Origin of the sequence: Aestuariimicrobium soli (assembly GCF_051192575.1) — a bacterium.
Taxonomy (GTDB): Bacteria; Actinomycetota; Actinomycetes; order Propionibacteriales; family Propionibacteriaceae; genus Aestuariimicrobium; species Aestuariimicrobium soli.
The window spans coordinates 53202-283887 of sequence record NZ_JBPJSQ010000002.1 but is presented as its reverse complement, the minus strand read 5'-3'; the positions used below and the strand labels follow the sequence as shown (position 1 = coordinate 283887).

Sequence of the window (230686 nt, the reverse complement as noted above, 5' to 3'; positions counted from 1 at the left end):
TGGTGATGCGTGCCGGACGAGTGGTTGAGGCCGGGCCCGTGCGGCAGGTGCTCGAGAGTCCCCGCGAGGGCTACACCCGCGGACTGATGGCGACCAGTCGCCTCGATCTCGCCGAGCCCGGCACGCGGCTGCCGACGGTGGCCGACTTCGAGGAGCCGAGCGCATGAGCCTGTTCACCGCCCATGACCTGGTCGTGCGGTTCGGCAGCACCACGGCACTCGACTCGGTCAGCGTCGAGGTCGACGCCGGCGATCGCCTGGGCATCGTGGGGGAGTCCGGTTCGGGGAAGTCGACCCTGGTGCGCTGCCTGCTCGGTCTGCAGTCGCCGACCGCCGGCACCGTCACCCGCACGGCCGACGCCCAATTGGTCTTCCAGGACCCCCGCAGTTCCCTCGACCCCCGCATGCGGGTGCGCGACATCGTCGCCGAACCGTTGACGGCCCGCCGGCTGCGCGGGTCATGGCCCGGCGAGCAACGGCGACGGCGGGTGGCCGAGGTGCTCGACCAGGTCGGTCTTGACCCGTCCCAGGCCGACCGCTACCCGCACGAGTTCTCGGGGGGCCAGCGCCAACGGATCGCCATCGCGCGGGCACTGGCGCCTCGTCCGCGGGTGTTGTTCGCCGACGAACCCGTCTCGGCGCTGGACGTCTCGGTTCGTGCCCAGGTGCTCAATCTGCTCACCGATCTGGTCGCCAGCGAAGACCTGACGCTGGTGCTGGTCAGCCACGACCTGGCGGTGGTGCGCCACCTGTGTGACCGGGTGGTGGTGATGCGCGCCGGCAGGGTGGTGGAGGCCGGCCCGACCGCGCAGGTCTACCAGGACCCGCGGGAGGACTACACCCGCGAACTGTTGGCGGCCGTGCCGCGGCTGCTCGCCTGAGACCGCTCCCGGAGGGCCAGCGGGCGCCCCTAACATGGCAGCCGTGAAAGCCCTGCTGCTCGAGAACATCCACTCCGAGGCCACCCGGATCCTCACCGAGGCCGGGTTCGAGGTCGACAACCGACCCGGGGGTCTCAACGAGGACGAACTGATCGAGGCCCTCGAGGGCGTCGACTACCTGGGCATCCGCTCGCGCACCCACGTGACCCGGGAGGTGCTCGACGCGCGCGGTGACACCCTGCAGGCCATCGGAGCGTTCTGCATCGGCACGAACCAGATCGATCTGGCGCGGGCCGCCGAGCACGGGGTGGCCGTCTTCAACGCGCCCTACTCCAACACCCGTTCGGTGGTGGAACTGGCGATCGGCGAGATCATCATGATGGCGCGCCACCTGGGCGACAAGTCCGCCATGATGCACGCCGGTGTCTGGGACAAGTCGGCCAAGGGCGCCCACGAGGTGCGCGGACGAACCCTCGGCATCGTCGGGTACGGCAACATCGGCGCCCAACTGTCGGTGGTGGCCGAGGCGCTCGGCATGCGCGTCATGTTCCATGACGTGGCCGACAAGCTGGCGCTCGGCAACGCCCGCAAGGCCGAGTCGCTGGACGAGCTGTTGGCCGAGTGCGAGACCATCACGCTGCACGTCGACGGTCGTGCCTCGAACGCCAACTTCTTCGGAGCGGACGAGTTCGCCAAGATGCGGCCGCGCTCGCTGTTCCTCAACCTGTGCCGGGGCATCGTCGTCGACCACCACGCGCTGGTCGAGAATCTCAAGTCCGGCCACATCGCCGGCGCCGCCATCGACGTGTTCCCCGCCGAGCCCAAGCTGGTCGGCGACCCGTTCGTCTCGGAACTGCAGGGCCTGCCCAACGTGATCCTGACCCCGCACATCGGCGGTTCCACCCAGGAGGCGCAGACCGACATCGGACGATTCGTGGCCGGCAAGCTCGCCGACTTCTCCCGCCACGGGGCCACGGGCATGAGCGTCAACCTGCCGCAGATCGTCGCCCCCGCTCAGGAGGGCACCCGGGTGCTGCACCTGCACCGCAACGTGCCCGGGGTGATGGCGCGACTCAACCAGATCTTCTCGGAACATGGCGCCAACATCGGCAGCCAGCAGCTGTCGACCAAGGGCGAGCTGGGCTACTCGGTCACCGACGTGACCGCGGTCGGGTCCGACCTGCTGTCGACCCTGGAGGCGATGCCCGAGACCATCCGGGCGCGCGTCATCGGGTGACCCGGTAGCTCAGTCGCTGGCCAGTCGCTCCACCAGTTCGTCGTGCAGCAGGCCGTTGGTGGCGAGCGCCCCGGGCCCCTTGACGCCGTCCTCGCCATTGATCGAGGTGAACCGGCCCCCGGCCTCGCGCACGATCACGTCGAGCGCGGCCATGTCGTAGAGCTCGAGCTCGGGCTCGGTGGCGATGTCGACGGCACCCTCGGCCAGCAGCATGTAGCTCCAGAAGTCGCCGTAGGCGCGGGTTCGCCAGCAGTCGCGCATCAGGTTGACGAACTGCTGCCCGCGACCACTGGACACCCAGCCGTCCAGGCTGGCGTAGCTCAGGGACGAGTCCTCGACCGCGGCCACCTTCGACACCTGGATGGGGGTGCCGCGCAGCAGGGTCGTGCCGGTCCAGGCGCCGCCGCCCTTGGAGGCCCACCAGCGCCGCGACAGCGCGGGCGCCGAGACCACCGAGGCCACGATCTCGTTGTCGACGCTGAGCGCGATCAGGGTGGCCCAGACGGGAACGCCGCGCACGAAGTTGGCGGTGCCGTCGATGGGGTCGATGATCCAACGCCGCGGACCCCAACCGGTGTCGTCACCCTCTTCGCCGTGCACGGCGTCGCGCGGGCGGGCCTTCTTCAGGGTGGCCCGGATCGCCTCCTCGACCGCCATGTCGGCATCGGTGACATGCGTCATGTTCGGCTTCATCGACACGTGCAGGTCGCGGGCCTTGAACCGGCTCATGGTGATCGAGTCGGCGTTGTCGGCCAGCAGGTGAGCGAGTCTGAGGTCGTCGGTGAAGTCAGGGGCCATGCGCAGCAGCCTAGTGGTCGGCGGCCCGGACGGCCCGTCAGTGACCAGCCAACTCCATGCGGCGGAACGACTCGACGCGTGAGGCGGGCAGCCGACCCGCCGTGACGGCCTCGTCCAGGGCGCAGTCGGGGGCATCCGCCCGGTGGGTGCAGCCGCGTGGGCAGTCCTCGGCCACCTCGGCCAGGTCGCCGAAGGAGGCGAGCACCGAGTCCCGGTTGACGTGACTGAGCCCGAAGGAGCGCACCCCGGGGGTGTCGATCACCCACGACTCATCCCCATCGAACGAATCATCCCCGCCAGAGAGGGGTGGCAGCACCAGGGCGATGGCCGAGGTCGAGGTGTGCTTGCCTCGTCCGGTGACCTCGTTGACCTCGCCGATCGAGCGGCGTGCGTCGGGGATCAGCGCGTTCACCAGGGTCGACTTGCCCACCCCGGAATGACCCACGAACACCGTCACGTGCTGGTCGAGCAGTTCCCGGATCTCGGTCAGATCGGCGCCGGGACGGGTGACCACCACCCGCACGTCGAGCGGCGCGTAGGCCGCGATCAACTCGTCGGGGCTGGCCAGGTCGGCCTTGGTCAGACACAGGATGGGCTCGATGCCGGCGTCGTAGGCGGCCACCATGATGCGGTCGATCATGCCCACCCGCGGAGGCGGGTCGGCCAGGGCTGTCACCATCAGCAACTGGTCGGCATTGGCCACGATCGGCCGCTCCCAGGGGTCGTTGTCGTCGGCCGTGCGGCGCAGCACCGTCGTCCGCTCACTGACCTCGACGATCCGGGCCAGCGTGCCCTCGTCGCCCGACACGTCGCCGTCGAGCCGCACCTCGTCGCCGACGATCGCCGCCTTGCGCCCCAACTGGCGCGCCTTGGTGGCCGAGACCATCACGTCGCCCACCAGGCAGCGGAACCGGCCCCGGTCGACCGTGATCACTCGCCCGAGCGGCAGGGCCGAGTAGTCGGGACGATCCTTGGTGCGCGGCCGAGACCGCTTGCCCGGTCGACCGAAGCTGGCGTCGTCCTCGTCGCGAATCGAGCCGCGCACCGCCCGGGGACTCAAGCGTCGTCCCCGCCGGCCAGCATGCGGCCCCACAGGCCGGGGAAGTCGCGGATCGTCTTGGTGGTGCAGGCCACGTCGGTGAGTTCGACCCCGTCGACGACCAGACCGGCCAGCGCGCCCACGTGGGCCATGCGGTGATCGGCGTAGGTCTCGAACGAGCCGCCGCTCAGACCGGTGCCGTCGGGCCCGGCGCCGGTGATGACCAGGCCGTCGCCGGTCTCGACCACCGTGGCTCCCAGCTTGGTGAACTCGGTGCGCAGGGCAGCGAGTCGGTCGGTCTCGTGGCCGCGAATGTGGGCCACCCCGCGAATCGTCGTCTCACCCGTGGCGAACAGGGCGATGGCCGCCGCGCAGGGGGTCAGGTCGGCCCCGTCGCGCAGGTCGAGGTCGGCCCCGTGCAGGTTCCCGGACGACCGAACCGTCAGCCCGTCGGGCGTGAGTTCGGTGGTGCAGCCGTAGGCCTCGAGCACCCCACGGAACAGGGCACCCGACTGGGTGGTCTCGGCCGGCCAGGCCGCAATCGTGACCTCGCCACCGGTGATGGCCGCCGCGGCCAGGAAGACTGAGGCCCCGGTCAGATCGGGCTCGATCTGGGTGTCGAGGGCAGACACCGGCCCGGGTGCCACCCGCCAGGTGCGCTCGTCGACCCGCTGGGCGTCGACCCCGCGGTCGCGGAGCATCTGCACGCTCATTTCGATCGGGGGGATCGAGGGGAACTCCTCGCCGGTGTGGTGCACCTCGATGCCGTGCGGGAACCGGGCCGCGCACAGCAGCAGGGCCGACACGAACTGGCTCGACCCCGACGAGTCGATCTCGACCCGCGGCCCGCCGAGCCCCGCGGCGGGAGCGTCGACGGTCAGCGGCAGGTGGTCGGAGTCGACGGTGCAGCCCAGTTGGCGCAGCCCGTCGAGCATTGGCTTCATGGGGCGGACGAACGACTCCTCGTCGCCGGTGAACGCCGTGGTACCGCCTGCGGCCGCGGCCAGCGGGGGCACGAAGCGCATCACGGTGCCAGCGAGGCCACAGTCGACGGGCTGCGACGGTGTGGTCAGGGTCGGCGGCGGCGTCACCACCCACTCCGCGCCCCCGACCTCGTCACCCTCGACGTCGACCCGCACGCCGAACTGGGAGAGCGCCGCCCGCATCAGGTCGGCGTCACGGCTGTCGAGACCGCCGCGAATCCGCGACGGGGCATCGGCGAGAGCGGCCAGCAGCAGGGCGCGGTTGGTCTCGGACTTGGAGCCGGGCACAGAAACGTGCGCACGGATTTCTCCGTGCGCACGCGGGGCAGACCAAGGGGTGGTCGTGGTCACGACACCGCCTTGGTGAGCTGCTTCTTGGCCTGCTTGGCTTCCTTGGCCAGCTGCTTCTTGCGGGCGGCGGCCTCGCGGGCCACCGTGCGCTGGGCCTGCTCGGCACGCCAGCCCAGTCCCGGACGACCCTGGGTGTCGCCGGCGGCGATCATGGTGGCGCCCAGCAGGGCGACGTTGCGCAGCAACAGCCCACGTGCGTGGGAGCGCTCCTCCTGCGAGGCGCCCTTCGGTGCGCGCGAGGCGATCACGTGCGGCACCATCGAGAGGGCCAGGACGCCGGCGCCCAGCTGCCGTCCGATGCCGGTGGCGAGCATCACACCGCCCGCGACCTGCGCGGCGCCGGCGATCCTGACCAGCGATTCGGTGTCTTCGGGAATGTAGTTGGCCACGCTCGGGGGTGCGACGCGCTGGGCCAACGGCACCACCTTGGTGGCGATCGGCTCGGCACTGTCCACGAGCTCCTGCGGCTTGGTGAACGACTTGACGCCGTTCACCACGAAGAAGCTGGCGAGCATGGTGCGACCTGCGAAACGAAGAAGACTCATGCGGGCCATTCTGCCCTAGTGTCGCCCATTTCTGCCTAGGGTCAACAGTATGTGCGGACGATACGCAGCCTCCGCCAGCGCCGATCTGCTGGTCGAGACCTTCGAGGTGGACGAGGTCGTGACCGGCGCGGGTGACGGCACGGACGCCCCGCCGCCGTGGCAACTGCCCCGCTGGAACATCGCCCCGACCGACCCGGTGGCGGTGGTGATGGACCGGGCCGTCAAGGACTCCGACGAGGTCACCCGCAAGCTGGCGGGCTTGCGCTGGGGGCTGGTGCCGTCGTGGTCGAAGGAACTGCCCACCCGGGCACCCCTGATCAACGCCCGCCTCGAGACGGTCGCCGAGAAGCCCAGCTTCCGCCGACCCATGGCCGCCCGTCGCTGCCTGCTGCCCGCCGACGGCTACTACGAGTGGTACACGCTGGACGACGGCCCGGCGACGCCCCGCGCCAAGCCGCGCAAGCAGCCCTTCTACATCCGTCCCAGCTCGGGACTGATGGTGATGGCGGGGCTGTACGAGTTCTGGCGCGACCCGACCAAGGACCGGGAGGCCGACGACGCCTGGGTGATCAGCTGCTGCATCATCACCACCGCGGCCACCGACGACCTCGGCCAGATCCACGACCGGATGCCGGTTCAGGTGCCCGCCGCTCACGTGGACGAGTGGCTCGACCCCTCGCTCACCGATGCCGAGGCGGCCAAGGCCCTGCTGCACGTGCCCGAACCGGGCGAGATGACCGCCTACGCCGTCTCGACGGCCGTCAACGCGGTGCGCAACGACGGGCCTGAGCTGGTGGAACCGCTGCCGGACGAGCCGGCCGAAGGAGTGCTGGTATGACCACGACGATCGCGCCCCAGCAGTTCAGCCTCGACACTCCCGAGGGCCCCGCCCTGTGGACGATCAGCCGGGCTGCGGAACCGACGGGCACGGTGCTGGCCCTGGGACATGGTGCCGGCGGGCAGATCACCGCCAAGGACCTGGTGGCGATCGCCCACCTGCTGCCCGGCCGGGGGGTGCACGTGGCCCGCTTCACCCAGCCGTGGAAGGTGGCCGGCCGGAAGATCACCGCCGGCCCGGCCGTGCTCGACCGCGGCTGGAACAGCGCCGTCTCGCGGCTTCTGACCCATCTCGGCGCCGACCGGTTGGTGTCGGGTGGCCGGTCCAACGGGGCCCGGGTGGCCTGCCGCACGCAGGCCGAGTCGGGGGCGATCGGTGTCGTCTGTCTGGCGTTCCCGCTGCACCCGCCGGGTCAACCGGCCAAGAGCCGCGCCGAGGAGTTGCTGGCCTCGTCGGCGCCGACGCTGGTCGTCCAGGGCAGTTCCGACCCCTACGGGTCACCGGACGAACTCGCGGCCGTTCTGCCCGCGGGCTCGCCGGTGCGAGTGCTGCCAGTCGAGGGCGCGGGTCACGGGCTGGCCAGGCACGCCTGGGTGGCCGAGCAGGTGGCCGAGTTCGTGGACGGGCTGTGAGGATGGCGAGATGGTGACGAACGAAACTGTTCCCAACGAAACTGTGCCCGACGGCAGCGACCCTCACGAGCTGGCGCACTGGTTGTTCGATCGCGCACGTGCGGGCGAGGGCGACCTGGTGGCCGCCTACGTCGACGCCGGAGCACCGGTCGATCTCAGCGATGCCGATGGCAACACCCTGTTGATGTTGGCCGCCTATCACGGCCACGCCGACGCCGTGTCGGCGCTGGCCGATCGGGGGGCCGACCCCAACGCGCTCAACAATCGGGGGCAGTCGCCCCTGGCCGGGGCCGTCTTCAAGGACGAGCAGGCGGTGATCGACGCCTTGCTGTCGGCTGGCGCCGATCCCGACCTCGGGCAGCCGACCGCGCGGCAGACCGCCGAGATGTTCGGCAGGTCCGACCTCTTCACCTGAGGGCCTCGGGCGGCGAGAATGGGGGCATGCTGACCTGGACGATCCGGTCACTGGGGCCCGAGACGCAGGCTGCCTACTCGGCTCTGGTGGCCGAGCACCCCGCCACCACGCGTGGTGCCTCAACACAGGGGGGTGTGCACCGCCACGACGACGAGCGCGCTCGTGCCGCGCTGGTGTTCGACCCCGACGGCACCTGTCTGGGCTGGGCCCAGTACGGCAGCCCGGACGAGGTGCCCGTCGTCAAGCACCGCCGCACCTACGAGGCCCACGCGGAGGAGTCCGAGGCGCCCGACTGGCGCCTGTGCTGCGTCTTCGTGGGCTCCCGCTTCCGCAGACTCGGCGTCGCCCGGGCGGCCGTCGAGGGTGCGCTCGACCTGATCGCGGACGAGGGCGGGGGTCTGGTCGAGGCCATCAGCGAGGTCACCCACGACCGTGAGGTCGACCCGCGCAGCCTGGTGACCGCCACCGTCGAACTCTTCGAGCGCCACGGGTTCGAGCGGGTGAGGCAGGTCGGTCGCCACGCCTGGGTCGTGCAGCGTCGGCTGGAACCGGCCCGGGCGGCCGGCCGGGTGCTCGACGTGGGCATCGACCCGTCCTCGCGCGTGGTCGACGCCTGGCGCGGCCACGCCGGGGTGATCGAGGCCGTGGAGGCCCGCCGCCCGGAATAACCGGGGCTCGTCCCTGCGTTGACATCGACATGAGCGCACCAGCAGTTGTCGAGCGGACGAGCGTGGGCACCGCCACGGGTCTGCCTGCCAGCATGCGCGAGTGGGTAGAATCGTCGGTCGTGACGATCCCTCATGCAGACTCCGTCGTCGCCGAGGCCGATGTCGCGGACGAGACGCCCGAGCAGCGTGCCGCCCGCTTCGAGGCCGATGCGATGCAGTACCTCGACCAGCTGTACGGTGCCGCGCTGCGCATGACGCGCAACCCCAGCGACGCCGAGGACGTGGTGCAGGACACCTACGCGAAGGCCTTCCAGTCGTTCGCCCAGTTCACGCCGGGCACGAACCTGAAGGCGTGGCTGTACCGGATTCTCACCAACACCTACATCAACTCCTACCGCAAGGCGCAGCGTCAGCCCAAGACCAGTGGTGCGGGCGACGACGTCGAGGACTGGCAGTTGGCCCGCGCCGCCGAGCACGACTCGACCGGCCTGCGTTCGGCCGAGGTCGAGGCGCTCGAGCAGATTCCCGACCAGGACATCGTCGAGGCGCTCAACCAGTTGTCGCCCGACTTCCGCCAGGCCGTCATGCTGGCCGACGTCGAGGGGTTCGCCTACAAGGAGATCGCCGAGATCATGGGCACGCCGATCGGCACCGTGATGTCACGACTGAACCGCGGTCGCTCGCAATTGCGTGGTCTGCTGGCCGGTGTGGCGCACGAGCGCGGCATCGGGCTCGACCACGACGCCTCCGGTCGCAAGATCACCGATGCCAACACGGATCGCAAGCAGAACAAGGAAGTGCAGTCATGAGCGCCGCCGAACGCCACGAGGACCACCCGCACGTCGTGGGTCACGAGGGGCACGGTCCCGAGGAGCACGACGCCTGCCTGGTCGCGCTGGAGAAGCTGCAGGAGTTCCTGCACCACGAGCTCGACGCCTGCACCGAGGACGGCATCCGTCGCCACCTGGCCGCCTGTGACAGCTGTCTGGAGACCTTCGACATCGAGCAGACCATCACGATGCTGGTGAAGCGATGTCACCCCGAACAGCAGGCCTCCGCCGATCTGCGCATGCGGGTGATGAAGATGTCGGTGACCATGCACCGCCCCGACGCACCCACCAGCTGATCGTCCCGAACACGAAACACCCCCGACCTCGACGAGGTGCGGGGGTGTTCGGTGTTCGACGAACGACGGCTCAGCTGTTGGGGCGCTTGCCGTGGTTCGCTGCGTTCTTGCGACGAGCGCGACGCTTGCGTCCACCCTTGCCCATGGCAGCCTCCATTCGTTGAAGATCCCCGAAGGGATCTCGTTGGTCCGACTTGTCATTCTGCCAGAGGTGGGCGGTCGAGACCCAATCGGGTGGGCGCCCTAGACTCCTCGGCATGGCATCGCTCGGTCAGATCCTCACCGACCACACCAATCTCGCGCCCGGCGACATGGACTGGCTGAAGGCGTTCGTCAACGAGTGGCACCTGCTGGCCGACACGTCGTTCTCCGACCTGATCCTGTGGGTGCCCGACATCGACGACAACATCTTCTGGGCGGCGGCGCAGATTCGTCCGAACACCGGGCCGACGGCCCTCGAGGACGACGTCGTGGGCGAGTCGATCAGCTACGACCCCGAACACCTGGTGCTCGAGGCATACCTGTCCGAGGAGATCTGCGAGACCTCCGACAACCAACTGCGGGCCGGCATTCCGGTCGACGTCTGGGCGATCCCGATCATCCGCAATGACCGAGTCATCGGGGTGGTCGAACGGCACACCAACCGGATGGGCGTGCGGGCACCCGGAGCGTTGGAGGATGCCTACCTGGAGACCGCCGACATCCTGTCGGGCATGGTCTGGCAGGGTTCCTTCCCCGTGTACCCGCCGTCGGACCCCTCCATCAGCCCCAAGGTCGGCGACGGCATGGTGCTCACCAGCGTCACCGGCATCATCAGCTACGCCACACCCAACGCCATCTCGGCCTACCGGCGCATGGGGTACGTCGGCGACCTCGAGGGTGACGACATCCGGCAGCTGATCCAGGACCTGCTCGCGAAGTACCCGCAGCTCGGGCAGACGATCACGGCCGACCTGACCGGCACCGTCGTCCGAGAGCTCGATCTGGAGTCGAACCAGGCGACCATTCGTATGCGGGTGGTGCCACTGACCGATGTCGACGGCAGTCTCGGCACCATGCTGCTGGTGCGCGACACCACCGAGCTGCGGCACCGCGAGCGGGCGCTGGTCACCAAGGACGCCACCATCCGCGAGATCCACCACCGGGTGAAGAACAACCTGCAGACGGTGGCGGCGCTGCTGCGGCTGCAATCGCGACGCATGCAGTCGTCGGAGGCGCAGGGCGCCCTGAAGGACGCGATGAGTCGCGTGCAGGCCATCGCCGTCGTGCACGAGATCCTCAGCCAGGCCTTCGACGAGACGGTCGTCTTCGACGACGTGGCCGACCGCATCCTGCGGATGGTGGGTGACGTCGCCGCCGCCCAGGGCAGCGTCGACGCCCGTCGGCAGGGAAGCTTCGGCATGGTGCCGGCCGCGATCGCCACCAACCTTGCGCTGGTGATGACCGAGCTGTGCCAGAACGCCGTCGAGCACGGCCTGGCGCAGGGGTCGGGTCAGGTGCGGGTGGTGCCCACGCGCGAGGGTTCCCAACTCACCGTCGAGGTGAAGGACGACGGCCGCGGGGTGCCCCCGGAGTTCTCGATCGCCACCTCACCGAGCCTGGGGCTGAACATCGTCAACACCCTGGTCTCTGACCTGGGGGGCAGCTTCACGCTGGCCAATGCCGGGTCGAAGGACTCCGGTGGTGGAGCGGTGGCGACGGTCGTGATCCCCATCAAGGAGTGAGCGTCACGTCCTCGATGGGGCGTCGAGCGGGGGAGTGATTCAGGCTCAGGAGTTGCGCAACCGCGAGCGGGCCTGGCGGCGCTTCATGGCGCGGCGCTCGTCCTCACTGAGGCCGCCCCAGACGCCGTGGTCCTGACCGGCTTCGAGCGCCCATGCGAGGCACTGCTCGCGAACCTCGCAACGGCGACAGACCACCTTGGCCTGTTCGATCTGAAGGATGGCGGGGCCGGTGTTCCCGATGGGGAAGAACAGCTCCGGATCTTCGGTGAGGCATGCCGCGCGGTGGCGCCAGTCCATGTCGGTGTGACTCCTTCTCGATGCTGGGGCATCGTGACGACTGCGAATCCTGCGGATTCGCCGGGCATCCCATGGGCCTACCAAGACGTGCTGGCCGGGCTCACGCCACACTAGCGCCGAGACGATGCTGGCGAGTGGAAACGAGCCGACTGCATGGGAACAACGCTCTAGAGTATCCCGGTGACCCCCCCAGAAACCACCCCTGCGCCCGCCGGTGTTGCCGGTTTCCGCCGACCGCTGATGATCGCGGGTCTGTTGACGCTGCTCGCGGCCATGGCGCTGGTCGCCGTCGGGGTCGCCGTGGTCGCCCAGGTGCACGGCATCTTCTCGGTCGGAGTGGGCGCGATGCTGCTGCTCTACGGCCTGATGGTGGGCGCCATCGGGGTCGTGGCCGTCCGGGGACGAGGGTGGTCGTCGGGAGCCGTCGTGGCCGCGGCCGTGCTGCACGTGCTGGTGGTCGTCGCCATCGCTCGCCACGCCAACCCGTGGTGGTGGGCGCTGCTGGTGCCGTTGGTGGCCACGGCCGTCGCCGGTGTGCTCGCCCGGGTGAGGGCGCAGCGTCTGACCGACTGAGGTCGGCCTCAGCCGATGCGTCGGGCCCCGGCGGCCGGGGTGGCGCTGAACCACACCGGCGCCGCGAACCCTTCGTCCTCGAAGGCGGCGGCGACGGATCGTCCGACCTGGTCGCCCTCGCCCGCCCGGCACAGGGCGATGATGCAGCCACCGAATCCGCCGCCGGTCATGCGCGCACCCAGAGCGCCCGCGGCCCGCGCCGACTCGACCGCCAGATCAACGGTCGGCACCGTGATCTCGAAGTCGTCGCGCATCGAGGTGTGCGAGGCGTCCAGCAGCGGAGCCAGGGCCTCGAACTCGCCGGCCTGGGCCAGATCGATCGCATGCAGCACCCGCTCGTCCTCGGTGACCACGTGGCGCACCCGCTTGCTGAGCAGTGCGGCCTCGGGGTCGGACTTGAGGGTCGCCAGGGCGGCCTCGAGGTCGGTCACGTCACGCAGGGCGGGCACCCCCAGCAGGGCGGCGGCACGCTCGCAGCTGGCCCGTCGCTCGGCGTACTCGCCGTCGACATGGCTGTGCGGGGTCTTGGTGTCGAGCACGAGGATCTCAAGGCCGGCGCCGGCGAGATCCATGGGCACCTGGTCCGTCTCGTACGAGCGGCAGTCGAGGAACAGCGTGTTGCCCTCGGTGCACAGCGTCGAGGCGGCCTGGTCGAGCAGCCCGGTGGGTGCGCCGACGTAGGCGTTCTCGGCCAGTCGGGCCAACTGCGCACGCTCCAGGGGAGCGATGTCGAGCCCGAACAGGTCGCAGAGCGCGCCGATGGTGGCGCACTCGATGGCCGCCGAGCTCGACAGTCCGGCGCCGACGGGAACATCGGACGAGAGCACGGCCGTCAGGCCGACGCCCACCGCGGTGCCACCGTGAGCACCCGTGCGGGACGCCCAGTCGTTGACGGCCCACACGCAGCCGGTGACGTAGTCCCACCAGCCACGTTCGCCCGCGTCCTGCGCGTCGAACCGACGAAGATCCGCCAGGGCCACCTCGTGGGTCTCGTCCAGATCGACCGAACGGACGACCAGCAGGTCGTCCTCGCGCCGGGAGAGGCTGACCAGCGCGCACTGCTCGAGCGCGAACGGCATCACATATCCGTCGTTGTAGTCGGTGTGCTCGCCGATCAGGTTGACGCGCCCGGGGCCCGCCCAGATGACGGAGGGTTCACCCCCGGCCAGGTCTCGGTGGGCAGCCTGCAGCGCGGCGACGTCCTTCATGTGCCTTGTCCTCGTTCTCGTGTGTCGCGGGTCGTCACTCGTCGTCGTCATCGTCGTCGAGGCGGGCCAGCCAGGTGGCGACCCGCTCGACGGGCGTCTCGAACTCGGGGTACAGGTCGACGAAGGTGCGCAGCTGCTCGGCGAGCCAGGCGAAGCTGACCTCCTCCTCGCCGCGGCGACGTTCCAGTTCCTCGAGTCCGCGATCGGTGAAGTACACGGCTCAGCCCTGCAATCCCTCGAAGGCCCGGTGCAGCAGTTCGGCCTCCTGCGCTTGGTGCACCTTCGTGAGACCCACCGACGGAGCCGAGGCGGCCGGGCGGGTGATCCCGCTGAACTGCAGCCGGTAGTCGGGCAGGTGCTCGGCGACGGCATCGGCCAGGTGCAGCTGCATGAACTGGTACGCGCCCTGGTTCTCGGGCTCGTCCTGCACGAAGCGCACGTCGTCGACGTGACGGTACTGGGCCATGATGGTCGCCAGTGCCTCACCGGGCAGCGGGTAGAGCCGCTCCAGCGCCACGATCGCGACCGCACCGTCGAGCCCGAGCTTCTTGCGCTCGGCCACGAGATCCCAGCGAATCTTGCCCGAGCACAGCAGCACGGCCTTGACCTTCGAGGGATCGGTGACGGTCGGGTCGTCCAGCGCCGGCTCCCACTTGCCGGTGGTGAAGTCCTCGGGGCGCGAGCTGGCCAGCTTGTTGCGCAGCATCGACTTCGGCGTGGCGATCACCACCGGGCGGTGCCAGTTCACGTAGGCGTGCTGGCGCAGCAGGTGGAAGTGGCTGGCCGGGGTCGACGGCTGGCAGACGGCCAACGCGTTCTCGCTGCACAGCTGCAGCCAGCGCTCGATGCGGGCCGAGCTGTGGTCGGGGCCAGCGCCCTCGTGTCCGTGGGGGAGCAGCAGCACCACGCCCGACTTCTGGGTCCATTTGGCCGCGCCCGAGCTGATGAACTCGTCCGCGATCGTCTGCGCGCCGTTGGCGAAGTCGCCGAACTGGGCCTCCCACAGCACCAGCGCCTCGGGCGCGGCCACCGAGTAGCCGTACTCGAAGCCCATCACCGCGTACTCGCTGAGCAGCGAGTCGAAGACCTCGAAGGTGGCCTGCCCCTCGGACAGGTGCTTCAGGGGCACCCACGACTCGTTGGTGTGCCGGTCGACGATCGCCGCGAAGCGCTGCACGAAGGTGCCACGGCGCGAATCCTGGCCGGTCAGGCGCACGGGGCGGCCCTCCAGCAGCAGGGAGCCCAAGGCCAGCAACTCACCGGTGGCCCAGTCGATCGGGCCCTCCATGATCGACTTGGCGCGGCGCTCGAGCTGCGGGAGCACCTTGGGGTGCACCGTGAACCCCTCCGGGAACGTCGAGTGCACGCCGGCGACCACGGCCATCACGTCGGGGGTGATGGCGGTGCCGGTGAAGCCCTCGGGCTTGACGGGGTAGACCGGCACCTTCTTGTACTCGTCCGCGTCGGGGGCGGCCTCGCGCACCTCCTTGAAGACGTTCTCGAGGCGGGTGCGGAAGCGGTCCATCACCTCTTCGGCGTCGGCGACCGAGATGTCACCACGGCCGATCAGCGACTCGGTGTAGAGCTTGCGGGTCGAACGCTTCTGCTCGATCAGGTCGTACATGCGCGGCTGCGTGAAGCTGGGGTCGTCGCCCTCGTTGTGCCCGCGGCGGCGGTAGCAGATCAGGTCGATGACCACGTCCTTGTTGAACGCCTGTCGGAACTCGTAGGCCATCCGGGCGGCCCGCACGCAGGCGTCGGGGTCGTCCCCGTTCACGTGGAAGACGGGCGCCTCGATCACCTTGGCGACATCGGTGCAGTACACGCTCGTGCGCGACTCGCCGGGCGAGGTGGTGAAGCCGACCTGGTTGTTGACCACCAGATGAATGGTGCCGCCGGTCTTGTAGCCGCGCAGCTGGCTCATCTGCATGGTCTCGTAGACCACACCCTGGCCGGCGAACGAGGCGTCGCCGTGCATCAGGATCGGGACGACCGGGTAGACCCCGCCCGTCGACCGCAGCCGGTCGAGCTTGGCGCGGGCGATGCCCTCGACCACCGGGTTGACGGCCTCGAGGTGCGACGGGTTGGCGGCCACCGACGCCTTCACTGTGGCACCCGACAGGGCGGTGAACTGGCCCTCGGCGCCCAGGTGGTACTTCACGTCACCGGTGCCCTGGGAGTTGCGGGGATCCATGTTGCCGTCGAACTCGGCGAAGATCTGGCCGTACTTCTTGCCGATGATGTTGGCCAGCACGTTCAGTCGACCGCGGTGCGGCATGCCGATGCAGACCTCGTCGAGGTCGTCGTTGGCGGCCTGCTCGCAGATCTCGTCGAGCACCACGATCGCCGACTCGCCACCCTCGAGCGAGAACCGCTTCTGGCCGACGAACTTGGTCTGCAGGAAGGTCTCGAAGATCTCGGCCTCGTTGAGCTTGTCGAGAATGCGCAGGTGCTCGTCGCGGGGAAGGGTGACGTGCTCCTTCTCCATGCGCTCCTGGAACCAGAATCGCTGGTCGGGATCCGAGATGTGCATGTACTCGATGCCGAGCGTGTGGCAGTACGAGTCGCGCAGGATGTCGAGGATCTCGCGCAGGGTCAGGTAGGCGCGACGGTTGCCGCCGAAACGTCCGACCGCGAACTCACGGTCGAGATCCCAGATGGTCAGTCCATGGGTCTCCAGCTGCAGGTCGGGGTGGGTGCCGACCCGGTACTCCAGCGGATCGATGTCGGAGGCCAGGTGGCCGAACGAACGGTAGGCCTGCACCAGCTCGACCACGCGGGCCGCCTTGGCGACCTGGTTGGTGCGATGGGCCGAGATGTCGTTGGCCCAGCGCAGCGGCGGGTAGGGAATGCGCAGCGCCTTGAAGATGTCGTCGTAGAAGCCGTCCTGGCCGAGCAGCAGCTCGTACATCTTCTTCAGGAACTCACCCGACTGGGCGCCCTGGATGACGCGGTGGTCATAGGTCGAGGTGAGGGTGGTCAGCTTGCCCACGCCCAACTCGTTGAGCCGCGACTCGGAGTTGCCCTGGTACTCCGGCGGGTAGTCGATGGAGCCGACGCCGAGAATGACGCCCTGACCCATCATCAGGCGGGGCACCGAGTGGTTGGTGCCGATGCCGCCGGGGTTGGTCAGGGAGGCGGTGGTGCCGGCGAAGTCGTCCACGGTCAGCTCGCCGCGACGGGCCTTGCCGACCATCTCTTCATAGGCGCCCCAGAACTGGTTGAAGTCGAGCGACTCACAGTTCTTGATGTTGGGCACCAGCAGCTGACGGGTGCCGTCCTTCTTGGGCAGGTCGATGGCCAACCCCAGGTTGATGGCCGGGTTGGTCACCAGCGCCGGCTTGCCGTTCTCTTCGGCGTACGCGTTGTTCATCGCTGGCACGGCCTTGAGGGCCTGCACCATGGCGTAGCCGATGAGGTGGGTGAAGCTGACCTTGCCGCCCTTGCTGCGACGCAGGAAGTTGTTGATCATCGTGCGCTGGTCGATGACCAGCTTCATCGGCACCGAGCGCACCGAGGTGGCGGTCGGCATCGACAGCGAGGCGTCCATGTTCTTCGCGGTGCGCATCGGCGCACCTTTCATCACCGTGGTCACCGGCGCCTGCGACTCGACGGTCGGACGACGGGTCGGGTTGGGCGCATCGGCGCTCAGTCCACCGGACGCGCCGGGCACCGCCGGGCGGTTGGGACGGTTCTGCGGCACCGGACGAGGGGAGTTGGCCGAGTTCGGCACCGGCTTGGGATCGGCGGGCACCGGCTCGGGCGACTGCCTGGCCGCCGGCCGCGACGGATCGGGCTGGGGGGCCGGGGTCTGGGATGCCGGAGCCTGGGCCTGGGGGGCCGACGTCTGCGGAGCCTGGGCCTGGGGAGCCGGGGTTGCGGTGGTGGTCACGGACTGAGTGGGAGCCGCGGCACGACCCGCCTCACCGTCGAAGTAGGCGCGCCAGCTGGGGTCGAGCTCGTCCGGGTTGGTCTGGTAGGTCTCTCGCAGTTCTTCGATGAGCCAGTCGTTGGCCCCGAAGTCGCTTGCCGGGTCGTGGGACATGCTGTTTGAGGTGGAGGGAGCCACCATCGCCTTCTTCCGCTGAGTGCCGCCGTCAGGCCACCGCGCCTGATCCTCAGGCAAGGCTAGCGAACGCGGTGGGTTGGGCCAACCGACGGCGCCGAGAAGCGGGGCGTTCCGGTGTCAGTCCGCGCGCCGGTGCCGCCGCACCCCGAGCAGGGCGACGATCGCCGCGCCCTGGGCCAGCAGCCAGACGGCCACCATGGCGAGGTTGCGTGCCACCAGCACGTGCGTGGCCTCGGCCGAGCTGTGGGGGTTGCCGATCAGGCCGGCGTACTGCACGGGGTAGACCTGCTGGGTGAGCCAGGCCAGCGCGATGCAGGCGACCGCCAGCGTCGCCCCGAGCGTGCGCATCCGCCGGGACTTGGCCTCGACCACCAGGGCGGCCACGGGGGCGGCCAGCCACACGAGGTACTGCGGCGAGAAGGTCTTGTTGGCCACCAACATGCCCGCCACCACGGCGACCATCGCCAGCGTCAGCAGGTCTGCCGGCAGGGAGCGGTGGAACCAGGCCATCACACCCATGCCCAGCGCGCACAGCACGACGATCGCCATGGCCAGATCGGCCAGCTGCAGCCACTGGTCGACACCCGGCCCGAAGATCTCGAAGGCATTGTGGGAGCTGAAGTCGACCCGCCACTGCGTGCCGTCCACGCGTCGGCTCATCAGCCAGGTGGCGGGTACTGCTTCGATCTGCAGGCCCCGGTCACTCTGGAAGGTCAGGGGAGAGGTGAGCCTGGCCGGCGACGAGGTGATCAGCGCCAGCAGGGCCAGCCCGGCGCCGGCGATGCCGAACCAGACCAACCGCGCCATCCCGGCCCGGTGTCGTCCGACCAGCGGGGCGATCAGTAGGGCCGGCCACAGTTTCAGCGACGCCCCAGCGGCCACCAGGGCGCCGGAGACCCGGGGATGTTTGGTGACGTAGAGCGCGGCCAGGCCGACCACGAGCGCGGGCACCATGTCGTAGCGGAACCAGATCAGCCCCCCGAACGCGAGCACGAAGACGGTCCAGAACAGCACGGCCCTCATCGAGCCCCTCTTGAACAGCACGATCGTGAAGATGGCGTCGAGGGCGGCCATGGCGATGCCGAACAGCAGTACGTAGTCGTTGACCTCGCGGGCGGGCAGCACCAGCAGGCCCAGCACCCACAACACCGGCACCGGGTACTCGACGAGTCGGTTCATCCCGAGGTCCGGCTGGGCCATCCACGCGTAGTAGTAGCGCACGTCGTTCCAGATGAAGCGGTAGTGCTCCGACCAGTCGGCGAACATCCAGGCGCGGGTCACCACCCACAGCACGGTCCAGGTCAGCCAGTGTCGCCACACGAATGCCAGATCATCGACCACGTCGCGCACGAGCGTCCTCACGGTGCCTGTCCCTCCCGTTCTGCGATGGCCCGTTCAGCGATGGCCGGTTCGGGATCGCTGCCCTCGGGCGGACGATCCCCACCGCGGCGCAGGAACGACCACAGCCACTGCACCACCCACACCAGCAGCAGGACGATGCCGAGGTTGCGTGCGGCCAGCACCAGGGTGACCGCCGTCATGCCCAGATTCCCCTTGACCAGCGGTGCGTACCCGATGGGGTAGACCAGTTGGGTCAGAAGCGTCAGTGCCAGCAGCACCGAACCGGTGCGGATGAGCCGACGCTCGTCCTGCAGCCGTCGCCTGGCCGAGCGGTCGTCCGAGGCCGACAACACGCTGAGTCCGGCGGCCAGCGGGCCGCCCAGCCAGATGATGTACTGCGGCGAGAAGGTCTTGTTGGTGACGATCATGACCAGGATCACCATCAGCATCAGCACCACGCCCTCGATGCGGCGCCGCTCGCGCCCGGGGCGCAACCACGCCACGTAGGCGACCACCGCCAGGGCGTAGCCCGCATAGGACGACACCGTCGCCAGGGCCACCAGGGCGTTGGCGCCGGGGCCCCAGATCTCGAAGGCCTGGAAGCTGGAGATGCCCACCCAGTAGTCGTGACGCCGCACGATGCGCCACAGCATCACCGGGGTGGCCCACACCGATTCCACCTGCAGGTGGCGGCCGGACTGCCAGGTGAGGGGCGACAGCAGTCGGTCCCAGCCGGCCCAGATGAGGCTGGCCAGGGCGAGCAGGCCGCCGAGGCCGAAGACGGCCACCGTGGCCTTGAGCCGCGACCGGGCATCACCGCGCAGCAGCGCGGGCCACAACAGGGCCGGCCACAGCTTGGTGGCCGCCCCCAGACCGATCAGGGCGCCGGCTCGTCCGTGGTGGCGACTGACCAGCGCCAGCAGCGCCCACCCGGCGAGGGTGGCGGTGACCAGGTCGAAGCGCAGGTAGGCGGTCGGGCCGACGAAGGCCAGGAAGACCACCCAGAAGACGACGGCGACCCCGCGCAGTCGTCCGCCGTTGACCCACAGGCTGCGTGCGAACGACGCGTCGAGGGCCAGCATCACCACCACGAAGACGATCACGTAACCCAGCCGGGTCGTGAACCCCAGGTAGTAGGGAATCAGCAGCAGCCAGATGACCGGCGTCGGGTACTCCACGAGGGTCTGCCGGGGGCCGACCTCGAACAGGGCGCGCACCTTGTCGTAGTAGTAGACGACGTCGCCCTGGGTGCTGGGAGCCGCGATCAGCCAGACGGCGAAGACCGCGATGCGTGCGATCAACCACAGCTTCACCAAGAAATGGGGGTTGTCGAGTTGGGCGGCGGTGAACCAGGTGCTCCACGCCCACCAGCGGCGCTTCCAAGGAAGACGCTGGGGTTCGGACGTGGGGGGCTGTGACGTCGTGGGGCGCTGCGTGTGCTCCACGAGACCCCCTCATCACTGATGCGCCAGTAGTGGCGCCCCCGGCAGGATTCGAACCTGCGCTCCCGCCTCCGGAGGGCGGTGCTCTATCCCCTGAGCTACGGGGGCCTTGCGGCCTCGGGCCTGCCCAACACTAGCAGCCCTCAGCGGGTGTCTACACTCGCCACCATGCCCGTGTCCCGACGCCAGTTCGCCACACTGCTCGCCGTGGCAGGCGCCGCCTGCGGGGGAACTGCCGGGTGCGTCCGACAGGCCGCCCCGGCCCCCTTCGTCGCCCGCACCAGCGCGCCGCCGTGGGATGCACCCCGCGACGCCGTCTCGAACCTGCGGGCGGCCGGGCTGCCGGAACTCCCGCTGAACGACACCTCCGACCCGCACGTGTTCACCATGACCCTCACCCTCGACAGCCAGCCCATGGTCATCCCCGCCCACATCGGCGTCGATCGCGTGCGGGCCGTGCAGGCGCCCGCGCACACCCACGACGAGACCGGTCAGGTCTGGCTCGAGGGCCGTGGCAACGACGAGGTGACGCTCGGGCAGTGGTTCACCCTGTGGGGAGTGCGGGCCACCCCGACGGCCTTCGGCCCGCTGGATTCGGCGACGTGGCACGTCAGCGTCGACGACCGCCCGAGCAGCGCGGGGCTCGACCTGGTGCTGCGCACCGTGGCCAAGCGTCTCGACGTGGTGGTCGCCGGGGGTTGACCCCCGAGCGGCATGGCACCCTTGGGCGCATGACCCACATGCACGTTGCCGGCGTCACCCACGCCGACGTCTGGGGCGCCGGACCGCAATGGTTGGACCGCCCCAGCGACGTCAACGCCCTCGACACCGAGCTCTGGAGCCGCACCACCACGCGCACCGACACGGGCGAGGTCAGCATCGGCGGCCTGGGCATCGGTGCGATCGTCGACGAAACGGCGACCCCGGTGTACGTGATGGACGAGCGCGACTTCCGCTCGCGGGCCGCCGCCTTCCGCGAGGCCTTCGCCGATTGGGACGTGTTCTACGCCGGCAAGGCGCTGCTCACCCGCGCGGTGGCGCGCTGGGCGCTCGAGGAGGGGCTCAGCCTCGACGTGTGCAGTCTCGGTGAACTGGTGACCGCCCTGCGTGCCGGGGTGCCGCCGGAGAAGATCGGCCTGCACGGCAACAACAAGTCCGTCGAGGAACTGCGGCTCGCCGTCGAGCACGGCATCGGTCGCATCGTGGTCGACTCCCTCGACGAGATCGCCCGGCTCGAGCAGATCACCGAGGAACTCGACCGCCCTGCCACCGTGTTGGTGCGGGTGACGGTCGGGGTCGAGGCGCACACCCACGAGTACATCGCCACCGCTCACGAGGACCAGAAGTTCGGTTTCTCGATCGCCAACGGGGCGGCCATGGTCGCCATGGTGCGCTGCAACTACCACCCGCGCATCCGGCTGGCCGGCATCCACAGTCACATCGGTTCGCAGATCTTCGCCACCCAGGGCTTCGAGGTCGCGGCCCGCCGCACCATGAAGCTGCTGGCGCAGTTCCATGCGGCCACCGGCGCACAGTTGCCCGAGCTCGACCTGGGCGGTGGTTTCGGCATCCGTTACACCAGCCAGGACTCCCCGGCCACGCCCGACCAGTTGGCCAGCGACCTGCGCGAGATCGTCGAGCACGAGGCCCGTGGCTTCGGGCTGGCCGTGCCCCGGATGTCGATCGAGCCCGGACGAGCCATCGTTGGCCCGGCCGGCACCGCGGTCTACACCGTCGGCACCGTCAAGACCGTGGAGCTCGACGGCGGCCAGAGCCGCGTCTACGTGTCGGTCGACGGTGGCATGAGCGACAACATCCGCACGGCGCTCTACGCCGCCGAGTACTCCGCCGCCGTGGTCAACCGCACCAGCGAGGCGCCGCCCGTGCTCTGCCGCGTGGTGGGCAAGCACTGCGAGGCCGGCGACATCATCGTCCGTGACGTCTTCCTGCCCGGTGACATCGCTCCCGGCGACCTGATCGGTGTGCCCGCCAACGGCGCCTACTCCCGCTCGATGGCCTCGAACTACAACCACGCCACCAAGCCACCCGTGGTGGCGGTGCGTGACGGTGTGGTGACAACCTTGCTGCGTCGCGAGACGTTGGACGACCTGCTCGGTCTGGACGTCGGCGCATGATCACGTCGGCACAGCTGAAGGAGACCGCGGTGAAGGAACCGCTCAAGATCGCCCTGTTGGGCTGCGGTGTCGTCGGAACGCAGGTGGCGCGCCTGCTCACCCAGCAGACCGCCGACATCGAGGCTCGCATTGGTGGGCAGGTCGAACTGGTGGGCATCGCCGTGCGTGACCTCGAGCGCCCCCGCGAGGGTCTGGATCCCGACCTGTTCACCACCGATGCCCTGGGGTTGGTCAGCCGCGACGACCTCGACGTGGTCATCGAGGTGATCGGCGGCATCGACCCGGTGCACACCCTGGTGCGCACCGCCATCGAGCATGGTGCCTCGGTGGTCACCGCCAACAAGGCGCTGCTGGCCCAGCACGGTGCCGAACTGTCGAGCCTCGCCGAGCGTGAGGGTGTCGACCTGTATTTCGAGGCCGCCGTGGCCGGCGCGATCCCGATCATCCGCCCGTTGCGGGAGTCGCTGGTCGGCGACGAGATCACCACGGTGATGGGCATCGTCAACGGCACCACCAACTTCATCCTCGACAAGATGTCTGACGGCGGCGCCTACGCCGACGTGCTCGCCGAGGCACAGGCCCTGGGTTACGCGGAGGCGGATCCGACCGCCGATGTCGAGGGCTTCGACGCCGCGGCCAAGGCCGCCATTCTGGCCTCGCTCGCCTTCCACACCAATGTGCGTGGTTCCGAGGTGTATCGCGAGGGGATCACCCGGCTGGAGCCCGACGACATCGCGGCCGCCCAAGGCATGGGTTTCGAGGTCAAGCTGATCGCCATCGCCCACCTCAACGACGACCAGTCGGTGACCGTGAAGGTACACCCGGCGATGGTTCCCCAGGATCACCCCCTCGCCTCGGTGAAGGGGGCCTACAACGCCATCTTCGTCGAGTCCCGGGAGGCCGGTCGGCTGATGTTCCTGGGCCCGGGCGCCGGGGGAGCGCCCACCGCCTCGGCCGTGATGGGCGACCTGGTCACCGTGGCCCGCAACCGGGTGCGCGGGGTCGCCGGCCCGGCGCAGACCAGCTACACGCAGCGCAAGGTGGCCCCGTTGGGGGCGTCGGTGACCCGGTACTTCCTGCGCTTCGAGGTGCGCGACAAGCCGGGCATCCTGGCGGCCGCCGCGCAGATCTTCGCCGAGCACGAGGTGTCGGTGCAGACGGTTCAGCAGTCGACCATCGAGGCGTTGTCGCGCGGCGACGAGATCTCGGCGACCCTGGGCATGCTCACCCACACCGCGACCGAGGAGCAGTTGCAGGCGTGCGTGGCCAAGCTCGAGGCCAGTGACTTCGTGCCCCGAGGTGTGCGCGTGCTGCGCGTCGAAGGCGTGTGATGGACCCCGACATGTCGGTGACGGTGCGAGTGCCGGCCACCTCGGCCAATCTCGGCCCCGGTTTCGACGCGATGGGGCTGGCGCTCGACCTGTACGACGAGGTCACCGTCACCACCTCGGACCGGTTGGGATTCACCCTCTCGGGTGAGGGGGCGGACGAGGTGCCCCGCGACGAATCGCACCTGGTGGTCACCGCCATTCGGCAAGGGTTGGTCGACCTGGGTCACCCCGAGCCGCACCACGGACTGCACCTGCGGGCCCACAACGTCATCCCGCACAGCCGGGGGCTGGGCTCGTCGGCCGCCGCCATCGGAGCCGGCCTGGTGTGCGCGTGGGCGATGGCTCGTCCGGGTACCGAACTGGACCGCGAGTGGCTGCTCGATCGGTCGTCGCGCATCGAGGGCCACCCCGACAATGCCGGCGCGGTGGTGCATGGGGGAGCGGTGCTCGCCTGGATGGACGCCGACCAGGTTGGGTTGGTGAACCTGCAGGTCGACCCCCGCATCGAGGCCCTGGTGTACGTGCCTCCGGCCGGGCTGTCGACCGCCAAGGCCAGGCGGGTGCTGCCCGGCACCCTGCGGCGGTCGGCGGTCATCAACCAGGCCAGCCGGGCCGCCCTGTTGGTGCATGCCCTCGCCGGTGCTCCCGACCAGTTGTGGGAGGCCACCCGCGACTGGCTGCACCAGGAGCAGCGGGCCTCGCTGATGCCGGACTCGCACCGGCTGCGCCTTCGCCTGCGTGCCGCGGGTGTGGCCGCGGCCGTGTCGGGGGCCGGCACCACCATCATCGCCCTCGGAACGCCCGAACAACTGGCCGAGGCCGACACGGTCTCTGCCGACGGTTTCACCGTTCGCCGAGCGCGGATCGGACGAGGTGCCCACGTGGTGCGCGGCGAGGCGGCGTGGGTGGACTGACACCCACGCTGCTATGGTGGTGCGCGACACCTGTTCGTGTCATACCGCCGAGGACTCCGGCAGCACTCAGATCGCGCTGATGATCGTCACGATCGCGCGTGGCTGGGAGAAGTCCATCTCATTGGTGAACGGGCCCGTCCCGAGAGCTCACCTGCACCCTCCGAAGGGACCTTCGTGACCGAATCCAACGCCGGACTGACCGGCAAGCTCCTGCCCGAACTGAAGTCGATTGCTTCGGGACTGGGCATTCAGGGCGCCAACAAGATGCGCAAGGCCGACCTCGTCGCCGCCATCGGTGCTCGTCAGGGCGGTGGAGCGCCCCACACCTCGTCCGCTCGCCCCCAATCCGAACCGACTCAGCAGCGAGAGCCGGCTCCGCAGCGGGAGCGCCGCGAGGCCGAACCGCAGGCCGAGGCCCGCCCCTCGACGACCGTCGACGAGGTCGGCGCACGGCTGGCACAGCTGACGGCCGAGACCCAGACCGGCGAGGGCGGCGGTCGCCGTCGGCGCCGTCGCGGCGACCAATCCGGCGACGGTGGCGAGGAGTCGGCCCAGACCACGGGCGACTCGGGCCAGGCCGACACGCAGGCGGGGGAGAGCCGTCGGGAGCGCAACCGCCAGAACAGCGATCGCCAAAACAACGATCGCCAAAACAACGATCGCCAGAACTCGGGCAACCAGAACTCGGGCAACCAGAACTCGGACCGCCAGAATAACGATCGCCAGAACTCGGACCGCCAGATCGGCGATCGCCAGAACTCGGGCAACCAGAACAACCAGAACTCGGGGAACCAGAACCGGGGCAACCAGAACAACCAGGGTGGCTTCGACTTCGATGACGAGTCGGGCGGCCGCCGCAGCCGTCGCCGTCGCCAGCGCGACCGGCAGAACCGCCGCGGCAACCGCAGCTCGGGTGGTCAGGGTCTCGCCGACGAGCCCACCATCTCCGACGATGACGTGCTCGTGCCGGTGCGGGGCATTCTCGACGTGCTCGACAACTACGCCTGTGTGCGCACGCAGGGCTACCTGCCGGGGCCCAACGACGCCTACCTGTCGATCTCGCAGGTGCGCAAGTACGGTCTGCGCCGCGGCGACGTGGTCACCGGGCAGATGCGCGCGCCCAAGGAGGGCGACCGCAGCCAGAAGTTCGCCCCGCTGGTCAAGGTCGAGACGATCAACAACGCCGATCCCGAGACGATGCGTCATCGTCCCGAGTTCACCAAGTTGACGCCCCTCTACCCGCAGGAGCGGTTGCGGCTCGAGACCACGGCGACGAACATGACGGGCCGCATCATCGACCTGGTCTCGCCGATCGGCAAGGGCCAGCGTGGCCTGATCGTCTCGCCCCCGAAGGCCGGCAAGACGATGATCATGCAGAACATCGCCAACGCGATCGCGGCCAACAACCCCGAGGTGCACCTGATGGTGGTTCTCGTCGACGAGCGCCCCGAAGAGGTGACCGACTTCCAGCGCACCGTCTCGGGTGAGGTGATCGCCTCGACGTTCGACCGTCCGGCCGAGGATCACACCATGATCTCGGAGCTGGCGATCGAGCGGGCCAAGCGTCTGGTCGAGCTGGGTCACGACGTCGCGGTGCTGCTCGACGGCATCACCCGACTGGGCCGCGCCTACAACCTGGCCGCCCCGGCGTCGGGTCGCATCCTGTCGGGCGGTGTCGACTCCGCGGCGCTGTACCCGCCGAAGAAGTTCTTCGGTGCGGCGCGCAACATCGAGAACGGCGGCTCGCTGACCATCTTGGCGACGGCCCTCATCGAGACCGGCTCGCGCATGGACGAGGTGATCTTCGAGGAGTTCAAGGGCACCGGCAACATGGAGCTCAGGCTGCAGCGGCAGCTGGCAGACAAGCGCATCTTCCCGGCCATCAACGTCGACGCCTCGGGCACCCGCCGCGAGGAGCTGCTGCTCGGCCGCGAAGAGCTGGCCATCATGTGGAAGCTGCGCCGGGTGCTGTCGGGCCTGGAGGACCAGGCGGCTCTGGAGATGCTGCTCTCGCGACTGCGCAAGACGCAGACCAACAACGAGTTCCTGGCCGTGATTTCCCGCACCACCCCCTCGACCGAGGGCTGAGACGGGAGCGGCCGGGAAGGGCAACAACAGAACCGATTCTGTACGACCGCCCAAACCGCCGCTGGCAAGCACGAACGCCCCATCCGCTCGGATGGGGCGTTCTGCTTTGTTCACGGTTAGGTCACGGTTTCATGAACACTCTCGCGAAACTGACTGAATGGTGATTCAGTTCTGTCAGGTCCCCGAACCCGGTGCGCGCAGCTGAGCCCGCCCCCGGCGACGGGATCGGTGCCCCGGGTTCGACGTCGACCCGGTGGACGAGAACAGAGCATGCAAAGGAGCATCATGAACACTTCGTGGACGCCCACTCGCCGTGGGTTCCTCGGCCTGGCGGCCGCGGCCACCGCAGGCCTCGCACTGACGGCCTGTGGCACCGCGACGAACACTCCCGGCAACACCGGTACCAGCACCACCGGTGCGAGCGGGGCACCCGGTGCCAAGCCGCTGCGCAGCGGTGTCTCCGGTGACACGCTGTTCTTCGCGGGCATGCAGTGGGGCGCCCCCACCAGCTTCAGCCCGCTGAACCCCTCGCCGGCCTTCGGCGGCGCGACCGGCTCGATGCAGATCATGTACGAGTCGCTGGTGCGCTTCAACCAGCTCGACGGCAGCCTGACCCCCGGTCTGGCGACCGAACTCAAGGTCGTCGACGACTCCACCTGGGAACTGCCCATGCAGGAGGGCACCAAGTGGAGCGACGGCTCGGAGCTGACCCCCGATGACGTGATCTTCACCTTCGAGCTGGCCAAGACCGCCTCGGTGGGCTACTCCAGCTTCTGGAACTACGTCGAGTCCATGACCGCCAACGGCCGGGTCATCCAGCTGAAGCTGAAGACCGGCGCCGCTGGCAACCCGCTGCTGGTGCGCGACAACCTCGCCAACGTGGCCATCCTGCCGAAGTCGTACTACGGCAGCATCGCCCCCGACAAGCTCCCCAGCGACGCCAACCTCAAGCCGCTCGGTTCGGGCCCCTACAAGCTCGAGAGCTACGACGCCACCCAGGTCGTCTACGCCCTCAACGAGGACTACTGGGGCAAGACCGCCTTCGGCATCCCGGCGCCCAAGAAGATCGTTCACCCCATCTTCAAGTCCAACAACGACGGTGACCTGAAGCTCGAGTCGGGTGAGGTCGACGTCAGCCAGCAGTTCACCCCGCAGATCTGGAAGATGTGGGAGGACAAGAAGAAGCCGGTCTCGACCTACCTCAAGGAGAAGCCGTACTACCTGCCCGGTGGCATGCCGTCGCTGATCTTCAACCTGTCGAAGAAGGGCATCAGCGACGTCAACGTGCGTCGCGCCATCGCCCACGCCATCAACTACGCCGACATCTCGGCCAAGGCGATGAGCGAGTACTCCGCGGAGATCTCGGCCTCGATCATCATCCCCAAGGGCTCCGAGGAGAAGTACTTCGACCAGGCCGCCGTCGACAAGACCGGCTGGAAGTACGACAAGGAGAAGGCGATCCAGATCCTGGAGCAGGACGCCAAGGCCACCAAGGGTTCCGACGGCATCTACGTGCTGCCCGACGGCACCCGTCTGGGCCCGTGGAAGCTGATCACCCCCACCGGCTGGACCGACTGGAACACCTCCTGCGAGATCATCGCCAAGTCGCTGAAGGAGATCGGCATCGACGTGGCCACGAACTTCCCGCAGGCCCCGCAGGTGACCGACGCCATCCAGAACGGCAACTTCGAGCTGGCCCACTGGAACTACGCCGGCATCGGCCCCGCCAGCCCGTGGACCCGCTTCCGTGACTACCTGCTGGACGAGGGCGTCGCCCCCATCGGGCAGCGTGCCTACTGGAACTACGGTCGCTTCTCGGATCCGTCGGTCAAGGGCCTGCTCGCCGATGCTGCTTCGGCGGGTGACGACGAGGCCAAGGCCAAGGCGGCCTACCAGGCGCTCGACGAGGTCTTCCGCAAGAACATCCCGGCCGTGCCCGTGATGTACCGCCCGAGCCAGTTCTTCGAGTTCAACACCGGCACCTGGACCGGTTTCCCCACCGAGGACGATCCCTACGCACCCCCGACGTTCACCGGCGCCGGAATGATGTGGCTGTTCAAGATCAAGAAGGTCGGAGCCTGATCTTCTCGTCCATGATCCCGTTGGCGGCGGCACCTGGTGCCGCCGCCAACGGGCGCCAGCATCATTCCCGGAAGGGGGAGTCATGGGCTTCGGCCGCTATCTGATTCGCAAGCTCCTGTGGTACGTCGCCGCGCTCTTCGTGGCACTGCTGCTCAACTACTTCCTGCCCCGTCTGATCCCCGGCAACCCCGTCGACGCCCTCGTGGGGCGTCTGGCCCAGGGTGGAGCCGGCTCGGAACAGCTGCAGCAGGTCTACACGCAATACGTCAAGGAATTCGGGCTCGACAAGCCCTGGTGGCAGCAGTTCCTGCTCTACCTGCAGAACCTCGTCCAGGGTGATCTGGGCACGTCGTTCAGCCAGTACCCGGCGCCTGTCAAGGGGCTCATCAGTGAGGCCCTGCCCTGGTCGATCGCCATTCAGTTGCCCGCCATCATCGTGGGCTGGGTCGTCGGCAACCTGCTCGGCGCAGTCGCGGCCTTCAAGGGCGGTTGGTTCGACCGCGGAGCCTTCGTGGGTTCGCTGTTCCTGTCGTCGATGCCCTACTACTGCCTGGCCATCCTGCTGCTGTTCGGTCTCGCCGTGTGGCAGCCGATCTTCCCGCTGGGCCGCGCCTACTCGCTGGGTCTGACACCCGAGCCGACCATGGCGTTCTTCATGGACGCCATCAGTTACTGGTGGTTGCCCTTCTGGTCGCTGGTGCTCATCTTCATCGGTGGGCAGGCCGTGGGCATGCGTTCGATGGCCATCTACGAACTCGGCTCCGACTACGTGAACTACGGTCGCGGGCTGGGCATGCGCGATTCCCAGATGGTGCGCTACATCTTCCGCAACGCCATGCTTCCGCAGATCACGGGCCTGGCCCTGTCGATCGGCGGTCTGGTGGGCGGCGCCCTGATCACCGAACTGGTGTTCAACTATCCCGGCATGGGATCGCTGTTGTTCACCGCCATCGGCGCCAGTGACTACCCCGTGATCCAGGCGATCACGCTGATCATCACGGTCACCGTGCTGCTGGCCAACTTCGCCGTCGAGGTCTTGTATGGCCTGATCGATCCGCGCATCCGCGCCACCCAGGGAGGTGACAAGTCATGAGGTTCTCCGCGCGTTTCTACGTGGCGGCCTTCCTGGTGCTGCTGGTGCTGGTGATCGGCTTCCTCGGCCCGTTCATCGTGGGGGTCGACCCCAATGCCTCGATCGGTGGCCTCTACGACAAGCCGGGTTCACACCCCGGTCTCGGTGGCCTGCTCGGCACCGACAACGAGGGGCAGTCGGTGGTGGCGAACCTCGTCTACGGCACCCGCACCTCGCTGCTGGTGGGCCTGATCGCCGGACTCGTGGCCAGCGCCATCGGCCTGGTGATCGGACTGGTCGCCGGGTACGCCGGCGGCATGATCGAAGAGATCCTGATGGGTCTGACGAACATCGTGCTGGCCATTCCCGGCATCGTGATCGTCATCCTGCTCTCGGTCTCGCTGCCCTCGCGCGGCATCATCACGTTGGCCCTGGTCATCGGCATCACGTCGTGGCCGTGGACGGCCCGCGCCGTGCGCGCCCAGGCCACCTCGGTGCGAACGCGTGAACACATCGAGGTCGCCAAGATGTCGGGTGCGAACTTCTGGAGCATCCTCGTCTGGGACGTGCTGCCGTACCTGCTGAGCTACGTCGTGATGGCGTTCGTGTTGCAGGTGGCCAGCGCCATCCTCACCGAATCGTCCCTGTCGATGCTGGGTCTGGGCCCGTCGGGCATCGTCTCGATCGGCATGATGCTCAACTGGGCACTCGCCTGGGGTTCGATCCGCGTCGGCGCCTGGTGGGCGTTCATTCCGCCCACGATCATGCTGACGCTGATCGCCTTCTCGCTGTTCCTGCTGCAGTCCAGCCTGGACGAGCTGTTCAACCCGCGCCTGCGTCGCGGCAAGAAGCTGAAGGCGATCCCTTCCACCACCACCGACGAGGACGAGTTCCTGCCCGCGGCGGGTTCGGCCGTCGGGCCGGCGGCCATGATGGAAGCCGCCGCGGTCGACCGCACGACCGAGGAGGTCAAGCCATGAGCAAGCGACTGTTGGAGGCCAAGCAGATCTCGGCCGCCTACCACACGCCCGATGGCAAGGAAGTTCGCGCCGTCGACAACGTCAGCCTGTTCGTCAACGAGGGCGAGATCGTCGGCTGCGCCGGCGAGTCGGGGTGTGGCAAGTCCACCCTCGGTAACGTGCTCGCGCTGACCGCTCGTCCGCCGCTCTACCCGATCGGTGGCACGATCACGATCGACGGGCAGACGCTCGAGCTCGGTCACGAGAACAAGGTGCCCCGCACCTGGCGCGGCGAGGTCGTGTCGATGCTCCCGCAGGGTGCCCTCAACTCGTTGTCGGCCACGGCCAAGATTCGTGGCCTCGTCGTCGACGTGATGCGGGCGCACGGCACCAAGCTGTCGAAGGACGAGTGCCTCGACCTCGCGCGGGACCGCATGAAGAATCTGGGGCTGCCGCCCCGGGCGCTCGATTCCTACCCGCACCAGCTGTCGGGCGGTATGAAGCAGCGCGTGATCACCGTGATCTCGACCCTGCTCAACCCCAAGTTGCTGATCGCGGACGAGCCCACCTCGGCCCTCGACGTCTCGAGCCAGCGCGCGCTGGTCGAGATGCTCCGGGAGATGCTCAACCAGGACATCATGAAGGGCGTCATCTTCGTCACCCACGACCTGCCGCTGCTGAAGACGATCTCCGACCGCATCGCCGTGATGTACGCGGGCCAGATCGTCGAGGTGGCCACGGCCGACGACATCGCCGAGCGTCCGCGTCACCCGTACTCCAAGGCCCTGCTGAACGCCGTGCTGGCGCCCGAGCAGGAGACCCTGGACAAGCGGGTCGAGGGCATCAAGGGGTCGCCCCCCAGCCTGGCCAAGCCGCCCAGTGGGTGCCGTTTCCACCCGCGCTGCGGGCTGGCGATGGACATCTGTGCCCAGACCATGCCGAAGGCGCAGGGCAACGATCTCGCCTTCGCCCGCTGCCACTGGTCGCAGCAGCACCCCCAGGAGCTGATCCGCATCGAGGACGTGCTGCGCCGCAACGACGAGGTCGATGAGGACGGCGTCGCGAAGCTGACGGCCGGGAAGGGGGCCTGACGATGGCACTGTTCGAGGCGGACAACATCGCCAAGACCTTCGGCAGCGGCAAGGGCGCCGTCCACGCGGTGAAGGGGGCCACCTTCGCCCTGGAGGAGGGCACCATCACCGCGGTCGTGGGCGAGTCGGGGTCGGGCAAGTCGACCCTCGCCCGGTTGGTGCTGGGCCTGCTGCCCAGTTCCGGCGGCACCATGACCTTCGACGGAAGGGATGTCACCAAGCTGAACTTCCTGCAGTCGAAGCGGTACTGGGCCGACGTGCAGGCGGTCTTCCAGGACCCGTTCAGCGCGTTCAACCAGTTCTTCACCGTCGAGCGTCTGCTCGACCGGTCGGCGAAGCTGATCGAGAACAAGTCGGAGGCCAAGGCACGCATGGAGGAGGCCCTGCACCACGTGGGGTTCGAGGCCGGTGACGTGCTCAAGAAGCATCCGCACGAGCTCTCGGGCGGTCAGCGGCAGCGCATCATGATCGCGCGGGCGCTGATGATGCGGCCGAAGTTGCTGCTGGCCGACGAGGCGACCTCGATGTTGGATGCGTCACTGCGCGTGAACGTGCTGAACGTGTTGCGCGATCTGCGTGACAACCTCGGCACCACCGTCATGATCATCACCCACGACATCGGCCAGGCCACCTACGTGGCCGACCGGATGTTGGTGATGCAGAAGGGCGACATGGTCGAGCAGGGCACCAGCAAGGACGTGGTGTTCAACCCCCAGCACGAGTACACCAAGCAACTGCTGGCCGACGTGCCCAAGCTGCACGGCGACCTCGGTGAACTGGTGAGCTGACGCCCACCGGGGCACCCGTCGGGGCGGGGTCGGTCATGGACCGGCCCCGCCCCGTCGCGTCTGGCCGCGTTGGTCGGAAGCATCGCCCGGCTGTGCTTGGATGGCCATCGTGACAAGACCCAAAGTGCACGACGAATCTCTGCGCGAGAGTCTGATCCAAGAAGCATCCCGCATGATCGCGCAACATGGCCGGGCCGGGCTGAACCTGCGTCAGGTCGCCACCGCCACCGGCACCTCGACCACCGCGATCTACTCGCTGTTCGGATCGAAGGACGATCTGGTCACGGCAGTCAATGCCGCGGCCTTCGACAGTTTCGGACGGTCGCAGCGCGCCGTCCCGCAGGGGGACGACCCCCTCGCCGACCTGCGCGCGCTCGGCTGCGACTACCGCCGGTGGGCGCTCGCCCACCCGCACTTCTACGTGGGCATGTTCCGGGAGGCATCGGAGGAACTCACCGACCCGTCGGCGGCCGCGATGCAACCGCTGCTGGTCGGGCTGCAGCGCTGCGCGGACAAGGGCCTGATCACCGGGCACGTCGGTGCCGTCGCCGCCATGTTCTGGGCGTGCGTGCACGGCTTCGTCAGCCTCGAGATCGCCGGCCAGTTGAACTTCTTCCCCGACCGCGACCAGGCCTTCGTCCATCTGCTCGAGTCGCACGCCACGGGGTTGGTCGTGCAGGACCGCAACCCGGGCTTCGACCCGCCGACCTGGCTGCGGCAGGTGCTGATTCGTCTCGCGGACGACGGCGTGGCACAATAGGTCCTCGGCCCCGGTTCACGCACTCCTGCGACCCGGAGCACTGACCCCAAGGAGAAACCATGAAGCAGGGTATCCACCCCGAATACGTCGAGACCACGGTCACCTGCACCTGTGGCGCGACGTTCACCACCAAGAGCACCGCGAAGGGCGGTCAGCTGTCGGCTGACGTCTGCTCCGAGTGCCACCCGTTCTACACCGGCAAGCAGAAGATTCTCGACACCGGCGGCCGCGTGGCCCGCTTCGAGCGTCGCTACGCCAAGAAATGAGCTGCTGACCAGTCAGGCTCCGACGACCCCCCGCAGCATCGCGGGGGGTCGTCGTCTTTCGTGACCAGCCCAGCCCCCAGGAAGGAACCGCCCGTGGCCGACGTCGCCGACACCCTGCGCCGAGAACACTCCGAGTTGGAGCGGCAGTTGGCCGATCCCGCAGTGCTGGGTGACGTCGCGACCAGCCGGCGGGTGGGTCGCCGCTATTCGGAACTGTCGGGCATCGTCCGGGCGCTGGACGAGCGCGACGGGCTCCGGCTCGACGCCGCGGCCGCGCGGGAACTGGCCGCCGACGACGCCGAGTTCGCCGCCGAGGCCGACACGCTGGACGAGGCGTTGGTCGCTGCCGAGCGCCGGGTGAGCGAACTGCTGGCGCCGCGCGACCCCCACGACGCCTTCGACGCCATCGTCGAGATCAAGGCCGGCGAGGGCGGGGAGGAGTCGGCGCTGTTCGCGGCGGACCTGTTCGCCATGTATTCCCGCTACGCCGAGCACGTGGGCTGGAAGATCGCGCTGCTGGACGCTCAGGAGACCGACCTGGGCGGCTTCAAGTCGGTCACCTTCTCGGCCCAGGCCCAGGCCTCGACCGAACCGGCCCGGCTGCCATTCGGCGTGCTCAAGTTCGAGGGTGGCGTGCACCGGGTGCAGCGCGTGCCGGTGACCGAGTCGCAGGGCAGGATCCACACCTCGGCGGCCGGCGTGCTGGTGATGCCCGACATCGAGGCCGACGAGGTCGAGGTGAACGAGTCCGACCTGCGCATCGACGTCTACCGGTCGTCGGGGCCCGGTGGCCAGGGCGTGAACACGACCGACTCGGCGGTGCGGATCACCCACCTGCCGACGGGTACCGTGGTCACCTGCCAGAACGAACGCAGCCAGTTGCAGAACCGTGAGCAGGCGATGCGCATGTTGCGTGCCCGCCTCGTCGCCATGGCCGAGGAGCAGGCCGCCGCCTCGGCCCAGGCCGCCCGCAGCTCGCAGGTGCGTACGGTCGACCGTTCCGAGCGGATTCGCACCTACAACTTCCCCGAGAACCGGGTCGCCGACCACCGGATCGGTTACAAGGCCCACAATCTCGACCAGGTGTTGGCCGGTGACCTGGAGGCGCTCGTCGAAGCCCTGCAGGCCGCCGACCTCGCCGACCGACTGGCCCGCGCATGAGTGGCGACCTGCGCGCCCTCTCCGATCGGCTCGCGGCGGGCGGTGTGGTCAGCGCCGACGCAGAGGCGCGCCTGCTGCTCGCCCACGCGGCGGGCGTCACGTCCGACCGGGTCTTCCTCGTCGGAGCCCTGGACGAGGACCAGCGCGCCCGGCTCGAGGCGGCCGTGGCCCGCCGGCTGGCAGGGGATCCCCTGCAGCACATCACCGGCGAGGCGTGGTTCCGGCACGTGCGCGTCGAGGTGGGCCCGGGCGTGTTCGTGCCCCGGCCAGAGACCGAACTGCTCGCCGGCTGGGCCATCGATCGGCTGCGCGGCTCCGCCCCCGGCCGCGTGGTGGCCGAGCCCTGCACCGGCTCGGGTGCCATCAGCCTGGCCATCGCCGACGAGGCCCCAGGGCACCGGCAGTACGCCGTCGAGCTCAGCCCCGAGGCCCACGCGTGGGCAGCACGCAACCTGGCGGGCACCGCCGTTGACCTGCGGCTGGGCGACCTGGCCGACGCGTGGCCCGACCTCGACGGCACCGTCGACGTGCTGGTGGTGAACCCGCCCTACGTGCCCACCAGCACGCGGGTGCCCGACGAGGTCACCCGCGACCCGGAGCTGGCCGTCTTCTCGGGTACCGACGGGCTCGACGCCATCCGCGTGGTCGCCACCTTGGCTGCCCGGCTGTTGCGTCCGGCGACGACCGCGCCCGCCGGCGAGGTGGGTGGCGCGGTTGGCTGCGAGCACGACGAATCCCACGCCGAGGCCGTCCGCGACCTGTTCGCTGCCGCCGGCCTGCGCGAGGTGCACACCCACCCCGATCTGGTGAGTCGTCCGCGGTTCACGACGGCCGTGGCAGGATGATCGGGTGAGCGAGAACGAGACCGCACCCGGCCTGCCCGTCGAAGCGACCTGGCAGCGCCACAGTTTGGCCGCCGACGCGCCGGCCGACGAGCTGGAGGCGAGCTACCGGGCCGCCGTCGACGCCATTCGCGAGGGTCGCGTGATCGTCATTCCCACCGACACCGTCTACGGGGTGGCCGCCGATGCCACCAATGCCGACGCGGTGCAGGCCCTGTTGAACGCGAAGGTGCGGGGGCGTGACATGCCGCCGCCGGTGCTGATCTCCGACGCCATCATGCTGGGCTCGCTGGCCCAGGAGGTGCCCGAGGCGGCCGCGACGCTGACCGCCGCCCACTGGCCGGGTGCGCTGACCGTCATTCTCAAGGCCCAGTCGAGTCTCGGCATGGATCTGGGGGAGACCGCCGGCACCATCGCGGTGCGGGTGCCCGACCACGAGGGCACGCGCGCCCTGCTGCGTCGCACCGGCCCGCTGGCGGTCAGCTCGGCCAACATCTCGGGCAACCCCGCCGCCACCACCGTCGACGAGGCCGTCGACCAGCTGGGTGAGTCGATCGCCGTCTATCTCGACGGGGGGCCGACACCGGGCATGTCGCCCTCGTCCATCGTCGACTTCTCGGGCTCGGACGCCGGCCGCCTGGTGCGCCTCGGGGCCCTGACCGTCGAGGCCCTGCAGGAACTGTTGCCCGACCTCGACCTGGGGGAGTTCGCGCCTGTCACGGAGGTCGAGGAGGTCGACGAGGCCCCGGCAGAGCCCGAGACCGAGACGGCCGAGGAGGCCGCGGTGGAGGACATGATCGAGGAGGGTGGCCCCGTCGAGGCCGCCGAGGAGCCGGCCCAGAGCTGACATGCGCGAGTACCTGCTGGTGCTGCTGACCGCGGCGATGACCACGTACCTGCTCGCCGGCATGTGCCGGCGGATCGCCCTGCGCGTGGGCGCCCTGGCCATGGTGCGCGACCGTGACGTGCACGCGGTGCCGATTCCCTACTTCGGGGGAGTCGCGATGCTCGGTGGCATCGCCGGGGCGCTGTTGTTGGCGGCGCAACTGCCCTTCCTCGGACGATTCGCCCTCGTCAGCCACGACTCCATGTCGATCCTGCTGGCAGGGCTCGTGATCTGCGTCGTCGGCGTGCTCGACGACCTGATCGATCTGCCGGCGCTGGCCAAGTTCGCGGGTCAGATCCTGGCCGCGGCCATCGTGGTCACCAACGGCGTGCGCATGTACTGGATCCCGCTGGCCAACTCGATCTTCGCGCTCGACCAGGCCTCGTCGATCGTGATCACCGTCTTCTTCATCGTGCTGTGCGCCAATGCCGTCAACTTCGTCGACGGACTCGACGGGCTGGCGGCCGGTGTGGTCGCCATCGGCGCCGGGGCCTTCTTCGTCTACACCTACCTGTTGGCCTACGAGCAGGACATCACCCGCGCGACCACCGCGAGCCTGGTCACCGTCGGGGTGACCGGAGTCTGCCTGGGCTTCCTGCCGCACAACTTCTCGCCGGCCCGCATGTTCATGGGTGACTCCGGCGCCCTGCTGCTGGGGCTGCTGATGGCCTGCTCGGTGATCTCCCTGACGGGCCAGATCGACTCGTCGGCCCTGTCGGCCACCAACGGCTCGCTGGTGCCGAGCTACCTGCCGATCGTGCTGCCGTTCGCCATCATGGCGATCCCGCTGCTCGATCTCGTGATGGCCTACGTCAGGCGCACGATGAACGGCAACTGGTGGTTCGTCGCCGACAAGCAGCACCTGCACCACCGGTTGCTGCAGAAGGGCCACTCCCAGGCCGGGGCCGTGGGCGTGATGTACCTGTGGACCGCGATCCTGAGCTTCGGCACCGTGGCCATCGGCATGCGCACGAACGCCTGGACGATCGGGGGCACGTGCGTCGCCGTCGTCGTGGCCACGGTGGTCACGCTGCTGCGGGGACGACGCTCCCAGCCGGCGCCGGCCGGCACGAGCGGTGCCGCATGAGCAGCGTGAGTGCCCGCCTGCTGTCGTCGATGATGCGCAGTTCGCTGCTGTTCGCCCAGGCGGCGCTGCTGGTGGCGCTGGGTGTGGGATGGTTCACAGCCGGAGCCGTCGGTCTCGGCAATGCCGCCGCCGGGGGAGCGCTGGTGCTGCTCTTCTTCGCCGCCGGGCAGGGCGTGCAGTTGTTGGCCGGCGAACTGGACCCGCGCCAAGGGCTGGGGCTCACTCTGATGAGTTACCTTGTCAGAGCGGCCTTGCTGGGCGGAGCACTGCTGGCGGTGCAGCGCTCGCAGCGGCTGGCCGAGGCCTTTCGTCCGGTGCCCTTCTGTTGGGGAGTCGGGCTCGTGCTGGTGGCGTGGCTTGCCGGCATGTTCTGGGCCCACGCCCACCTGCGCATCCCGGTGTACGACTCCGCGGAAGAAGCGGACGAGCGAGTGTGACCAGCCCCGAGTTCTGCTGCTAGAGTCACGATCGACATGGACGACGAGAGTTCCAAGAAGACTCCGCCTGTCGGGTCCGGCAACGGTGACGATGGCATGGTGGTGCTGAGTTACGTCTTGTCGGGAATCCTCCTCTACGGGGGTCTCGGCTGGGCGGGCGCTCACTTCCTGGGCCAGGTCTGGATGCTTCCAGTTGGCTTGATTCTCGGACTCGGACTGAGCCTTTACTTGATCGTCAAGCGATACGGGAGCCCGACACGATGATGAGCACCGCGGAGCGGCCATGCTGATCCCCCTTCTGCCCCTGCAGACCCTGCTCCCGTTGGAGACGAGCGGTCACGAGGGAGGCGGCGGTTACCACAAGCCGTCGGTCGAGGACTTCTACTTCAACGAGCTGTTCGGCGTGCCGCAGTTCGACCGGGTGATCTTCCAGGCGTTGCTGGGTGCGGCGATTGTGATCCTCGTGTGGCTGCTGGCTTCCCGCAAGCTCAAGGCGGTTCCCTCGAAGGGACAGTTCATCTCGGAGTTCGTCTACGACTTCGTGCGCAACGGCATCGCCCGCGACCTGCTGGGGCATGACTACCGCAAGTACCTGCCGTACCTGCTGGGCCTGTTCAGCTTCATCTTGGTCAACAACCTGTTCGGGCAGTTCTTCCTGTTCATGTTCCCGACCTTCTCGCGCGTCGGTTTCGCCTACGGTCTGGCGCTGCTCACCTGGGTGATCTACATCGGTGCCGGCCTCAAGCGCCACGGCCTGACCTACATCAAGAACTCGCTGCTGCCCTCGGGTGTGCCGTGGTACCTGTGGGGCCTGATCATCCCGCTGGAGTTCCTGTCGAACTTCATCACCCGCCCGATCACGCTGGCCCTGCGTCTGTTCGCCAACCTGTTCGCCGGCCACCTGGTGGTCTCGGTGTTCGTGGTGGGTGGCGCCTTCCTGCTGACCTACTCCGACAACCTGTTCTACAACGTCTCCGGTGGCGTCTCGTTGCTGTTCAGCTTCGCGATCCTGTGCCTGGAGCTGTTCGTCGGGGCCCTGCAGGCCTACATCTTCACCGTGCTGACCGCTCAGTACATCTCCAGTTCGCTGGCCGAGTCCCACTGATTCGGGACCACCAGCCCCACCCCAGAACTTCTCCACGCCGGTGGAGAGCAATCCGAAAGGAATCCACATGACCCCCATGGAAATCGGCGGCTCGATCAACATGATCGGCTACGGCCTGGCGACCCTTGGCCCGGCCATCGGTGTGGCCATGATCTTCGCGGCCGTCATCAACGGAACCGCTCGTCAGCCCGAGGCTCGTGGCGCCATGATGAGCACCGCCTTCATCGGCTTCGCCGTGGTTGAGGCTCTGGCCATCATCGGCATCGCCCTCGCCTTCGTTCTGTCGTGATCTCGATGGGCCCCAGCATGTGGGCGCCCCTCGAGATCGACCTTGGGCCGCTCCTTCCGCACTATCTCTCGGAGATCATCGTCGGCGTCGTGCTGATGATCCTGATCTACCTGGTGATGCGTGCCAAGGTCGTGCCTGCCTTCGAGAAGATGTACGCCGAGCGTACGGATTCGATCCAGGGCGGCATGGAGCGGGCCGAGAAGGCTCAGGCCGAAGCTGAGGCGGCACTCGCCGAGTACCGCACCCAGCTGGCCGACGCCCGCGAGGAGGCAGCCAAGATCCGCGAGGACGCCAAGAACCAGGGCGCGCAGATCATCGCAGAGATGCGTGACCAGGCGACCAAGGAGTCGGCTCGCATCGTCGAGCAGACCCGCGCCCAGCTCGAGGCGGAGCGTGCGCAGGCCATGCAGCAGTTGAAGAGTGAGGTGGGCGGTCTCGCCACCACGCTGGCCGGCAAGATCGTCGGGGAGTCCCTCACCGACGATGCCCGTGCCCGCAACACCGTCGATCGCTTCATCGCCGAGCTCGAGGCCTCCGACAAGGCGGGACAGCCGTCATGAGTGCCGTGACCGAAAGCCGCGCCCGCCAGCTCGATGCCGTGCTCGACCGTTCCGCGGTCGGGCCCGGCACCGGTGACGAACTGTTCGCGGTCGTCGACGTGCTCGGGGAGGCGACGGCCCTGCGCCGCGCCCTCTCTGATCCCGACGCCACGTCCCAGGCCAAGACCGATCTGGTCGACCGGCTGTTCGGGTCGCGGCTCTCGGCCACGACCCTCGCCGTGCTGCGTGAGGCCGTCTCGCTGCGGTGGCCCTCGATGGGTGCGCTCAGCGCGGCCGTCGAGCGGCAGGCCGTCCGGGCCTCGCTCAAGCAGGCCCAGGCCGCCGGCGAGCTCGACCGAGCCGCCGACGACCTGTTCCGGTTCAACCGCACCGTGCAGGGCAACGGCGATCTCCGAGACGCCCTGACCGACGCGCGGGCCGACCTGGGCGCACGCCAGCAGGTCGTGGACCGACTGCTGGAGGGCAAAACCTCCGACGTCGTCCGCGGTCTCGCCAAGCGCGCCCTGCGGGCCCGCAACCTGTCCGACGCCCTCGACGGCTACGGCCAGGTGGCGGCGCAGCTGCGCGAGCGCAGTGTCGCCAAGGTGGTCGCCGCGGCTCCGTTGTCGGACGAGCAGCAGTCCCGTCTGCGGGCCGCGCTCGTCAAGCAGCTCGGGCGTGCCGTCGACCTGCAGGTCACCATCGACCCGACGGTCCTGGGCGGTCTTCGGGTGCGCGTCGGCGACGACGTGATCGAGGGAACCGTCTCGCGCCGGCTCGAGGACGCCCGCCGGCAACTGGCCTGACAGGCCCTGGGCCGTGCCCGACAACTTCAACCGGCGGCTGCCGTCGCCACCCAGAAATTCTTGAGATGAGGACGCCATGACGGAACTGACGATTCGTCCGGACGAGATCCGCGACGCCCTGGACAGCTTTGTCCAGAACTACACCCCTGAGGCGGCCAACCGCGAAGAGGTCGGCACCGTCGTGACCTCCGGCGACGGCATCGCCCGGGTCGAGGGCCTGCCCTCTGCCATGGCCAACGAGCTGCTGAAGTTCGAGAACGGCACCATGGGCATCGCCTTGAACCTCGACGTGCGCGAGATCGGCGTCGTGGTGCTCGGCAACTCGGAGGGCATCGAGGAGGGCTCGTCGGTGAGCCGCACCGGCGAGGTGCTCTCGGTTCCCGTCGGTGACGGCTTCCTGGGTCGTGTCGTCGACGCCATGGGCAACCCCATCGACGGACTGGGCGAGATCACCGACATCGACGGCCGCCGCGCCCTCGAGCTGCAGGCCGCCGGCGTGATGGACCGCCAGGAGGTGCGCGAGCCGCTGCAGACCGGTCTGAAGGCCATCGACGCGATGGTGCCGATCGGTCGCGGTCAGCGTCAGCTGATCATCGGTGACCGCAAGACCGGCAAGACCGCCTTGGCGATCGACACGATCATCAACCAGAAGGCCAACTGGGAGTCGGGCGACGAGAAGAAGCAGGTGCGCTGCATCTACGTCGCCGTCGGTCAGAAGGGTTCGACCGTCGCCGAGGTGCGCGGCGCCCTCGAGGCGGCCGGCGCGCTGGAGTACACCACCATCGTCCACGCCCCCGCCTCCGACCCGGCCGGCTACAAGTACATCGCCCCCTACGCGGGTTCGGCCATCGGCCAGCACTGGATGTACGCCGGCAAGCACGTGCTGATCATCTTCGACGACCTGACCAAGCAGGCCGAGGCCTACCGCGCCATGTCGCTGCTGCTGCGTCGTCCCCCGGGCCGCGAGGCCTACCCCGGCGACGTGTTCTACCTGCACTCCCGTCTGCTGGAGCGCTGCGCCAAGCTCTCGGACGAGCTGGGTGGCGGCTCGATGACCGGTCTGCCGATCATCGAGACCAAGGCGAACGACGTGTCGGCCTACATTCCGACCAACGTGATCTCGATCACCGACGGCCAGATCTTCCTGCAGTCCGACCTGTTCAACGCCAACCAGCGCCCCGCGATCGACGTCGGCGTCTCGGTGTCGCGCGTGGGTGGTGCGGCTCAGATCAAGGCCATGAAGGGTGTCGCCGGTTCGCTGAAGCTGAACCTGGCCCAGTACCGCGACATGCAGGCCTTCGCGATGTTCGCCTCGGACCTAGACGCCACCACCCGTCGTCAGCTCGACCGGGGCGCCCGCCTCACCGAGTTGCTGCGTCAGGGTCAGTACGCGCCGTACCCGGTCGAGGAGCAGGTGATCAGCGTGTGGGCCGGTACCACCGGTGAGTTCGACGACGTGCCCGTCGACGACGTGCTGCGCTTCGAGCAGGAACTGCTCGAGCACCTGCGCCACAACACGCCGATCCTGAAGACCATCGCCGAGACCCAGAAGTTCGACGACGACCAGGCCGAGGCCGCCCGGGCCGCCATCGCCTCGTTCAAGCAGGGCTTCCGCACCTCCGGGGGCAAGCTGCTCCTGGGCAAGGAAGAGGCCGAGCCGATCGCCGAAGAGGAGATCGGTCAGGAGACCATCGTCAAGCAGAAGCGAGGCTGATCGACGTGCCAGCCAGTCTGCGTGAACTCAGGCAGCGGCGGAAGTCTGTCCAGACCACGAAGAAGATCACCCGTGCGATGGAGCTGATCGCTGCCTCGCGCATCGTGAAGGCGCAGCAGGCCGCGAATGCGGCCGCGCCGTACAGCCGCGAGCTCTTCCGCGCCGTGTCGGCGGTGGCGACGTTCTCCGACGTCGACCACCCGCTGACCAACGACGTGGAGAACCCGACCCGGTCGGCCATGCTGCTGGTCACCTCTGACCGTGGCCTGGCGGGTGCCTACTCGTCGTCGGTCATCAAGGCCGGCGAGCAGTTGTCCGCCCGTCTGCGCGACGAGGAGGGGCAGGAAGTGCTGCCCTACCTGGCCGGTCGCAAGGCCATCAGCTACTACGGGTTCCGCAAGCGCGCGGTCGCCCGCTCCTGGGACGGGTTCTCGGACTCGCCGACCTACACGCATGCCCGTGAGATCGCCGATGCCCTGATCGAGGCCTTCCTCACCCCGACCGAGGAGGGTGGTGTCGACGAGATCCACATCGTCTACACCCGGTTCGTCTCGATGATGACCCAGACCCCCACCGTGGTGCGTCTGTTGCCGTTGGAGGTCGTCGAGGGCACCGAGCCCCCGGCACCCGGTGAGCTGCTGCCCGCCTACGAGTTCGAGCCCGACCCCGAGACGGTGCTCGATCGGCTGCTGCCGCTCTACGTGGCCAACCGCGTGCACTTCGCCCTGCTGCAGTCGGCGGCCTCGGAGCTCGCGAGCCGACAGAAGGCCATGAAGTCGGCCACCGACAATGCCCAGACCTTGATCGAGACCCTGACCCGCCAGGAGAACCAGGCGCGTCAGGCCGAGATCACCCAGGAAATCAGCGAGATCGTCGGCGGTGCCTCGGCACTGGCCGAGGCCGCTCAAGACGCGTGACGACCACGGAAGATTTTGGAGAGACAATGACTGCCACTGAAGTTGATCCCCAGGCCCGCAAGGCCGGTGGAGTTGGCCGGGTCAGCCGCGTCATCGGCCCCGTGGTCGACGTGGAGTTCCCCGCCGACCAGATGCCCGACATCATGAACGCCCTGCTGGTCGAGACCGAGGTGATGGGCGAGAAGCGCACCATGACCATGGAGGTCGCCCTGCACATCGGCGACGACACCGTGCGTGCCATCGCCCTGAAGCCGACCGACGGCATGCAGCGCGGTGCCGAGGTGCGCGACACCGGTGCACCCATCTCGGTGCCCGTGGGCGATGTCACCAAGGGTCACGTGTGGAACGTGACCGGCGACGTGCTCAACGCCGATCCGGCGAGCCTCGAGATCACGGAGCGCTGGCCCATCCACCGCGCCGCCCCGAAGTTCGACGAGCTCGAGTCGAAGACCGAGATGCTCGAGACCGGCATCAAGGTGCTCGACCTGCTCACCCCCTACGTGCAGGGCGGCAAGATCGGCCTGTTCGGCGGCGCCGGCGTGGGCAAGACGGTGCTCATCCAGGAGATGATCTACCGCATCGCCCACAACTTCGGTGGCACCTCGGTGTTCGCCGGTGTGGGGGAGCGCACCCGAGAGGGCAACGACCTGATCAACGAGATGGACGAGGCCGGGGTGTTCAAGGACACCGCGCTCGTCTTCGGCCAGATGGACGAGCCCCCGGGCACCCGTCTGCGCGTGGCCCTCTCGGCGCTGACGATGGCGGAGTACTTCCGCGACGTGCAGAACCAGGACGTGCTGCTGTTCATCGACAACATCTTCCGGTTCACCCAGGCCGGTTCCGAGGTCTCGACCCTGCTGGGTCGCATGCCCTCGGCCGTGGGCTACCAGCCCAACCTGGCCGACGAGATGGGTCAGTTGCAGGAGCGGATCACCTCGACCCGCGGCCACTCGATCACCTCGATGCAGGCGATCTACGTGCCCGCCGACGACTACACCGACCCGGCGCCGGCCACCACCTTCGCGCACCTGGACGCCACCACCGAGCTCAGCCGTGAGATTGCCTCCCGCGGTCTGTACCCGGCCGTGGATCCGCTCACCTCGACGTCGCGCATCCTCGACCCCCAGTACGTGGGCCAGGATCACTACGACACCGCGGTGCGCGTGAAGCAGATTCTGCAGCGCAACAAGGAACTGCAGGACATCATCGCGATCCTCGGCGTCGACGAGCTGTCCGAAGAGGACAAGATCATCGTCAACCGCGCCCGTCGCATTCAGCAGTTCCTCTCGCAGAACACCTACATGGCCGAGAAGTTCACCCAGATCGAGGGTTCGACGGTGCCGCTGAAGGACACCATCGAGTCGTTCCAGATGATCTGCAACGGTGACGTCGACCACATCGCCGAGCAGGCCTTCTTCAACGTGGGCGGCATGGACATGGTGATGGAGAACTGGTCGAAGATGCAGAAGGAAGCCTGATCGTGGCCGAGCCGTACGAGGTCGAGGTCGTCGCGGCCGACCGCCGCGTCTGGCAGGGACGGGCGGTCAACGTGATCGTCCGCACCACCGAGGGCGACATCGGCATCCTGCCGGGGCATGAGCCCCTGCTGGCCGCCCTGGTGCCCAGCGCCGCCGAGATCGTCACCGCCGAGGGCGGCCGCGAGATCATCGCCGTCGACGGTGGTTTCGTCTCGGTGACTCCCGAGCGGGTCTCGCTGCTGGCCCAGTACGCGACGTTGGCCTCCGAGGTGCGACCCGACGAGGCGCAGCGCGAGCTCGACAAGCTGCAGGTGGTGATCGACTCCGGCGACGCGACCGACGAGGACGAGCACCGCTACCGCCTGGCACTCGCCCAGGTGGCGGCCACCAAGCGCGGCGCGCAGGCGACTCACTGACCGATTCACGACCGAAGGCCCCGTCCACATCCTTGCCGATGTGACGGGGCCTTTTGTCGTTGGCTATCTTCATGCCATGGGTGAGTGGGAGCTGCCGGTCGAGATCGGCCTGGTGGCACTGCTCGTCGTCGTGGCACCGCTGGTGTGGTTGTTCGTCCGACGTCGATGGCTGACGGGCAAGGGCGGGCTGTTCGACTGTTCGCTCGCCAACCAGCAGGGCAACCGCTGGTCGCTCGGGTTGGCGCGCTACGAGGGCAACATGCTGCAGTGGTACCCGGCCCTGGGGGTGGGGCTTCGTCCGCGGTTGAGTCTCGACCGCACCCGGACGACCTACCAGTCACGCCGCGACCCGGAGGTCTCGGAGGCCATCCAGTTGTTCTCGCGCGACGTCATCGTCACGCTGCGCACCAGCACCCCCGACGCTTCCCACCAGTTGGCCATGACCCAGGCCTCGCTGACCGGCCTGCTCAGCTGGCTCGAGGCGGCTCCGCCCGGCGGAGACCGTTACCCGGGCGTCGACTGATCCCCGTCGCCGTGGTCCCCGTCGCCGTGGTCACCGCCACCCGGCACCCACAGCACCTCTCGCTCGGGCTGCGCGCCCTGCTCGGTGGTCACCCAGCGGCTGAGGATGAAGGCCAGGTCGGAGAGCCGGTTGAGGTAGGTCAGGGCCAATGAGGTGATCCCGCCCGGCGTGTCCACGCCGAACTCGGCGGCCGCCTCCCAGCCGGCCCGCTCGGCCCGGCGGACGACGGTGCGCACCACGTGCAGGTAAGCACCGGCCACCGACCCGCCCGGGAGCACGAAGGAGCGCAGGTTCGGCAACGGCTCGCCGAACTCGTCACACCACCGCTCGAGCCGGTCGACGCTGGTCTGCGGGATGCGAACCGGGGGCCACGGCGGGTCGTCCGACAGCGGGGTCGACAGGTCGGCGCCCACGTCGAACAACTCGTTCTGGACGACTCCCAGCAGCTGCACCAGTTTCTCGGGGAGGCCGGGCGTCGCGAGCACGACGCCGATGGCGGAGTTGGCCTCGTCCACGTGGCCGTAGGTGTCCACCCGCAGGTCGGTCTTGCTGGCCACGGAGTTGTCGCTCAGCCGCGTGCTGCCGTGGTCGCCGGTACGGGTGTAGATGCGTGTCAGATTGACCATGCCACCACCCTAGTGAACAGTGGTGGGGTGATCGGCTTCCCCCCTCGCTTCCGCTTCCCCGCCGCCGTTTCGCTCCCACTGGTGGGCCTGCTCGTCCTGCTGGCGGGTTGCAGCACCAGCTCGTCCGACGGCGCCCAGACCGCGCCGGCCACCGGCACCAAGCCCGCCTGCAGCTACCCGGTGGGCGGGCGGGAGCCCGCTCGTCCGGTCGACCCACCGTCGGGCGACGTGGCCACCCAGGGCACGGTGACCGCCACCCTGGCGATGACCGCTGGCACCGTCACGATCACCATGGACCGCGCGAAGGCCCCCTGCACGGTGCACAACTTCGAGTCGCTGGCCAGCCAGGGCTGGTTCGACAAGACCACGTGCCACCGGCTGGTCGACAACGGCATTTTCATCCTGCAGTGCGGCGACCCGACGGGCACCGGCACGGGCGGCCCCGGCTACTCCTTCGCCGACGAGCTGACCGGCAAGGAGACCTACCCCCGCGGCACGGTGGCGATGGCCAACGCCGGCCCCGACACCAATGGTTCGCAGTTCTTCATCGTCTGGCAGGACAGCCCGCTCGACCCGAACTACACCGTCTTCGGCACCATCGACGAGCAGTCGCTGAAGGTGGTCTCGTCCATCGCCTCGCAGGGCGTCGACGGCAACGACGGGGTGTCGCCGATCGCCGACGCCTCGATCAATTCGGTGACGCTGGGCTGAGAAAGGCCTTCAGCACCGCCACGAAGGCCTCCGGCTGCTCGGAGTGCACCCAGTGGCCGGCGTTCTTGATGGTCACCAGCCGCACCTGCGGGAACAGGGCCTGCATGGCCGGACGATCCGCCGGCGAGATGTAGGGCGAGCGCTGCCCGGCCACCCACAGCACGGGACCCGGCCAGGGCTGGAGGTCCTCGTGCGGCCAGGCGGCGAGGGTCGGCAGCTCGCGACCCAGGAGGTCGAGGTTCATCTGCCAGCGCCAGCGGGCCCGCTTGCCGGGGGAGTCCGGTGGGATGCGGCGCAGGTTCTGCAGCAGGAAGCCGCGCACCGTGGCTGACGGCACGGTTGACCTGAGTGCCTCGTCGGCCTCCTTGCGCGAGTCGAGGGTCTCGAGGTCGATCGCCTGCATCGCGTCGATGTAGGGGCCGAAGGTCATCACGCCGGCGGACTGCCCCGGGGTGATGTCGGCCACCACCAGCCTTGAGACCAGGTCGGGGTGGCGCAACGCCACCAGCATGGCCACCTTGCCACCCATGGAGTGCCCCAGCAGGGCGGCACCGCGGCCGTCGGAGACCCGCCCGGTGTGGGTGCGCAGCCAGGTCGCGACCTGATCGGCCAAGGCGGGGTAGCTGAGGTCGACCGTCCAGGCGGAGCGGCCGTGGTTGGGCAGGTCGAGAAGGTGCACGGTGACGTCGCCCAGTTGCTCGGCGAGGGCGGTCGCGACGCCGGTGAAGTTCTTGCCCTGCCCGAACAGGCCGTGCAGGAAGACCACGTGCTGGTGGCCGGTGCCTACCGAGGTGGCATGGATCGGTTGGCTCATCTCAGCGCGTGGTGTTCCAGCAGTGGGTGTGCCAGTGGCGGCGGGCGTCGGCGGCCCGTTCGACACCCCAGGCCGGTTCCGCGGGCCAGGCCACCACGTGGGCCGTGCCCGCCGGGATGGTGCGCTGGCAGCCGGGGCAGGTGTAGGTCTTCTGGGCGGCGGTGCCCGTGATCGTCCGCACGATCCAGCGTCCGTCCGATTTCTCGACCACGCTCGCCAGACTGCCCGTTGACAACGGACGATGCGCCCGCTGATGTTTGCTCACCCGTCGTGCCACGATCGTCAGCCTACCAACGGTGCATCAGGCGCCGTCGGCCTGCCTCCTGACCATTGTCGGGCCCCATCAGGGGGCCTACGATGCTGCCAGCGGGGCTGGTCCAAGGGGGAGGGCACATGGTCGCCGAACATGTTGACGCCGTGGTGGTCGGATCGGGTTTCGGGGGGTCGGTCGCGGCCCACCGGTTGGCCGAGGCCGGTCGTGGCGTGGTGCTGCTGGAACGGGGCAAGGCGTATGCGCCGGGCACCTTCCCGCGCAACCCCTACGAGATGAGCCGGGCCTTCTGGGAACCGAAGGACGAACTGTTCGGCCTGTTCGACATCCGCTCGTTCCGCAAGCTCGAGTCGATCGTCTCCTCCGGGCTCGGCGGGGGGTCGCTGATCTACGCGAACGTGCTGCTGCGCAAGGACGAGTCGTGGTTCGTGCACGACTCACCGCTGCCCGGCGGCGGCTACGAGCACTGGCCGATCGGTCGCGCCGATCTCGAGGCGCACTACGACAACGTCGAGCGCATGCTCACGCCCACCCCCAACCCGTACCCCGACCTGCCCAAGGCACGCGCCCTCAGAGAGGCCGCCCAGGAACTGCGCCTCGAGGCCTTCTCGCCCCCGCTGGCCGTGTCGTTCGCGGCCGAGCCGGGCGGCTCGCCCGGCGCCAAGCAGGTCATCCCCGAGCCGTCCTACGGCAACCTGCACGGGGTGACGCGGCTGACCTGTGCGCTCTGCGGGGAGTGCGACATCGGCTGCAATGAGGGCGCCAAGAACACCCTCGACCACACCTACCTCTCGTCGGCTGCCCATCACGGCGCCGACCTGCGCACCCTGGCCGAGGTGCAGGGCATCACCCCCATTCCCGGCGGCGGCTTCGAGGTGCGCTACGTGCAGTACGGCCTCGAGGTCGACGACGACGGACGCATACCGCGCACGCCGCAGACCATCACGTGCGACACCCTCTTCCTGGGGGCGGGCACCTTCGGCACCACGGGTCTGCTGTTGAAGAACCGGGTGAGCCTGCCCGCCCTGGGTCGCGCGCTCGGCACGCGGTTCTCGGGCAACGGCGACCTGCTCACGTTCATGATGGGGGCCCGCGGCCAGACCGCCAGCGGCGACATCAGGCTGATCGACGGTGCCTACGGGCCCGTGATCACCACCGCGATCCGCCGGCCCGACGGGTTGGACGAAGAGGGTGCCGGCCGCGGCTACTACGTCGAGGAGGCGGGCTTCCCCGAGTTCGCCAACTGGCTGATCGAGACCACGCAGGTGACCTCGTCGATGCAGCGGGCCATCGGGGTGGCCCGGCAGATGCTCGAGGTGAGACTGCGGTCGCGCAACGAGTCGACCATCTCGGCCGAGGTCGCCAAGCTCGTCGGGCAGGGGCGCCTCGGCGCCAGTTCGCTGCCCCTGCTGGGCATGGGGCGCGACACCCCCGACGGGCGCATCAGCCTGCGCGACGGCGAACTGGCCGTCGAGTGGACGAGCGCCACCAGCCGGGAGTACTTCGAGCAGATGCGGGGCACGATGCGCGACCTCGCCGACACGCTGGGGGCGAGCTTCCGCGACTACCCGCTGTGGTGGACCAAGCGCGACGTCACCGTGCACCCGATCGGCGGGGCGCCGATGGGTCGGCACGTGCACGAGGGTGTCGTCGACCAGTGGTGCGAGGCCTTCGGCCAACCCGGGCTGTTCGTGGTCGACGGTTCGGCCCTGCCGGGACCCGTCGGGCCGAACCCCTCCCTGACGATCGCGGCCATGGCCGACCGGGCCGTCGAGCACCTGCTCGAGCGGCCGAACACGTCCCGCCGGGCCGCGGCCGCGACCTGGCGCCACCAGTCCACCTCCGAGGAGGTCACCACCATGACCGATGCCGTCGAGTTCACCGAGCAGATGAAGGGTTTCGTGACGCTGGGGGAGAGCGATCCCCGCCGCGGGTACGAGCTCGGCAGGCAACTCTCGCAACAGTTCATGTTCGAACTGACCATCACCGCCCCCAACGTCGGCGACTTCGTGGCCTCGGCCGCGCACGAGGGCAGCTGCCGCGGGTTCGTCCGCTGCGACCTGCTGGGCGGCGAACTGCCGGTCAGTCGCGGGTGGTTCAACCTGTTCGTCGACGTCGCCGACCCGTCCGCCCGGCAGATGCGCTACCGGCTGTGGTTCAACGACCTGGGCGGCACGCCGATCACGATGTACGGCTACAAGGACGTGCGTGACGACCAGGGCATGGATCTGTGGTCCGACACCTCCACCCTGTACATCACGCTGCTGCGCGGGCACGTGCCGCCGGGGGATGAGGGCGAGGTGGCCGGCGCCGGGGTGCTGCGCATCCTGCCCCAGGACTTCGCCCGCCAGCTGACCACCTTCCGCGGCAGTGGTGACAAGCCGCTGCACGCCCTGGCCGGGTTCGTCCGCTTCTTCGTGGGTTCGTTGCGCGACGTGTACCTGCGCCCCGGCGGACGCAAGGCCCGGCGATGACCACCCCCGCCGACGTGCGGCTGGGGCGACACGACGAGGCCCACTTCATCAAGGCCGACGACGGCGTTCCCCTCACTCTGGTGCGGGTGGTCGGGGCCGAGCCGTCGCACCGCGGGCCCGTCATGCTCGTGCACGGTGTGGCCATGCGGGCGGAGATGTTTCGTCCGCCCGTCAACCACACGCTGGTGCAGGCCTTACTGGACGACGGCTGGGACGTGTGGATGCTCAACTGGCGGGGGTCGCTCGACCTCGACCCACTGCCCTGGACGGTGGACGACGTGGCCGGCTGCGACCTGCCGGCGGCCGTGCGCCACGTCGCCGACGCCACCGGTGCCCGCAACGTGAAGGTGATCGCCCACTGTGTGGGGGCGATGGCGGCCTCGTGGGCGTCGGTGGCCGGGCTGATTCCCCAGGTGGACACGATCGTGGCCTCCGGTGTGTCCCTGCACCCGGTGGTGCCCCGCATGGCGCGGATCAAGTTGCACACCCTGCGCCCGCTGTTGCAGTCGCACGAGCCCTACGTCGACGCGGCCTGGGGCGACGGCCCCGAGCGGCTGGTGCCGACGATCACGCGCACGGCGGTGCGCTGGGGGCACCCCGAGTGCAGCAATCCGACCTGCAACATGGCCAGCTTCGCGCTGGGGGCTGGACGACCGGCACCCTGGCTGCACGAGAACCTCAACGTCGCCACCCACGACTGGTTGACCCACGAGTTCGGCAAGGTGCCGATGAGCTTCTACCACCAACTGGCGATCTCGGAGCGTGCCGGGGAACTGGTCGGGCTCGGGATGCGCGACGACCTTCCCCGTCGACTCGCCGACCTGCCCCCGCGCCCGCCCCGGGCACGGTTCGCGCTGTTCACGGGTCAGCACAACCGGTCATTCCTGGCGCAGAGCCAGCGACTGACCCACGCGTGGCTGCTCGCCCACCCCCGGGAGCAGGGTGCGCGACCCGACACGCTGAACGTGGTGCGCGGGTACAGCCACACCGACCTGTTCGTGGGGCGTTACGCCTGGAACGACACCTTCCCCCGCATGGTGGCCGAGCTGCGCCACTGAGCCACCCGGCGCGCGGGTGGGGTGGCAGAACCGGCGCTAGGCTGGCCCGCGTGCGAGTGGTGATTGCGGAGTGTCAGGTCGACTACGCGGGACGGCTGACCGCCCACCTGCCGATGGCGAAGCGGTTGATCCTGGTGAAGGCCGACTCGTCGGTCTCGATCCATGCCGACGACCGCGCCTACAAGCCGCTCAACTGGATGAGCCCGCCCTGCACGCTGACCGTGCGTGACCCCGAACCGGACGAGGCCGCCACCACGGCGGAGGTGGACTCGTCCGTCACCCAGGTGTGGGTGGTCGAGGGCAAGAACGGCGACACCCTGCAGATCTCGATCGGGGAGGTCTTCCACGACTCCAGCCACGAGCTCGGCATCGACCCGGGGCTGCAGAAGGACGGGGTGGAGGCCCACCTGCAGGCGCTGCTGGCCGAGAACCCCGCCACCTTCGGCGAGGGGTACACGCTCGTCCAACGCGAGTACATGACGGCCATCGGCCCGGTCGACCTGCTGCTGCGCAATGACGCGGGCGCCTACGTGGCCGTCGAGGTGAAGCGCCGCGGCGAGATCGACGGCGTCGAACAACTCACCCGCTACCTCGAGCTGATGAACCGCGACCCGCTGCTGGGCGAGGTCAGCGGGGTCTTCTGCGCCCAACAGATCAAGCCGCAGGCACGCACGCTGGCCACCGATCGTGGGATCGCGTGCGTGACGGTCGACTACGACGCCCTGCGCGGCCTCGACAACGCCGAGGACCGCCTGTTCTAGAGCGCCCCTTCTGCCGCAGCGACAGCGCTGGGGGCCTCAGGCCTGGGCCGGCTTGCCGCCCTCGACCGACTCGGCGTCGATCACCATGGTCGGTTCGGCCTCGGGGCGGGTGAACGGCTCGTCGGCGGCCGACGGATCGGTGGCGAAGGGGTCGCCGTCGGGGAAGTCGGTCACTGACTCGCTGGCGAGCGCGCGCAGGTTCGCCATCTGGGCGAGCACTGCCTGCTTGCGCTGCAACAGGGTCGCCACCTCGCGTTCCAGCTGCTCCTTGCGCCAGGCGAACTGCTCCTCGAGCCGGTCCTTCATCATCGCCGCCTGCCGGTGGGCCGCCGCGATCTGCTGCTCGGACTCGCGGGCCGCCTCGACCTTGGTGGTCTCGGCATCGGCCAGAGCCTCCATGCGCAGTTTCTGGGCGGCCTCGGTCTCGCGCGCGAGGTGCGCGGAGGCAGCCTCGAGGTGACGACTGGAGTCGGCCAGCATCTGCTGGGAACGGTCCTTGGCCTCCAGATGCTCGGACTGGGCCTTCGACAGCACCTGCTCGGCGTCATTGCGGGCCTGCAGCAGGGCGGCCGCGGCGTCGCGTTCGGCCTGGCCGCGCAGGGTCGCCCCCTCGGCCTTGGCGGCCTCGATGATCTGGGCTGCGGTGCGCTCGGCCTCGTGCACCTTGGCCTCGGCCTCGCGCTTGGCGGCGACCACGAGTGAGGTCGACTGCGACTTGGCCTGGCGCAGGGTCTGCTCGTGGGCGGCCTCGTGCTCGGTGCGCAGCTTGCGCAGGTTCGACAGGCCGGCCACCCGAATGTCGTCGGCCTCGGCCTGGGCGTTGGCGCGCAGATCGGCCGCCACCCGTCGTCCCTCTTCCTTGATGCGTTCGGCCTCGAGCCCGGCGCGGCTGATCAGGTCGGCGGACTGGGCCTCGGCGGCCTTCAGCATCGACTGCGCGTGGGCACCGAGCCGCGTCAGGTCACTGGTGCCGTGCGCCTCCTGCGCGAGGGCGACCTCGCGGCGCAACTGGCGGGCGAGCTGCTTGAGGGTCGAGACCTGGGTCTCGATCTCGCGAACGTAGCGGTCGACCTCGCGGCGTTCGTAGCCCATCATCGCGCTGGGGAACGTTCCCGCGGCGCTGGCCTGGTCATCGAACAGGTTGAGCCCGGTCTCCTCGCCGACCTCGGCCCCCGACTGCATGTTCTCGCTCATTCACCCTCCACGGACGTCTCGTGGTCGAGGCTACCTTGCCGGGAGAGCCAACCCGGGGGAGCGACGCAGCGAAATCAGTGGGCGGGTTCGGTCAGTTCCAGCAGCACACCGCCGGCGTCCTTGGGGTGGACGAAGTTGATCCGTGCCCCACCGGTGCCGCGCTTCGGCTCGTCGTAGAGCAGGCGCACGCCACGCTCCCGCAGCACGGTCGACACGTGGTCGAGGTCGGCGACGCGGTAGCACAGCTGCTGCATGCCGGGACCGTTCCTGGTCAGGAATCGGCCGATCGCCGAGTCCTCCCGCAGCGGGGCCAGCAGCTGGATCTGGGCGCTCTCAGGTGCCTGCGATCCGGTGCCGAGCATGGCCTCCTCGACGCCCTGGTCGTGGTTGGTCTCGCGGTGCAGCAGCCGCCAGCCGAACACCTCGGTGTGGAAGCGGATGGCCTCGTCCAGGTCGGGGACGGCCAGGCCGACGTGGTCGATGCACAGGAACAGATCGGTTGACAGGGGTTCGGGAGCTACGGTGTCCATGCTCCGATTCTTCCGCTCGGCTGTCGGCCGACCGCGAGCGGGGTGCCCCTTAGCAGTTCTCCGGGGCAACCCTCGAGGCCGCCTTGAGGGATCGGCGCGCCGCCGCGGCAGCGAACGTCGGTGGGGCATGATGGACGGTGGTGTGATGAACTCGACCGCACCGACTTCCCCGTCCCGAGGAGCAGCACTCATGCCGAACTGGCTCAAGAAGACCCTCTGGGCACTGCTTGGTGCCTTCGCGCTGTACTACATCTTCACCCAGCCCGAGCAGACCGCCCAGGTGGTGCGCAACTTCTTCGGCGGCATCTTCGGGCTCTTCCGCGCACTGGCCTCCTGACCGGCCAGCCCTGACGGTACCGAGCGGGCGGAATCCCGATGAGCCTGCTGGGCCGTTTCCTCGACCCCGACATCGACCGTCACCTGCTCACGCAGGAGGGTGAGTACGTGATCGACGAGGTCACCAAGCATTGGGTGACCATTCTGTTGCCGGTGCTCGGCGTGGTCGCGTGCATTCCCCTCTTCGCCTCGATGCCCTTCCTGGGGCCGTGGTTCTGGATAGCGTTCGTGCTGGCGGTGCCCCTGCTGATCGCCTGTCTGCTGCGCATCCATTCGATGCACATGGATCGGTTCGTGATCACCAACATGCGGGTGTTCCGCGTCAACGGCATCCTCAGCCAGCACATGGCCACCATGCCGATGACCCGCATCCTCGACATCTCGGTCTACCAGCCCTTCCTCGGGCGTCTGCTCGGATACGGCCACTTCACCTTCGAGTCGGCCGCGCAGGATCAGGGCCTGCGCGACATCAGCTTCGTCCCCGACCCCGAGGGTCGCGACCTGACCATCCAACGGACGATCCAGCGCGCCGGCCTGCGGGCCTCGTTCACCCGGCAGACCGAGGACGACGACGAGCGGGACGGCAACTGATGAGGGATGCCCCCATCGTGGTGATCGGCGCCACCTCGACGTCGGTGCGCCTGGTGGAGGAGCTCGAGAAGGCCGGCGTGCGGGTGGTGGTGCTGGTCACCACCGACGTGCCCGAGTGGATGGTCGAGGACTACGTTTCGTTCGGCGCCGAGGTCGTGCAGGTGCGCGCCCTGCGTGCCGAGGGTCTGCGCCGCGCCGAGGTGCCCAGGGCCGAGACCGTGGTGGTGCTCGGGCAGGACGATGTCGAGGCCATGCGGTTGGCGTTGCTGGTCGAGGAACTCAATCCCGGGGCACGCCTGCTGCTCGAGATGAGCAATCCGCAACTGTCGGGCAAGTTGTCGGCCCTGCTGGGGCAGGCGATCGTGCTGTCGTCGGCCGCCCTGGCCGCGCCCAGCTTCGTGTCGGCCTCTTTGGCCGACGGGCAGGTGGAGTCGTTCGAGATCGCGGGACGGCTCGTGGTGGCCGGCCAGCGCAGCCGCGTGGGGGGAGAGGTGCTGGCGGTGCTCGGCGACTCGTCCGCGGGTACCGAGAGTCTGCTGGCCGACGACGGCGACATCGTGCTCGGCACCGAGGTGCTGCCCAGCGCGCGACCGAAGGCGCAACAGGTGGGTTTGTGGGGTGCGGTGGCGCGCATGTTCGACCGGCGGGTGCGCTGGGTGATGGGCGTGCTGGTCGTGCTGATGGTCGTCTCGACGGTGTACTTCCACTTCTTCGCACACCTCGACTGGTGGTTGTCGATGTATGCGGCGCTGACGTCGTCGACGCTGACCGGGATCGGCGACATCGGTGACCTGTCGCTGACCGCGCGCTTCGGAGCGGTGGTCATCCAGTTGTTCGGGCTGGTGTTGTCGTCGGGAGTGACGGCCGTGATCGTCGACGCGCTGATCTCGGCCCGCCTGTCGGAGGTGGCCGGTGGGCTGCGCGGGCGGCCGCGTCACCATGTGGTGCTCTGCGGGCTGGGTCGAATCGGTGGCCAGGTGGCGCTGCGACTGAAGGCGCGCGAGGTGCCCGTGGTGGCCATCGAACGCAACGAGGAGTCACCGGGCGTGCAGCGGGCCCGGGCGGCCGGGATTCCCGTGGTGATCGCCGATGCCAGCGATCGGCGGGTGCTGGAGCAGGCGGGCATCCGCGACGCCGCCTCGGTGCTCGCGGTCACCGACAACGACGCCGCCAATCTCGAGATCGGGCTGGTCGCCCAGCAGGCCCGCCCCGACGTGCGCGTGGTCACCCGGGTCTTCGACCACGAACTGGCCGACCGCGTCGAGCACCGGCTCAAGCTCGGGCCGACCCGCTCGGTCTCGATGCTGGCCGCCCCCGTCTTCGCCGCGGCCGCCCTGGGGCACCGGATCGACCAGCTGGTGCCGGTCGGGCGGCGGGTGATGGTGCTCACCGAGCTGACCGTCGGCAAACACCTGCCGAGCGGGCCACTCGACCTGGGCGCCCTGCGGGTTCCGGGCCAGGCCACCCCGCTCGCCGTGCGCCCGTCGGGAGGGCGATGGACGTGGGCAGACCTGCCCAGCACCCTCACCGACGGCGACGTCGTGGCCATCGCGGCCTCACGCCTCGGGCTCGCCGACCTGTTGGCCGACGGCTGAACCGACGGCCGACCTGCGCGTCAGGCTCAGCCTTGGAGGGCTGCGTCGACGACCTGCTTGGCCTCGGCCTGCACCTGCGCCAGGTGTTCGGCGCTGAGCAGTGATTCGGCGTAGATCTTGTACTTGTCCTCGGTGCCCGAGGGCCGCGCGGCGAACCAGGCGTGCTCGGTGGTCACCTTGATGCCGCCGATCGCCGCACCGTTGCCGGGGGCATGGGTCAGCACGGCCGTGATCGGTTCGCCGGCCAGCTCGGTCGCGGTGACGTCGTCGGACGACAGCTTCGCGAGCCGGGCCTTCTGCTCGCGGGTGGCGTCGGCGTCGACCCGAGCGTAGGACGAGGCGCCGTAGCGGGCCTCGAGCTCGGCGTAGTGCTGGCTGGGGGTCTTGCCGGTGACCGCGGTGATCTCGGCGGCGAGCAGGTCGAGCACCAGCCCGTCCTTGTCGGTGGTCCAGGTGGAGCCGTCCAGGGCCAGGAACGAGGCGCCCGCCGACTCCTCACCGCCGAAGCCGAAGTCGCCCGAGATCAGCCCGGGGACGAACCACTTGAACCCCACCGGCACCTCGACGAGCTCTCGTCCGATCTCGGCGGCGACCTTGTCGATCATCGACGACGACACCAGGGTCTTGCCCACCTTGGCGTCGGATGACCAGCCCGGGCGGTGCGTGAACAGGTACCAGATGGCGACGGCGAGGTAGTGGTTGGGGTTCATCAGCCCGGCATCGGGGGTGACGATGCCGTGCCGGTCGGCGTCCGCGTCGTTGCCGGTCGACAGGTCGAACGCGTCACGATTGGTGATCAGCGAGGCCATCGCGTCGGGCGAGGAGCAGTCCATGCGGATCTTGCCGTCGGTGTCGAGGGTCATGAACCGCCAGGTCGGGTCGACCTCGGGGTTGATGACGGTCAGGTTGATGCCGTGGGCCTCGGCGATGGCGCCCCAGTACTGCACCGAGGCACCGCCCATCGGGTCGGCCCCGATGCGCAGGCCCGAGCGGCGGATGGCGTCGAAGTCGATCGCCTGGGCCAGATCGGCCACGTAACTGCCGCGGTAGTCGAAACGAGTGACCTGCTGGGCCGCCTCGGCGTAGGGCGTGCGGGGGATCGAGGTGGGGTCGGCGAGCAGTTCGTTGGCCCGCCGGGCGATCCACCCGGTGGCATCGGAATCGGCGGGGCCGCCATTGGGCGGGTTGTACTTGAACCCACCGTCGCGGGGCGGGTTGTGCGACGGGGTGACCACGATGCCGTCGGCGAGCGCGTCGGCGTGCTCCCGGTTGTAGCGGATGATGGCCCGGCTGACCGCGGGCGTGGGGGTGTATTCGTCCTCACGCTCGGCGAAGACGGTCACGCCGTGGGCGACCAGCACCTCGATGGCCGTCGTCCACGCCGGCAGCGACAGCGCGTGGGTGTCCTTGCCCAGGAACAACGGGCCGGTGGTGCCCTGCTGGGCGCGGTACTCGATGATCGCCTGCGTGGTGGCGGCGATGTGGGCGTCGTTGAACATGGTGTCGAGACTCGACCCGCGGTGACCCGAGGTGCCGAAGACGACCTGCTGATCGGGGTTCGAGGCATCGGGGACGAGGTCGTGGTAGGCCGCCAGCACCTCGTCGACGTTGATCAGATCCGCCTCGGTCGCGGGCTTGCCCGCTCGCTCATGTGCCATGGCCCCATCCTTGTCGTCGGGCCGTGGGCGCGCAGCCGGTTGCCGATAGTTGGACGCGGCGCTCGCTCAGCCGAGTCGGACGAGACGGCGGGGTTCAGCGGTTTGGTTGAATGGGGGCATGACCGACGCGCAGTTCTCCCGTCCCGGTGCCATCGACCTGTCCTCGCTGGCGAAGGCCGCCGACGCCTCCGCCCCTGCGAGCGCCCCCGCCGACAGTGTGGGTGGCGCCTCGTGGGTGACCGATGTCACCGAGGCCACCTTCGACCAGATCGCCCAGTTGTCGATGCAGCACCCCGTCGTGCTCGAGCTGTGGTCGCCCCGGGCCCAGGGCGCCGACCAACTGAGCCGCGACCTGGCCGAGCTGACCAACGCGGCCCAGGGCTCGTGGCTGCTCGGCCGGGTGAACGTCGACACCGAGCCCCGCATCGCGCAGGCGCTGCAGGCCCAGGCCGTGCCGATGGTGGTGGCGCTGCTCGGTGGCCAGGTGGCCCCGCTGTTCCAGGGCACCCGGGCGCGCGAGGAGATCTCGGCCGTCTTCGACCAGATCGCCCAGGCCGCCGTCGCCAACGGCATGGTCACCAAGGCCAAGCCGGTCGGCCAGGCCCCGGCCGCAGGGTCGTCCCAGAGTGCGGACGAACCGCCCGCCAACCCCCGGTTCGCGGCCGCCGACGCCGCCCTCGAGCGCGGCGACTTCAAGGCCGCCCTGGCCGAGTTCGACACCCTGTTGGCAGAGACCCCGCGCGACGCCGAGGTGCAGGCCGGACGAGCCCAGGCGGCCCTGTTGGTGCGGGCCGAGGGTTACGACGCCAGTCAGGTGATGGCGGCCGGCAGCGAACGGCCGGACGACCTCGAGGCCCAGTTCGCCGCCGCCGACGTCGAGCTGATGAACAATCGCGCCCACGAGGCCTTCGACCGGCTGCTCGCGCTCGTCCGGTCGACCGCCGGGGACGAGCGCGAGCAGGTGCGGGTGCGACTGCTCGAACTGTTCAGCCTGCTGGGCAACGGCGACCCCCGGGTGCTGAAGGCACGCCGCGAGTTGTCGACCGCCCTGTTCTGAGGGCTCCCACCCTGGTGGGTGGGGTCAGGGCAGCGTGATGGCGTAGATGCGCACATCCTCGGCCGGCACGCTGATGCTCAACTTCGAGGCGGCCGACGACTGCGCCCCCGTCCACAGTTCGGTGACCGTCGCCTTCCCGCGGGGGATCCCCAGACGCTGGAAGGCGAGCTCGCTCGTCCGGGCGGAGCCTGAATAGTTGAACGCCGCCACGTACACCGTCTTGCCATCCCGCAGCCAGAAGGTGTCGGCCGCCTTTTGCTCGTCCGGCCCCACCTCGACGGGCTGGAAGGATCGTCCGATCTTGGCGAGGTGGTTCACCTGCTGGTTCTGCAGCAGATCCTTGGCGCGCTGCTTGATGAGCGGGTCGCCGCTGTCGGTGAAGTCCTCACTGACCAGGTAGATGCCGGTGATCACCGCACTCGTCACCCGGGCGCGGTTGACCCCTTCCGACCAGACCCGCGGCAGCGGCGGGTCGAACAGCTTCGCGTCGGCGCCGTCGTAGTAGTAGTTGCCGAACTGGATGTGGTCGGCGTCGTTGTAGGCGTAGACCTGATCGAGCCACCAGCCATAGGTGAGGGAGTTCAGCAGGTACTCGGTGCTCTTCTGGTACTCGGCCGGGTTCGACTCGTGCCAGTTGTTGAGCGCGCCGTGCACGTCGCACGAGATGCGGCGGGCGTGACCGTGGTCGGCGGTGAAGGTCGGCGAGATCGCCAGGTCGATGAAGGTGTCGGGGTGCAGGTGCGACAGCGCCTGGCTGAGCCCCCGATCGTAGGCCTGACGGGCATTGGTGACGGTCGGGTCGTACCAGGAGTCGGCCTCGAGGTAGCCGTTGGTGAGGAAGTCGAGCTTGATGTAGCGGATGCCCAACTCGTTGAACTTGTCGAACGCCAGCGCGATCCGGCGCTGCACCCCCGGGTTGGTGGGGTCGAGTGCCCAGGCGCCGTTCAGGCTGAGCGGCGTGCCGTTGACCTTCAGCGTCATCTCACGCATCGTCTGTCGCTCACAGCCGTCGCACGGCTCCGAACCGCCGATCTGGTTGTCGAGCCCGTCCCACCAGAAGTTGGCGAAGGGCTGGAAGTAGATCGCGGGTTCCTGCCCGTTCGCGCGCACGGTGGCCACGTACTGCTCCAGCTTGCTCCAGTCGGTGTTGGGATCTTCGAACGACCACTGCGGCTGCAGCAGCGCGTCCCAGTAGGAGTCGATGCCGATGTAGGGGCGGGCGCCACCCGACGTGCCGTCGGTGCTCTGCTGGTTGCGGAACCCGGGGAGCTCGTTGGCGAAGAAGTCCGAGGTCTGCTTCAGCACGCCGTCATCGGCGACGCGGGCGCCCAGCCCGCCCCACGAGTTGAACCCGAACGGCGTGGGCTCGTCCCAGGTCAGCGGGTGCGAGGCCTCGGCCACGTGCTTGCCGTAGGTCTCCATGCCGGTGCGCCAGTCGGACGACCAGCCCACGAACATGCGGGGTGAGTCGACGGTCATTCCCACCAACGGACGATGCGAGCGCTTCTCGCGGGGGCTGTTGAAGCGGTTGACGCCGGTGTAGGCGTAGCTCCAGTCGGTGAGGCCCGCGGTGGCCTGCAGACGATCGAGCCCGCCGGTGCTGTTGCCCTGCATCACCACGCCCGACTTCCAGTGGGTCATGTCGACCGAGCCGACCACCAGTCCCTGCCGCGAGCCCGGATCGATCAGCGAGGTGACCTCGAAGGAACGCTTGGCGGGGGTGACGGTGGCGGTGTCGGGGTTCTCGTAGCGCACCCAGTGGTCGTTGTCATAGGGCGTCAGCAGCACCCGGGTGGAGGGCGTCGCGTTGAGGGTGACCGAGTTGGCGCCGTCGGTGGCGACCGGCACCATCATCGAGGCCGAGACCGGCGTGGAATCCGTGCCGGTCACCGAGAGCTGGACGAAGAATCCGTCGGCCCCGTCGAAGGTGAAGCGTTGGGTCAGGGTCGGCAGCCCGGGGGCGGTGCAGGTGATGGTGGTGGCGGCCGCCGAGCAGGTGCCGTCGATGGCGTAGCGCTTGGTCGACAGCAGGTCGCCGTCGACCACCGCGGTGGAGTGCAGCCCGCGCACCGTCGCCTTGCCGCTCGACCAGGTCACCGTGGACGTGCCGCGGTCGAGGTTGGCCGTGACTCGCACGGACCCCTGGCCGAAGCTGACGGTTCGTCCGCCGGGTGCCGCCGCCGTGGTGTCCCGCGGAACGGGGTCGGCGGCCTTCGGGTCCTGCGGGAACGACCAGTCGGTGCTGGTGACGCCGGCGATGTCGAGCTTGTCGACGTCGGGGCCCCAGCTGCCGTCGGGGGCGGTCAGCACGATCGTGTTGTCACCGGCGCGCAGGTCGACCTCGATGGTGAGGGTGCCGACCTTGTCCCAGCCGCCGGTCGAGGGCAGGCTGACGACCGGTCCCGGTTCACCGTTGACGCCCAGCGCCAGACGCCTGGAGTCGTCGCCCGCGAGGTAGGACAGCCGCACCGTGTGGGTGCCGGCGGCCTCGGCGATGACCCCGGTGATGGTGGCCGTCGACGAGGAACTCAGATTGCCGACCTTGCCGTGGCCCGAGCAGGCGTCGCAGCCCGACCGGCTGGCCCCGCCCGCGAGCACGTAGGCGAGGTTCTCGGCCTCGAAGGTGGTCGGGGTCGGCTCGCCCGCCGCCGGTGGCGGCGCGCTGAGCCCCGCTCCGATCAGGGCCGTGGCCACGAGGCCGGCGGCCCAACGTGAACCTGCTCTGGTCCAGTGTCTGGTCGTCATGGAACGTCTCCTTCAGTGGGTGGTGGGGGTCGCGTCAGGGGATCGGGTCTGGCAGGGGAGCGAGCACCGGGGTGCCGTCCGCGAGGTCGGTGGGTGGGGTGAAGGCCACCCCGAGCACGAGGCAGGCCGCGCCCCGGGCCCACGCCGTGAAGGCCATCGGCTCGTGGACGACCCGCACCCGGTCGCGCAGGGGTGGGAACAGGGACTGGTCGAGACCGGCGCGGATGCCCGCCAGACGGGCCCCGTCGGGGGTGAGACCCTCACCGGTGAGCACGACGAGCTCGGGGGCGGTCAGCGTCACCAGCCACGCGATTGCCTGCCCGATGCGTTCACCGCTGGAGCCCAACAGGTGGTCGTCGGGTGCCGCGCCGTCGGCCAGCCTGGCCAGGGCCGGATCGGCGGCCACGGTTTCGAGACAGCCGCGGTTGCCGCACTCGCAGAGGGAACCCTGCGGGTCGACGACCAGGTGGCCGAGCTCGCCGGCGGCTCCGCCGACCCCGCGGTGCAGGCGGCCATCGAGCACCAGACCCGCACCGATGCCTCGTCCGACGGTGGCGACGACGAAACTGCGCACCCCGCGGCCGACCCCGAACCACTGCTCGGCCACGACCAGGGTGGTGACGTCGTTCTCGAGGTGCACCGGGTGGAGGAGTCGTTGGGCGAGCAGGGCTCCCAGCGGAACCTGGGGCGACTGCGGGAACAGGCGCGAGCCGGTCACCACTCCCGCGGAGTCGACCTGCCCGGTGACTCCGACGCCGATGCCGAGCACGGGGCCTGGTGCATCGGCGCAGACCTCCACCAGCAGCAAGCAGAGCAGGTCGGCGAACTGCTCGGGGGTCACCGAGCCGGCCGCCGGCAGGGGGTCGGTGCGAGAACTGAGCAGGCTGCCGTCGAGCCCGACCACCACGGTGACCACCGCATCGTCCAACACCTTGGCGCCCACGGCGACACGCCCGTGCGGGGCCAGGGCGAGCACGGTGCCCGGACGACCCCCGCGTGCGCCGGAGGGGCGGCTGCCGGCCTTGTTCACGAAGCCATCGCGGACGAGCTCCGCGGCGATCTCGCTCACGGCGGCCTGCGACAGGCGACAGGTGGTGGCGAGACCGGCCTGCGACTGCGGGCCGTGCAGGCGCAGCGCGTTCAGCACCGCCGTGCGGTTGGCGGCACGCATGACGTCGCGATTGACGGTGGTCGACACTGACCGCTCCGTTTCTGTGGCTGGGAGGTTTCATTGCTCAGCGAACAAATACCACCCAAGCCGATGCCTACGCCCCTGTCAAGACCCCGTCCCAGCCCAAGGGGAGGGAGGCAGCCTCAGTCGACGACGGCGTTCGAGAGCGAGGTCAGCCGCCCGTCGTACTTCAGCCAGACCGAACCCAGCGGGGGCAGGCAGACGCTCGCGCCCGCCATCGCCCCGTGGCCACCGGGGATCTCGCGGGCGATCACCTGCCCCATGTTCCCGTAGCTTCCGGTGCCCTGGAAGTAGGCGGAGTCGGTGTTGAGGATCTCCGTCCACACCCCGGCCTTGGGCAGGCCCACCTGGTAGTGGTCGTGCGGCGTGGGCGAGAAGTTGGTGATGCAGGCGATGAGCTGCCCGTCGCCGTCGGTGCGCAGCCACGAGAAGACGTTGGCGCCGGCATCGTCCGCGTTGATCCACTGGAACCCCGCCGGGTCGTTGTCGAGCTTGTACAGCGCGGGGTTCGCCCGGTAGAGGCTGTTCAGGTCGCGCAGCAGCAGCTTCAAGCCGTGATGGCCCTCCTGGTCGGCCTGCCACCAGTCGAGCCCCCGCGTCTCGGAGAACTCGGCGGTCTGGGCGAACTCCTGCCCCATGAAGAGCAACTGCTTGCCGGGGAATCCCCACATGAACGAGTAGAAGGCACGCAGGGTGGCGAACTTGCGCCAGTCGTCCTGTGGGATCTTGCCGAACATCGAGCCCTTGCCGTGCACGACCTCGTCGTGGCTGATCGGCAGCATGAAGTTCTCGGAGTAGGCGTACACCATCGCGAACGTCATCAGGTGGTGGTGATGACGCCGGTTGAACGGGTCCTCGGCCAGGTAGCGAAGGGAGTCGTTCATCCAGCCCATGTTCCACTTGAACCCGAAGCCGAGCCCGCCGTGGTGCACCGGGCGGGTGACGCCGGGGAAGCTGGTCGACTCCTCGGCGATCATCAGCACGCCGGGCTCGCGCTCGTAGAGGTGGGTGTTGACGTAGCGCAGGAAGTCGATGGCCTCGAGGTTCTCGCGTCCACCGAACTGGTTGGGCACCCACTCGCCCTCGTTGCGCGAGTAGTCGAGGTAGAGCATCGAGGCGACCGCGTCGACCCGCAGGCCGTCGATGTGGAACTCCTGGATCCAGTACAACGCGTTCGAGACGAGGAAGCTCTTCACCTCGCTGCGGCCGTAGTTGAAGATGTAGGTGCCCCAGTCCATGTGCTCGCCCTGGCGGGGATCGGCGTGCTCGTACAGCGCGGTGCCGTCGAACCGGCCGAGCGCGAAGTCGTCCTTGGGGAAGTGCCCGGGCACCCAGTCGAGGATCACCCCGATGCCGGCCTGGTGCAGCCGGTCGACGAGGTAGCGGAACTCGTCGGGACGACCCAGACGGCTGGTGGGGGCGAAGTAGCCGGTGACCTGGTAGCCCCACGAACCCTCGAACGGGTGCTCGGCGACCGGCATGAACTCCACGTGGGTGTAGCCCTGCCACGTGACGTACTCGACGAGCTCCTCGGCCAGCTCGAGGTAGGTCTTGCCGCGACGCCACGACCCAAGGTGCACCTCGTAGACGCTCATCGGCTCGGCGTGGGCCTGCGAGGCGCGGCGGCGCTCCATCCACTCCTCGTCGGCCCACGCGTACTGCGACTCGTAGACGATCGACGCGGTGCCCGGAGCGGCCTGGCAGAACCGGGCCATCGGGTCGGCCTTCTCGATCCAGCGACCGTCGGCGGTGAGGATCTTGAACTTGTAGAGGGCGCCGGTCTCGACCCCCTCGACGAAGCGGGCCCACACGCCCGACCCGGGCACCAGCTGCAGCTCGTCGCCCTGCCACCCGTTGAACTCGGCGATGAGCAGCACGCGCTGGGCGTTCGGCGCCCACACCGAGAATCGGGTGCCGCGCACCGCGCCACGTTCGTCGTCGTGCACCTCGGTGACCACGGCGCCGAGGCGACGCCAACACTCGGTGTCGCCACCGGAATGGAAGCCCTCGAGATCCCAGCCGGTGAGTCCTCCGGCGAAGTCGTGTGCCATGTCAGTTCCTCTCGGTCGCGGAAGCGGCGGTCAGCGTGCGCAGGGCCCGCAGCGGGATGTCGACCCACGTCGGTCGATTGCGGGTCTCGTAGACCACCTCGTAGATGGCCTTGTCGGCGAGGTAGGCGTCGAGAATGCGGTGCTGTTCGTCCGTCAGTTGGGGGGCGTAGGCCCTCAGGAAGGCCTCGCTGGTGCGGCGCAACCACGCGTCGGCGGCCGCAGGATCGTCCGCCGCCGAGGTGGCGTAGCCGAAGGATCGCACCATGCCGGCGACGTCGCGCCACTTGGAGTCGGGCAGGCGACGTTCCTCGATCGTCTTCATCGGTTCACCCTCGAAGTCGATGATCCGCCAGCCCTGCGGGGTGCGCAGGGTCTGGCCGAGGTGGAAGTCGCCATGGGTCTGCTGGGCGTTGAGCTGCAGACCGGCCAGGCCGGCGAACAGCCTCTCCAGGCCCGGGGCCTCGTCCGCGAGCACGGGGGCCGCCTCGACGGCGCGCCGCAGTCGCTGGGTCATGGTGGCCCTGACCGAGTCGCCTGAGACCTTCTGGGCGGGGAAGGTGTCGGCCAGCGAGCGGTGCACTTCGGCGAGCGCGCGCCCGAGGGCGGCGGCGTCAGCGGTGAAGTCGCCGTCGGTGCGTGCCGAGGCGCAGGCGAGCTCCCAACCGTCCTCGGCATCGGCCAACCGCTCCACCACCATGGCGAGGTCGCAGCCACCCAGCCCGGGCACCTCCGCCTCCGACTCGACCCAGCCGTACAGCTTGGCCGCGGAGTTCGCGCCCGCGCGGACCAGGGCGTCGTGCACGGCGATGTCGAGGTTGCGACCCGTCTCGAGGCGCCGGAAGACCTTGAACAGCGCCGCAGATCCGACCAGCAGATTGGTGTTGGACTGCTCCCCGCCGAAGACGGTCACCTCGCCGGTGAGCAGTTCGGGGTGACTGACCACCGACGACCACGAAGCGGCCCCGCTACCGCCCTCGGCCACGGCCCGCACCATCGCTCGCAGGGCGGACGGATCGGTGGTCGCGTCGCCGGCCCAGCCGTCGGCGGTCTCGGCCCAGGCCCCCTCGCGGGGGGACGGGCGGTAGCTCACCAGCAGGTGGAAGAACTCCTGCGAGGAGTCGTCGTAGGTGACGGTGACGATCTCGCTGCGCACCGACACCTCGTCGGTCCGGGCGTACCAGTCCAGACCGACGAGCGCGGTCAGGCGCCCACCGCGCCCCTTCCCGCCGAACCAGCGGGCCCCGAGCACGTGGTCGGTGAGGGCGGAACTGTCGAGCAGGCTGCTCACGCCAGCCCCCTCACCGCTGCCGAACGGTGAAGATGTGGGCCGGCTGCATCGGCGTCAGCTTCACGAAGTTGGTGTGCCCCCAGCTGAACTCGGCACCGGTGAGCTCGTCGTGCACCCCGAGCACCGCGTGGGCGTCGAAGCCCAGCGCCGGCAGGTCGAGGGAGACCTCGCCGATCTGCTCGTGGTGGGGATCGAGCGAACAGACCACCAGCACCACGTCGTCGCCGTCACGCTTGGCGAAGGCGAGGATCGACTCCGAACTGGTCTGCTGGAAGCTCGTGCGGCGCAATTGCTGCAGCGCCACATGACGCCGACGGATGTCGTTGAGCGCACCCAACAGGCCGTTGAGGTTGGGTTCCGCGGCGTAGTCGCGGGGCCGGTACTCATACTTCTCGGAGTCGAGGTATTCCTCACGCCCCGGCGCGAGCGCCAGGTGCTCGAACAGTTCGAACCCGGAATACACCCCCCAGCTGGGCGACAGCGTCGCCGCCAGGATGGCGCGGATCGCGAACTGCGCCGGGTTCCCGGTCTGCAGCGGGAACGGGTTGATGTCGGGAGTGTTCACCCAGAAGCTGGGCCGGTAGTGGGCGGACGACTCCGTCGCCAGTTCGGTGACGTACTCGGTGAGCTCATCCTTGGTGTTGCGCCAGGTGAAGTAGGTGTAGCTCTGCTGGAATCCCACCTTGCCCAGGGCGGCCATCATCTCGGGTCGCGTGAACGCCTCCGCCAGGAAGATCACCTCGGGGTGGGCGGCGTTGACTCGTCCGATCAGCCACTCCCAGAAGTTCACGGGCTTGGTGTGGGGGTTGTCGACGCGGAAGACCGTCACCCCCTTCGAGATCCACAGCTCGAGCAGGCGCAGCGACTCGGCGTAGATGCCCTCGGGGTCGTTGTCGAAGTTGATGGGGTAGATGTCCTGGTACTTCTTGGGCGGGTTCTCGGCGTAGGCGATGGTGCCGTCGAGTCGGGTGGTGAACCACTCCGGGTGCTCGGTCACCCACGGATGGTCGGGCGAGGCCTGCAGCGCGAAGTCCATGGCCACCTCGAGGCCCAGCTCGCGGGCCCGGGCGACGAAGGCCTCGAAGTCGGCCATCGTGCCCAGATCGGGGTGGATGGCGTCGTGCCCGCCAGCCGCCGACCCGATCGCCCACGGCGAGCCCGGGTCGTGCTCACCCGGCGTGAGGGTGTTGTTCTTGCCCTTGCGGAAGGCCGAACCGATCGGGTGGATCGGGGGCAGGTAGACGATGTCGAAGCCCATCGCGGCGGCCGCCTCGAGGCGTTCGTGGGAGTCGTTGAACGTGCCCGAGACCCACGCTCCGGTGGTCTCGTCGACGTGCGCCCCCTGGGAGCGGGGGAAGAACTCGTACCAGGACGAATGGGCCGCCAGCCGCCGCTCGACCTTCAGCGGTACGGCGGACGAGGGGCTCACCAGCCCGCGGACGGGGTACTTCGCCATCGCCTTGGAGACCGACGTCGACTCGACGGTCTCGAGCAGTTCGGCGGGCTCGCGACCGGGCAGCAGCGTCGCCGCCACGGACGAGAGCACGGTCGCGGTGGTGGCGTCACCGGCCTGCTCGGCCAAGGCCGCGGCGCGGGTGAGCACGTCGCGCCCCTCGAGGCAGACCAGGTCGACGTCGATCGACAGCGGCAGCTTCGCCTCCGCGTGGTGCAGCCACGTGTGCCACTCGTCCGACCAGCCCTCGACGTGCAGGCTCCAGTCGCCGGGGGCATCGGGACGAACCCAGCATTCGAAGACGTCCAGGCCGAGTGGTTCGACCTGCGGCACCGGGGTGCGCAGTTCGCGGCCGTCCGGCGCGGTCAGCACGGCGGTGGCGGCGACCGCGTCGTGACCCTCACGGAACACGTGCGCCCGCACCAGCACCTCCTCGCCGACCACCGCCTTGGCGGGGTAGGCACCCCGCTCGACCACGGGTTCGACCAGTCGCACCGGAATGCGCCCGAGTGCCCCCGGATGGGGGTTGCGCTCGATGGTGACGCGGCTTGCGGCCTTGGGCTGTGGGCCGGGGTTCTGCTTCGGTGTGCTCACGCCCCCACGGTATCGGCTCCGGCCTCGGCGGGGGCCAGATGCACGCGCACCACGGCCGCCGATCGTCCGGGAATCGGCAGCACCTCACCGGGGGCCAGCACGGTCGGCTGTTCCGGCTGGTCGTCCGACCACGTGTTCAGCAGAACCTCGTAGCCAGCACCCCATTCGACCGGCGGCATCACCAGATCGAGCGGCTCGGCTCCCGCGTGCAGCCACACGATGAAGGCTGAGGTCTCGTCCGCGAGGTACATGCCCAGCGTGCGCCGCGCGGGGTCGGCCCAGTCGGCGTCGCCCATCTCGCCCTCGTCGCCGTTCAGCCAGGCCAGGCGGAACCGACCGGTGGGCTCGCCCTCGTCGTCCAGGATCTCGTCGTGGCCGTGGAAGTCGGCACGCCGCAGCAGCGGCTCCTGGGCCCGCAGGTTCAGCGCGGCGGACGTGAACCGGGTGACGTCGGCCCACTCGTCGGCCATCTCCCAGTGCACCCACGAGATGGGGGAGTCCTGACAGTAGGCGTTGTTGTTGCCGCGCTGGGTCCGTCCGATCTCGTCGCCGGCCTGCAGCATCGGCACCCCGACGGCGAAGACCTGGCTGAGCATCAGGTTCTTGATCTGGCGGTGGCGCAGCGCGAGGATCTGCTCGTCGTCGGTGTCGCCCTCCCAACCGTGGTTCCAGGAGTGGTTGTTGTCGGAGCCGTCGCGGTTGGACTCACCGTTGGCGTCGTTGTGCTTGACGTCGTAGCTGACCACGTCGCGCAGGGTGAAGCCGTCGTGCACGGCGACGAAGTTGATCCCGGCCGACGCGTCCCGTCCGGGGGTCTGGTAGAGGTCGGGAGAGCCCGCCATGCGGGTGGCGAGCTGGCGCACGCCATGCGTGGCACCCCGCCAGAAGTCGCGCAGGTGGTCGCGGAAGTGGTCGTTGTGCTCGCTCCAACCCGGGCCCCAGTTGCCGAGCTGGTAGCCGAACGGGCCGACGTCCCACGGTTCGGCGATCATCTTGATGCCCTCGAAGGTGGGGTCGGCGGCGATCGCCTGCTTGAACGCGTGGTTCTGGTCGACGTGGTGCTGCTCGTCGCGGATCAGGGTGGTGGCGAGGTCGAAGCGGAAGCCGTCGACACCCATCTCGGTGACCCAGTACCGCATCGAGTCCAGCACCAGGTCGAGCACCGCCGGGTGGGAGGTGTCGACCGAGTTGCCGCAGCCGGTGACGTCGTAGTCGTTGTGCAGGTCTTGGGTGAGCCGGTAGTAGGCGCCGTGGTCGATGCCGCGGTAGCTGAGCGTCGGCCCCTCGTGGCCGCCCTCACCGGTGTGGTTGTAGACCACGTCGAGGATCACCTCGATGCCCGCCTCGTGCAGGGTCGAGACCATCTGCTTGAACTCGATCACCTGTTCGCCCGCGGTGCCCATCGACGAGTAGGCGGCGTGGGGTGCGAAGAAGCCCAGGGTGTTGTAGCCCCAGAAGTTCACCAGGCCCTTGCCGACGACGAACGGCTCCGACACGAAGTGGTGGATCGGCATCAGCTGCACCGCGGTCACCCCGGTCTGCACCAGATGGTCGACGACGGCGGGGTAGGCCAGGCCGCCGTAGGTGCCGCGCAGGTGCTCCGGAACCTGCGGGTGGGTACGGGTGTAGCCCGCCACGTGCGTCTCGTAGATCACCGTTTCTGCCATCGGACGACGCCGGGCCACCGGGGTGGGGGCGTCGGAGTCTGCGACGACGACCGCCAGCGGCACCGAGGCCGCCGAGTCGCGGGTGTCGGGCTGGTAGTTCGACTCCGCCGTGTGGTCGCGGATGGGACCCAAGTAGTCGACGCCGGCGGTGATGGCCCGGGCGTAGGGGTCGAGCAGCAGCTTGGCCGGGTTGAACCGCATGCCCCGGTTGGGGTTCCACTCGCCGTGCACTCGGTAGCCGTAGCGCTGTCCCGCGGCCACACCGGGCACGTGCACCCGCCAGGTGCCGTCGGCGGCCTGGGTCATGTCGTGGTTCTGCTGGGTGCGATCGATCTCGAGCAGCGCCAGTTCGACCCGGGTGGCGCGGGGAGCCCACAACGCGAAGTCGCAACCGTCGCCCGACAGGCGGGCACCCAGCCGCGACGAGTCCTGGGCCCGCAGTGACTGCGCAGGAGCCTCGCTCGTGGGGGTGACCGGTGGGGCTGACGGCCCGGTTGCGTTGATCGTGCTCATTGACATCCTTTGGTTGACCGGCGACTGATTCTAACCACGCGTGCTGAGCGTGCGCCGCCGACGATCCGGTGCGGGGGGCCGACAGGGTAAGTTGACCGCCATGGAGACAGCTGGCGTGGTGGTGGAGCGGGTCGGACGTGTGGCGGTCATCCGCCTGGACCGTCCGCCGGTGAATGCCCTGACGATGGCGATGCAGGACCGGTTGGGTGACGTCGCCCGCGAGCTCTCCGCCGACGCCGGCGTGCGCGCGGTGGTGGTGACGGGTAACGGCAAGAACTTCGCCGCCGGCGTCGACATCAAGGAGATGTCGACCCTGGGGGTCGCGCAGATGTCGTCGCGGGTGCGAGTGATGCAGGACTGCTTCACCGCCGTCGCCAAGATCTCCAAGCCCGTCGTGGCCGCCGTCAACGGCTACGCCCTCGGCGGCGGGTGCGAGCTCGCCCTGTGCGCCGACCGCCGCATCGCCGGCACCTCGACCACGCTGGGCCAGCCCGAGATCCAGCTCGGCATCATGCCCGGCGCCGGCGGCACCCAGCGCCTACCGCGACTGATCGGGCCGTCCGCCGCCAAGGACCTGATCTTCACCGGCCGGCGCGTGCACACGGACGAGGCCCTGTCGCTCGGACTGGTCGACGAGGTCGTGCCCGATGACCAGGTGTTCGAGCGGGCCCTCGCATGGGCGCAGCAGTTCGACAACTCCCCGTCGTGGGCGCTCAGCTGGGCCAAGGAGGCCATCGACTCGGGGCTGGAGGCCGACCTCGACAACGGTCTGGTGATCGAGGCCACCGGCTTCGCCTCGCTGTTCGGCACCGAGGACCGTCGGATCGGCATGAAGAGCTTCATCGACGAGGGCCCGGGCAAGGCCGTCTTCCGTGGGCGCTGAGCGGCACTACTTCGACCACGCGGCGCACTCACCGCTGCGCCCCAGCGCCTCACGGGCCTGGCTCGAGGCGGCCGAACTCGCCGGCAACCCCGCCGGGCTGCACGGCTCGGCGCGTCGCTCCCGGGCGGTGCTCGAGGACGCCCGCGAGTCGATCGCGGCCGACCTCGGCGCCCACCCCACCGAGGTGGTGTTCACCTCGGGCGGGTCGGAGGCCGACACCATCGCCGTGCTGGGCAGCCTGCGCGCCCGGGCCGAGCAGGGCCGCCGCCGCCTCGTCGTCTCGGCCGTGGAGCACCCCGCCGTGCTGGGCGCCGTGGTCCGCCGACCCCAGACCAGCGTGGTGGGCGTCGACCGCGACGCCCGACTCGACCTCACCGCACTCGCCGAGGAGGCCGGCGATGACACCGCCCTGGTGAGTGTGCAGACCGTCAACAACGAGTTCGGCACGGTGCAGCCCGTCGACGAGGCCGCGGAGGTCGCGCACGCCCACGGCGCCTGGTTCCACACCGACGCCGTGCAGGCCCTCGTGCACCCCGGCGTCGACTTCGCCTCGTCCCCGGCCGAGCTGGCCTCGGTGTCGGCGCACAAGATCGGCGGACCGGTCGGCGTGGGCGCGCTGCTGGTGAGGCGGTCGGTGAACCCGGCGCCCGTGGGTCTGGGCGGTGGGCAGGAACGCGACCTGCGGTCCGGAACCCAGGCCACCGCGCTGGCCGCCGGATTCGCGGCGGCCCTGCGGGATGCCTCGGCCGAGCGGGCGGCGGAGGTCGTTCGCCTCACCGAGCTGCGCACCCGACTGCTCGACGCCATGGCTCGATATGACGAGGTCAGGGTCAATGGCGGACGATCGGTCACCCCCGGCATCGTGCACGTCACCGCCGCCGGGGTGCGCGCCGACGACGTGCTGCTGCTGCTCGACCGGGAGGGCATCGACGCCTCGGTGGGATCGGCCTGCCGCGCCGGGGTGCACCAACCCAGCGAGGTGGTGCTGGCGGCCACCGGGTCGCTGGCGGATGCCACCTCGAGCCTGCGCTTCTCGATGGGGTGGACGACCACCGCCGCCGACGTCGACGCCCTCGCCGATGCGCTGGCGCGGGCGCTCGTCGTCGCCCGCGGGGGGAATCAGCGGCGGCGGTAGACTCGTCCGTCGTGAGAGTTCTGGCAGCGATGAGCGGCGGCGTCGACTCGGCCGTCGCGGCGGCCCGCATGGTCGAGGCCGGCCACGACGTGACGGGCGTGCATCTGGCGCTGTCGAAGAACCCCGAGTCGTACCGCAGCGGCGCCCGGGGCTGCTGCTCGCTGGAGGACTCGCACGACGCCCGTCGCGCCGCCGACAAGCTCGGCATTCCGTTCTATGTGTGGGACTTCTCCGACCGCTTCCACGCCGATGTCGTCGAGGACTTCGTGGCCGAGTACGCGGCCGGGCGCACGCCCAACCCGTGCCTGCGCTGCAACGAGAAGATCAAGTTCGCGGCGGTGCTCGACCGTGGCCTGCAGCTGGGTTTCGACCTGGTCGCGACCGGGCACTACGCCCGGCTGACCCGCTCCGAGGCCGGTGAGGTCGAGCTGCGCCGGGCCGTCGATCCGGCGAAGGACCAGTCCTACGTGCTGGGCGTGCTCGACGCCGGGCAGTTGGCCCACTGCGCCTTCCCGCTCGGTGACACGGTGAAGACCGACGTGCGCGCCGAGGCCAAGGCCCTCGGGCTGGGGGTGGCCAAGAAGCCCGACAGCCACGACATCTGCTTCATTCCCGACGGTGACACGGCCGGCTTCCTCACCCGGCAGCTCGGTGAGCGCCCGGGCGAGATCGTCGACGTCGACGGACGCACCGTCGGCGCTCACACCGGCCACCACCAGTTCACGGTGGGGCAGCGGCGTGGGCTGCACCTGGGGGTGCCCGCGGACGACGGCCAGCCCCGGTTCGTGCTCGACATCGAGCCCGTCTCGAACCGGGTCAGGGTGGGTCCCCGCGCCGGTCTGCGGGTGAGCACGATCGAGGGCATTCGTCCGATCTACGCCGGCGATCAGGTGAGCGGACGACGGCGCGGCTTCGTGCAGGTGCGCGCCCACGGCGAACCCCTGCCAGCCACCGTGGAGTTCACCACCGACGGCCTGCGGGTCGACCTCGACGAGCCCTGCGAGGGGATCGCCCCAGGGCAGGCCGCGGTCGTCTACGACGGCGATCGGGTCGTCGGCAGCGCCACCATCGCCCGCACCACCCCCATAGCGGTGGCCTGAGGTGGCGGCACCCGAGGCGAGCCGTCCCTTTGCCACCCATCTGGGGTCGCTGCCGGGGGAGAACTATCCGGCGGCGGTCGGGTTGGTGGCGGACAGCTTCGAGCAGCTGGCGGTGCCGGAACTGCCGGCGCGCGGTGTCGGGGCCCACCTGCTGGGACGAACGGCCGCCCTGCTCTCGGGTCTGGCCGTCGACCTGCAACCGGCCGGCTGGCGGCTGACCGACCACGCCGGCGCCGACCAGCGCCGCGCGCTCGCCCTGTTCCGCCGCGACCTCGACGACCTCGAGGAACGCGCCCACGACCGGGCCGGCACCGCCAAGCTCTCCGTCGCCGGTCCGTGGACGCTCGCGGCGGGGCTCGATCTGCCGCGCGGTGAACTGGTGATCGCCGATCGCGGGGCCGCGCGTGAGTTGGCGGCCTCGCTCGGGGAGGGGTTGTCGTCGCTGGTGGGCGAACTGCGACGCCGCTTCCCGGGGCTGACCTGGACCCTGCAACTGGACGAGCCGTCGCTGCCGGCCGTGCACGCCGGATCGGTGGCGACCTCGTCGGGGTACCGGCGCCATCGGGCCGTCGACGAGGCCGTCATCGGGCACCACCTGCGGCTGGTCGCCGACGCGGTCACCGCCGCCGGTGCCACGGTCGCGCTGCACTCGTGTGCCCCCGGCATCGACCTGGAGTGGCTGATCCGGGGCGGCATCGACACGGTGGCACTCGACGTGGGCACCCTCACCGACGGCGATCTCGACGCGCTGAGCGGGTGGATCGAGGCGGGTCGCACGGTCTGGTGGGGCGTGCAGCCCACGCACCAGCCCGATCGGGTGCTCGGCCGCGACGCACTGCTCGACGGCCATCGTCGGCTCGTCCGCCGACTCGGCATCGACCCGCAGCTGGTGGCGAGCCGGTCGGCGTTCACGCCCGCCTGTGGGCTCGCCGGCTGGTCGGCCGCCACCGTGCCGCAGGTGTTCTCGAACCTGACCTGGCTGGCCGAGACCGTGGACGAGGACGCCCGCCAGGGCTGAACGACGTAGCGTCGGCGACATGGATGACCTGCGCCAGCGCCTGCGCGCCCTGCCCTCCTTCCCCGACGACCTGCCCGTGCTCGACCCGTCGTCGGTGCCGGACGACCCGGCAGAGCTGTTCGCCGCGTGGCTGGACGACGCCATCGCCTCCGGCGCCCGGCAACCCCACGCGATGGACCTGGTCACCCTGCGCCCCGACGGCTCGCCCGATGCGCGCGTGCTGATCCTCAAGGACGTCGACGAGCGGGGCTACCACTTCTCCTCGCACCGCACCTCGACCAAGGGGGTCGAACTCGCCGGTGATGCCCGCGCCGCGCTGGTGTTCTTCTGGCGGGAGTCCGGGCGCAGCGTCCGCATCGACGGCATCGCGAGCCCCCTGGACGAGGCGACCAGCCAGGCGGACTGGCGGGCTCGTCCGAGTTTCGACGGTCGGCCCAACACCGACTGGCAGGTGTGGGCGCTCGCACCACACGCCTTCGAATTCCTGCAGGCCCGCCACGACCGACGCCACACCCGGCTCGGGTACACACGGTCGGACGAGGGCTGGCGGCACGCACCGGTGACCACCCCGGCCGGCTGAGCGACCCCGGCCGCCCACTACAGTGGGGGCCGTGCGGATCTTCACCAACCTGAACCTCAATGGCACCTCGCCGGCGCGTGTGCAGCCGAAGGTGGGGGAATGGGGACCGCGCAAGGTGCCCACGACCGCCGCCAAGAAGCGGATGCGCATCTGGGTGAGCATCGCCTTCGTGGTGGTGGCGACCGTGCTGGTCTACGTCGGGTACACCTTCTTCAAGGCGTTCACCCAATCCCAAGGCGGTTGATGGCCCAAGGCGGTTGAGGCTCAGCCGAAGATGCCCTGGAAGGCACCCAGCGTCGCGAACGCGAGGGCCAGACAGCGGATGAAGAACCCCACCAGCATGACGGCCGAGAAGCCCCAGAAACTCATCTTGGTGGCACCCGCGAACAACACGGTCGCGTAGACCGGGGGAATCCCCGTGGCTGCCGAGACGAACAGGATCGGGTAGCCCCAGCGAGGGTTCTCGACCAGGTGAGCCGTCTTCGTCGACCAGCGCCGCCACTTGGCCCGCCACGAGTCCGGGTCGACCTCTTTCTCGGTGTGCTTGCGCATCCACGGCAGGTTCCGGCCGCGACGCACGGCCTGGAACATCATCTGCTTGCCGATCGCGTGGCCGATGGCCAACCCGATCGACAGTTCGATCGGCCCCAGCACCTTCGAGCCCACCGCGGCGACGATGAACGCCTCGGTGTGGAAGATCGGCACGATCGACGACAGGATGCCGTAGCCGATCGACGAGGCCACCTCGACCCACTGGTGCCAGGTGACCAGCGCCTGCAGCCAGGTCAACGGGTCATCCCCGCCAGGTGTTCGAGCCGGCGCAGCTCCGACCCGAGGTAGGCCGGGCCGCCCTGTCGTCCGAGCACGAGCACCGAGCCGTCGGGCAGGGCGGCGTGCGCGATGGTGGTGTCGCCCCACCCGGGCAGCCAGCCCGCGACCAGCTCACGGGTGTCGGTGCCCGACAGCGGCCCCAGCGCCTCGGCGGCGGCAGGCGACAACTCGGGCGCCAGCTGACTGGCCGCCCGCGGTTGACCGTGGGCATCCAGGACGACCGCCCACTGACTGTGGAAGACGGCCGGCCCGAACGTGACCAGGATGTCGGCGGAGTTGCTCGGATCGGCCGAAATGCGGTCGAGCAGGTCGATGTCTGACTCCAGGCTCCAGTTCTCGGGGTAGCGCGACAGCCAGAGCACGTTCACGCCCTCGAGCTGGTTGCACACGCTCACCAGAGCATCGGGCAGTTGGTGCGGCGGCATCGTCAACATGAAGTCGTTGATCACCGAACCCGACCGCTTCTCGACGATCTCGATGGCCGAGATGTCGGCGCCCACGGTGCCCATCGCGGTCGCCACCTGCCCCAGTGAGCCGGGGCGGTCGGGGAGTTGGACGCGAAGCAACAGCACCCCCTCATTGTGTCCGACGCCGGCAACAGGCCCAACCCGGGCGCGTTCCAATCGTGTTTCAGCCCGTGGTCTGCACCCCTAGGATGGGGGTTCACGAACCCCCGAACCATGCGCGAGGAGTGACCCCGGTGGCACTGACCGAGACCGATGTGGCCAGGCTCGCAGAGCTGGCGCGCATCGAGCTGACCCCCGAGGAGTTGCGGCTGTTCGCGCCGCAGCTCGACGTCATCCTCGATGCCGTCGCCAGTGTTGCCCAGGTGGCGACCGACGACATTCCGCCCACCTCGCACGCGCTCGGCCTGACCAATGTCTTCCGAGACGACGTCGTGCGCCCCTCGCTGCCCCGCGAGCAGGCCCTCGCCATGGCCCCCGTTGCCGAGGACGGCCGGTTCCGCGTGCCCCGCATTCTGGACGAGGAGTGAGCGTGACCACCGCCGACAGCATTGACCCGACCATCATCACCGCCACCGCGGCCGAGCTCGGACGAGCCATCGCCGAGGGCCGCTGGACCTCGGTTCAGGTGACCGAGGCCTTCCTGGCGCAGATCGACGCCGTGGAACCCGAGGTGCACGCCTTCGTCTCCGTCGACCGGGAGGGAGCCCTGGCCGCGGCCGCCCGCGTCGACGCCCGGATCGCCGCCGGCGAGCGCCTCGGCCCCCTCGCCGGGGTGCCGATCGCGGTGAAGGACCTGCTCTGCTACGACGCGCTGCCGACCACGGCGGGCTCGCGGATGCTGGAGAACTGGACCCCGCCGTACAACTCGACGGTCGTGCAGCGGCTGCTCGACGCCGGTCTGGTGATCCTGGGCAAGACCAACCTCGACGAGTTCGCGATGGGCTCCTCGACCGAGACCTCGGCCTTCGGCCCTTCGCACAACCCGTGGGACCTGGCCCGCATCCCCGGCGGGTCGGGTGGCGGCTCGTCCGCGGCCCTGGCCGCCTTCGAGGCACCGCTGGCCATCGGCACCGACACCGGCGGTTCGATCCGCCAGCCCGCCTCGGTCACCGGAACCGTGGGGGTGAAGCCCACCTACGGCGGAGTCAGCCGCTACGGCATCATCGCCATGGCCTCGTCGCTCGACCAGTGCGGCCCGTGCGCACGCACCGTCGAGGACGCTGCCCTGCTGCACGAGGTGATCGCCGGGCACGACCCGATGGACGCCACCTCCATCGACCAGCCGGTGCCGGCGGTGTCGGCCGCGACGCGCGCGGGTGACGTCCGCGGCCTGCGGGTCGGCGTCGTCCGGGAACTGGGGGGTGAGGGCTATGCGCCCGGCGTCGAGCAGCGGTTCAACGAGGCCGTGGCGCTGCTGCAGGCCGAGGGCGCCGAAGTGGTCGAGGTCAGCTGCCCCCACTTCGACCAGTCGCTGGCGACCTATTACCTGATCATGCCCGCCGAGATGAGCTCGAACCTGGCCCGCTACGACGCCATGCGGTACGGGCTGCGGGTCGGTGACGACGGCGAGAACTCGGCCGAGCAGGTGATGCGGCTGAGCCGTGGTGCCGGTTTCGGTGCCGAGGCCAAGCGGCGCATCATCATCGGCACCTACGCACTTTCGGCGGGGTACTACGACGCCTACTACGGCTCGGCCCAGAAGATGCGCACCCTGATCGCCCGCGACTTCGAGGCCGCCTTCGAGCAGTGCGACGTGCTGGTCTCGCCGTCGACGCCCACCACCGCCTTCAAGCTGGGGGAGCGCATCGACGATCCGCTGGCGATGTACAAGGCCGACCTGTGCACCATTCCGTCGAACCTCGCCGGGAACGCGGCGGCCTCGTTCCCGTGCGGCATCGCCCCCGAGGACGGCCTGCCGGTCGGCTTCCAGGTGATGGCCCCGCCGATGGCGGACGACCGCCTCTACCGCGTGGGCGCCGCGTTGGAACGGGCGCTGGCGAAGGCCGGCACCGACACCACCATCCCGCAGCTGGCCGGCAGCCTGGCCGCCGCGACGCAGGAGGCCTGAGATGAGCGACCAGCTGATGGACTACGCCGAGGTGCTCGAGCGCTTCGACCCCGTGATGGGTCTCGAGGTGCACGTCGAACTGAACACGGCCACCAAGATGTTCTGCGGGTGCCCGACGACCTTCGGGGCCGAGCCCAACACTCAGGTCTGCCCGGTCTGCCTGGGGCTGCCGGGCTCGATGCCGGTGGTCAACGGCAAGGCCGTGGAGTCGGCGATCCGCATCGGGCTCGCCCTGAACTGCCAGATCGCCTCGTGGTGTCGGTTCGCGCGGAAGAACTACTTCTACCCCGACATGCCCAAGGACTACCAGATCAGCCAGTACGACGAGCCCATCGCCTTCGACGGGCACGTCGACGTCGAGGTCGACGGGCAGACCTACCGGATCGACATCGAGCGGGCCCACATGGAGGAGGACACCGGCAAGTCGCTGCACGTCGGTGGTGCCACCGGACGCATCCACGGGGCCGAGTACTCCCTGCTCGACTACAACCGCTGCGGCGTACCCCTGATCGAGATCGTCACCAAGCCGATCACCGGCGCGGGTGACAAGGCGCCGCAGGTGGCCCGCGCCTACGTCGCCCACCTGCGCGAACTGCTGCGCGCGCTCGGGGTCTCCGACGTGCGCATGGAGCAGGGCTCGCTGCGCTGCGACGCGAACATCTCGCTGATGGCCAAGGACGCCACCGAGTTCGGCACCCGCACCGAGACCAAGAACGTCAACTCGCTGCGTTCGGTCGAGAACTGCCTGCACCACGAGATGCGCCGCCAGGGGGCCGTGCTCGCCGCCGGAGGCACCGTCAAGCAGGAGACGCGCCACTGGAACGAGGCCGAGGGGTACACCTCACCCGGTCGTTCCAAGGAGACCGCCGAGGACTACCGCTACTTCCCCGAGCCCGATCTGGTGCCCGTGGCGCCGTCGTCGCAGTGGGTGGACGAACTCCGCGCCACCCTGCCCGAGCCTCCGGCCGAGCGCGCCCGCCGGCTGCAGGACGAGTGGCAGGTCAGTGACGTCGACTTCCAGGCCGTCGTCAACGCCGGTGCCGTCGACCTGATCGACGCCACCGTGGCCGCCGGGGCGCAGCCGTCGTCAGCCCGCAAGTGGTGGACCGGCGAACTCCTGCGCCGCGCCAACGAGGCCGGGGTCGAGCTGGACGAGTTGGCGATCACCCCCGCCCAGGTGGCCGGGGTGCAGGCCCTGGTCGACGCCGGCACGGTCAACGACAAGCTGGCCCGTCAGGTGATCGAGGGGGTGCTCGCCGGCGAGGGGGAACCCGCCGACGTGGTCGCCTCGCGCGGCCTGGCGGTGGTCTCGGACGAGGGCGCGCTCTCGTCCGCCGTCGACGAGGCGATCGCCGCCAACCCCGACGTCGCCGCCAAGATTCGCGACGGCAAGGTGGCGGCGGCCGGCGCCCTGATCGGGTCGGTGATGAAGGCGATGCGCGGCCAGGCCGACGCCGCCCGGGTGAGGGAGCTGATCCTCGAGAAACTGGGCTGAGATGCCCTGACGACTGGATCACGCGGTCGTCCGTCGACAACAGCGGGCAACACCCACCCCCTTGCCACACGGCAGTTGGCGGGGGCGTAGCGTGACGGCCATGACCGCGACCACGGCACCCGAGCAGAGCACGGCCGAGCTGGGCACCACCAGGCTGAGCAACGGGCGCGTGCTCTCGTATGCCCTCGGCGACGTGGCGAACAACCTCAGTTTCCAGATGACGTCGATGTTCCTGATGATCTACATGACCGACATCGTGGGCATCCAGGCGGGGATCGCCGGTGCGATCTACGCCATCACGAAGGTGTGGGCTGGTGTCTCTGACCTGATCGCCGGCTCGACCGTCGACAAGGCCAACACCCGTTGGGGCCGTCTGCGCCCGTGGCTGCTGTGGGGATCCACACCGTTGGCGATCGTGTTCGTGCTGCTGTTCTCAACGCCGGCGGGCCTGAGCCCGGCCCTCGCCGTGGCCTGGATCTTCATCTTCGATGCGCTGTTCCAGCTGTGCTACTCGTTCGTGAACATCCCCTACGGCTCCCTGTCGGCCGCCATGACCCAGGATTCGGTCGACCGGTCGAGGCTGTCGGGCGCCCGCGCCATCGCCTCGGCCATCACCGGTGTCGCCCTGTCGGCCGTGGTGGCGCCGCAGTTCAGCGACACCACCGCCGACGGGGTGCGGCTCACCTTCCTGGTGACCACCGTCGTGCTCGGCGCCATCGCGCTGGGCCTCTACCTGATCTGCTTCCGCAACACCCGCGAGGTCGTGCCCCGCGGCACCGGCACGATCAACCTGCGCCGCACGCTCACCATGGTGCGCCACAACAAGCCGCTGTTGGTGCTGTGCGTGGGCGCGTTCTTCCTGCTGAGCGCCAACTTCACCATGAACGCGGTGGGCATGTACTACGCCCGCTCGGTGCTCGGTGGGGCCGCCCACTACACCTGGCTGATGCTCGCCCAGACCGTCGGCACCATCACCGCCGCGTCGCTGGTCTCGCAGATGACCGTGCGCTTCGGCAAGCGCAAGGCCTACATGGTGATGGCCAGCTTCGCCGTCGTCGCCTATGCGCTCGCGTTCCTCGTGCCCGGTGGCTCGGGCAGCTTGTTCATCGCGATCATCGCCTGGCTGCTGCTGGGCGTCGGGTTGGGCGGCACCAACGCGCTGATGTTCTCGATGCAGGCCGACACCGTCGACTACGGCGAGTGGAAGACCGGCATTCGCTCCGAGGGCGGCTCGTACTCGATCCTGTCGTTCGTCCGCAAGGTCGGGCAGGGCATCGGCGGTGCCATCGGTGGCGCCGTGGTCGGGGCCTTCGGGTACGCCGCTGGCGCTCCCGAGCAGTCGGCCCATGCCATCGTCGGCATCAAGCTCGCCACCGGCGCCATCCCCGCCGTGCTCGCCCTCGTGGCCGGGCTCGTGCTCTCGTTCTACCCGCTGACCGCCGACCAGCACCGCTCGCTGGTTCAGGAGTTGAACCAGCGGCGCGCCCGCAACGCCGCCGTCGACCAGGGCCTCGACGACCAGGCCATGACCCCGGTCAGTGACGGCCGCGATCTGGTGGTGACCCTGCCCGCCGTGGGTGGCACGGGCACCGTGCCACCGGTCGTCACCATCTTCGCCCAGTACGGTTCCGGCGCCTCGGTGATCGCACCGGCCCTCGCCGAGCGACTGGGAGTTCCGTTCCTCGACCAAGTCTTCAGCCACGACGTGCTGGCCGCGGCGCGCGACCCGCGCGTGGCCACCCCCAACCGCTGGGGACGATTCCTGTCGAGTTTCTCGGAGGCCGGCTCGTCGGATGCCGAGATCGCCCGAGCCGCGTTCCAGTCGAGCGACCACCGGATGGTGATGGAGAACACCCAGGCACTGGTGAGTGCCGTGCGGGGTGGGGGCGTGGTGCTCGGGCACAACGCGCAGGCGGTGCTCGCCCGGGCTGTGGGGGTGCTGCACGTGCGGCTCACCTCGCCGGTCGAGAAACGCACCGAACGGGTGTCGTACCTGACGGGGCTGCCGGCCGACCTCGCCCTCGAGCGGCTCAGCCATGACGATCGGGTGCGGGCCGAGATGTCGATCCGCCTGCACCAGCTCGACCCCAACGACGACACCCACTACGACCTGGTGATCAACACCGCCACGTTCACCTTCGAGCAGGCGGTGGAGGCCATCGTCGACGTCTACCACCGCAAGTACCCGAACCACCCAGCGGGAGCCGATCATGCCCCTGTTCCTACCCCCTGAGCCGCACTGGTCGCCGTCGGAACTGGCCGTTGCGAAGGCCCTGGAGAACACCCTGTCGGACGACGACGTGGTGCTCTGCCAGCAGGCCTACCTCGACATCGACCGCGACGGGGAGCTCGACTTCCTGGTGATGATGCCCGGCAGCGGTTTCGTCTTCATCGAGGCCAAGGGCGGGCACGTCTGCCACGACGAGTGGGGGCAGTGGTGGACGCGGGACGGCGCCGGTGAGTTCGCGCGGATCGACCCGGTCGGGCAGGCCCGCCGCGGCAAGTACTGGGTGCTCGAGCATCTCGAACGGCACCCGCTGTGGGGGAGTCGCACCCGGGTGGCGGCCGTGCACACGATGGCCGCCCCGTTCTCGCACTTTCCCGACGACTTCGGCAGCGCCGACCTGAGCCGGGACGCCCTGCACGACGCCGACGACCTGACCGACCTCGGTGGGCGGCTGCGCCGCCTGCTGCAGCGGTTGCGCCCCTCCGGGCGCGTCCCCACCGAGGACGACGTCGACGTCGCGCGGCGCATCCTGTTGGGCGGGGAGGTCTGGCAGGACGGCCCCCGCGTGGAGTCCGAGGCCCGCGCCGGCGAGGTTGCCCGGCTGACGCAGGAGCAGTACGCCCTGCTGGGAGTGACCCGGGCCCTCAACCGGGTCGAGGTGCGTGGCAGTGCGGGCTCGGGGAAGACGACGCTGGCCCTCGAGCAGGCCCGTCAACTGGCCGCGGGTCGCGGCGGACACACCACCCAGCGCATCGCCCTGATCTGCTACACCCATGGCCTCGCCGAGTACCTCAAGCGGCAGGTCGAGACCTGGCCCAAACGGTCACGGCCGGCCTTCGTGGGTCGTTACGAGGAGTTGGGGGCCCAGTGGGGCATCACTCGCACCGGGGACGACGACCCGGCGTGGTGGGAGGAGGGGCTGCCGGCCCGCATGGCCGAGGCCGCTCCCGGCCTGCCCACCAACCAGCGTTTCGACTCCGTGCTGGTCGACGAGGCGCAGGACTTCGCCGACTCGTGGTGGCTGCCGCTGCTCGGTGCCCTGCGCGACCCCGAGAACGGTGGCCTCTACACCTACACCGACCCCGATCAGGCCGTCTTCGGGCGCCGGGGCAGCCCCAAGGTGCCACTGGTGCCGCTGTTGCTCGACCACAACCTGCGCAACACCCGCCAGATCGCCGAGTCGCTGCGCCCCTTCGCGCCGCACATTCGCCCCCGCGGGGCGGACGGGCCGGCGGTCGAGTTCGTCCCCGTGCCAGCCGGCCCCCAGCACACCGATGACGTGCTCGCCGCGGCCGACGACGAGGTCGAGGCCCTGTTGGAGCAGGGCTGGGAGCCGGGTGACATCGCGCTGATCACCACCGGCCGGCGTCACCCCGTGCAGGTCGAGGCCCAGGCGCGCAATCGCTACCAGCACTACTGGGACGAGTTCTTCGCCGGCAGCGACGTGTTCTACGGCACCGCCCTCGGCTTCAAGGGGCTCGAGCGCAGGGCGGTCGTCCTGGCGGTGAACGACGGTCGGAAGACGCCCGAGCGGGCGCCCGAACGGCTCTACGTGGGCATGTCGCGGGCCACCGACCTGCTGGTGGTGGTCGGCGATCCCGACCACCTGGCCGCGTCGGGGGTCAGACTGGCTGCTCGGCGGTGAACTGGGCGGCCGACAACGCCCGCTCGCCGGCCTCGTCGGCGATCACGGTGACGTCGGCGTGGCTGCCTCGTCCGTAGGCGAGCAGCAGCAGTTCACTCGGCCGACCCTGCACGGTGACGGTGTGGGAGCCGGGGCGCACCCGGAACGACTCCTCGACCCGGCCCTGGCCGTCGGTGCGCTCCAGCACCAGTCCCGCGTCGAGGCGGCGGAACAGGGCCTTCGCCAGCAACTTGAGGCGCCGCCAGCAGAAGTCCTCGACCTCCGGCCCGAGGTCGCGGGGCGGCATCGGCGGGGTCTGGGCCCGGCGCACGTCCTCGACGTGCACGAGGAACTCGATGGCATTGGCGCCCTCGTCGACCCCGGGCACCCGGAACAGGCTCCACTGACCCGGTCCGCGCCGGAGTCGCTCCACCACGGCCGCCCACGGCTCGGCCGCCAGCACCTCTGTCATCCGCCGTTCGGTGTGGCCGGCCAGCGGCTTGATCATGATGCCGCCGGCCGCGACGGGGTCGTTCTCGCGCACGACCAGATGGGCGGCGAGGTCGCCGGTGGTCCACCCCTCGCAGAGGGTGGGGCGGTCGGGCCCGAGTTCGGCGAACAGGTCGCAGATCACGGAGCGTTCGTCGGAGGCGATGGTCACGACGCCCACCTTAGGCCCGGGCCATAATGGTCGTCATGCCTTTGCTCGACCCCGCCCTCGCCGCTCGCCTACGGCGCAATTCGGACGGACTGGTGGCCGCGGTCACCCAGGACGCCACCACCGGAGCGGTGCTGATGCAGGCCTGGATGGACGACGAGGCGCTGGCCCTCACCCTGACCACGCGCCGGGCCACCTACTGGTCGCGCTCCCGCGGCGAGTTGTGGGTGAAGGGACTCACCAGCGGGCACACGCAGCACGTGCGCGAGGTGCGGCTCGACTGCGACGGCGACACCGTGCTGCTCACGGTCGACCAGATCGGCGGCGCCTGCCACACCGGTGACACCACCTGTTTCGACGCCGATCTGCTGCTCGCCGACGACTCCACCGACACCGACCCCATCACCCCCGTATCAGGCACTCCAGATCGCGAGCTCCCGTGACCATCACCCCCTCCCTGCACGACTTCCGCGACCTGGCCGCCGACCGGCGGGTGATCAGCGTGCACCGCCGGGTGCTGGTCGACGACCTGACGCCGATCGGCATCCACCAGACTTTGTGCGGCGACCGCGACAACACCTTCCTGCTCGAGTCGGCCGAGGCGGGGGTGTGGTCGCGCTGGTCGTTCATCGGCGTGAATGCCTCGACCACCCTCACCGAGCGCGATGGACGAGCGGTGTGGCTGGGTCGCGCCATCGACGGACTGCCGACCGAGGGCGACGTGCTCGAGGTGCTGGGCCGCACCATCGAGATGTTGCACACCCCGCGGGCGAGTGACACCGACCTGCCACCGTTCACCTCGGGCATGGTCGGTTACCTGGGCTACGACTGCGTGCGGCACGTGGAGATGCTGCCCGAGACCACGGTCGACGACCTCGGCATTCCCGAGCTGGTGATGATGGTGGCCACCGACCTGGCCGCCTACGACCACCACACCGGCGAGCTGTGGCTGATCGCCAACGCCATCAACTTCGACGATTCCAGCGAGCGGGTCGACGAGGCCTGGCATGACGCGGTCACCCGCATCGACGCGATGGCGGACGCGCTCACCCGGCCCCGCGGTCGGCGGCTGCGGGAGCGCGGGCCGGAGGTCGACCTGCCCATCCACTGGCAGCGCGCCACCGGCGAGTACCAGCAGATGGTGAGCGCGGCGGTCGAGCAGATCCGAGCGGGGGAGGCCTTCCAGATCGTCCCCTCGCAGCGTTTCGAGATCGCGACCACGGTGCCGGGCATCGACATCTACCGCGAGCTGCGGCTGACCAATCCGAGCCCCTACATGTACCTGCTGCGGCTGCCGGGCTTCCAGATCGTGGGGGCCTCGCCCGAGTCGCTGGTGACCGTCGCCGACGGACGAGCCACGCTGCACCCGATCGCCGGCACCCGTCCGCGGGGCGCCACGGTCGCCGAGGACCAGCGTCACGCCAGCGACCTGCTCGCCGACCCCAAGGAGCGCGCCGAGCACATCATGCTGGTCGACCTCGGTCGCAATGACCTGGGCCGGGTCTGTGAGCCCGGCACCGTCGAGGTCACCGAGTTCATGAAGGTGGGCCGCTACTCCCACGTGATGCACCTCGAGGCCACCGTCGAAGGGGTGATCAGCCCCGGACGAAGCGCCCTCGACGTCACCATGGCCTGCTTCCCCGCGGGCACCCTCTCGGGAGCGCCGAAGGTGCGAGCCATGCAGATCATCGACGAGTTGGAGCTCAGCCGACGGGGGGTCTACGGCGGGGTGGTCGGGTACTTCGACTTCGCCGGCAACGCCGACACCGCGATCGGCATCCGCACCGCCCTGCTGAAGGACGGTCGCGCCCACGTGCAGGCGGGGGCGGGAGTGGTCGCCGACTCGGTGCCCGACACCGAGAACGAGGAGACCCAGCACAAGGCCCGCACGGTCGTGAACGCGATCAGGCGGGCGGCCGGGGTCAGTCAGTGACCGTGAAGCGGTGGCACGCGGCCGCCTGTTGGGCGCTCGCCGCCGTCGTCGCCGCGGTCGCCGGGCAGCAGTCCTGGGCCCGCGATGCCACCACCGGTGTGGCCGGGGCCAGCATCAGCGGAGCCGATGCCACCGGCGGCCTGGTGACGACCCTGGCGTGGTCGGGGGCCGCCCTGGCCTTGTTGTTGCTGGTGCTGCGTCGTCCGGGCACCCGCGTGATCGGGGTGCTGGCCGTGCTGATCGGTGCGGGAGCCCTGCTGGCGGCCGTGCTGGGCTCCTACCCCGCGGCGGCGGAGCTGAGCCCGTCCGCGGCCGCCCAGGTGGTCGCCAGCCGGTGGCGGTGGGCCTTCGCCTCGTCCGCGCTGGTGCTCGCGGTCGGCGGGGTGGTCGCCGTGGTGACCGCACCCCAGGCCGACCGGCGCCGCCCGAGCCGCTACACCCGCGCCGACCCCGCCGAACTCGGGGGCGACGCGTGGAAGGCCATGGACGCCGGGGACGACCCCACCGCCGACCCGCGATAGGCTGCCAGCAGTTGGGGCCCCGCTGGTGAGGTGAACCCCGCCGATGACTGACTTGCACGAGAGGACTGACATGGCTGACGACGTCACCACCCCCGCTGTTGCGGGTCGGCGGAGCGACAAGCCCGTGCGCTACTACCACCACGGGCGCAGCCCCGCCGCGTGGACGGGTGTGGCAATCAGCGGCATCGGTTTCGTGGCCGCCTCCATCGGTGCCGTGCTGGGTCCGAACTGGGTGCTCTGCTACGTCGGCGCCGGGCTCGTGCTGCTCGGTCTCGTCGCCGGCGGAATCCTGAAGGCTGCCGGTTACGGCAACGGCTGATGAGCGTCCTCGACGCCATCGTCGCGGGCGTGCGGGAAGACCTCGCGGAGCGTGAGGCCGCCACCCCGCGCGCCGTTCTCGAGTCGCTGCTCGCCGACGCCCCCGCGCCCCGGGACCCGCGCCCGCTGTTCCGCCGGGACGGCGTGCAGGTGATCGCCGAGGTCAAGCGGTCGAGCCCGTCGAAGGGCGCGCTCGCCGAGATCGGTGACCCGGCGAGCCTCGCCGCCGACTACGAGGCCGGCGGTGCCGCCGCGATCAGCGTGCTCACCGAACGCCGTCGGTTCGGCGGCAGCCTGGCCGACCTCGACGCCGTGCGCGCCCGGGTCGACCTGCCGGTGCTGCGCAAGGACTTCATCGTCACGGAGTACCAGTTGGTCGAGGCGCGCGTGCACGGCGCCGACCTGGCTCTGCTGATCGTGGCCTCGTTGGACGATGCCGAGCTCTCCCGCCTGCACGCGTTGGCCCGGCAGTTGGGGCTCACCCCGCTCATCGAGGTGCACACCGTCGAGGAGGCCCGCCGCGCGGCCGCGCTCGTGGCCGACGACCCGGCCGGTGCCGTGATCGGGGTCAACAACCGCAATCTGGTCACCCTCGACGTCGACCTCAACCAGTTCGGTGCGCTGGTCGACGAATTGCCCGCGGCCGCCATCAAGGTCGCCGAGTCGGGCCTGTCCGGCCCCGCCGACGTCGCCCACGTGGCGGCTCTGGGCGCCGACGTGGTGCTCGTCGGGGAGGCGCTGGTCAGGCACGCCGACCCGCGGGCCGCCGTCGCCGCCCTGCGCTCCTGAAGTCCCCCGAATCCCTGAAGCCCGAATCCCTGAAGACGCGTCCCCGAAGAAGAGATCTGTCATGACCGACACCCAGCCCTCACCGCGGCCGACCCTGCCCGACAAGTCCGGCCACTTCGAGGAGTTCGGGGGCAAGTTCGTCCCCGAGGCGTTGCAGGCGGCGCTGGCCCAGCTCGAGGATGCGTTCGACGCGGCCCAGGACGATCCCGACTTCGCCGCCGAGCTCGCCCGCCTGCAGCGGGACTACTCGGGGCGGCCGACGCCGATCACCGACGCCACCCGGTTCGCCGAGCACTGCGGCGGGGCGCGCATGCTGCTCAAGCGTGAAGACCTCAACCACACCGGCAGCCACAAGATCAACAACGTGCTCGGGCAGGCCCTGCTGGCCGTGCGCATGGGCAAGCGGCGGGTGATCGCCGAGACCGGGGCCGGTCAGCACGGGGTGGCCAGCGCCACCGCGGCGGCGCTGCTCGGGCTGGAGTGCCGCGTCTACATGGGCAAGGTCGACACCGACCGGCAGGCCCTCAACGTGGCCCGCATGCAGATGCTGGGCGCCGAGGTGGTGGCCGTGAAGGCCGGGTCGCAGACCCTCAAGGACGCCATGAACGAGGCCATGCGCGACTGGGTCTCGAATGTCGACGACACCCATTACCTGATCGGTACCGTGGGCGGCCCGCACCCGTTCCCCCGCATCGTCCGCGAGTTCCAGCGGGTGATCTCGACCGAGGCTCGCGCCCAACTGCTCGAGAAGTACGGCCGGCTGCCCGACGCGGTCTGCGCCTGCATCGGCGGTGGCTCGAATGCCATGGGCATCTTCGCCGACTTCATCGACGACGCCGAGGTCGGCCTGTACGGCTTCGAGGCCGCCGGTGACGGTGTCGAGACCGGACGACACGCCGCCAGCATCACCGCCGGCTCGCTCGGGGTGCTGCACGGTGCCCGCACCTATGTGCTGCAGGACGAGGACGGCCAGACCATCGAGTCGCACTCGATCTCGGCCGGGCTCGACTACCCGGGTGTCGGCCCCGAGCACGCTTGGCTGGCCCGCACGGGGCGCGCCACCTATCGTCCGGTGACCGACGCCCAGGCCATGGAGGCCCTGCGGCTGCTGACCCGCACCGAGGGCATCCTGCCCGCCATCGAGTCGGCCCACGCCGTCGCCGGCGCCCAGCAGTTGGCGCTGGAGTTGGTGGGTCGTCCGGAGTTCGCGAACCGGCCGCCGACCATCCTGGTGAACATTTCCGGCCGAGGCGACAAGGACGTGTCCACGGCGCTCGACTGGTTCGACATCGACGGCTCGGTCGACCACGAGACGGAGGAGGTCAAGTGACCTCGAGTGCAGCCGCCTACGAGCGTGCGAGGAACGAGAACCGGGCCGCTCTGGTCGGGTACCTGCCGGTCGGGTACCCCGACGTGCCCGGGTCGATCGAGGCCCTGGTGGCCCTCACCGAGGGGAGCGAGGGGCGAGGGGTCGACCTCGTCGAGATCGGTGCCCCCTACTCCGACCCGGTGATGGACGGCCTGGCCATTCAGCACGCCGCCACCCGGGCCCTGGAGCGCGGGGTGCGCACCGACGACGTCTTCCGCGCCGTCGAGGCCGTCACCGCGACGGGCACGCCGGCCGTGGTGATGACCTACTGGAATCTGGTGGAGCGCTACGGCGTCGACCGCTACGCCCGCGACCTGGTCAATGCGGGCGGGTCGGGCCTGATCACCCCCGATCTCACCCCGGACGAGGCCGAGGGCTGGCTGGCCGCTAGCGTTCGGGAAGGCCTCGACCGCATCTTCCTGGTGGCCCCGTCGTCGTCGGACGAGCGGATCGCCCTGACCACTCAGGCCTGCCGCGGCTGGGTGTACGCCACCGCGGTGATGGGTGTGACGGGGGAGCGGCAGCAGATCTCGTCCGCCGCCCCCGACCTGGTCGAGCGGGTGCGCCGCCAGTCCGATGTCTTCGTGGGCGTCGGCCTGGGGGTCTCCAACGGCGACCAGGCCGCCGAGATCGGCGCCTACGCCGATGGCGTCATCGTCGGCTCGGCGCTCGTCAAGCACCTGATCGACAACGAGCGGGACTCCTCGTCCGACCTGTCGGCGCTCCGCGCCCGGGTGGACGACCTGGCGGCCGGTGTGCGCCGCGCCCGCGGGTGACCATGCCGGGGTCGATCAGCCGGCGGACGATGCTGGGTGTCGGCGCAGCGGTGGCGCTGGCGGGTTGCGGGAAGCAGTCACCCGCCACCGTCGGCAGCCGCCCGGGCGGCTACGCGGCCGGAACCGAGATCACCTCGACCGGGTGGCGACTGCCGTCGGTCGAACTGACCGACACCACCGGGGCGACCGCCCCGATGAACACCCATCACGGGTCGGCGGCCACGCTGGTGTTCTTCGGCTACACCAACTGCCCCGACGTCTGCCCGGGCATCATGGCCGACCTCGCCAGCGCCCTGCAGCGGGTCGACGCCGCGGTGCGCGACCAGGTCAGGGTGGTGATCGTCACCACCGATCCGGCCCGCGACACCCCGCAGGTGCTCAAGGAGTACCTGGCCCGCATCGACCCCGCCTTCGTCGGTCTGACCGGCAAGCTCGACGTGATCGTCAAGGCCGCCGAGACCATCGGGCTGAGCATCGACGATGCCAAGAAGCTGCCCTCGGGCGGCTACGAGGTCACCCACTCCACGCAGGTGCTCGGTTTCGGCAAGGACGAGAGCGCGGCCGTCTTGTGGTCGAGCGGCACCAGCGTGGCCGACTACATCACCGACATCACCCTGTTGGTCGACAAACAGAAGTGAGCGACGCATGAGTGCAACCGCCCTGATCGTGGCGATGTCCATCCCGAGCCCTTCGTGGAACGGCTTCAACCTCGGGCCGTTGCGGGTGCACGCCTACGCGCTGTGCATTCTCGCCGGGGTGATGGTCGGCTTCTGGCTGGCGCGCAGACGATTCGTGGCCCGGGGAGGCACGTCGGAACAGATCGAGACGATCACCCTGTGGGCGGTGCTCGCCGGCATCCTGGGCGCCCGGCTGTACCACGTGATCACCGATCCCCAGCTGTACTTCGGGCCGGGCCGTGACTGGTATCGGGCTTTCTTCATCTGGGAGGGCGGGCTCGGCATCTGGGGCGGGGTGGCCGCAGGCGCGCTGGTGGCCTGGCTGCTGTGTCGTCGCCGCGGCCTGTCGTTCGGTGCCGTGGCCGACGTGATGGCGCCGTCGCTGCTGATCGCCCAGGCGATGGGCCGGCTCGGCAACTGGTTCAACCAGGAGTTGTTCGGGCGCCCGACCACCCTGCCGTGGGGGCTGCGGATCGCTCCGCAGTACCGCCCCGAGGGCTACGAGCAGTTCGCCACCTTCCACCCGACCTTCCTCTACGAACTGCTGTGGTGCCTGGCGGGTGCGGCCCTGCTGATCGCGCTCGAGAAGCCGCTGCGTCTGGGTCGCGGCAAGCTGATGACCAGCTACGTCATCTGGTACACGCTGGGGCGGTTCTTCATCGAGCGGGTGCGCATCGACACGGTCAACCGCATCGGTGGCTTCCGGGTCAACGAGTACGTCTCGAGCATCGTGTTCCTGGCTGCCGTCGCGCTGCTGGTGCTGCAGCTCGTCCGGTACCCGGGGAGGGTTGAGCGGCCCTTCGTCCAGATCCCGGACGTCGCGGAGGCCGAGTCGGCGCCTGTGTGAGATTGAACCGCTTGCCGCCCGGCACGCGTGAGCCGATTGGAGTCATCGATGGTCTTTGGCCACCACCCCAAGCAGGGTCTCTACCGTCCGGAGTTCGAGCATGATGCCTGCGGCGTCGCCTTCGTCGCCCAGCTGAGCGGTGATCCCAGCCACGCCATCGTCGAGCAGGGGCTCGAGGCACTGCGCAATCTCGACCACCGTGGTGCCACCGGCGCCGACGAGGCGGCCGGTGACGGCGCCGGCATCCTGGTGCAGGTGCCCGACGCGTTCCTGCGCGGTGTGGTCGACTTCGAGCTGACCGCGGCCGGTGCCTTCGCGGTGGGTCTGGCCCACCTGCCCGCCGATGACCAGGAGCGGGCCACCGCCGTTGCGGCGATCGAGCAGATCGCGGCCGACGAATCCCTGACGGTTCTCGGTTGGCGCGACGTGCCGGTGGTCACCGACTCGCTCAGCCCCATCTCGCTGGCCGTCATGCCCCACTTCGCCCAGCTGTTCGTCAGCTCTCCGGGTGGCGAGGCCGGCCTCGATCTCGACCGGCTGGTGTATGCCCTGCGGCGTCGCGCCCAGCACGAGGCGCAGGTGTACTTCTCGTCGCTGTCGTCGCGCACGATCGTCTACAAGGGCATGCTGACCACCGATCAGCTCGAGCAGGTCTTCCCCGAACTGCACGACGAGTCCTTCACCTCGGCGCTGGCCCTGGTGCACTCGCGCTTCTCGACCAACACCTTCCCCGCCTGGGAACTGGCCCACCCCTACCGCCTGATGGCCCACAACGGTGAGATCAACACCGTGCGGGGCAACCGCAACTGGATGCGCGCGCGCGAGGCGCTGCTGGCCAGCGACGTGCTCCCCGGCGACCTGGAGCGGTTGTTCCCCATCTGCACCCCCGAGGCCTCCGACTCGGCCAGCTTCGACGAGGTGCTCGAACTGCTGCACCTGGGCGGACGATCCCTGCCGCACGCGGTGCTGATGATGATCCCCGAGGCGTGGGAGAACCACACCGAGATGGATGCGGCCCGCCGGGCGTTCTACGAGTTCCACTCCTCGGTGATGGAGCCCTGGGACGGCCCCGCCTGCGTCACCTTCACCGACGGCAGCCTGATCGGCGGCGTGCTCGACCGCAACGGCCTTCGTCCGGCGCGGTACTGGGTGACCACCGACGGTCGGGTGATCTTCGCCTCCGAGTCGGGCGTGCTGCCCGTCGCCCCCGACCAGGTGGTCACCAAGGGCCGCCTGCAGCCGGGCCGCATGTTCCTGGTCGATCTCGACCAGCAGCGCATCATCGGTGACGACGAGATCAAGTCGCAGTTGGCCGGCGAGCACCCCTACGCCGAGTGGCTGACCACCAAGCTGCGGTTCGAGGAGCTTCCCGAGCGCACCCACATCGTGCACAGCCACGCCTCGGTGACCCGTCGGCAGCAGCTGTTCGGCTACACCCATGAGGAGTTGCGCCAGCTGATCGCGCCGATGGCCAACGACGGCGCGGAGGCCATCGGTTCGATGGGCACCGACACCCCGATCGCGGTGCTGTCGGATCGTCCGCGGATGATCTTCGACTACTTCGCGCAGTTGTTCGCCCAGGTCACCAACCCGCCCTTGGACGCCATCCGCGAGGAACTGGTGACGTCACTGGCCGGCACCATCGGCCCCGAGGGCAACCTGCTGTCGCCCAGCGAGGAATCGTGTCGGCAGTTGGTGATTCCCTACCCGATCCTCGATTCCGAGCAGTTGTCGAAACTGATCCACATCTCCGACGACGGCAAGCACGCACACCTGGCCACCCACGTCGTCCGCGGTCTGTACCCGGTCGACGGTGGTGGGCAGGCGCTGCGGCAGCGGCTCGTCGAGATTCGCGCCGAGGTCTCGCGCGCCATTGCCGACGGTGCCCGGGTGATCGTGCTGTCGGACCGTCACTCCACCCGGGAGCTGGCACCGATCCCGTCGTTGCTGTTGACCTCGGCCATCCACCATCACCTGGTCGCCGAGAAGACCCGCACCCAGGTGGGCCTGATCGTCGAGGCCGGCGACGTCCGCGAGGTGCACCATGTCGCCCTGCTGGTCGGCTACGGCGCCGCGGCGGTCAACCCGTACCTGGTGCTCGAGTCGGCCGAAGACATGGCGCGCAACGAGCTCTACGTCGAGGTGGCGCCCGAGAAGGCCATCAAGAACGTGTACAAGGCGCTCGGCAAGGGCGTGCTCAAGGTGATGAGCAAGATGGGCGTCTCGACGCTCGCCAGCTACACCGGTGCACAGATCTTCGAGGCGGTCGGCCTCAAGAGCGACTTCGTGGACGAGTTCTTCACCGGCACCACCAGCCGGATCGAGGGCATCGGGCTGGACGAGATCGCCGAGGAGGTGAACCTGCGCCACCAGGAGGCCTACCCGGTCTCGGGTGTGCCGAACGCGCACCGCACCCTGCCCGTGGGCGGGGAGTACCAGTGGCGCCGCGAGGGCGAGCAGCACCTGTTCGACCCCGAGACGGTCTTCCGGCTGCAGCATTCGACCCAGACCGGTCGCTACGACATCTTCAAGCGCTACACCCAGTTGGTCGACGACAACTCGGCCCGACTGATGACGCTGCGGTCGCTCTTGACGTTCGCGGCCGACCGCCAGCCCATCGACATCGACGAGGTGGAGCCCGTCGAAGAGATCGTGAAGCGGTTCTCGACCGGCGCGATGAGCTACGGCTCGATCTCGATGGAGGCCCACCAGACGCTGGCGATCGCCATGAACCGGTTGGGCGGCAAGTCCAACACCGGCGAGGGCGGCGAGGATGCCGAGCGACTGTACGACCCGGAGCGTCGCTCCGCGATCAAGCAGGTGGCCTCGGGCCGATTCGGCGTGACCTCGGACTACCTCACCAACGCCACCGACATCCAGATCAAGATGGCCCAGGGCGCCAAGCCCGGCGAGGGTGGTCAGCTGCCCGGCCCCAAGGTGTACCCGTGGGTCGCCAAGACGCGTCACTCGACGCCCGGCGTCGGGCTGATCTCGCCGCCCCCGCACCACGACATCTACTCGATCGAGGATCTCAAGCAGCTGATCCACGACCTGAAGTGCGCCAACCCGTCGGCCCGCGTGCACGTCAAGCTGGTCGCCGAGGTCGGCGTGGGCACGGTCGCGGCGGGTGTCTCGAAGGCAAAGGCCGACGTGGTGCTCATCTCGGGCCACGACGGCGGCACCGGGGCTGCGCCCCTGACCTCGCTCAAGCACGCCGGCGGCCCGTGGGAGCTCGGCCTGGCCGAGACCCAGCAGACGCTGCTGATCAACGGCCTGCGCGATCGCATCGTGGTGCAGTGCGACGGCCAGCTCAAGACCGGGCGCGACGTGATCATCGCCGCCCTGCTGGGCGCCGAGGAGTTCGGCTTCGCGACCGCCCCGCTGGTGGTCTCGGGCTGCATCATGATGCGCGTCTGCCACAAGGACACCTGCCCGGTGGGCATCGCCACGCAGAACCCCGAACTGCGCGAGCACTACCACGGCAAGGCCGAACACGTCGTCAACTTCTTCACCTTCATCGCACAGGAGGTGCGCGAGTACCTGGCGGCGCTGGGGTTCCGCTCGATCGAGGAGGCTGTCGGTCACGTCGAGGCCCTCGACAGCGCGGCCGCGGTCGACCACTGGAAGGCCAAGGGTCTGGACCTGTCGCCGGTGCTGCACCAGGTGGGTCTTGCCTCGGGCAGCCCGCTGCACAACACCGTCGAGCAGGACCACGGGCTCGACGCCAAGCTCGACGTCGCCCTGATCGAGGCCGCTCGTCCGGCGCTCGACCGCGCGGAGTCGGTCGAGGCCTCGTTCTCGATCCGCAACATTGACCGCACCGTCGGCACCGTGCTCGGGCACGAGGTGACCAAGGCGACTCGCGGAGCGGGGCTGCCCGAGGGAACCATCCGGTTCACGTTCACCGGTACCGCGGGCCAGAGCTTCGGCGCGTTCCTGCCGGCGGGGGTCGACCTGACGCTCATCGGCGACTCCAACGACTACGTCGGCAAGGGTCTGTCGGGCGGAACCGTGGTGGTCACCCCGGGCGACGGTGTCGGCTTCGACCCGCACGACCAGATCGTGGCCGGCAACGTGATCGGCTACGGCGCCACCTCGGGCAAGCTGTTCCTGCGCGGCGTCGTCGGCGAACGCTTCTGCGTGCGCAACTCGGGCGCCTCGGCCGTGGTCGAGGGTGTCGGTGACCACGGTTGCGAGTACATGACCGGGGGAGAGGTGCTGATCCTCGGCCCCACCGGCCGCAACTTCGCTGCGGGCATGTCGGGTGGGTACGCCTGGGTGCTCGACCTCGATCGCGGACGACTGAACACCGAGATGGTCGACGCCGTCGACCTCACCGAGGCCGACCTCGACCGGGTGACCGCCCTGCTCACCGAGCACCGCGACCGCACCGGATCGACCGTCGCCGCCGACCTGCTCGAGGCCGGCCGCGACCACCTCGCCGCGGTCTTCACCAAGGTGGAGCCCCGCGACTACGCCAAGGTGCTGGCCGCTCGCGCCGAGGCCATGCAGAAGGGCCTCGACGAGGCCGCCACGACCGCACTGATGATGGAGGCTGCTCATGGCTGATCCGAAGGGCTTCATGACCACTCCCCGCGAGGTCGCCAGCCGGCGTCCCGTCGAGGAGCGCGTGCACGACTGGAAGGAGGTCTACCCGGGCGGACCGGGCAAGGCCCTCCTGCCGATCATCTCGAAGCAGGCCGGGCGCTGCATGGACTGCGGCATCCCCTTCTGCCACACCGGCTGCCCGCTGGGGAACCTCATTCCCGAGTGGAACGACCTGGTCTGGCGTGACGAGTGGGTGAACGCGCTGGAGCGGCTGCACGCCACCAACAACTTCCCCGAGTTCACCGGACGACTGTGCCCGGCCCCCTGCGAGACGGCCTGCGTCGTGGGCATCACCCGCGACCCGGTGACCATCAAGAACGTCGAGGTCGCCATCATCGACAAGGCGTGGGACGACCTGCGGGTGCAGCCCCAGCAGCCCGAGTGGCACTCGCTGAAGACGGTGGCCGTGATCGGTTCGGGCCCGGCGGGTCTCGCCGCGGCCCAGCAGTTGACCCGCACCGGCCACACCGTGGTCGTCTACGAGCGGGCCGATGCCATCGGTGGTCTGCTGCGCTACGGCATCCCCGAGTTCAAGATGGAGAAGGCGGTGCTGGAGCGTCGCCTCAAGCAGATGAACCTCGAGGGCACCGTCTTCCGGCCCAACACCAATGTCGGCGTCGACCTCACCGGCGAGCAGTTGCTGGAACGCTTCGACGCCGTCGTGCTGGCCACCGGAGCCACCAAGGCGCGCGACCTGCCCATCCCCGGCCGCGAGCTGGCGGGCGTCCACCAGGCCATGGAGTTCCTGCCCCAGGCCAACCGGGTCGCCCTCGGCCAGGAGGTCGAGAACCAGATCACCGCCACGGGCAAGCACGTCGTCATCATCGGCGGCGGTGACACCGGCGCCGACTGCCTCGGCACCTCGCTGCGGCAGGGGGCCGCCTCGGTCACCCAGCTCGAGATCATGCCGATGCCGCCCGAGGTTCGTCCTACCAACCAGCCGTGGCCGACCTACCCGATGATCTTCCGGGTCAGCTCGGCCCACGAGGAGGGCGGAGACCGCGTCTACGCCAGCTCGACCTCGGAGTTCCTGGGCGACGAGCAGGGCAACCTGCGGGCCCTGAAGCTGTCGGAGGTGGAGTTCGTCGACGGCCGGTTCCAGCCGGTCGAGGGCACCGAGCGCGAGATCGAGGCACAGCTGGTGCTGCTCGCCATGGGCTTCACGGGCCCCGAGACCGACACCGTCGTGTCGCAGTTGGGGGTCGAGGTCGACGAGCGCGGCAACCTCAAGCGGGACGAGTCGTACCAGACCAACGTTCCCGGGGTGTTCGCCTGCGGCGACGCCGGTCGGGGGCAGTCGCTGATCGTGTGGGCGATCGCCGAGGGCCGCTCGGCCGCCCAGGGGGTCGACTCGTTCCTGTCGGGCACCCGTTCGGCGCTGCCTCGTCCGATCGGACCGCAGGTGCGCCAGCTGCTCGCCTGACGACCCAGACCGGCTAGCGGCCCCAGACCACCTATCGGCCCCAGACCATGCGCGCACCGGAGTCGCCGGTGAGCACCACGGTGACGAGCACGGCGACCGCCCCGACGGCGGTGAGCACGTGGCCGGCGACCGCGACCCACCCGGGTCGCAGTCGCGGCCCGAACCCTTCGCCCGGACGAGTCAGCAGTTCCAGCAGCAGGCCCACCCCGAAGACCACCGCGGAGGCGAGCAGCAGGTTGGCCCGCTGCTCGTGGACGGCGATCCGCTCGGCCATGCCCGGCAGGGTGGCGGCCAGCGAGTCGCCGGTCTGGCGGGCGGCGATCATGCCCACGAAGGCCACCAGCGCGCCCACGGAGACCGGCCACAACAGGTACCGGCGCCAGCGGGGCACGGCCACGAACACCAGTGCGGCCAGAGCCGCGAGCGGGAACAGCACCACCGGCAGGTGGACGAACAACGGATGCAGCGGAAGGTTCACTCAGCCAGTGTGACAGTTCGTCCCCCACGGGCCCGGTGGGCGGAGCCGGAAACGGCTCACGCGACTAGCCTGACGCGAGTGTCCGACGCCAACCCGCACCAGACCAACACGCCCCGGCTGCCCTACCACGCCCTGATCTGGTTGGCGGTGGCCGGCTTCTCGACCGGCATCGACGGCTACGTGCTGGCGGGCCTGCTACCGGCCATCTCGACCGACCTGCGGGTGAGCAATGCCCTCGCCGGGCAGCTGGTCAGCGTGTTCGCCCTGACCTCGGCCTTCGCCGGCCCGCTGCTGGGCACCGTGACCAGTGGGTGGGAGCGCCGCCGCACCATCACCGCTGCCTTGGCCGTGTTCGTGGTCGGCAACGTGGTGGTGGCACTCGCCCCGAACTACGCGTTCGCGCTGGGCGGCCGCGTCATCTCGGCGCTGGGCGGCAGCCTGCTGAGCGCCGCCATCACCAGCTACGTCATCCACCTGGCCCCGCCCGAGCAGCGCGGCCGCGCGCTGTCGTTCGTGCTGGGCGGCTGGATGACCGCCACCGCCCTCGGGGTGCCCGTGGGGCTGCTGATGGGTCAGAGCAACTGGCGCTTCCCGCTCGGACTGGTGGCCGCCGTCGGCTCGATCGCCCTGATCGGGATCGTGGCCCGACTGCCGCACCTGCACCTGCCCGCCACCACCCTTGCCGACCGGCTGGCACCGTTGAAGCAGCGGCGGCTGGTGGTCGCCCTGCTGGTGACCGTGGGCATCCTGTCCTCCAGCTATGCCTGCTTCACCTTCGCCGCGCTGATCCTTCGTCCGTGGGTGGGCGACGGGTGGGCGATCGTGGCCGTGATGTTCGGCTACGGCACGGCCAGCATGCTGGGCAACGCGGTCACGGGTCGGCTGGCCGACCGATTCACCCCGGTGCGAGTTCTGACCGTCGTGCTCGCCGGCCTGATGGTCAACGCCGTCGTCGGCGCCGTCGTGTTCGCCTTCGGGGCGTCGGCAGTGTCCGTCAGGGGCGTGGCCGGGGGTGGGGTGGCCGTGCTGGTCTCGGTGCTGGGCCTGGTCTGGTTCTTCGTCTGCGGCGTCGGCAACGGCGGCGCGGCCGTGCCACAGCAGGCGCGGCTGGCATCGATGGCGCCCGACGCCGCTCCCATCGTGATGGCCCTGAATGCGAGCGCCATCTCGCTCGGCTCGGCGCTGGGGGGCGGCCTGGGGGGTCTCGGCCTGGCCGCGGGGCTGGGTGCCGAGCACCTGCCGGTGGTCGCCGCGGTGATCCTGGGCATCACCCTCGCCGTGCACGGAACTGTCAGCCGACGGCACTACAGTGGGGCTCTCACCACTCGCACCTTTGACGGGAAGGCTGCCATCGATGGCTGACAACTTCGTCCACCTGCACGTCCACACTGAGTACTCGACGTTGGACGGGTTGGCGAAGAACAAGCAGCTGTTCGCCGAGGTCGAACGCCTGGGCATGCCGGCGGTGGCCATGAGTGACCACGGCAACATGTTCGGGGCCTACGAGTTCTTCCAGACCTCCAAGAACCATGCCGTGAAGCCGATCATCGGCATCGAGGCCTACGTCGCCCCGTCGTCCCGGTTCTCGCGGGTGCAGGAGTACTGGGCCGACGGCGGTCGCCGTGACCCCTCCGATCCCGACGCCGAGGGCGGCAAGGACGTCTCGGGTGGTGGTCGCTACACCCACATGACGATGTGGGCCAAGAACGCGTCGGGCCTGCACAACCTGTTCCGGCTGTCGTCGTTGGCCAGCTTCGAGGGCTACTACATGAAGCCCCGCATGGACCGTGAACTGATCGAGCAGCACCACGAGGGCATCATCGCGACCACCGGTTGCCCCTCGGGCGAGGTGCAGACCCGGTTGCGGCTGGGTCAGTACGACAAGGCCCGCCAGGCGGCCGCCGACTACCGCGACATCTTCGGCGCCGAGAACTACTTCATCGAACTGATGGAGCACGGTGTGCCGATCGAGCGCGAGGTGCGCGCCGACCTGATGCGGCTGCACAAGGATCTCGGCATTCCGCTGTTGCTGACCAACGACTCGCACTACGTCACCGAAGACCAGTCGAACTCCCACGACGACCTGCTGTGCGTGGGCGTGGGCCGCAACAAGGACGACGAGAAGCGCTTCCGGTTCAACGGCTCGGGCTACTACATCAAGTCGGCCGAGCAGATGCGTGACCTCTTCCGCGAACTGCCCGAGGCCGCCGACAACACCTTGCTGGTCGCCGAGATGATCGAGCCCTACGACGATGTCTTCGCCCACGTCGACCGCATGCCCCAGTTCGACGTGCCCGAGGGCGAGACGCAGAACTCGTGGCTGCGCAAGAAGGTCGACGAGGGCGTGAAGCTCCGTTTCGGCGACAACCCCTCGCCCGCGGTGCTCGAGCGCATCGAGACCGAGCTGGCCGTGATCGAGCCGCTGGGGTTCTCGGCCTACTTCCTGGTGGTCTCCGACATCTGCCAGGCGGCCCGCGACATGGGGGTCGCCGTGGGCCCCGGACGAGGCTCGGCCACCGGCTCGATGATCGCCTACCTGACCCGCATCACCGAGCTGGACCCGATCGAGCACGCCCTGCTGTTCGAGCGCTTCCTCAACCCCGAGCGCATCAACCCACCCGACGTCGACCTCGACTTCGACGACCGCCAGCGCGACAAGATCATCGACTACGTCACCACCAAGTACGGGGCGGAGTTCACCAGCCAGGTGAACACGTTCTCGACCATCAAGGCCAAGGCCGCCATCAAGGACGCCAACCGCATCCTGGGGCACCCGTTCTCGCTGGGCGAGAAGATCACCAAGGCGATGCCGCCGGCGGTGATGGGCAAGGACGTCCCGCTCAAGGACCTGTTCAACGCCGAGCACCCGCGCTACGCCGAGGGCTCGGAGTTCCGGGCGCTGTACGACACCGACCCCGAGGTTCGTCAGGTCGTCGAGACGGGTCTGGGGCTCGAGGGAGCCATGCGTGGCACGGGCGTGCACGCGTGCGCGTTCATTCTCTCGTCGGCACCGCTGCTCGACCTGATCCCGCTGCACCGCCGCGACAAGGACGGCACCATCATCGCGGGCTTCGCCTACCCCCAACTCGAAGAGATGGGGCTGATGAAGATGGACTTCCTCGGCCTGCGCAACCTCGGCATCATCGACCACGCCATCTCGATCATCAAGGCCAACCGCGGCATCGACATCGCCTGCGAGTCGATCCCGTTGGACGACGCCCCCACCTACGAACTGCTGGCCCGCGGCGACACGCTCGGGGTCTTCCAGCTCGACGGTGGCCCCATGCGCAGCCTGCTGAGGCTGATGGCTCCCACCCGATTCGAGGACATCGCGGCCGTGCTGGCGCTGTACCGACCGGGCCCGATGGCCGCGAACGCGCACATCAACTACGCGGCCCGCAAGAACGGTCGCCAGCCGATCACGCCGATCCACCCCGAGCTGAAGGACGCGCTCGAACCGATCCTGGGCACCACCTATCACCTGATGGTCTACCAGGAGCAGATCATGGCGGTCGCCCGCGACCTGGCGGGCTACACCCTGGGCGGCGCCGACCTGCTGCGCCGGGCGATGGGCAAGAAGAAGCCCGAGATCCTCGCCAAGGAGTTCGACAACTTCTCGGCAGGCATGACCGCCAACGGCTGGTCGAAGCAGGCCACCCAGGCCCTGTGGGACGTCATGCTTCCCTTCTCGGGCTACGCCTTCAACAAGTCACACACCGCCGGCTACGGGCTGGTCTCGTACTGGACCGCCTACCTGAAGGCCAACTTCCCGGCCGAGTTCGGGGCCGCGCTGCTCACCAGCGTCGGCGACGACAAGGACAAGATGGCGGTCTACCTGGCCGACACCCGCGCCATGGGCATCAAGGTGCTGCCGCCCGACGTCACCACCTCCGAGGCCGAGTTCTCGGCGGTCGGCGACGACATCCGCTTCGGGCTGGCGGCCATCCGCAACGTCGGTGAGAACGTGGTGCACGCCATCGTCGAGGCCCGCACCGAGCACGGACTGCCGTCCGACTTCAACGCCTTCCTCGACCAGGTGCCACTCAGCGTCTGCAACAAGCGCACCGTGGAATCGCTGATCAAGGCCGGCGCCTTCGACTCGATGAGCCACCCGCGGCGGGCGCTGATGGAGATCTACGAGGGCGCCATCGACGAGGTCACCGATCTCAAGCGCAACCAGGCCAACGGCCAGGACTCCTTCGACTTCGGCTTCGGGCTCGACTCCGACGACACCCCGACCGCCTACTCCGGGCGGGCCGTGCCCGAGGTGGACGACTGGGACAAGCGCACCAAGCTGGCTTTCGAGCGCGAGATGCTCGGCCTCTACGTCTCCGACCATCCCCTGCAGGGGGTCGAGCACGTGCTGGCGGCCAACCGCGACATCACGATCGCCCGGGCGCTCGACGAGGACGGCCCCCAGGACGGTTCGACCCTGACCATCTGCGGGTTGGTGACCTCGGTGACCCGGCGGCAGAACAAGCGGGGCGAACTGTGGGCGGCGGTGACCATCGAGGACCTCGAGGCGGGCGTCGAGGTGCTGGTGTTCAACAAGGCCTTCCAGCAGTACGCCCTGCTGCTCGCCCCCGACACCGTGCTGCGCGTCAAGGGGCGCATCCGCCGTGGGGAGGACCGCACCTCGCTCTCGGCCATCGAGATCACCGCCCCCGATGTCGACCAGCAGGCCCAGACCGGCCCGCTCACGCTGCAACTGCCCACCGTGCGCTGCACCCCCGAGGTGGTCGGCCGCCTGCGGGAGGTGCTGGGACGCCATCCGGGCATGAGCGAGGTGCGCCTGAGGTTGGTCTCGCGAGACCAGACCACCACCTTCAAGCTCGACGACGGGCTGCGGGTGCAGGCCTCGTCCCCCCTGGTCGCCGATCTGAAGGCGCTGCTGGGGCCGTCGTGCGTGGCCTAGAGTGGCGGCCGTGACCGAGCCAGAGCCGACCCCGCGCAGCCTGCTCACCGAGCAGGCGGAGGCGCCTCGTCCGTTCGTCGATCCGCACCCCTCGGACGTGCCCGCCTGGGCCCGCGGGCTCGGGCTGTACCTGGTGGTCTGCCTGTTGGGGGGGCTGCTGGCCGGGTTCATCTGGAACGTCGTGGTCGTGCGCCCCGAGTACGTGATGGGGGACGATTCTGTGGCCAGCACCACCGAACGAGGCCTCACCCAGTTCTTCGTCGCCGACTCGTGGTTCGTGATCATCGGGCTGGTCGCGGGCGCGCTGATCGGCTGGTTCGCGTGGTTGCGCTACGGCCGCCACGGCTGGCCGGTGGTGCCAATGGCGGTGGTGGGAGCACTGGTGGCCGCGGCGCTCGCCTGGGGCTTCGGCGTCTTCCTCGACTCCGGCGACTTCGAGACCCGGATCGCCGCCGCCAAGGCCGGTGACCACATTCCGATCGAATTGGCCCTGAAGGCGCGCACGGCGCTACTGGTGTGGCCGGTCGCGGCCCTGCTGCCGATTCTGGCGGCCGCCTCCCTGTCGGACGACGAGGCGGGCCCCGGCCTGGTCACCCGCGTGCGCCTGCGGCGGGCCCACCGAAGGATGGCTGCGGCGATGGCCGCGCAGCGCCCCCTACCGCAACGCCCCCAACCCCAGGGCGTCCAGGCCGCGTCAGGCGAGCAGGCGGACGAGGCTGAACAGCACCGGGGCGACCACCAGCCCCGGGGTCAGGTCGGCGACGCGGACCGCGCGAATCTCGAGCAGTCGTAGCCCGAGCCCCAGCAGGATGACGCCGCCGGCGATCGACAGGGCGTCGATCTGGGCTCCGTCCAGCAGTCGTCCCAGCCACCAGCCGAGCGCGGTCAGGGTTCCCTGGATGACCAGCACGCTGGCGGCCGAGAGGTAGACGCCGGCGCCCAGCGCCGAGGCGAACGCGATCGAGGCCACCCCGTCGAGCAGGGCCTTGGTGAGCAGCAACTGCTGTCCCGTGCCCAACCCGTCGGAGAGTGATCCCAGGATGGTCATCGGGCCGACGCAGAACAGCAGGGTCGAACTGAAGAAGGCTTGCACGAAGCGGTGGCGGGCCGCCACCTCGTGCTCATCGTCCGGCAGCTGAATGCCGTCCGCCCCGACCCGCGACTCCGAGCGCACCAGCCTGGCGCGCACCCAGGCCCCCAACTGTTCGATGCGGTCCTCGAGCTTGAGTGCCGACCCGATCACCGCACCGACGGCCAGGCCCAGCAGCACGACGATCACCGCCAGCTGGCCCGGCACGGCGGTCGAGAACCGTTCGCCGACGGCGGGCAGGATCGACACCACGGCGGTCATCAGGGTGAACAGGCCCAACAGGTCGGTCAGCGTCCCCCGGGTGCGGGCGTCGAACCGGTGCCCGAGCAGCAGTCCCACCGTCGTGCCCACCGCGATGGTGGCGATGTTGGCCAGGGTGCCGAACCCGATGAAGGCCTGCAGGGGCAGGGGCATCGCCAGCAGCGGTGTGGAGTCCAGCACGCCGCTCACCGTACTGGGCGGGTGGCCGCTCGTCCTAGACTCACCCCCATGATGAGAACCCTCGATCTGCGAGACCGGCCCTCGACCCAGCCTCTGGGGTCGGCCGATGCGGCGTTGCCGCGCGCGGAGTTCGACGTGGAGCATGCCTTGGCCGCCGTGGCTCCCATCATCGAGGCCGTGCGTGCCGAGGGCGAGGCCGCGATCCGGCGGTACTCGGCCGAGTTCGACGGTGTCGTGCCCGAGAACCTGCGGGTGGGCGCCGACGTGCTGCAGCGCTGCGCTGAGGAGTTGGACGACGACCTGCGGGCCGCCTTCGAGGAGTCCATCGCCCGCCGTCGAGCCGTGTGCGAACTGGGGGAGCGGGAGCGCTCGTCCGAGACCGTCGAGGTGGCCCCGGGTGCCAAGGTCACCCAGCGGATCATTCCCGTCGACCGGGTCGGGCTGTACGTGCCCGGCGGGCTGGCTCCGCTGGCCTCGTCGGTGATCATGAACGTGGTGCCGGCGCAGGTGGCGCAGGTGCGCTCGATCGCGGTGGCGTCGCCGCCGCAGCGTGACTTCGGCGGCCTGCCGCACCCCAACATTCTCGGGTTGTGTCACCTGCTGGGGGTCGACGAGGTCTATGCCGTGGGCGGGGCCCAGGCCATCGCCATGTTCGCGCTCGGGGTCGACGGACTCTGCGCACGCGTCAACCTGGTCACCGGGCCCGGCAACCGTTACGTCACCGCCGCCAAGCGGCTGCTGCGCGGTCAGGTGGGCATCGACGCCGAGGCCGGCCCCACCGAGATCGCCGTCCTGGCCGACGCCACCGCGAACCCGGTGCACGTCGCGGCCGACCTGATCAGCCAGGCCGAGCACGATCCGTCGGCGGCATCGGTGCTGGTCACCGATTCGCCCGAACTCGCCGAGGCCGTCGAGGCCGAGGTCGAGCGGCAGGTGGCCGAGACCCCCGAGCGCGAGCGGGTGACGACGGCCCTGACCGGGCAGCAGTCCGCGATCGTGCTGGTGCGCGATCTCGAGCAGGGCCTGGAGGTGGTCGATGCCTACGCCGCAGAGCACCTGGAGATCCAGACCGAGAACCCCGAACGATGGGCGGCGCGCGTGCGCAACGCCGGGGCGATCTTCGTGGGGGCCCACTCACCGGTGTCTCTGGGCGACTACGCAGCCGGCTCGACCCACGTGCTGCCGACCGCCGGATGCGCCTGTCACTCGTCCGGGCTGGGGGTGCGCAGCTTCATGAAGGCCGTGCAGGTGATCCAGTACAGCGCCGACGCCCTCGAAGAGATCGCCGACAGGGTCGAGACCTTCGCGCGGGCCGAGAACCTGCACGCGCACGCCATGGCCGTCACGGTGCGCCGGCAGCGCTCGTCCGCCCCTGCGGACCAGACCGAGGGGGAGTCGCAGTGAGCGACGACCGGTTCTCGCTGTCGGCGCTGCCCCTTCGTCCCGAACTCGTGGGTGAGGTGCCCTACGGGGCGCCCCAACTTGACGTGCCGGTGCGCCTGAACGTCAACGAGAACCCCTACCCGCCCTCGGACGACGTGGTGCACGAGATGGGGCGCGCCGTGCAGCGCTTGGCTCGTGAGGTCAACCGCTACCCCGACCGCGAGGCGACCGAGCTGCGCACGGCCCTGGCCCACTATCTGGGCTTCGGGCTCAGCCACCGCAACATCTGGGTGGGCAACGGCTCGAACGAGATCATGACCCACCTGTTGGGCGCCTTCGGCGGCCCGGGACGCACCGCGCTGGCGTTCTCGCCGACCTACTCGATGTACCCCGAGTACGCCCGCAACACCCACACCGCCTACGTGACCCGACCGCGCACCGACGACCATCGGGTCAACGCCGCGCTCGTGCTCGACGCGATCGCCGAGACCGGCGCCGACGTGGTCATCATCACCACGCCCAACAACCCCACGGGCACGACCACGCCGGTGCAGGTGATCGACGAGATCTGCTCCCAGACCGATGCGGTGGTGGTGGTCGACGAGGCCTACCAGGAGTTCACGGCGGTGCCCGAGGACTCGTCCATCGCCCTGCTGCCCACCCACCCGCGACTCGTGGTGACCCGCACCATGAGCAAGGCATTCGCCTTCGCGGGCGGGCGGCTCGGGTACCTGGCAGCCAACCCTGCCGTCGTCGACGCCTGCCGCGTCGTGCGCCTGCCCTACCACCTCTCGGCGCAGTCGCAGGCGCTCGCCCTGGTGGCCCTGCAGCACGCCCCCCAGATGCTCGACCAGGTCGACTCGCTGCGGGCCGGACTGCAGCAGGTGCAGGACGACCTGCGCCGGCGCGGCTTCGAGGTCGTGCCGTCGGAGGCCAACTTCTGCCTGTTCGGACGGTTCGCCGACCGCCACGCCGTGTTCACCGCACTGCTCGACAGGGGAGTGCTGGTGCGCGAGACCGGGCCGGCCGGATTCCTGCGAGTCTCGGCGGGAACCCCCACCGAACTGGCAGCCTTCCTGCAGGCATTGGACGAGATCGACACCCGTAGAAGTGACACCCCGAGTCAGGAGGCCACCCGATGAGCCCCGCAGCCCGCACCGCCACCGTTCACCGCGTCACCAGCGAGTCGGACGTGAGCGTCAGCGTCAACCTCGACGGCACCGGGGCCAGCACGATCTCGACGGGGGTCGGCTTCTACGACCACATGCTCACCGCGCTGGCCAAGCACTCGGGCATTGACCTCGAGGTGACCACGACCGGTGACCTGCACATCGACGGCCACCACAGCGTCGAGGACACCGCCATCGCCATCGGTCAGGCTCTGGGCCAGGCTCTGGGCGACAAGGTGGGCATCACCCGCTACGGTGACGCGCTCGTGCCGTTGGACGAGGCGCTGGCCCAGTGCGTCGTCGACGTGGCCGGGCGCCCCTACGTGGTGTGCTCGGGCGAACCGGAGGCGCAGGTGTACGCGCTGATCGGTGGCAACGGGGTGCCCTTCGCCGGTTCGATGACCCGGCACGTGGTGGAGTCGCTGGCCATGAACGCGGGCCTGTGCGTGCACCTGCGCCTGCTGGCCGGGCGCGACCCCCACCACATCGTCGAGGCCCAGTTCAAGGCCCTGGCCCGCGCGCTGCGGCAAGCCGTGGCCCTCGACCCCCGGGTGCAGGGAGTGCCCAGCACCAAGGGTTCTCTGTAGGGTCATGGCCGTGACTGAACTCGTACTCCTCCCCGCCGTCGACGTCCAGGGCGGCCAGGCCGTCCAGCTGGTGCAGGGGGTGGCCGGATCGGAGAAGACCTTCGGCGACCCGCTCGCAGCCGCCCTGCGGTGGGTCGACCAGGGCGCCCAGTGGTTGCACCTGGTCGACCTCGATGCCGCCTTCGGGCGGGGCTCGAACGCCGAGGTGACCGGCCGGATCGCGGCCGAACTCGCCGACCGTGGTGTGCAGGTCGAACTGTCGGGCGGGATTCGCGACGACGCCTCGCTGCAGAGCGCGCTGGCCGCCGGCGCCCGCCGGGTGAACATCGGCACCGCGGCCCTCGAGAACCCCGAGTGGTGCGAGCGCGTGATCGCCGAGCACGGCGACCGGGTCGCCATCGGCCTCGACGTGCGCGGTACCCGGTTGGCGGCCCGCGGCTGGGTCACCGAGGGCGGTGACCTGCACGAGACCATCGAGCGGCTCAACCGCGCCGGGTGTCAGCGCTACGTGGTCACCGACGTCGCCAGCGACGGCATGCTCACCGGCCCCAACCTCGACCTGCTGCGCGATGTCTGCTCGCGCACCGACGCGGCGGTGATCGCCTCGGGCGGCATCGCACGACTGGACGACCTGGCCCGCCTGCGTGAGGTCGTCGACGAGGGCGTCGAGGGCGCCATCATCGGCACCGCCCTGTACGTGGGCAACTTCACCCTCACCGATGCGCTGCGGGTCGCCCGTGGAGAGGACACTCACGCATGAGCACCGACCAGCACCCCACCAAGCAGCACCCCACTGGCGAGCCCCCCACCGGCCAGCCGCGCCGGCAGGGCCCGGCTGCCACCTTCGGCGACTACCACGCGGCCCACGTGCCGCCGTTGCTCACCGGACGACTGCGCGACCTGCTGGGTGGCCAGAAGATCGTGCTGACCGGCGTGACCGGGTTCATCGGCGAGCAGATTCTGTGGAAGATCCTCACCGAGTTGCCCGAGACCAAGGTTTCGGTGCTGGTGCGCCGCAAGGGGTCGGTCACGGCTCGCGACCGGGTCGTGGGCCTGGTCAAGAAGAAGGTCTTCGCCGCGCTCACCGAGCAGGCCGGCGGCCCCCAGGAACTGGTCGACCAGCGCATCGAGGTGATCGAGGGCGATCTGCCGGGCGTGCCGCCGCTGCCCCGTGACATCGACGTGCTCATCCACTGCGCGGGCGACGTCTCGTTCGACCCGCCGATCGACGAGGCCTTCAAGACCAACGTGGTGGGCACCAAGGCCCTGCTGACCGCACTCATCGAGGCGTGCTCCGATGCCGACGGCACGCTGGTGCGCGTGCCCCACTACGTGCACGTGAGCACGGCCTACACGGCCGGTCGGCGACGCGGTGCCATTCCCGAGGAGGCGCACCAGCACGGGGTCGACTACAACGCCGAGACCGAGCACGCCCTCTCGCTCAAGCAGTACATCGAGACCCAGTCGCGCACCGCCGAGCAGCTGACGGCGCTACGTCACGAGGCCGAGCGCCAGCACCAGCAGGCCGGCTACCTGACCACGGCCGCCGACACCGAGCGCCGGCGGGCCGAGTGGGTCAAGGGCAAGCTGGTCGAGGCCGGCACCGAGCGCGCCCGCTCGTTGGGCTGGACCGACGTCTACACCTTCGCCAAGGCGATGGGTGAGCGGGTGGTGGCCGACATGACCGGCCAGCTGAAGGTCTCGATCGTTCGCCCCGCCATCGTCGAGTCGTCGATCCTCGACCCGTACCCGGGGTGGATCGAGGGCTTCAAGATGGCCGATCCGATCATCCTCGCCTACGCCCGCGGTGAACTGCCCGAGTTCCCCGCCTCGCCCGATGCGGTCATCGACATCGTCCCTTGTGACCACGTCGTCAACGCCATTCTGGCCGTCGCCGCCACCGAGCCCGAGGTGGGCCGGCCCGAGTACTACCACTCCAACTCGGGTGCCCGTAACCCGCTGACCTTCCGGGGCGTCCACGAGCTGTGCCGCGAGTACTTCACGGCCACCCCGTTCATCCGCAACGGCGAGCCCGTGCCAGCGGCCACCTGGCACTTTCCGGGGGCCGCTCCCATCGAGAAGTACCTGAGCCTGTCCGAGAAGGCCCACGCCGTCGGCGAGCGCCTGTTGAGCTTCGCGCCCCGCAGCGGACGAACCCGCCAGGCCGCGCTCGCCCTTGACAAGCAGGCGGAACAACTGAAGTTCTTCCGCAAGTACTTCAGCCTCTATGGGGAGTACCTGCAGTCGGAACTGCACTTCGTCGACGACTCGACGCTGGCCCTGCACGAGTCGCTGCACCCCGACGACGTCGAGCACTTCGGCTTCGACACCGGCGAGCTCGACTGGCGTCACTACATGCTCGAGGTGCACATCCCGGCGATCATCACCCCCGTGCAGCGCCTCGAGCTGGCCCGCTCCAAGCGGGGCGACCGGGCCAGCACCTACAAGGCGCTGAAGCCGTCGTCCGCCCCGGTGCTGGCGGTCTTCGACCTTGACGGCACGGTGATGGCCACCAACGTGGTCGAGACCTACCTGTGGGCGACCCTGCCCGACCTGCCCGTGGTCGACCAGCTCAAGGAGGTCGCCCAGGTGGCCTCGCGGCTGCCCGGCTACCTGACCTCGTTGCGCAAGGATCGCGGCAACTTCCTGCGCCAGGTGTACCGCCGTTACGCGGGCATGGAACTGGCCGAGCTCGAGCGCATCGTCGACACCCGCATGAAGCCGTTCATCCTCGACCGGCTGGCCCAGGATGCGCTCACCCGCATTCGCGAGCATCGCGACGCCGGCCACACCACCGTGCTGCTGACGGGTGCGGTTCGTCCGTTCACCCGCCCGATCGCCGACCTGTTCGACGTGGTGGTGGCCGCCGAGCTGTCGACGGACGAGGCCGGAGTGTGCACCGGCTATCTCGACGGGCCGCCGATGGTGGGGGAGACCCGGTCGGCGTGGCTGCGGCAGTACGCCACCCTGCACGGCATCGACCTCGCCAAGAGCTACGCCTATGCCGACTCCCACGTCGACCTGCCGATGCTCACCGCCGTGGGCAACCCGGTCGTGGTCAGCCCCGATGTCGGTCTGCTGCGGGCCGCCAAGCAGAACGGCTGGTCGGTGGTCGACTGGCCGGTGAGCGCGGAGCGGCGTCGGTTCCTGCCGCAGGGGTGACCGGCCGTGGATCCCATGGTCGAGCCCATGCTCGAGTGGACGCCGTTCGAGCCCGCCGAGGTCGACCAGGTGGCCGAACTCGCGGATGCCTGCGCGTGGATCGATGACCCCGTCGACCGGCCCAGTCGTGCCCAACTGGTCGAGGACCTCGCCCACCCGTTGGCCGATCCGAGCCGCAACGGGGTGGTCGGCCGCGACCGCTCCGGCGCGGTGCTGGCGGCCGGCTGGCTGCTGTTCCGCACCGACGACGAGCACCGCCCCCGCGTGTGGCTGCACTGGCTCGTGCACCCCCAGGCCAGGCACCGCCAGATCGGCTACCGGCTGGTCACCTGGTTGACCTCCCGGGCCCACGAGTGGGCCCAGGAGCGGGGGGTGGACGAGTTCTGGATGGGCGCCTACGTCGACACCAAGCTCACCCTGCGGCGCGACAACCTGCTCGAGGCAGGGTTCAGCGCCGAGCGCTGGTTCGCCGACATGCACCTCAGCTTCGACGACGTCGACCCGCACGCGCTGCCCGACGAACTCACCGAGGGGGTGCGCATCGTCCCCTTCGACCCCGAGCAGCATTCCGAGCAGGTTCGGGTGGCCCACAATCGCGCCTTCGCCGGCCTGCCGGGTGCCATGCCCATCGGGCGCAGCGACTGGGACCTGTCGTTGCGGGGGGCCAGCACCCGCCCCCAGTGGTCGTTCGTCGCGCTTGGCGAGGACGACCGGGTGATCGGCTACGCCCTCAGCTCGGCCTACCAGCAGGACTGGGACGTGCAGGGCTGGAGCGAGGGCTGGACCGACCGGGTCGGGGTGGTGCCCGAGCGGCGCGGTCATCGGATCGGCCAGGCGCTGCTGCGTCGGGTGCTGGTCAGCTTCGCCGAGGCCGGGCTTGACGGTGCCGGCTTGGGGGTCGACACGGGCGGCCTCGACGCGGGCGAACAGGCCAGCGCCGCCGTGCGGTTGTTCGCCCGGTTGGGCTACCAGGAGGCCGACTCCGTGGTGCTGTACGGGCGCGTGTGTCGCCCGGTCGACGCGGTTGGCTACGATGACCGTCAGCAAGCACAGGGAGAAGGAGACCGATGAGCGGGCATTCCAAGTGGGCCACCACCAAGCACAAGAAGGCTGTCATCGACGCCAAGCGCGGCAAGCTGTTCGCCAAGCTGATCAAGAACGTCGAGGTCGCGGCACGCATCGGTGGCGGTGACCCCGCTGGCAATCCCACCCTCTACGACGCCATTCAGAAGGCCAAGAAGAGCTCGGTTCCCAACGACAACATCGACCGCGCCGTCAAGCGCGGTTCGGGCGCCGACGGTGCCGGCGCGAACTACGACACCATCATGTACGAGGCCTACGGCCCGGCCGGGGTCGCCATCCTGATCGAGTGCCTGACCGACAACCGCAACCGGGCGATCTCTGACGTGCGCGTGGCGGTGACCCGCAACGGCGGTTCGATGGCCGACGGCGGTTCGGTGCAGCGCATCTTCTCCCGCAAGGGTGTGGTGGCCGTGCTCAAGAAGCAGGCCGATCGCGAACTCGACGAGGACGCGCTGCTCGAGGCCACCCTGGAGGCCGAGCCCGAGGACGTCGTCGACGAGGGCGAGGCCTTCGAGGTGATCAGTGACCCGTCGGTGGTGGTCGAGGTGCGCAAGGCGGTCGAGGCCGCCGGCATCGACTACGAGTCGGCCGAGGTGGAGTTCAAGCCGGAGTTCACCCAGCCGGTGACCCTGGACGAGGCGCAGAAGCTGTTCCGCATCATCGATGCCCTCGAGGACTCCGACGACGTGCAGAACGTCTACTCCAATGTCGACGTGCCCGAGGATGTCGCCGCCGCGCTCGAGGCGGAGTGAGCTAGCCTTTCGAACATGTGTTCGGCTCCCGCAACTCTCACTCGTTCCCAGCGGCGGGTGCTGGGGGTCGACCCCGGTCTGACGCGGTGCGGTGTGGGCGTCGTCGAGGGCACCGTCGGACGACCCCCGACGCTGGTCGCGGTGGGGGTCGTGCGCACCCCGGCCGACCTCGACCCAGCCCTGCGACTGCTGAGCATCGAGGCGGGCCTCGAGGAGTGGGTGAGGACCCATCGTCCCGACGCGGTGGCGGTCGAGCGGGTGTTCGCCCAGCACAACCTCAGGTCGGTCACCGGCACAGCGCAGGCCGCCGGCATCGCGATGCTGGTGGCGGCGCGCCACGGCATCCCGGTGGTGTTGCACACCCCCAGCGAGGTGAAGGCCGCCATCACCGGCTCCGGCCGGGCCGACAAGGCCCAGGTCGGTGCCATGGTGGCGCGGGTGTTGCGGTTGGACCAGCCACCCCGCCCGGCCGACGCCGCCGATGCGGTGGCCCTGGCCATCACCCACCTGTGGCGGGGGACCGCCACCAACAAGTACGCGGCCTTGGTGGCCAAGCACGCGGCCGAGCACGCGGCCGGCGGAAGGAGAGACCCATGATCAACCAAGTGCGGGGCACCTGTCTCGAGGCAGGTCCCACCTGGGTGGTCGTCGATCTCGGCGGGTTCGGGGTCAAGGCGCTGTGCACGCCGGCCACGTCGGCCGCTGCCCGACCGGGTCAACACCTCCACCTGCACACCAGCCTGGTCGTACGGGAGGATTCGCTGACCCTCTACGGCTTCGGTGAGGCGGGGGAGCGTGACGCCTTCGAGTTGGTGCAGACCGCCTCGGGTGTCGGGCCGAAGCTGGCCCTGGCGATCGTCTCGGTGGTGGCGCCCCCCGACTTCGTCCGGGCCGTGCAGCAGGGCGACGTCGCCCGCCTCACGGCCGTGCCGGGGGTCGGGCCCAAGGGTGCGCAGAAGATGATCATCGAACTCAAGGACAAGGTGGCCCAGCTCGGGGTCACCGCCGGCGCCCCCGAGGTGGCCGCGCCGTCGTCGGACGAGGCCTGGCGCGAGCAGGTGGCCGGCGGTCTGCAGGGTCTCGGCTGGAGCCTGAAGGACGCCGAGGCCGCCTGCGAGAAGGTGGCGCCGCTGGTCGAGCAGGATCCGGCCATCGGCGTGGGTGAGCTGATGCGCGCCGCGCTGCGGAGTTTGGCCCGATGAGTTCCGATCCCCGCCCTGTTGATGCCCGCCCTGTTGATGCGCGCGTCGATCCGGGGGAGCTGGCCTCGGAGGCGGCCCTTCGTCCGACCTCACTGGCCGAGTTCGGCGGCCAACCCCGCGTCAGCGACCAACTGGGTCTGGTGTTGGCTGCGGCCCGGCACCGCGGCAGCGTGCCCGACCACGTGCTGCTGTCGGGCCCGCCCGGGTTGGGCAAGACGACGCTGGCGATGATCATCGCCGCCGAGATGGGGGCACCGATCCGCATCAGCTCGGGCCCGGCCATTCAGCACGCCGGCGATCTCGCGGCCATCCTGTCGGGGTTGGTCGAGGGCGAGGTGCTCTTCCTCGACGAGATCCACCGGCTGGCCCGCCCGGCCGAGGAGATGCTCTATCTGGCCATGGAGGACTTCCGGGTCGACGTCGTCGTCGGCAAGGGCCCGGGGGCCACGGCCATCCCGATCGAGATCCCACCCTTCACGCTGGTCGGCGCGACCACCCGGGCCGGCATGCTGCCCGGGCCGCTGCGTGACCGCTTCGGTTTCACCGCGAACCTCGACTTCTACGCCGCCGATGCGTTGGCGATGATCGTCGCCCGGTCGGCGGGCATGCTCGGGTTGGTGCTGGACGATGCCTCCGCCGCCGAGATCGCCGGCCGGTCGCGGGGCACGCCCCGGATCGCGAACCGGCTGCTGCGCAGGGTGAGGGACTACGCCCAGGTGCGCCACGAGGGGCGGATCACCCAGCAGACGGTCGACGCCGCGCTGCGGCTCTACGAGGTCGACGAGATCGGCCTCGACCGCCTCGACCGGGCGGTGCTCGAGGCGATCTGCCAGAAGTTCAACGGGGGGCCCGTGGGCCTGTCGACGCTGGCCATCAGCGTCGGTGAGGAGACGGAGACGGTCGAGGACGTGGCCGAGCCCTATCTGGTGCGGCAGGGCTTCCTGATGCGCACCCCACGGGGCCGGGTGGCGACCCCGGCGGCGTGGCAGCACTTGGGCCTCGCCGCCCCCGCGTCGGGGGCGACACGGCAGGGCGAACCCGACCTGTTCGAAGCCTGACGGGACTGCCGGTAGGCTTGCCGGGTCATCGATCCCGGACGAAAGAACCATCGTGCAACCGCTGCTCGTCAGCCAGGGCCTCTCCACCATCATCATGCTGGTCGGGCTGGTGGCCGTCTTCTACCTGTTGTTGATCCGCCCCATGCGCAAGCAGGCCGCCGAGCATGCGAAGAAGCAGCAGGCCCTGCGCGACTCGCTCGCCGCCGGTGTGCGCGTGCAGCTGGCCGGTGGACTGTTCGGCTCCGTCAAGCATGTCGGGGAGAAGCAGGCGATCGTCGAACTCGCCCCGGGCGTCGAGGTGACCGTCATGAAGGACGCCATCCTCAAGACCGTCGAGGCCAGCGAGGAGGAGTTCGAGTACGAGGACGACGCCTCCGCCGAGGACGCCACCACTGAGGACCCCACCACTGAGGACCCCACCACTGAGGACCTCGAGCCCACCGACCTCGAGCGCATTGACGCCGACCCCACCGACGCCGATCCCGACCTCGATTCGCTCGACCCCCCGGCCCAGCCTGGGGAGCAGCGGGTCTGATTCGATGGCGACCACCAGTCAGCACCGTCCGCACCCGGCGCGGACCCTGATCGTCTTCCTGATCGTCTGCTGCGGCCTCGTCGGTCTGATGGCGCTCGCCAAGCAGTGGACGCCCCGGCTGGGTCTCGACCTACGCGGCGGCACCACCATCACGCTGACGGCGCGCAACTCGACCGGTTCGGGATCGGTCTCGGCCGACAGCCTCGAGCAGGCGCGCACGATCATTCAGCAGCGCGTCGACTCGTTGGGCGTGGGGGAGTCCGAGGTCACCACCGAGGGCGGCACCAACATCGTGGTGAGCGTGCCCAACGCCAACCGCGACGAACTGGTGAGTCTGGTCGGTCAGACCGCTCAGCTGGGCTTCCGCATCGTCCACGACGTCGCCCAGTCCACTCCCGCCGATCCGACCACGGCGTCGCCGTCGGCCAACCCGTCCGGCTCGGCCAGCCCCTCGGGGTCGGCCAGCCCCTCGGGGTCGGCCAGTGCCGAGACGACGCCCGGCCTGCCGACGGCGGAGGCGACCCCGACCCCGACACCGCCGGGTCTCCCCACCGCACCCGCGCCGGAGCCGACCCCTCGTCCGACCGCCCCGGCGAAGACGACCACCAGCCTCGACCAGAGGCTCGTGTGGCAGCCGAGCGCCCAGGACACGACGGACTTCGCCGCCTGGAACTGCGGTGACCCGTTCCCCGACGTCGCCGACCAGCCGCTGTTCGCCTGCGACCCCTATGGCCAGAAGTACCTGCTCGGGCCGGTCGTGATCCCGGGCACCCAGGTCAAGGACGCCGCCTCCGGCATTCCGCAGCAGGGCGTCGGCTACGTGGTCACGCTGAGCTTCGACGGCACCGGCACCACCGCCTTCACCAAGACCACCACCTACCTGGCCCAGCAGGCCTCGCCGAAGAACCAGTTCGCGATCGTGCTCGACCAGCGGGTGATCTCGGCCCCCAGCGTCGCGCAGGCCATTCCCGGTGGACAGGCCGAGATCTCGGGTCAGTTCACGGCCGACTCCTCGGCGGAGCTGGCGCGCGTGCTCAAGTACGGTGCGCTGCCGCTGACCTTCGACATCTCCTCGGTCGAGAACGTCTCGGCGACCCTCGGCGGTGAGCAGTTGCGCGCCGGCATCATCGCCGGTGCCATCGGTCTTGCCCTGGTCGTGCTGTACTCGCTGGTCTACTACCGGGCCCTGAGCATCGTCGTGGTGTCGACCCTGGCCGTCGCCGCCGGGCTCACCTACACCTGCATGGTGCTGCTCGGTGAGGCCCTCGGACTGGCGCTGAACCTGCCCGGCATCGCCGGTGCGATCGTCGCGATCGGCGTCACGGCAGACTCGTTCATCATCTACTTCGAACGCATTCGCGACGAGGTCAGAGACGGACGAACCCTGCGGTCGGCGATCGAGTCGGGTTGGGTGAAGGCCCGCGGCACCGTCGTGATCGCCGACATCGTGTCGCTCTTGAGCGCCATCGTGCTGTTCGTGCTGGCCATCGGGTCGGTGAAGGGTTTCGCGTTCACCCTCGGACTGACGACGGTGATCGACCTGGCCATCGTGTTCTTCTTCACGAAGCCGCTGATGACCCTGCTCGGCCGCACCAAGTACTTCGGCGAGGGTGGCCGGTTCTCGGGGCTGGATCCCAACCACATGGGTGTGACCCGCGAGTCGCTGCTCGGACGCCGCACCCGTCGCACGCGCAAGGAGGCCTGAGATGGCCAGGACTGATCGCACCCCGGCGGCGGTCGACGAGACCGACGAGGTCTACGACGGCCCCATCGCCCAGGAGAAGCGTTCCTTCGCCCACAAGCTGTACACGGGCGAGATCAGCTACGACTTCATCGGCAAGCGTCGGCTGTTCTACCTGATCTCGGCCGCGCTGATCATCATCTCGTTGGTGGGCCTGGGTCTCCGCGGGCTCAACCTCGGCATCGAGTTCACCGGCGGCTCCAGCTTCCAGGTGAAGACCACCCAGGCCGTGACCAAGGTCGACCGGGCCCGCGAGGTCGTGCAGGCGTCGGGCGTGCCCGACCTGGAGTCGGTCACCGTCGTCGCCGTCGGCGACTCGCAGGTGAGGGTGCAGATGCGCAGCCTCGAGACCTCCGAGGTCGCCCAGGTGCGGGCGAGCCTGGCGAAGGAGTTCAAGGTTCCCGAGACCGACATCGCCTACTCCCTGATCGGCAAGTCGTGGGGCCAGCAGATCACGCAGAAGGGCATCATCGCCCTGGTCGTGTTCATCGGTCTGGTCATGCTGCTGATCTGGGGCTACTTCCGCGACTGGAAGATGTCGGTCGCCGCGATCGTTGCCTTGGCCCACGACCTGGTGCTGACCGTGGGCGCTTACGCGCTGTTGGGCTTCGCGGTCACCCCGGCCACCCTGATCGGTGTGCTCACGATTCTGGGCTACTCGCTGTACGACACGGTGGTGGTCTTCGACAAGGTGCGCGAGAACGTCAAGGGCATCACCAAGACGAACCGCAGCTACTCCCAGGCCGCGAACCTGGCCGTGAACCAGGTGCTGGTGCGCTCGATCAACACCACCATCATCGGTGTGCTGCCGGTGGCGGCGCTGCTGGTCGGCGGCATCTTCTTCCTCGGCACCGGCCCGCTGCTCGACCTCGGTCTGGCCCTGTTCGTGGGCATGGTCGCGGGCGCCTACTCGTCCATCTTCATCGCGGCCCCGCTGCTGGCCCAGATGCGAGAGGCTGAGCCCCAGATGGCCGAACATCGGGCCCATCTGGCCCGTCGCTCGGGCCACAAGAGCGCGACCACCCGAACCGCGACCTCCCGGAACCGCTGAGAGGACAGCCATGGCTGACATCGATCTGATCTCGTCACTGGTGCGTGACGTGCCCGACTTCCCGAAGCCGGGGGTGATGTTCAAGGACATCACGCCGCTGATCGCCTCGCCTCGGGGGTTCGCCGAGGCCATCGCGGCCCTGGTCGAGTCGTCCCCGCGCGACATCGACGTGGTGGTCGGCATGGAGGCGCGCGGGTTCATCTTCGCGGCCCCCGTGGCCCTGGCGTTGGGGGTCGGCTTCGTGCCGGTGCGCAAGCCCGGCAAGCTACCCGGCAAGACGTTCACCGAGACGTTTGCCCTCGAGTACGGTCACGACACGCTGGCGGTGCACCAGGACGCCATCCCGCAGGGGGGCCGCGCGCTGGTGATCGACGACGTGCTCGCCACCGGCGGCACCATCTCGGCCACCTCTGGCCTGCTCAAGCAGTTGGGCGCCGAACTGGTGCACGTCAGCGTGCTCATGGAGTTGGGATTCCTGAACGGTCGCGCCAAGCTGCAGGCCGAGGGCATCGACTCCTGTTCGGCCGTGCTGCAGGCCTGAGCCGTGGCCATGCAGCACGCCCGCAGCGGCAAGGGCTGGCGCGACCAGATCATGGTCAGCCTGCCCCGGCCGGCCTCGAGCAGCCCGTGGATGGAACTGGGCAAGCGGTTCGGCGCGGCCCTGCTGTTGTTGCTGGCCTCGACGCTGATCGTGTGGGTCGACCGTGACTCCTACGTCGACAACACCGGGCAGGACGGCATCAGCCTGATCGATGCCATCTACTACTCGACGGTGACCATCACCACCACCGGCTACGGCGACATCACGCCTCTGGCCAGCCACGCCCGCCTGATCAACGCCCTGATCGTCACCCCGCTCCGCATCGGCTTCCTCGTGTTGTTGGTCGGCACCACCCTGCAGGTGCTCGCCGACCAGGGCCGCCGCGGCATGCTGGACAGTTCGTGGAGGAAACGCATGCGCAACCACACCGTCGTCATCGGTTACGGCACCAAGGGTCGCAGCGCGGTCAACGCCCTGCGCCGCAACGAGGTTCCGGTCGATCGGATCGTCGTCATCGATGCGGACGAGTCCGCCACCAACGATGCCAACATCGACGGGCTGGCCGCCTTCACCGGTGACGCGAGCCGCCGCTCGCTGCTGCGTCGTGCCGAGATCTCGAAGGCGCGTGAGGTGATCATCACCCTCAACCGCGACGACTCCGCCATTCTCACCACCCTGACGGTGCGCCAATTGAACCCCCGCGCGCACATCGTGGTCTCGGTGCGCGAGCACGAGAACGTGCCGCTGCTGCGGCAGTCGGGTGCCGACATGGTGGTCACCTCGTCCGACGCGGTGGGTCGCCTGATGGGGCTGTCGTCGGTCAGCCCCTACGTCGGCAACATCATCGAGGACCTGCTCTCGCACGGCGAGGGCCTCGAGGTCGCCCAGCGGCAGGTCAGTCAGGACGAGGTGGGCCTCAGCCCGCGGCAGGTGACCCAGGACCGGGTGTTGGGCGTCGTCCGCAACCGCACCCTGCGGCGCTACTACGACTCGACCGTCGACAAGCTGCAACTGGGCGACGAGCTGATCGTCGTGCGCAAGGCCGAGGGCGCCCCGGTGCCGGTGCCCTCGGAGAGCGACGACGAGTAGACTTGAGCCGGACGCGGCAGGAAGGAGCCCCCACGATGGCCGAATCTCCCACCGTGCTGCGGCCGCTGCCCGACCCGGAACCGACCTCGTCGGGTTCCGACCCGGCGGGTCAGGCCAGCCCCTCGCAACAGCGGTTCAGCTCGGGTCCCGAGCAGCCGCGCCTGCGCATGCGCCAGCGACTGGCGCGACTGGGTGCCGTCAAGAGTCCGCAGTCGGCGGTGCTCGACCCCCTGTTCAAGGTGGTGCGGGCCAACCATCCGAAGGCCGACCTGGCCCTGCTGGAACGGGCCTACCACACCGCCGAGCACTACCACCGGGGGCAGCTGCGCAAGTCGGGTGACGCCTACATCACCCACCCGCTGGCGGTGACGTCGATCCTGGCCGAGCTGGGCATGACCGAGCCTACGCTGGTGGCCGCGCTGCTGCACGACACCGTCGAGGACACCAGCTACACCATGGAGCAGCTGACGGCCGACTTCGGCGACGAGGTGGCCGGTCTGGTCGACGGCGTCACCAAGCTCGACAAGGTCACCTACGGCGACTCGGCGAAGGCCGAGACCCTGCGCAAGATGGTGATCGCGATGAGCCGCGACATTCGCGTGCTGGTGATCAAATTGGCCGACCGCCTGCACAACATGCGCACCCTGGACTTCCTTCGACCCGACAAGCAGAACCGGATCGCCAAGGAGACGCTCGAGATCTTCGCCCCGCTCGCGCACCGACTCGGCATGAACGCCGTCAAGTGGGAACTGGAGGACCTGGCCTTCTCGACGCTCGAGCCCAAGGTCTACGACGAGATCGTGCGGCTCGTCGCCGAGAGCGCCCCCCAGCGGGATCGCGCGCTCAAGGAGGTGATCGCCACCGTCGAGCAGGACCTGGCGGCCGCCGGCATCCAGGCCACGGTGTACGGACGACCCAAGCACTACTACTCGATCTACCAGAAGATGAGCGTGCGCCATCGGGAGTTCTCCGACATCTACGACCTGATCGGGCTGCGCATCCTGGTGGGCAGCAATCGCGACTGTTACTCCGCACTGGGCGTGATGCACGTGCGCTGGAACCCCCTGCCGGGCCGGTTCAAGGACTACATCGCGATGCCGAAGTACAACATGTACCAGTCGCTGCACACCACGGTGCTCGGCCCCGGCGGCAAACCGGTCGAACTGCAGATCCGCACCCAGGAGATGCACCGTCGCGCCGAGCTGGGCGTCGCCGCCCACTGGAAGTACAAGCAGGGCGGCGGCCGCGACACCGAGGCCACCGATCTGGCCTGGGTGCACTCGCTGAACCAGTGGTCGAAGGAGGCCGACGACCCGGGCGAGTTCCTGGACTCGCTGCGGTTCGAGATCCAGTCGTCCGAGGTGTACGTGTTCACCCCCAAGGGCGACGTAGTGGCCCTGCCGAGCGACTCGACCCCGGTCGACTTCGCCTACTCGGTGCACACCGAGGTCGGCAACCGGTGCATCGGGGCCCGCGTGAACCAGCGCCTCGTCCCCCTCGACACCAAACTGGCCAACGGGGACGTGGTCGAGGTGCTCACCTCGAAGAACGAGCACGCCGGACCTTCCCGCGACTGGCTCGCGTTCGTGGCCAGCCCGCGCGCCAAGCAGAAGATCAAGCAGCACTTCACCCGCGAGCGCCGCGAGGAGTCGGCCGAGAAGGGCAAGGACCTGCTGGCCAAGCAGCTGCGCAAGTCGGGGGTGCCACTGCAGCGGCTGCTCACCCTCGAGCACCTGACCGCCGTCGCGGACGACCTGCGGCTCGCCGACGTGAACGCCCTCTACACCGCCATCGGCGACGGATCGGTGGGCCCCCAGCACGTGGTGGAACTGCTGCTGCGCACCGAGGGCGGCGTCGAGGAAGCCCGCGAGGAACTCTTCGAGGACCGCCCGCTTCCCGAGGGTCGCCAGCGACGCACCTCGGAGTTGGGCGTGGTGGTCGCGGGCGACACCGACGTGTACGTGAAGCTGGCCAAGTGCTGCCTGCCCCTGCCGGGCGACGAGATCATCGGCTTCGTCACCCGCGGTGACGGGGTCTCGGTGCACCGCCGCGACTGCACCAATGCCTCGAACCTGCTGAACACCCCCGAGCGCATCGTCGACGTCTCCTGGGCGCAGAACGCGCAACAGGGCTACCTGGTGGCCATCCAGATCGAGGGTCTCGACCGCGCCGGGCTGCTGTCGGACGTCAGCCGCACCCTGGCCGAACAGCACGTCAACATCTTGTCGATCAACATGAACCAGACCAAGGACCGGCTGTTCAAGTTCCGGATGACGTTCGAATCGGCAGACCCCCGGCACCTCGACCACCTGCTGAAGGTGATCCGGCGGGTCCCGGGGGTCTACGACACGTTCCGTGTGAGGCAGTGAGGCCGCCTCAGCCAGTTTGGCCGCCCGTCAGGCGGTGAACTCGTCCAGCGCCTTCTGGGCCTGGTCGCGCCACGAGCTGTAGGTCGCGATGGACGAATCGGCCTCCTTGACCGCCTTCTGGTTGCCGGCCGCCTCGGCCTTCGAGCGCTGGGCGGCGAGCTTGTCGATCTGAGCGGTGAACATGTCGACCGTGTCCTGCGCCCGCTGACGGGCCTCGGGGTCGGTGCGGCGCCACTGCTCGGCCTCCGCGTTCTTGACGGCCTGGTCGAGCTTGCGCACCCTCTCGTCCAGCGTGCGGATGGCGTCGCGCGGCACCTTGCCCAGCTCGTTGAACTTCGCCAGGAAGTCGCGGTAGGCCGCCTTCGCGGTCTCGACGTCGCCGACCGGCAGAATGGTCGCCTCGGCCTCGGTGAGCAGGGCCTCCTTGGCGACCTGGTTCTCGGCGAACTCGGCGTTCTGCTCCTCGAAGGCGGCATTGCGGCGGCCGAAGAACTCGTCCTGGATGGCACGGAAACGTGCCCACAGCTTGTCGTCGGTGCCGCGGGGAGCCGAGCCGGCCGCCTTCCAGCGGTTCATCAGCTCGCGGAAACCAGCGGCGCCGGCACCGAAGTCCTCGGTCCTCGCCAGTTCCTCCGACTCGGCGATGATCTGTTCCTTGGCCTGCTGCGCCGACGAACGGGCCGCATTCCGCTCCGCGAACTGGGCCTTGCGGCGGCGGGTGTAGGTGGTGCGTGCCGACGAGAACCGGTGCCACAGCTCGTCATCGGTGGTCTTGTCGATGCGGGGGAGCGCCTTCCACTCGTCCAGCAGCGACCGGAACCGGTTGACGCCGTCGCGCCAGTCGTTGCCGGCGGCGAGCTTCTCGGCCTCGGTGACCATGCCCTCCTTGGCCTGCTTGGTGCGTGCGTGGGCCTCGGCCCGCTCGGCCCGCTTGGCCTCCTGCTTGGCGGCCAGGGTCGGGGCGAGGGCCTCGAGCTTGGCGAGCAGTCCGTCGAGATCGCCGACCGCGTTGGCCTCGCCGATCTGCGTGGTCAACGCGTCCACCTTCTTGCGCGCCTCGTCGCCGCTCAGCGCGCCGGAGTTGATGCGCGCCTCGGCGAGCCCGACCTCGGTCTCGAGGGCGAGGAAGCGGCGCACGAAGAACTCCATGGCTTCGGCGGGCGCCACGTCGGGCACCTGGCCGACCCGTCGCTCGCCTGCGGACGTGGTGACGTAGACCGTGCCGTCGTCTTCGACTCGACCGAAGCTGGCAGGACCTGTGGATTCGCTCATGGCTCCATCTTGCCCGATAGGCTGGTCGGTGCGCTCAACCCTTCCAGCGCCCCGCTCCCAAGCCGAGGAAAAGAACCGTCGTGGCTCGTCCCCAACCGCTCTCCGGATTTCCCGAATACCTGCCCGCCCAGTCGGCGGTCGAACAGCAGTTGATCACCCTGCTGCGGGAGACCTTCGAGTTGCATGGGTTCGGTCGCATCGAGACCCGGGCGGTCGAGCCGCTGGAGCAACTGAACCGCAAGGGTGAGATCACCAAGGAGGTCTACACCGTCAAGCGGCTGCACGCCGCCGCCGACGATGTCGCCGAGCTGGGGCTGCACTTCGACCTGACGGTGCCGTTCGCGCGCTACGTGCTCGAGAACGCCGGCCACTTGGTGTTCCCGTTCCGCCGGCACCAGATCCAGAAGGTGTGGCGCGGCGAGCGCCCGCAGGAGGGTCGCTACCGCGAGTTCTGTCAGGCCGACATCGACATCGTCGGCCAGGACACCCTGGCCGCGCACCACGACGTCGAGGTGGTGCTGGTCGCGCTCGAGGCCTTCGAGCAGATGCACACCCGGCTCAACCTGCCGCCGGTGCTGATGCGCGTCAACACGCGCAAGCTCGCCCAGGGCTTCTACGACGGCCTCGGTGTCGACGATCCGTTGGCCGTCATCCAGCGGGTCGACAAGATCGCCAAGATCGGACGAGCCGGCGTCACCGCCCTGCTGACCGACGAGTGCGGGCTCACGCCCGAGCAGATCGAGCCGGTGCTGGCGCTGGCCGAGATTCGCTCGACCGACACCTCCTTCCGCGAACGCGTGCTCGAACTGGTCGCCGCCCACCCCGGCCTCAACAACCCGGTGCTGCACGCCGGGCTCGACGAGTTGGTCGCGCTGGTCGACCAGGTGTCGGCGCAGTTCCCGGGTCGCATCGTCGCCGACCTGTCGATCGCTCGGGGGCTCGACTACTACACCGGCCCGGTCTTCGAGGTCGAGCTGGTCGGGCACGAGAGCCTGGGGGCGATCTCGGCCGGCGGCCGCTACGACGCCCTCGCCAGCGACGGCAAGCGCACCTTCCCCGGTGTCGGCATCTCGATCGGCATCACCCGCATCCTCGCGCCGCTGCTGGGCAGGGGAGTGCTCACCGCCTCCCGGTCGGTGCCCAGCTGCGTGCTGGTGGCCGTCGACGACGAGGACGAACGCTCGTCCGCCGTTGCCGTCGCCCAGGCCCTGCGCGCGCGGGGCATCCCGTGCGAGGTGGCGCCCAAGGCCGACAAGTTCGGGCGCCAGATCAGGCACGCCGACCGGCGGGGGATCCCGTTCGTCTGGTTCGGCGGCACGACGGGCCAGGTGAAGGACATTCGCTCCGGCGACCAGGTCGACGCCGACGCCGGCTCGTGGCAGCCGCCCGCCGACGACCTGCACCCGCGGGTCGTCTCGTCCGACTGAGCCTGCGGACTGAACTGGCAGCCTGAACTAGGCTGGCCCCGTCGCGGTTGGTCGCAGGCCAGCCCACTCCCCACGCGGGCGCACTGTCGATGCGCACGCAACAACGAAACAAAGGAAACTCTCGATGCTCAGAACCCACGATGCAGGCACGCTCCGCGCGGAGCACGCCGGTCAGACCGTCACCCTCACCGGCTGGGTCGCCAAGCGCCGTGACCACGGCGGTGTGGCGTTCATCGATCTGCGTGATGCCTCGGGTGTGGCGCAGGTGGTCGTGCGGGACGAGATTCTCGACTCCTCGGGTGCCCATGACCTGCGCAACGAGTTCTGCATCAAGGTGACCGGCGTGGTCGAGCCCCGCCCCGAGGGCAACGCCAACCCCGATCTACCCACCGGTGAGATCGAGGTGGCCATCACCGACCTGGAGGTGCTCAATACCGCGGCCCCGCTGCCGTTCCAGATCGACCGGCGCATCACCGTCGGCGAGGACGCCCGCCTGAAGTACCGCTACCTCGACCTGCGCCGGCCGCGTCAGGCCGAGGCGATCCGGCTGCGCTCGAAGGTGACCCGCGCCATCCGCGAGGTGCTCGACGGCCGCGACTTCGTCGACGTCGAGACCCCGACGCTGACCCGCTCGACCCCCGAAGGGGCGCGCGACTTCCTGGTGCCGGCGCGTCTGCACCCGGGCAGCTGGTACGCCCTGCCGCAGAGCCCGCAGTTGTTCAAGCAGCTGCTCATGGTCGCCGGGCTGGAGCGGTACTACCAGATCGCCCGCTGCTACCGCGACGAGGACTTCCGCGCCGACCGTCAGCCCGAGTTCACCCAGCTCGACATCGAGATGAGCTTCGTCGACCAGGACGATGTGATCGAGCTGGCCGAGGCCGTGATGGCCAACTGCTGGAAGCTGATCGACGTCGAGCTGCCCTCGCCGCTGCCGCGCATCACGTGGCACGACGCCATGGACAAGTATGGCTCCGACAAGCCCGACCTGCGTTTCGACCTGGAGCTGACCGAGGTCACCGACTTCTTCGCTGACACGCCGTTCCGCGTGTTCCAGGCCCCCTACGTGGGCGCCGTGGTGATGCCCGGTGGGGCCGACCAGCCGCGCCGGCAGTTCGATGCCTGGCAGGAGTGGGCCAAGCAGCGCGGCGCCCGGGGACTGGCCTACATCACCGTGGGTGCCGACGGCGAGTTGGGCGGGCCGGTGTCGAAGAACATCTCCGACACCGAGCGGGCCGGCATCGCCGAGCGCGTCGGGGCCAAGCCCGGCGACTGCATCTTCTTCGGGGCCGGGGCCCGCGAGACCACCCAGGAACTGCTGGGCGCGGCCCGCCTCGAGATCGGCCGCCGCTGCGGCCTGATCGACGAGTCGGCGTGGAGCTTCCTGTGGGTGGTGGACGCCCCCCTGTTCAAGTCGACCTCCGATGCCGTCGCCTCGGGTGACGTGGCCGTCGGTGCGGGCTCGTGGACGGCGGTGCACCACGCGTTCACCTCGCCCACCCCCGAGTCGATGGACACCTTCGACACCGACCCCGGGTCGGCGCTCAGCTATGGCTACGACTTCGTCTGCAATGGCAACGAGGTCGGCGGTGGCTCCATCCGTATCCATCGCCGCGACGTGCAGGAGCGGGTCTTCGGCGTCATGGGGCTGTCGCCCGAGGAGTCGCAGGAGAAGTTCGGCTTCCTGCTCGACGCCTTCCAGTTCGGCGCCCCGCCGCACGGTGGCATCGCCTTCGGCCTCGACCGTCTGGTGATGCTGCTGGGTGGTTTCGACACCATCCGCGACGTGATCGCCTTCCCGAAGTCGGGTGGCGGCTTCGACCCGCTCACCCAGGCGCCGGCGCCGATCACCGCGCAGCAGCGCAAGGAGGCCGGGGTCGACGCTTCACCCGAGAAGAAGGACGCGGAGAAGAAGGACGCCGATGCCTGAGATCACCATTCCCACCAATGCCCCCGGCCCCGGCGGCGTGAGCTCGATCCCCGCCCTGCTGAAGTGGTCGCCCACCGGTGAGGGCGCCGGCATCGTGCTGGTGCAGGAGATCTTCGGACGTTCCGGCTACATGCGGTCCCGCGCCCGCGACCTGGCGGCGCTCGGGTACACCGTGGCGCTGCCGCAGGTGTACTGGCGGGCTGGCGCCGATGCCGTCGACGAGACCAGCGACGACGCGCTGGAGCAGGGCATGGCGTTGATGCAGAAGGCCGACTGGAACCAGGCCGTCGACGACGTGCGACTGGTGGTCGAGTCGCTGCGTCGGGAACCGAAGACGGGCGGACGAGTGGCCCTGGTCGGCTTCTGCTACGGCGGCGGGCTCGCCTATGCCGCGCTGCAGGGGGCGCAGGGAAGCCAGCGCGCCGACGCCCTGGTGAGCTATTACGGGTCGGCCCTGCCGAACCTGGTCGACGGAGACGCCGTGACGGTGCCGAGCCTGCACCACTTCGGTGATGCCGACGCCTACCTCTCGTCCGAGGTGGTCGACCACATCGCGCAGGTGGTGCAGCACAACGGCGCCGAGGTGAAGTTGTGGCACGGTGCCGGGCACGCGTTCGATAACACGGCCCCGATGTTCCACCACGAGCAGGCCTCCGAGGAGGCGTGGCAGGTCACCGTGGAGTGGCTGCGGACCCACTTCCCGGCCTGAGGGGAATCGCCTCCGCGATCGGCACCTCACCGTCGTAGAAGTTGATGGTCTCGCGGCTGCCCGCCCCCGTGGTGACCACGTGGGTGATGACGGCGGCCACGTTGTCGCGCGAGGTGGCTCCGGTGGGATGGGCCAGGTCGCGGTCGATCAGGCCGGTGGCCTCGTCGAGGGTCAGGCGGCCGGGGCCCAGGATCGTCCAGTCGAGGTCGGTTCCGCGCAGGTACGCGTCGGCGTCGTGCTTGGCCCGCGCGTAGGGGAAGAAGCTGTCGGCCGGGTCGAGGGTGTCGACGTCGGTGTCCGCGGTGGCGTAGGAGACTGTCACGAACCGGGGGACCCCGGCACGGGCGGCGGCGTCCATGGAGCGCACGGCGGCCTCGAAGTCGACCGCGTGCGTGCGGGCGGGGTTGCCTCCGCCCGCCCCGGCCGAGAAGACCACGGCCTCGGCGCCGGTGAACAGCTCCGCCAGCTCGACGGTCGTCGCCCGTTCGATGTCGAGCACCACCGGGTTCGCACCGGCCGCGCGTACGTCGTCGGCGTGCTTGGGGTTGCGGATCACGGCGTCGACGCTGCGGCCCGCGGCCACCAGCCGGGGTGCGGCCAGCAGGGCCACCTTGCCGTGCCCGCCGAGGATCACGATGCGGTCGTCTCTCATGGGAATCTCCTTGTCCGGGTCGGGGTGGGGCCTTCATTGGGGCAACACCCCGGAACCAAGGTCTGTTCCCAGGCTGGGCTGTCGCCGTGGAGGAACGTGCGACGAAAACTGCTGTGGATTGCCCATGAGGAGGATTTCGGGCCCGATCAGTGAATCGAGCGCAGGTTTCGTCGCACCCGATGGCCGGACTGCCAGCCGGACGGGGCGCTGGCCACCACCACTAGACTGCTGCGGGTGACTGACCTGTTCGGCAACCCGGATCCCGGCACCGCGCCGACGGCTGGCGGATCGCTGGCCCTCGGGTCGCTGAGCGGTGGCGCCCACCAGGGTGGCCAGCCGCTGGCGGTCAGGCTTCGTCCGCGCACCATCGACGAGATCGTGGGGCAGGGCCACTTGTTGGGTCCCGGGTCGCCGCTGCGGCGGCTGGCCGACGGCAGCCAGGCGATGTCGGTGTTCCTGTGGGGGCCGCCCGGGGTCGGCAAGACCACCATCGCCTCGGTGGTCTCGCACTCCACCCACCGTCGCTTCGTCGAGGTGTCGGCGGTGACCGCGGGCGTCAAGCAGGTGCGCGAGGAACTCGACACCGCCTCCCGCGAGTTGGCCCGCGGACGGGGAACCGTGCTGTTCATCGACGAGGTGCACCGCTTCTCGAAGGCCCAGCAGGACGTGCTGCTGCCCGCCGTCGAGAACCGGCTGGTCACCCTGATCGCCGCCACCACCGAGAATCCGAGCTTCTCGGTGATCTCGCCGCTGCTGTCGCGGTCGCTGCTGCTGACCCTCAGGCCGCTGACCGATGACGACATCGGCACGCTCGTCGACCGAGGGATCAGCGACGAACGGGGGGTGCGCACCTCGTCGGGTGAGCCGTTCACCCTGCACCCCGAGGCGCGGGCGACTCTGGTGCGCCTGGCCCAGGGGGATGCGCGCCGGTCGCTGACCTACCTCGAGGAGGCCGCCGCCGGGGCCGATGCCCTGGGGCAGACCGAGATCACCCCCGAGATCGTCGCCAAGGCCGTCGACCGCGCCACCGTGCGCTACGACAAGGACGGCGACCAGCACTACGACGTGATCAGCGCGTTCATCAAGAGCGTGCGCGGGTCTGACGTGGACGCCGCGCTGCACTACCTGGCCCGCATGCTCGAGGCGGGGGAGGACCCTCGGTTCATCGCCCGCCGGTTGATGATCCTGGCCTCCGAAGACATCGGTATGGCGGCGCCGTCGGTGCTGCAGACGGCCGTGGCAGCCGCGCAGACGGTGCAACTGATCGGCATGCCCGAGGCGCAGCTGACACTGGCCCACGCCACCATCGCCGCCGCCGTCGCTCCCAAGTCGAATGCCGTCACCACCGCCATCGGCGCGGCCCGGGCCGACGTGCAGGCCGGCAAGGTGGGCGAGGTGCCGCCCTACCTGCGCGACGCCCACTACGCCGGTGCCAAGACCTACGGTCACGGCCAGGGCTACGTCTACCCGCACGATCTCGCGGCGGGAGTCGCGGCGCAGCAATACCTGCCCGACGAACTGGTCGGCAGCCGCTACTACCAGCCCACCGATCACGGCAACGAGGCGGCCATCGGCACCCAAATGGAGGCGATCCGCCAGCGGCTCGACGGCTAGAGTTGGGCTGCCCGCAATCCCAGCAGTTCAGGAATCCCATGAAGACCGCAGAAGTTGGCCGCCGCTACGTCGAGTTCTTCCGCAGGCACGACCACGCCGTCGTGCCCAGCGTGCCGCTCGTGCACAACGACCCCAACCTGCTGTTCGTGGTGGCCGGCATGGTGCCGATGGTTCCCTACTTCACCGGCGAGGTGCCGGTGCCCTGGAAGCGCGCCGTGTCGATCCAGAAGTGCATCCGCACCCTCGACATCGACGAGGTCGGCAAGACCACCCGCCACGGCACCTTCTTCCAGATGCTCGGCAACTTCTCGTTCGGCGACTACTTCAAGGCCGAGGTGATCCCGTGGACGTGGGAGTTCCTCACCGGCCCGGTGGACGACGGCAACCTGGGCTTCGACCCCGAGAAGATCTCCGTGTCGGTGCTGGGCCCCGGCTTCCACCCGGCCTACCCCGAGGGTGACGTGGAGGCGCTCGAGATCTGGCGCTCGATCGGCATGCCGGACGAGCGCATCTGGCGCCGCGACCTCTCCGAGAACTATTGGCACATGGGCGTCCCCGGCCCCGGCGGCCCCGACTCCGAGGTCTTCTACGACCGCGGGCCCGAGTTCGGCCCCGCCGGTGGCCCCGACGTCAACGATGAGCGCTACCTCGAGATCTGGAACAACGTCTTCCAGCAGGAGGAATTGTCGGCGGTGCGTCGCAAGGACGACTTCGACGTCGCCCGCGAGCTGCCCACCAAGAACATCGACACCGGTGCCGGGCTCGAGCGGATCGCCACCCTGCTGCAGGGCAAGCACAACCTGTACGAGATCGACCAGGTGGCGCCGGTCATCGACCGTGCGGCCGAACTGGCCGGCAAGTCCTACGGGGCGAATGCCGACGACGACGTGCGCCTGCGCGTGATCGCTGACCACGTGCGCTCGGGGCTGATGCTGATGAGCGACGGGGTTCGTCCGGGCAACGAGGCGCGCGGCTACGTGCTGCGCCGGCTGCTGCGCCGTAGCGTCCGCTCGATGCGGCTGCTGGGCTACACCGGCGAGTCGCTCGTCGAGTTGCTCGACGTGTCGCGCCGGGTGATGAACGAGACCTATCCCGAGATCGACGCCACATGGGAGCAGGTGAGCCTGGCCGCGGCCGCCGAGGAGGCGTCCTTCTCGCGCACCCTGGCCAGCGGCACCCAGCTGTTCGAGACTGCGGCCGCCGAGGTGCGCGGAGCCCACGGCAGCACCCTGGCCGGCGAGAAGGCCTTCCAGTTGCACGACACCTACGGTTTCCCGATCGATCTCACGCTCGAGATGGCGGCCGAGCAGGGCCTGTCGGTCGACCGCGACGAGTTCACCCGCCTGATGGGCGAGCAGCGGGCCCGGGCGAAGGCCGACGCCAAGGCGAAGAAGGGCGGCGCGGCGGTCAACGTCGATGTCTACCGTGGCCTGCGCGATGCCGGTGAGACCCCGTTCCTGGGCTACACCGATCTGGTCGTGCCCACGCGGGTGCGAGGCATCATCGCCGAAGGCAGCGTCGTCGACCACGCCGCGGCCGGTTCGGTCGTCGAGGTCGTGCTCGACGAGACCAGCTTCTACGCCGAGTCGGGCGGTCAGGATGCCGACGCCGGAGTGATTCGCGCGGGCGGCTTCGACCTCGAGGTGCTCGACGTGCAGCGCCCCGTGCCGGGGCTGGTGGTGCACAAGGTTGCCGTCAACGGTGACCTGGCGGTGGGCGACCAGGTCGAGGCGGCCGTCGATGCCGCCCACCGACTCGGCTCCTGCCAAGCGCACACGGCGACCCATGTGCTGCACGCCGCGCTGCGCGAGCTCGTCGGTCAGGGCGCGACCCAGGCCGGCTCGTACAACAAGCCCGGCTACCTGCGCTTCGACTACGCCGCCCAGGGGGGCCTCTCGGACGCGCTGCGCGCCGAGATCGAGGAACGCTGCAACCTCGCCATCAAGGAGAACCTGGTCGTCACTGACGCCCAGATGCCGCTGGAGGAGGCCAAGGCCCTCGGTGCCATGGCGATGTTCGGCGAGAAGTACCCGCCGATCGTCCGCATGGTCGAACTGGGCGGGCCGTGGTCGCGTGAGTTGTGCGGTGGCACGCACGTGCAGACGTCGTCCCAGATCGGGCTGATGACCCTGCTGGGCGAGCAGTCCATCGGGTCGGGGGCGCGGCGCGTTGAGGCCCTGGTGTCGACCGACGCCTTCACCCACCTGGCCGGCGAGCGCGCCCTCGTGCACGGGCTCAGCGAGATTCTCAAGGTGCAGCCCGACCAGTTGACCGAACGGGTCAGCAAGCTGGTGGCCGACCTCAAGCAGGCCGAGAAGCAGATCGCCGACCTCAGGGCCGAGCAGTTGAAGGCCGAGGCGGGTGCCCTGCTGCAGCAGGTGCGCACCGTGGGTCAGTACCAGCTGTTGGCCGTCGAGGTGCCCGGGGTGGGCGGGAACGACCTGCGTGGACTGGTCACCGACCTGCGCGGACGACTCGGTGAGCAGGCGGCCGTGGTCGCGGCCGTCGGCGGCACTGCCGACAAGCCCGCCCTGGTGGTCGCCACCACCGCGGCCGCCCGCGAGTTGGGCGCCAAGGCCGGCCAGCTGGTCGGCGTCGGCGCGGTGCCGTTGAGCGGTCGGGGCGGCGGCAAGGACGACCTGGCCCAGGGCGGTGGCACCAACGGTGCCGGTGCCGCCGACGCCCTGGCGGCCATCGCCGCGGCGCTCGGCTGACGGCAGGGCGCCGGGCATGGAGCTACCCGAGGTGGGGGCCGCCCTGGGGGACCAGCGCGGCATCCGGCTGTGTTTCGACTGGGGCAAGGCCCGCGTCGGGGTCGCCTACTGCGACCCCGACGGGCTGATGGCGTACCCCGTCGAGACCATCCCCGCCAAGGACCAGCCGTTCCGCAGGGTGGCCGCCCTGGTCGCCGAGTACGACCCCGTCGAGGTGGTGCTGGGCTGGCCCAGGAACCTGGCCGGCAAGGAGGGCCCGGCGGTCGAGTTCATGCGCGGCGTGCTCGCCGAGTTGCGGACGACGGTGGCCCCGGTGCCGGTGGTGCTGGTCGACGAGCGGATGAGCACCGCGGAGGCGTCACGTAGACTCGCCCAAGCGGGCAAGAACGCCCGCCAGCGGCGCGGGATCATCGACCAGGCGGCCGCTGTCGGCATTCTGGAGCAGGCGTTGGAGGCACGGCGCCAGCACACGGGCCAGAGCATGGGTCAGAACGCGGGCCACGACATCGGAAGGGGCGCCGAGTGAGCGGACTGTTCGTCGACAACGAGCGCAAGTTCAACTGGAAGAAGGTGTTCTACCACGCGCGGAGCACCTTCGCCGTGCTGCTCTCGCTGGCGGTGCTCGTCGGCGGCGGGTGGGCCGGCTACCACTACGCGAACAAGGCCTACATCGCCTACCGCACCACCGACGACTACCTCGGCTCCGAGGGTGTGGCCACCATCGAGGTGACCGTTCCCCGCGGCGCGGGCATGAACCAGATCGGGTTCATCCTGCTCGACGCGGGCGTCATCAAGTCGATGAAGCCGTGGCGCAAGGTCACCGCCGCCGAGGCCGGCTCGAAGGACATCCAGGCCGGTCGCTACAAGATGCGCACCCAGATCTCGGCCGAGGCCGCCTTCAACTACCTCGCCGATCCCCAGAACATCGAACGCACCCGCGTCACCCTGCCGGAGGGCCTGCGCCTCACCGAGCAGTGGCCCATCATCGAGAAGGCCACCAAGATCAAGCAGGCCGACATGGCCGCGGTCGAGAAGAACACCAAGGCCCTGGGTGCGCCCGCCTGGGTTCCTGCGGGCAATGCCGAGGGCATCATGTACCCCGAGACCTACGAGGTCGACGACTCGCCCACGGCCGCGGAACTCGGTCAGGCGCAGGTCAAGCAGTTCACCACCGTGCTCACCGAGCTGAACTTCGAGGATCGCGCCAAGGCCGCCGGCGTCACGCCGTACCAGGCGCTGATCGTCGCCTCCATCGCCGAGAAGGAGGTGCGTGGCGAGAAAGACCTGGCGCTGGTGACCGGGGTCTTCTACAACCGCCTGAAGGCGGGCATGCCCCTGGGCTCGGACGCCACCATCGTCTACGCCAACAACATCAAGGGCCGCCTGACCACCACCGACGCCGAGCGCCAGGTCAAGTCGCCCTACAACACCTACACGAACAAGGGGCTGCCGCCGGGGCCGGTGAGCAACCCCGGCAAGTTGGCCCTGACGGCGGCCGTGAACCCGACCAAGTCGGACTACCTGTACTTCGTGGTGATCGACCCCGACACCGGCGAGACGGCTTTCGCCAAGACCTTGGCCGAGCACAACGCCAACGTGAAGAAGTTCCAGGCCTGGTGCCAGGCTCACAAGGGCAAGTGCTGACCCCGAACGCAGGGGGTGACGCGGCGAGCGCCCCCACCACCTGTGCCGTCATCGGCCACCCGGTCGGGCACTCGCTGTCTCCGGCGATCCACCGCGCCGCCTATGCCGAGGTGGGGCTCGACTGGCACTACGAGGCCGTCGACGTCGCCCCCGGGCAGGTGGCGGACTTCGTGCGGGGCCTCGAGCCCCACTGGCGGGCCCTGAGCGTGACCGCCCCGCACAAGGACGATCTGGTCGCGCTCGGCGAACCCGACGACGTCGTCCGGCTCACCGGCGCCGCCAACACCTGGGTGCGTGACGCCGGCGCCCGGGGCGGGGCGATCGTCCGCAACACCGACGTACCCGGCTACGGCGTCGCGTTCGCGGCCCACGGGCTGGGCGACCTGTCCACGGCCACCCTGGTCGGCAACGGCGCCACGGCCCGTTCGGCAATGGTCGGGTTGGCCCGGCTGGGCGTGCGTGCAGTGGTCGTGCTGGCCCGCGACCCCGGACGAGCCCGCGGCCTGGTCGAGCTCGGCGCCGAGTTGGGGGTGCAGGTGACCCCGCGCGCGCTGGCCGAACTGGCCGAAATGGCGGGTGGCGCGTCGTCCGATCTCGTGGTGTCGACGGTGCCGGCGGTCGGGGCAACCCCGTACGCCGAACTGCTCGCCGCGCTCGCGCCGGTGGTCTTCGACTCCGTCTACGACCCCTGGCCGACCCCGTTGGCGCAGGCCGCCGCGGCCCGCGGTGCCCTGGTGCTCAACGGGCTCGACCTGCTGGCGGGGCAGGCCGTCGAGCAGGTGCGTTGGCACACCGGCGCCGAGGTCACGTTCGCGTTGCTGCGCGGCGCCGCGCAAGACGCGATGACGGCCCGAAACCACATCTGAAAGACTCAGCCCATGTTGCGTTACCTGACGGCGGGGGAGTCCCACGGCCAAGCGCTGGTCGCCACGATGGAGGGCATCCCGGCCCACGTGAAGATCTCCGGCGCCGACATCCAGAATGACCTCGCCCGTCGCCGGCTCGGCGTGGGTCGAGGTGCGCGGATGAAGTTCGAGGCCGACGCCCTCACCCTGCTGGGCGGCTTCCGCCACGGTGAGACCCTGGGGTCGCCCATCGCGCTGACAATCGGCAACACCGAGTGGCCCAAGTGGGTCGAGGTGATGAACCCCGAAGAGGTCGACGCCGAGGTGCTGGCCGAGCAGGCCCGCAACGCCCCGCTGACCCGCCCCCGGCCCGGCCATGCCGACCTCGCGGGCATGCAGAAGTACGCCTTCGACGAGGCCCGCCCGATTCTCGAGCGCGCGTCGGCCCGCGAGACGGCCGCCCGGGTGGCTCTCGGCGCCATCGCGAAAGCCTTCCTGCAGCAGGCACTCGGCGTCACGGTGCTCAGCCATGTCGTCGAGCTCGGGCCCGTGAAGGCCGCGAAGGGGCTGTACCCGACGCTTGGTGACCTCGCGGCCATCGACGCTGACCCCGTGCGCTGCTTCGACCCCGAGGCATCGGCCGCCATGCAGGCCGAGGTCGAGGCCTGCCATCGCGAGGGCGACACCCTCGGCGGGGTGGTCGAGGTGCTCGCGTGGGGGCTGCCGCCGGGCCTGGGGTCGCACAGTTCGGGCGACCGGCGGCTCGACGCGAAGCTGGCCTACGCACTGATGGGCATCCAGGCGATCAAGGGGGTCGAGCTGGGCGACGGCTTCGACCTCGCGCGGGTGCGCGGGTCGCAGGCCCACGACGAGATCGCGCCTGCGGGCGAGGGCGACGGCATCCACCGACTGAGCCACCACTCGGGCGGCACCGAGGGTGGCATGAGCACCGGAGAACTGCTGCGGGTGCGGGCCGCCATGAAGCCGATCGCGACCGTTCCCCGGGCCCTGCGCACCATCGACGTCGCCACCGGTGAGGCAGCCAAGGCCCACCACCAGCGCTCCGACGTCTGCGCCGTGCCGGCCGCCGGCGTGGTGGCCGAGGCCATGGTGGCGTTGGTGCTGGCCGAGGCCGCGCTGGAGAAGTTCGGGGGCGACTCCGTCGACGAGACCCGCCGCAACCTCGAGGCCTACCTGGCCGACGTGGATGCGCGGGGACTGGCATGACCATCGTCTTCGTGGGCCCGCCCGCCTCGGGCAAGACCACCCTCGGGCGAGCCACCGCCGCCCGGCTGGGGCTCGAGTTCGTCGACGTCGACCAGGTGATCGAGAGCCGCGCCGCCAAGACCATTGCCGAGATCTTCGTGGACGACGGTGAGCCCCACTTCCGCGCCCTGGAGCGCGACACCACCCTGGAACTGCTGGGGCCGGCGGGGGAGCCGACCGCGCGCGTGCTCTCCCTGGGTGGGGGTGCCGTGCTCAACGACGACATTCGCTCCGCCCTGGCGGGCCACGACGTCTTCTGGCTGCAGGTCTCGGTCACGCATGCCACCCGTCGGGTGGGCATGAACGTGATGCGGCCCCTCGTCCTCGGAGACGTGCGCGCCAATCTTGAGCGCCTGCAGACCGAACGCGAGCACCTCTATCGTGAGGTCGCGTCCCATGCCCTCGACACCACCGATCGCCGGCCTGATGTCTTGGTCGACGAGATCGTCTCGCTGCTCCCCGCCTCCCGCCAGCACGCCGGGGACGAGGCGTGAGCACCGTCGAGGTGCGGGCCGAACAGCCCTACCGGGTGGAGATCGCGGCCGGGGCGTCGTCCGGCCTCTTGGAGTTGGTCGCCTCGGATGGATCGCGAGCCGCGAGGGTGGCGATCCTGCACCCGCAGGCCCTGACCGAGCGCGCCGCCGGGTTGACCGAACAGCTCGAGGCGGCCGGCATCCAGGTGCTGCCGCTGATCGTGCCGACCGGTGAACACGCCAAGTTCGCGACCACCCTGACGGGTTGCTGGGACGCTCTGGCGGCCGCAGGCTTCACCCGCAGCGACGTGGTGGTCGGCCTCGGCGGTGGGGCGACCACCGATCTGGCTGGATTCGTGGCCGCCACCTGGCTGCGCGGCGTCGGCTACGTCGCGATGCCCACCTCGATCCTGGGCATGGTCGATGCCGCCGTCGGCGGCAAGACGGGCATCAACCTGGCCGCCGGCAAGAACCTCGTTGGCGCCTTCTGGGAGCCGCGCGGCGTGCTCTGCGATCTCGACACGTTGGCCGACCTGCCGCCCGCCGAGGTCAGCAACGGGCTGGCCGAGGTGATCAAGTGTGGGTTCATCAGCGACCCCGAGATCCTGCGTCTCGTCGAGGACGACCCGGCGGCCGCCCAGGATGTCAGCTCACCCGTGGTGGCGGAGCTGATCACCCGGGGGATCGCGGTGAAGGCGAGCACCGTCTCGGCCGACCTGCGCGAGCAGACCTCCACCGCCGGTCGGGTGGGCCGCGAGGCGCTGAACTACGGCCACACCCTGGGCCATGCGATCGAGAAGGCCGAGAACTTCGGGTGGCGGCACGGCGAGGCCATCAGTGTGGGCATGGTGTTCGCCGCCGAACTGTCGGCCCGCACCCTCGGGCTCGATGCCTCGACGGTGACCCGGCACCGAGCGGTGCTCTCGTCCGTGGGGCTGCCCGTGCGCTACGCGGGCTCCGACTGGGCGTCGCTCCGCGCCACCATGAGCCTGGACAAGAAGACCCGCGGCTCGTCCCTGCGGTTCGTGGGCCTGCCCGAGGTGGGTCGGGTCGACCTGATCGAGGCACCGCACGAAGACGTGCTGCGCGAGTGCTTCGAGCTCATTCGATCCTGATGCCCAGCTCGGCCGCCAGTTGGTGGGTGAGTTCCAACAGGTCGACGGGGTCGATCACCATGCCGCGCAGACCAGCGATCGACTTCGCGCCCGTCAACTGACTGCCGCGGATCGCACCCCGGGTCGTCCGCAGTTCGTGGAACTGCACCTCGGAGAGATCGCAGCCCTCGAAGGTGACGTCGACCAACTGCGCGGACGAGAGGTCAGCCCCCCGCAGGCGGCAGTCGACGAACCTCACGCGGGTGAGCTTGGCGAACCGCAGATTGGCGAGGTCGAGCAGGCAGCCCGTGAAGGTGGCGTCCTGCACCACCGACTGGGCGATGTCGAAGCCGGTCATGCGACAGTCGGTGAACGCGAGCCGTCGCAGTCCGGGCTCGGTGAGGCGCGCGTTGGCCAGGTCGACCCCGGTCAGGGAGAGGTCGTACCAACTGGGCTTGAACCAGTCGGAGTTCGCCGCCGTGCCACCGGCGACGGTGCTGGCGCCCCATTCCACGAACTCGCTGCTGTGCCACTCCAGCGCCAGCGATTCCACCGCCAGCCTCTCGACGAGGGCATCGTCGGGCACGCCGTCGGGGCCCAGTTCCGCCTGCTCGGTCAGCGAGTCGTGGCGGGGAGGAAAGGGGGGCTTGGTGCGTGGGGTCATCGCTCACGAGAGTACGGGAAAGGGGCTACGGGAGGTCGGCGCCCAGCGAGTACACCCGCCTCGCCGTTCCCGCCAGGATCGCCTCGGCCTCGGTCGGGGGCAGGGTGTCGATCCAGCCGCGAATGGCCCGCCAGTGGGGCAGGTAGCCTCCGGCGTCGAGCGTGGTCATCGGCCAGTCGCCGCCGTAGAGCAGCCGATCGGCGCCGAACAGGTCGAGGGCGAGGTCGAGCACCGGTCGCAGCGCCTCGGTGGTCAGCGGTGCGCTCTGCAGGGTGGTGGTCGGGCACTGCAGCCCCGAGACCTTGGCGACGACGTTCGGACGGGCGGCGGCGCCGGCGAGGGCCTCGGCCCAGGCGTCCAGCTCGTCCGGCGCGCCGGCACGCGGCGGCTTGGCGAGGTGGTCGACGACCACGGTGAGGTCGGGGTGACGCTCCGCCACCCTGGTCAGCTGCGCCAAGTGCCGGGGCCACGCGTCGGGCACGTCGAGCGGCAGGCCGGCGGCGGCAACCAGGCGCAGCGCGTCGTCGACCTCGTCGAGGAAACCGGCGTCGGGATCGTCGTGCACGAGGTGCCTCACCCCCACCAGCGGGCGGGAGTGGTAGCGGGCCAGCGCGGCCCGGGTGGCGTCCGGATCGCGCAGCGGCAGCCAGCCGACCACCCCGGCGATCCAGTCGTGGCGCTCGGCCCAGTCGAGCATCAGGTCGGTCTCGGCGAGGGAGTCCTCGGCCTGCACCAGCACGGCTCGATCGACGCCGGCCTGGTCGAGCACCTGCCGCGCCTCGGCGGGCAGGTGGTCGCGGAACAGGTCCCCGTGCTGCGGGCCGAGCCACGGATACGCGCCGGGGTCGTCGGTACGACGCCCGAGATCCCACAGGTGCAGGTGGGTGTCGATGACGCTCATGCCGCCAGCTCCCGCCAGAAGTCCTCGGGCACGGGCGACCGCAGCAGGTGCAGGTTGCGGGCGACCTGGTCGGCGGTGATGCCGCCGACCACCACGCGGACGACCGCCGGGTGCCGCAAGGGGAACTGCAGGGCAGCGGCGGGAAGGGCGACCCCGTGAGCAGCGCAGAGGGCCTCGAGCCGCTTCACCACGGCGGTCTTCCCGGGGCTGATCGGCTCGTAGTCGAACAGGTTCTCCCGGTCGGGCAGCAGGCCGGTGGCGAGCACCCCGCCGTTGAAGATGGCGGCCGCAGCCACCCGGGTGTCGGTCTCGAGGGCACGGTCGAGCACGCGGGTGCCGTCGCTGGCCAGGGTGTGCACGCCGGCCACCATCAGCTCGTCCCAGTCGCCGGAGTCGGCGGCGCGCAGCAGGGCGGCAGCGTCCATCGAGGCGAACCCGATGGTGTCGACCAGCCCTTCCTGCTTGAGCAGCTGCAGGCCCTCGAGGGCCGTGGTCAGCCCGGCCTCGAGGTTGTAGCGCTCGGCGTCGTGCACGTAGGAGATGTCGACGCGGTCGAGGCCGAGGCGATCCAGCGACTCGTGCAGGCTCCGGCGCACACCGTCGGCGCTGTAGTCGGGCACGCGGCGGTGATCGGCGGGCACCAGGAAACCCTCGTCGTCGAGTCGTCCGGCAGCGTCCTGGGGCACGAGCAGTCGTCCGACCTTCGTCGCGACGAGGGCCTGCTCGCGCGGGACCCCCGCCAACAACCGGCCCAGCCGGCGCTCCGACAGACCCAACCCGTAGTGGGGGGCGGTGTCGAAGGCGCGCACGCCATGGTCCCAGGCCCCGGCGAGCACCGCGTGGGCCTGGTCGTCGGTGAGCTCGATGCCGTGGTTGCCCAGCGGGGCGCAGCCCAGTGCGAAGGTCATGCCGGGAACTCGTAGCTCGCGATCGAGTCGGGGTGCATCTCGGCCCCGGCGCCGGGAGCGAGCGGGGCGAGGTAGCGACCCTGGCGCACCTCGACGGGGGTGACGAAGTGCTCGTGGAGGTGGTCGACGTACTCGATCATGCGGCCGTCGTCGGATCCGCTGACGGCCACCAGATCGAACATCGCCAGGTGCTGCACCGCCTCGCACAGCCCGACCCCACCGGCGTGGGGGCAGACGGGCACCCCGAACTTGGCGGCGAGCAGCAGCATCGCGAGGTTCTCGTTGACCCCCGCGACCCGGCTGGCGTCGATCTGCAGCACGTGCAGGGCGCCGGCCTGCAGGAACTGCTTGGCCAACACCCGGTTCATCAGGTGCTCGCCGGTGGCCACCCGGGTGGGCGCGACCCCCCGGGCGATGGCGGCGTGACCGAGCACGTCGTCGGGGCTGGTGGGTTCCTCGATCCAGGCCAGGTCGGTGACAGTGGCCAACTGTCGCACCCAGTCGATGGCCTCGGCGACGTCCCACCGCTGGTTGGCGTCGATGGCGATCGGCAGGTCGGGCCCGACGGCCTCGCGGGCCAACCGCAGTCGGCGCAGGTCGTCGTCGAGGCTGCCGCCCACCTTCAGCTTGATCTGCGTGAACCCGTCGGCCTTGGCCTCGCGGCACAGACGCACCAGCTTCTCGTCGGAGTAGCCGAGCCAGCCGGGGGAGGTGGTGTAGGCCGGGTAACCGTGCTCGAGCAGGTGGCGCTCCCGCTCGGCGCGGCCGGGTTCGGCCGCCTTCAGCAGGGCGAGGGCCTCGTCCGGCGTGAGCGCGTCGGTGAGGTAGCGGAAGTCGACCAGGTCGACGAGTTGCTCGGGGCTCATGCGGGCGAGCAGTTGCCACAGGGGCAGCCCGGCGCGCTTGGCCTTGAGGTCCCACAGGGCGTTGATGACGGCACCCAGCGCCATGTGCATGACGCCCTTCTCGGGGCCGAGCCAGCGCAGCTGCGAGTCGCCGTTGAGCTCGCGCCACAGGCCGCCGAGATCGTCCAGCACGGCGAGGTCACGGCCGACCAGCCGCTCGGCGAGGAGGGCATTGGCGACCGTCTGCACGTCGTTGCCGCGCCCGATGGTGAACACGAATCCGTGGCCGGACTCCCCATCTGAGGTCTCCAGCCGCAGATAGGCTGCCGAGTAGTCCGGGTCGGGATTCATGGCATCGGAGCCGTCGAGGAACTCCGAGGTGGGAAAGCGGATGTCGTGGGCCCGGAAACCGGTGATGGTGGCCATGCCTGCACGCTAGACATCCGATGTCTGGGGCGTCAAGATGGGCGGGCCGCGATCACCGCCGCTCAAGTCACCGCTCGTCACCGCTCACGTCACCGCACAGCACCAAGGAGATCTGATGTCTGAACAGTCAACCCCAGCCCGCGAGTTCGACGGCCTCGTGGCCGTCGTCACCGGCGGAGCGAGCGGCATCGGGTTGGCGGTGGTGAAGCAGCTGGTCGCCGCCGGCGCCAAGGTGGCTGCGCTCGACCTCAACCCCGTCGACCTGCCCGAGGGGGTGCTGCCGGTGCGGGCCGACGTCGCCGACGACGCCTCGGTCGTCGCCGCCATCGCGCAGGTGACCGATCACTTCGGCGGTCTCGACATCGTCATCAACAACGCCGGCATCGGCGCCCAGGGTGACGTGGCCGCCAATGACGACGCCGAGTGGGCGCGCGCGTTCGACGTCAACGTGGTCGGCATGGCCCGCGTCACTCGCGCCGCCCTGCCGCACCTGCGCGCCAGCCAGCACGCCGCCGTCGTCAACACCGGATCGATCGCCGGCGACGCCGGCCTTCCCCAGCGCGCCCTCTACTGCGCCACCAAGGGCGCCGTGCACGCGCTCACCCGCGCCATGGCCGCCGACCACCTGCGCGAGGGCATCCGCGTCAACGCCGTCGCCCCCGGCACCGCCGACACCCCCTGGGTCGGACGACTGCTGCAGAAAGCCGACGACCCCGAGGCCGAGCGCGCGGCCCTCGAGGCGCGTCAGCCCCACGGCCGTCTGGTCAGCGCGGACGAGGTGGCGCACGCCATCGTGCACCTGGCCAGCCCCCGCTCCGGCTCGACTGCGGGAGCCATCCTGGCCGTCGACGGAGGCATGGGCGGGCTGCGGCTTCGTCCGGTCGGCAGCTGAGCCGGCGCCGTGGCCGTCACCGACGACGCCATCGAGGCGATCCGCACCATGATCGCCACCGGCGAGCTGAAGCCCGGCGACCGGCTGCCGCGGGAGGCCGATCTGGCCGCCTCGCTCGGCCTGTCGCGCAGCTCGCTGCGGGAGGCGGTGAAGGCGCTGGCGCTGATCAGGGTGCTCGACGTGCGACGCGGCGACGGCACGTTCGTGGCGGCCCTGGAACCGGCGTCGCTGGTCGACGTGATGGGCTTCGTCACCGACCTGCACCAGGACTCCAGCGTGCTGCAGTTCCTGCAGGTGCGCCGACTGCTCGAGCCCGAGGTGACCGCGCTGGCGGCGACCGAGATGGCCGCCGCCGATCGGGAGGCCCTGCTGGGCTCGGTCGACGAGCTGGACGACCTGGCCACCTCGGCCTCGTCGGCGGGCGAGGTCGACCGCCTCGTCACCCACGACCTGGAGTTCCACCGCCGGATCGCCGAGACCTCCGGCAATCCGCTGGTGGTCTCGCTGCTCGACGCCGTGTCGGGGCGCACCCAGCGGGCCCGCGTCTGGCGGGGCATCACCGAGCACGAGGCCGTGGGCCGCACGGTGCGCGAGCATCGTGAGATCGCGCGGGCGATCCTCGCCGGCGATGCGCAGGCGGCTCGAGCCTGGGCGACGGTGCACATCGCGGGCGTGGAGCAGTGGCTGCGTCGGTCGCTCGATTCTGCCGCTGACGGGTCGCCGGTTTAGAATCGCTGGCTGTCATCATCTTTCGAAAGGCGATTCCCCCGTGGCTTCCACCAACGATCTGAAGAACGGCATGGTGCTCGACCTGGACGGTCAGCTCTGGCAGGTGCTGTGGTTCCAGCACCACAAGCCGGGCAAGGGCAACACCGTCGTCCGCACCAAGCTGAAGCACGTGCTCTCGGGCAAGGTCGTCGACAAGACCTTCAACTCCGACACCAAGGTCGACACCGCGACTGTCGACCGCCGCGACATGCAGTACCTGTACCACGACGGTGACGGCTTCGTGTTCATGGACACCACCACCTACGACCAGATCTCGATCGCGGACGACACGGTGGGCGAGGCCAAGGACTACCTGCTCGAGAACCAGATGGCCACGGTGGCGCTGCACGAGGGCAACCCCCTCTACATCGACCTGCCCGCCTCGGTCGAGCTCGAGATCACCTACACCGAGCCCGGCCTGCAGGGTGACCGCTCGACCGGCGGCACCAAGCCCGCCACCCTCGAGACCGGCAAGCAGATCCAGGTGCCGCTGTTCATCACCACCGGCGAGAAGGTCAAGGTGGACACGCGCGACGGTTCCTACCTGGGCCGCATCACCGACAAGTGAGCGCGCCCACCCCTCGTCCGCACTTCTCCACGCGGACGAAGGCCCGCAAGGCCGCTCTCGACGTGCTCTTCGAGGCCGACCTGCGTGGTGAGCCGCCGCTGGCGATCCTGCACGACCACGTGCTGCAGGCCGAGGTGCCGCTGCGCGAGTACACCGCCGACCTGGTCGAGGGCGTGGTGGCGCAGCTGCCCGCGATCGACGCCAGGCTTGAGGCGGCGCTCGACCAGGGCTGGTCGCTGGCGCGCATGCCCCGCGTCGACCGGGCGCTGGCCCGGATCGCTGTCTGGGAGATCGACCATGGTGGGATCGACGCCCGCGTCGCGATCGCCGAGGCGCTGGTGCTCGCGGGGGAGTTGTCGACCGACGAGTCGCCGAGCTTCCTCAACGGGGTGCTCGCGGGCGTCGTCCGTGCGCCGATGATGGACGAGGCGCAGGTCGCCGCCGTGCATGCCGAGGTGGTGGCCGATGCCGAGCAGGCCGGCGAGGCCCCCTCCGACGACCTGGACTGACGCACTGTCCTTCCCCTTTCCCTTCCGCGCGCGGGGGCCCGGTGGGAGAATCAGGCATGGGGGAACTGTCGGAACAGTCCCGGGCCGTCGCCGGGCTCTTCAGTGCACTGGCCGATGACTACGACCGCTCGGGTGTCGATTTCTTCGTGCCGATGGCGACGGGCCTGGTGGAGGCACTCGCCGTGCAACCGGGGGAGGCCTGCCTCGACCTGGGCTGCGGCCCCGGAACCGCCAGCCTGGTGCTGGCGCACCGCGTCGGCCCCACCGGCCGAGTGCTCGGCGTCGACCTGAGCGACGCGATGGTGCAGCGGGCCCGCCAGGAGGCGGCGGATCGGGGAGTGCGGGTCGACTACCAGGTGGCCGATGCGCAGGATCCCGAGGTGCCGCCCGGCTCCTTTGACGTGGTGGCGTCGGCCATGGTCATCTTCTTCCTGCCGGATCCGTGGCGTGCGCTGGGCAGGTGGGTCGAGCTGCTGCGACCCGGTGGGCGCATCGGGGTGTCGACGTTCGGCCCCGCCAGCCCCGGCTGGCTCGAGCTCAACTCGCTGCTGCAGCCGTGGCTGCCGAAACTCGACCCGAAGGCGCAGCGCGCCACGCCTGACGAGGTGGCCCCGAGCTTCGACACGGACGAGGGCATGGTTCTCGCGTTCGAACAGGCCGGCGCCACCCAGGTCGTCACCCACCGGATGCGCGTGACGCTGCCGCTGGCCGATGCCGCCCAGTGGGAAGCGTTCACGCGCACGCTCGGTCAGCGCCACGCGTGGATGCAGATGAGCCCGAGCGAGGCCGACGGCGTGCGCGAGAAGGCGGCCGCCCTGATCGCCGGTCTGGGGCCCGACGACATCTGTCAGGACGTGCGGTTCACCGTCGGGGTGCGTCCCTGAGGTCGAACGACAGCCGCTGTTCGAGGGCACCTTCGGTGGTCGGCGCGGTGATCTCGGTGATCCACAACGTGCGTGGGGCCCCGTGGTGGTGTCGCGTCTCGAAAGCCCGGACGAGCACCCGCCCCGTGGCCACGTCGAGGCCGAGGGTGCCGTGTCGGCCCACCCAGCGGACGCTCAGCCCGTCGTGGACGGGTTCCGCCTCACTCACGAGGCACCAGCCGGCCGTCGTCACCGGTCCCTCGATGACGTCGCGGACAGTCACGGTTGACACGCCGTCGGCCCACTCGACGCGACGGCTCACCCGGCTGGGCTGCGCATAGGCGCTCGTCAGATCCAGCTCGAAGGCACCGGCCGACTGGTGGGTGACGACCGCGCGAGCGTTGTCGCCGAGAACCTGCTGGGCGTCGTCCAGCATCGGCGCGTTGTGGGCTCGGCCCGACGGCTCGAAGAAGTCGTAGCGGGTCGCCGCGTCGAAGTACTCCCGGGTGTAGACCCCCGAGCCCGGGTCGAGCAGCAGTTGTTCCCCGCCGATCCACAGGCACACCTGCCCGAGATCGAGGTGGTTGTGGGGCTCGGCGTTGTGGCCGCCCTTGACCGCCAGGGCGAACGGGTCGGCGGCGACCACCAGCCAGCCCGTGTGCTCGAGCAGATCTGTGTGTCGCCCTCCCGTGGCCCCGTCATGGCGCTCGTCTGGGTTCACGGCGGGGGGCAGCCACAGCGGTGCTCGGGAGATCGACAGCCATCGTGCGCACGGATCCTGCCCGACCACCTCGATGGGGGTCGCCGGGGTGGCCAGGCCGCGCGCGTGCCACCAGCCGGTCGCGCTCGAGGCGGGCGGATCGTCCGTGGTGTCGGAGAACGTGACCTGGGCGCCGCCGGGCAGGGCCACGCGGCCGGGGAAGGAGGCGGCGGCGAGCGCGCGGGGATCGTCCGCCAGCCTGATCGAGCCCCCGGTGAGCCGTTCGACGAGGTCGGCGAACGCGATGAAGTGCACCATGCCGTACGACCAGTAGCCCATGCCTTCGGCGCAGCCACCGTCGGCGCCGAAGCCCGACAGGTAGGCGTCGAGGGCGGCCAGCACGCGGGTGAGCACGCGGACGAGCCGCTCGTCGTCGCCTTCCAGCAGCAGGGCGGCGACGCCGCTGGCTCCGGCGCAGACGGCCGACCAGTTGTGGGTGGCAGCCTCCCACCAGAAGCTGGTGGCGGGATCGGCGAGCGGGTCGAGCACGCGGCGGCTGACCTCGGCCCGCACCAGCTCGGGGACGCGAGCATCGAGTCGGTCGCCGAGCACCGTGACCAGTTCGGCGAGGGTGGCCGAGGTCTCGGCGGCGAACAGGTCGATGACGGTCGCGCCGGTCGGCTCCCAGCCTCCGTGGGCCGGGAGCGCCCAGGCGGGTTCCTCGCAGACGGCGGCGATCCGGTCGGGCAGGGCGGCCAGCGCGCGGTCGTCGCCGGCCAGGGCCGAGAGTCCCAGGGCCGCCAGCCGGCGTCGGCGGGCGAAGTAGGCATCCTCGAAGGGCATCCGGGCGCCGGTGTCCTGGAACTGCCACACCGACGAGCGGGGGAGGGTTGGCTCCGGGGTCGCGAGCGCCTCGTCGGTGGCGGCGGCCAACCTCGTCCAGTACTCGGTGAGGCGCGGGTCGTCTGTGTGGTGCCGCAGGTCGAGCAGGCGGCGGTGGTCGTGCAACCGCGATCGGTCGAGGGCCGCGACGAGGTGCTGCGCCGTGATGGGATTCTGGGCGGTGAAGGTCCAGCTCATGCCTCCAGCCTGCCCCCTCGGCCCCTGAAGGACGCACCTGCCCACGTTGCGCGCATCTGCCCCCGGGCCCGGAGAAAAGTGTGTGAAATGCGCACCCGAAACGGGGTTCGTTCCCCACCTGAGCTGTGAACCCCGATTCAGACGCGCGTTTCCCACACCTGAGGGCGCGATCCTCTCCGGGCGCCCAGCCGCCCCGTGGGGCTCGGGCCGTCTGCCGTGGGCAGATGCGAAGGGGGGTGGCGGCCGCTGGTAGTCTCCTCCCGACACTTCCACGCTTGACCTGCGAGAGCAGGGGAAGGACGGCCATGCCCGAAGCAATCCTGGTTCTGGAGGATGGCCGCCGTTTCCGCGGTGAGGCCTACGGCGCGATCGGCGAGACGTTCGGGGAGGCCGTGTTCGCCACCGCGATGACCGGCTATCAGGAGACGCTCACCGATCCCAGCTACCACCGGCAGGTCGTCGTGATGACCGCGCCGCACGTCGGCAACACCGGCTGGAACGACGAGGACGACGAGTCGAGCCGCATCTGGGTGGCCGGGTACGTCGTGCGCGACCCCGCCCGGGTGGCCTCGAACTGGCGCTCCCGCCGCAGCCTGGACGATGAACTGCGCGCCCAGGGCATCGTGGGCATCTCGGGCATCGACACCCGCGCGCTCACCCGACACCTGCGCGACAAGGGCGCCATGCGGGTGGGCATCTCGTCGGCCGACACCGACGCCGACGCCCTGCTCGCGAAGGTGCTCGACCAGCCCTCGATGAACGGCGCCAATCTGGTCGATGACGTCACCACCGAGCAGGCCTACGTGGTGCCGGCCGAGGGCGAGAAGCGGTTCACGGTCGCGGCGGTCGACCTGGGCATCAAGGCCATGACCCCGCAGCGCATGGCGCAGCGCGGCATCGAGGTGCACGTGCTGCCCGCGTCGTCGACGCTGGACGATCTGCGTGCCGTCAACCCCGACGGCGTGTTCTTCTCCAACGGCCCCGGCGACCCCGCGGCCGCCGACCACGCCGTGTCGCTGCTGGGCGACGTGCTCGCGGCCGAGATTCCGTACTTCGGCATCTGCTTCGGCAACCAGATCTTCGGACGAGCCCTCGGCCTGGGCACCTACAAGCTGCCCTTCGGCCACCGCGGGGTGAACCAGCCGGTGATGGATCTGGGCACCCGCAAGGTCGAGATCACCAGCCAGAACCACGGGTTCGCCGTCGATGCCCCCATCGGGGAAGACATCGCCACGCCCCACGGCACCGCCCGGGTGAGCCACCTCGGCCTCAACGACCAGGTCGTCGAGGGTCTGGAACTGCGCCGCCCGAGCGCCGACGGAACCGACCGGTTGGTGGCCTTCTCGGTGCAGTACCACCCCGAGGCCGCCGCCGGCCCGCACGACGCCGCCTACCTGTTCGACCGCTTCGTCGATCTGCTGGCCGATGCCCAGACGTGGCCGACCCAGAGCCGGTCGACCCAGAAGGAGAACTGATGCCCAAGCGCACCGACATCTCGACGATCCTGGTGATCGGCTCCGGCCCCATCGTCATCGGCCAGGCGGCCGAGTTCGACTACTCCGGAACCCAGGCCTGCCGCGTGCTGCGCGAGGAGGGGTTCCGGGTCATCCTGGTCAACTCCAATCCGGCCACGATCATGACCGACCCCGAGTTCGCCGACGCCACCTACGTCGAGCCGATCACTCCCGACTTCGTCGAGCGCGTGATCGCCAAGGAACGCCCCGATGCCGTGCTCGCGACGCTGGGTGGCCAGACCGCCCTCAACACCGCCATCGCCCTGCACGAGAACGGCGTGCTCGAGAAGTACGGCTGCGAACTGATCGGCGCCTCCGTCGACGCCATCCAGCGCGGTGAGGACCGTGAGCAGTTCAAGGAGATCGTGCTCGGCCTCACCGGCATCGCCGGCGGCACTGCCGAGGTCGCTCGCTCGGTGATCTGCCACACGTTGGACGAGGTGGTCGCGGCCGCCGACGAGCTCGGCTACCCGGTGGTGGTGCGCCCCAGCTTCACCATGGGTGGGCTCGGTTCGGGCTTCGCCCACGACGAGACCGAACTGCGCCGCATCGCCGGCACGGGCCTCGACGCCAGCCCCACCACCGAGGTGCTGATCGAGGAGTCGATCACCGGGTGGAAGGAGTACGAGCTCGAGGTGATGCGCGACAAGGCCGACAACGTCGTGATCATCTGTTCGATCGAGAACTTCGACCCGATGGGCGTGCACACCGGTGACTCGATCACCGTCGCCCCGGCCATGACGCTGACCGACCGTGAGTACCAGCGGATGCGCGACATCTCCATCGGCGTCATCCGGGCGGTGGGCGTCGACACCGGTGGCTGCAACATCCAGTTCGCCGTCAACCCCGCCGACGGCCGCATGATCGTCATCGAGATGAACCCACGGGTGTCGCGTTCGTCCGCGCTGGCCTCCAAGGCGACCGGCTTCCCGATCGCCAAGATCGCCGCCAAGGTCGCCGTCGGATACACCCTCGACGAGATCGACAACGACATCACCCTGAAGACTCCCGCGAGCTTCGAGCCGACCCTCGACTACGTCGTGGTGAAGGTGCCCCGGTTCGCGTTCGAGAAGTTCCCGTCGGCCGACAAGACGCTGACCACCCACATGAAGTCGGTGGGTGAGTCGATGGCGATCGGCCGCAACTTCACCGAGGCGCTCGGCAAGGCGATGCGCTCGCTGGAGGCCGGTCACCAGGGGTTCTGGACCGACCCGGACGACCGCGCCCCCTTCGGCCCCGGCGCCGGCCGCAACGTCGAGGAGATCCTCGAGCAGCTGCGCCAGCCCCACGACGGCCGCATCCTCAAGATGGTGCGCGCCCTCGGGTGGGGGGCCACCCCCGAGCAGGTGATCGAGGCCACCGGGCTCGACCCGTGGTTCATGGACCAGCTGGTGCTCATCCATGAGGTCGGGCGCGAGGTCGCCGAGGCCCCCGAGCTCACTCCCGGCCTGCTGCGCAAGGCCAAGCGCCACGGTCTGGGCGACGCCCAGATCGCCCGCCTGCGCCACCTCTCCGAAGACGTGGTGCGTGGGCTGCGGCACGCGCTGGGCATTCGTCCGGTCTTCAAGACCGTCGACACCTGCGCCGCCGAGTTCGAGGCCCACACCCCTTACCACTACTCGTCCTACGACGAGGAGACCGAGGTGGCTCCCCGCGACAAGCCGGCCGTACTGATCCTGGGGTCGGGGCCCAACCGCATCGGCCAGGGCATCGAGTTCGACTACTCGTGCGTGCACGCCGCGATGGCGCTGTCGGCGGCCGGCTACGAGTCGGTGATGGTCAACTGCAACCCCGAGACGGTCTCGACCGACTACGACACGGCCGACCGGCTCTACTTCGAGCCGCTCACGCTCGAGGACGTGCTCGAGGTCTACCACGCCGAACTCGCCGCCGGCCCCGTCGCCGGGGTGATGGTGCAGTTGGGTGGGCAGACCCCGCTCAAGCTGGCCGCGGCGTTGAAGGCCGCCGGGGTGCCGATCGTGGGCACCAGCCCCGAGGCGATCCACCTGGCCGAGGAGCGCGGTGCCTTCGGTGCCGTGCTGGCCCGCGCCGACCTGCCCGCCCCCAAGCACGGCATGGCCGAGTCGTTCGAGCAGGCCCGCTCGGTGGCCGCCGAGATCGGCTACCCCGTGCTGGTGCGCCCGAGCTACGTGCTGGGCGGTCGCGGCATGGAGATCGTCTACGACGAGTCGTCGCTGGCCCGCTACATCGAGCAGTCGACGCTGATCTCGTCCGATTCGCCGGTGCTGGTCGACCGGTTCCTGGACGATGCCGTCGAGATCGACGTCGACGCGCTCTACGACGGACGAGAGCTGTACCTCGGTGGCGTCATGGAGCACATCGAGGAGGCCGGTATCCACTCCGGCGACTCGGCGTGCGCCCTGCCACCGATCACGCTCGGCGAGGAGGTGGTCGACCGGATTCGCACCTCGACCGAGGCCATCGCCCGCGGCGTGGGGGTGCGAGGACTGATCAACATCCAGTTCGCGTTGGCCAGCGACACCCTCTACGTGCTGGAGGCCAATCCGCGCGCCTCGCGCACCGTGCCGTTCGTCTCGAAGGCCACCGGCACCCAGCTCGCGAAGGCGGCGGCGTTGGTGATGATGGATCGCACCATCGCCGACCTGCGCTCCGAGGGCATCCTGCGGGCCGAGGGCGACGGCGCGGTCACCGTGCCCGGGGCACCGCTGGCCGTCAAGGAGGCCGTGATGCCGTTCAACCGGTTCCGCACCCCCGAGGGTTCCGGCGTCGACACGGTGCTCGGCCCCGAGATGCGCTCCACCGGTGAGGTGATGGGTCTCGACACCACGTTCGGTACCGCCTTCGCCAAGTCGCAGGCGGGTGTCGGGCAGGGGCTGCCGACCTCGGGTGCGGTCTTCGTGGCCGTCGCCAACCGTGACAAGCGGCACGCCATCTTCCCGGTGAAGCGGCTGGCCGACCTGGGCTTCACGCTGTACGCGACCGCCGGCACGGCCACCGTGCTGCGCCGCCACGGCGTCGAGGTGACCACGGTGCGCAAGTTCTCGCAGGGCCGTGGCCCGAACGGGGAGCCGACCATCGTCGACCTGATCCTGGACGACCAGATCGACCTGATCTTCAACACCCCCCAGGGCCAGACTCCGGGCGGCTCGCCGCGCGCCGACGGTTACGAGATTCGCACCGCCGCCATTCGGCAGGGCGTGCCGTGCGTCACCACCGTGCAGGGCCTGTCCGCGGCCGTGCAGGGCATCGAGGCCATCCGGGCCGGTTCGGTGACGGTGCGCTCGCTGCAGGAGTGGAACGCCTCGTGATCCAACCCGACCCCGATCGACTCTCCACCGCCTGGACCCGCACCCTCGCCGTCGGGTACGAGCGGGTCGCTCGTCCGGGCCTGTTCACCGCCGATCCGGAGGTGATCCACGAACGGATGATCACCACCCTCGAGCGCACGCCGGCGGTGGTGAACCGTGCCCTGCGGGCCGCCGTGGCGGGGGAGAGGTGCCCGGTCGAGGTGGCCGGCATCGCCTTCGACGGGCGCGTCGGGCTGGCCGCCGGCCTCGACAAGGACGGACGAGCTGCCGCCAGCTGGGCCGGCTTCGGTTTCGGGTTCGCCGAACTCGGCACCGTCACCCCGGTCGCCCAGCCGGGCAACGACCGTCCGCGGCTGTTCCGGTTGCCCGAGTCGAAGGCGATCATCAACCGGATGGGCTTCAACAACTCCGGGTCGCCGGCGCTGGCGTCGCGGCTGCGCCGGCGCGGCGTGCGGCGCGGCAACCGGGCCCTCGGACTGCCGCTGGGCGTGAGCATCGGCAAGAACAAGGTCACCCCCAATGAGCGCGCCACCGACGACTACCGGGCCGCGCTGGCCGACGTGGTCGACGTCGCCGACTACGTGGCCATCAACGTCTCGAGCCCCAACACGCCCGGGCTGCGATCGCTGCAGGCCGGTCGCGATCTCGAGGCGCTGGTCTCCGCCGTGGTGCAGGCCGCCGGCCAGCACGACCCGCTGCACCCCGTGCCGATCTTCGTGAAGGTGGCCCCCGACCTCGAACCGGACGACCTGGCGGTCTCGGTGCGGGCCGCCGAGGTCGGTGGCGCGGCGGCGCTGATCGCCACCAACACGACGCTGGCGCGCGACGGCGTGGCCGAGGCCGATCGTGCGGTCACCGCAGAGGCGGGGGGACTGTCGGGCGCACCGCTGAGCACGCGGGCGCTGCAGGTCGTCGAACGTGTCGTCGGGCTCACCGACCTGCCCGTCGTGGGCGTCGGCGGACTGATGACCGCGGACGACACCCGGCGCATGTTCGCGGCCGGTGCCACGCTCGTGCAGGTCTACACGGGATTCATCTACTCGGGGCCGGCGCTCGTCCGCGCCGCCAACCGGGTGTCGAGAGAGGCGAACGCATGAGTCACACCTACGTGCAGCGGCTGCGGGCAGCCATCGACCTGCGCGGCGGGCGCAAGCTCTGTGTGGGCATCGACCCGCACCCGTCGCTGTTGGAGGCCTGGGGGCTGCCGATCGACGGCGAGGGCGCGGAGCGCTTCGGCAGGCGGGTGGTCGAGGCGCTGGGTGACGTGGTGCCGGTGTTCAAGCCTCAGGCGGGCTTCTTCGAGCCCTTCGGTTCGCGGGGGATCCTCGCGCTGGAGCGCATCCTGGCCGACCTGCGCGAGGCCGGGGCGATCACGCTGATGGACGCCAAGCGCGGTGACATCGGCTCGACCATGGCCGGTTACGCGCGGGCCTACCTGTCGGACGAGTCGCCCCTGCGCTCCGACGCCGTCACGGTGACGCCCTACCTGGGCTACGAGTCGCTGCGTCCGGCCATCGACCTGGCCGCCGAGACCGGCCGCGGGGTGCACGTGCTCTGTCGCACGAGCAACCCCGAGGGGGGGCACGTGCAGTTGGCCACCTCCGAGGGGGTCTCGGTCGCGCAGAGCGTGATCGCCGCCGCCCATGCCGACAACGACCGGGCCGGGCTCGACCACGTCGGGCTCGTGGTCGGGGCGACCCACGCCGACCTGCAGATCGACCTGACCGGCTTCACCGGAGCGGTGCTGGCTCCCGGCGTCGGCGCCCAAGGGGGCACCCTTTCGGGGGTTGCGGCCCAGTTCACCGGCGTCGAGGGGATAGTTTTGCCGAGTGCATCGCGGGAGGTGCTGGCCGGGGGGCCGAGCCTGGCCGGGATGCGCGAGCAGGTCGAGGCACTGCGCTGACGGCGGCCGCGGAAGTTCGGTCGACGCGCCGTTCCGAATAGGGTGAACACCGGTACGCCGGTGGTCACGATCCACTAGCTTGAGTCACTGTCGCGACGCGGAACCCGTCGTGACCACCGAGATGGAAGTAGGGGCCATGGCAATTCCGACGCTCACGCCGGAGCAGTTGCAGGCTGCACGCGCCGCCGCCACCAAGGCACGTCGCGAGCGGGCCGAGCTGAAGGAGAAGATCCGCACCGGTCAGCTGTCGCTGCCCGCCGCGCTCGACCAGGCGGCCAGCAACGAGGTGATCGCCCATCTGAAGGTCGTCGACCTGCTGAAGTCGATGCCGCGCGTCGGCGAGAAGCGGGCCGCCGAGATCATGGAGCGCCTCGAGATCGCCCAGAACCGCCGCCTGCGCGGGCTGGGACGCCACCAGATCGCCGGCCTCAAGGCCGAGTTCAGCTGAGGTGACCTCACCCGTCGTCCCCGGGGCGAGCCCCCTGCACAGCCTCGCCCCCAACACCTCGGGGGTGATGGTGGTCTCGGGCCCGACCGCGGTCGGCAAGGGCACCGTCGTGGGTCGCCTGCGCGAACGACACCCCGAGGTCTTCGTCTCGGTCTCGGCGACGACGCGGCCCGCTCGTCCGGGCGAGATCGACGGGGTGCACTACCACTTTCTCTCCGAGGACGAGTTCGACGCCCTCACCCAGGGCGATGGGCTGCTCGAGTGGGCGGTCGTCCACGGCCGACACCGCTACGGCACTCCCCGCCGGCCGGTGGTCGAGGCCGTCGCCCAGCATCGTCCGGTCATTCTCGAGATCGATCTGCAGGGCGCCCGGCAGGTGCGTGACACCTACCCCGACGCGCGGCAGGTCTTCCTGTCGCCGCCCAGTTGGGACGAACTCGTGCGCCGCCTCATCGGACGAGGAACCGAGACCGCCGAGCAGCAGCAGCGACGTCTGGTCACGGCCGTCGACGAGCTGGCCGCCGCCGAGGAGTTCGACTGCGTGGTGGTCAACGGTGAGATCGATGAAACCGTGGCACGTTTGGTAGAGTTGCTCAGTCTGACCAGCCAGTGAAGAGGTAAGTGTGAGCGTCAACGCCGCAGAAGGCATCATCAACCCGCCGATCGACGACCTGCTCGACAAGGTCGACTCGAAGTACCGTCTGGTGCTGTTCGCCGCCAAGCGCGCGCGTCAGATCAACGCGTACTACAGCCAGCTGGGTGAGGGCCTGCTCGAGAACGTCGGCCCGCTGGTCGACTCGGGCGTGACCGAGAAGCCGCTGTCGATCGCCATGCGCGAGATCCAGGCCGGCGTGCTGGAGTGCAACGAGATCGACCCCGAGGCCGAGGCTGCCGCCCGTGCCGAGGCCGACGCCGCGACTCCCGACCTGACCTTCGGTGATCCGTTCGCCGATCTCGATCCGGCCTGATCGTCCCGATCGCCTGATCAACCCTCGGAGGGCAAGCGTTTTGCCCTGCTCCGGCTCGTCCCTGGTGGGGACGGGGTCGGAACCGAGGTCCCGGCGGGCAGAGTGCCCGCCGGACAGCGCTGGGCTTGTTGCCCGGCAGACAAGGAAACACTCGCGTGACCCGTTTGTTCACGTCCGAGTCCGTCACCGAGGGGCACCCCGACAAGATCGCGGACGCCATCTCTGACGGTGTGCTCGATGCCCTGTTGGCCGAAGACCCCGCGAGCCGCGTGGCGGTGGAGACGCTGGTCACCACCGGCCTGGTGGTGGTCGCCGGTGAGGTGACCACCGAGGCCTACGCCGATGTGGCCCGGATTGCCCGCGACACCATTCTCGAGATCGGCTACGACTCGTCCCGCAAGGGTTTCGACGGCGCCTCGTGTGGTGTCTCGGTGGCGCTGGGAGCCCAGTCGCCCGACATCGCCCAGGGGGTCGACTCCGCCGTCGAGGCGCGCGGCGGTTCGGTCGACGCGTTCGACCTGCAGGGTGCCGGCGATCAGGGGCTGATGTTCGGGTACGCCTGCACCGAGACGCCCTCGCTGATGCCGCTGCCCATCGACCTGGCCCACCGCCTCGCCGAACGGCTGACCGCGGTGCGCAAGGACGGCACCCTCGACTACCTGCGCCCCGACGGCAAGACGCAGGTCACCATCGAGTACGACGAGGACTTCCGACCCGTCGGCCTCGACACCGTGGTGCTCTCGACGCAGCACGCCCCCGGAGTCGACCTCGCGGCGACGCTGGAACCCGACGTGCGCCGGCACGTGATCGAGCCGGTGCTGGAGCGTTATGACCTGCGGCACACCGACTACCGCGCGTTCGTGAACCCGACCGGCACCTTCGTCATCGGCGGGCCCATGGGCGATGCCGGTCTCACCGGCCGCAAGATTATCGTCGACACCTACGGCGGCATGGCTCGCCACGGTGGCGGCGCCTTCTCGGGCAAGGACCCGTCGAAGGTCGACCGCTCGGCCGCCTACGCCATGCGCTGGGTCGCCAAGAACGTGGTGGCCGCCGGGCTGGCCACCCGCTGCGAGGTGCAGGTGGCCTACGCCATCGGCAAGGCGCAGCCGGTGGGGTTCTACATCGACACCTATGGCACCAACGTCGTGCCCGAGGAGCAGATCAAGCAGGCGGTGCGCGAGGTGTTCGACCTACGACCGGCGGCGATCGTCCGCGACCTCGACCTGCTGCGACCGATCTACTCGCAGTTGACGGCCTATGGCCACTTCGGTCGCGAGCTCGAGTCGATGACCTGGGAACGCACCGACCGCGCCGAGGCGCTGGCCGTGGCCGTCAAGGGCTGACTCAGTCGCCGACCCCACCGTTGCACCGGTAGGGCGAGCGCCGAACCCACGAGCAGGCCACTGGCGATGCCCACGATCAGCATGACCACGGTGGCGATGGCGGTGACCGACTGACCGTTCGCCAGCCCGGTCAGCCCCAGCACCCCGAGGGTGCCGGGCACCAGCAGCCAGAAGCTGGGCAGGAAGGTCACCAGCCTGGGAATGGCCGGGCGCCAGGCCGCCAGGGCGGTCGATCCGAAGGCGGCCACCATGGCGCCCAGGAAGGGTCCGGCGGGAATGTCGGTGGTCCAGGCGCGGCCGAGATTCTGCACGACGGCGGTGACCACCGTCAGCAGGGCCACGGGCAGCACGTGCGACGTGGGCAGCCCTTCCGAGACCGTGATGCCGAGCGCGATGACGATGATGCCGAGCGGCAGCGCCCACCAGCCCAACTGGGCGACCCGGGTGTCGGCAAGCGCCTCGTGGGGCACCCGCAGCACGGCCGCGGCGGCCACGATGCCCAGGGTGAACAGCAGCAGTTGGGTGAGCCCGAAGAAGGTGCGCGACGATCCCGCCACCATCTGACCCGTGGCCAACTCGGCCATGCCGGTGGCGAGCACCGCTCCGGGCAGCAGCACGGCGATCGCGCAGATCATGGTGCGCACCGGGCCCTGGATGAAGCCAGCCTCGAACGCGGCGAAGGCGATCAGGCTGGCCAGGGCAGAGGCGGCGATCGGCAGCAGCGCGCCCAGCAGGCGGTGGCGGGCGGCCAGCCGCATCAGCGCCGAGGTCACCACGGAGCACAACGCGATGACCGCCAGGTTCGTCCAGCCCGGTTGCAGCACCAGTCCGATGCCGAGGGCCACCGCGAGGTCGCCCGTGTGGCGCACGAGCCAACCGTGGCGGTGCCGGAGTCTGGTGACGGCGCCGAGCTGCTCCATCAGTTCGGGCACCGAGGGGGCCTCGTCCGCCGATCGGTGCAGGCCGGTGAGCACGTGTGACAGCGCGAGCGTCTGGTCGAGGCGAAGGCTGCGGGGAACGCGGGCCTGGCTCGAGGGTTCGCCCTCGGCCAGGGCCAGCTGCACCAAGGTGGGGGCCGCGCCGATCACGATGCCCCGGTGGCCGATCCTGCTGGCGGCGGCCGACACGTTGAGCTCGACCTCGTGCACGGGCATGCCGCTGGCCACGAGCAGCGCTGCGAGCTGCAGCAGCATCCGCAGGTCGCGCTTGTCGCGCAGCTGGCGGGCATCACCCGAATCGGGGGCATCGATGGTCACGAGTCCGCACGGTATCGCGCGCGCCGCGCCAACTGGGGCGCCCACGAGGGGGTTCGGGAGCTGTGGGCTACGAAAGTGCCTCGTGGCTGCCCCAGTTGGCGCGTTGGACCCGAGGCGGGGAGCCGAAGGGGCGGGGCTGTCGGAGGCGTTCCCTAGAGTGTCCGCGTGGAGCAGGAACAGTTGATCGAGGTGCCGGGCGAGCCTGCATCGGCGGGCGGGGTCGCCTCCGTCGTCCTCGATGTGCCCCTGGCCCACGTCGACCAGACCTACGACTATCTGGTGCCGCCCGAACTCGAACCGTCCGCCGTTGTCGGGGCCCGCATCCGGGCACGGTTCTCCGGGCGTCTGGTCGACGGCTTCATCGTGGCGCGACCCGCCTCGTCCGACTTCGCAGGCAGGCTGGCGCCGCTCGACAAGGTGGTGTCGGACGAGCCCGTGCTCACGCCCCAGCAGGTGCAGCTAGTGCGGGCGACCGCTGACCACTACGCGGGCACGTTCGCCGACGTGTTGCGCATGGCGGTGCCGCCCCGACATGCCGCCACCGAGAAGGCCGAGCAGGCGACCTGGCCGACGCCCGACCCTGGCCACCCACCGTCGACCGGGGGGCTGCTGACCACCTCGACCGGGGCGGGCTACCTGTCCGCCCTCGAGCGCGGGGAACCGGCGCGCGCCTTCTGGCAGGTGCCCGCGGTGCACCACCCGGCGGGCGACCTGGGCACGGGGCTCGTGCAGGCCACGGCGGCGACGCTGCGGTCGGGCCGGGGGGTGCTGATCCTGGTGCCCGACGTCAAGGACGTCGCCCGGGTGCGGCCCGCCCTGGAAGGGGCGCTGGGCGCCCGCACGGTCGCCGTGCTGCAGGCCGAGTCGGGGCCGGCCGCGCGCTACCGCAACTACCTCTCGGTGCTGCGCGGGCAGGCCCGTGTGGTGCTCGGCACCCGGTCGGCGATGTTCGCCCCCGTGCAGAACCTCGGATTGGTGATCGTGGTCGACGACGGGGACGACCTGCACGCCGAACCGCGCACCCCCTACCCACACGTGCGCCAGGTGGCGGCCATGCGGGTGCCGATCGATGGCTGCGCGTTGCTGCTGGCCTCACGCGCCCGCAGCTGCGAGACGCAGGCGTGGGTCGAGGCCGGCTGGCTGCACACGCTTGAGGTGCCGCGCACCGAGCTGCGCCGCCTGCTGCCGCTGGTGAAGGTGGCCGCCGACTCCGACCGGGCCATCGCCCGCGACCCCCTGGCCGCCCAGATTCGCCTGCCGCAGTTGGTGTTCGAGACGCTGCGGGTGGGGCTCAGCCAGGGTCCGGTGCTCGTGCAGGTTCCGCGCGGCGGGCACCTGCTGGCGCTGCGCTGCGAACGGTGCCGCGAGCCGGCCCGCTGCCAGCACTGTCACGGACCGCTTCAGTCCCGGCGAGCGGGCCAAGCCGCGACGGAGCCCCTGGTCTCGTGCCAGTGGTGCGGGCGCCCCGTCGGTCAGTGGCGTTGCCGGGTCTGTGGCGGTGACCATCTGCGCGCGCCCCTCGTGGGGGCCTCCCAGACCGCGGCCGACTTCGGACGAGCGTTCCCCGGTACCACGGTGGTCGACTCCTCCCGCGATCACGTGGTCGACGAGATCGGCGAGAAGCCCGCCCTGGTGGTGGCGACCCCCGGGGCGGAGCCCTACGCCACGCACGGCTACGCCGCGGCGGTGTTGCTCGACGCCACCCAACTGCTCGGACGAGCCGACCTGCGCGCCGGTGAAGAGGCGCTGCGGCGCTGGCAGCTGGTGGCCGGGCTCGTCCGACCCGCTGCCGACGGTGGCACGGTCGCGATGGTCGGGCCGATCGACGACCCGACGGTGCAGGCCTTCGTCCGGCAGGATCCTGGCGCGTACGCCGCCCGGTTGCTGGCCGAGCGGGCCGAGGCCGGATTCCCGCCGGCGGTGAGTTTCGTGACGGTCGAGGGCACGGCCGCCGCGGTGCGCGAGCTGGTCGAGTGGGCCGACGTCACCCACCTGGACGGGGTCGAGCAGTTGGGCCCCGTGCCCATCGACGGGCCCGGGGTCGGGGGAGCGACGGAGGGTCTCGTGCGGGTGACCCTGCGCACCCCGCGGGCGCGGGGTCGCGAGCTGGTCAGCGCTGTCAGCGCTGGGCTGGAGCAACGCGCCGCCCGCAAGGCAGCTCCGGTGCGGGTACGGGTCGATCCCGCCGAGTTGGAGTGACGAGCGGGCTAGGCTGATCAGTCGTGACAGCCCTCAGGATCGGATTCGCTGGCACGCCCGAGGTGGCGCTGCCCTCGCTCACCGCGCTCGCGGCCTCCCAGCACGAGCTGGCCGTCGTGATCACGCGCCCCGACGCGCCCGCGGGCCGGGGCAAGAAGCTCACCGCCTCGCCCGTGGCCCAGGTGGCCGACGAGCTCGGCATCCCGGTGCTGAAGCCCGCCCATCCGCGTGATCCGGAGTTCCAGGAGGCTCTGGCGGCCCTCGGCCTCGACGCTGTCGCCGTCGTCGCCTACGGCGCGCTGCTGCCGCAGAGCGCCCTCGATCTGGTGCCCCATGGCTGGATCAACCTGCACTTCTCGCTGCTGCCCCGGTGGCGTGGCGCCGCGCCCGTCCAGCGGGCGGTCTGGGCCGGGGACGAGACCACCGGCGCCACCACCTTCCGCATCGTCAAGGCCCTCGACGCCGGCCCGGTGCACCAGACCATCGAGACTCCGATCGGGCCGGGTCAGACGGCGGGGGAGTTGCTGGACGAGCTCGCCCACTCCGGCGCCACGCTGCTGGTCGACACCATGACGGCCATCGCGGACGGCGCCGTCGCCACCCCCCAACCCGACGACGGGGTCACCCTGGCGGCCAAGATCACCACCGACGATGCCCGCGTCGATTTCGCACGCCCCACCGTCGAGGTGGATCGGCAGATCCGGGCGGTCACCCCGGCCCCGGGCGCCTGGGCCGAGCTGACCATCGGCCACGACGGCCCCGCCCGCTTCAAGATTGCCGCCGCCGTTCCGGCCACCCCGGACGAGCCCCTGTCCCCGGGTGAGCCCTTGTCCCCGGGTGAATTGCGCGCCACCAAACGCCAGCTGCTGGTGGGCACCGCCGACGGGGCACTCGACCTCGTCCGGGTGCAGCCCCACGGCAAGAAGCAGATGGCTGGCGCCGACTGGGCGCGCGGGGTGCAGCTGCTCGGGGCCAGGCTCGCGTGAGCACCACGCTCGAGGTCGCCTCGTCGGTGCTGGCGCGGGTCACCCGCGACGGGGCCTTCGCCAACCTTGCCCTCGACGAAGTGCTGGCCCAGACCCGCGATGCCGACGCCGTCGCCGCCGAGACGACCGAACTGGTCTACGGCACCTGCCGCCTGCTGGGCACCCACGACCAGATCATCGAGCACGCCTCGGGGCGGCGCCTGAACCAGCTGCAGCCGCAGGTGGTCGACCTGTTGCGCCTGACCAGTCATCGTCTGCTCGCCATGCGCACCAAGAACCACGCGGTGGTCACCCAGTCGGTCGACTTCGCCAAGCGGCGCATCAACCCACGCGTGGCCGGGCTCGTCAACGCCGTCAGTCGCCGCATCAGTGAGCGCTCGCTCGACGACTGGCTCACGCTGCTGAGCCGTGGGCTCGACGAGGTGGGGGTGTTGGCGGTTCGCACCCACCACCCGCGCTGGATCGCCGAGAGTTACGTCGACCTGCTGGGGGACGAGGCCGAGCAGGCGCTGTTGGCCAACAATGTGCCGGCCCACCCGACGCTGGTGGTTCGTCCGGGGCTCGCCGACCGCGACCGCCTGGGCGAGCCCACCCGCTGGTCGCCCTTCGGCTTCACGACCGACCGGCGGCCCGGCGTGATCCCTGAGGTGCGCGACGGACGCGCCGGCGTGCAGGACGAGGGCTCTCAGCTGGTGGCGGCCGCCCTGGCTCACACCGTGGGGCAGTCCGTCGGCCCAGCGGGTTCGCCGTGGCTCGACCTGTGCGCCGGCCCGGGCGGCAAGGCAGCCCTGCTCGCGGGACTCGCCCACCAGCAGCACGGGTGGCTCCTCGCCGGCGAGGTCGCCCCTCACCGGGCGGGGCTCGTCCGGCAGGGAACCAGGGCCTATCCCGACGGTGTGCAGGTGATCTGCGCCGACGGCACCGCTCCGGCCTGGGCTCCCGGCAGTTTCGCCGCGGTGATGGCCGATGTTCCGTGCTCAGGACTGGGGGCGCTGAGGCGTCGTCCCGATGCCCGGTGGCGCAAGGACACCGCCGATCTCGACGGGCTCACCGAACTGCAGTTGCGGTTGTCCCACACCGCCGCGGACGCCCTGATGGGGCCGTCGAAGCAGGCAGCGGGCGCGGTGATGGCCTACGTGACGTGTTCGCCGCACCGGCGTGAGACCACCGACATCGTCACCGCCCTGCTCGCGGAGCGGGACGATCTCGAGTTGCTCGATGCCCCGGCGGTGTTGCGGACGATCGCCGGCGCCGCATTGCCCGAGCCGTCCGTTCCCGGACACCCTCGGATGGCGCAGCTGTGGCCGCATCGGCACGGCACCGATGCCATGTTCCTGGCGCTGCTTCGCCGCCGTCTCGCCTGACCTGATCGCTAGGCTGAGCCCATGACGCGGCCCGCCATGCAGATCACCCCGAGCATCCTGAATGCGAACTTTGCTGCCCTCGGGGCCGAGATCGCGAGGATTCCTTCGGCCGACATGGTGCACGTCGACGTCATGGACGGGCACTTCGTCCCCAACCTCACACTCGGTCTGCCCGTGGTGGAGTCCATTCGCCAGGCCACCGACAAGCCGCTCGACATCCACCTGATGATCGAGGACCCAGACCGGTGGGCCCCCGACTACGCCGCGGCCGGGGCCGAGTCGGTCACCTTCCACGTCGAGGCCGCGAAGGCGCCGATCCGGCTTGCTCGCGAGCTTCGCAAGCTGGGCGCTCGCGCCTCCATGGCCCTGAAGCCAGCCACCCCCATCGAGGCCTACGCCGAGATGTTGACCGAGGTCGACATGGTGTTGCTGATGACCGTCGAGCCCGGTTTCGGCGGCCAGAGCTTCCTCGATCTGGTGCTTCCGAAAATTCGGCGCACCCGTGAGCTCGTCCGCAACACCGGGGCCGAGATCCTGGTGCAGATCGACGGGGGAGTCTCCGTCGACACCATTGGACGAGCCGCCGAAGCCGGCGCCGATGTCTTCGTGGCCGGGTCCGCGGTCTACCGTGCGGACGACCCCGACGCCATGGTGAACGAACTGCGCGACCTCGCGGTCAAGGCCTGCCGGCACTGACAGTCCGACTCTGACCTGGGTTTGCGGTGGGGGCCCCCACGACGTGCCGACGATGCCGGCCACGTGCATGAGCTGAGCGCCGGCCGAGCGTGGATCAACGCCTGTCCGGGCCGGGCCGGGACCTGCCCAACCAGCGCTGGAACTGGGCGGCGATGTCGTCGCCGGTCGTCTCCTTGAGGTCGGCGTCCTGGGCCGCCTCGAGATCAGCGATGTAGCGCGCGATGTCGGGGTCGTTCTCGGCGAGGCCATTGATGGTCGCCTCCCACTCGGCCACCTGCTCGTCGAGATCGGCCTCTTCGATGTCGATCTCCAACAGGTCGGCCAACCGGCGCAGCAGCGCCTGCTTGGCCTTGGGGCAGTCCCGCTGCGGTGAATAGTGCGGGCTCGAACCCCACAGTGACGCCGCCGGAATGCCGAGGTCGGCGCAGGCCCGGTGCACGAGCCCGGTCATGCCGGTCGGGCCCACATAGGTCTCGGGCTCCACCCCCAGGGCCTCGGCGAGCTCGGGGGTGCTGGCGTGACCCATCACGGGCAGAGGTCGTGAATGCGGGTCGTCGGTCACCATGCAGCCGATCGTGACCACCATGCTCGGCCGGAAACTGGTCACCACCTCGGTCAGCTCAGCGAGGAAGCTGCGCCACTTCAGCGCGGGCTCAGGGCCGAGCACACAGATCACCGGACGCTCGGGGTGCTCGACCCGCCACACCTTGATCTGTGGCCAGTCGATGGTGCGCTCGCCCGCGTCGTCCTTGCGGATCTCGGGGCGCTGCTCGGTGTAGTCCCAGTAGTCCTCGTTGTCGATCACGGCCACCACCTCGGCCGGGTCGTAGACGTCGACGAACTGGCCGACGGCACCCGTCGCAGCCTCACCGGCATCGTTCCAGCCCCAGAACGCGATCAGCACCACGGGCTCGACGGGCCTGCGGCCGGTGTCGGGTGCGGTGGGGCGAGCGCGGCTGGACATGGGTCGAGACTAGCGCTGGAACACGCCTAAGCTGCCCTCATGACCTCTGCCCTTCGTGAACTCCTTGGCCGCCGCGTGCTGATTGCCGACGGAGCCATGGGCACGATGTTGCAGACCTACGATCTCGACATCGAGACCGACTTCCAGGGTCACGAGGGCTGCAACGAGGTGCTGTCGGTCACCCGCCCCGACATCATCGCCGAGATCCACCGCGCCTACTTCGATGCCGGGGTCGATCTGGTCGAGACGAACACCTTCGGGACGAACCTCGCCGCGCTCGCCGAGTACGGCATCACCGAACGCCTCGACGAACTCGCCGAAGCCGCCGCGCGGATCGCCCGTGAGGTGGCCGACGAGGTGAGCGCAGAGACGGGCAGGCAGCGGTTCGTGCTGGGTTCGATCGGCCCCGGCACCAAGCTGCCGACCCTGGGCCACATCGGCTTCCGCGAGGTTCGCGATGCCTACCAGGCCCAGACCGCCGCCATGATCCGTGGCGGCATCGACGCCGTGCAGATCGAGACGGCCCAGGACCTGCTGCAGGCCAAGGCCGCCGTGATCGGCGCCAAGCGTGCGCGGGCCGAGGCCGGCGTCGACCTGCCCATCTTCGTCAACGTGACCGTCGAGACCACCGGCACCATGTTGCTCGGCTCTGAGATCGGCGCTGCCCTGACCACCCTCGAGCCGTTGGGCATCGACGTGATCGGGCTGAACTGCGCCACCGGCCCCGCCGAGATGACCGAGCACCTGCGCCATCTCTCCCAGCATGCGCGCATCGGCATCGGCACCATGCCCAATGCCGGCCTGCCCGAGCTCACCGCCGATGGCGCCCGCTACCCCCTCACCCCGGCCGAGTTGGCCGAGGCGGCCACCCGCTTCGTCCGCGACTACGGGTTGAGTGTGTTCGGAGGCTGCTGCGGCACCACTCCCGAGCACCTGCGCCAGGTGGTCGAGGCCCTGGGTGAGCACCCGGTCGAGCCGCGCACGCCGACCAGGCAGAACGCCGTCAGCTCGCTGTACCACGAGGTGCCCTTCGCTCAGGACGCCTCGTACCTGGCCATCGGCGAGCGCACCAACGCCAACGGCTCGAAGGCGTTCCGTGAGGCCATGCTCGCCGGCAACATCGGCGAGTGCGTCGACATCGCCCGCGCCCAGACCCGCGACGGTGCCCACGTGCTCGACCTGTGTGTCGATTACGTCGGACGACCGGGCGCCGATGACATGCGCACCCTGGGGCGGGAGTTCGCCACGGCGGTCACCCTGCCTGTCGTGCTCGACTCGACCGAACCCGAGGTGGTCGAAGCGGGTCTCGAGACCTTCGCCGGTCGTTCGGTGATCAACTCGGTCAACTTCGAGGACGGCGACGGTCCCGGTTCCCGGTACGCCCGGGTGATGCCGATCGTGGCCGAGCACGGTGCCGCCGTGGTCGCGCTCACCATCGACGAGGAAGGGCAGGCGCGCACCGCCGAGTGGAAGGTGCGGGTCGCCAGCCGGTTGATCGACGACCTCACCCAGAACTGGGGGATGGACGTCGGCGACATCCTGGTCGACTGCCTCACCTTCCCGATCGCGACCGGCCAGGAGGAGACCCGCAAGGACGGGCTGGAAACCATCAACGCCATCCGCGACCTGAAGGCGGCCTACCCCGGTGTGCGCACCACCTTGGGCGTCTCGAACATCAGCTTCGGGCTCAACCCGGCCGCTCGCATCGTGCTCAACTCGGTCTTCCTGCACGAGTGCGTCGAGGCGGGCCTGGACTCGGCGATCGTGCACGCCGCCAAGATCGTCCCGATGGATCGAATTCCGGACGAGCAGCGCCAGGTCGCGCTCGACATGGTCTACGACCGGCGTCGTCCGGCCACCGACGACCAGCCCGCCTACGACCCGCTGACCCGGTTCCTGGAGCTGTTCGAGGGTGCGACGGTCGCCTCGATGAAGGCCGAGCGCGAGGCCGAACTGGCGGCACTGCCGCTGGCCGAGCGCCTGCAGCGGCGCATCGTCGACGGCAATGCCAAGGGCCTGACCGACGACCTCGACGAGGCCCTGGCCGCCAAGCCCGCGCTCGAGATCATCAACGAAGACCTGCTGGCCGGCATGAAGACCGTCGGCGAGCTGTTCGGGTCGGGGCAGATGCAGTTGCCGTTCGTGCTGCAGTCGGCCGAGACGATGAAGACGGCCGTTGCTCACCTCGAGCCCCACATCGAGAAGGTGGACGACGACGAGGGAGGCAAGGGCACGATCGTGCTCGCCACCGTCAAGGGCGATGTGCACGACATCGGCAAGAACCTCGTCGACATCATCGTGTCGAACAATGGCTACACGGTCGTGAACCTGGGCATCAAGCAGTCGATCGCCGACATCATCGCGGCGGCCGAGGCCGCCAAGGCCGACGCCATCGGCATGAGTGGGCTGCTGGTGAAGTCGACGATGGTGATGAAGGACAACCTCGCCGAACTCAATGCCCGCGGGCTCGCCTCGCGCTACCCGGTGCTGCTGGGCGGCGCCGCCCTGACGCGTGCCTACGTCGAACACGACCTCAACGACATGTTCGAGGGCGAGGTGCGCTACGCCCGCGACGCCTTCGAGGGTCTGTCGCTGATGGACGCGGTGATGGCCGTCAAGAAGGGCGTGCCGGGCGCGAGTCTGCCCGCCATTCGCGAGCGGCGGGTTCGTCCGACCGCAACCGTCGAGATCGCCGAACCCGAACTCGGAGTGCGCTCCGACGTGGCTCGTCCGACGCCCGCCGGCGGTGTCGACGTGCCCGAGCCGCCGTTCTGGGGTTCCCGGGTCACCAAGGGCATCGCGCTCAACGACATCGCCCAGTGGTTGGACGAGCGGGCCACCTTCATGGGCCAGTGGGGCCTGCGCGGCAGCCGCGACGGGGACTCCTACGAGGCGCTCGTGGAGCGTGAGGGACGACCGCGACTCCGCGCCTGGTACGAGCGGATCCGCGCCGAGGGTCTGGCCGAGTTCGCCGTCGTGCACGGTTACTTCCCGGTGGTCAGCCGGGACGAGACCCTGGTCGTGCTCGATCCCGCCGACCACTCGCGCGAGCTGACCTCGTTCACGTTCCCGAGGCAGCGGCGCGACCGCAAGTTGTGCCTGGCCGACTTCTTCCGGGACGAGTCCGAGGCCGAGGAGCTGGGCCCGGACACGTTCGCGATGCAGCTGGTCACGATGGGTGCCCGCGTCGCGCGGGCGACCTCGGAGCTGTTCGGACGCAATGCCTACCGCGACTACCTCGAGCTGCACGGGTTGTCGGTGCAGCTGACCGAGGCGCTGGCGGAGTTCTGGCATCACCGGGTGCGCGGTGAGTTGGGGCTGTTGTCGGACGACGGCGACGTCGACGCGGCGATCCGTGATCAGGCCTACCGCGGCTCCCGGTACTCCTTCGGATACCCCGCCTGCCCCGACCTGGAAGACCGGGCCAAGCTGGTGGACTTGCTCGAGCCCGGTCGCATCGGGGTGGAGTTGTCGGAGGAGTTGCAACTGCATCCCGAGCAGTCGACCGATGCGATCATCGTCCACCACCCGGAGGCGAAGTACTTCAACGCCCGGTGAACCAGCGTGGTGAGCCGGCGACGGCGTTTGCCACCGGCGGCGGGGGACGAGAGGCTTCACCCATGAGCCTTTCGTCCGAGACCACTCCCGAGATCCCGACCGAGACAGGTGGCGTCGAGGCCGTGCTGTGGGACTTCGATGGCACCCTGGTCGACTCGGAGCCGTTCTGGATCGAGGCCGAGTTCGAACTCGTCGCCGAGCACGGAGGCACCTGGTCGATGGAGCAGGCCCTCACCTGCGTCGGCGAGTCGCTCCCGAGTTCTGCCGACAAGATGCTGGCCGTCATCGAGCCCGGGCACGGCTACGCCACCTGGGACTGGGTGGACCTTCTTGTGGAGCGCGCCGGCGGAGTGATGGCCCAGCACCCCATCAATTGGCGTCCCGGTGCCGAGCGGCTGCTGACCGAACTCGCCGAGGCAAACGTCACCCAGGCGCTGGTGACCTCGTCGCCGAAGGACTTCATCGCCGGTGTGATCGAGCGACTCGACCCCAACCCGTTCGCGTTCATCGTCACCGCCGAGTCGGTGACCAGGCACAAGCCCGACCCCGAGCCCTACCTGTTGGCCGCCTCGACCCTGGGCGTCGACCCCACCCGCTGCGTGGTGCTGGAGGACTCCCGCGCCGGCACCGCCGCCGGCCTCGCCGCCGGCGCCAGGGTGGTCACCGCTCCCAGCGTCGCTGGCACCACCTACGTGCAGACTGACATTCTGCTGCCCTCGCTGGCCGACGTGACCGTTGACCAGTTGCTCCGCACCTTCTGGAAGTGAACCACCCCACCCCGTGACCGAACCCACCCAGCCCCAACCCAACAACTCAGGGCCCAACTACTCCGGCGTCCGCACCGGCCCCCTGCAGCCCGGTGAGCGGATCACGCTGACCGACCCCAAGGGGCGCCGCCACAGCATCCTGCTCGGCGAGGGCAAGACCTTCCACACCACCAAGGGCGGTATCGACCACGACGCGCTGATCGGCGGCCCCGAGGGAGTCGTCGTCACCTCGACCGGCGGCATGAAGTTCCTGGCCCTTCGTCCGATCATGAACGAGTTCATGGTGTCGATGCCCCGCGAGGCAGCCGTCATCTACCCCAAGGACGCCGGCCAGATCCTGATGTGGGCCGACATCTTCCCCGGGGCTCGCGTGCTCGAGGCCGGCGTCGGCTCCGGCGCGCTCAGCATCGCCCTGCTGCGCGCCATCGGCCCGACCGGCACCCTCAACTCCTACGAGCGCCGCGCGGACTTCGCGGAGGTGGCCCGCAAGAACGTGGAGTGGTTCATCCAAGGCCAGCATCCCGGCTGGAACCTGAGCGTCGGAGACCTGCAGGACACCATCAGGGACGAACCCATCGACCGCGCCGTGCTCGACATGCTGGCCCCGTGGGAGTGCGTCGATGCGGTGGCGAAGGTGCTCGTCGCCGGGGGAGTGCTGTGCTGCTACGTCGCCACCGCCACCCAGCTCGGCCGCACCATGGACACCATTCGCGCCCACGGTGAGTTCACCGAACCGAAGGCCTCCGAGACGACGGTGCGCGACTGGCACGCCGAGGGGCTGGCGATCCGCCCCGGTCACGGCACCACCGGGCACACCGGCTTCCTCGTCTTCGCCCGCCGCCTCGCCCCCGGGGTGCAGGCACCGATGCGGAAGCGTCGTCCGGCACCGGGCGCCTACGGGCCCGACTACGCTGGCCCTCGTCCGGCGAACCTGCCGATGGAGAACCAGGAGATCCCGCGGGAGCAGTGATGGCCGACGAACTCGAGCTCACCCAGCGACGCCTGACTGAGGCGCGCACGGACGCGCGCCAACTGGCAGCCCAGAACGAGACGCTCAACCGCACCCTGCGGGAGGCGCGCAGCCAGCTGGTGTCGCTGCGGTCGCAGCTGGACGCCCTGCAGCAGCCGCCGCTGGGTCGGGCGCGCGTCGTCGGGCGCGCTGGCGACCTGCTCGACGTGCTCCATCTCGGACGACACCTGCGCGTGCCGACCGCCCCCGAGGTCAAGGCCGAGGACTTCGAGTTGGGCGAGATCGTGCTGCTCAACGAGGCCCTCGTCGTTGTCAGCGCGCTCGATGACCGCGTCGCCAGCGACCTGGGCGACCTCGCCTCGGTCATCGAGGTGTCGGGCGAGTTCGCGATCGTCACCACCGGCACGGACGAGGCCCGCGTGCGCCTCGTCCCTCGCCTGATGGCGGCCGAGATCGAGGCCGGCGACACCCTGCTGGTCGACCGATCCGCCCTGCTCGCCCTCAAGGTGGTCGCCCGCCGACGCGCCGACGAGCTGGTGCTGGGTGAGGTGCCCGATGTCAGCTACGCCGACATCGGCGGGCTCGCCGACCAGATCGACCGCATTCGCGACGCCGTCGAACTGCCCTTCCTGCACCAGCACCTGTTCGCCACCTATCAGCTCAAGGCACCCAAGGGGGTGCTGCTGTACGGGCCGCCGGGGTGTGGCAAGACGATGATCGCCAAGGCGGTGGCGAAGTCGTTGACCGATCAGCTGGGGCTGGGCGACCGGGCGGCGGGGGAGAGCTGCTTCATTTCGGTGAAGGGCCCCGAACTGCTGTCGAAGTACGTCGGCGAGACCGAACGTCAGCTGCGCCGGGTGTTCGAGCGCGCCCGCGAGCAGGCCACGGCGGGGCTGCCGGTGATCGTGTTCTTCGACGAGATGGATTCGTTGTTCCGCACGCGCGGTTCGGGCGTCTCCTCTGACGTCGAGTCGACCATCGTGCCCCAGCTGCTGGCCGAGATCGATGGCGTGCAGGAACTCGAGAACGTGATCATCATCGGTGCCTCGAACCGCGAAGACATGATCGACCCCGCGATCCTTCGACCCGGTCGGCTCGACGTGAAGATCAAGCTCGATCGGCCCTCGAAGGCCGGCGCCGACGAGATCATGGCGAAGTACCTGGTGCCCGAGATTCCGCTGCACGTCGACGACGTGCGCGTGGCCGGCGGGCAGCACGCCCGCGCCGCGTCGGAGCTGATCGCCGCCGCCGTGACCCGCATCTACGACCGCACGCCCGAGAGTCAGTTCATCAGGGTGACCTACGCCTCCGGCGACACCGAGGTGCTGCACTACGCCGACTTCGTGTCGGGGGCGATGCTGCGCAATGTGGTCGACCGGGCCAAGAAGTACGCCATCAAGGAAGAGCTCGCCGGACGACCCGGTGGCGTCAGCCGGCAAGGGCTGTTGCAGGCGGTGAACGATGAGTTCCGCGAGAATGAAGAGTTGCCCAACACGACGAACCCCGACGATTGGGCACGGATTTCGGGCCGCAAGGGTGAGAAGATCGTTTTCATCCAGCCGCTCTCCGGTGAGCGTGCCTGACTGAGGTGAGGTGAACGGGTGTGCTGATCATCGCGCTGGGATCGCGCGGCGACGTGCAGCCGATGGCCATCCTCGCCCGGGCGATCGTCGCCCACGGCACCCCCGTCACCATCGTGGCGTTGGCCGAGTACGAGTCGCTGGTGCGTTCCCACGGTGCCGACTTCGTACCCGTTCCGGTGGCCCTCGCCGAGGTGATGAGCGCCGACCAGCGCCGCCTGCGCGGGCCCTTCCTCGGTAGTCAGCCCGTGCAGGCGCTGGTGTTGCAGCGCTGGTTGATGCGCACCTCGGGCCTGCTGGCCGACGCCATGCTGGCGGCCGCCGCCGACCACGACGTGGTGCTCGGCGGCATTCTGGCGGCCGAGGCGACCGCCGTGCTGGGCGCCAACGGCTGGCGCTCCGCGACGGTGCTGTTCGCCGGGCTGCTGCCCACCTCGACCGCCGACAGCCACTTCCAGGGGCGGGCGTTCACGCCCTCGGCCCGCTACAACCGCATGGCGACGGGGGTGGCGTGGCGGTTGTCGTGCCGGCTGGGACGATCGGCCGCGCATGCCTTGTCGCGGCAGGTGTCGGGCGACCGGGCCCGAGGCAGTCAACGGCCCGACGTGCACCCCCTGCTGGTGGCGGCCAGCCCCACCCTGGTGCCTCCCGCGGACGACTGGCCCATGACCGTGCGCCAGACCGGCCACCTCGTCGAGGACGATCCCGCCGCTGCAACGGCCCTCGCGACCGACGACCCGGGGCTGGTGAGCTTCCTCGCTGCCGGGCCGCCGCCGGTGCACATCGGGTTCGGGTCGATGGCGGTGGCCATGGGCCACGACGACCAGGCCGAGATCATCAAGGTCGCCCGGTTGACCGGCCAGCGGGTGGTCACCCCGATGCTGCCCGGTGCTCGTCCGGGTCTGGTCGCCGACAACGTCTACGCCCACGCACCCACGCCGCACGCCGGGGTGTTCTCGTCGATGGCTGCGTTGGTGCACCACGGAGGTTCGGGCACGACCTTCGCCGGCCTGCGGTCGGGGGTGCCGTCGGTGGCCATGCCGTTCGCCTTCGACCAGCCCCATCACGCGTGGCGGCTGCACCGCCTCGGTGTCGGTCCGGTGCCGATCTCGGCCAAGCGTTTCGGCGCGAGCACCATTGCCTGGCAGGTGGATCAGCTGACCACCGGCCCTTCGGCTCGCCGGTACGCCGAGCGGGCCGCCGAGGTGGGGGAGCAGTGCCGAGCCGAGGACGGTCTGGGCGACACGCTCACCGCGCTGGACGAGTTGGCCCTGCTGCGCTGAGTAGCCCTGCTGCGCTGAGCACCGGGATACGCGACAGGCGTCAGTCGACCGTGTCCGCCGGGGGTTCCTCGCCTCGTCCGACCACCTGACGGACGAGGCGCCAGCCGATCAGCAGCACCGCCAGCACCACGGTGGCGACGATGATGAAGGGCACCGCCGTGCCGTCCCCCGACCAGCTCCGCAGGAACATGCCGCCGGCCACCGTGCAGATCCACACGAAGATGCCCGCAGCCACAGTCGCGGTGGGTCGGCGCCGCAGCAGCATCACCGCCCACGACACCAGCAGGGCGGTCATGAACGGCCACGCGGTGTGGAAGATGCCCGCTGGGGTCAGGGACTCGCCGTGGCTGGCTCGTCCGACGGTCGCGAAGATGGCGACCAGAACCAGATCGATGACGATGAAGTGCTGCGTGCGCACGGCGTGTTCCTGGGGCATGGGTCGAACTCCTGGAGCCTGGGCTGACCACGTGAGCCTACCGGCCCGATAGCGTCGACCCGTGAGCGAGGTGGGCCCATGAGTGTGGCGGGAATCGAGAACGAGTACGGCGTCAGTCTCGACGGTGTGCACGGCGACCGGGTCGACCCGATCACGCTGTCGGCGGCCGTGGTCACGGCCGGCACCTCGCTGGCCTCGCGGTGGGACTACGCCACCGAGTCACCGCTGCGCGACGCCCGCGGATACCACCTGCCCCGCGACGAGGCCGTGCCCGACCTGCTCACCGACGAGACCCGCTACGCCAATCGGCTGTTGGGCAACGGTGCCCGGTTCTACGTCGACCATGCCCATCCCGAGTACTCCGGCCCGGAGGTCACCTCGGCCCGTGACGCCGTCGCCTGGGATCGTGCGGGCGACCAGATCGTGCAGGCCGCCGCCGGTTCCGCGTCCGAGACCCTCGGGGCCAGGGTGCGGGTCTGGAAGAACACCACCGACGGCAAGGGGCAGTCCTACGGCTGCCACGAGAACCACCTGGTGCCCCGGTCGGTGCCCTTCGACGCCATCGTCGACGGTTTCACGACGCACCTCGTGAGCCGGGTTCCCTTCACCGGCGCCGGACGGGTCGGGCTGGGTCAGCGCGGTGACACCGCCGGGTTCCAGATCAGCCAGCGCGCCGACTTCTTCGAGGCACGGGTCGGGCTCGAGACGACCGTGAACCGCCCGCTGGTCAACACCCGCGACGAACCCCACGCCGATGTGCGCCGCTGGCGCCGGTTGCACGTGATCACCGGCGACGCCCTGGTGGGGCAGTGGGGCACCTGGCTGAAGGTCGGCGCGGTCTCGCTCGTGCTGCAGGCCATCGCCGCCGGGGTGAGGTGGCCGAAGGTGCTCAACCCGGTCGCCGCGTTCCGGGCGTTCTCGCACGACCCGACGCTGCAGCAGCGCTGGCCGTGCAGCGACGGCGTCGAACGCACCGCCCTCGACCTGCAGGACCTGCTGTGGCGGGCCTGCTCGCCGGGCACCGAGACGTGGCTGGACGATGACCATGACGTGCACCGAGCCTGGGGGGAAGCGATCGCTGATGCCCGCCGCGATCCGGCCACCCTCGCCGACCGCGTCGACTGGGCCGCCAAGTACCGGCTGCTGCAGGGGCTGGCCCGTCGCGGGGGACTTGCGTGGACCGACGCTCGCCTCGCGGCCCTCGATCTGCAGTGGGCCGATCTCGACCCCGAGAAGGGCATCGGACTCACCCTCGAACGGCAGGGGGCGTTGCGCACCGTCGTCACCGAGGCCGAGGTGGCCCACGCCCGGGTCGAACCACCCTCGACCACCCGGGCCTGGTTGCGGGGCTGGGTGTTGCACCACTTCGCCGGCAGCATCGTGCAGGCCACCTGGGACCAGTTCACCGTGCACGCCGGCGGACGAGTCGTCACCGTGCGGCTGCCCGAACCGCTCGACCACACCGCCGCCCGCTGGGACCACGCGCTGGACGACGTCACCGACCCCGCTGAAATGCTGCGGGTGCTCGAGTCGGGCGGCGCTAGGCTGGAGCGATCATGAGCGAGCAGGAACAGTCCAGGCCGCAGGTGCAGCGCACCTCGCAGGGCTTCGGCAGCCCCGCCGGCGGCCAGGGTCAGGAACAGGTGCAGCGGCAGACGTCGGAGTCCGACGCCTCGTTCGACGCGCTGCTCGACCAGATCGACGCGGTGCTCGAGACCAATGCCGAGGAGTACGTTCGCTCGTTCGTCCAGAAGGGCGGGCAGTGACCGCAGCCTCGTCCGTGGTCATCATCGGGGTGGGGCTGGTCGGTGCCAGCATCGGACGAGCCCTGGTGACGGCCGGGCGCACCGTTCACGTCGAAGACCGGGTGCCGAGCCATGCCATGGTGGCGGCCTCGCTCGGGGCCGGCACCGTGGAAGCCCCCGATCCCACTGGGGTCGCGCTGGTGGTGGTGGCCGTTCCCCCCGACGTCACGGCCGCCACGGTGGCTCAGGCCCTCGTCCGGTTCCCCCACGCGGTGGTGACCGACGTCGCCAGCGTGAAGAGCCGCGTTCTGCGCGAGTTGGCCGACCTCGGCGCCGATGTCTCCCGCTACTGCGGATCGCACCCGATGGCTGGCTCCCAACACACCGGCCCGCTGACCGCGGATGCCGAATTGTTCGTCGACCGCACCTGGGTGGTCACTCCGCACCGCCGCATGGAGGCCTCGGCCCAGCGCGTGGTGGAGCACCTGATCGCCGACTGCGGAGCGCGGGCCGTCGAGATGCTGGCCGAGCTGCACGACGAGGCCGTCGCGCAGGTCAGCCATGTGCCCCAGTTGATGAGTTCGCTCACCGCGGGGCACCTGCGCAGCGTGCCGGCCACCCATCTGGCTCTGGCGGGGCAGGGCATTCGCGACGTCACCCGGATCGCCGGCTCCGACCCGGTGCTGTGGCGCCAGATCATCGGGGCCAACCGTGAGGCGATCCGCACCGAACTGCTCGCCGTGCGCGACGACCTCGACGCCCTGCTCGCCGACTTCGACGACCCGCAGGCCATCGAGGACTTCATCGCCCGCGGACGAGTCGGGGCGCTGAGCCTGCCCGGCAAGCACGGTGCGCCCGCGCGGGCGTTGGTGCCCGTCGTCATCGCCATCCCGGACGAACCGGGTTCCCTGGCTCGGCTGTTCCAGGACATCGAGGCGGCCGGGGTCAACGTCGAAGACCTGCAGATCGAGCACGACCCCGAGCGTCAGGTGGGATATCTGGCCGTGCAGGTCGTGCCCGAGGGTGTCGATCGGTTGACGGCGGCCATGCAGGACGCCGGCTGGCAGTTGCGCTGAGCGCGACCTCGGTAGGGTGCTGCCGTTCGCCGAAAGTTCACCTGCCCTTGGGCAGTTGTCCCCCCGCGGCAACGTGTCGTTCGTCCTCGTGACAGATGGGAAACCTACCGTGACCAGTGTGACCGCTCCCGTGACCGAGAGTGGGGCTGTCGAGCCCCTGCCGCCGCTGGTGGTGGCCATCGACGGCCCCTCCGGGTCGGGCAAGTCGAGCACCGCGAAGGGGGTGGCCCAGCGTCTCGGGCTGGCCTACCTCGACACCGGCTCGATGTACCGGGCCGTGGCGGTCGCCCATCTCGAGAGCGGGCTCTCGTCCGACGACGCCGACGGCATCGCCGCGCTCGTCGACGCCCACGACTACCAGGTCGGCACCGATCCGACCGGTCCCACCATCGCAATCGACGGACGAGACGTCACCGAGGCCATCCGTGACCCGCAGGTGTCCGCCCACGTCTCGGTGGTCGCGACCAACCTGGGGGTGCGAGCCGCCCTCACCGAACGGATGCGAGCTCTGGTCGTGCAGCACGCTGAGCGCATGGTGGTCGAGGGTCGCGACATCACCACCAAGGTGTGCCCCGATGCCCACGTGCGGGTGCTGCTGGTGGCCGATGCCGACGCCCGCATTCGCCGGCGCGAGGCCGAACTGGCCGGCCGTGCCGACACCGAGGCGGTGACCGACCAGATCGTCCGTCGTGACCGGGACGATTCCACCGTGAGCCAGTTCGAGCAGCCCGCAGAGGGGGTCACGCTGATCGACTCCACCCACCTCACGCTGGCCGAGGTGATCGACCGGATCGTGGCGCTCGTCCCGGAACCCGATCCCCACCCCACGACCTGACCGTCCGACCAGGGAGCAACCATGTCACTCGACCTCAACGGAGCTGGCGCGGCAGCGCGAGAGCTGGTCGCTCTCGACCTGATTCGCACCGACGTATTGCCCCCGTTGCGGACGAGGACCATCGATTCCCTGCGGACGCCGTTCGCGGCTGGCCTGCGTCGCGTCTACGACATCCACGTGCACGGCGCCTCCAACGTGCCCGCGCGTGGGCCCGTGATCCTCGCCGCCAACCACATCGGCACGCTCGACGGGCCGTTGCTGGTGGCGTTGAATCGTCGCTCGCTGGCGCTGGCGAAGGCGGAGTTGTTCACCTCGAAGGTCGGGCCGCTGCTGCACCTGGCCGGGCAGATTCCGGTCGACCGCACCCATCACGACGTGCGGGCCGTGCGACGCTGCGTGCAGGTGCTGCAGCAGGGTCGTCCGTTGGCGATCTTTCCCGAGGGGCTGCGCGGCAGGGGAGACATGACCCAGATCAGGCCGGGCGTGGCCTACCTCGCGATGGTGACCGGCGCGCCGATCGTGCCCGTCGCGATCCTGGGTACCCGGCTCCCCGGGGCGGGCATTCGCTCGACCCCGCCGGCAGGGTCTCCGTTCCACATCGTGTACGGTGACGTGGTTCACATTCCCGCGCGGGAATGGCCTCGCCGCAAGACGGACGTTGCGGAGGTGACCAACGAACTGTCGGCGATCTTCGCCGATCACGTGCGCTGGGCAGAGCTCAAGACCGGGATGCGCCTGCCAGCTGTGTGAGGCGCTCCCTCACACAACAGGAGACACTGATGAGCGAATCCCCCGAGGGTTCGGAACTCCCCGATCAGGCGCCCGCCGATCTCGACCTCGACGAGTTCGAGGCAGACCCGAGTGACCTCGAGTACGTCGAGTACGAACTCGAGCAGGTCACCCCCAAGCCCGTGCTGGCCGTCGTCGGACGACCCAACGTGGGCAAGTCGACGCTGGTGAACCGCATTCTGGGGCGCCGCGAGGCCGTCGTGCAGGACGTGCCCGGCGTGACCCGCGACCGCGTCAGCTACGACGCCGACTGGAACGGCCGCGAGTTCGTGATCGTCGACACCGGCGGCTGGATGTCCGATGCCAAGGGCATGGCCCAACAGATCGCCGAACAGGCCGAGATGGCCATCTCGCTCGCCGACGCCGTGCTGTTCGTCGTCGACGCGACCGTCGGCACCCTCGACGAGGACGAGGCCGTGGTGCAGGTGCTGCGCCGCTCGAAGAAGCCGGTGATTCTCGCCGCCAACAAGGTGGACGACCAGCGCCGCGAGCTCGAGGCCTCCTCGATGTGGAACCTCGGGCTCGGCATGCCCTGGCCCGTCTCCGGCATGCACGGACGAGGCACCGGTGACCTGCTCGACGCCATACTCGAGGTGCTGCCGACCGAGCCCGCCCACGGCCAGGCCCGTCCCACCGGCCCCCGCCGCATCGCCATCGTCGGCAAGCCCAATGTGGGCAAGTCGTCCCTGCTGAACCGACTGACGAACTCGCAGCGGGCCGTCGTCTCCGACGTCTCGGGCACCACCGTCGACCCCGTCGACGAGCTGGTCGACATCGCCGGGACGACGTACCGCTTCATCGACACCGCTGGCATCCGGCGGCGGGTGAAGGAGGCCTCGGGCCACGAGTACTACGCCTCGCTGCGCACCCAGACCGCGATCGAGCGGGCCGAGGTGTGCGTGGTCGTCGTCGATGCGCATGAGGAGATCACCGAGCAGGACCTGCGGATTCTGTCGATGGTCGAAGAGACCGGTCGCGCCCTGGTGATCGCCTACAACAAGTGGGATCTCACCGACGAGGAGCGCCGCCACTACCTGTCCCGCGAGATCGAGCGCGACGTCTACGCCTTCGCGTGGGCGCCGCACGTCAACATCTCGGCCCTGACCGGGCGCAACGTCGACCGTCTCGGCAAGGCCATCGAGGCCGCTCTCGAAGGCTGGGAGACCCGCATCTCGACCGGCAAGCTCAATGCCTTCCTTGGACGAATCACCGCCGCCCACCCGCACCCGGTGCGCTCGGGCAAGCAGCCCCGGGTGCTGTTCGGCACGCAGGCGCAGAACTGCCCGCCGACGTTCGTGCTGTTCACCTCAGGGCAGCTCGATCAGACCTACGAGCGGTTCGTGCAGCGACGGTTGCGCGAGGAGTTCGGGTTCCTGGGCACCCCGGTGCACCTGTCGGTCAGGGCCCGGGCGAAGCGCAAGGATCGCTGAGCTGGGCTCAGTCTCGTTGGGCCCACGGGGCGCCGGGCACGAGTCCGAAATCGAGGACGAGTTGCACGGGTTCCCCGTCGGCCGCCAGGCCCCAGTAGGCCGGGTAGGCGCCGTCTCCGTAGCCTGAGTGGGCGATCACGCCGAACGGCTGGTCGCCCACCTGCAGCAGGGCGACCTCCTGGTTGCCGAACCCCTCCCACGCGCCCTCCTTGTCACGCACGGTGAGGCGGTAGGCGCCCTCGGCATCGATCACGGAGAGATTGCCCGCGTCGACCCCGTAGACGTAGCCGCCGCCGGCAGCATCGGCGCGGGCCCACGAGGCCACGGGCTCGTCCGCGAGGGTGACTCGCAGCGCGCCGCAGCGTCCCTCGACGAGTGCGATCTCGGCGCGGGCGGTTCCCGGACGAACGCGTCGCGCCAGCGGCACCAGGTCGCGAAGCTTGTAGCCGAAGTCGCCGACCGCCAGGATGCCGGAGTGCTCGAAGGTGCCCACCGCAGTGGGGGAGTCGCCGAGCGCCTGCCCGGGGTCGGGACGATCGGACTCGCCGAGGTCGCGAAGCTCGGCCTCGTTGGTGGCGGTGGCGAGGGCGGAGGCGGCCTGGTCTGGATCGATGGCAGGGGAGTCGGGGTCGGCGAGATAGTCGCTGATCCGGGAGATGCGCCAGTCGTCCGCCTGCCGGGTGAGGTGGTACTCGACGAACCGGTAGCCGGCTCGGCGGTTGCGATGCACGCTGACGATGGCCCGGTCGCCCGTGATCTGCTCGCCCATGACGGCGTCGATGTCGGGGTGGTGGGCCGGAGGGATCGAGAACCCGGCGTTCTCGACCCGGTAGCCCTCGACACCGTGCCGGCTGGCCACCTGCGCGAGGCGCTCACCCCACTCGGCGAAGGGAGGCGGACCCTCGCGTTCAGGGTCGTCGAACTGCGGGGCCAACGCCTCGGCCTGCTCGGCGAAGTCGGCGATGAAGGCGGTGACACGGTCGCTGGGCGAGGGGCTCATGGGTCAACGCTAGGGCGTTGGTGGGCCGGTTTGAGGGACCGGGTCTGCTTCCGGTAGTGTTCATCAGCGGGTCGCACGAGAGTGAGATCCGGGCGGGCTGTAGCGCAGCTTGGTAGCGCACTTGACTGGGGGTCAAGGGGTCGCAGGTTCAAATCCTGTCAGCCCGACGCCTGGTCAGAGCCGGTTTCAGAGCAATCTGGAATCGGCTCTGACTGTCTTCAGGGTACGCCCACACCTCTGCGGAACGAGACGCTTGTCGCCGGAGCCCGTGCTTCCTCCCGGTCCCGAACCAGCATCTGCCGCGTCCCTGCGAGAAATGCAGGTCAATCGTCCCCCACCGGCCTGCATTTGGCGCCCAGATGCGAGAAGTGCAGATTTGGGTCGGCCTCGGAGCTGGCAAGGGCTGGGGCAGGCCAAGGGGCAGATTCGGCGAGTGGGAGGCGTCGGAATTGCCGCAGGACGTGGAGGTTTCGTCCTCGGGAAGCCATGATGGAGTGGTGGCGTCATCGATGACGTGGGGCGGTGTGCCCCGTGCTGGTGGCCTGCAACGACCCATCGCTGAACGACCCCGTCCTGTGAACAAGGAGTCCGCGCAATGAAGCGCTCCGACCACCCGCACGCCCTTCCCCTCCGACCCCGCCGCGGGCGGTCCGCTGCCGTCGTCGCCGTCCTGCTGGCGATGGTGCTGGGCGTGGTCGGCCTCGCCACCCCCGCCCATGCCGACGAGTTGGACACCGACATCGCCACCATCGTCACGCGGCTGCAGGAGTACTACCTGGCACAGGGCGACGAGGTGCAGATCGCCAACGGTATCTACTTGGCGCAGACGTCCGCGGCGCTCGACTACGTGGCCTCACAGAACACCGACGGATCCTGGTCCGACGTCGACTACGCCGACACCACGAGTTCGGCGAACGGGAAGACGTGGGATGCGTACAAGGCCCTCTACCGCATGGTCGCGATCGCGCAGGCGTACCGCGACGAGTCCGTCGAGGGCTACCAGGACCCCGCTCTGGTGGACTCACTGCAGCGGGCCCTGAGCTACTGGGATCAGGTCAATCCCAGCAACACCAACTGGTGGGAGACCGAGATCGGCGAGTCGATCGCCATGGGGCGCATCTCCATCTTCGTGGGGGACGAGCTCACCCCGGCGGCGGCCGCGCTGGCGATCAAGCACAACCAGGGCAAGCTCGACCCCGCCGGCGCCAATGGCGCGTGGCGCACTTCCGACTACCTGTACAAAGCGCTGGCCACTCGGAACGCCGACCAGATCAGGGCGGGGTTCGCGACCATGGTGCAGACCGTGGCCGTGGACGACTCTGGCACCGTGCAGGAGGCCGTGCAGCCGGATGCCACCTTCTGGGCACACGGGGCGCAGCTCTACAGCGAGGGCTACGGCATGGCCCTGTTCACGATGGTCGCCATGTGGGCCGATTCGGCGCGTGGCACGAGCCTCGCCTTCGATCGCCAGCAGTTGGACACGATCGCCTTCTACATCGTCAACGGCACACGCTGGCTCATTCGCGGCGACGTGCAGATGCTGTACCTGCTGTACCGTCCTGCGACGACCGTCGATGGGGTCAAGAGCTACGCGGCGGTGTTCCTCGACCCGCTCGACCAGATGGCACGAACCGACGCGCTCTACGCGACCCAGTACCGGGCCATCGCCGACAACATTCGGAGCCGGTCGGCCAGCAACGGCGCCATCGGGAACGCCTACTTCTGGCGATCGGAGTTCACCAGCCACCAGCGAGCCGCATACGGCATCGTGACGGGGTTGAACTCCAACCGCACGGTCGGCAGCGAGTACCGCTCCACGCTCCGCAAGGACGTCGGCAACGAAATCGTGTGGAACCGCACGGGCACGACGGCCATCCAGGTCACCAACACCGAATACACCGAGCTCGGCCCGGCCTTCGACTGGTACCACTACCCGGGGACCACCGTGCCCTACGTGAAGGAGACCACGCTCGGCCCGAGTGGGCGTTCGTCCAACGGTGGCGCGTTCACCGGTGGGGTCTCCGACGGCGCGTACGGCGCCAGCGTGGAGAGCCTCGACAGGGCCGGCACACAGGCCCAGAAGAGCTACTACTACTTCGACGACGAAATGGTCGCCCTCGGGGCGGGCATCCGGTCGACGTCTACGGCGCCCATCCACACCACCGTGAACCAGGTCGCGGCCAAGTCGAACGCGAGCATCGACGGGCAGGCGATGGCCGCCGGCACCAGCGGGAAGGTCGTGACCAACCCTTCGTGGGCGTACAACGACAGGGTCGGCTACGTGTTCGGGGCGAACCAGACGGTGACGGTGTCGAACGCAACCCAGACCGGCAGCTATCTCGGCGAGCAGCCCGAGAGCCACGACGCCTTCACGCTCCACCTCGACCACGGAGTGGCGCCCGCCGACGCCGGGTACCAATACATCGTGCTGCCCGCGAAGACCGCCGAGCAGACGCAGGCCTACGCCGCGCACCCGGCGGTCACCATCCTCCGGAACGACAGCTCGGTGCAGGCGGTTCGGCATGCCGGGCTCATGCGGACGATGGCGACGTTCTACACCGCCGGCTCCCTCGACCTCGGCGAGGGTCGCACCCTCACGGTGAGCCAGCCGGGGATCCTGATGCTGAACGAGTCGTCCGGAGTGCCGGTCGTGAGCCTGGCGAACCCCAGCCAGCCCGGCCTGCTGGCCGAGGTGACCCTGGCCGGAGCTGGGGCCGCGTGGCGCGGCACCTTCGTCCTCGGGGCCGGGGCGAACCTGGGCCGGACCGTGACGGCCCCGCTGGCCGTCGACGACTCGTCCGGGTCGCCCTACGCCGCGAGCGGCTCGGTCGCCGGGCACGGTCCGGCGTTGGTCGGCGACCATGACCCGACCACGTTCTGGCAGTCGTCCGGTGACGCGCCATGGCTCAGCCAGCGGCTGGCACCGGGGTCGTACGCGGTGGGTGTCGACATCGACTGGGGGACCAGTCCCGCGAGCAGGTTCCTGGTGCAGACCTCCATCGACGGCCTGACCTGGGCCGACCAGGCACTGGTCCAGAGCGGCACCGGGGCACCCCAGCACGTCGACTTCCCGGCCACTTCGGCGAACTTCGTGAGGATCGTCCCCCTGGACGGACCCGGCGACGGCACGTACACGGTCACGGAGTTCACCGCAATCGCCAGCGTGAACCTCGCTCTCACCGCGCCGACCACGGCCTCCGACGGCCAGAGCCCTGGCAGCGCCACCGACGGCAACCGCACCACCCGCTGGATCGCCGACCGCACCGGCTCTCCCGACACCTCCTGGGTGCAGGTCGACCTGGGCAGTGTCCGGCAGATCGGCGCGGTCCGGCTGTTCTGGGAGGCGTCGTACGCCAGGCAGTACGCGATCCAGGTCTCGGACGACGCCCTTACCTGGCACGACGCATGGACGACCCCGAGCGCCGGGAGCGACGGCGGGACCGACCTGGTGCCCGTGAACGCGGCCGCACGCTACGTCAGGATGCAGACGGTGGCGCGCGCGCTGACCTCCTATGGGGTGTCTGTGTGGGAGTTCGAAGTCTTCGGCGACAACGCCATCGCCGAGGCTCCCGCCACGTCGACCCGGCCCAACCTGGCGCTCGGCAAGCCCACCACCGCGGACAGCGTCTACAACAACCTGTCGACGATCCAGCCATCCGCGGCGACCGACGGCTCGCTCACCACCAAGTGGTCCTCGGCACGTCCGAGCGGCACCCCACCGTGGACGAACCTCAACTGGCTTCAGGTTGACCTCGGGGGTGTGCAGCCCGTCACGCGCGCCGTCGTCGACTGGGAGACGGGGAACTCCACGGACTATCGGCTCGAGGGCTCGGTCAACGGCACCGATTGGACACAACTCGCCCGCGTGCAGAACCCGGGCACTGCCAACCACCGGCGCGACGTCATCGACGTACCGCCCGCCGACGTGCGGTTCGTGAGGGTGATCGGTTCACCGGCCACCAAGTACGGGCTCAACATCTGGGAGTTCGAGGTCTACCGCGGCTTCTCCCTGGCCTGCGCGGACCCGGTCACGGCCAACCGCCACAGCACTTCGACCCTGAGGGCGACCATCACCCCGGCGGCCACGGACGACACCATCACCGCCTACTCGCTGGATCCGGGTGTCGCCTCGGTGGCGGGGGCCGCGCAGGTGGCGTCGGACGGCACCGTCACGGTGCCGGTGACGACGGGGGAGCCGGGCCGAACCTCCATCGTGCTCACGCACAGTGGCGGGGACGAGTTCGTCCGCTGCCCGGTGACCGTCGCGGTGGACGTGGGCGACCTGCGGGCCCTGGTGGAGCGCGCCAATGGCCTGGACTCGACCCAGTACACGGCCACCAGTTGGGCGCCTCTGCTGCCCGCGCTCGAAGCAGCGAAGGACGCACTGGGGGCGGATGACGCCCGCCAGGACACCATCGACCGGCGTACGGCTGCGTTGAGGGCGGCCCTGGACGGGTTGAGGGCGACGAGTTCGGTGAGCGCGCCCGACGTGTCGGTGCCATGGGGAACCGCGGCCACGGTCACGGTGACGGTGACGTCGCCCATGCCCGTGACCGGGCAGGTCACCCTGACGGAGGGAACGACCAGCGGGGGGGTGGCGACACTCAGCGGTGGCGTCGCCTCGTTGACGCTGCCCGTCGGGCTGTCCGGGGGCGAGCATGTCTTCACGGCAACCTACTCGGGCAGCACCACCGTCGCGCCCGGCAGCACCACCCTCACCGTGACCGTGATGCTGCCACCCGCGTGGGTCAGGACGACCTCGTACAAGAAGGGAGATCTCGTCAGCCTCGGCAGCTCTGTGTATCGAGCCGCCTGGTCCACGAAGGGAGAGCAGCCGGGGACCAGCACCACCGGGGCCTGGCAGGAAATGGCCATGACCGAGGACGGTCGCGCCGTCTGGACGGCCTCGCGGATCTTCCAGGAGGGCGACACGGTCGTCCACGGGGGCAAGACGTTCCGCGCCGCCTGGTTCACCCGCAACGAGGCCCCGGGCTCGGTCACCGGCCCGTGGGAGGAAATGGCAACAGCCCCGGACGGGACGGCACTGTGGACCCGGACGCGCATCTTCCGAGCGGGTGACCGGGCGAGCCACGACGGCGTCGTCTACGTCGCCAAGTGGTACACCCGCAACCAGGAACCTGGTGAGGCCGACGGCCCGTGGGCCGTGTCTGGGTGAGGAGGGCTCAGTCGCCAACTCGCGCGAACTGCGGGTGTCCCAGACGGCGCGCTCGTCCAAGGTCGCGGACGCGAGCCGAACCCTTCCGTCGCCACCCTCGAACGCCGGATGAACAGCGGATCGCCAACGACAAACTGGCCCAACTCCATCGGACCGCTGACTCTGGCGGGGAAAGGGGAAGGGGCGGCCAAGAGCTTCATTCAGTCCTTCGGCTCGGATGCCGTGGCGGGAATCGTTCTTGGTTCCTTCCGCTCGTGGCGCTTCCTCCCCTGAGCCAGCCTCTCATCACCGTGTTTGGTTCGCACCTTGTCGGCCGAACACGCGAAGGGCCTTGTCAAGGTAATCACCGTTCCGGCGGGCCCGTATTCGTGCCACTGTCATGCCCGCTGCGCCCGTCTACCGGTCGTGGGGTGTCTCGAAGTCCCAGATGGCCCGGTCGAGGGCTCGAGGAGTGACGTTCAGTTCCGCGGCCGCCTCGAACAGCAGCGCACGGGCCTCCCTCTCATTGAGCGCGTCCGACCGGCCGAGTTTACGGGTCAGGTATCGAGTGACCTTGACGTCAGGCTTGACCATCTCGTCCACGCCCGCGTTCATGAGCAGGTAGGACCAGGACAGAGGACCAAGGCCGAGCACGCCGACCCAGGCGGACCGCACCGGCCCTTCCTGCCAGCGCTGGCGCAGCGCAGAGGTGTCCGTGACCGCTGACTCGAGCTCGGCCAAGCGGGTCAATGCCTCATGGATGCCCTCGGTGCGGAACCTACTCGTTCCCGGCAACTTGCTCTCGTTGCCCAGCACTTCGGCTGCGAAGCGAGCTGGGCCACCGGCGTTGTCCATGGCGGTGATCAGATCGGACGACGAATCCGTGGCGGCGCTTGGTCGCAGGGCTCGGTAACGATCAAGTACTCGCCGGGCCGCCGTGCTTCTGCCTCGAGTCGAGTAGGCGCTGTTCAAGGCACTGAGTGCGAGGGAGTCTCGGAACTCGACGGGCGGGCGCCACGTGGCGGGGTCGCCCAGATCGCGGAGGAGGTCATCTGCGTGCAACGTCATGGTGGCCATGTTGACCCGTTGGGCAGGAGTGGCTGCCGTCAACGCGCCGACGCTGTTGAGAAAATCCGCGTCACCGAATGCCTGATTCTCGAGATTGAATGGGCATGTGCATGGCGGTCGCCTGGCGCACCGCTAGAGTGCTGGCGACAAGGGCAAACCAATGGAGGCGATGTGCTCTCGGAGGATCGATGGGTGGAGGTCACCCCGTCGAACCATGAGCACGAGCGCGCCGGTCTCGAGATCCTGCGCGAACTGCTGCCCGATGAGGCCCCCTTCCGAGCCTGGACGAACTTCGAGTTCAAGGACGGCCACGGGGGCTGGCACGAGGTGGATGCCCTGGTGCTCGGCCGGAACCGACTGCACCTCGTCGAGCTGAAGTACTACTCGGGCCTGCTGCAGGGCACCGACACCGACTGGTTCCGCAGCGCCCATCCGGCGGAGAAGTCGCCGCTGCTGTTGGCCCGCCGCAAGGCGCAGCGCTTCGCCTCGAAGATGAGGGAACAGCTCGCCGCGCTGGAGCGCGAGCTGGGCGCCCCGCCCGGCACCTACACCCGCCTCACCCTGTGGGTGCAGGAGTCGGTCTTCATCCACCACCCGGGCATTCGCAGTGCGCTCACGGGCAGTGCCGCCGTGGGCATCTTCGGACTCGACGGGCACGAGCACACCACGCATCTGGCGCCCATCTCGGAACGGCTCCTGGAGGCGCCGCAGGGCAAGCCGCAGTTGCCGGACGACATCGTCGCCCACCTGCTCTCGAGGATGGGGCTGGTCGAGCGTCGGGAACTCACCGCGGGCAGCTGGAACCTCTACGAGCGGCGGGAGCCCTCCGGCACCTATCAGGAGTGGGAGGCGTCGCACATCGCGGTTCCCGAGAACCGTGCCCGCGTGCGGTTCCCGCTCCTGCACGACAACGACTCGGCCCAGTACGTCGCGGACGTGAACAAGGTGGTCGACCACGAGTACAAGGTGATGGCGGCCCTCTGGAACAGCGAATTCTCGCTGTTCTTTTTGCCAACCAGGTGGCCGCCACCCACTGAGCGGAGCCCAAGACGGTTCCGGACGACCTCGTCGACGTGGGTCGAGCCTCACCGCGCATGGCTTCTCCCACCCCAAAGGGGGGAACTCACTACCGCTCGCTGACACCGTGAAGTGCCGTGAGTAGCCTCACAGACATGGCGACCAGGAAGAGCCCGTCCTCATCGGGCAGCAAGCAGAACACCTCCACTCGCGCGTCGTTCACCGTCCCCGGTGTCGATGCCACCAAGGGTCAGCAATTGGCCGAAAAGCTGCAGTTGCGCCTGCACGCCCTCAATGACCTTCACCTGACTCTCAAGCACGCCCACTGGAACGTGGTCGGACCCAAGTTCATCGGCGTGCACCAGATGCTCGACCCCCAGGTCGAGGCCGTCCGCGCCATGGTCGACGTGGTCGCCGAGCGCATGGCCACCATGGGCGTCTCGCCCAACGGCTGCCCCGGCGCACTGGTCAAGGCCCGCACCTGGGACGACTACCCGATCGGTCGCGCGCAGGCGGCCGAGCACCTCGGGGCCCTCGACGTCGTCTACAGCGGGATCATCGAAGGCCACCGTGAGGTGATCGACGAAGCCGAGGACATCGACCTCGTCACCCAGGACATGTTGATCGCGCAAGTCGCGGAAATGGAGAAGTTCCAGTGGTTCATCCGCGCCCACCTCGAGGACGACAGTGGCAAGCTCGCCACTGATGGCGACTCGAGCCTCACCCAGGCGGCTGCCGATGCCTTGGCAGCCGACCGCAAGGTGGACTGACCACCCGTTCGACTGACCACCCCTTCGAAGGGAATGTGATCGCTCAGGAGGAGGGCAGAGGCTGGCAGCGGGGGCAGAAGTAGAGCTCCCGCTGCTGCGGTGCCTCGCCGATGCTCGACTTGGTGAGGGGTGTGGCACAGCGCGGACAGGGTCGTCCGGGCTTGCCGTAGATGTACAGAGGGTCGCGCCAGTTTCCGGTCGAGACCGATGACCGGAAGGCCAGGGTTCCTCTCAACAGCCGATGGGCACGATCCACCGCCGCGGCGAGGGTCGCCTCGTCCAGTGTGCCCACGGTCAGCCATGGGCTGAGCTTCTCGAGGAAGCAGATCTCGGCCGCCCACATCGTGCCGATGCCGGCCAGATTCGACTGGTCGAGGAGTGCGGCGCCAAGAGGCTGGTCGGGATGGGAGGCCAACCGTCGAACTGCCTCCTCCTCGTCCCAGTCGTCCCCCAACAGGTCGGGGCCGAGGTGCCCGACCAGTTCGTGCTCCCGATCGGTGGGGACGAGGTCGACCATCCCCAGTCGGCGGCCGATCGCGGTTCGCTCCGCGGTACCGACGATCACACGAATCGTGGGATCCGAGGCGGTACCGCGACCCCGCGGCGGACGTCGTGCCACCCAGCCACCAGACCCGGAGCCACCAGACGCCGACGCCCCCACTCCTGACGCGCCCACTCCTGACCGCACAGGAGTCACCGCCCACCGGCCGTCCATCCGCAGGTGGGTGTGCAGGGTGGAACCGTCGTCGAGTCGGTGCAGCAGGTGCTTGCCGCGCGCCACGACCTCGAGCGTGGTGCGTCCGCGTTTGTCGGAGGCGCCCAGATGGCCCCAGCGGAGTTCCCACTCGGTGATGGCGTGGTGGGCCAGCGCATCGTGGAGCAGTCGCGCGGCCCGCCACACCGCATCGCCCTCGGGCACGGATCAGCCCACCTTCCCGATCAGGCCCGATCCCGATCAAGCCAGTCTCGATCAGGCCAACTTCTTCTCGCTGAGCCAGTCCTTGGCGATGGTAGCCGCGGGGAGTTCCTCCTTGACGGAGCGTCCGTTGAGGGCGATCAGGGTCTTCGGGGGTCATCGCCGCAGAGATGGTGTTGATGATCGTGGCGGCGGCCTCGTCCACGTTCTTTGACGCCAACGGCACGACGTGCGAAGCCAGGAACAGGCCCTTGGTGTAGGTCAGCGAGACCAGGTAGGCCAAGCTCGTCCAGGTGGGCATGAAGGTGGTCGACCTCTACGCCGACGGGGCGGGTGCCGCGGCCCGGGTGCGGGGAGTCGTGGACGAGGCCTACGTCGACGAGCTGGCGGCCGCCACGGGGGGCCGACTCGGCGGACAGGTGGGCGTCGCGCCCCGCATCTTCATCAAGAAGCTGGTGGGCGAGGTGCTCGACCGGGTCGACCAGTTCCCCGATTTCGACCCGCAACACGACTACGCCCTAACCGTGCGCACGGACGAGCTCACCGACGCCGAACGGGCCGCCATGGGTGCGGTTGCGCCGCGCCCTGCTGCCGGTGTCGACGACACCGACCTGGCGCTGGACGAGTGACGTGAGCGGCTTCGATCGGCTCACCCCGTCGTTGCAGCACCACATCGTCAACGACCTCGGCTGGGGAACGCTTCGAGCACTGCAGGAGCAGGCCGTCGAGCCCCTGCTGGCGGGGCATGACGCGCTACTGCTGGCGCCCACGGCCGGTGGCAAGACCGAAGCCGCCCTGTTCCCGCTGCTCACCCGGATGAGCGGCGAGAACTGGCGCGGCACCTCGGTGCTCTACATCACCCCGCTCAAGGCGCTGGTGAACAACCTGCAGGTGCGGGCCGAGCGCTACACCGGCTGGCTGGGTCGCACCTCGGCGGTGCGCCACGGGGACACCACGGCTGGCCAGCGCAAGCGGAGGCTGCTCGACCATCCCGACGTGCTGCTCACCACACCCGAGTCGATCGAGGCGATGCTGATCTCGACCACCACCGACCCGCGCGCCATCTTCTCCGGGGTGCAGGCCGTCGTCATCGACGAGATCCACGCCTTCGCCGGGGACGACCGCGGCTGGCACCTGTTGGGGGTGCTGCAGCGGCTGGAGGACCTGGTGGGGCACCCGCTGCAGCGCGTCGGGCTGTCGGCCACCGTGGGCAATGCGGAGTGGTTGCTGGGCTGGCTGCAGGGCAACAACCGGGACGCTGGCGTGCCCGGGGTCCTGGTGAATCCCGCGGTCACCGCCGGCGGGCCGGCCCCGGACGTGCAGCTCGACTTCGTCGGCAGCCTTGCTAACGCGGCGACGGTGATCGCGTCCCTGCACCAGGGTGAGAAGAGGCTGGTCTCCTGCGAGTCCCGGCGCCAGGTGGAGGAGCTGGCCGAACGGCTCGGTGGGCTGGGGGTGACCACCTTCGTCTCCCACTCGTCGGTGTCCCCGGACGACCGTCGACGTGCTGAGGAGGCCTTTGCCCAGGAACGCGACTGCGTCATCGTGGCCACGTCCACCCTTGAGCTCGGCATCGACGTCGGCGACCTCGACCGCGTCGTGCAGATCGGGTCCACCCCCACGGTGGCGTCCCTGCTGCAACGGCTGGGTCGTACCGGACGACGCCTCGGCACCGTGCGCAACATGCTGGTGCTGGGCATCAAGGACGACGACTTCCTGCGCGCCGCCGGCATCGCGTTGCTGTGGGGCGAGGGCTACGTCGAGCCGCTGGTGCCGCCGCCCGAGCCGCTGCACATCGTCGCGCAACAGGCGCTGGGCATCACGATCCAACAGCGGACGATCGGCCAGGCCGAACTCGTGGCTCGACTGCAGGGGCTCGGCTGGGTCGACGATGCCCTCGTCGCCCGGATCGTGCGGGGGCTGGAGGAGTTGGGGCACCTCGACCGTGACCGCGACCTGCTGTTCATCGGACCCACGGCGGAGGGCCGGTACGGCCGTACCTACTTCCGCGACCTGATGGCCGCGTTCACCGCGCCACCCCAGTTCCTGGTCTTGCACGGACGAGCCGACATCGGCTACCTCGAGCCATTGACGCTGCTGCGCGAGGTGGAGGGGCCTCGCTTCATCACGCTCGGTGGTCGTCCGTGTAGGGTGACCCACGTCGACTGGACTCGTCGTCGTTGTCACGTCGAGCCAGCCGACCACGGGGGAGTGGTGCGCTGGCAGAACTCCCTGCCCATGGACTCGCCCCAGCTCTGTTATTCCATGCGACGAGTGCTGCTGGGTGTAGACCCGGTGGGTGTCAGGTTGTCGCAGCGGGCGGCGGCCGCGCTGGCCCGGCTTCGCGAGCAGCGGGCCGACGAGGTCGACGCCACCTCCACTCGTGTGGTGCAGCGGGAGAGCGATGCGCGCTGGTGGAACCGGGCCGGTGGGCGGCGGAACCTGGTGCTCGCCACCGCTCTCGCGAGGGTGAACCCGGAGCTCATGGATGGGAAGACCAGCTTCGGCGATGCCTGGATCGGCCTGCGCGCGGGAACCACCATGTTCATGGTGCAGGAGGCGCTCGTGCTGGCCCGCCTCGAGTTCGGCGCCGAGTTCGAATCGCTTCCGATCGACATCGACGACGATGCCCTCATGGGGCTGAAGTTCTCTGACCTGCTCCCCGACGTGCTCGCTCGGTGGGAGCTGGAAAGGCGGCTCCGCCGTTGAGGCCGTGTGAACATCGAACCGCCGCCTGGTTCACCCGTAACGGTGCTCCATGATCAGTGACCGGTCTGCGGGAGGAAATGGTGGCTGCCCCCGATTCCGACCACGACGTGAGGTACAGGCTGGTGGCGGTGCGAACCGCCAAACGGTCTATGTTGATACCGTTGAGAGCGACATCGGCGCATCGTCGCGCCGCGCGAATTGGGGGTGCATTGACCGTGGGATCTGCGGACACGCAGGAAAGGGTCGTCACCCCTAATGAGCTACTACGCCTGAGACAGGAAGGGTGGGGACGGCGCCTGGGCGTCGTGTCGCTGGTCGCCGAGGATCTGGCCAAGGCCGAACACGCCGAACAGGCCCTCGAGGTACTGGGAGGTAAGTTCCTTGCGGCACGAGGGCGGGATCGCAGCTGGTTGTTGCGCCGCTGGCCAGCGGTTCACGTGATGTCGACAGTGAGCATCGCCACCCACCACTACTCTCACGGCACGTTCTGGCCCAAGTTGACGGGCATGCTTGGGATCCGTGGGGATCAGAGCTTCCAGCAGGAGTGGGGAACTGCCTTCTTGGAGAACCTGCGAGCGCTGGGACTTCCGGACTTCGGCGAGATTGAGGATTCTGGAGCCCGATTCGTCGGCCCGATCCTCATGCATTCGGGGATTCCCACCCACTGCCTTGCGGACTACTTCAAACTCGTCGGTGAACGCCGCAGCCGAGACGAGGGGATCACGCCTGACGAGTTCGTGGCGTGGGCGGCCAGCAAGGCCGCCGAGGGAAAGTTGTTCAACATCGACAAGCCTGTCGAGCGGTTCCTGCGCTACGGCGGCGACTTCGCCATCGACGTCAGCGACCGCGTGTTTGAGCTGCTCGACGTGGTCGCGGCCGGTGGTACGGGCGAGGAAGTGCCGTTGCCGGACAGGTTCCGCGTCGCCGCTGTGGCCCTTCGACAGGCTGGTGGGATCAGCGAGAGGCGGCCAAGGGGCCACTCCGACGGACACGAGGCAGAGCGGCCAGGCTTGGTGCTCGATCCCTATGGTCGCGGGCCACTCCTGAGACTGCCGCCCGTGGACGAGGTCGGCCAGGCAACGTGGACGGTGACGGTCGGCACCCAGTCGGAACACGTGCACAGCGAGGCGGCCTGGCCGGGAGAGCCGGCCCCGCCGACGGATGTGCCAGTCATCGGTCCAGTCCGAGCAGTGACGGCTGCCCTCCAACGGCGCCCCGACCTCACGATGACCGTGCCGGTCGTCGACGACAAGGACCCCCTCCTCGCATTCTCCGAGGAGGGCCGGCAGCTCCTCCCGGGGTTGCCTCTTCCGGGCTTTCCGGTGTGGTTGCTCTTTCCGGGCGGCCCTGATGACCTAGTGGTTGTCGGCGAGGCAGTGGTCCTGGCCGAGGGCGCACTTCCCCCGGGCTGGAGCGGCTGGACCCTGCGACTCCTCGACCTCCGGGGCGCCAGCATGGTCAGGTCCTCCAGATGCGAGCGTCCACGCAGTGTGCGCAGGGTTTCGTCCGTGCGGATCGCCGCCGGGGAACCGATCCAGGGCCTCCTGCACCGCGGCGGGCCAGTCTTTGGGCAGGTTCCCCAGATCGAGCTGCCATCCGCTGCTAGCACTGACAGCAGCTGGTCCCTGACGATCACTGATGCTGGCGGGCGGGTGCTCGTTGACAACCGCATGCTTCACGCCGGCGACGACCTCCGCGAAGGACTGTGGTCGGGCGTTCCTCGACCGTTGTTGGGCACGTACCGAATCCGGGTGCGCGGCCCTTGGGGGCGAGGGATCTCTCGCGACCTGGTGCTGGCCGAGGGAGTGCGCATGGCGTCTCAGCCCCCGTGGCGTCGGATCGCCCCCGATGGGCTGGTGCCCGCGACGATCCGTCTCAGCCTCCCTCCTGGCGTCGAGGCCGAGCAGTCGTCGTTCGAGCTCGCGGGGCACGAGACAGAGCAGCAGGTGACACTGACCGCGCACCACACGGTTCTTCGAGCCGTAGTGCGACCTCCTCACATGTCGATGTCCTACCAGTCGAGTGAACGCTCCACGACGGCGGGCGTCCGGCCGGTACCGCTGTATGCCGAGGACCTTCGTGAGCTGGGCGGGACGCTGACGATCGACCTGGACGCGGTGGGTGATCCAACCCTGCACGTCCTAGTGGGTGACCGTTGCGTCCAGGAGCTTGTGACCTTCGGCCGCAGCCGCGACGGCGTCTATCGATTCAACCTTGCTCAGGTGGGCGACACGCTGGCAGCTCACCCCCGCGCACGACTGTCACTCGACGAAGCAGGCCTCCTCGTCGTGAGTCAGGTGAGCCCGCGAAGGCTGTACTCGGAAGTGAAGCTGACCGGTGACATCCTCGAGCTCGTCGACAGCGTCGACGTGGAGGGACTCGTCGCGCTGGTGTACCCCGTGGTCGCACCTTGGCGAGGCGGGACGCGACTCGAGGTCCGGCATGGACAGGTCGAGCTCCCTGAAGAGCTGCGCGACGCGGGACCCGTCGTCGTGACCGTCCGGGTCGATGATCCGTGGGCTCCGGCATCGGTTCCGGCATGGCCGGCCCCTCAGAAGGCCTGGCTGCTCAGTGCGCCGGGTTGGCTTTCGAGCGAGGACGCCGAGGAGACATCGCTCTCCCGGTGGCTGGCAGGCGCGGGGCCACTCCCCGCCGATATTGCTGACCTGTCGAGGGTCTGGGCGGTCACTGGCCGGCTGCCGTGGCTCGGGCTGATGGGCGAGCGCCTCGCCGAGGTGGGGAAGGCCTGCCGCAACGTGCTCACCCAGGATCCTGTCTCCTCACTCCTCGCCTTGGACTCGAGCGGCATCGAAGCCGACCGCGTGCCCGAGGCGATCATCCGTTCCGGGCTCGCATGGACGCCGACGGCGTTGCCGTCTCGGGGCAGCGTGGCGTGGACCCGCGCAGGAGCGTTACCAGCGGCACTCCTGACCGCTCCAGGACTGGTGGACGATGTCAGGCGGGGTTTGGACACTGCTGCCAACGCCCGGGTGGTGTGCGGAGACGGTGTGGACAGCCTCCTGCGTGGGAACGACCCGTGGCCAGGTCTGGGCCGTTTCGACACAGCGGCCGATCGGTATCTGGCGCTTGGCTCGACCGCGCAACTGGACTTCCGGAATCAGTTGAGGCTGGTTCCCCAAGGCCTTGTCGATGGCGACACGCGAGTGCAGGCGTCTCTGAACCTGCTGGATCGACGGCGCGACGCATCTGCGGGGCTCCAGGAAAACGGCCCCCGGTGCCTCCAGCTGCTCCGCGCCTACCTCAAGTCCGTGGGGGACTTGGCAGGTGTCGACGCCGTCGCAGCCCGATGCCATCCCACCCGGTCAGATGGGTGGCGGTGCTATCCGGCCCTGTCCCTGAGCCTCGCCTGGATGGCACGGCGCGTCGCGCGCGGCGATGCCCAGGCGCGCCAGCTGGTGGCACAGCAAGGGCGACTCTGGGCCGATCTGGCGCGCATCGCGCCCGACCTCGTCACGATCGACCTGATTGTGGCCGAACTGCTGCAGGCTGCGGAGCAGTCGAGCGCGAGCCAGGAGGACAAATGACCGAGCACTCCGACCCGGTGAGGACCTCTGCGGAGATCAAGGCGTCCTACCGCAGGTATCTGGGCTCGCTCATCGCCGCTCGTGACCCGAAGATCGCCGCAGCGCTGGCGAGCGCCATTGACACCTCGCCATCTCTCGACAAAGGGCCCTATCTGGAGGCCACTCCGCCCTACGCGACCGGGTCCAGCATCCGCGAGCTCATTGACTCTGGGTTGCTGTCCGCCGGCTTCGCAGGTTTGGCCAGCCCGGCGCTTCCGCTCGACCGGCCGCTGTACCGGCATCAGGAGGCCGCCATCCGGAAGGTCAGGGATGGCCGCAACGTCGTGGTGGCCACCGGTACGGGGTCCGGGAAGACCGAGTCATTCCTCATGCCGATTCTGGACAGTTTGGCCGCCGAGAACGAGCGGGGCGCCTTGGGTCCTGGCGTGCGAGCATTGCTCCTCTACCCGATGAACGCCTTGGCCAATGACCAGATGAAGAGGCTCCGGGCCATGCTCGCCGACACTCCGCACATCACCTTCGGTCGCTACACCGGAGACACCGAGGACGACCCGCGTCGCGCGAGCGAGCGTTTCGAAGAGCTCAACCCTGGTGAACGCCTCCTGAGCAACGAGTTGCTCAGTCGTCAGGAGATGCGCAAGACGCCGCCCCATCTGCTGCTGACCAACTACGCGATGCTGGAGTACCTGCTCCTCCGCCCGCAGGACATGGGCCTGTTCCCCAGCGACGGCGACGCCACCTGGCGCTTCCTGGTGATCGATGAGGCCCACGTCTACGACGGAACCCAGGGCGCCGAAATCGCCATGCTCGTGCGTCGCCTGAGGGATCGCGTGGCACCTGACCGGCCGCTGCAGTGCATCGCCACCTCGGCCACTGTGGGCGCCGACACCGATCCGTCGTCGGTCACCGAGTTCGCGTCCCGTCTCTTCGGAGTGCCCTTCGAGTGGGTGCACGACGACTCCGCGCGGCAGGACTTGATCACAGCCGAGCGCCGCCAGACTCCGACCGGGCCGACGTGGGGCCCGTTGACTGCCGAGGACTATCTTCGGCTGGCGCAGAGCACTGCCGTGGACGACGAGGTTGTAGCGCTGGCTCGCAGCCACGACTTCACGGCACCGGATGCTCGCTCTGCCCTGGCCCACGAGGGCAGTCTCGTTCAGCTCAAGCGGCTGCTGAGCGTCGGACCACAGCCCTTCGACGCCCTGCCGGCACGGGTCTTCCCAGACGACCCCCGTCGGCAGGAGGGGCTCGTCGCGCTGGTGGCTGTCGCCAGCGCGCTGAGAGGGCCTGACGGGTCGTCCGCTCTTTCGTCCCGGTACCACCTCTTCCTGCGCGCCACGGAGGGAGCGTTCACCTGCCTCTCTCCGTCTGGCCCCCACGTGCATCTCGCTCGACACGAGCTGTGCCGTGACTGCGCTGCCCCAGTTTTCGAGGTGGGGGCCTGCAAGCGGTGCGGCGCGGTTCACCTGCTGGGCGTCCTTGAGTCGCGCGACAGGCGTCTGCGCCTCGCGCCCCGCAAGGCGGACGCCCCGACGTCGTGGCTGGTGCTTGATGACGGTCTGGATCGGGTCGACGAGGATGAGGAGGCTTTGGCAGAAGACGGCGGCGCCGTGAACGGCGCTGAGGGCAAGCTGTGCACCCAGTGCGGCGTGCTCACCACGGCCGATGCCACCTGCTGCGCTGACCCCGGTTGCGGCAGCTCGACGCTCCGGCGTGTTCGCAAGCTCAAGCAGCGTGGCCAGGAGCTCGTCGGTTGTCTGGTGTGTGGCGCCCGGGGAGCCGGCACCGTCCGTGCCTTCGAGACGGGCGCGGACGCCGCTGGCGCGGTCATCACGACCTCTCTGTACCAGAGTCTCCCCGCCAGCGAGGACCCTCGGGACGTCGCTCGGCCCGGCGAAGGACGCAAGCTGCTGATGTTCAGCGACAGCCGGCAGGCGGCTGCCTACTTCGCGCCGTACTTGGAGGATTCGTACGGTCGGCTTCAGCGCCGACGTCTGATCATTCAAGGGCTGGAGTCGGCTGGTGCCGCCACCTCTGGGGTGAACGTCGCTGACGCCCGGTACCACGTTCGGCGGAGCGCGGATGCGGTGCAGGTGTTCAGTCCTGGCATGTCTGCGGCGGGGCAGGAGAGGATGATCGCTCCGTGGATCATGGCCGAAGCTGCGAGCATGGACGATCGCCAGTCGCTCGAGGGGGTCGGATTGGTCCGCGTCACCCTGCGGCGCGAGCCCGGGTGGAAGCTCCCGGAGCCACTCCTGCGCCTGGGCCTCACGACCGAACAGGCTTGGGACTTCGTCGCGGAGCTGGTCAGGACGTTGAGGCTCCAAGGCGCGGTGACGATGCCGGACGACGTCCCCCCCAACCATGAGATCTTCGCCCCGCGACTGGGGCCCATCTACGCGCGCCTCAGCGGGCCGGAGCCGAAGCGAAAGGTGCTCTCATGGCTCCCTGGGCGCGGAAGCAACCGGCGTGTCGACTACGTGAACCGCGTGCTGGCGGCGATGGGTAGCGACACCGACCCCGTCGGGGTGCTCAACGGTGTCTGGCGCTTCCTCACCGACCCGGGAACCGAGGTCGACTGGTTGGTCACCAGTACCCCAAAGGGGTTGGGTGCCGTCAGCCAGGTCGATCACCGCATGCTCCGGTTCGCGCTCGTCGATGCAAGCACACCCGTCCATCAATGCTCGACGTGCCAGCGCGTGGCTCCGGTGTCGGTGGCGGGAGTCTGCCCGGCGTTGGGGTGCCCGGGGGAGTTACACACTCTCGTTCCCCCGCCGGCGGACGAAGACCGCGATCACTACCGGGCCATCTACCGGTCGATGCTCCCAGTCCCTTTGACGGCACGTGAGCACACCGCGCAGTGGCGCAACACTGAGGCGGCTCGCATTCAGCAGGACTTCATCCGGGGCGAGATCAACGCACTGTCGTGCTCGACCACGTTCGAACTGGGGGTCGACGTGGGCGAGCTGCAGTCGGTGATGTTGCGGAACATGCCGCCCACCACAGCAAACTACGTCCAGCGTGCTGGGCGAGCCGGCCGTCGTGCGGGCGCTGCTGCCCTCGTGGTCACGTACGCACAGCGACGGTCGCACGACCTGACCCAGTACGCAGCTCCGGAAGCGATGATGGCGGGTCGCATCCCGGCTCCCTACGTGCCTCTCGACAATGACCGCATCGACAGGCGACACGCCCACTCCGTAGCGCTGGCGGCGTTTTTCCGCTGGTACTTGGAAAGCCTCCACGGCATCTCCAGGAAGGCAGGCGAGTTCTTCATCGGTGACGGGGTGGATGAGCCGCCGGTCGCGGCCGTCCGCACCTTCCTGAACCCCGTGCCTGCTGAAGTCCAGACCTCGCTGCGTCGCGTTCTGCCGGTGGGAGTCCAGAAGGCCATCGGAGTCGACTCCGGCGAATGGGTGCCGGTGCTGCTAGATCTGCTGGAGGAAGTGCGGCAGGGGCTCGCTGCGGACGTCTCGACCCTGCGTGGTATCCAGGACGAGGCGGTGGCCGCGCGGAACTTCCTTCTGGCCGACCGGTACGAGGGCGTCCTGAAGACGCTCCGCGGCCGGGACCTCCTGGGCCACCTCGCGAACCACAACGTGATTCCCAAGTACGGCTTCCCGGTCGATTCGGTGGAACTCCGGACTGACTTCAGCGCTGCCGAGCACTTCCTCGGGGCCAAGCTCGACCTGTCGCGTGACCTGTCGCAAGCGATCCACGAGTACGCCCCGGACGCGTCGTTGGTCGCGGGGGGCTTGGAGTGGATGTCTCGCGGCATCTACCGACTCCCGGGAAAGGAGCTCGTCGGGCTGAACTACCGGGTCTGTCGGCGGTGCGGTCAGTACTGGGAATCCTTCGGCGACGTCGAGCCGCAGTGTCCTACGTGCGGCGACGTGGCTGCCGCGGCCGCACGGACGCTGATCATCCCCGAGTTCGGCTTCGTGGCGGCGCCCGACCCGAAGCGACCCGGCTCCCGGCCCCCACGCGGAGCTTGGGGGGGCGCCACGCACGTGGTCAAGCTCTCGGATGTCTCCCGCTCACGTTCGTTCGAACTCCCCGGCGGGAGCATCGAGGCGTTTGTGGGTCCCAGGGGTCGCCTCATCTCCATCGCCGATGGGCCTTCAGAGAGTGGCTACTTGGTCTGTCGGTGGTGCGGCTGGGGCACGGCCCTGACCAACGTCGGGACTCGACGTCCGACCAAGCATCAGCACCTCCTCCGGGCGGGGCACGACTGCACAGGCCCCTTGGATCTGGTCGACCTCGCTCATCCATACGAGACTGACCTTCTCTGGCTGGACGTCAGGCCTAACCAGATCTTTCGGGAGGAAGCCGTCTGGAAGTCCGTGCTCTACGCTTTGCTCGAGGCAGCGTCGGACACCTTGCAGATCTCCCGAGACGACATCGGGGGGACCTTGTCGCCCACGGGGCCTGTCACCAGGTCGTTGGTGCTCTTCGACACGGTTCCAGGCGGTGGTGGGAACGTGCTGCGGATCGAGGAGAGGCTGGAGGATGTTCTCGAGGCGGCCCTACGGCGGGTCACGACGTGCGACTGTGGGCCGGAGACATCCTGCTACGGATGCCTGCGGGGTTACCGGAACCAGCGAGACCACGAGATTCTCTCCCGCGGGGCAGCCGCAGCCCTGCTCAGTTCGCTGGGTGTGGGGCTCGGCTCAGCGCTCGGTTGATTGCGAGCGGACACGTCGAGGTCGACACCGCTGGGTGTTTACCTGCTGACCGTGCCTTTGCCCTCGACCGAACAGGGGCAAGGGCATGTTCAGGAGGTGAACGCGGGAGGGGGACGATCCCGGAATTGCGGACTGACTCCGAGTGCCTGCAAAGTCGTCAGGCGCTGCTGTCGGCCCGCATGACCTCGATCACTGCATCCCTGAGCCGGACGTCGTCTGGGCCCAGTCCGGCCAGGACCTCGTCCAGACCCACCCTGGTCTGGTGCATCACGTCGCGCGCGTCGCGTCCGGCCGACCGCATGACGAACACCCGGCTGTAGTCCGGATCTTCAGGAGGACGCGCAAACTGGCCATGTTCGGCGGCGGCGGTCGGCCCGAACACCAGGAACAGTGTGGGCTGGCCGTCTTCCCGAGGCAGCGAGATGCACCATTGCCACTGGCCTTGGAAGCCCACACTGGCAGTGGAGATGCGCCCGATGGTGACGGCCTCCGCCACCTGTGGAATGAGGGTGCTGCGGGCGAAGCTTCGTAGCGAATTCTTGATGGTCTGGAGGGCGCTCTTCGCCTCGATGAACTGTCGCTTGGCGTGCTCGGCAACCAGGTCCGCGAACTCCTGCGCCACCTGCTCCTGCTTGTTCAACGCGAAGCGGTTCCATTCACCGGCGTCGCACATGGCGGAGATGAAGTCGACTCTGTCCTGATCGGTCATGGCTCCGGGTACCTCCGTGAAGTAATCGATCAACTCGTTGATGAACGTGCTCTGACGTGGATGAGCCGAGACCCATGCCGGATCGCCCTTCAGGTGTGTCCGAAGGTCGCCGAGGACATCGGCGTAGGTGACGACGGCAGCGTCCTCCCAGCCTTCGCGTTGACGGTGCGGCTCGTGTCGCCGGCACATCAGCACCACGACGCCGCGGCCTCCGTCCGCTGTGCCGTGCTCCAGGTAACCGTCGAAGCTGTGCCCGTGCCCGTCGGAACTCTCGTAGTTCTCCACCACCACCTTGGCGTGCTCGGAGACCATGAGGATGTCGGCGATGTCCCTGCCGCTCTCGGAGCCCTTGGCGGTGTCGACCTCTTGGCTGATGCGATAGCCGCTCAAGGGGAGCTGCTCGTCGTCGGGCAGGTGCTTGTTCACCCGGCCCATCAGGATCGTCTGGAAGGTGTCACCGAGTTCGTGGCTCGCGTCCGATCGCAGCAGCCACGCAAACACATTCGAGAGTTGCTTCTCGTGTGTGCCGTGGTGCATGACCTCGAACACATTGAACTGTGTGGACAGGCTCGTGGCCAAGGAAGGGACGAGCGGGGTGACCAACCCGTCCAGAACGTCGTTGTCCATGGTCTGGAGACTAACCGAACTCCCTGCGGGCAGCTCAGGTGGCGGTCTGAAAGTCGGGGTGCTCCCAGACGGCGGGCTCGTCCAACGTCGCGGACGAGAGCCGCACCCGCTCGTCCCCACCCGCGATCCCCGGCCGGATCTCCGCCAGGCAGACCAGCAGCGAAAGGGTCGGGTAGCCGTCGCTGCGGTTGTCGCGAATGATGGCGCGGTCGTCGTCCACCGGCAGCGCCGCGGTGCCCTCCAGCACGTCCAGCCACCGACGGCGCCAGTCGACCTCGGACGAGCCCCCCGCCTCCGCCGCGGCCCTGAAGGCCGGCAGCCAGGCCTCGATGCGGGCGGTCCGCGGGTCGTCCACGTCGTCGTGGGCCACCATGTGCACACCGGGGGCGAGCACCGTGCGGGTGAGCGTGGCACCGTCCCAGCTGGTGACGGTGGCCACCCCGCCGGCCACCTCGACGAGGTTGAACCCGGCCGTGCGCGGCACCTCCGGCACCGCTGACCCGACAGCCGCCTCCAGCACCAGTGAGCCGCGAGAGGCCAGCCCGTTCGGACCCGCCGGCAGCCCGCCCGAGAACACGTCGGCCCGGTTGAGCACCACCGCCAGCCTGCCCTCGCCGGGATTGGCCGCCAGCCACGCCCCACCGGCCAGACGGTCGCGCACGCCGACCACCCCGGGGAGCTCCGGCCACCAGTAGCCGGGCGGGTCCCAGAGTCGGGAGGGGTCCTCGTCCCTGACGGCGAGCAGGCGCACCTCCTCGTCCGCGGTCTCGGGCACGTGGATGACGACGGTGCACATGCGCGCAAGGCTAGCCACGCAGCGAACAGGGCTGCGGGCAGCGTGGGACCATGGCTCGGTGAACATCCTGCTGGGAGTCTGCGGAGGCATCGCCGCCTACAAGGTGGTCTCACTCGCCCGACTGTTCGTCGAGGGCGGCCACGAGGTGCACGTCGCCCCCACCGACGACTCGCTCAAGTTCGTGGGGCTGTCGACCTGGGAGGCCATCAGCCGCAACCCCGTCACCACGTCCGTGCACGACGACGTCGCCCAGGTGCGCCACGTCGCCCTCGGACAGCAGGCCGACATGGTCGTCGTCGCCCCGGCCACGGCGAACACCCTGGCGCGGATGGCCGCCGGACTCGCCGACGACCTGCTCGGCACCACCCTGCTCGCGACCCGCGCGCCCGTGCTGGTGGCGCCCGCCATGCACACCGAGATGTGGCAGCACCCCGCGACCCAGCACAACGTCGAGACCCTGCGCGACCGCGGCGTGCACGTGGTCGGGCCCGAGAGCGGACGACTGACCGGGTCCGACTCCGGGCCGGGACGCATGAGCGAGCCCGAGGAGATCTTCCGCCGCGCCCTCGAGCTCGTGGGCGAGCCCGTCGCTGATGAGAACGGACGAGGCGACCTGGCCGGGGTCAAGGTCGTGGTCAGCGCCGGCGGCACCCGCGAACCGCTCGATCCCGTGCGCTACCTCGGCAACCGTTCGAGCGGACGCCAAGGGGTGGCGGTGGCTGCCGAGGCCGCCCGACGCGGAGCCGAGGTCACGCTCGTGGCCGCCAACATTGAGGCGGCCGTGCTCGACGGCGCGAGTGGGGTCACCGTGGTTCCCGTGGGTTCGGCGGCCGAGCTCGACGCCGCCATGCGCGAGGTCTCCGACGCCTCCGACGTGCTGGTGATGTGCGCCGCCGTCGCCGACTACCGCCCGGCCGACATCGGCCAGGGCAAGCTGCGCAAGGAAGACGTCGGCACGCCTGAGCTCACCTTGTCGCTCATCGAGAACCCCGACATCCTGCGCGGGCTCGTCGAACGACGCGCCTCAGACCAGGGGAGCGCAGCCCAGGTGATCGTCGGCTTCGCCGCCGAGACCGCCGACAGCGAGGAGCAGCTGCTCGACCTGGGACGCCGCAAGCTCGAGCGCAAGGGTTGTGACCTGCTCGCCGTCAACGCCGTCGGCTGGCATCAGGGCTTCGAATCGTCCGACAACGCAATGGTCATCCTCGGGTCGGGAGGCACCGTCGTCGGCCGGGCGAGCGGCACCAAGCAGCAGACCGCGGCCGCCCTGGTCGACGCCATCGTCCAGCTGCGGGCAGCCGCCGACCCGGCCTGAGCCCCCCGCTCGGCAACCCCCAGCTCAGGCGGCGGCTCGTCCTCGGTGCACCAACCGCCGCACCAGCTTCACCAGCTCCTCCGCCCACAGCACCACCGAGCCCATCGCGAGGGCGATCAGCCAGTGCTCCAGGTCGAGCGGCCGGGTGCCGAACGCGGTTTGCATGAACGGCACGTGCACCACCGCGATCTGCAGCAGCAGGGTCAGCGCGATCGCCCCCCACAGCCACCTGTTGGTGAACAGCCGCGAGAACGCCGAGGCGTCGGCCGCCCGCGAGTTGAGTGCATTGAACAGCTGCGCCACCACCAGCGTCGTGAACCCAGCGGTGCGCGACACCTCGAGGGAGTCGTGGCCCTCGACCAGTCCGCCGGGCAGGAAGATGTCGATGGTCACGAGCATCGAGAACCCCATCACCAGGCCGATGAACAGCACCCGCATCCACATGGCCCGGTCGATGATGGGTTCGTTCAGGTTGCGCGGGCGGCGCTGCATCACGTCGGGATCGGGCTCGTCCACGCCCATCGCCAACGCCGGCGCCGAGTCGGTGACCAGGTTCACCCAGAGGATCTGCGTGGCGAGCAACGGCAGCACGATCCCGCCCGAGCCATCGGTGAGCCCGAACACGCCGGCCAGCACCACGCCGAAAAAGATGGCGACCACCTCGCCCATGTTCGAGCTGAGCATGTAGCGCAGGAACTTGCGGATGTTGTCGAACACCCCGCGACCCAACCGCACCGCCGTGACGATGGTGGCGTAGTTGTCGTCCGCCAGCACCATCGTGGCCGCCTCCTTGGTCACCTCGGTGCCGGTGATGCCCATGGCCACCCCGATGTCGGACGACTTCAGCGCCGGCGCGTCATTCACCCCGTCGCCCGTCATCGCCACCACCTGGCCGTCGGCCTGCAGCGCGTCCACAATCCTGAGCTTGTGCTCCGGCGCCACCCGGGCGTACACGTTCACCTCGCGGGTCGCCCGGCGGAAGCCCTCCTCGTCCAACTCGTCGAGCTCGAGGCCGGTCATGGCGCGCGGGCTGTCGGCGATGCCGAGGTCGGAGGCGATTCGGGCTGCGGTGACCGGGTGGTCACCGGTGATCATCACGGTGCGGATGCCGGCGCCGTGCGCCTCGGCGATGGCGGCCGAGACCTCCTCGCGCGGCGGGTCGATGATGCCCGCCACTCCGACGAAGGTCAGCCCCTCCTCGTCGTCCTCGTCCACGACGTCGTCATCGTCGTCGATCTGGCGGAACGCGATGCCCAACGTGCGGTAGCCCTCGCCCGACAGGTCCTCGACGACGGCGGCGATCCGCGCGCGACCCTCGTCGTCCAGGGGCACGATCTCGCCGTCGACCCACTCGGAGTCACAGTGGACGAGCAGCACGTCCGGGGCACCCTTGCTGTAGAGCCGGTTGCCCTCCTCACGCTCGACACCGACCGACATCATCTTGCGGTCGGAACTGAACGGCACCTCGCCGAGGCGGGGGAGCGCGGCGGGGTCCTTCTCGTTGGCGAGCTTGGGCCACGCCACCAGGAAGGCCGCCTCCGTGGGGTCGCCGACGATCGTCCACTCGCCGTCGGAGTTCTGCTCGAGCTGGGAGTTGTTGGCCACGGCGCCGCCGAAGACGGCCAGCCGCGCCCCCTCGAGAGCCACCTCCGACGACGTGGTGTCGACCTCACCGGTCGGCGCGTAGCCGACGCCGGACAGATCGGTGCGTCCGTGGGCCGTGACCACCGTGTGCAGGGTCATCTCGTTGCGGGTCAGCGTGCCGGTCTTGTCGGAGCAGATCACGCTGGCCGACCCCAGCGTCTCGACCGAGTGCAGGTTCTTCATCACCGCATTGCGCCGCGACAAGGCCTGCACCCCGACGGCCAGCACCAGCGACAGGATCGCCGGCATCCCCTCGGGCACCGCCGCGACCGCCAGCGACACGCCGATCAGCAGCGTGTCGACCAGGTCCTGCGGGTCGTGTACGCCGTTGACGACCAGCAGCGCGCCCATGGTGAGGATCGCGATGGCGATCACCAGACCGCCCAGCATCTTCGAGACCTTGTCGATCTCGCGGGTGAGCGGGGTCTCCTGCGCCTCGGTGGAGTCGAGCAGCGTGGCGATCGTCCCCATCTGGGTGCCCATGCCGGTCGAGGTGACGACGGCCCGCCCGACGCCCTGCACCACGGCGGTCCCCTTGAAGACCATGTTCGTCCGGTCGCCCAGCGCGGTCTCGCCCTCGATCGGGTCGGGACGCTTCGTGACCGCCTCGGACTCACCGGTCAGCGACGACTCCTGCACCTTCAGGGCGGTGGCGCTCAGCAGCCGCGCGTCGGCGCCGACGGCGTCGCCCTCGGCGAGCACCAGCACGTCACCGGGCACCAGTTCGCCCGAGGGCACCGTCTTCTGCCTGCCGTCGCGCACCACGGTGGACGACGCGCGCGTCATGCGCGACAACGCCGCGACGGCGTTCTCGGCCTTGGCCTCCTGGCTGAGTCCGATGGCCGCGTTGGCCAGCAGGATCGCGAGGATGACCACCACGTCGATGGGCACGCCGTGGGCACCCTCGACCGCCCAGGCCGCGAGCGAGATCGCCATCGCCACGAACAGCAGGTAGACCAGCGGGTCCTGGAACTGTCGCAGCAGCTTGCGCCACCACGGCTCCTGCGCCTGGGGGCGCAGCTCGTTGGGGCCGTGGCTGGCCAGCCGTGAGGCGGCTTCGTCCGAGGTGAGCCCCTGCTGCTCGTCGCTGTGCCAAGCCTCCAGGACAGCGGACGAGGTGGCGCTCACGGGGTCGAGCTCAGGCGTGGTCATGCGGCTCTCCTAGGGCGGTGGCTCCGTGGGGTCGTGCACTCGTGTTCACCGTAGCGGCGACGGCTTCGCGCGAGGCGAGCGGGGGCACCGAACACCTGTTCGGGCCGGCTGGGGGCGAGTAGCGTGGGGTCATGGTGGCCGATGTGATCCTGATCAGTGGACCCCCCGGTGCGGGCAAGTCGACGGCGGCGCATGCGCTGGCGTCGACCATCCGGCCCCGGGCCGTCCACCTGCACTCCGATGACTTCTGGCGATTCATCGTGTCGGGGTCCATCACTCCCTACCGGGCGGAGTCCGATGCGCAGAACCAGACCGTGATGGTCGCCGTGCGGCAAGCCGCGTGGGCCTACGCCCAGGGTGGCTTCACCACCGTGGTCGACGGCGTCGTCGGCCCGTGGATGCTGCATCACTTCACCGATGGCGCACCCGACGCCTCGGGCCCGGCACCAGACCTCAGCCCGAGACTGCACTATGTGGTGCTGCGGCCAGCCCGGGACGAGACCCTGCGCCGCGCGCAGCAGCGCACCGGCCCCGACGCGCTCACCGATGCCGACCCCGTGCTGTCGATGTGGGACCAGTTCGCCGAACTGGGTCAACTCGAGCGGTGCGTGATCGACACGTCGGCGAATACCCCGCAGCAGACGCTGGCCGTGGTGCGTGACGCCGTTGCCTCGGGCGCCTACCTGCTGCCCGGCTGAGCCGCAGCCCTCAGCTGAGCTTCTTGCTCGCCAACCAGTCCTTCGCGATGGTGGCCGCGGGCAGTTCCTCCTTCACCGAGCGGCCGTTGAGCCCGATCAGGTCTTCGGGGGTCATCGCCGCCGAGATCTTGTTGATCACCGCGGCGGCGGCCTCGTCCACGTTCTTCGAGGCGACCGGCACGACGTGTGAGGCGAGGAACAGGCCCTTGGTGTCGGTCAGCGAGACCAACCCGTTGGCGGCGATCGTGGGGTCGGCGGTGTAGATGATCGCGAGCTGGATGTCGCCGTCCTTGAGGGCCTTGACGGTCAGCGGGCCGCCGCTGTCTTCGATCGGCTTGTATCCGACCGTGACCCCGTAGGTGGCCTTCAATCCCTTCGGCCCGTTGGGGCGCGATTCGCCCTCGGAGTTGCCTCCCATGGTCATCGGGTCGGTCACCTTCGCCAAGTCGTCAATGGTGGTCAGCCCCCACTTGTCGGCGAACTCCTTGGTGACGGTGTAGGAGTCCTGGTCGGTGGCCGGCGACTGGTCGAGCACCCGCAGCCCGTCGGGGGTCGCCTTCTGCAGCGCCGCGTAGACGTCGTCGGCGAGGCGGGCCTTGGTGTCCTTCACCCAGTACTGCAGCAGCGGGCCGCTGTACTCGGGGAACAGGTCGATGCGCCCCTGCTCGATGTCGGGAACGTAGGCCTCGCGCTGGCCGGTGCGGAAGTCGCGACGCACCGTGCGCCCGGCGCCCTCGAGAGCCTGAGCGTAGATCTCGGCGATGATCTCGTTGGAGTAGTAGTCCTGCGACCCGATCACGAGGGCGGCCGAACCACCCGAACCGGACGAGGAGCTTTGCCCGAGCGGGTCCTGGGAGCCACAGGCGGCCAGGGCGGCCACCCCCGCGAGCGCGAACAGCGAACGGCGGGCGAGAGGGGGAACGGTGGTCATGGGCGGATCCTTTCGGGGTGGGTCACCCGTTGGGTGACGAGTCGCTGGCAGGCTGCCAGCAGCAGTTCGAGAACAAGGGTGAGGACGAGCACCAGCAACGCTCCACCGAGCATCTGCGCGTAGTCGCGGGTCTTGAGGCCCGCGAACAGGTAGCGCCCGAGCCCCGTGTCGGAGGTGTACGCGGCCAGGGTCGCCGTGGCGACCACCTGGAGGGTCGCGGCGCGCAGGCCACCGATGATCACCGGCAGTGCCAGGGGCACCTCGACCCGGCCGATCACCTGCAGCGGGGTCATGCCGATGGCCTTGGCCGCACGCGGCAGCGCCGGGTCGACACTCTGCACACCCGAGTAGGCACCGGCCAGCAGCGAGGGAATGGCCAGCACGACCAGCGCCGCCACGGGCGCCCCGAGCCCGATGCCCCACCACAGTCCGAACAGGGTCAGCAGGCCCAGGGTGGGAATCGCGCGGGCGCCGCCGACCAGGCCGCCGATCAAGGCCGAACCGCGACGGGTGTGGCCGATCCAGACGCCCAGCGGAAGCGCGATCACGGCGGCGATCAGCACCGCCACCGCGGTCACGGCCAGGTGCTGCCCCAGCCGCGTGGGAATGCCAGCGGCGCCCCGCCAATGGGCGATGTCGGTGAGCCACGTGATGGCCTGCGAGAAGAGGTTCATGCCGCCACCCGCCTCGTCCAGGGTGTGAGCAGACGCCCGACCAGCACGAGCAGCCCGTCGAGCAGCAGGGCCACGACGACGGTCCCTATGACGCCGGTGGCCACCTCGCCGGTGATGCCCCGCTGGAAGCCGTCGGTGAGCAGGGTGCCCAGGCTCGAGACGCCGATCAGGGCCCCGATCGTGACCAGGCTGATGGTCGACACGGTGACCACCCGCACGCCCGCCACCAGCACCGGCAGAGACAACGGCAGGTCGACCCGCCACAGCAGACTGCGCGGAGAGTAGCCGACGGCGATCGCGGCCTCGCGGGCACGGTCGTCCACCGAGGCGAAGGCGTCGGCGGCGCTGCGCACCAGCAGTGCGACGCCGTACACGGTCAGCGCGATCACCATGGTGGCGGGGGAGCGCAGCGGCGTGCCGACCAGCGCCGGAATGATGATCAGCAGCGGCAGCGCCGGCACCGCGTACAGCAGCGAGGCGGCACCGAGCAGGGGCGCGCCAACCCGGGGCCGCACGTGGGCGAGTCGTCCGATGGGCACCGCGATCAGCACACTCAGCATGATCGCGGGCAGGCTCAGCACCAGGTGGTCGAGGGTCAGCGACACCACCTGCGGCCAGTTGAGGCGCAGCCAGTTCACGGGCGATCACCCAGCAGGCCGACGGGTCGTCCGTTGCCGTCGACGACGACCGACCGCCCGTCGACGTCGGTGGTGGTCAGGGTGCGTTCGGCGCGGTTGGCGCCGATGAAGTCGCGGACGAAGTCGTCGGCCGGGTGCGCGAGGATCTGCTCGGGCGTGCCCTGCTGGGCGATCTGGCCGCCGTGACGCAGCACCACGACGTCGTCGCCCAGGCGGAAGGCCTCGTCGATGTCGTGGGTGACGAACACGATGGTCTTGCCCAGGTCGGCCTGCAGCCGCAGCAGTTGGTCCTGCAGGTCGCGCCGCACGATGGGGTCGACGGCGCCGAAGGGTTCGTCCATCAGCAGGATGTTGGGGTCAGCGGCCAACGCCCGGGCCACGCCCACGCGCTGTTGCTGACCGCCCGAGAGCTGGGTGGGATAGCGCCGGCCGACCTCGCGAGGAAGCCCGACCCGCTCCAGCAGGTCGAGGGCCTGCCCGTGAGCCTGAGCGCGCGGGGTGCCGGTGAGCATCGGCACGGTGGCGACGTTGTCGACCACGGTGCGGTGGGGGAGCAGCCCGCCCTGCTGCAGCACGTATCCGATGCTTCGCCGCAGCTTGACCGGGTCGCTGGTGCGCACGTCGACACCGTCGATCAGCACCCTGCCGGCACTCGGGTCGACCATGCGGTTGACCATGCGCATCAGCGTCGTCTTGCCCGAGCCCGACGAACCGACGAGCACCACGGTGCGGTGGCTCGGCACGGTGAGCGAGAAGTTCTCGACCGCCACGGAGCCGCCTGGGTAGGTCTTCGACACGTTGTCGAACTCGATCACGGGGGGATCCCTTCAATCGGCTGGGTTCAGCAGGCTACTGTCTGCCGGGAAACTGTATGCATCGAATCGAGATAATCACCAGACCCAGTTGGGTGGTGTTCACGCAGGGAGGAAGCGCATGGTCGAACTGATGATCCTGGGCTTCCTCGCGGACGGGCCACTGCACGGGTACGAGCTTCGTCGAAAGATGGAGCAGTTGCACGGATACGCCCGAACCATCTCGGACGGCACGCTCTACCCGGCGATCACCCGAATGATCGCGGCGGGGCAGGTGCGCGCCGAGGACGAGGTGGGCGTGCGCTCGGGTGCCCGCCGGCGCCTGCACGTCACCGACACCGGGCTAGCCCGGCTGCGGGAACGCCTGCGCACGGCCGATGGCCACGACCTCAGCGACCTGAGCCACTACATCGTCGTGCTCGCCTTCCTGTCGCACCTGCCCGACGAGGACGAGCGTCAGGCGGTGCTGCGGCGCCGACTGACGTTCCTCGAGGGCGCCGCCAGCTTCTTCGTCGAAGGGGACGAGCCGGTGCGTTCGTCCGATCTCGACGACCCCTACCGCCAGGCGATCACGTCGCTGGCGCGCGCCACCCGGGCGGCCGACCTGCGCTGGCTGCGGGGTCAACTCCCCGCCGACACCGGTATCGACGAAGGAGATCGACCATGAGAGCAGTGGTGCTCAGCCAACCCGGGCCCGTGGAGAACCTGGTGCTGACCGAACGGGAGCTGCCCGAGCCGGCGGAGGGCTGGGTGAGGATTCGGGTGCGTGCGTTCGGGCTCAACCGCTCGGAACTGCACACGCGGTTGGGACTGGCCGAGGGAGTCACCTTCCCGCGGGTGCTCGGCATCGAGGCCACCGGCACCATTGATCGCGACGACTCCGGCACCCACCCCGTGGGCACCCAGGTGGTGACCATGATGGGCGGCATGGGCCGCACGTTCGACGGTGGCTACGCCGACTACACGTGTGTGCCGCTCGACCAGGTGATCCCGTTCCGGTCGCCGCTGGGGTGGGGCGTGCTGGGCGCCGTGCCCGAGATGCTGCAGACCGCGTATGGGTCGCTCTCCGTCGGGCTCGACGTGCGGGCGGGGCAGACGCTGCTGATCAGGGGCGGCACGTCGTCCGTCGGCCTGGCGACCGCGGTTCTCGCCAAGCAGCGCGGGCTGACCGTGCTCGCGACCACCCGCTCGGCCGACAAGTCGTCGGTGTTGCGCGACGCCGGGGTCGACCACGTGATCATCGACGATGGGCAGATCGCCACTCAGGTGCGTGAGGTCGTGCCCGACGGGGTGGACGCCGCCCTCGAACTGATCGGCACCCCCACGCTGCCGGACACGCTCGCGGCCACCCGGGTGCACGGCGTCGTCTGCTTCACCGGCATGCTCTCGAACCAGTGGACGGTGCCCGACTTCTACCCGATCGGCTACCTGCCGCGCGGGGTGCGGTTGACGGCCTACGCCGGCGCCGCGCACGACCTGCCAGCCGACGTGCTGCAGACCTACCTGGACGACGTCGCCGCTGGTCGCGCGGTGATTCCGCTGGATCGAACCTTCACGATGGACGAGATCAGGGCCGCTCACGCGCTGATGGAGTCGGGGCAGGCCCGGGGCAAGCTGGTCGTGGTGACCTGACCCGACGTGACCTGACCGGTCGCGGAGCCCTCAGCCCAGCTGACGCTCGAGGAAGGCGACCACGTCACGCAGTTCCTGCTCGATGATGGTGTGACCCATCGGGTAGTCGTGCAGGTCGAGGTCGAGGTGCTCGGGAGCCCACCGCAGGGTGGCGTTGGTCTTCTCGGGCGTGATCACCTGGTCGGCGGTGCCGAAGGCGACGAAACCCGGCAGTTGTCGGCGCGCGAGGTCGGCGTCGCGGCTCGGGCCGCCGTTGAACACGAACCCCGACAACGCGACCACGTAGGCGAACCGCTCCACGTCGGTGCGCACCAGCTGCAGCGAGGTCGCCGCCCCCTGACTGAAGCCGAGCACGCCCACACTCGCAAACGTCTCGGGGCGCGCATCGAGCCAGGCGAGCACCCCGGCCACCGAGGCTGCGATCTTGGTGGTGTCGGTGTCGTAGCCCGGCGTCACGTCGAACCAGCTGCGCCCGCCGTTGGGCCACGGCAGCGGTCCGGGCAGGCTCGCGAGCGTGAGGTCGGCGGGAAGGTGCGGGGCGAGACCGATCAGGTCGTGCTCATCGCTGCCGACACCGTGCAGCATCAGCAGCAGGTGGGAGCCGTCTCGTCCGCCCTCGGCGTCGCGCCACTGAACGCTGGAATCGTCGATGGGATGGATCGTCGTCATGGCAGTGACAACGCGGGACGCCGCCCCCTCATTCCACGAACGGTGACAGGATCGAGGCATGGCCGACCTCCCCTCGCCCCGCCTCGTCGTCAGCGGCTACCACCTCACCGACGACGAACGCGCCGCCCTGCTCGCCCTCGAACCCCGCACGCTGGTCGTCGACACCTGGGACGACATCACCGCGCCGTTGGACGAGGTGACCGGGGTGGCCGGCCCCCTGGGCAGGCCGCTCGACGCCCTGCCGCGGCTGACCTGGCAGCACAGTTGGGCGGCAGGGCCAGACTCGTATGTCAACGACGACCTGCGGACGAGTGGCGTCGTGCTGACCTCGGCGGTGGGCAATGGCGCGGTCCCGCTGGCCGAGCACGCGATGCTGCTCATGCTGATGCTCAATCGCGACGCGCTGCGCTGGGTCGACAATCAGCGAGCCCACCGGTGGGAGCGGTTCAGCCATGGCGAACTCGCCGGGTTGACCCTCGGGATCGTGGGGCTGGGGCACTCCGGCGCCGATCTGGCCCGCAAGGCGAAGGCCTTCCACATGCGCGTGATCGCGACCCGGCGTCGTCCGGAGTTGTCGGGGGACGTCGACGAGGTGCGTGGCGCCGACCAATTGCCGTGGCTGTTGGCCGAGTCGGATGTGGTGGTCGTCACGGCCCCGTTGACGGACGAGACCCGGTGCATGTTCGGCGTCGAGCAGTTCCGGGCGATGAAGCCCACGGCCACCTGGATCTGCTTCTCGCGCGGCGGGATTGCCGACGACGACGCCCTGCTGCAGGCCCTGCGGGAGGGGTGGATCGCCGGCGCCGGTATCGACGCCCACGGTGTGGAGCCGCTGCCGGCCGACAGTCCGTTCTGGGACGCACCGAACACCATCATCACTCCCCACAACGGCGCGACCTCGCACCAGACTCCGCGCCGGGGGGTCGAGATCTTCCTCGAGAACGTGCGTCGGCATGTCGCGGGGGAGGCGCTGGTGAACATCGTCGACCTCGACGCCGGCTACTGACGGATCGCAGCATGCACGCAGTGTTGGCCGCCGGTCCGCGCCACTCGGTGGGTCTCGGGAGCGGCGGCACCGTCGTCGCGGCCGGCGACCGTGACGCAGTGGGACGCGGATCGGGCTGGTCGGGACTGGTGTCGATCGCCGCCGGTGGCGTGCATCGTGCGCCGAACACCGGACGATCCCACACCGTCGGCCTGCGCGCGGATGGCACCGTGGTGGCGGCCGGCTGGAACGTCTCACGACAGTGCGAGGTGGGCGGGTGGTCGTCCGTCGTCGAGGTGGCGGCGGGCTGGCGGCGCACCCTGGGAGTGCGGGCCGACGGCACGGTGGTCGCCGCCGGTCGCACGGAGGAGGGCGCCTGCGCCGTCGAGGACTGGCGCGAGATCGTGTCGGTGGCGGCCGGGGACTGGCACTCGGTGGGGCTCCGCGCCGACGGGACAGTGGTCGCCGTCGGCAATGATCGGCGCGGCCAGTGCCGGGTGGGGCAGTGGCGCGATGTGGTGGCTCTGGCCGCCGGCCATCTGCACACCGTCGGGGTGACCTCGGCGGGACGCGTGCTCACCGCCGGCCCAGACCGACGTGGCAGCCACCCAGCGGTGGCGTGACGTGGTGGCGGTGGCCGCCGGCAGTCACCACACCCTGGCGTTGCAGGCCAACGGACGAGTGCTGGCCGCCGGTGACGACGCCTTCGGCCAGTGCCGGGTGGGGCAGTGGCGCGACGTGATGGCCATTGCGGCGGGGGCGGGGCACAGCCTGGGGGTGCGCCGCGACGGCACCGTGCTCGCCATCGGCAACAACGACCACGGTCAATGCACCGTCGGCGGCTGGCGGCTGTGTGCGGATTCGGTTCGGTAGCCCCCACAGTTGCCCTCTCGGGGGCAGAATCCCCGCCACGCGACGGATTCTGCACAACACTCGACGGGGAGCGCAGCCACCGCCGACCGAGCCACGAGCGGCGGACGACAGAGTTTGGTCTGGCCCTTCCGGCGCAAACCGGTACCAAAACATGCGACCCTCAGGAAAATTCCTACGGGTGCCACTCTTTCCTACGGGTTTGCGTAGTGATGGCCTGCGACCCACGAAAGCGGTGATCAGTCCTCGAACTCGATCATCAGGCCCACCATGCGGGCCAGGCTCTCGAGTTCCTCGGTCACGGCGGCATCCACCTCGGGCGGCCACGGTTCGTCCCGATGCACCGCGTGCACGCGCAGGAAACCACCCGAGCGATCCGACTCGGCATCGACCTTGCCCACCAGCCGATCCCCGCTGAGCACCGGGAGCGCGAAGTAACCCCAACGTCTCGTGGCCGCCGGCTTGTACATCTCGAGCGTGTAGTCGAAGTCGAAGAGTTCGTCCATGCGCTTGCGGTCGAAAACCAGCCGGTCCAGCGGCGAGATCACCGCGACTCGTCCGGCGAAGGCGTCACCCGCCACCTCACCCGTCACCGCATCGGCCAGCTCGGGATCGACCCGCCATCGTCCGCGCACACCCTCGACCACCGCCTCGACCCCGACCTCGCCGACGTCGTTGGGCTCGGTGGGGGTGCGGGTCGCCGATCGTCGCGCGACCCCTAGAGCCGCGAGCCGCCGCTCGGCCCGCACCCGGAGCGCCTCGTCCATCGGCAGCGCCGGCACGTCGGGATACACCCGCTCGGCGAGGTCCCAAACCCGTTCGCGACCCTCCCGGTGCGAGACCGCGACCTGCCCGGCTTCCTCGAGTCGCTCGAGCATCATGGGCACGTTCTTGCCGGAGTTCCACCCGGACGACCGCCACGGCTTCACGAAGTCGATCTCGGGAAGGTCGCGCGCCGCCATCGCCCCCTCGGACCGCAACACCTGGACGATCTCGTCGCGGGCGGCGTGGTTGGCCTCGACCCACGCTGGCGTGGGCAGCGCGTCCATCTCGGCCCGGTACAGGGCGATGTCGTCGGCCGGCCGCAGGAATCCGTGGATCTCGACCAGTCGCCGCTGGTCGAGCAACACCGCCAACTCGTCGGTGCTGAATCCATTCCCGAGCCGGCTCCAGAGCACGAGCTCGACGTTGGGGGCGACGTAGCTGGTCAGGTCGACCTGCAGGGCCGCCAGTCGCTCCGCCACCTCCATCACCGAGGAGGGCCGGGGGTCGTCCAACAGTTGGGCCCGCACCGCGATGCGCCGGGCCTGAGCGACGGTCAGTCGCAGCGAATCGGGCCGCTCAGCCATCGCTCGGGGCTTCCAAGAGATCCAGGTCTCGAACGCAGAACCCGTGGTGCAGCAGGGTCTCGTCGAGCACGACCGCCAGGCACTCACGCACGGACCGACCCCGGGAATGCGCGGGCCAGCCCTCGTCGAGCGGAACGGGTGCCTCCGCCGTGAGGTCGTCGGCCGACACCGTGGCCAGCCAAGCGGCCAGCTCGTCGGTCTGCTCGGCTCGGACAGCGAGGACGTCGTCCAGACGCCACGGCTGCTCGGCCGGGCTGGGCGACGGGGCGAAGGCCGCGCTCAGGCCCAGCTCGCTGAAGGGCTCGGACGACCCCAGGCAACACCGGCGGAACCACGAGTCGTGCACGAACACCAGATGCCGCAAGGTCTGCACCGGTGTCCACTCATCGTTCACGCTGCGCTGCTCGAGCCCCGGCGTTCGGCGCAACCTCTCGACTGTCGCTGCCCATCGGCTCGCCAGTTCGGCCCACGCCGCTCGCAGGTCGTCCGGGTCAGGGGATCGGACGAGCAGCCTCGTGGGGTCGCGCCGGTCGAGCTCGCGCTCGACGAAGCCCATCACCTCGACCCCGTTGACGACGAGGTTGGTGACGAGACCGTCGATGCTCGCGTCCTGCATCACCACCCCGACGAGCGTCGCGCGACTGAGGTCACACTCGCGAAACACTGCGCCCGAGAAGTCGTCATCACGAAACGTGGTCACCGGCGGCAGACTACTGCTCAGCCGAAGTCGACACCCTGCGCGAGCACCACGTGGCCGGAGTAGTTGATCGTCGTGGTCTGCCGGCGCATGTAGGCACGCCAGGCATCCGACCCCGACTCACGGCCACCGCCGGTCTCCTTCTCACCGCCGAACGCACCCCCGATCTCTGCCCCGGAGGTGCCGGCGTTGACATTGGCGATGCCCGTGTCGGCGACCGCGAGGTAGCGCTCCGCCTCGGACTGGTCGCGGGTGAAGATCCCACCCGACAGCCCCTGCGGCACGGCGTTGTGCAGGGCCAGGGCTTCGTCCAACTCGTCGTAGGTGAGCACGTACAGAATGGGTGCGAACGTCTCGGTGAGCACCACGCCCTCCTGGGCGGGCAGGCGGACGAGCGCCGGTCGCATCCACACGCCTCCCCACGCGTCCACGGTTTCCCGCGACCCGCCCACCACGGTGCCGCCCTGGTCGCGCGCCGCCGACAGCGCCGCGGCCATCGCCTCGGCCGCGTGCTCGCTGATCAGCGGCCCCACCAGCGTCGACGCCTCGAACGGATCGCCCAACGGCAGCGACGCGAACGCCTTCTCCAGCCGCAGGCAGACCTCGTCCGCCACCGAGTGGTGCACAATCAGCCGCCGCTGCGAGGTGCAGCGCTGCCCCGCGGTGCCAGCCGCCGCGAACACCATGGACGACACCGCCAGGTCGAGATCGGCACTGGGCGTGACGATGACGGCATTGTTGCCACCCAGTTCCAGCAGCGACCGACCGAACCTCGCAGCCACCCGCGGACCGACCTCGCGCCCCATCCGGGTCGACCCGGTGGCGCTCACCAGCGCGACGCGGGCGTCGTCCACCAACGCCTCACCGACCACCCGGTCGCCGAGCACGAGCCGGTGCACATCGGGGGAGTGTCCCTCCTCGACCAGCGCTCGTTCCAGCAGCGAAGAGCAGGCCAGCGCGCACAGCGAGGTCAGCTCGCTCGGCTTCCACACCACCGTGTCGCCGCACACCAGCGCGACCGCGGTGTTCCACGACCACACCGCCACAGGGAAGTTGAACGCCGAGATCACCCCGACCACCCCCAGCGGGTGCCAGACCTCCTGCAGCCGATGCCCCGGACGCTCCGACGGCATGGTGCGCCCGAACAACTGCCGCGACAGGCCGACCGCCAGGTCGCAGATGTCGATCATCTCCTGCACCTCGCCGAGCGCCTCGGAGGTGATCTTGCCCGCCTCGATCGTCACCAGGTCGGCCAATTGCTCCTTGTGTTCGTCGATGAGCGACCCGAGCCGCTTGACGACGCGTCCGCGCACCGGTGCTGGCACCGCCCGCCACTGCTCGAATGCCGCGTGGGCCCGCTCGATCTCTGCGGCGGCGTCGTCGGTCGCGGGCAGCGAGACCAGGGCTCCGCCCGAGATCGGCGAGCGTGCCGTCAGACTGCCGGCACTCGAGTCGGGCAGGTCGACGCCGCACGCCGACAGGGCTTCGCGGGCGCGGCGGACGAGGGTGTCGTGGTCGGTCATGCGGGCTCCTGGGTGGGGGTGGGGGGCCTCAGCGGCCCGAGCTGGTTGGTGAGGGCGGCCAGTGACTGGTCGCGCTGGCGGGCGTAGAGCTCGAACGGGTCGTGCAGGTCGCGCCGGAGCGCGTCGGCCAGCCAGGCCTCGTCGCGCAGGCTGCCCTCGGCGCCGACGTCACTGCTGCCGGAATCGTCGAGGTTCGAGGCGAAGATACCGGCCGCCGAGCGAGGCAGGAAGTCCTCGTAGACAATGGGGGTCGCCTCGACCCAGCCGCCGTCGATCAGGCCGGCCAGACTGTCGGGGCGCTTCCCATCAGCGCTGGCCCCGGTCGGCTGCACGCCGGTGAGCCGGTACTCGAAGAACCCCAGACCCGCGCGGTCGAGTTCGCGCTCGGACGACGGCAGCGCCTGCCAGGCGGCCAGCTTGGCCGAATTCTTCTCCTGGCCGGCGGCGACCCGCTCGTCCACCTCGACGACGAGCCGGTCGTACAGGTCGCGCCCGGCGCGGGTGAGGGCGACACCGCGCTGCTCGACCTCGCCGAAGCGCACGCTCAGGTGCCCGTTGACCACCGACCCATCGGCCTCCCGGAACCGGCGGGGCTCGGCCAGGGCCTTGAACGAGGTCTGCCGCAGCAGCACGTCGGGCCCCTCCCACCGCGGCGGACCCTGGATCTCGTCGATCATCGTGATGCCGAGCTCGGTCATGCGTCGATACAGGTCGTCGATGTCGAGCACCCGAGGGGTGAGGTGGTTGATGTGGGTCGAGGTGACCCCACCGATGTCGGCCGCGACCCCCGAGACCCGCGACAGCCCCTCGTACCAGGCCCGGTCGACGGGTTCGTCCGACAGTTCGAAGCAGGCCGTCGCCCGACGCAGGAACTCGGCCGCCGGCCCGTGGGTCTCCGACCCGTCGAGCCCGCCGTCACGTTCGGCCCGCTCGGCCAGGGCGACCACCTCGTCGGGGAACAACTCACGACGGTCGAGGAAGGCGTCCAGCTCGGCCTGCAGGTCGGCGTCGAAGTAGCGCCGGTCGTCGGTCACCAGCACCGAGGTGAACACGCGGAACGGGTTGATGGCCAGGGCCTCCCGTGTGGTCGGGCGAAAGGCCGTCGACACGATCGGCAGACTCGTCCGCTCCGATCCGCGCAGGTCGTAGAAGCCCACCGGGGCCATGCCGAGCGCCGCGAAGATCGTCGCCACCCGCGCCAGTTCCCGGGCCGTGCCCACGCGAATGGCGCCGTGCCGTTCGGCCGTCACCCGGTCGATGCGCCCCAGCCGCTCGGCGGTCTCGGGGTCGGCGGCCATCGCGTCGGCGTTCACGGCCGTCGACACGTCGACCAGGGTCGTGTACGCGGGCACCTCGGTGCCGTACATCGCCGACAGCGACCGGGCGAACGCGGCCCGCAGTTCATGGGTGTCCATGCCGTGCACCTCCCGACGAATCAGCCGGCCAGCGAGCCGAGCACCCGGTCGAGCGCGTCGCAGGTGCGGTCGATGGCCGCCCGCTCCACCGTCAACGGCGGACGAAGCCTGACCGATCGTTCGCCGCAGCCCAACATGATGATCTTCTCCTCCATCATCGCCGACAGCACCCGGTCGCGCAGGGCAGTGTTCTCGAGGGTGACGGCGCACATCAGCCCCAGCCCGCGGGGGTTGGAGGCCACCGCGTGGCGGGCGCTGATCTCGGTGAGTCGTCCGAGCAGGTGGTCGCCCTCGAGCGCCGCGTTGTTCATCAACTGATCTGACTCGATCACCTCGAGAATGCGTCGGGCGCGCACCATGTCGGTGAGATTGCCTCCCCAGGTGGAGTTGATGCGGCTCGAGACCGTGAACACGTTGTCGGGCACTTCGTCGACTCGGCCGCCGGCCATGATGCCGCACACCTGCAGCTTCTTGCCGAAGCTGACGACGTCGGGCTGCACGGCGTGGTGCTGATAGGCCCACGCCTTGCCGCTCATGCCCCCGCCCGTCTGCACCTCGTCGAGCACGAACAGGGCGTCGTGGGCGTGGCAGAGGTCGCGCATGGCGCGCAGGAACTCACTGCGGAAGTGGTGGTCGCCGCCCTCGCCCTGCACCGTCTCGGCGATGAAACAGGCGATGTCGTGCGGGTGTTCGGCGAAGGCGCGCTCGGCCTGGGCGAGGGCCTCGGCCTCGACGGCACTCTGGTCGCGTCCCTCGGCCACGTAGGGCGAGGCGATGCGCGGCCAGTCGGGGAACTTCGGGTAGCGGGCGACCTTGTTGGGGTCGGTGTTGGTGAGGCTCATGGTGTAGCCGGAGCGCCCGTGGAAGGCGTGCTCGAGGTGCATCACCTTGGTGCCCAGCTCGGGCGAGCGCCCGTTGGCCTCGTTGTGGCGCGACTTCCAGTCGAAGCAGACCTTGAGGGCGTTCTCGACGGCTGCTGCTCCGCCCTCGATGAAGAAGTAGTGGGGGAGGGCGTCGTCCCCCATCACCCGGGCGAAGGTGTCGACGAAGCGCGCCATCGGCTCGGAGTAGACGTCGGAGTTCGACGGCTTGTTGAGGGCGGCCTCGAGCAGTTCCTCACGGAAGGTCGGGTCATCGACCAGCGCCGGGTGGTTCATGCCGAGCGCACTGGAGGCGAAGAAGGTGAACATGTCGAGGTACTCCTCGCCGCTCACCTGGTCGATCAGGGTGGTGCCCCGGGACGCCTTCAGGTCCAGGACGAGGGGGAGTCCATCCACCAGCAGGTGGGCTCCGAGTCGGGTTCGGACGTCATCGGCCGCGTAAGTTTCCATGCCGCGACACTAGTCGTGAAGTCCGCCACATGCGAGAGAAACCACGTCGATGCAACGAAATTGAAACAAGATGTCTTGCGAGCGACCGTCCCGGCGCGAAGTGCTGACGCGTCAGGAGGCCGTGGCTGCCGCCCGGTGCTCCGCGCGCTTCTGTGCCTGTTGCTGCTTCTGGGCCAGTTGCTCCCTCAACTCGGGATCGTCCATCACCAACCACACGAGACCGCAGTCGTGGGGGCCGGACGCCCCGGGCACGCAGAGCGAGCAGCGGTCACCCGGCCTCAGCGGGCACCTCGGCTGCACGAAAGACCTGGCTCGGGCAGCCCCCTCTCGGGGTGACGTGTTGCGGGTGGTGGTCGGGTCGCTCATGGCGGGTCATCTCCTCGCCATCATGGTCTCACCGGCACCGCAGGCGCTCGCGAGCGGGGTGCCCTCTGGCTAGCGTGGCCGACATGAGTTCCCTGCCCGGTGACCCCGTCTGGCCCCACGTGCTGTTCGACCTCGACGGCACCCTCGCGAACACGATTCCGATGATCCTGGCCTCCTACCGCTGGACGATCGAGAGCCACGGGCTCGCACCGGCGGACGACGCGACCATCCGCTCGTGGATCGGCCGCACGCTGATCGACATGTTCACCGAGCTGGCCGGGCCCGAGCGCGCGCCCGCGTTGGTGGAGTCGTATCGCGGGTGGCAGCACGAGCATTTCGACGAGTTGTTGCAGCCCTACCCGGGTGTACTGGAGGTCGTGCACGATCTGGCTGAGGCCGGGGTCGGCATGGCGGTGGTGACCAGCCGGTACCGGCCCAGTGCCGAACGGGCGCTGCGGGCGTTGGGTTTCGACGACCACCTGCACGTGCAGGTGGGCATGGAAGACACCGAGGTGCACAAGCCCCGCCCTGAGCCGCTGCTGCTGGCCGCGCGGGCGCTGACGTTCGACCCCGGTCGCACCGTCTATGTCGGTGATGCCACGGTCGACCTGGTCGCGGCCGAAGCCGCCGGCATGGCCGGGGTGGGCGTCACCTGGGGGGCGGGACTGCCGGCAGAGCTCGCGGCCCTGCCACACGCCGCCCTCGCGGACGACGCGGCTGGGCTGCGCTCAGTCCTGCTCCGCTGACCTCGGGTGAACGGGGTGGGTGGCTGAGTCGCGCGCCGACACCTGCCGGGCCCGCAGCTCGGCAACACCCCAACGGACGAGATCGTGGTCCTCGTCCGAGGTGAGCCCCGATCCCGTGATGGCGGCCACCACTCCCACCCCGGTCACACGGATGGGGAACGAGCCGCCGCCCGGGGCGTAGCTGTGGTCGAGCCAGCCGATCTCGGTGGGATTGACGCCCCAGGCCTTGAAGCGTGCCCCCGCGAGCGCGCTGGAGCATTCGAGGCGAAGCGTCACCCTGGCCTTGCGCTCCGCCCAGACCTCCTGGTCGGGCCTGGTGCCCGGCAGGGCCGCCCGGAACAGCACGAGGTTCGGGCGGCGAATGTCGATCAGGACGGTCAGGCCCTCGGCCAGGGCACGTTCGGTGACCAGTCGGCCCAACTCCCAGGCGTCGGACTGGTCGAAGTGCAGCAGTTCGAGTGCCTCCTGGGCCTCGAGCTCGGCCAGCCGGTCGGCGTCGTGTTCGCTCATTGGTCGTTCTCCTTCCCCGCGGCCAGCACCTGGCGACGGGCCTCGTCGAGGGTGTCGATGATGGCGACGGTCTCGTCCAGACCGTGATGGGGCGACTCGGTGCGCCCGTCGCCGATGAACCGCGCGAAGGCGGTCTGTTGCCACGACAGCCCTTGCATGCCGGGGCGTCCGGTGGTGTCGCTCCACTCGGCGAGCACCCCTCGTCCGTACTCGGCGGCGATGACGCGCAGGGTGGTCGGGTTGTAGAAGGGGCCGTCGAACTCCAGTCGGGCCACGGTGCCGATGATCGCGGCGCGGTTCGGCGTGGGCGAGGTGATGCCCGTGGTCACGGTCGACGCGGCCAGGGCGGTGTCGTGGTCGAGCACCACGGTGGCCGCGGTGTCGACACCGTGCGCGACCCGGCCCACGGCGGTGATCGACGAGGGCCTGCCGAACACCTGCGAGACCAGTTGCACCGGGTAGATGCCCAGATCGAGCAGCGCACCGCCCCCCAGTTCGGGCTGGTACAGCCGATGCTCGGGCGTGAACGGGATCGACTGACCGTGGTCGGCCACGACGGAGTGCAGGTCGCCCAGGGCCCCCTCGGCCAGCACCCGCCTGATGAGGGTGGCCTGTGGCAGGTAGCGCGCCCACATGGCCTCGGCCACGAACACCCCGGACGACCGCGCCGCCTCGACCAGGCGACGGGCCTCGTCCCCGGTGCAGGTGAATGGCTTCTCGATCACCACGTGCTTGCCCGCCGCGATGGCTGCCAGGCCCTGGGTCAGGTGCTCGCTCTGCGGGGTGGCGATGTAGACGACGTCGACGCCGGGGTCGGCCAGCAGTTGCTCGTACGACCCGTGGGCACGCTCGATGCCGTGCTCGTCCGCGAACGAGCGGGCCCGCGCGAGAGAACGGGAGCCCACGGCGACGGGCACCTGCCGGGTGTGCGCCCTCATGGCGCCGACGAAGATGCCGGCCACCCACCCGGGCCCGAGCACTCCCCAGCGCAGGGCGGGTTCCCCGGCGTCGGTGGCGTGTTCCGGGGGTGCGTCGGCGGTGAACAGGTCGTTGATCAACGGGTCGGGCAGGTCGCACGACATGGGGCCTCCTCGGGCTGATGTGCGAGTAGGCTACCCGCAGAGTTAGCACGTGCCAAGATGTGTCCGGATGGAAGACTCACCACCATGACCGACCCCCTGTTCGCCATTGTCGAACCCCTCACGCCCGGGGTGGATCCCCTCGACGTCACGGCCGTGGCCGACGCGTGGGCTGTCGACCAACCCGACCGGCTCGCGGCCGCCGGTTCGGGCTCGATCGCCGAGGCGGTCGCGCTGGCGGAACAGGCGCGCTACGGCAACCCCCGGCAGTTGCCCGCGGGCGAGGTGGCCAGTTGGCGCGAGGTGGGCTACACGACCGAGCCGGCCGACGGGCAGGGCTGGCCCGATGTCGACCTGGCCGGGCCCGTGACCACCGGTTTCGATCGCGTGCGCGACTCCTACGACGTGGTGGTGATCGGGTCGGGCATCGGCTCGGTGGCCGCCCGGGTCGCGGCCGAGGCGGGGGCGCGGGTGCTCCTCGTCGAGGGCGGGCACTGGTTGCCCGCCGACCGCACCCGCCCCGATGCGCTGCGCAATCAGCGGTTCGTGTCGGGGCTCGAGACGCCCGCCGGCCCGGTGTTGGCCGGCAACCCGCGTGTGGTCGGCGAGCCACCGGTAGCCGTCGCCGCCACCGAAGGTCGATGGAGCAACAACGCGTTCACCGTGGGCGGCGGCACCCGCGTCTTCGGTGCCCAGGCGTGGCGGTTCAGCGCCGAAGATTTCCGCATGGCCTCGACCTACGGCACGCCCGAGGGCAGTGCGCTCGCCGATTGGCCGATCACCGCGGACGACCTGGCGCCCTGGTACCTCAAGGTCGAGCACGAGCTCGGCGTGAGCGGCTCCCGTGAGGGCAACCCGTTCGCCGGCACCGACGAGCCGTACCCGATGCCGCCGGTTCCGATGAACCGCTCGGGTGAGGTGATGGCCGCGGCCGCACACCGCCTGGGGTGGTCGACGAACCGGGTGCCGTTGCTGATCAATTCGGTGGCCCGCGCCGGACGACCCGCCTGCCGCAGTTGCGGGGCGTGTGTCGGCTTCCCCTGCCGGGCGGAGGCGAAGAACGGCACCCACAACACGGCCCTGCCGATCGCGCTCGCGACCGGCAACTGCACGTTCGTCACCGGTGCGCGCGCAGCCCGCATCACCACCGCCACCACCGGTGGCGCGGCCAGCACCGTCGACGGTGTCGACCTGGTCGACGTCGCCACCGGTGCCCGTCGCCACGTGCGCGCGGGTCGCGTGGTGCTCGCGGCAGGGGCGGTCGAATCGGCACGCCTGCTGTTGTTGAGCGCCCACGAGGGGGAGCCCACCGGCCTCGGCAACGGCACCGACCAGGTCGGTCGACACCTCCAGGCCCATGTGTACCCCGGAGCGGTGGGGCTCACCGACGACATCATCCAGGAAGGGCTCGGCCCGGGGCCCACCGTGGCCGTGTCAGGGTTCCGCCACGGCAATCCCGGCATCGTGGGCGGCGGCATGCTTGCCAACGACTTCGTGCCGCTGCCGCAGTTCACCCTCGGGGTGTTGCAGCGGGCGGGGGTGCTGCCCGCTCACGGCGCGGGCGTGCACGAGGGCCTCGTGCGCCACTTCCGCCGACACATCATGATCTTCGGGCCGATCCAGGAGGTGACCACGGCCGACGCCCGTGTGCGGCTGGCCGACGACGTGACCGACTCGCTGGGCCTTCCGGTGGCACGGTTGAGCGGCGCGCTCCACCCCGAAGACCAGCGCACTGCCGACTTCATGCTCGACCGAGCCGTCGAGTGGCTCGAGGCGGCGGGGTGCCGCGAGGTGCATCCCCTGCGGTCGGGGGGCACCGGAGTCGCGGGCGGCCACGCCGCGGCGGCCCGAGCGGCCGCCGGACCCTCGGTGGGGCAGCACCAGGCCGGTACCTGTCGGATGGGGGACGACCCGGCCTCGTCCGTCGTGAATCCCGAGGGCAGGGTGTGGGGGCACGACAACCTGGCCATCGCCGACACCTCGGTGCATGTCACCAACGGCGCCGTGAATCCCGTGCTGACGGGGCTGGCGCTGGGCTGGCGCACCGCCAGCCTGCTGATGGCCCACTGACGGGTTCGCGGCCGAACCGGCGTGGTGAACCCATCGATCGATTAGCGTCGATCCATGGGTAGGCGAGCTCACGCGTCAGAGACCCCGGCCACCACCGTGCTGCGCAGGGCCGGGGTGCCCTTCGACCCCCTCACCTACACCTACGTCGATCGCGGTGGCACGGCCGAATCGGCCAGGCAACTCGGGCTCGACGAGCATGCCGTCATCAAGACCCTCGTGATGCAGGACGAGGACGCCCAGCCGCTGGTGGTGTTGATGCACGGCGACCGTGAAGTCGCGACCAAGCAGTTGGCCCGCGAGCTCGGCGTGCGCAGCGTGACAGTGTGCACCCCCGCCGTGGCCCAGCGCCACACCGGTTACCTCGTCGGGGGCACGTCACCCTTCGGCGTGCGCAAGCCGCTGCCCGTCTTCGTCGAGGCGTCGGTGCTCGACCTCGACCAGATCGCCATCAACGGCGGACGACGCGGGTTCCTCGTGCGGATCGCTCCGAGCGTGCTGACCGAGGTGCTCTCGGCCACCCCCGTCAACGTCGCCCACTGAGCGAGGTGCGTCGGCGTCGTCCGAGTGCGAGAGACTGGGGCGCATGAGCGCAGGCGTGGGGTCCTCCGAGGCCGGGGTGGGTGAGGTGACGACCGGCAACGTGCGACTGTTCGACGCCGAGCATCCCCTGGTTCTGGCCAGCGGACGAACCCTCGACCCCGTCGATGTCGCCTACGAGACCTACGGCACCCTCAACGACGATCGTGACAACGCCATCTACATCTGCCACGCCCTCACCGGTGACGCCCACGCGGCGGGCTGGCACCCCGGCGACAAGCGGCCCGGGTGGTGGGACAACCTGATCGGCCCGGGCCGTGCCCTCGACACCGACCGCTGGTTCGTGGTCTGTTCCAACCTGCTGGGCGGCTGCCAGGGCACCACCGGCCCCAGTTCCACCAACCCGGCCACCGGGCAGGCCTACGGGCTCGACTTCCCGCTGCTGCAGATGAGCGACTTCGTCACCGTGCACCTGGCTCTGGCGCAGCATCTGGGCATCGAGCGGTTCCACGCCGTCATCGGTGGGTCGTTGGGCGGCATGCAGGCCGTGCAGTGGTCGCTGCAGGCGCCGCAGACTCTTGAGCGCGCCGTGGTGATCGCCGCCTCGAGCCGCCTGACCGCCCAGAACATCGCCTTCTCGGCGGTGGGACGGCAGGCGATCATGCGCGACGAGTTCTTCCACGGCGGCCAGTTCGCCCGGGAGGGCACCAACCCCGACGTCGGGCTGGCGATCGCGCGCATGATGGCGCACATCACCTACCTTTCCGAGGAGGCGTTCCAGGCCAAGTTCGGGCGCAACCCCCAGGCCGCCGAGCCCGCCCCTGGTTTCGGCATCGACTTCGCCGTGGAGTCGTACCTCGATCACCAGGGGGAGGCGTTCCTGTCGAGGTTCGATGCGCTGAGCTACCTCTACCTGACCCGAGTGATGGACTACTTCGACCCGTTCGCCGACCCCGACGCCCTGCAGGCCCTGTTGGCCGACCCGGTGGACTTCCTGGTGGTCAGCTTCGATTCCGACTGGCGATTCTCGACCGAGCACAGCCGGCGCATCGTCCGGGTGCTCGAGCAGGCCGGGCTGCCAGTCAGTTTCCGCGACATCACCTCGACCTGGGGCCACGACTCCTTCCTGCTCGACGTGCCCACCTACCACCCGACGATTCGCGCATTCGTGGAGGCGGGCTGATGGTGTTGCGCGCCGACCTTGAACTGCTGGCCGGGCTGGTTCCCGAGGGATCGCGGGTGCTCGACCTGGGCTGCGGTGACGGTGCCTTGTTGTCGCATTTGTTCCGGACGAGGGGCTGCCGCGGCACGGGCGTCGAGAAGGACCCCCAGGCCGTGATTGCCGCCATCGGCATCCGTGTGCCCGTCATCGAGCTCGACCTCGACAGCCAGCTGGGGGAGTTTGCCGACGCCTCCTACGACGTGGTGGTGCTCTCGCGCACCCTGCAGACGGTGCACCAGCCCGAACAACTGCTGCGTCAGATGGCCCGGATCGGGCATCGGTTGGTGGTCTCGATGCCCAACTTTGGGCTGTGGCGTCACCGGCTGCGGCTGCTCACCGGCCGCATGCCCGTCAACAAGGACCTGCCCTACCACTGGTACGACACTCCCAACCTGCGGATGTCATCGCTCTACGAGCTGGAGCTGTTGTTCGATCGGCTCGATCTGGTGGTGGAGCGGCAGGTGCCGTTGGCTGAGGATGCGCGGACCTCACGGTTCTCGAGGCTTCGCCCCAATCTGACGGCGGGGGCGGCGATCTACGTGCTGCACTCGCAGCACTGGCACGAGGCCTAGCAACCCCTGCAGGAAAGGGCCTGATGTCAATCCGTGCGACCGGAATCGTATTTGTGCATTCAATAATCGGCTTATTGCGGCAAGTATGTGGCGAGCGCTTGCCTGGAACCTTAGGAGGAAGATTTGAAACGCTCACGTGTGGATAGTGACGGTGGCGAACGCCCTCGGTCGATTGATGGCAGGGCAATGGGCTTTCTCGTGGCGCTACCAGGCGCATTTTGGAGTGGACTATATCTTGGCACAAAACTGTACGGCGCCGCTGCGGTCGGGGCATCTCCCTCTGCGGTGACCTTCAAGCAGATGTCGCTTGGTATTTGTCTGGCTCCTGTCGTGTTCATCCCTCTTTGTTCCCCCAAGCGGGTTGGACTTCTTCATGTTGTTCTTCCCGTCGCCGCTTTCGTGATTCAATTCTTCATGTGTATGTTGAACAGCTTCTAGCTGTTGCGGAGGTGAGGTTGTTTTCCCCCGGACGTGGGTCGTGATGGCGCGCAGGTCCTCGGCTGCAAAGTAAGGAACTCGAACAGGGCAACCGTCGCCTAGGGGTCTGTCATGAGCTCTGTGTAAGTGGTTCTCGGTGTGATGCCCGGCTGGGTCTGGGTGGATCGGAGAATCGGATCATGGGCGACCATGACGCAGTGGTGCGGCTGACGGGCCGGATTTGACGGGGTTGGCTGAGCAGATGGTGGCCAGGGCCCGGGAGTCGGGGATCGAGTTGGCGGGCAGCAGTTGGGCATGCGACGTTGCAGCAGCTATGCCAGTGTCGGGACGAGCGTCGACTGGGCGACCTTGCGTCAGGCGGGCAGTTCCGACTTCAGTGTCGAGTATGGGACCAGATTTGGGGCAAGGCGAGTGCAACTGCACTGCTAGGCGGCATGGGTGCGCCTGGTTCGCGGTGAGGCTCTGGTGGGCGGCGGCCTGGGGTGCGGCTGCTCGGTGGTTGTGCGCGGCGGAGGAAGGCGCGCGGTTTCCCGAATGTGAACCGTAACGCGCGCAAGATCCAAGGGTCCATATCGACCCCACTTCCGACTATGACGACAAGGAGTATCGACAGATGGCGACGTCTTCACCGCAATATCCCCACTACATGAGGTTGTGTTTTGGTAGTACTGGATCGAACAGTGGCTCGGTGGCTCAGGTTCTCATTGAGTGCAGCAAGTACCTCAGCAAGAAAGGGATTCGTGACGTCGGGGCGATCCGCCTGGACAGGTCCCAGGCTCTGCTCACGCAGCTAGTCGCCTACGCCGGGCCCGAAGAGCGGCGGCATGGCAGAGTTCATGATTTTGCTCCCCCATTGCCACCCATGGCGACCCTTCCTTCGATGGAGGAGATTTCGCTGGACGTCCTGGATGTACGCGTTGAAAGTGGTTACCATCCCTATCTTGAATTCGGCGTCTCACTTCCGGAGAGCGATTGCGACAAGGGGGTCGTTGCCCGCTTGCTTCGGCACGCGGCTGCATTGATCGGGCAGCTTGGTGCTGGCGTCTTTGTCCAAGACCTGTTCGTGAATCGGGAATTTGATGATGAGGGACTCCCGTGGCCGAGCCTCACGGTCTACGTATCGGCTCATGATTGACATCCGCAAGAGTACTGGTCCACATCCTCCGCGTGGTCGTGCCCGAGCTCGATGACCACAAGCAGTCTCGGCTCAGCACGGAGCGGCGTCTCCTCAAGCGCGGCCGGCGACCCAAGGGCCTGTGGGACACAGGCAACATGCCGACTGGCGCACAGGTTGCCGGTGACGTGTGGGCATCTTCGAACCGCTCGTGCCGGCTGTACGCTGATCTGCGCCTAGCATCGAGGTCCGTCAGTTGCGCTTCGTCAGTAACGAGGACGACCGACGAGTTGGTGGCGTCAGGTCTGGCTCCCCCCGATGTCGTACGAACCTGGCAGCGCCTCATCGACGACGAGCTGGCCCGACTACGAGCGCGGGCTCAGTGCCGCGGTGAGCCGCTCGGCCGACGTTCCCAATCCCCAGCGCTCGGTGAGCGCCGCCAGGCGCTCGTCGTCGCGCGGCAGCCGCTCCAGGTCGAGCGCCGCGGTGTCGAGCTCCAGATCGGTGACCACCTGCACGACCACCTGCGCCGGCCCCAGGTAATCGATGGCCCCCTCGAGCTTGCGGCGCAGGCCCGCCGACATGGCTGAGTTCGGGTCGCTCGCCGCGGCGGCGATGTCGTCCAACCCCCCATAGGCGGCGATCAACTGGGCGGCCGACTTCTCCCCGATCCCAGCCACACCGGGCAGCCCGTCGGAGGCGTCTCCCCGCAACACCGCGAAGTCGACGTACTGGTCGGCCCGCACCCCGTATTTGGCCTCCACCCACGCCGAGTCGACCAGGTCATGCTTGGCCACCCCCTTGCCGACGTAGATGACGCGCACGTACGGCTCGTCCTGGTCGGTGGTGGCCAACTGGAACAGGTCGCGGTCGCCGGTCACCACCAGCACCGGTCGATCCGCCTGCCGGGCCAACGAGCCGAGCACGTCGTCGGCCTCGTGATCGTCCGCTCCGATCACCGGGATGCCGAAGGCAGCCAGCACCTCGCGAATGATGGGTACCTGCACGGCCAGGGCCTCGTCTGCCTCCTCGGCCTGTCGGCTGACCGCACCGGCGCCGCCCGCCCCGATCACGTCGGAGTGGCGAGCGGGCGCGACCCGGTGCGCCTTGTAGGTGGGCACCAGGTCGACCCGCCAGGTCGGTCGCCAGTCGTTGTCCCAGGCGCAGGCGATCGCTGAGGGCCGGTACTGCTCGATCAGCCTGGCCAGCGAGTCCATCAGCCCGCGCACGGCGTTCACCTGGGTGCCGTCTGGCGCGGTCATCGAGCTGGGCAGCCCGAAGTACGAGCGGAAGTACAGCGACGCGGTGTCAAAAACCATGAGCGGTGCAGGGGTCACACGTGAAATGGTGTCACGATTGGCCGCATGGAGACCCTTGATCACCACATTCTCGCGCTCCTGGCCGCCGATGGCCGCATGTCTTACACCGACATCGGCAAGGCCACGGGGCTGTCGACGTCCGCTGCGCAGCAGCGGGTGCGGCGGCTCGAGCAGCGCGGGGTGATCACCTCGTATC

The 230686-nt window shown here is 69.6% G+C and carries 201 protein-coding genes, 2 tRNA genes and 2 pseudogenes (2 of these 205 only partly in view); 146 read left to right on the top strand and 59 right to left on the bottom strand.

The window, feature by feature from the left end:
• The 3 genes in view from ACSDQ9_RS02640 to serA are tightly spaced (at most 43 nt apart) and all read left to right on the top strand, a layout consistent with a single transcriptional unit that may run on beyond the window.
• Positions 1 to 167, top strand: the final stretch of a protein-coding gene (locus ACSDQ9_RS02640) for an ABC transporter ATP-binding protein (protein WP_435143232.1). Its footprint begins 712 nt before the window's first position; only the last 167 of its 879 coding nucleotides appear in the window; its start codon lies off the left edge, out of view; its stop codon occupies positions 165 to 167.
• On the top strand, positions 164 to 880 hold the full coding sequence (locus ACSDQ9_RS02635) for an ABC transporter ATP-binding protein (protein WP_435143231.1): 717 nt from the start codon (positions 164 to 166) through the stop codon (positions 878 to 880). Before ACSDQ9_RS02640 ends, ACSDQ9_RS02635 begins: the two co-directional genes overlap by 4 nt.
• 43 nt (positions 881 to 923) lie before the next feature.
• On the top strand, positions 924 to 2117 hold the full coding sequence (gene serA / locus ACSDQ9_RS02630) for a phosphoglycerate dehydrogenase (protein ID WP_435143229.1): 1194 nt from the start codon (positions 924 to 926) through the stop codon (positions 2115 to 2117).
• 9 nt (positions 2118 to 2126) lie between these two features.
• Here serA and ACSDQ9_RS02625 read toward each other — a convergent pair whose 3' ends face one another.
• From ACSDQ9_RS02625 to ACSDQ9_RS02610, 4 genes are read right to left on the bottom strand one after another with little or no spacing between them, the layout of a single operon-like run.
• Positions 2127 to 2915 carry an inositol monophosphatase family protein gene (locus ACSDQ9_RS02625; protein WP_435143228.1) on the bottom strand — a complete coding sequence of 263 codons (789 nt, stop codon included), beginning with the start codon at positions 2913 to 2915 and terminating at the stop codon, positions 2127 to 2129.
• A gap of 37 nt (positions 2916 to 2952) precedes the next feature.
• Entirely contained in the window at positions 2953 to 3975 is a 1023-nt protein-coding gene (gene rsgA / locus ACSDQ9_RS02620; protein ID WP_435143226.1) for a ribosome small subunit-dependent GTPase A, read from the bottom strand.
• Complete coding sequence (gene aroA / locus ACSDQ9_RS02615; protein WP_435143224.1) at positions 3972 to 5288, bottom strand: 3-phosphoshikimate 1-carboxyvinyltransferase; 1317 nt, start codon at positions 5286 to 5288, stop codon at positions 3972 to 3974. Before aroA ends, rsgA begins: the two co-directional genes overlap by 4 nt.
• A complete protein-coding gene (locus tag ACSDQ9_RS02610) occupies positions 5285 to 5833 on the bottom strand; it encodes a DoxX family membrane protein (protein ID WP_435143222.1) in 549 nt (182 codons plus the stop codon). The genes aroA and ACSDQ9_RS02610 overlap by 4 nt, the downstream gene beginning before the upstream one ends.
• Before the next feature lie 49 nt (positions 5834 to 5882).
• Here ACSDQ9_RS02610 and ACSDQ9_RS02605 point away from each other — a divergent pair, with 49 nt between their 5' ends.
• The 6 genes from ACSDQ9_RS02605 (at position 5883) to ACSDQ9_RS02580 (ending at position 9512) form a co-directional block, all read left to right on the top strand.
• Positions 5883 to 6671, top strand: a complete 789-nt coding sequence (locus tag ACSDQ9_RS02605) for an SOS response-associated peptidase (RefSeq protein ID WP_435143220.1) — start codon at positions 5883 to 5885, stop codon at positions 6669 to 6671.
• A complete protein-coding gene (locus ACSDQ9_RS02600) occupies positions 6668 to 7303 on the top strand; it encodes an alpha/beta hydrolase family protein (RefSeq protein WP_435143218.1) in 636 nt (211 codons plus the stop codon). Before ACSDQ9_RS02605 ends, ACSDQ9_RS02600 begins: the two co-directional genes overlap by 4 nt.
• A gap of 10 nt (positions 7304 to 7313) precedes the next feature.
• Positions 7314 to 7718: an ankyrin repeat domain-containing protein gene (locus ACSDQ9_RS02595; protein WP_435143217.1), complete on the top strand. Its 405-nt coding sequence runs from the start codon at positions 7314 to 7316 to the stop codon at positions 7716 to 7718.
• A gap of 26 nt (positions 7719 to 7744) precedes the next feature.
• A complete protein-coding gene (locus ACSDQ9_RS02590) occupies positions 7745 to 8386 on the top strand; it encodes a GNAT family N-acetyltransferase (protein ID WP_435143215.1) in 642 nt (213 codons plus the stop codon).
• Between the two features lie 92 nt (positions 8387 to 8478).
• Positions 8479 to 9195: a sigma-70 family RNA polymerase sigma factor gene (locus ACSDQ9_RS02585; RefSeq protein WP_435143213.1), complete on the top strand. Its 717-nt coding sequence runs from the start codon at positions 8479 to 8481 to the stop codon at positions 9193 to 9195.
• Positions 9192 to 9512, top strand: coding sequence for a hypothetical protein (locus ACSDQ9_RS02580; protein WP_435143212.1), 321 nt, complete (start codon positions 9192 to 9194; stop codon positions 9510 to 9512). The genes ACSDQ9_RS02585 and ACSDQ9_RS02580 overlap by 4 nt, the downstream gene beginning before the upstream one ends.
• 70 nt (positions 9513 to 9582) lie before the next feature.
• On the opposite strand, the gene ACSDQ9_RS02575 is transcribed toward ACSDQ9_RS02580, so the two are convergent.
• The gene (locus ACSDQ9_RS02575; protein ID WP_435143735.1) at positions 9583 to 9657 is read right to left on the bottom strand and encodes a 50S ribosomal protein bL37; all 75 of its coding nucleotides are present in this window, start codon (positions 9655 to 9657) and stop codon (positions 9583 to 9585) included.
• Positions 9658 to 9769: 112 nt separating this feature from the next.
• On the opposite strand from ACSDQ9_RS02575, the gene ACSDQ9_RS02570 reads away from it, so the two are divergent.
• Entirely contained in the window at positions 9770 to 11236 is a 1467-nt protein-coding gene (locus ACSDQ9_RS02570) for a sensor histidine kinase (RefSeq protein ID WP_435143210.1), read from the top strand.
• 45 nt (positions 11237 to 11281) lie between these two features.
• On the opposite strand, the gene ACSDQ9_RS02565 is transcribed toward ACSDQ9_RS02570, so the two are convergent.
• Entirely contained in the window at positions 11282 to 11533 is a 252-nt protein-coding gene (locus ACSDQ9_RS02565; RefSeq protein WP_435143208.1) for a WhiB family transcriptional regulator, read from the bottom strand.
• 180 nt (positions 11534 to 11713) lie between these two features.
• Between ACSDQ9_RS02565 and ACSDQ9_RS02560 the strand changes: the two genes are divergently transcribed.
• Positions 11714 to 12106, top strand: a complete 393-nt coding sequence (locus ACSDQ9_RS02560; RefSeq protein ID WP_435143206.1) for a hypothetical protein — start codon at positions 11714 to 11716, stop codon at positions 12104 to 12106.
• Positions 12107 to 12114: 8 nt separating this feature from the next.
• Here the strand turns inward: ACSDQ9_RS02560 and galK are convergent, their stop codons facing one another.
• From galK to ACSDQ9_RS02530, 6 genes are all read right to left on the bottom strand, one after another.
• Positions 12115 to 13314, bottom strand: a complete 1200-nt coding sequence (galK, locus tag ACSDQ9_RS02555) for a galactokinase (RefSeq protein ID WP_435143204.1) — start codon at positions 13312 to 13314, stop codon at positions 12115 to 12117.
• 34 nt (positions 13315 to 13348) lie between these two features.
• Complete coding sequence (locus ACSDQ9_RS02550; RefSeq protein WP_435143202.1) at positions 13349 to 13531, bottom strand: DUF6104 family protein; 183 nt, start codon at positions 13529 to 13531, stop codon at positions 13349 to 13351.
• Between the two features lie 3 nt (positions 13532 to 13534).
• Entirely contained in the window at positions 13535 to 17386 is a 3852-nt protein-coding gene (locus tag ACSDQ9_RS02545) for a multifunctional oxoglutarate decarboxylase/oxoglutarate dehydrogenase thiamine pyrophosphate-binding subunit/dihydrolipoyllysine-residue succinyltransferase subunit (RefSeq protein ID WP_435143200.1), read from the bottom strand.
• A gap of 114 nt (positions 17387 to 17500) precedes the next feature.
• Entirely contained in the window at positions 17501 to 18745 is a 1245-nt protein-coding gene (locus ACSDQ9_RS02540; RefSeq protein WP_435143198.1) for a glycosyltransferase family 87 protein, read from the bottom strand.
• Positions 18742 to 20037 carry a glycosyltransferase 87 family protein gene (locus ACSDQ9_RS02535; RefSeq protein ID WP_435143196.1) on the bottom strand — a complete coding sequence of 432 codons (1296 nt, stop codon included), beginning with the start codon at positions 20035 to 20037 and terminating at the stop codon, positions 18742 to 18744. Before ACSDQ9_RS02535 ends, ACSDQ9_RS02540 begins: the two co-directional genes overlap by 4 nt.
• A 162-nt stretch (positions 20038 to 20199) precedes the next feature.
• Positions 20200 to 20274, bottom strand: a tRNA-Arg gene (locus tag ACSDQ9_RS02530).
• A 60-nt stretch (positions 20275 to 20334) separates the two neighbouring features.
• Here ACSDQ9_RS02530 and ACSDQ9_RS02525 point away from each other — a divergent pair.
• The 26 genes from ACSDQ9_RS02525 to ACSDQ9_RS02400 all read left to right on the top strand — a co-directional run bounded on the left by ACSDQ9_RS02525 (position 20335) and on the right by ACSDQ9_RS02400 (position 45852).
• Positions 20335 to 20868, top strand: a complete 534-nt coding sequence (locus ACSDQ9_RS02525; protein WP_435143194.1) for a hypothetical protein — start codon at positions 20335 to 20337, stop codon at positions 20866 to 20868.
• A gap of 29 nt (positions 20869 to 20897) precedes the next feature.
• Positions 20898 to 22301 carry a diaminopimelate decarboxylase gene (gene lysA, locus ACSDQ9_RS02520; RefSeq protein WP_435143192.1) on the top strand — a complete coding sequence of 468 codons (1404 nt, stop codon included), beginning with the start codon at positions 20898 to 20900 and terminating at the stop codon, positions 22299 to 22301.
• Positions 22298 to 23632, top strand: a complete 1335-nt coding sequence (locus ACSDQ9_RS02515) for a homoserine dehydrogenase (protein ID WP_435143190.1) — start codon at positions 22298 to 22300, stop codon at positions 23630 to 23632. Before lysA ends, ACSDQ9_RS02515 begins: the two co-directional genes overlap by 4 nt.
• Entirely contained in the window at positions 23632 to 24546 is a 915-nt protein-coding gene (gene thrB / locus ACSDQ9_RS02510; protein ID WP_435143188.1) for a homoserine kinase, read from the top strand. Before ACSDQ9_RS02515 ends, thrB begins: the two co-directional genes overlap by 1 nt.
• 174 nt (positions 24547 to 24720) lie before the next feature.
• Positions 24721 to 26634, top strand: coding sequence for a transcription termination factor Rho (gene rho, locus ACSDQ9_RS02505; RefSeq protein ID WP_435143186.1), 1914 nt, complete (start codon positions 24721 to 24723; stop codon positions 26632 to 26634).
• A 285-nt stretch (positions 26635 to 26919) separates the two neighbouring features.
• On the top strand, positions 26920 to 28716 hold the full coding sequence (locus tag ACSDQ9_RS02500; protein WP_435143184.1) for an ABC transporter substrate-binding protein: 1797 nt from the start codon (positions 26920 to 26922) through the stop codon (positions 28714 to 28716).
• Between the two features lie 82 nt (positions 28717 to 28798).
• Positions 28799 to 29809: an ABC transporter permease gene (locus ACSDQ9_RS02495; RefSeq protein ID WP_435143182.1), complete on the top strand. Its 1011-nt coding sequence runs from the start codon at positions 28799 to 28801 to the stop codon at positions 29807 to 29809.
• Positions 29806 to 30768, top strand: coding sequence for an ABC transporter permease (locus ACSDQ9_RS02490; protein ID WP_435143180.1), 963 nt, complete (start codon positions 29806 to 29808; stop codon positions 30766 to 30768). The genes ACSDQ9_RS02495 and ACSDQ9_RS02490 overlap by 4 nt, the downstream gene beginning before the upstream one ends.
• Positions 30765 to 31838, top strand: a complete 1074-nt coding sequence (locus ACSDQ9_RS02485) for an ABC transporter ATP-binding protein (protein ID WP_435143178.1) — start codon at positions 30765 to 30767, stop codon at positions 31836 to 31838. The genes ACSDQ9_RS02490 and ACSDQ9_RS02485 overlap by 4 nt, the downstream gene beginning before the upstream one ends.
• Before the next feature lie 2 nt (positions 31839 to 31840).
• Positions 31841 to 32626, top strand: a complete 786-nt coding sequence (locus ACSDQ9_RS02480; protein WP_435143177.1) for an ABC transporter ATP-binding protein — start codon at positions 31841 to 31843, stop codon at positions 32624 to 32626.
• 100 nt (positions 32627 to 32726) lie between these two features.
• Positions 32727 to 33386, top strand: coding sequence for a TetR/AcrR family transcriptional regulator (locus ACSDQ9_RS02475; protein WP_435143175.1), 660 nt, complete (start codon positions 32727 to 32729; stop codon positions 33384 to 33386).
• Positions 33387 to 33445: 59 nt separating this feature from the next.
• A complete protein-coding gene (rpmE, locus tag ACSDQ9_RS02470) occupies positions 33446 to 33652 on the top strand; it encodes a 50S ribosomal protein L31 (protein ID WP_435143174.1) in 207 nt (68 codons plus the stop codon).
• A 93-nt stretch (positions 33653 to 33745) separates the two neighbouring features.
• Positions 33746 to 34813, top strand: a complete 1068-nt coding sequence (gene prfA / locus ACSDQ9_RS02465) for a peptide chain release factor 1 (RefSeq protein WP_435143172.1) — start codon at positions 33746 to 33748, stop codon at positions 34811 to 34813.
• Positions 34810 to 35658, top strand: coding sequence for a N5-glutamine methyltransferase family protein (locus ACSDQ9_RS02460; protein ID WP_435143170.1), 849 nt, complete (start codon positions 34810 to 34812; stop codon positions 35656 to 35658). Before prfA ends, ACSDQ9_RS02460 begins: the two co-directional genes overlap by 4 nt.
• A 4-nt stretch (positions 35659 to 35662) precedes the next feature.
• Positions 35663 to 36502, top strand: coding sequence for an L-threonylcarbamoyladenylate synthase (locus ACSDQ9_RS02455; protein ID WP_435143168.1), 840 nt, complete (start codon positions 35663 to 35665; stop codon positions 36500 to 36502).
• Between the two features lies 1 nt (position 36503).
• On the top strand, positions 36504 to 37628 hold the full coding sequence (locus ACSDQ9_RS02450; RefSeq protein ID WP_435143166.1) for an MraY family glycosyltransferase: 1125 nt from the start codon (positions 36504 to 36506) through the stop codon (positions 37626 to 37628).
• Positions 37625 to 38065: a hypothetical protein gene (locus tag ACSDQ9_RS02445; protein ID WP_435143164.1), complete on the top strand. Its 441-nt coding sequence runs from the start codon at positions 37625 to 37627 to the stop codon at positions 38063 to 38065. The genes ACSDQ9_RS02450 and ACSDQ9_RS02445 overlap by 4 nt, the downstream gene beginning before the upstream one ends.
• A gap of 283 nt (positions 38066 to 38348) precedes the next feature.
• Positions 38349 to 39170, top strand: a complete 822-nt coding sequence (gene atpB / locus ACSDQ9_RS02440) for a F0F1 ATP synthase subunit A (protein ID WP_435143162.1) — start codon at positions 38349 to 38351, stop codon at positions 39168 to 39170.
• Between the two features lie 67 nt (positions 39171 to 39237).
• Positions 39238 to 39459, top strand: a complete 222-nt coding sequence (gene atpE / locus ACSDQ9_RS02435) for an ATP synthase F0 subunit C (RefSeq protein ID WP_435143160.1) — start codon at positions 39238 to 39240, stop codon at positions 39457 to 39459.
• 17 nt (positions 39460 to 39476) lie between these two features.
• Entirely contained in the window at positions 39477 to 40019 is a 543-nt protein-coding gene (locus tag ACSDQ9_RS02430) for a F0F1 ATP synthase subunit B (RefSeq protein WP_435143158.1), read from the top strand.
• Positions 40016 to 40804, top strand: a complete 789-nt coding sequence (locus ACSDQ9_RS02425; protein WP_435143156.1) for a F0F1 ATP synthase subunit delta — start codon at positions 40016 to 40018, stop codon at positions 40802 to 40804. The genes ACSDQ9_RS02430 and ACSDQ9_RS02425 overlap by 4 nt, the downstream gene beginning before the upstream one ends.
• Before the next feature lie 76 nt (positions 40805 to 40880).
• Positions 40881 to 42518 carry a F0F1 ATP synthase subunit alpha gene (gene atpA / locus ACSDQ9_RS02420; protein WP_435143154.1) on the top strand — a complete coding sequence of 546 codons (1638 nt, stop codon included), beginning with the start codon at positions 40881 to 40883 and terminating at the stop codon, positions 42516 to 42518.
• Positions 42519 to 42523: 5 nt separating this feature from the next.
• Positions 42524 to 43435, top strand: a complete 912-nt coding sequence (locus tag ACSDQ9_RS02415) for a F0F1 ATP synthase subunit gamma (RefSeq protein WP_435143152.1) — start codon at positions 42524 to 42526, stop codon at positions 43433 to 43435.
• Positions 43436 to 43461: 26 nt separating this feature from the next.
• A complete protein-coding gene (gene atpD, locus ACSDQ9_RS02410) occupies positions 43462 to 44913 on the top strand; it encodes a F0F1 ATP synthase subunit beta (protein ID WP_435143150.1) in 1452 nt (483 codons plus the stop codon).
• A gap of 2 nt (positions 44914 to 44915) precedes the next feature.
• Positions 44916 to 45329: a F0F1 ATP synthase subunit epsilon gene (locus ACSDQ9_RS02405; RefSeq protein ID WP_435143148.1), complete on the top strand. Its 414-nt coding sequence runs from the start codon at positions 44916 to 44918 to the stop codon at positions 45327 to 45329.
• Between the two features lie 76 nt (positions 45330 to 45405).
• Complete coding sequence (locus tag ACSDQ9_RS02400; RefSeq protein ID WP_435143146.1) at positions 45406 to 45852, top strand: DUF2550 domain-containing protein; 447 nt, start codon at positions 45406 to 45408, stop codon at positions 45850 to 45852.
• Here the strand turns inward: ACSDQ9_RS02400 and ACSDQ9_RS02395 are convergent.
• Positions 45834 to 46478, bottom strand: coding sequence for a cob(I)yrinic acid a,c-diamide adenosyltransferase (locus ACSDQ9_RS02395; RefSeq protein ID WP_435143145.1), 645 nt, complete (start codon positions 46476 to 46478; stop codon positions 45834 to 45836). The two genes, ACSDQ9_RS02400 and ACSDQ9_RS02395, sit on opposite strands and share 19 nt — an antisense overlap.
• 27 nt (positions 46479 to 46505) lie before the next feature.
• On the opposite strand from ACSDQ9_RS02395, the gene ACSDQ9_RS02390 reads away from it, so the two are divergent.
• A complete protein-coding gene (locus ACSDQ9_RS02390) occupies positions 46506 to 47189 on the top strand; it encodes a peptidylprolyl isomerase (RefSeq protein WP_435143143.1) in 684 nt (227 codons plus the stop codon).
• Here ACSDQ9_RS02390 and ACSDQ9_RS02385 read toward each other — a convergent pair.
• A complete protein-coding gene (locus ACSDQ9_RS02385) occupies positions 47167 to 48003 on the bottom strand; it encodes an alpha/beta fold hydrolase (protein WP_435143141.1) in 837 nt (278 codons plus the stop codon). The two genes, ACSDQ9_RS02390 and ACSDQ9_RS02385, sit on opposite strands and share 23 nt — an antisense overlap.
• Position 48004: 1 nt before the next feature.
• Positions 48005 to 48280: a hypothetical protein gene (locus ACSDQ9_RS02380; RefSeq protein WP_435143139.1), complete on the bottom strand. Its 276-nt coding sequence runs from the start codon at positions 48278 to 48280 to the stop codon at positions 48005 to 48007.
• Between the two features lie 116 nt (positions 48281 to 48396).
• Here ACSDQ9_RS02380 and ACSDQ9_RS02375 point away from each other — a divergent pair, with 116 nt between their 5' ends.
• Genes ACSDQ9_RS02375 through nucS form a run of 3 tightly spaced genes read left to right on the top strand, consistent with a single transcriptional unit; the run spans position 48397 to position 52567 of the window.
• Positions 48397 to 50748, top strand: coding sequence for a GMC oxidoreductase (locus tag ACSDQ9_RS02375; protein ID WP_435143137.1), 2352 nt, complete (start codon positions 48397 to 48399; stop codon positions 50746 to 50748).
• On the top strand, positions 50745 to 51806 hold the full coding sequence (locus ACSDQ9_RS02370; RefSeq protein ID WP_435143135.1) for an esterase/lipase family protein: 1062 nt from the start codon (positions 50745 to 50747) through the stop codon (positions 51804 to 51806). The genes ACSDQ9_RS02375 and ACSDQ9_RS02370 overlap by 4 nt, the downstream gene beginning before the upstream one ends.
• Before the next feature lie 50 nt (positions 51807 to 51856).
• Positions 51857 to 52567 carry an endonuclease NucS gene (gene nucS / locus ACSDQ9_RS02365; RefSeq protein ID WP_435143133.1) on the top strand — a complete coding sequence of 237 codons (711 nt, stop codon included), beginning with the start codon at positions 51857 to 51859 and terminating at the stop codon, positions 52565 to 52567.
• A 36-nt stretch (positions 52568 to 52603) separates the two neighbouring features.
• Here nucS and ACSDQ9_RS02360 read toward each other — a convergent pair whose 3' ends face one another.
• Complete coding sequence (locus ACSDQ9_RS02360; protein WP_435143131.1) at positions 52604 to 53761, bottom strand: coiled-coil domain-containing protein; 1158 nt, start codon at positions 53759 to 53761, stop codon at positions 52604 to 52606.
• Between the two features lie 74 nt (positions 53762 to 53835).
• The gene (mce, locus tag ACSDQ9_RS02355; RefSeq protein ID WP_435143129.1) at positions 53836 to 54291 is read right to left on the bottom strand and encodes a methylmalonyl-CoA epimerase; all 456 of its coding nucleotides are present in this window, start codon (positions 54289 to 54291) and stop codon (positions 53836 to 53838) included.
• Positions 54292 to 54481: 190 nt separating this feature from the next.
• Between mce and ACSDQ9_RS02350 the strand changes: the two genes are divergently transcribed.
• The 3 genes from ACSDQ9_RS02350 to ACSDQ9_RS02340 are packed head-to-tail and all read left to right on the top strand — an operon-like array spanning position 54482 to position 56813.
• The gene (locus ACSDQ9_RS02350) at positions 54482 to 54628 is read left to right on the top strand and encodes a hypothetical protein (RefSeq protein WP_435143127.1); all 147 of its coding nucleotides are present in this window, start codon (positions 54482 to 54484) and stop codon (positions 54626 to 54628) included.
• A gap of 38 nt (positions 54629 to 54666) precedes the next feature.
• Complete coding sequence (locus ACSDQ9_RS02345) at positions 54667 to 55218, top strand: PH domain-containing protein (protein ID WP_435143125.1); 552 nt, start codon at positions 54667 to 54669, stop codon at positions 55216 to 55218.
• Positions 55218 to 56813, top strand: coding sequence for an NAD-binding protein (locus ACSDQ9_RS02340; protein WP_435143124.1), 1596 nt, complete (start codon positions 55218 to 55220; stop codon positions 56811 to 56813). The genes ACSDQ9_RS02345 and ACSDQ9_RS02340 overlap by 1 nt, the downstream gene beginning before the upstream one ends.
• 26 nt (positions 56814 to 56839) lie before the next feature.
• Here the strand turns inward: ACSDQ9_RS02340 and pgm are convergent, their stop codons facing one another.
• The gene (gene pgm / locus ACSDQ9_RS02335; RefSeq protein ID WP_435143123.1) at positions 56840 to 58471 is read right to left on the bottom strand and encodes a phosphoglucomutase (alpha-D-glucose-1,6-bisphosphate-dependent); all 1632 of its coding nucleotides are present in this window, start codon (positions 58469 to 58471) and stop codon (positions 56840 to 56842) included.
• 118 nt (positions 58472 to 58589) lie between these two features.
• Here pgm and ACSDQ9_RS02330 point away from each other — a divergent pair, with 118 nt between their 5' ends.
• Positions 58590 to 59528: a co-chaperone YbbN gene (locus tag ACSDQ9_RS02330; protein ID WP_435143122.1), complete on the top strand. Its 939-nt coding sequence runs from the start codon at positions 58590 to 58592 to the stop codon at positions 59526 to 59528.
• Between the two features lie 24 nt (positions 59529 to 59552).
• Here the strand turns inward: ACSDQ9_RS02330 and ACSDQ9_RS02325 are convergent, their stop codons facing one another.
• The 6 genes from ACSDQ9_RS02325 to glgX form a co-directional block, all read right to left on the bottom strand.
• Positions 59553 to 62273 (bottom strand): hypothetical protein, encoded by a 2721-nt coding sequence (locus tag ACSDQ9_RS02325; RefSeq protein WP_435143121.1) that lies wholly within the window; start codon positions 62271 to 62273, stop codon positions 59553 to 59555.
• A gap of 34 nt (positions 62274 to 62307) precedes the next feature.
• Entirely contained in the window at positions 62308 to 63471 is a 1164-nt protein-coding gene (locus ACSDQ9_RS02320; RefSeq protein WP_435143119.1) for an ROK family protein, read from the bottom strand.
• 116 nt (positions 63472 to 63587) lie between these two features.
• Positions 63588 to 65516: a 1,4-alpha-glucan branching protein GlgB gene (glgB, locus tag ACSDQ9_RS02315; protein WP_435143117.1), complete on the bottom strand. Its 1929-nt coding sequence runs from the start codon at positions 65514 to 65516 to the stop codon at positions 63588 to 63590.
• Between the two features lies 1 nt (position 65517).
• A complete protein-coding gene (locus ACSDQ9_RS02310; protein WP_435143115.1) occupies positions 65518 to 66804 on the bottom strand; it encodes a maltokinase N-terminal cap-like domain-containing protein in 1287 nt (428 codons plus the stop codon).
• Between the two features lie 10 nt (positions 66805 to 66814).
• Complete coding sequence (locus tag ACSDQ9_RS02305; protein ID WP_435143113.1) at positions 66815 to 68851, bottom strand: alpha-1,4-glucan--maltose-1-phosphate maltosyltransferase; 2037 nt, start codon at positions 68849 to 68851, stop codon at positions 66815 to 66817.
• Positions 68848 to 71031 (bottom strand): glycogen debranching protein GlgX, encoded by a 2184-nt coding sequence (gene glgX, locus ACSDQ9_RS02300; protein WP_435143112.1) that lies wholly within the window; start codon positions 71029 to 71031, stop codon positions 68848 to 68850. The genes ACSDQ9_RS02305 and glgX overlap by 4 nt, the downstream gene beginning before the upstream one ends.
• 100 nt (positions 71032 to 71131) lie before the next feature.
• Here glgX and ACSDQ9_RS02295 point away from each other — a divergent pair, with 100 nt between their 5' ends.
• Genes ACSDQ9_RS02295 through ACSDQ9_RS02270 form a run of 6 tightly spaced genes read left to right on the top strand, consistent with a single transcriptional unit; the run spans position 71132 to position 75991 of the window.
• Positions 71132 to 71914, top strand: coding sequence for an enoyl-CoA hydratase/isomerase family protein (locus ACSDQ9_RS02295; RefSeq protein ID WP_435143110.1), 783 nt, complete (start codon positions 71132 to 71134; stop codon positions 71912 to 71914).
• Positions 71904 to 73049, top strand: a complete 1146-nt coding sequence (locus ACSDQ9_RS02290; protein WP_435143108.1) for a cysteine desulfurase family protein — start codon at positions 71904 to 71906, stop codon at positions 73047 to 73049. Before ACSDQ9_RS02295 ends, ACSDQ9_RS02290 begins: the two co-directional genes overlap by 11 nt.
• Positions 73050 to 73060: 11 nt before the next feature.
• Positions 73061 to 74149 carry a tRNA 2-thiouridine(34) synthase MnmA gene (gene mnmA / locus ACSDQ9_RS02285; RefSeq protein ID WP_435143107.1) on the top strand — a complete coding sequence of 363 codons (1089 nt, stop codon included), beginning with the start codon at positions 73061 to 73063 and terminating at the stop codon, positions 74147 to 74149.
• 1 nt (position 74150) lies between these two features.
• Complete coding sequence (locus tag ACSDQ9_RS02280) at positions 74151 to 75167, top strand: uroporphyrinogen decarboxylase/cobalamine-independent methonine synthase family protein (protein WP_435143105.1); 1017 nt, start codon at positions 74151 to 74153, stop codon at positions 75165 to 75167.
• A gap of 19 nt (positions 75168 to 75186) precedes the next feature.
• Positions 75187 to 75747 carry a pyridoxine/pyridoxamine 5'-phosphate oxidase gene (locus ACSDQ9_RS02275; protein WP_435143103.1) on the top strand — a complete coding sequence of 187 codons (561 nt, stop codon included), beginning with the start codon at positions 75187 to 75189 and terminating at the stop codon, positions 75745 to 75747.
• Between the two features lie 31 nt (positions 75748 to 75778).
• Positions 75779 to 75991: a hypothetical protein gene (locus tag ACSDQ9_RS02270; protein ID WP_435143101.1), complete on the top strand. Its 213-nt coding sequence runs from the start codon at positions 75779 to 75781 to the stop codon at positions 75989 to 75991.
• A 20-nt stretch (positions 75992 to 76011) separates the two neighbouring features.
• Here the strand turns inward: ACSDQ9_RS02270 and ACSDQ9_RS02265 are convergent, their stop codons facing one another.
• Positions 76012 to 76536 (bottom strand): VTT domain-containing protein, encoded by a 525-nt coding sequence (locus ACSDQ9_RS02265; RefSeq protein ID WP_435143099.1) that lies wholly within the window; start codon positions 76534 to 76536, stop codon positions 76012 to 76014.
• Positions 76533 to 77144 carry an ACT domain-containing protein gene (locus ACSDQ9_RS02260; protein ID WP_435143732.1) on the bottom strand — a complete coding sequence of 204 codons (612 nt, stop codon included), beginning with the start codon at positions 77142 to 77144 and terminating at the stop codon, positions 76533 to 76535. The genes ACSDQ9_RS02265 and ACSDQ9_RS02260 overlap by 4 nt, the downstream gene beginning before the upstream one ends.
• Before the next feature lie 89 nt (positions 77145 to 77233).
• Here ACSDQ9_RS02260 and gatC point away from each other — a divergent pair, with 89 nt between their 5' ends.
• The 5 genes from gatC to ACSDQ9_RS02235 all read left to right on the top strand — a co-directional run bounded on the left by gatC (position 77234) and on the right by ACSDQ9_RS02235 (position 84480).
• A complete protein-coding gene (gene gatC / locus ACSDQ9_RS02255) occupies positions 77234 to 77572 on the top strand; it encodes an Asp-tRNA(Asn)/Glu-tRNA(Gln) amidotransferase subunit GatC (protein WP_435143097.1) in 339 nt (112 codons plus the stop codon).
• Positions 77573 to 77604: 32 nt separating this feature from the next.
• Positions 77605 to 79113 (top strand): Asp-tRNA(Asn)/Glu-tRNA(Gln) amidotransferase subunit GatA, encoded by a 1509-nt coding sequence (gene gatA / locus ACSDQ9_RS02250; RefSeq protein ID WP_435143730.1) that lies wholly within the window; start codon positions 77605 to 77607, stop codon positions 79111 to 79113.
• A 1-nt stretch (position 79114) separates the two neighbouring features.
• A complete protein-coding gene (gene gatB / locus ACSDQ9_RS02245; protein ID WP_435143095.1) occupies positions 79115 to 80608 on the top strand; it encodes an Asp-tRNA(Asn)/Glu-tRNA(Gln) amidotransferase subunit GatB in 1494 nt (497 codons plus the stop codon).
• Between the two features lie 100 nt (positions 80609 to 80708).
• Positions 80709 to 82841, top strand: a complete 2133-nt coding sequence (locus tag ACSDQ9_RS02240) for a glycoside-pentoside-hexuronide (GPH):cation symporter (protein WP_435143093.1) — start codon at positions 80709 to 80711, stop codon at positions 82839 to 82841.
• Positions 82819 to 84480, top strand: a complete 1662-nt coding sequence (locus tag ACSDQ9_RS02235; protein ID WP_435143091.1) for a DEAD/DEAH box helicase — start codon at positions 82819 to 82821, stop codon at positions 84478 to 84480. Before ACSDQ9_RS02240 ends, ACSDQ9_RS02235 begins: the two co-directional genes overlap by 23 nt.
• Here ACSDQ9_RS02235 and ACSDQ9_RS02230 read toward each other — a convergent pair.
• Positions 84458 to 85120 (bottom strand): TIGR03085 family metal-binding protein, encoded by a 663-nt coding sequence (locus ACSDQ9_RS02230; RefSeq protein ID WP_435143089.1) that lies wholly within the window; start codon positions 85118 to 85120, stop codon positions 84458 to 84460. The two genes, ACSDQ9_RS02235 and ACSDQ9_RS02230, sit on opposite strands and share 23 nt — an antisense overlap.
• Positions 85121 to 85155: 35 nt before the next feature.
• Here ACSDQ9_RS02230 and hisI point away from each other — a divergent pair, with 35 nt between their 5' ends.
• From hisI to ACSDQ9_RS02175, 11 genes are all read left to right on the top strand, one after another.
• A complete protein-coding gene (hisI, locus tag ACSDQ9_RS02225; protein ID WP_435143087.1) occupies positions 85156 to 85560 on the top strand; it encodes a phosphoribosyl-AMP cyclohydrolase in 405 nt (134 codons plus the stop codon).
• A complete protein-coding gene (locus tag ACSDQ9_RS02220) occupies positions 85557 to 87050 on the top strand; it encodes an anthranilate synthase component I (protein ID WP_435143085.1) in 1494 nt (497 codons plus the stop codon). Before hisI ends, ACSDQ9_RS02220 begins: the two co-directional genes overlap by 4 nt.
• Complete coding sequence (locus tag ACSDQ9_RS02215; protein WP_435143083.1) at positions 87047 to 87571, top strand: Trp biosynthesis-associated membrane protein; 525 nt, start codon at positions 87047 to 87049, stop codon at positions 87569 to 87571. The genes ACSDQ9_RS02220 and ACSDQ9_RS02215 overlap by 4 nt, the downstream gene beginning before the upstream one ends.
• Positions 87572 to 87641: 70 nt before the next feature.
• A complete protein-coding gene (locus ACSDQ9_RS02210; RefSeq protein WP_435143081.1) occupies positions 87642 to 87890 on the top strand; it encodes an HGxxPAAW family protein in 249 nt (82 codons plus the stop codon).
• The gene (trpC, locus tag ACSDQ9_RS02205) at positions 87890 to 88678 is read left to right on the top strand and encodes an indole-3-glycerol phosphate synthase TrpC (RefSeq protein WP_435143079.1); all 789 of its coding nucleotides are present in this window, start codon (positions 87890 to 87892) and stop codon (positions 88676 to 88678) included. The genes ACSDQ9_RS02210 and trpC overlap by 1 nt, the downstream gene beginning before the upstream one ends.
• Before the next feature lie 61 nt (positions 88679 to 88739).
• Positions 88740 to 90008: a tryptophan synthase subunit beta gene (gene trpB / locus ACSDQ9_RS02200; protein ID WP_435143077.1), complete on the top strand. Its 1269-nt coding sequence runs from the start codon at positions 88740 to 88742 to the stop codon at positions 90006 to 90008.
• On the top strand, positions 90005 to 90823 hold the full coding sequence (trpA, locus tag ACSDQ9_RS02195) for a tryptophan synthase subunit alpha (RefSeq protein ID WP_435143075.1): 819 nt from the start codon (positions 90005 to 90007) through the stop codon (positions 90821 to 90823). Before trpB ends, trpA begins: the two co-directional genes overlap by 4 nt.
• A 2-nt stretch (positions 90824 to 90825) precedes the next feature.
• Positions 90826 to 91461: an SCO family protein gene (locus tag ACSDQ9_RS02190; RefSeq protein WP_435143073.1), complete on the top strand. Its 636-nt coding sequence runs from the start codon at positions 90826 to 90828 to the stop codon at positions 91459 to 91461.
• Between the two features lie 25 nt (positions 91462 to 91486).
• A complete protein-coding gene (gene lgt, locus ACSDQ9_RS02185) occupies positions 91487 to 92347 on the top strand; it encodes a prolipoprotein diacylglyceryl transferase (RefSeq protein WP_435143728.1) in 861 nt (286 codons plus the stop codon).
• Between the two features lie 48 nt (positions 92348 to 92395).
• A complete protein-coding gene (gltB, locus tag ACSDQ9_RS02180) occupies positions 92396 to 96916 on the top strand; it encodes a glutamate synthase large subunit (protein WP_435143071.1) in 4521 nt (1506 codons plus the stop codon).
• On the top strand, positions 96909 to 98378 hold the full coding sequence (locus ACSDQ9_RS02175) for a glutamate synthase subunit beta (RefSeq protein ID WP_435143069.1): 1470 nt from the start codon (positions 96909 to 96911) through the stop codon (positions 98376 to 98378). The genes gltB and ACSDQ9_RS02175 overlap by 8 nt, the downstream gene beginning before the upstream one ends.
• Before the next feature lie 31 nt (positions 98379 to 98409).
• Here ACSDQ9_RS02175 and ACSDQ9_RS02170 read toward each other — a convergent pair whose 3' ends face one another.
• Entirely contained in the window at positions 98410 to 98856 is a 447-nt protein-coding gene (locus ACSDQ9_RS02170) for a DUF2231 domain-containing protein (RefSeq protein ID WP_435143067.1), read from the bottom strand.
• A 78-nt stretch (positions 98857 to 98934) separates the two neighbouring features.
• Between ACSDQ9_RS02170 and ACSDQ9_RS02165 the strand changes: the two genes are divergently transcribed.
• The 3 genes from ACSDQ9_RS02165 to ACSDQ9_RS02155 are packed head-to-tail and all read left to right on the top strand — an operon-like array spanning position 98935 to position 104564.
• A complete protein-coding gene (locus tag ACSDQ9_RS02165) occupies positions 98935 to 100218 on the top strand; it encodes an MFS transporter (RefSeq protein ID WP_435143065.1) in 1284 nt (427 codons plus the stop codon).
• Positions 100211 to 103771 (top strand): DNA polymerase III subunit alpha, encoded by a 3561-nt coding sequence (gene dnaE, locus ACSDQ9_RS02160; RefSeq protein ID WP_435143063.1) that lies wholly within the window; start codon positions 100211 to 100213, stop codon positions 103769 to 103771. The genes ACSDQ9_RS02165 and dnaE overlap by 8 nt, the downstream gene beginning before the upstream one ends.
• 10 nt (positions 103772 to 103781) lie before the next feature.
• A complete protein-coding gene (locus ACSDQ9_RS02155) occupies positions 103782 to 104564 on the top strand; it encodes a hypothetical protein (protein WP_435143061.1) in 783 nt (260 codons plus the stop codon).
• On the opposite strand, the gene ACSDQ9_RS02150 is transcribed toward ACSDQ9_RS02155, so the two are convergent.
• On the bottom strand, positions 104466 to 105302 hold the full coding sequence (locus tag ACSDQ9_RS02150) for a DUF554 domain-containing protein (protein ID WP_435143059.1): 837 nt from the start codon (positions 105300 to 105302) through the stop codon (positions 104466 to 104468). The genes ACSDQ9_RS02155 and ACSDQ9_RS02150 overlap by 99 nt on opposite strands.
• Positions 105303 to 105350: 48 nt before the next feature.
• Between ACSDQ9_RS02150 and hisD the strand changes: the two genes are divergently transcribed.
• From hisD to ACSDQ9_RS02070, 16 genes and pseudogenes are all read left to right on the top strand, one after another.
• Positions 105351 to 106706, top strand: a complete 1356-nt coding sequence (gene hisD, locus ACSDQ9_RS02145; RefSeq protein ID WP_435143057.1) for a histidinol dehydrogenase — start codon at positions 105351 to 105353, stop codon at positions 106704 to 106706.
• A complete protein-coding gene (locus ACSDQ9_RS02140) occupies positions 106703 to 107827 on the top strand; it encodes a histidinol-phosphate transaminase (protein ID WP_435143055.1) in 1125 nt (374 codons plus the stop codon). The genes hisD and ACSDQ9_RS02140 overlap by 4 nt, the downstream gene beginning before the upstream one ends.
• The gene (hisB, locus tag ACSDQ9_RS02135) at positions 107824 to 108441 is read left to right on the top strand and encodes an imidazoleglycerol-phosphate dehydratase HisB (protein ID WP_435143053.1); all 618 of its coding nucleotides are present in this window, start codon (positions 107824 to 107826) and stop codon (positions 108439 to 108441) included. The genes ACSDQ9_RS02140 and hisB overlap by 4 nt, the downstream gene beginning before the upstream one ends.
• Before the next feature lie 10 nt (positions 108442 to 108451).
• Positions 108452 to 109201, top strand: coding sequence for a bifunctional 1-(5-phosphoribosyl)-5-((5-phosphoribosylamino)methylideneamino)imidazole-4-carboxamide isomerase/phosphoribosylanthranilate isomerase PriA (gene priA / locus ACSDQ9_RS02130; protein WP_435143051.1), 750 nt, complete (start codon positions 108452 to 108454; stop codon positions 109199 to 109201).
• Complete coding sequence (locus ACSDQ9_RS02125) at positions 109198 to 111603, top strand: HAD-IB family hydrolase (RefSeq protein WP_435143049.1); 2406 nt, start codon at positions 109198 to 109200, stop codon at positions 111601 to 111603. Before priA ends, ACSDQ9_RS02125 begins: the two co-directional genes overlap by 4 nt.
• A 15-nt stretch (positions 111604 to 111618) precedes the next feature.
• Positions 111619 to 112674, top strand: a complete 1056-nt coding sequence (locus ACSDQ9_RS02120; protein ID WP_435143725.1) for a GNAT family N-acetyltransferase — start codon at positions 111619 to 111621, stop codon at positions 112672 to 112674.
• Positions 112671 to 113438 carry a YebC/PmpR family DNA-binding transcriptional regulator gene (locus ACSDQ9_RS02115; protein ID WP_435143047.1) on the top strand — a complete coding sequence of 256 codons (768 nt, stop codon included), beginning with the start codon at positions 112671 to 112673 and terminating at the stop codon, positions 113436 to 113438. Before ACSDQ9_RS02120 ends, ACSDQ9_RS02115 begins: the two co-directional genes overlap by 4 nt.
• 60 nt (positions 113439 to 113498) lie before the next feature.
• A complete protein-coding gene (gene ruvC / locus ACSDQ9_RS02110) occupies positions 113499 to 114035 on the top strand; it encodes a crossover junction endodeoxyribonuclease RuvC (RefSeq protein ID WP_435143722.1) in 537 nt (178 codons plus the stop codon).
• A complete protein-coding gene (ruvA, locus tag ACSDQ9_RS02105; protein ID WP_435143045.1) occupies positions 114032 to 114640 on the top strand; it encodes a Holliday junction branch migration protein RuvA in 609 nt (202 codons plus the stop codon). Before ruvC ends, ruvA begins: the two co-directional genes overlap by 4 nt.
• Positions 114637 to 115698, top strand: a complete 1062-nt coding sequence (gene ruvB / locus ACSDQ9_RS02100) for a Holliday junction branch migration DNA helicase RuvB (RefSeq protein ID WP_435143043.1) — start codon at positions 114637 to 114639, stop codon at positions 115696 to 115698. Before ruvA ends, ruvB begins: the two co-directional genes overlap by 4 nt.
• A gap of 52 nt (positions 115699 to 115750) precedes the next feature.
• Positions 115751 to 116233: a preprotein translocase subunit YajC gene (yajC, locus tag ACSDQ9_RS02095; protein WP_435143041.1), complete on the top strand. Its 483-nt coding sequence runs from the start codon at positions 115751 to 115753 to the stop codon at positions 116231 to 116233.
• A gap of 4 nt (positions 116234 to 116237) precedes the next feature.
• A complete protein-coding gene (gene secD / locus ACSDQ9_RS02090; RefSeq protein ID WP_435143039.1) occupies positions 116238 to 117938 on the top strand; it encodes a protein translocase subunit SecD in 1701 nt (566 codons plus the stop codon).
• A gap of 1 nt (position 117939) precedes the next feature.
• A pseudogene (secF, locus tag ACSDQ9_RS02085) lies at positions 117940 to 118974 on the top strand (protein translocase subunit SecF); the annotation flags it as partial.
• A 61-nt stretch (positions 118975 to 119035) separates the two neighbouring features.
• On the top strand, positions 119036 to 119566 hold the full coding sequence (locus ACSDQ9_RS02080) for an adenine phosphoribosyltransferase (RefSeq protein WP_435143037.1): 531 nt from the start codon (positions 119036 to 119038) through the stop codon (positions 119564 to 119566).
• A gap of 9 nt (positions 119567 to 119575) precedes the next feature.
• On the top strand, positions 119576 to 120655 hold the full coding sequence (locus tag ACSDQ9_RS02075; protein ID WP_435143719.1) for a potassium channel family protein: 1080 nt from the start codon (positions 119576 to 119578) through the stop codon (positions 120653 to 120655).
• A 35-nt stretch (positions 120656 to 120690) separates the two neighbouring features.
• Positions 120691 to 123024 (top strand): RelA/SpoT family protein, encoded by a 2334-nt coding sequence (locus tag ACSDQ9_RS02070; RefSeq protein ID WP_435143035.1) that lies wholly within the window; start codon positions 120691 to 120693, stop codon positions 123022 to 123024.
• A gap of 27 nt (positions 123025 to 123051) precedes the next feature.
• On the opposite strand, the gene ACSDQ9_RS02065 is transcribed toward ACSDQ9_RS02070, so the two are convergent.
• Positions 123052 to 124296, bottom strand: a complete 1245-nt coding sequence (locus tag ACSDQ9_RS02065; RefSeq protein WP_435143033.1) for a DUF349 domain-containing protein — start codon at positions 124294 to 124296, stop codon at positions 123052 to 123054.
• Between the two features lie 80 nt (positions 124297 to 124376).
• Here ACSDQ9_RS02065 and hisS point away from each other — a divergent pair, with 80 nt between their 5' ends.
• The 3 genes from hisS to ACSDQ9_RS02050 all read left to right on the top strand — a co-directional run bounded on the left by hisS (position 124377) and on the right by ACSDQ9_RS02050 (position 128359).
• Positions 124377 to 125723, top strand: coding sequence for a histidine--tRNA ligase (gene hisS, locus ACSDQ9_RS02060; RefSeq protein ID WP_435143031.1), 1347 nt, complete (start codon positions 124377 to 124379; stop codon positions 125721 to 125723).
• A gap of 124 nt (positions 125724 to 125847) precedes the next feature.
• Positions 125848 to 127650 carry an aspartate--tRNA ligase gene (gene aspS / locus ACSDQ9_RS02055; protein ID WP_435143029.1) on the top strand — a complete coding sequence of 601 codons (1803 nt, stop codon included), beginning with the start codon at positions 125848 to 125850 and terminating at the stop codon, positions 127648 to 127650.
• Positions 127643 to 128359, top strand: coding sequence for a dienelactone hydrolase family protein (locus ACSDQ9_RS02050; RefSeq protein WP_435143028.1), 717 nt, complete (start codon positions 127643 to 127645; stop codon positions 128357 to 128359). Before aspS ends, ACSDQ9_RS02050 begins: the two co-directional genes overlap by 8 nt.
• Here ACSDQ9_RS02050 and ACSDQ9_RS02045 read toward each other — a convergent pair.
• A complete protein-coding gene (locus tag ACSDQ9_RS02045) occupies positions 128322 to 129011 on the bottom strand; it encodes an SDR family oxidoreductase (protein ID WP_435143026.1) in 690 nt (229 codons plus the stop codon). The genes ACSDQ9_RS02050 and ACSDQ9_RS02045 overlap by 38 nt on opposite strands.
• A gap of 234 nt (positions 129012 to 129245) precedes the next feature.
• On the opposite strand from ACSDQ9_RS02045, the gene ACSDQ9_RS02040 reads away from it, so the two are divergent.
• The 8 genes from ACSDQ9_RS02040 to aroB all read left to right on the top strand — a co-directional run bounded on the left by ACSDQ9_RS02040 (position 129246) and on the right by aroB (position 138682).
• A complete protein-coding gene (locus ACSDQ9_RS02040; RefSeq protein WP_435143024.1) occupies positions 129246 to 130625 on the top strand; it encodes a replication-associated recombination protein A in 1380 nt (459 codons plus the stop codon).
• A 38-nt stretch (positions 130626 to 130663) separates the two neighbouring features.
• Positions 130664 to 133339, top strand: a complete 2676-nt coding sequence (alaS, locus tag ACSDQ9_RS02035; protein ID WP_435143022.1) for an alanine--tRNA ligase — start codon at positions 130664 to 130666, stop codon at positions 133337 to 133339.
• A gap of 61 nt (positions 133340 to 133400) precedes the next feature.
• Complete coding sequence (gene ruvX, locus ACSDQ9_RS02030; protein ID WP_435143716.1) at positions 133401 to 133865, top strand: Holliday junction resolvase RuvX; 465 nt, start codon at positions 133401 to 133403, stop codon at positions 133863 to 133865.
• Positions 133862 to 134983: an endolytic transglycosylase MltG gene (gene mltG, locus ACSDQ9_RS02025; protein WP_435143020.1), complete on the top strand. Its 1122-nt coding sequence runs from the start codon at positions 133862 to 133864 to the stop codon at positions 134981 to 134983. The genes ruvX and mltG overlap by 4 nt, the downstream gene beginning before the upstream one ends.
• Positions 134977 to 135849: a shikimate dehydrogenase family protein gene (locus tag ACSDQ9_RS02020; RefSeq protein ID WP_435143018.1), complete on the top strand. Its 873-nt coding sequence runs from the start codon at positions 134977 to 134979 to the stop codon at positions 135847 to 135849. The genes mltG and ACSDQ9_RS02020 overlap by 7 nt, the downstream gene beginning before the upstream one ends.
• A 12-nt stretch (positions 135850 to 135861) precedes the next feature.
• The gene (gene aroC / locus ACSDQ9_RS02015) at positions 135862 to 137055 is read left to right on the top strand and encodes a chorismate synthase (RefSeq protein ID WP_435143016.1); all 1194 of its coding nucleotides are present in this window, start codon (positions 135862 to 135864) and stop codon (positions 137053 to 137055) included.
• Positions 137052 to 137588, top strand: a complete 537-nt coding sequence (locus ACSDQ9_RS02010; RefSeq protein ID WP_435143014.1) for a shikimate kinase — start codon at positions 137052 to 137054, stop codon at positions 137586 to 137588. The genes aroC and ACSDQ9_RS02010 overlap by 4 nt, the downstream gene beginning before the upstream one ends.
• The gene (gene aroB, locus ACSDQ9_RS02005) at positions 137585 to 138682 is read left to right on the top strand and encodes a 3-dehydroquinate synthase (protein ID WP_435143013.1); all 1098 of its coding nucleotides are present in this window, start codon (positions 137585 to 137587) and stop codon (positions 138680 to 138682) included. Before ACSDQ9_RS02010 ends, aroB begins: the two co-directional genes overlap by 4 nt.
• Here aroB and ACSDQ9_RS02000 read toward each other — a convergent pair.
• From ACSDQ9_RS02000 to ACSDQ9_RS01985, 4 genes are read right to left on the bottom strand one after another with little or no spacing between them, the layout of a single operon-like run.
• The gene (locus ACSDQ9_RS02000; RefSeq protein WP_435143012.1) at positions 138669 to 139325 is read right to left on the bottom strand and encodes a pentapeptide repeat-containing protein; all 657 of its coding nucleotides are present in this window, start codon (positions 139323 to 139325) and stop codon (positions 138669 to 138671) included. The genes aroB and ACSDQ9_RS02000 overlap by 14 nt on opposite strands.
• 25 nt (positions 139326 to 139350) lie before the next feature.
• Positions 139351 to 140226 carry an amidohydrolase family protein gene (locus ACSDQ9_RS01995; RefSeq protein WP_435143011.1) on the bottom strand — a complete coding sequence of 292 codons (876 nt, stop codon included), beginning with the start codon at positions 140224 to 140226 and terminating at the stop codon, positions 139351 to 139353.
• Entirely contained in the window at positions 140223 to 141134 is a 912-nt protein-coding gene (locus tag ACSDQ9_RS01990) for an aldo/keto reductase (protein WP_435143009.1), read from the bottom strand. The genes ACSDQ9_RS01995 and ACSDQ9_RS01990 overlap by 4 nt, the downstream gene beginning before the upstream one ends.
• Positions 141131 to 142405, bottom strand: coding sequence for an enolase C-terminal domain-like protein (locus ACSDQ9_RS01985; protein ID WP_435143007.1), 1275 nt, complete (start codon positions 142403 to 142405; stop codon positions 141131 to 141133). Before ACSDQ9_RS01985 ends, ACSDQ9_RS01990 begins: the two co-directional genes overlap by 4 nt.
• A 115-nt stretch (positions 142406 to 142520) precedes the next feature.
• On the opposite strand from ACSDQ9_RS01985, the gene ACSDQ9_RS01980 reads away from it, so the two are divergent.
• From ACSDQ9_RS01980 to ACSDQ9_RS01960, 5 genes are read left to right on the top strand one after another with little or no spacing between them, the layout of a single operon-like run.
• Positions 142521 to 143297, top strand: coding sequence for an SDR family NAD(P)-dependent oxidoreductase (locus tag ACSDQ9_RS01980; protein ID WP_435143005.1), 777 nt, complete (start codon positions 142521 to 142523; stop codon positions 143295 to 143297).
• Between the two features lie 9 nt (positions 143298 to 143306).
• The gene (locus ACSDQ9_RS01975) at positions 143307 to 144026 is read left to right on the top strand and encodes a FadR/GntR family transcriptional regulator (protein ID WP_435143003.1); all 720 of its coding nucleotides are present in this window, start codon (positions 143307 to 143309) and stop codon (positions 144024 to 144026) included.
• A gap of 40 nt (positions 144027 to 144066) precedes the next feature.
• Positions 144067 to 144633: an elongation factor P gene (efp, locus tag ACSDQ9_RS01970; RefSeq protein WP_435143001.1), complete on the top strand. Its 567-nt coding sequence runs from the start codon at positions 144067 to 144069 to the stop codon at positions 144631 to 144633.
• Entirely contained in the window at positions 144630 to 145142 is a 513-nt protein-coding gene (gene nusB / locus ACSDQ9_RS01965) for a transcription antitermination factor NusB (RefSeq protein WP_435143000.1), read from the top strand. Before efp ends, nusB begins: the two co-directional genes overlap by 4 nt.
• Before the next feature lie 56 nt (positions 145143 to 145198).
• Positions 145199 to 146026, top strand: a complete 828-nt coding sequence (locus tag ACSDQ9_RS01960) for a class I SAM-dependent methyltransferase (RefSeq protein WP_435142998.1) — start codon at positions 145199 to 145201, stop codon at positions 146024 to 146026.
• On the opposite strand, the gene ACSDQ9_RS01955 is transcribed toward ACSDQ9_RS01960, so the two are convergent.
• Entirely contained in the window at positions 146004 to 147785 is a 1782-nt protein-coding gene (locus ACSDQ9_RS01955; protein WP_435142996.1) for a heparinase II/III domain-containing protein, read from the bottom strand. The two genes, ACSDQ9_RS01960 and ACSDQ9_RS01955, sit on opposite strands and share 23 nt — an antisense overlap.
• 305 nt (positions 147786 to 148090) lie before the next feature.
• On the opposite strand from ACSDQ9_RS01955, the gene carA reads away from it, so the two are divergent.
• The 8 genes from carA to metK all read left to right on the top strand — a co-directional run bounded on the left by carA (position 148091) and on the right by metK (position 157254).
• Positions 148091 to 149260, top strand: a complete 1170-nt coding sequence (carA, locus tag ACSDQ9_RS01950) for a glutamine-hydrolyzing carbamoyl-phosphate synthase small subunit (protein WP_435142994.1) — start codon at positions 148091 to 148093, stop codon at positions 149258 to 149260.
• Positions 149260 to 152589: a carbamoyl-phosphate synthase large subunit gene (gene carB, locus ACSDQ9_RS01945; protein WP_435142992.1), complete on the top strand. Its 3330-nt coding sequence runs from the start codon at positions 149260 to 149262 to the stop codon at positions 152587 to 152589. The genes carA and carB overlap by 1 nt, the downstream gene beginning before the upstream one ends.
• A complete protein-coding gene (locus ACSDQ9_RS01940) occupies positions 152586 to 153686 on the top strand; it encodes a quinone-dependent dihydroorotate dehydrogenase (RefSeq protein ID WP_435142990.1) in 1101 nt (366 codons plus the stop codon). Before carB ends, ACSDQ9_RS01940 begins: the two co-directional genes overlap by 4 nt.
• Positions 153683 to 154492 (top strand): orotidine-5'-phosphate decarboxylase, encoded by an 810-nt coding sequence (gene pyrF / locus ACSDQ9_RS01935; protein ID WP_435142988.1) that lies wholly within the window; start codon positions 153683 to 153685, stop codon positions 154490 to 154492. The genes ACSDQ9_RS01940 and pyrF overlap by 4 nt, the downstream gene beginning before the upstream one ends.
• Before the next feature lie 136 nt (positions 154493 to 154628).
• Complete coding sequence (gene mihF / locus ACSDQ9_RS01930; RefSeq protein WP_435142986.1) at positions 154629 to 154940, top strand: integration host factor, actinobacterial type; 312 nt, start codon at positions 154629 to 154631, stop codon at positions 154938 to 154940.
• A 67-nt stretch (positions 154941 to 155007) separates the two neighbouring features.
• Entirely contained in the window at positions 155008 to 155553 is a 546-nt protein-coding gene (gmk, locus tag ACSDQ9_RS01925; RefSeq protein WP_435143713.1) for a guanylate kinase, read from the top strand.
• Between the two features lie 10 nt (positions 155554 to 155563).
• The gene (rpoZ, locus tag ACSDQ9_RS01920; RefSeq protein WP_435142984.1) at positions 155564 to 155908 is read left to right on the top strand and encodes a DNA-directed RNA polymerase subunit omega; all 345 of its coding nucleotides are present in this window, start codon (positions 155564 to 155566) and stop codon (positions 155906 to 155908) included.
• A gap of 155 nt (positions 155909 to 156063) precedes the next feature.
• Complete coding sequence (gene metK, locus ACSDQ9_RS01915) at positions 156064 to 157254, top strand: methionine adenosyltransferase (RefSeq protein ID WP_435142982.1); 1191 nt, start codon at positions 156064 to 156066, stop codon at positions 157252 to 157254.
• Here the strand turns inward: metK and ACSDQ9_RS01910 are convergent.
• Complete coding sequence (locus tag ACSDQ9_RS01910) at positions 157167 to 158510, bottom strand: threonine/serine exporter family protein (RefSeq protein WP_435142981.1); 1344 nt, start codon at positions 158508 to 158510, stop codon at positions 157167 to 157169. The genes metK and ACSDQ9_RS01910 overlap by 88 nt on opposite strands.
• Positions 158511 to 158675: 165 nt before the next feature.
• On the opposite strand from ACSDQ9_RS01910, the gene ACSDQ9_RS01905 reads away from it, so the two are divergent.
• The 4 genes from ACSDQ9_RS01905 to rpe are packed head-to-tail and all read left to right on the top strand — an operon-like array spanning position 158676 to position 163755.
• Positions 158676 to 160709: a primosomal protein N' gene (locus ACSDQ9_RS01905; RefSeq protein ID WP_435142980.1), complete on the top strand. Its 2034-nt coding sequence runs from the start codon at positions 158676 to 158678 to the stop codon at positions 160707 to 160709.
• 23 nt (positions 160710 to 160732) lie between these two features.
• A complete protein-coding gene (fmt, locus tag ACSDQ9_RS01900; RefSeq protein WP_435142978.1) occupies positions 160733 to 161695 on the top strand; it encodes a methionyl-tRNA formyltransferase in 963 nt (320 codons plus the stop codon).
• Positions 161692 to 163059, top strand: a complete 1368-nt coding sequence (locus ACSDQ9_RS01895) for an RsmB/NOP family class I SAM-dependent RNA methyltransferase (RefSeq protein WP_435142976.1) — start codon at positions 161692 to 161694, stop codon at positions 163057 to 163059. The genes fmt and ACSDQ9_RS01895 overlap by 4 nt, the downstream gene beginning before the upstream one ends.
• A 21-nt stretch (positions 163060 to 163080) precedes the next feature.
• The gene (gene rpe, locus ACSDQ9_RS01890) at positions 163081 to 163755 is read left to right on the top strand and encodes a ribulose-phosphate 3-epimerase (RefSeq protein ID WP_435142974.1); all 675 of its coding nucleotides are present in this window, start codon (positions 163081 to 163083) and stop codon (positions 163753 to 163755) included.
• A gap of 94 nt (positions 163756 to 163849) precedes the next feature.
• Here the strand turns inward: rpe and ACSDQ9_RS01885 are convergent, their stop codons facing one another.
• Positions 163850 to 164719 (bottom strand): PAC2 family protein, encoded by an 870-nt coding sequence (locus ACSDQ9_RS01885; RefSeq protein ID WP_435142972.1) that lies wholly within the window; start codon positions 164717 to 164719, stop codon positions 163850 to 163852.
• A 39-nt stretch (positions 164720 to 164758) separates the two neighbouring features.
• On the opposite strand from ACSDQ9_RS01885, the gene metH reads away from it, so the two are divergent.
• The 4 genes and pseudogenes from metH (at position 164759) to ACSDQ9_RS01865 (ending at position 172877) form a co-directional block, all read left to right on the top strand.
• Positions 164759 to 168277, top strand: coding sequence for a methionine synthase (gene metH / locus ACSDQ9_RS01880; protein WP_435142970.1), 3519 nt, complete (start codon positions 164759 to 164761; stop codon positions 168275 to 168277).
• Positions 168278 to 168339: 62 nt separating this feature from the next.
• Positions 168340 to 170014, top strand: a pseudogene (locus tag ACSDQ9_RS01875) (HAD-IA family hydrolase).
• On the top strand, positions 170014 to 171597 hold the full coding sequence (gene arc, locus ACSDQ9_RS01870; RefSeq protein WP_435142968.1) for a proteasome ATPase: 1584 nt from the start codon (positions 170014 to 170016) through the stop codon (positions 171595 to 171597). The pseudogene ACSDQ9_RS01875 and the gene arc overlap by 1 nt, the downstream one beginning before the upstream one ends.
• 20 nt (positions 171598 to 171617) lie before the next feature.
• Positions 171618 to 172877 (top strand): glycosyltransferase, encoded by a 1260-nt coding sequence (locus tag ACSDQ9_RS01865; protein WP_435142967.1) that lies wholly within the window; start codon positions 171618 to 171620, stop codon positions 172875 to 172877.
• Positions 172878 to 172917: 40 nt separating this feature from the next.
• On the opposite strand, the gene ACSDQ9_RS01860 is transcribed toward ACSDQ9_RS01865, so the two are convergent.
• Entirely contained in the window at positions 172918 to 173313 is a 396-nt protein-coding gene (locus ACSDQ9_RS01860; protein WP_435142965.1) for a DUF3054 domain-containing protein, read from the bottom strand.
• A 78-nt stretch (positions 173314 to 173391) separates the two neighbouring features.
• On the opposite strand from ACSDQ9_RS01860, the gene dop reads away from it, so the two are divergent.
• The 6 genes from dop (at position 173392) to der (ending at position 179188) form a co-directional block, all read left to right on the top strand.
• The gene (gene dop, locus ACSDQ9_RS01855; protein ID WP_435142963.1) at positions 173392 to 174873 is read left to right on the top strand and encodes a depupylase/deamidase Dop; all 1482 of its coding nucleotides are present in this window, start codon (positions 173392 to 173394) and stop codon (positions 174871 to 174873) included.
• Complete coding sequence (locus ACSDQ9_RS01850) at positions 174870 to 175079, top strand: ubiquitin-like protein Pup (RefSeq protein WP_435142961.1); 210 nt, start codon at positions 174870 to 174872, stop codon at positions 175077 to 175079. Before dop ends, ACSDQ9_RS01850 begins: the two co-directional genes overlap by 4 nt.
• Positions 175076 to 176134 (top strand): prephenate dehydrogenase, encoded by a 1059-nt coding sequence (locus ACSDQ9_RS01845; protein ID WP_435142959.1) that lies wholly within the window; start codon positions 175076 to 175078, stop codon positions 176132 to 176134. The genes ACSDQ9_RS01850 and ACSDQ9_RS01845 overlap by 4 nt, the downstream gene beginning before the upstream one ends.
• Before the next feature lie 157 nt (positions 176135 to 176291).
• Positions 176292 to 176969, top strand: a complete 678-nt coding sequence (gene cmk, locus ACSDQ9_RS01840; protein WP_435143710.1) for a (d)CMP kinase — start codon at positions 176292 to 176294, stop codon at positions 176967 to 176969.
• A 21-nt stretch (positions 176970 to 176990) separates the two neighbouring features.
• Entirely contained in the window at positions 176991 to 177719 is a 729-nt protein-coding gene (locus ACSDQ9_RS01835; protein WP_435142957.1) for a lysophospholipid acyltransferase family protein, read from the top strand.
• Between the two features lie 29 nt (positions 177720 to 177748).
• Positions 177749 to 179188 carry a ribosome biogenesis GTPase Der gene (gene der / locus ACSDQ9_RS01830; RefSeq protein ID WP_435142955.1) on the top strand — a complete coding sequence of 480 codons (1440 nt, stop codon included), beginning with the start codon at positions 177749 to 177751 and terminating at the stop codon, positions 179186 to 179188.
• Between the two features lie 7 nt (positions 179189 to 179195).
• Here the strand turns inward: der and ACSDQ9_RS01825 are convergent, their stop codons facing one another.
• The gene (locus ACSDQ9_RS01825) at positions 179196 to 180188 is read right to left on the bottom strand and encodes a DUF4241 domain-containing protein (RefSeq protein ID WP_435142953.1); all 993 of its coding nucleotides are present in this window, start codon (positions 180186 to 180188) and stop codon (positions 179196 to 179198) included.
• A 93-nt stretch (positions 180189 to 180281) separates the two neighbouring features.
• Between ACSDQ9_RS01825 and ACSDQ9_RS01820 the strand changes: the two genes are divergently transcribed.
• Together ACSDQ9_RS01820 and ACSDQ9_RS01815 are read left to right on the top strand one after the other, a co-directional pair.
• A tRNA-Pro gene (locus ACSDQ9_RS01820) sits at positions 180282 to 180355 on the top strand.
• A gap of 428 nt (positions 180356 to 180783) precedes the next feature.
• Positions 180784 to 185364: a polysaccharide lyase family 8 super-sandwich domain-containing protein gene (locus tag ACSDQ9_RS01815; RefSeq protein ID WP_435142951.1), complete on the top strand. Its 4581-nt coding sequence runs from the start codon at positions 180784 to 180786 to the stop codon at positions 185362 to 185364.
• A gap of 396 nt (positions 185365 to 185760) precedes the next feature.
• Here ACSDQ9_RS01815 and ACSDQ9_RS01810 read toward each other — a convergent pair whose 3' ends face one another.
• Entirely contained in the window at positions 185761 to 186420 is a 660-nt protein-coding gene (locus ACSDQ9_RS01810) for a hypothetical protein (protein WP_435142949.1), read from the bottom strand.
• Positions 186421 to 186603: 183 nt separating this feature from the next.
• On the opposite strand from ACSDQ9_RS01810, the gene ACSDQ9_RS01805 reads away from it, so the two are divergent.
• Together ACSDQ9_RS01805 and ACSDQ9_RS01800 are read left to right on the top strand one after the other, a co-directional pair.
• A complete protein-coding gene (locus ACSDQ9_RS01805) occupies positions 186604 to 187551 on the top strand; it encodes an NERD domain-containing protein (RefSeq protein ID WP_435142948.1) in 948 nt (315 codons plus the stop codon).
• Between the two features lie 32 nt (positions 187552 to 187583).
• On the top strand, positions 187584 to 188198 hold the full coding sequence (locus ACSDQ9_RS01800) for a Dps family protein (RefSeq protein WP_435142946.1): 615 nt from the start codon (positions 187584 to 187586) through the stop codon (positions 188196 to 188198).
• A gap of 43 nt (positions 188199 to 188241) precedes the next feature.
• On the opposite strand, the gene ACSDQ9_RS01795 is transcribed toward ACSDQ9_RS01800, so the two are convergent.
• On the bottom strand, positions 188242 to 189117 hold the full coding sequence (locus ACSDQ9_RS01795; RefSeq protein WP_435142944.1) for a DNA-formamidopyrimidine glycosylase family protein: 876 nt from the start codon (positions 189115 to 189117) through the stop codon (positions 188242 to 188244).
• Positions 189118 to 189407: 290 nt separating this feature from the next.
• Between ACSDQ9_RS01795 and ACSDQ9_RS01790 the strand changes: the two genes are divergently transcribed.
• The 4 genes from ACSDQ9_RS01790 to ACSDQ9_RS01775 all read left to right on the top strand — a co-directional run bounded on the left by ACSDQ9_RS01790 (position 189408) and on the right by ACSDQ9_RS01775 (position 200050).
• Entirely contained in the window at positions 189408 to 189743 is a 336-nt protein-coding gene (locus tag ACSDQ9_RS01790) for a BREX system ATP-binding domain-containing protein (protein WP_435142942.1), read from the top strand.
• A 1-nt stretch (position 189744) separates the two neighbouring features.
• On the top strand, positions 189745 to 191823 hold the full coding sequence (locus ACSDQ9_RS01785) for a DEAD/DEAH box helicase (RefSeq protein WP_435142940.1): 2079 nt from the start codon (positions 189745 to 189747) through the stop codon (positions 191821 to 191823).
• Positions 191824 to 192128: 305 nt separating this feature from the next.
• Positions 192129 to 195368, top strand: a complete 3240-nt coding sequence (locus ACSDQ9_RS01780; RefSeq protein ID WP_435142938.1) for a hypothetical protein — start codon at positions 192129 to 192131, stop codon at positions 195366 to 195368.
• Positions 195365 to 200050, top strand: a complete 4686-nt coding sequence (locus ACSDQ9_RS01775; RefSeq protein ID WP_435142936.1) for a DEAD/DEAH box helicase — start codon at positions 195365 to 195367, stop codon at positions 200048 to 200050. The genes ACSDQ9_RS01780 and ACSDQ9_RS01775 overlap by 4 nt, the downstream gene beginning before the upstream one ends.
• Positions 200051 to 200207: 157 nt before the next feature.
• Here ACSDQ9_RS01775 and ACSDQ9_RS01770 read toward each other — a convergent pair whose 3' ends face one another.
• Both ACSDQ9_RS01770 and ACSDQ9_RS01765 read right to left on the bottom strand, forming a co-directional pair.
• Complete coding sequence (locus tag ACSDQ9_RS01770) at positions 200208 to 201386, bottom strand: PDDEXK-like family protein (protein ID WP_435142935.1); 1179 nt, start codon at positions 201384 to 201386, stop codon at positions 200208 to 200210.
• Between the two features lie 34 nt (positions 201387 to 201420).
• On the bottom strand, positions 201421 to 202182 hold the full coding sequence (locus ACSDQ9_RS01765; protein WP_435142933.1) for an NRDE family protein: 762 nt from the start codon (positions 202180 to 202182) through the stop codon (positions 201421 to 201423).
• A gap of 58 nt (positions 202183 to 202240) precedes the next feature.
• Here ACSDQ9_RS01765 and coaBC point away from each other — a divergent pair, with 58 nt between their 5' ends.
• Positions 202241 to 203497 carry a bifunctional phosphopantothenoylcysteine decarboxylase/phosphopantothenate--cysteine ligase CoaBC gene (coaBC, locus tag ACSDQ9_RS01760; RefSeq protein ID WP_435142931.1) on the top strand — a complete coding sequence of 419 codons (1257 nt, stop codon included), beginning with the start codon at positions 202241 to 202243 and terminating at the stop codon, positions 203495 to 203497.
• 24 nt (positions 203498 to 203521) lie between these two features.
• On the opposite strand, the gene ACSDQ9_RS01755 is transcribed toward coaBC, so the two are convergent.
• On the bottom strand, positions 203522 to 206293 hold the full coding sequence (locus tag ACSDQ9_RS01755) for a cation-translocating P-type ATPase (RefSeq protein ID WP_435142929.1): 2772 nt from the start codon (positions 206291 to 206293) through the stop codon (positions 203522 to 203524).
• A 131-nt stretch (positions 206294 to 206424) separates the two neighbouring features.
• Between ACSDQ9_RS01755 and ACSDQ9_RS01750 the strand changes: the two genes are divergently transcribed.
• The gene (locus ACSDQ9_RS01750; protein ID WP_435142927.1) at positions 206425 to 206991 is read left to right on the top strand and encodes an AAA family ATPase; all 567 of its coding nucleotides are present in this window, start codon (positions 206425 to 206427) and stop codon (positions 206989 to 206991) included.
• Between the two features lie 10 nt (positions 206992 to 207001).
• On the opposite strand, the gene ACSDQ9_RS01745 is transcribed toward ACSDQ9_RS01750, so the two are convergent.
• From ACSDQ9_RS01745 to ACSDQ9_RS01730, 4 genes are read right to left on the bottom strand one after another with little or no spacing between them, the layout of a single operon-like run.
• Positions 207002 to 207922: an ABC transporter substrate-binding protein gene (locus ACSDQ9_RS01745; RefSeq protein ID WP_435142926.1), complete on the bottom strand. Its 921-nt coding sequence runs from the start codon at positions 207920 to 207922 to the stop codon at positions 207002 to 207004.
• Positions 207919 to 208596, bottom strand: a complete 678-nt coding sequence (locus tag ACSDQ9_RS01740; protein ID WP_435142924.1) for an ABC transporter permease — start codon at positions 208594 to 208596, stop codon at positions 207919 to 207921. The genes ACSDQ9_RS01745 and ACSDQ9_RS01740 overlap by 4 nt, the downstream gene beginning before the upstream one ends.
• Positions 208593 to 209234: an ABC transporter permease gene (locus ACSDQ9_RS01735; RefSeq protein WP_435142922.1), complete on the bottom strand. Its 642-nt coding sequence runs from the start codon at positions 209232 to 209234 to the stop codon at positions 208593 to 208595. Before ACSDQ9_RS01735 ends, ACSDQ9_RS01740 begins: the two co-directional genes overlap by 4 nt.
• Positions 209231 to 210049, bottom strand: a complete 819-nt coding sequence (locus ACSDQ9_RS01730; RefSeq protein WP_435142920.1) for an ABC transporter ATP-binding protein — start codon at positions 210047 to 210049, stop codon at positions 209231 to 209233. Before ACSDQ9_RS01730 ends, ACSDQ9_RS01735 begins: the two co-directional genes overlap by 4 nt.
• A 118-nt stretch (positions 210050 to 210167) precedes the next feature.
• Between ACSDQ9_RS01730 and ACSDQ9_RS01725 the strand changes: the two genes are divergently transcribed.
• Entirely contained in the window at positions 210168 to 210713 is a 546-nt protein-coding gene (locus tag ACSDQ9_RS01725) for a PadR family transcriptional regulator (protein ID WP_435142918.1), read from the top strand.
• Complete coding sequence (locus tag ACSDQ9_RS01720; protein ID WP_435142916.1) at positions 210710 to 211678, top strand: zinc-binding alcohol dehydrogenase family protein; 969 nt, start codon at positions 210710 to 210712, stop codon at positions 211676 to 211678. The genes ACSDQ9_RS01725 and ACSDQ9_RS01720 overlap by 4 nt, the downstream gene beginning before the upstream one ends.
• A gap of 30 nt (positions 211679 to 211708) precedes the next feature.
• Here the strand turns inward: ACSDQ9_RS01720 and ACSDQ9_RS01715 are convergent, their stop codons facing one another.
• Positions 211709 to 212347 carry an alpha/beta hydrolase gene (locus tag ACSDQ9_RS01715; protein ID WP_435142914.1) on the bottom strand — a complete coding sequence of 213 codons (639 nt, stop codon included), beginning with the start codon at positions 212345 to 212347 and terminating at the stop codon, positions 211709 to 211711.
• A 58-nt stretch (positions 212348 to 212405) separates the two neighbouring features.
• On the opposite strand from ACSDQ9_RS01715, the gene ACSDQ9_RS01710 reads away from it, so the two are divergent.
• From ACSDQ9_RS01710 to ACSDQ9_RS01700, 3 genes are read left to right on the top strand one after another with little or no spacing between them, the layout of a single operon-like run.
• Positions 212406 to 213353: a D-2-hydroxyacid dehydrogenase gene (locus tag ACSDQ9_RS01710; RefSeq protein WP_435142913.1), complete on the top strand. Its 948-nt coding sequence runs from the start codon at positions 212406 to 212408 to the stop codon at positions 213351 to 213353.
• A gap of 11 nt (positions 213354 to 213364) precedes the next feature.
• The gene (locus ACSDQ9_RS01705) at positions 213365 to 213955 is read left to right on the top strand and encodes an RCC1 domain-containing protein (RefSeq protein ID WP_435142911.1); all 591 of its coding nucleotides are present in this window, start codon (positions 213365 to 213367) and stop codon (positions 213953 to 213955) included.
• Complete coding sequence (locus ACSDQ9_RS01700; protein ID WP_435142909.1) at positions 213930 to 214205, top strand: RCC1 domain-containing protein; 276 nt, start codon at positions 213930 to 213932, stop codon at positions 214203 to 214205. Before ACSDQ9_RS01705 ends, ACSDQ9_RS01700 begins: the two co-directional genes overlap by 26 nt.
• Before the next feature lie 236 nt (positions 214206 to 214441).
• Here the strand turns inward: ACSDQ9_RS01700 and ACSDQ9_RS01695 are convergent, their stop codons facing one another.
• The 6 genes from ACSDQ9_RS01695 to ACSDQ9_RS01670 form a co-directional block, all read right to left on the bottom strand.
• Entirely contained in the window at positions 214442 to 215551 is a 1110-nt protein-coding gene (locus tag ACSDQ9_RS01695) for a DNA glycosylase AlkZ-like family protein (RefSeq protein ID WP_435142908.1), read from the bottom strand.
• Positions 215544 to 216251 (bottom strand): DinB family protein, encoded by a 708-nt coding sequence (locus ACSDQ9_RS01690; protein ID WP_435142907.1) that lies wholly within the window; start codon positions 216249 to 216251, stop codon positions 215544 to 215546. The genes ACSDQ9_RS01695 and ACSDQ9_RS01690 overlap by 8 nt, the downstream gene beginning before the upstream one ends.
• Before the next feature lie 17 nt (positions 216252 to 216268).
• The gene (gene amaB, locus ACSDQ9_RS01685) at positions 216269 to 217771 is read right to left on the bottom strand and encodes an L-piperidine-6-carboxylate dehydrogenase (RefSeq protein ID WP_435142906.1); all 1503 of its coding nucleotides are present in this window, start codon (positions 217769 to 217771) and stop codon (positions 216269 to 216271) included.
• Complete coding sequence (gene hglS, locus ACSDQ9_RS01680; RefSeq protein WP_435142905.1) at positions 217768 to 219186, bottom strand: 2-oxoadipate dioxygenase/decarboxylase; 1419 nt, start codon at positions 219184 to 219186, stop codon at positions 217768 to 217770. Before hglS ends, amaB begins: the two co-directional genes overlap by 4 nt.
• 20 nt (positions 219187 to 219206) lie before the next feature.
• Complete coding sequence (gene lat / locus ACSDQ9_RS01675) at positions 219207 to 220517, bottom strand: L-lysine 6-transaminase (protein WP_435142903.1); 1311 nt, start codon at positions 220515 to 220517, stop codon at positions 219207 to 219209.
• 111 nt (positions 220518 to 220628) lie between these two features.
• A complete protein-coding gene (locus tag ACSDQ9_RS01670; protein WP_435142902.1) occupies positions 220629 to 220883 on the bottom strand; it encodes a DUF6767 domain-containing protein in 255 nt (84 codons plus the stop codon).
• A gap of 83 nt (positions 220884 to 220966) precedes the next feature.
• Here ACSDQ9_RS01670 and ACSDQ9_RS01665 point away from each other — a divergent pair, with 83 nt between their 5' ends.
• Positions 220967 to 221629 carry an HAD family hydrolase gene (locus tag ACSDQ9_RS01665; RefSeq protein WP_435142901.1) on the top strand — a complete coding sequence of 221 codons (663 nt, stop codon included), beginning with the start codon at positions 220967 to 220969 and terminating at the stop codon, positions 221627 to 221629.
• Here the strand turns inward: ACSDQ9_RS01665 and ACSDQ9_RS01660 are convergent.
• Positions 221612 to 222139, bottom strand: coding sequence for a heme-degrading domain-containing protein (locus ACSDQ9_RS01660; protein WP_435142899.1), 528 nt, complete (start codon positions 222137 to 222139; stop codon positions 221612 to 221614). The genes ACSDQ9_RS01665 and ACSDQ9_RS01660 overlap by 18 nt on opposite strands.
• Complete coding sequence (locus ACSDQ9_RS01655) at positions 222136 to 223221, bottom strand: Gfo/Idh/MocA family protein (protein ID WP_435142897.1); 1086 nt, start codon at positions 223219 to 223221, stop codon at positions 222136 to 222138. The genes ACSDQ9_RS01660 and ACSDQ9_RS01655 overlap by 4 nt, the downstream gene beginning before the upstream one ends.
• Positions 223222 to 223305: 84 nt before the next feature.
• On the opposite strand from ACSDQ9_RS01655, the gene ACSDQ9_RS01650 reads away from it, so the two are divergent.
• The 5 genes from ACSDQ9_RS01650 (at position 223306) to ACSDQ9_RS01630 (ending at position 229192) form a co-directional block, all read left to right on the top strand.
• A complete protein-coding gene (locus tag ACSDQ9_RS01650) occupies positions 223306 to 225288 on the top strand; it encodes a GMC family oxidoreductase (RefSeq protein WP_435142895.1) in 1983 nt (660 codons plus the stop codon).
• 54 nt (positions 225289 to 225342) lie between these two features.
• Positions 225343 to 225828, top strand: a complete 486-nt coding sequence (locus ACSDQ9_RS01645) for an aminoacyl-tRNA deacylase (protein ID WP_435142893.1) — start codon at positions 225343 to 225345, stop codon at positions 225826 to 225828.
• 43 nt (positions 225829 to 225871) lie between these two features.
• Positions 225872 to 227008 (top strand): homoserine O-acetyltransferase MetX, encoded by a 1137-nt coding sequence (gene metX, locus ACSDQ9_RS01640; RefSeq protein WP_435142891.1) that lies wholly within the window; start codon positions 225872 to 225874, stop codon positions 227006 to 227008.
• The gene (gene metW, locus ACSDQ9_RS01635; protein ID WP_435142889.1) at positions 227008 to 227619 is read left to right on the top strand and encodes a methionine biosynthesis protein MetW; all 612 of its coding nucleotides are present in this window, start codon (positions 227008 to 227010) and stop codon (positions 227617 to 227619) included. Before metX ends, metW begins: the two co-directional genes overlap by 1 nt.
• A gap of 1126 nt (positions 227620 to 228745) precedes the next feature.
• Positions 228746 to 229192 (top strand): hypothetical protein, encoded by a 447-nt coding sequence (locus ACSDQ9_RS01630; RefSeq protein ID WP_435142887.1) that lies wholly within the window; start codon positions 228746 to 228748, stop codon positions 229190 to 229192.
• A gap of 344 nt (positions 229193 to 229536) precedes the next feature.
• Here the strand turns inward: ACSDQ9_RS01630 and ACSDQ9_RS01625 are convergent, their stop codons facing one another.
• Complete coding sequence (locus ACSDQ9_RS01625; protein WP_435142885.1) at positions 229537 to 230490, bottom strand: 5'-3' exonuclease; 954 nt, start codon at positions 230488 to 230490, stop codon at positions 229537 to 229539.
• A 45-nt stretch (positions 230491 to 230535) separates the two neighbouring features.
• Between ACSDQ9_RS01625 and ACSDQ9_RS01620 the strand changes: the two genes are divergently transcribed.
• On the top strand, positions 230536 to 230686 hold the 5' portion of the coding sequence (locus ACSDQ9_RS01620; protein ID WP_435142883.1) for an Lrp/AsnC family transcriptional regulator. The gene runs 326 nt beyond the window's last position; only the first 151 of its 477 coding nucleotides appear in the window; the start codon lies at positions 230536 to 230538; the stop codon falls past the right edge of the window.

Bases quoted from the DNA above. Each gene is read 5' to 3' on its own strand.
- ACSDQ9_RS01645 (WP_435142893.1), top strand. From the start codon at position 225,343: ATGGGTAGGCGAGCTCACGCGTCAGAGACCCCGGCCACCACCGTGCTG.
- atpD (WP_435143150.1), top strand. From the start codon at position 43,462: ATGACTGCCACTGAAGTTGATCCCCAGGCCCGCAAGGCCGGTGGAGTT.
- ACSDQ9_RS01695 (WP_435142908.1), bottom strand. From the start codon at position 215,551: ATGGCTGAGCGGCCCGATTCGCTGCGACTGACCGTCGCTCAGGCCCGG.
- ACSDQ9_RS02235 (WP_435143091.1), top strand. From the start codon at position 82,819: ATGCCCCTGTTCCTACCCCCTGAGCCGCACTGGTCGCCGTCGGAACTG.
- ACSDQ9_RS01990 (WP_435143009.1), bottom strand. From the start codon at position 141,134: ATGACCTTCGCACTGGGCTGCGCCCCGCTGGGCAACCACGGCATCGAG.
- hisD (WP_435143057.1), top strand. From the start codon at position 105,351: ATGATGAGAACCCTCGATCTGCGAGACCGGCCCTCGACCCAGCCTCTG.
- ACSDQ9_RS02635 (WP_435143231.1), top strand. From the start codon at position 164: ATGAGCCTGTTCACCGCCCATGACCTGGTCGTGCGGTTCGGCAGCACC.
- trpB (WP_435143077.1), top strand. From the start codon at position 88,740: ATGACCGACACCCAGCCCTCACCGCGGCCGACCCTGCCCGACAAGTCC.
- carB (WP_435142992.1), top strand. From the start codon at position 149,260: ATGCCCAAGCGCACCGACATCTCGACGATCCTGGTGATCGGCTCCGGC.
- alaS (WP_435143022.1), top strand. From the start codon at position 130,664: ATGAAGACCGCAGAAGTTGGCCGCCGCTACGTCGAGTTCTTCCGCAGG.
- hisI (WP_435143087.1), top strand. From the start codon at position 85,156: ATGCCTTTGCTCGACCCCGCCCTCGCCGCTCGCCTACGGCGCAATTCG.
- ACSDQ9_RS02385 (WP_435143141.1), bottom strand. From the start codon at position 48,003: ATGAGCCAACCGATCCATGCCACCTCGGTAGGCACCGGCCACCAGCAC.
- ACSDQ9_RS01815 (WP_435142951.1), top strand. From the start codon at position 180,784: ATGAAGCGCTCCGACCACCCGCACGCCCTTCCCCTCCGACCCCGCCGC.
- ACSDQ9_RS02430 (WP_435143158.1), top strand. From the start codon at position 39,477: ATGTGGGCGCCCCTCGAGATCGACCTTGGGCCGCTCCTTCCGCACTAT.
- ACSDQ9_RS02590 (WP_435143215.1), top strand. From the start codon at position 7,745: ATGCTGACCTGGACGATCCGGTCACTGGGGCCCGAGACGCAGGCTGCC.
- ACSDQ9_RS01655 (WP_435142897.1), bottom strand. From the start codon at position 223,221: ATGTCGTGCGACCTGCCCGACCCGTTGATCAACGACCTGTTCACCGCC.
- ACSDQ9_RS02370 (WP_435143135.1), top strand. From the start codon at position 50,745: ATGACCACCCCCGCCGACGTGCGGCTGGGGCGACACGACGAGGCCCAC.
- ACSDQ9_RS02605 (WP_435143220.1), top strand. From the start codon at position 5,883: ATGTGCGGACGATACGCAGCCTCCGCCAGCGCCGATCTGCTGGTCGAG.
- glgX (WP_435143112.1), bottom strand. From the start codon at position 71,031: ATGAGCACGATCAACGCAACCGGGCCGTCAGCCCCACCGGTCACCCCC.
- ACSDQ9_RS01750 (WP_435142927.1), top strand. From the start codon at position 206,425: ATGGTGGCCGATGTGATCCTGATCAGTGGACCCCCCGGTGCGGGCAAG.
- ACSDQ9_RS01955 (WP_435142996.1), bottom strand. From the start codon at position 147,785: ATGAGCTGGACCTTCACCGCCCAGAATCCCATCACGGCGCAGCACCTC.
- ACSDQ9_RS02610 (WP_435143222.1), bottom strand. From the start codon at position 5,833: ATGAGTCTTCTTCGTTTCGCAGGTCGCACCATGCTCGCCAGCTTCTTC.
- ACSDQ9_RS01650 (WP_435142895.1), top strand. From the start codon at position 223,306: ATGACCGACCCCCTGTTCGCCATTGTCGAACCCCTCACGCCCGGGGTG.
- ACSDQ9_RS02340 (WP_435143124.1), top strand. From the start codon at position 55,218: ATGAGGGATGCCCCCATCGTGGTGATCGGCGCCACCTCGACGTCGGTG.
- carA (WP_435142994.1), top strand. From the start codon at position 148,091: ATGCCCGAAGCAATCCTGGTTCTGGAGGATGGCCGCCGTTTCCGCGGT.
- ACSDQ9_RS02240 (WP_435143093.1), top strand. From the start codon at position 80,709: ATGACCGCGACCACGGCACCCGAGCAGAGCACGGCCGAGCTGGGCACC.
- gltB (WP_435143071.1), top strand. From the start codon at position 92,396: ATGGTCTTTGGCCACCACCCCAAGCAGGGTCTCTACCGTCCGGAGTTC.
- pyrF (WP_435142988.1), top strand. From the start codon at position 153,683: ATGAGTCACACCTACGTGCAGCGGCTGCGGGCAGCCATCGACCTGCGC.
- ACSDQ9_RS02360 (WP_435143131.1), bottom strand. From the start codon at position 53,761: ATGAGCGAGAACATGCAGTCGGGGGCCGAGGTCGGCGAGGAGACCGGG.
- rpmE (WP_435143174.1), top strand. From the start codon at position 33,446: ATGAAGCAGGGTATCCACCCCGAATACGTCGAGACCACGGTCACCTGC.
- der (WP_435142955.1), top strand. From the start codon at position 177,749: ATGAGCGAATCCCCCGAGGGTTCGGAACTCCCCGATCAGGCGCCCGCC.
- ACSDQ9_RS01705 (WP_435142911.1), top strand. From the start codon at position 213,365: ATGCACGCAGTGTTGGCCGCCGGTCCGCGCCACTCGGTGGGTCTCGGG.
- ACSDQ9_RS01825 (WP_435142953.1), bottom strand. From the start codon at position 180,188: ATGAGCCCCTCGCCCAGCGACCGTGTCACCGCCTTCATCGCCGACTTC.
- ACSDQ9_RS02565 (WP_435143208.1), bottom strand. From the start codon at position 11,533: ATGGACTGGCGCCACCGCGCGGCATGCCTCACCGAAGATCCGGAGCTG.
- ACSDQ9_RS02325 (WP_435143121.1), bottom strand. From the start codon at position 62,273: ATGACGACCAGACACTGGACCAGAGCAGGTTCACGTTGGGCCGCCGGC.
- ACSDQ9_RS02175 (WP_435143069.1), top strand. From the start codon at position 96,909: ATGGCTGATCCGAAGGGCTTCATGACCACTCCCCGCGAGGTCGCCAGC.
- ACSDQ9_RS02345 (WP_435143125.1), top strand. From the start codon at position 54,667: ATGAGCCTGCTGGGCCGTTTCCTCGACCCCGACATCGACCGTCACCTG.
- ACSDQ9_RS01660 (WP_435142899.1), bottom strand. From the start codon at position 222,139: ATGAGCGAACACGACGCCGACCGGCTGGCCGAGCTCGAGGCCCAGGAG.
- ACSDQ9_RS01670 (WP_435142902.1), bottom strand. From the start codon at position 220,883: ATGAGCGACCCGACCACCACCCGCAACACGTCACCCCGAGAGGGGGCT.
- ACSDQ9_RS02050 (WP_435143028.1), top strand. From the start codon at position 127,643: ATGCCTGAGATCACCATTCCCACCAATGCCCCCGGCCCCGGCGGCGTG.
- ACSDQ9_RS02445 (WP_435143164.1), top strand. From the start codon at position 37,625: ATGAGCAGCGTGAGTGCCCGCCTGCTGTCGTCGATGATGCGCAGTTCG.
- ACSDQ9_RS01985 (WP_435143007.1), bottom strand. From the start codon at position 142,405: ATGGCCACCATCACCGGTTTCCGGGCCCACGACATCCGCTTTCCCACC.
- ACSDQ9_RS02000 (WP_435143012.1), bottom strand. From the start codon at position 139,325: ATGACCCCACGCACCAAGCCCCCCTTTCCTCCCCGCCACGACTCGCTG.
- ACSDQ9_RS02585 (WP_435143213.1), top strand. From the start codon at position 8,479: ATGCGCGAGTGGGTAGAATCGTCGGTCGTGACGATCCCTCATGCAGAC.
- ACSDQ9_RS02210 (WP_435143081.1), top strand. From the start codon at position 87,642: ATGGCTGACGACGTCACCACCCCCGCTGTTGCGGGTCGGCGGAGCGAC.
- ACSDQ9_RS02425 (WP_435143156.1), top strand. From the start codon at position 40,016: ATGAGTGCCGTGACCGAAAGCCGCGCCCGCCAGCTCGATGCCGTGCTC.
- metW (WP_435142889.1), top strand. From the start codon at position 227,008: ATGGTGTTGCGCGCCGACCTTGAACTGCTGGCCGGGCTGGTTCCCGAG.
- ACSDQ9_RS01715 (WP_435142914.1), bottom strand. From the start codon at position 212,347: ATGACGACGATCCATCCCATCGACGATTCCAGCGTTCAGTGGCGCGAC.
- ACSDQ9_RS01885 (WP_435142972.1), bottom strand. From the start codon at position 164,719: ATGTCCAGCCGCGCTCGCCCCACCGCACCCGACACCGGCCGCAGGCCC.
- ACSDQ9_RS01725 (WP_435142918.1), top strand. From the start codon at position 210,168: ATGGTCGAACTGATGATCCTGGGCTTCCTCGCGGACGGGCCACTGCAC.
- ACSDQ9_RS02500 (WP_435143184.1), top strand. From the start codon at position 26,920: ATGAACACTTCGTGGACGCCCACTCGCCGTGGGTTCCTCGGCCTGGCG.
- ACSDQ9_RS02600 (WP_435143218.1), top strand. From the start codon at position 6,668: ATGACCACGACGATCGCGCCCCAGCAGTTCAGCCTCGACACTCCCGAG.
- rpe (WP_435142974.1), top strand. From the start codon at position 163,081: ATGACGCGGCCCGCCATGCAGATCACCCCGAGCATCCTGAATGCGAAC.
- secD (WP_435143039.1), top strand. From the start codon at position 116,238: ATGGCGACCACCAGTCAGCACCGTCCGCACCCGGCGCGGACCCTGATC.
- ACSDQ9_RS02570 (WP_435143210.1), top strand. From the start codon at position 9,770: ATGGCATCGCTCGGTCAGATCCTCACCGACCACACCAATCTCGCGCCC.
- ACSDQ9_RS02010 (WP_435143014.1), top strand. From the start codon at position 137,052: ATGACCATCGTCTTCGTGGGCCCGCCCGCCTCGGGCAAGACCACCCTC.
- mce (WP_435143129.1), bottom strand. From the start codon at position 54,291: ATGGACACCGTAGCTCCCGAACCCCTGTCAACCGATCTGTTCCTGTGC.
- atpB (WP_435143162.1), top strand. From the start codon at position 38,349: ATGCTGATCCCCCTTCTGCCCCTGCAGACCCTGCTCCCGTTGGAGACG.
- dop (WP_435142963.1), top strand. From the start codon at position 173,392: ATGAGTGTGGCGGGAATCGAGAACGAGTACGGCGTCAGTCTCGACGGT.
- ACSDQ9_RS02450 (WP_435143166.1), top strand. From the start codon at position 36,504: ATGCGCGAGTACCTGCTGGTGCTGCTGACCGCGGCGATGACCACGTAC.
- glgB (WP_435143117.1), bottom strand. From the start codon at position 65,516: ATGGCACACGACTTCGCCGGAGGACTCACCGGCTGGGATCTCGAGGGC.
- mihF (WP_435142986.1), top strand. From the start codon at position 154,629: ATGGCAATTCCGACGCTCACGCCGGAGCAGTTGCAGGCTGCACGCGCC.
- ACSDQ9_RS01625 (WP_435142885.1), bottom strand. From the start codon at position 230,490: ATGGTTTTTGACACCGCGTCGCTGTACTTCCGCTCGTACTTCGGGCTG.
- ACSDQ9_RS02045 (WP_435143026.1), bottom strand. From the start codon at position 129,011: ATGAGAGACGACCGCATCGTGATCCTCGGCGGGCACGGCAAGGTGGCC.
- ACSDQ9_RS02525 (WP_435143194.1), top strand. From the start codon at position 20,335: ATGCCCGTGTCCCGACGCCAGTTCGCCACACTGCTCGCCGTGGCAGGC.
- metH (WP_435142970.1), top strand. From the start codon at position 164,759: ATGACCTCTGCCCTTCGTGAACTCCTTGGCCGCCGCGTGCTGATTGCC.
- ACSDQ9_RS02395 (WP_435143145.1), bottom strand. From the start codon at position 46,478: ATGGTCAATCTGACACGCATCTACACCCGTACCGGCGACCACGGCAGC.
- ACSDQ9_RS02190 (WP_435143073.1), top strand. From the start codon at position 90,826: ATGCCGGGGTCGATCAGCCGGCGGACGATGCTGGGTGTCGGCGCAGCG.
- ACSDQ9_RS02400 (WP_435143146.1), top strand. From the start codon at position 45,406: ATGGGTGAGTGGGAGCTGCCGGTCGAGATCGGCCTGGTGGCACTGCTC.
- amaB (WP_435142906.1), bottom strand. From the start codon at position 217,771: ATGACCGACCACGACACCCTCGTCCGCCGCGCCCGCGAAGCCCTGTCG.
- metX (WP_435142891.1), top strand. From the start codon at position 225,872: ATGAGCGCAGGCGTGGGGTCCTCCGAGGCCGGGGTGGGTGAGGTGACG.
- lysA (WP_435143192.1), top strand. From the start codon at position 20,898: ATGACCCACATGCACGTTGCCGGCGTCACCCACGCCGACGTCTGGGGC.
- trpC (WP_435143079.1), top strand. From the start codon at position 87,890: ATGAGCGTCCTCGACGCCATCGTCGCGGGCGTGCGGGAAGACCTCGCG.
- dnaE (WP_435143063.1), top strand. From the start codon at position 100,211: ATGGCTGACAACTTCGTCCACCTGCACGTCCACACTGAGTACTCGACG.
- ACSDQ9_RS01835 (WP_435142957.1), top strand. From the start codon at position 176,991: ATGTCACTCGACCTCAACGGAGCTGGCGCGGCAGCGCGAGAGCTGGTC.
- ACSDQ9_RS02080 (WP_435143037.1), top strand. From the start codon at position 119,036: ATGGCTGACATCGATCTGATCTCGTCACTGGTGCGTGACGTGCCCGAC.
- ACSDQ9_RS01810 (WP_435142949.1), bottom strand. From the start codon at position 186,420: ATGGCCACCATGACGTTGCACGCAGATGACCTCCTCCGCGATCTGGGC.
- thrB (WP_435143188.1), top strand. From the start codon at position 23,632: ATGGACCCCGACATGTCGGTGACGGTGCGAGTGCCGGCCACCTCGGCC.
- ACSDQ9_RS01740 (WP_435142924.1), bottom strand. From the start codon at position 208,596: ATGAACCTCTTCTCGCAGGCCATCACGTGGCTCACCGACATCGCCCAT.
- aspS (WP_435143029.1), top strand. From the start codon at position 125,848: ATGCTCAGAACCCACGATGCAGGCACGCTCCGCGCGGAGCACGCCGGT.
- hglS (WP_435142905.1), bottom strand. From the start codon at position 219,186: ATGGACACCCATGAACTGCGGGCCGCGTTCGCCCGGTCGCTGTCGGCG.
- arc (WP_435142968.1), top strand. From the start codon at position 170,014: ATGGCCGACGAACTCGAGCTCACCCAGCGACGCCTGACTGAGGCGCGC.
- ACSDQ9_RS02515 (WP_435143190.1), top strand. From the start codon at position 22,298: ATGATCACGTCGGCACAGCTGAAGGAGACCGCGGTGAAGGAACCGCTC.
- ACSDQ9_RS01980 (WP_435143005.1), top strand. From the start codon at position 142,521: ATGTCTGAACAGTCAACCCCAGCCCGCGAGTTCGACGGCCTCGTGGCC.
- ACSDQ9_RS01850 (WP_435142961.1), top strand. From the start codon at position 174,870: ATGAGCGAGCAGGAACAGTCCAGGCCGCAGGTGCAGCGCACCTCGCAG.
- gatB (WP_435143095.1), top strand. From the start codon at position 79,115: ATGAGCGACCAGCTGATGGACTACGCCGAGGTGCTCGAGCGCTTCGAC.
- ruvA (WP_435143045.1), top strand. From the start codon at position 114,032: ATGATCAACCAAGTGCGGGGCACCTGTCTCGAGGCAGGTCCCACCTGG.
- ACSDQ9_RS02625 (WP_435143228.1), bottom strand. From the start codon at position 2,915: ATGGCCCCTGACTTCACCGACGACCTCAGACTCGCTCACCTGCTGGCC.
- ACSDQ9_RS02375 (WP_435143137.1), top strand. From the start codon at position 48,397: ATGGTCGCCGAACATGTTGACGCCGTGGTGGTCGGATCGGGTTTCGGG.
- aroC (WP_435143016.1), top strand. From the start codon at position 135,862: ATGTTGCGTTACCTGACGGCGGGGGAGTCCCACGGCCAAGCGCTGGTC.
- ACSDQ9_RS01800 (WP_435142946.1), top strand. From the start codon at position 187,584: ATGGCGACCAGGAAGAGCCCGTCCTCATCGGGCAGCAAGCAGAACACC.
- ACSDQ9_RS02065 (WP_435143033.1), bottom strand. From the start codon at position 124,296: ATGAGCGAATCCACAGGTCCTGCCAGCTTCGGTCGAGTCGAAGACGAC.
- ACSDQ9_RS01860 (WP_435142965.1), bottom strand. From the start codon at position 173,313: ATGCCCCAGGAACACGCCGTGCGCACGCAGCACTTCATCGTCATCGAT.
- ACSDQ9_RS02070 (WP_435143035.1), top strand. From the start codon at position 120,691: ATGGCCGAATCTCCCACCGTGCTGCGGCCGCTGCCCGACCCGGAACCG.
- galK (WP_435143204.1), bottom strand. From the start codon at position 13,314: ATGAAGGACGTCGCCGCGCTGCAGGCTGCCCACCGAGACCTGGCCGGG.
- atpE (WP_435143160.1), top strand. From the start codon at position 39,238: ATGACCCCCATGGAAATCGGCGGCTCGATCAACATGATCGGCTACGGC.
- ACSDQ9_RS02295 (WP_435143110.1), top strand. From the start codon at position 71,132: ATGGAGACAGCTGGCGTGGTGGTGGAGCGGGTCGGACGTGTGGCGGTC.
- ACSDQ9_RS01960 (WP_435142998.1), top strand. From the start codon at position 145,199: ATGGGGGAACTGTCGGAACAGTCCCGGGCCGTCGCCGGGCTCTTCAGT.
- ACSDQ9_RS01720 (WP_435142916.1), top strand. From the start codon at position 210,710: ATGAGAGCAGTGGTGCTCAGCCAACCCGGGCCCGTGGAGAACCTGGTG.
- ACSDQ9_RS02115 (WP_435143047.1), top strand. From the start codon at position 112,671: ATGAGCGGGCATTCCAAGTGGGCCACCACCAAGCACAAGAAGGCTGTC.
- ACSDQ9_RS01755 (WP_435142929.1), bottom strand. From the start codon at position 206,293: ATGACCACGCCTGAGCTCGACCCCGTGAGCGCCACCTCGTCCGCTGTC.
- ACSDQ9_RS01770 (WP_435142935.1), bottom strand. From the start codon at position 201,386: ATGGACAACGACGTTCTGGACGGGTTGGTCACCCCGCTCGTCCCTTCC.
- ACSDQ9_RS02545 (WP_435143200.1), bottom strand. From the start codon at position 17,386: ATGGTGGCTCCCTCCACCTCAAACAGCATGTCCCACGACCCGGCAAGC.
- ACSDQ9_RS02475 (WP_435143175.1), top strand. From the start codon at position 32,727: ATGGCCATCGTGACAAGACCCAAAGTGCACGACGAATCTCTGCGCGAG.
- ACSDQ9_RS02580 (WP_435143212.1), top strand. From the start codon at position 9,192: ATGAGCGCCGCCGAACGCCACGAGGACCACCCGCACGTCGTGGGTCAC.
- pgm (WP_435143123.1), bottom strand. From the start codon at position 58,471: ATGGCACATGAGCGAGCGGGCAAGCCCGCGACCGAGGCGGATCTGATC.
- ACSDQ9_RS02330 (WP_435143122.1), top strand. From the start codon at position 58,590: ATGACCGACGCGCAGTTCTCCCGTCCCGGTGCCATCGACCTGTCCTCG.
- ACSDQ9_RS02490 (WP_435143180.1), top strand. From the start codon at position 29,806: ATGAGGTTCTCCGCGCGTTTCTACGTGGCGGCCTTCCTGGTGCTGCTG.
- ACSDQ9_RS02480 (WP_435143177.1), top strand. From the start codon at position 31,841: ATGGCACTGTTCGAGGCGGACAACATCGCCAAGACCTTCGGCAGCGGC.
- ACSDQ9_RS02595 (WP_435143217.1), top strand. From the start codon at position 7,314: ATGGTGACGAACGAAACTGTTCCCAACGAAACTGTGCCCGACGGCAGC.
- ACSDQ9_RS02075 (WP_435143719.1), top strand. From the start codon at position 119,576: ATGCAGCACGCCCGCAGCGGCAAGGGCTGGCGCGACCAGATCATGGTC.
- ACSDQ9_RS01745 (WP_435142926.1), bottom strand. From the start codon at position 207,922: ATGACCACCGTTCCCCCTCTCGCCCGCCGTTCGCTGTTCGCGCTCGCG.
- ruvB (WP_435143043.1), top strand. From the start codon at position 114,637: ATGAGTTCCGATCCCCGCCCTGTTGATGCCCGCCCTGTTGATGCGCGC.
- ACSDQ9_RS01710 (WP_435142913.1), top strand. From the start codon at position 212,406: ATGGCCGACCTCCCCTCGCCCCGCCTCGTCGTCAGCGGCTACCACCTC.
- gmk (WP_435143713.1), top strand. From the start codon at position 155,008: ATGGTGGTCTCGGGCCCGACCGCGGTCGGCAAGGGCACCGTCGTGGGT.
- lat (WP_435142903.1), bottom strand. From the start codon at position 220,517: ATGGAAACTTACGCGGCCGATGACGTCCGAACCCGACTCGGAGCCCAC.
- ACSDQ9_RS02350 (WP_435143127.1), top strand. From the start codon at position 54,482: ATGCCGAACTGGCTCAAGAAGACCCTCTGGGCACTGCTTGGTGCCTTC.
- atpA (WP_435143154.1), top strand. From the start codon at position 40,881: ATGACGGAACTGACGATTCGTCCGGACGAGATCCGCGACGCCCTGGAC.
- ACSDQ9_RS02275 (WP_435143103.1), top strand. From the start codon at position 75,187: ATGGATGACCTGCGCCAGCGCCTGCGCGCCCTGCCCTCCTTCCCCGAC.
- ACSDQ9_RS01775 (WP_435142936.1), top strand. From the start codon at position 195,365: ATGACCGAGCACTCCGACCCGGTGAGGACCTCTGCGGAGATCAAGGCG.
- ACSDQ9_RS02460 (WP_435143170.1), top strand. From the start codon at position 34,810: ATGAGTGGCGACCTGCGCGCCCTCTCCGATCGGCTCGCGGCGGGCGGT.
- ACSDQ9_RS02495 (WP_435143182.1), top strand. From the start codon at position 28,799: ATGGGCTTCGGCCGCTATCTGATTCGCAAGCTCCTGTGGTACGTCGCC.
- ACSDQ9_RS01765 (WP_435142933.1), bottom strand. From the start codon at position 202,182: ATGTGCACCGTCGTCATCCACGTGCCCGAGACCGCGGACGAGGAGGTG.
- gatC (WP_435143097.1), top strand. From the start codon at position 77,234: ATGGGGGTTCACGAACCCCCGAACCATGCGCGAGGAGTGACCCCGGTG.
- ACSDQ9_RS02120 (WP_435143725.1), top strand. From the start codon at position 111,619: ATGGTCGAGCCCATGCTCGAGTGGACGCCGTTCGAGCCCGCCGAGGTC.
- ACSDQ9_RS01665 (WP_435142901.1), top strand. From the start codon at position 220,967: ATGAGTTCCCTGCCCGGTGACCCCGTCTGGCCCCACGTGCTGTTCGAC.
- ACSDQ9_RS02125 (WP_435143049.1), top strand. From the start codon at position 109,198: ATGAGCACCGACCAGCACCCCACCAAGCAGCACCCCACTGGCGAGCCC.
- ACSDQ9_RS02485 (WP_435143178.1), top strand. From the start codon at position 30,765: ATGAGCAAGCGACTGTTGGAGGCCAAGCAGATCTCGGCCGCCTACCAC.
- hisB (WP_435143053.1), top strand. From the start codon at position 107,824: ATGAGCCCCGCAGCCCGCACCGCCACCGTTCACCGCGTCACCAGCGAG.
- ACSDQ9_RS01995 (WP_435143011.1), bottom strand. From the start codon at position 140,226: ATGAGCGTCATCGACACCCACCTGCACCTGTGGGATCTCGGGCGTCGT.